Source organism: Acinetobacter sp. WU_MDCI_Abxe161 (assembly GCF_025514355.1).
GTDB lineage: Bacteria > Pseudomonadota > Gammaproteobacteria > Pseudomonadales > Moraxellaceae > Acinetobacter > Acinetobacter pittii_E.
The window spans coordinates 57,065-287,750 of sequence record NZ_JAHPTU010000003.1 but is presented as its reverse complement, the minus strand read 5'-3'; the positions used below and the strand labels follow the sequence as shown (position 1 = coordinate 287,750).

Sequence of the window (230,686 nt, the reverse complement as noted above, 5' to 3'; positions counted from 1 at the left end):
TGACCTTCTTCTACAAGGTGATGGAATTCATAGAGTTCCATACCGATGAAGGTCGCACCAAAAAGGAATGTAATAAATAACCAAGTGATCACTTGATTTACATTCTTTTTATAAGATGCAAGTACAGCAAAACCGAAAGTTACCGATGAAATCAATAAGGCAAATGTTTCAGTTAACACGTAGCCTAATGACTCATGGAATAGGTCATATGCACTTGGAGTCCCTGCTGGAACATGACTGCTTAATACAGCGAACGCAATGAAGAGTGATCCGAAAAGAATCAAGTCACTCATCAAGTATGTCCAGAAACCAAAAACCGTTAAATCAGTATCATCATGTTCATGATGACCGTCATGGCCGTGGTTGTCGTGATGAAGTACTTCAGCCATTTCCTTAGTCCTTCTTCAAGTGTTTTTCAAGTAAAGCATAGCGTTCGTTTTCAATACGCTCAACTTCAGCAGCTGGAACATAGTAATCAACATTCTTAGTGAATGAGCTTACGATCAAGCTAACAACAGCCGAAACGAATGAAACAACAACGAGCCACCAAATATGCCAGATGAGTGCAAAGCCAAGAAGCGTAATGAACATTGCAATGACAAAACCAGCAGCACGATCAGTCGGCATGTGGATGTCTTCATATTTAGTGTTACGTGCGTATGCTACACCGTTTTCTTTGTCAGTCCAGAAACGGTCGATACCGCTTGCATCTGGTTCATGCGCAAAGTTATAGAACGGAGCAGGAGAAGAGGTTGCCCACTCAAGCGTACGAGCATCCCATGGATCGCCTGTAAGGTCCATGTTGTCTTTACGTTGTAAGAAACCAACGATGATTTGCATTAGGAAACATGCAATACCAATTGCAACAAGAACAGCACCAAATAATGCAATTGCGAGGTACGGATCCCACTCAGGGTTGTCATATGTATTCAAACGACGAGTCATACCCATGAAACCAAGGATATAAAGTGGCATGAATGCAAAATAGAAACCGAAGAACCAGAACCAGAACGCAGCTTTACCCCATGCTTCATTGAGCTTCCAACCAAACATTTTTGGCCAGTAGTAAATGATGCCGGCAAACATACCAAACACCACACCACCGATAATTACGTTATGGAAGTGAGCAATCAAGAATAATGAGTTGTGTACCAAGAAGTCCGCAGGTGGAACAGCCATAAGTACACCAGTTAAACCACCGATACCGAATGTTACAAGGAAGCCAAGCGTCCATAACATTGGAGTAGTAAAGGTGATGCGACCTTTATACATGGTGAATAACCAAGAGAAGATTTTCACACCAGTAGGAATCGCAATAACCATGGTCATGATACCGAAGAACGCGTTAACGTTCGCACCAGCACCCATGGTGAAGAAGTGGTGAAGCCATACAACGAACGCAAGAACAGTAATCGCGATAGTTGCATACACCATAGACTTGTAACCGAACAACGCTTTACGAGAGAAGGTTGCAACGATTTCTGAGTATAGACCAAATGCTGGTAATACCAAGATATATACTTCAGGGTGACCCCATGTCCAGATCAAGTTCACATAAAGCATTGGGCTACCGCCAAGCTCATTTGTGAAGAAATGGAAGCCGAAGTAACGGTCAAGAGTAAGCATTGCAAGAGTACCTGTTAATACAGGGAACGATGCAATGATTAATACAGCCGTACAAAGTGAAGTCCACGTGAAAATAGGCATGTCCATTAATTTCATGCCAGGTGCACGCATTTTGATGATGGTAACGAAGAAGTTAACACCAGATAAAAGCGTACCTAGACCAGAAACCTGAAGTGCCCAGATATAGTAGTCAACACCTACACCAGGAGAATATTGAATGCCAGATAGAGGAGGGTAAGCCATCCAACCAGTCGCAGCAAATTCACCTAATACAAGTGAAAGCATCATTAAACCAGCAGCACCGGCGAATAACCAGAAGCTTAAAGAGTTTAATAATGGGAAAGCAACGTCGCGAGCACCAATCTGTAAAGGTACAGAGATGTTCATCATACCTACAACGAGACCCATTGCTACGAAGAAGATCATGATTACACCGTGTGCGGTGAAGATCTGGTCGTAATGGTCAGGATGTAGATAACCTTCGCCGCCACCTTTAGCGAGGAAAAGTTGTAAACGCATCATGATCGCATCAGCGAAACCACGCAGAAGCATGACAACAGATACGATGATATACATGATACCAATCTTTTTGTGGTCTACCGTAATAAACCACTCATTCCACAAATATCCCCATTTTTTAAAATAGGTGATACCGCCAAGCACTGCAATTGCACCAATTGCCATAAGGACCATGGTGACAAGTACGATTGGCTCTGTCGGGATAGAGTCCCAACCCAGTTTACCAAAAATCATATCCATGTCTTATTCCCCTTGAGCAGCGTGTTCAGCTGCAGCATGAGTGTCAGCTGTTGCGTGTTCAGCAGAGTGGTCAACACCATGATAATTACTCATATAGTGGTTGATAATTGTTTCAAACAATTTTGGTTCAACTGAAGAGTAATAAGTCACAGGGTGTGGCTTAGTCGGGAACGGTTTCATAGCTTCAGCTTTAGCAAGCGCTTCTTGATCACCAGCAGCTTTAGCACGATTTACTAAATGCTCAATCTGATGCTTAGAACGGTCACCATCACGTAAGGTTGCCAATTCAGCTTGGTCAAGCGTAGTTTTTTGAACTGCTTCTGGGTTAATGGTTGAACCATTACCTGCTTTAACCGCTGCTACCCATTCATTGAATTGTTGCTCTGTAACGCTATGCGCCTTGAAACGCATTTGAGAGAAACCGTAACCTGAGTAGTTAGAAGAGAAACCACGATATACACCAGTTTCATTTGCTAACAAATGAAGGTGAGTTTGCATACCTGCCATTGCATAAATCTGGCCGCCTAACTGTGGAATGAAGAATGAGTTCATTGTAAAGTTAGAAGTGATTTTAAAGCTTAACGGAGTTTTTTCAGGGAAACGTACTTCGTTAACTGTTGCAATGTTTTGTTCAGGATAAATAAAGATCCACTTAAACTGTTCAGCAACAACTTGAATAGTCAAAGGTGCTTTATCTGATTCTAAAGGACGGTATGGGTCATACTTGTGGGAACCCCACCAAGTTAACCAAGCTAAAATACCAATAATAATGACAGGGATACCCCATACTACAACTTCAATTGCAGTTGAGTGTGCCCATGTAGGTTTATAGTCTGCATCTTTATTTGACGCGCGATATTTCCAACCAAACCATAATGCCATGATGATTGAAGGAATCACCACAAGTAACATTAAATAGATCGCAGTCATCATAAGGTCACTTTGACCTTGACCAACTGGACCTTTAGAGTTTAGAAGTACCATATCACCACCACACCCAGTCAAAAGTGCGGCAAGCGTTGATAAAGACAATACAGCTAAAATCGTTTGTCTCATTTTACAACCTCGGTGAAGAGTCCCATTCCCTAATTAAATATGGGATAGCGATTAAAGTGTCGCATGATTGAGAACGCTAATTCTAAAATTTAGACTTCTCAATTATATGACACCGCTACGTTGTAGGGCATTATGCCTCATATCGACAAACTAAGCTATACATAAAGTAGGCTGAAATAATTGTTTTAAAACCCGATTTTTTTTGTAGGGTATCTAATTTCAAAAGAGCTTTTATTTAAATATCAACTCTCTATAGAAAAAAGGAGGCGGGGTGCCTCCTCTTTTTTTAGACATTAAATGAATGAGTCATTCACTATCATTTGATCACTTTTGTTCTTGCAATTTTGTCATGTAAAGCTTGTCGCTTTTGTCCTAATGCAAAAGCGTAGTCAATAATTGTACTGATCGGCATAAACAGTAAGTTTAATATAATAAAAACAATACTTCTTAATAAGAAGATACGAGTTAGATTAACCTTGCTATTGTCCTCAGCATCTACAATTTTAATTCCAACGATTTTCTTACCTATACTTTGCCCAAACTTTGTTAAAAGGATGGCTTGAATTGCAAGCATAATTACGACATAAACAAGCATTGAATGCCAAGCTTCTATCGGAATTAAAGTAAAAAGTTGCTGTTGCAATTCTGCAGCCTTAGTTGATGCAACTTCTGCAGATTGCATTTGTTTTTGCAATTCGAATAATTGCTTATATTGAGCTTCATTAAAGAAAAAAGAAGGAATTGCAGCGATTGGTAACCATAGCAATAAATCAATAATTTTCGCTAAAGCCCGAGCTGGGATAGACGCAAGTTCATGAACTTTAGGTTCTACACGAATTTGACGAATAGTTTCATTAGGTGAAGTATTCGTGTTTATTGGAGGTACAGAATAACCAATAGGTTGATATACAAGTTTACCTTGGGTTAATTCTCCTAAAGCTTTCCATTCTGTCATGCCTTCATGCCAAGCTAAATCAGTTAACAAAATTTGTTGGCTTGCCAACATTTGATTTACTTGTTCTAAAGTATAAGGCCCAGCTTGTTGATTATTACGTGCCAAGTAAATTTGCATAAATAAAAATTCTCTATTCTAAAGATGAAAAAAGACCCACGGATGGGCCTTTTTTTATAACTTATTAGATTTGCTTGATTTTTTCTTCAGCAAGGAAGAACCATGTATCTAAAACTGAGTCTGGGTTAAGAGAGACAGATTCAATACCTTGTTCCATTAACCATTTTGCAAGATCTGGATGGTCTGAAGGACCCTGACCACAGATACCTACGTATTTACCTGCTTTACGGCAGGCATGGATTGCCATTGAAAGAAGTGCTTTAACCGCTGCGTCACGTTCATCAAATAAATGTGAAACAATACCGGAGTCACGGTCAAGACCTAATGTTAATTGAGTTAAGTCGTTAGAACCGATAGAGAAGCCATCGAAGTGTTCAAGGAATTGTTCAGCTAATAAGGCATTAGTTGGTAATTCACACATCATGATTACTTTTAAGCCATTCTCGCCACGTTTCAAGCCATTTTGTGCAAGTAATTCAATAACGCGTTTTGCTTCAGATACTGTGCGTACAAAAGGAATCATGATTTGAATGTTGGTAAGACCCATTTCATCACGAACTTTCTTAAGTGCACGGCATTCTAATTCGAAACAATCACGGAAGTTATCAGATACATAACGGCTAGCACCACGGAAACCGAGCATCGGGTTTTCTTCTTCAGGCTCGTATAACTTACCGCCAATTAAGTTTGCATATTCATTTGACTTGAAGTCAGACATACGGACGATCACTGGCTTGTCACCAAATGCAGCAGCAAGAGTTGCAATACCTTCAACCAATTTTTCAACATAGAAGTCTACAGGTGACGCATAACCTGCAGTACGCGTTAGAACCGCAGCGCGAGTTTCACGAGGTAGGCTGTCAATGTTGAGTAAGGCTTTAGGATGCACACCGATCATACGGTTAATAATGAACTCAAGACGAGCAAGACCAATACCTTCGTTTGGAATTTGAGCAAAGTCAAATGCACGGTCAGGGTTACCTACGTTCATCATAATTTTGAACGAAAGTTTAGGCATAGATTCAATTGAGTTGCGTTGAACTTCGAAATCTAATGCACCTTCGTAAATGAAACCTGTATCCCCTTCAGCACAAGAAACAGTTACTTCTTGACCGTCAGTTAATACTTCTGTTGCGTTACCGCAACCAACAATAGCAGGTACACCAAGTTCACGTGCAATAATTGCTGCGTGACATGTACGACCACCACGGTTAGTGATAATTGCAGCAGCACGTTTCATTACCGGTTCCCAGTCAGGATCGGTCATGTCAGATACAAGAACGTCACCTTCTTGAACTTTGTCCATTTCTTTAATTGAGTTAACAATACGGACTTTACCAGAACCAATACGTTGACCAATTGAACGGCCTTCACAAAGAACAGTACCTCTTTGTTTGAGAAGGTAGCGTTCCATAGTGCCTACATTTTGGCGGCTTTTTACAGTTTCAGGACGAGCTTGAACAATATAAATTTGACCATCATCACCGTCTTTTGCCCATTCGATGTCCATTGGCGCACCGTAATGTTGTTCGATGATAAGTGCTTGTTTTGCAAGCTCTTGTAGTTCATGGTCATTTAAAGCGAATTGTTGGCGCTCTTGTTTTTCAACGTCAACAACAACAACAGATTTACCCGCAGAACCTTCTTCACCATAAATCATTTTTTGGTGTTTAGAGCCAAGATTACGGCGTAAAACAGAATGTTTACCAGCATTTAATAATGGCTTAGATAAGTAAAACTCATCAGGGTTAACCGCACCTTGTACAACCATTTCACCTAAACCGTAAGATGCTGTGATAAATACAACATCACGGAAACCAGATTCTGTATCAAGTGTAAACATTACACCCGCAGCGCCAGTTTCAGAACGAACCATGCGTTGTACACCAGCAGACAATGCCACAACGTCATGATCGAAGCCTTGGTGTACACGGTAAGAAATTGCACGGTCATTATATAAAGAAGCGAATACTTCTTTGATCGCAATAAGTACGTTATCAATACCGCGAATATTCAAGAAAGTTTCTTGTTGACCCGCGAAAGATGCATCTGGTAAATCTTCAGCAGTTGCAGATGAACGAACGGCAACCGCGATATCAGGATTGCCGTTAGAAAGTGCTGTAAAAGCGGCGCGAATTTCTTGTTCTAAGGTTGCAGTGAGTGGAGTCTCTACAATCCATTGGCGAATTTTAGCGCCTGTTTCTGCAAGAGCATTTACGTCATCAACGTTGAGTTGAGCAAGTTCTGCTTGAATTCGAGCGTTAAGACCACTTTGGTCTAAGAACTCACGATAGGCAGCAGCAGTAGTTGCAAAGCCACCAGGTACCGATACACCAGCATTTGATAAATGGCTGATCATTTCACCCAAAGATGAGTTTTTCCCACCTACGAGTTCGACATCGTGTTTCCCTAATTTTTCTAGACCGATTACGCGCGCTTCCAAAGTTTTCACTCCACTTTTGCAGTATTAATGTCTATCTTGGCATGAAATTATAAAAATAAAGTGCTTAGTTGAGAATTATACTAAGCGACAGTCATGTAAGATCAGTTTACTATAAAGATTATATAGCACTAAGACAAATGTTTAAGGAGAATTTTAATGTCAGAAAGTAAACAGTTTAAGCGGAGTGTTTTTTTTATTTCTGATGGAACTGCAATTACTGCCGAGACCCTTGGACATTCGTTATTAGCTCAATTTCCCAATGTAGATTTTGATATCCATATCATGCCGTATATTACAACTGAAGAGGCGGCAATGGATGTGGTGGTTGAGATTAATCGATGTCAAACCAAAGACGGTTGTCTCCCTTTAGTATTTGATACTTTAGTCGATCCGCATGTACGAGAGATTATTAATACGGCTAAAGCGGTTAATCTGGATGTATTTGAAGGCTTAATTAGTAAACTTGAGCAAGAGCTTGGGACACCACCAACAACATTGGTCGGGCAGACCCATGCGGTAACCGATTCTGAATACTATAAAGCCCGTATTGATGCTGTTCATTTTGCGCTTGATAATGATGATGGGGCACGTACTCGTCATTATGATAAAGCGGATTTAATCTTAATTGGAGTTTCCCGCTCGGGTAAAACGCCGACTTCTATTTACTTATCTCTTCAATTCGGGATTCGTGTTGCAAACTACCCATTAACTGAAGAAGATTTGGACGATAACCGTTTACCAGCAGTATTGAGAGCTCATCGTAGTAAGCTATTTGGTTTAATGATTGATGCTGAACGTTTAGTTGCGATTCGTAGTGAGCGTAAAGCGAATAGCCGTTATGCGAGTTTTAGCCAATGCCAAATGGAGCTTAGAGCCATTGAAGGGATTTATATTTCAGAAGGTATTAAATATTTAAACGTGACCGAAATGTCAATTGAAGAGATTTCAACACGTATTTTACAAATGACGGGATTAAAACGTCGTATTGGTTAATTTAATCAAGTGCTTAGTTTAACCATTCAATTTTTTATATTAAGTTATAGATAAGTTGAATGGTTTTTTAATATCTATCATAGTAAAAAATAAAAGTTTTATATATAAAACCAAATATTATTAAATGGTTTTTATTGGTTATAAACCCGTAGTCGTTTTGAAACTCATTCGTAAATTTAAATAATACTATTGAAAAGAAATGTATGTTTTTTATAGCGCTAAAAAATAGTAATTATTTATTTTTTCTAAATATTTTTAGAAAGCATCCATAAAAAATCCATAATTCATAAAATGTTAAATAGATCACACTTTTTTAGTGTTGTGTGATTGTGTTTTGATTTTAATTATACTTTCCCACCTCGATATGGGACTATCCGATTATCAAAATGCTAAGAAAATGTGTTTTTTCATTGGTATATATCTTGCCACTTAATTTATATGCCGCTCAAGTGGATGAATTGCGAGAGCAAGCTATTCATATTTACAAAACTGGACAAACTCAACAAGCAATATTGCAACTAGAACAATTGCTAAATAAGTACCCGCATGACCAAAAGTTGCTAGCCGATTATTTAGTTGTAATGGCAAGTGAGAAAAAAGATCTAATGACTTTTTCTCAACATTTAGCAAATATTAATTATGTGAATTTTCCAGAATATGGGCAATTCCCATTAATACGTAATTTCCGTGATTTTAAACACTTTAAAAATGCGATTGAATGGTCAAACAAATTTAATATTCAAAAAACGCCTGATGGGCAAATTTTGTTAGCAGTTTTATATGCCGAGGCTCAAGATACTGTAAATGCAAAACTACACTTAAAAAATATTAAAAGTAAAAAACTTACAGCAGATCAACTTGTTCGAGTTGCCTATGCGTATCGACTCATCAATTCACCCGTAGATGCTTTATCTGCAATTGAGCAAGCTTATCAGCAACAACCAAAGTCTTTTGCAGTTTTGCAAGAATATACTTACGACTTAGCCGCTGTAGGTGCCTATAAAAAAGCTCAGCAGTTATTGCTTGCCAGTGATAAAAATGTACAAACTGAATCGCTTCAGCATTGGTTAAAGGTCAGTGAGTTTTCTCAACGCGTAAATAATGCAATTACTCGCTATAAATATCTCAATCGAGAAGGTTTATCGGATAGTGAAGGTTTTGCAGAGTTAGATGAGGTATTGAAGCAAGGTGAACAAATACAGCCTTTGATTCAATCTTCAGACCCTAATTATTTAAGATTTCATTATGACTATTTGTATGCTTTGGACTTTCGTGGACGTAGCCGTACAGTATTAGATGAGTTCGCTAAATTAAATGTGCCTTTAGAAAAACTACCGGCTTATGTGCGTCATGCGATTGCTGATAGTTATTTAGCTGAAAGAAAACCGCAGCAAGCTGAATTTGCTTTTAAAACCCTGCTTACCGAAAAAAACTACTCAGATATGACGGTATATACGGGGCTTTATTATTCTTATATTGAACAAGAAAAATATAAACAAGCTGAACAACTTTTGAGTGACGTTGATCGGTTGATTCCTACGTATAAATATAGTCAAGCGAAAGGCGTAGATAAATCAAGCCATCCTGATCGTGATGATTATATTGCTTTACAAGGTATGCATTTAGCTTATGCAAACCATTTGGATCAATCAGAAAAGCACTTTCAGAAACAAGTAGATCTTGCACCTGCTAATGAGGGTTTAATTAATAACCTTGCTCGTGTTGAGCGCTGGAGAGATAAGCCATTACAGGCGAAGCAAACAATTGATCGTTTAAATGGCTTAACACCAGTTGCTAAAGATACGCGTATTAACCAAATGCAAAATGCTCAGGCTTTAGGGAATATTCCTGAGTGGCGCAAAAGCACAGAAAGTCTTTTGCAATATTATCCTGAAGATAGCGGGGTAGTTAAAAGTCGAAAAGAGTTGGATGATCGTGATAGAGCAACGATCTCGCACTCAACAACTTGGGGCCAAAGTAAAGCAGAGAACAATGATTCTGTGAGTGGGCAAAATGGTTTGAAAGACCGCGAAATGGAAACTCGTATTAATAGCCCGTGGATTAAAGATAATTATCGTCTATTTGCTTGGCATCAAGATCGTTACGGAGAATACCGTTATGGGGATGTGCATGACCAACGTTATGGGGGCGGCGCTGAGTGGCAAGCAAACCGTAAGGCATTGTCGGCAATCTTGTCGCAAAGTACAGATGGTGGACAAGCCGGTGTTCGTCTTGATTGGTCGCAATGGTTAAACGACCACTGGCAATATCAATTGCAATATGACAGCCAAGCTAATATTCCATTACAGGCAATTGATGCTGGTGAGGATGGACAAGCTTACCGTGCTGCTCTGACATGGCAAAAAGATGAGTCACGTCAAATTGGGGCAAGTTATGGCTTAACCGATATAAGCGACGGTAATAAACAACAAGAGTTTTCTACTTTTTGGCGCGAGCGTTTATTTGATGCACCTCATCATATTACCTACGGAACGGTGCGTGGATTTTATGGTAGCAATAGCCAAGATCAGACCGCTTACTTTAGCCCAAGCAATCATTATAGCGCTGAGTTGAATTTAAGCCATGACTGGGTTACTTGGCGAGAATATGAACGCTCATTTAAACAGCATTTTGAAGCTGGAGTAGGGCTTTATAAACAAGCAGATTACTCAGCTCGACCAACATACTCTTTGCAATATCAACATCAATGGCAGCTCTCACGGACTTGGCAACTTAATTATGGAATTGGTTGGCAATACCATCCATACGATGGTCATGATGAACAACATACCTACGGTATTTTCGGATTTGAAGGGCGTTTTTAATGAATAATATGATGTCAAAAATGTTGAGTTGCGTGTTTGCTTCAACATTATTACCCGTACAATTTTCCTATGCCCACGTTGAAACTGAACTACCAAAAAATCATACGGTTTCTTTAACTTTTCATGATGTCAGAGATGACGTACTCAAGGAAGGTGACCGTGATGTTTATGCGATTCAGACCAATAATCTGGCACAGTTTCTTGATTGGCTCAGTCAGTCCGATTGGAAACCGATTCGTCTAAAAGACATCGAAGAGGCGCGTAAACAAGGTAAAGAATTACCTCATAACTCTATTCTACTCACCTTCGATGATGGTGCTTTGAGTAGTTACAGCCGAGTATTTCCTTTACTTAAGCAATATCAGATTCCAGCAGTTTTTGCTCTTCCAACCAGTTGGTTAAATGGCAATACTCAAGCAGGTTATGAAGCTTATGGCCAAGGTAATTTGGTGAACTGGGCTCAAGTTCGTGAAATGCAAGCCTCTGGTTTAGCAGAGTTTGCAAGCCATAGTGATGATTTACATCATGGTGTATTGGCCAATCCTCAAGGCAATGAGCAACCTGCTGCGACTTCTTATGCTTATTTAAAATCGCAATCACGTTATGAAACCGATACAGAATATCAACAACGTATTTTGCAGGATTTAAAAAAATCTTATGCAGTTTTAAAAAAAGAAATAGGTGTTAATCCGAAAGCAATTATTTGGCCATATGGCGCGGTAAATGAGCAATTAGAAAAACTAGCGCAACAGGCAGGTTTTCAATTTTCGTTCAGTCTGGGACGTGATGGCATGAATCGCGTAAGTGACTCAACTTTTAACCGCAGCTTGGTCATTAATAATCCTACGGCCGAACAACTGACAGAAGGCATGATAAATATTCTGAATTTCGAAGAGTCAGATTTATTTAAGCAACCTCGTCACTTTGTAAGTATGGATTTAAAGGAGCTGGCAGCTCAACAAAATGCTCAGACCGATGAAAAATTAGGGCAGTTATTATCAAAATTATATAGCTTAAAAAACAATGCTTTAATCTTAAAGCCTTTAGAAGATAAAGATGGGGATGGGCAATATGATGTTGCTTATTTCCCTACAAATAAAATTTTTGTCCAACAAGATATTTTAAACCGTAGTTTATGGCAGGCTCAAACTCGTGCGGGTCAATCGGTAATATTAGAATTACCAGTTTATCCGCAAAAAGATAAACCATTTTTAACTGTAGATTTGGCTAAAGATATAGCACGCTTTAACAGTAATTTAAGTGGTGTTCAACTTAATGCGGGAACATCTTTAAATTGCGCAATGCAAAAAATCACAGTTCAGGAAAATAGTTGCATTGAACAATCTAAACAGCTCGCACAACTTGCCCAGCTGACTAAAAAAGCAGTTAAACCTTATTTAAATATGAGTAATCAGGCACAGTTTAGTTTATTGCTTACACCTGATTTAGATCATATCGAAAATCTACCTGAGCTTATAAAAACGCTTTTATTGCAACATGATTTAGTCAATTTAAAGTTCGATGTGATTGGCAAGAAAAAGCAATTTAATCAGTTATTAATGCTTTTAAATACACTTGATGAAAATGATAAGCAAAGATTAATGCTGACTTTAGCGTTACCAGAAAAATCGCAAAAAACTGCTTGGACTGAAGTGCAGCAAGCCCTCTTTGCTATTCAGCGGATAGGCATTCAGAAATTTGGTATTGATGGCTATGATTTTGAAAAATCAAAAGATGTTCATCAATATTTATATAATCCGATTAGTTTGAATGCTAGCCCTGTGATGTATCAGCCTTTTGCTGGATTGGTAGAGGGGAAAAAGTAATGAGAGTATTGCTCGATATTCTGTTTGCTTTTGCCTTTTTATATCCCTTACTGATGGCATGGACATGGATGGTAGGCGGACTCTGGTTCTTCTTTAAAAGAGAATACCGTGAACAAGCGCTTCCTGAACCTACAGGCGAAGGATGCAGTATCATCATTCCGTGTTTTAACGAAGAAGCGCAAGTACGCCAAACAATTCGTTATGCGCTACAAACCAAATATCCTAATTTTGAAGTGATCGCCGTCAATGATGGAAGTAGTGACAGAACAGCTGAAATACTTGATGAATTGTCAGCGCAAGATTCACGACTTCGGGTTGTGCATTTGGCAGAAAATCAGGGTAAGGCCGTAGCTTTAAGATCGGGAGTATTGGTGAGTAAATACGAATATCTTGTTTGTATTGACGGCGATGCATTACTACATCCGCATGCTGTACTTTGGTTAATGCAGCCCTTTATTAATTTCCCGCGAATTGGCGCCGTAACGGGGAATCCAAGAATTTTAAACCGATCTAGTATTTTAGGAAAATTACAGGTCGGTGAATTTTCTTCGATTATTGGTTTGATTAAACGTGCACAGCGTACATATGGTCGTATTTTTACAGTATCGGGTGTGATTGCAGCATTTCGTAAAACAGCACTTGTTCGAGTGGGATTTTGGTCAGACGATAAAATTACTGAAGATATTGATATTTCATGGAAGCTACAGCTCGACCATTGGGATATTCAATATATTCCGCAAGCGCTTTGCTATATCTATATGCCTGAGACATTTAAAGGGTTATGGAAACAACGTCTTCGCTGGGCACAAGGTGGGGTAGAGGTTCTTATAGAATATATTCCACAAATGTTCAAACTGCGTGTTCGCAGAATGTGGCCTGTCATGATTGAGGCGCTAGTCAGTATTATCTGGTCTTATGTCATGATTATGATCTTCACGCTATTTTTTATGGGATTATTTATTGAACTGCCTCAACAATGGCAAATCAAAACGCTTATGCCACAGTGGTACGGTGTAATACTCGGCGGAACATGTTTAATTCAGTTTTTAGTGAGTTTGTGGATTGACCAGCGCTATGACCGAGGGCGTTTCTTTAGAAATTACTTTTGGGTCATTTGGTATCCGTTATTTTTCTGGTTACTGACTTTGTTTACAAGTGTTGTGGCGGTACCAAAAACTTTATTTAACACTAAAAAACGTGCTCGCTGGGTAAGTCCAGACCGAGGCTTCCGTGGAGATAACCCATGAAATCTGAGGAAAATAAGAATATCGAAGCGCTAGATATTCCTGAATATATTGACCAGCCAGAATATGTCAAAAATAAAACGGCAAACTATACATTACAAACAGTTGGTTGGTTCTGTTTAATGTGGTTGTTATTTCCGTTGGTTTCATTGTTTTTATGGGTGTTTGAAGGGCACTTAATTTATGACTACGTCTGGGTTGACCATATATCAGAAGTTAAGACCTTACTACACTTAGCATTGCTCATCGGGATTAGTGCACTCATTTTAATTTTGTGGGCGAGCTATAACTGGATTAGATTTAGTGGCGAGGATCGACGAGCTAAGGCACCTAATAGTTCAGTTGAATTACTAGCCGCCCAATTTTTGGTTACGCCTGAGATGTTAACTGAGTTGCAAAAAAAACAACGCATCATTTTGCATTACGATGATCATGGTAATTTGCAAAAATATGAGTAAATAAAAAAGCATGGCTTAGAACCATGCTTTTTTATTTTTATGCGGTGGTTCTAATAATGATATCAATGGGGTGTTCTATACCGTCCATACTATGAATAGAAGTAGGGGTAATCTTAACAATGGGCCAAGTTTGTAATTTACAGTTAGGTTTTTGAAGTGCAGCATAATAGCTATCAGATTTAAAAAACACTTTTTTGGTGGTTGCAATATTGGGGGTTAAAAGGCGTTTAAGCCACGTTTCACTCACTTGCGTATCAAGAAAACGTAAGGCCAAAAGACTTTTTACTCGATTGTTAAATAATCTCCGGTTTTTGATAATGAGTGGATGGGTAATTAACTTATTTGTGCCCATTTGACTGTGGGGCAAAATAAAGTGTGGTGTGATTTGAAATACAGTCACAAATTTTGCTTGCTGACAGATTTTTTCAAGATGCGTCACGCTATCTTGATTAGTACCAATAATTGCGACAGTTGAATGTGAAAAGTCAAATTCTTTAATTGAACTTGATGAAATCACTTGTCCAGTAAAACCTTCAAAATCTTGAGAAATATTCTGAAAAATTACTGATTTTGAAGTGTTATTTTTAATATTAATACTCATTTTCCAAAAGTCCTTTTGGTTTTTAAATCATGATGTTTTTATCGTTTTAATATAAATAACCAAGCAGGAAGTTGGGGTAAAGTCTTTTCAGATAGATGGTCGTCCCATACTCAAAATCAATTCAAGTATGGGAATGTGAAATGGAGTTTTAATGTTCTGTTTTTACATTCATGAGCTGGGTAAAGCTTTCTAAACGTTTAGCTGTATCGTATACATCACATGTAAAAATAAACTCATCAACATCGTATGTTGCTAAAAGCTTTTGTAAACCAGTGCGAACTGTATCTACAGAACCAATTTGCGCCATTGCATAGAAGTTTTCGACAGACAGTTGTTCTGCTGTATTCCATAATCCCTGCATTGACTCAACTGGAGGTTTAAGTTTTAAGCTTTCTCCGCGGATTAAACCTAGTACGCGTTGGTATGCGCTGGTTGCTAAATATTGTGCTTCTTCATCTGTGTCTGCCACAACAACAGGCACACCCATTGAAACATATGGTTTATCTAGGTATTCAGAAGGTTCAAAGTTCTCTCGATAGAGTTGAATCGCTTGGCCCAACATACGTGGGGCAAAATGGGATGCAAATGAGTACGGAAGTCCAAGTTTTGCCGCAAGTTGCGCACTAAAAAGGCTAGACCCCAGTAACCAAACAGGAACATGGGTACTTTGCCCAGGTGTTGCAATAATTTTTTGTCCTGTCTGAGGTACATCGAAATATTTTAAGATTTCGACAACATCTTTTGGAAACTGGTCTTCTGTTTCTTGATGACCCCGGCGTAGAGCTCGCATTGTGAGTTGGTCTGTACCAGGAGCACGACCTAAACCAAGTTCAATACGATTTGGATAGAGTGTAGCAAGTGTCCCAAATTGTTCTGCGACAACGAGAGGAGCATGATTAGGGAGCATAATTCCGCCCGAACCTAAACGAATATGCTGTGTATGTGCTGCAATAAAACCGAGCAAGACGGCTGTAGCTGAACTTGCGATACCATCCATGTTGTGATGCTCTGCAAGCCAGAAACGTTCATAACCTAGCTTTTCTGCATGTTGTGCTAATTCTAGTGCGTGGCGCAATGAAAATTCGATGGTTTTATCATTACGAATGGGAGCAAGTTCCAAAATTGAAAACTTGGTATCTTGAAGTGATCTCATGCGATATTCTCGAATAAGGATATATCGAAATACTACGATATATGAAGTTCGATGTATATCGTTTTTTTTCGATATTAATTTTTATCATACAATAAAAAAAGCACCCGAAGGTGCTATTTTGACTCATATATAAATTAACGGTTTTTATACCAGCCACGGTGTAAGCCATTGTCGTGGCGGTGACGTCCACCTTTATAATAACGACGGTCGCCATCGTAATATCTACGGTCATCACGATCATAACGACCACGGTCGTAACGGTCATCGTAATTACGGTCTTCAGCTACTTTACGACCGAGTGCCGAACCACCAGCTGCACCTACTGCTGCACCGATGTAACCACCATTTGTACCGCCCATATTTTTACCAACGGTATAACCAGCACCACCACCTAATGCACCGCCAATCGCAGCTTCTGTACGATTGCGACGGTCACTCGCTGCAGCTGCACCACCAGCTCCACCTAAAGCAGCACCAATTGTCGCTCCAGATGTACCACCAATGCTTTTACCAATTGCTGTACCAACTACACTACCTAAAGCAGATGTTGCAGCAACACGCGTACCATTATCTGCATGTGCAACTGTTACCATAGAAGACGTTGCAAGTACTGCACTAGCTAACCAAATATTCATTTTCATCTTGGAACTCCATGTCCTTTTTACTGAAAGGACAGTATTTTTATCTTGAGGTAAATGTAATAAAAAATTTCGTGATAATTATGGAGAAGCCAAATGGAGATACGAGTGTTTTGTGTCGGTTTGTATGGTTTGTATTAATATGTGGATAAATCATGTGCATGCAAAAGGGTAGCGTGAAAATCTATCAAAAATAAAAAAGCACCCGAAGGTGCTTAAATGTCTATTCATCAACCTTGATTAGTGATGACGACGGTGTTTTTTCTTCCAGTGCTTAGACGATCTGTCAGCATCACGGTCTTTAGAGATTTTATTACCTAAAGCAGAACCACCTGCCGCGCCTAAAGCAGCACCGATGTAACCACCGTTTGTACCGCCCATGCTTTTACCAACGGTATAACCAGCACCACCACCTAAACCACCGCCAATTGCAGATTCTGTACGGTGACGACGATCACTTGCAACAGCTGCACCACCAGCACCACCTAAAGCAGCACCAATTGTTGCGCCAGATGTACCGCCCATACTTTTACCAATTGCAGTACCAGCGACACTACCTAGAGCAGAAGCAGCTGCTACATGTGTTGTATTGTCAGCATGCGCTACAGTAACCATAGAAGTTGCTAAAACAGCGCTACATAACCAAGCATTTAATTTCATTTTCTACTCCGTGTCCTTAACTGCAGGACCCCTAATCTTTTGTTACGGCAAATGTAACAAAACACTTCTCCTAAAATATGGAGAACCATCTTTTGAGTATTGCAGTTTAGTGTCTGGTTTGTATGTTTTCTATTAAAATAGAGTATTTAATACTCATATAGAAAAGTAATTCTCATTTAACATTCTTAAGTTTATTTATGTTCAGTTGAACACAAGAAGTCAATGAAAGCTCGTGTGGCGGAAGACATATGCTTATGTTGTGCATATAGTAAAGAGAAAGGGCGTGTATGACCTGCATATGGCTCAAGTAAAGGCTGTAGCGTTCCTTGTTGAATTTTTTCATTAACGATAAAGTCGTAACTCTGGCATATCCCTAGTCCATTTTCAGCAAGAGACACGACTCCTAATATATCTTCTTTTACTAAAATCCGATTTGTTGGTATCCACTGAATTTCCTGATCTATATCTTTAAGAAACCATGGAGTGACCTTACCATTACTTGGTAACTCAAAGGCTATACATTGATGATAATTTAATTCTTCTAGCGTTTTTGGAATACCCATACGTTTTAAATAAGTGGGTGAGGCAACAAGTTTTAAAGGGGCCTGCTCTAAAGGTCGAGCTACAAAAGAGCTATTTGGAAGATGTCCTTGACGAATAGCTAAATCAAATCCTTCAGCAATTAAATCAACGTTTCGATTAGAAATACTGATTTCAATTTGAATGTCTGGATATTGCAAAAGAAATTTTTCTAATAAGGGAGGTAACCGATAATGTCCATAAGTTGTAGGAACACTTAATTTAATCTTTCCCGAAATTTGCAGTTGTTCACCTTGAATCACACGTTCTGCATGGTCAATTAACTGAAAAGCATGTTGCATTTTTTCATAATAAAGTTGACCAGCTTCAGTCAGACTTAAATGGCGAGTCGTTCGTCTAAAAAACTGTATCCCTAATTTTTTCTCTAGCCGTGTAATTGTTCTACTAATAACGGAGGGTGTGGTGGACAAATAAATCGCCGCTGCGCTAATAGAAAGCTTCTCAGCTACAATTAAAAACACTTCAACATCGGCAAGGTAGTCAAATTGACGAGACATTTTGTCCTCAAACGCAAAAAAGATTTGTAAATGGAGTTGTTTTTCTACCTCTGGGGTAAAAATAGAATATATCCATCCCAGTTATAAATCCAGCAAATGCTTGGAATGAAGGTCGAATAATGAAGATGTTAAATAAAATCATATTTGCAATGATTACCGCTTCAGCAGTGTTAAGTGCAAATGCAGCTCATGTATTGGTTGTGTTGTCTGATGAAGCCCAATTAGAGCTAAAGAATAATCAGGTTTTTAAAACAGGTTTTTACCTTAATGAATTGATGCAGCCTACAAAAATGCTTTTAGATGCAGGCCACACAGTAACTTTTGCGACCCCTCATGGGAAAGCTCCGACTTTAGATGAGTCATCAAATAGTGCAATGTATTTTAACCAAGATGAAAAAGCGTTAAAGCAATATGCAGGTTTATTGCATAATCTAAAGTTAACCTCTCCTCAAGATTCTCCAGTTTTGAGTTTGTCTCGTATCGAGCAAATTGGGATTGATAAGTTTGATGCGATTTATATTCCGGGTGGTCATGCGCCCATGCAAGACTTATTAAAAGATAAACAGCTTGGCAAAGTTCTCACGGCTTTTCATAAAGCTGGAAAACCTACCGCATTGGTTTGCCATGGTCCTATCGCTTTAATGTCAACTTTACCTAATGCTTCGGAAGTAGTTAGCCAACTAGAACAAGGTAAAACAGTCAAAACTGGTGAATGGATTTATAAAAATTATCGAATGACGGTGATTAGCAATCAAGAGGAAGAGCAAGCAAAAGCTTTGTTAAAAGGTGGTGAAATGAAGTTCTATCCGCAAACGGCTCTACAGTCTATAGGAGGTAAATATCAAAGTAATACAACTGCGTGGACTCCAAACGTGGTGGTAGATCGTGAGCTTATTACTGGACAAAATCCAGCCTCGGCTGTTCTTGTCGGTAAAACTTTGTTAGGGAAATTAAAATAAGATAACCGTGATAGAGAGGCTTTAGAAATAAAGTCTCTCTTGTCATAGGCGCTTTAAAAAGCTGATTTATTATTCTTAATAAAAAGCAAAATTCTAGATTACTCGATAAATTTCATCTGAAATCATTGTATTGATATACCGCTACTGACTATGAAAGTTGATGAATTGGCTGATTATATATGTCATTTAAGCGCCATAATCTGTAAACTATGCGCTATTTTTACGATTTTGCTTATCTTCTATACTTACATAGCGTTCGATAAGCTTTTTGGACTTTTGAGATATTTCCTCTTATGAAAGCGTCACTCCGTTTACGACTTGATCAACTCTGTGATCGACATGAAGAACTTACTGCATTGCTTGCAGATGCTGAAGTGATCTCCGATAACAAACGTTTCCGTAAATTGTCTCGTGAACATAGTGATTTATCTGAAATTACCGAAGTTTGGGGTAAATACCGTCAAGCAGAAGAAGATATTGAAACTGCTGAGATGATGAAGTCTGACCCAGACTTCAAAGATATGGCAGAAGAAGAGATTCAGGCGAATAAAACATTGCTTGAAGAATTAGAAAGCCAGCTCAATATTTTAATGATTCCAAAAGATCCAAATGACTCTAACGCGGCTTATTTAGAAATTCGCGCTGGAACAGGTGGTGATGAGGCCGCAATTTTCTCTGGTGATTTATTCCGCATGTACAGTAAATATGCCGAGACACAAGGTTGGCGTATTGAAGTTCTTTCTGAAAATGAAGGTGAGCATGGTGGTTTTAAAGAAGTCATTTGCCGCGTAGATGGTGATGGCGTTTACGGTCGCTTAAAATTTGAAAGTGGTGCTCACCGAGTGCAACGTGTTCCTGCAACTGAATCACAAGGGCGCGTTCATACTTCAGCATGTACAGTTGCGATCTTGCCTGAAATTGATGTCGATACCAACGTTGAAATTAATCCGGCAGATTTACGTATTGATACTTACCGTGCGTCAGGTGCAGGTGGTCAGCACATTAACAAAACTGACTCGGCAGTGCGTATTACCCACATCCCAACGGGTACAGTTGTTGAATGTCAGGAAGAACGTTCACAGCATAAAAACAAAGCCAAAGCGATGGCATTGTTAGTTTCACGTTTAGAAAATGCGAAACGTGCAGCGGCTGATGCAGCAACGTCTGAAATGCGCCGTGATTTAGTAGGTTCTGGTGACCGTTCGGAACGTATCCGTACTTATAACTACCCACAAGGGCGTATGACTGACCACCGTATTAACTTAACTTTATATAAGTTAGACGCGATTATGGAAGGTGATTTAACTGAGTTGCTTGATAGCTTACACCGTGAATATCAGGCAGATCAGTTAGCGATGCTTGCACAGGAAAATGGCGGCTAATGAATATTGCTCAAGCGCTTACAATTCGTGGTGAGCCTGACAGTTATGAACGACAAGAAAATGCTTGGTTACTTGAGCATTTTCTAAAAATCAATTCGCTTGAATTAAAGTTTAGACTTGAGCAAGAGCTAACAGCCCAACAAGAGCAAGACTACTTGGCTGGTCTTGAACGTATTCAAAATGGTGAGCCTTTAGCTTACGTGACTGGTTCGCAACCTTTTTGGACGCTCGATTTAAAAGTAACGTCAGATACTTTAGTACCACGACCAGATACTGAAGTTTTAGTTGAAACCGTTTTAAATCTGAATTTGCCAAAGAATGCAAATATTGTGGATTTGGGAACAGGAACAGGTGCAATTGCACTTGCGTTAGCGAGTGAACGTCCAGATTGGCGAGTCACGGCAACGGATATTTATGCGCCTACTTTAGAAGTCGCAAAAGAAAACGCACAAGCACATGATTTGCAACATGTGAAATTTGCTCTTGGAGCTTGGTTTGAAGCGCTGGAACCACAAAAGTTTGATTTAATTGTTTCTAATCCGCCGTACATTGATCCCGAAGATGAACACATGCAAGCTTTGGCTACAGAACCACGCCGTGCATTAGTTGCAGATCGTCAGGGGTTGGCTGATATTGAAATTATTATTTCTCAAGGTAAGAGCTGGTTAAACCCAAAAGGCTGGATTGCTCTGGAACATGGTTATGATCAAGGGCAAGCTGTTCGAGGCATTTTCGCAGAGCATGGTTTTAGTGAGATAAAAACTATTCAAGACTATGGCCAAAATGATCGGGTCACGTTAGCTTCATTATCAATAGAATAAGAACGATTTAATCTATAGAGTTAAAGGTTGCTTCCCGATAAGCACCTGGACTAACACCTGTCCATTTTTTAAAGGCACGATGAAATGCACTTGGGTCATGAAAGTTTAGATCTTCACTAATATCTTGAATTGAGTCATTCGTTTTACTTAAGCGTTCAACCGCAATATCACAGCGGATTTCATTTTTAATTTGTTGATAACTAACTCCTTCATGTTTCAGCCTGCGTTGAACAGTGGCTTCTGAAATATTAAGTTGTTGTGCGACATCTTTGAGTTCTGGCCAGTGCGCAGGGTGGAGTTTTAATAAATGGCGACGAATAAGAACACTCAATGCATTCTCATTTTTAAAACGAACTAAAAGATTTTGCGGCGTTTGCTTTAAAAAATCATAAATCGCTTTTTTATCTTTTTTAATTTTAATATCTAAGTAATGAGCATCGAATTCAACTCGATTTACCTCAGCATTAAATTGAATATCTTCACCAAAACGTACGAGATAATCTTGAATATCGTTCGGTTTAGGACAACGTACTCTAATATTATTTAAACCAATTCGTTGGTCTACTAACCAGCACATAAGTCCGTGTACTAATATTAAAAAGGTTGCATAGGTAAACATGCGTTTAGGTTGTTTTTGATCATGAATCACCAAATAAGCTTTTTCTTGCTCTCTAATGAGTTCTCCATGCATGTCATCTAAAACAAAGTTAAAAAACTTTATAATATCATGGAGTGCCTTTTCTAAAGTTTCGGCCGTACTGACAAGTTTAGTCAATAACTTATAGCTGCCACGACGCATAGGGTGGCTATCCATACCAAAAAATTCATCGTTCATGGCGTTTGCAAGCTCTATCCATAATTGGGCATATTTTGTAACAGGTACACGAGCCTTGGGAGACATCAGTAATTCAGTGGGGATGCCTGCTTTATTGAGAATTATTTGTGTATTTAGGCCTTTGGCATAAGCCGCACTCAGTGCTTCATGTACTAGTGCAATCGAAATTGTGCCTTTACTTAAAGAAGATTGGACAACCATGTCAAAGACTCATATTTTCTTCATATATTTCAAGTGAAATATTTCATATTTAAAATTTGGATTGATCAAAAGCTGCAAGCATTTTGAGGCTTTTTGAAATTGTATCGGAAAACAACAACTTTTACTCTCACTACTAAGTTTAAAGAATATTTCTATAGGATCGTAAATAATGAAAATTCAAGGAAAACATTTCGTGATTACTGGTGGTGGCTCTGGCTTAGGTGCTGCTACAGCTGAATATCTAGTTCAACAAGGGGCCTCAGTCACGTTGGTTGACATGAATGTAGAAGCAGGCGAGCAGCAAGTAAAACAATTAGGGTCAAAAGCTGACTTCGTAAAACTTGATGTAACAGATGAAGTTACTGCTGAACAGTTCTTTAAAGATATTTTAGTAAAACATGGCAGCTTGCATGGTTTAGTGAACTGTGCGGGTATTGGCCCTTCTGCAAAAGTAGTTGGCCGTGAAGGTGTTCATGACTTGGGGTTATTTGCAAAAACTTTAAATATTAATGTCACAGGTACATTTAACATGCTGCGTTTTGCAGCAGATGCAATGAGTAAAAATACGGTCGAAGCAGGCGAAGAGGACCGTGGCGTCATTGTTAACACTGCTTCTGTTGCGGCATTTGACGGTCAAATTGGTCAGGCTGCGTATTCAGCCTCTAAAGGCGCTATTGTGGCGATGACTTTACCGATTGCTCGTGAGTTAGCGCGTCATGCCATTCGTATTATGACCATTGCACCGGGAATTATGGAAACTCCAATGCTTAAGGGTATGCCACAAAATGTACAAGATGCTTTGGGGCAAATGGTGCCATATCCATCGCGGTTAGGAAAGCCAGAAGAATTTGCTCGTTTGGTCGCACACATTGCTGAAAATTCCTATTTAAATGGTGAAGTTATTCGTTTAGATGGTGCAATTCGTATGGCAGCAAAATAATAAAAATAAGGATGTTGAAATGATTTTAAATGCTGAACAAAGTATGGTTCAGGAGATGATGCGTAACTACTCGCAAAATCAGTTAAAACCAACAGCCGCACATCGCGATAAAACCCATGCATTTCCTGCGCAGGAATTAAAAGATTTAGGCGCACTAGGCGCTATGGGGATGACCGTACCCGCTGAATGGGGCGGTGCCGGAATGGACTATGTATCTTTGGTGCTTGCAATTGAAGAAATTGCCGCAGGTGATGGTGCTATTTCGACTATCGTAAGTGTTCAAAATTCCTTGATTTGCGGTATTACGCTCGCGTACGGTTCGGAGCAGCAAAAACAAACATATTTGCCAAAATTTGCATCTGGTGAATGGTTAGGATGCTTTTGTTTAACTGAGCCACATGTCGGTTCTGATGCAAGCGCGATTTTATGTAAAGCTGAGCGAGATGGTGACTATTGGGTACTCAATGGCGTAAAGCAATTTATTACCAGTGGTAAAAATGCCCAAGTGGCTTTGGTCTTTGCGGTTACAGATAAACAAGCTGGTAAAAAAGGGATTTCATGTTTTCTTGTGCCGACCAATACACAAGGTTACTTGGTCACTCGAATTGAAGACAAAATGGGCCAACATGCTTCCGACACAGCGACCATTACTTTTGAGGACTGTCGAATTCCCTTAGAAAATTTGGTAGGGCAACAAGGTGAAGGTTATAAAATTGCACTTTCTAATTTAGCAGCTGGACGTATTGGGATTGCTGCTCAATCTGTTGGAATGGCAAGAGCTGCTTTTGATGCAGCGGTGCAATATGCAAATGAACGCAAAGCTTTTGGTGTAGAGTTAGTCCAACATCAGGCAGTGAGTTTTCGTTTAGCCGATATGGCAACCCAGATTGAAGCTGCACATCAGTTGGTTTTACATGCTGCAACTTTAAAAGATGCGGGATTGCCTTGTTTAAAAGAAGCTTCAATGGCAAAGCTAGTTGCGTCTACTATGGCTGAGCGAGTGTGTTCGGATGCGATTCAGATTCATGGAGGGTATGGCTACGTAAGTGATTTCCCTGTTGAGAGAATTTATCGGGATGTTCGTGTAAGTCAGATTTATGAAGGTGCTTCTGACATTCAACGTTTAGTGATTGCTCGCGAAGTAACCCAAGTTTAAGTATGAGATTTTAAAAATAGTCAGTGAATGCAAAAGACCGCAATTGTTATGCGGTCTTTTGCAACTAAAACTGTTTAGTTTTAACTTATTTCAATGAAATATAGAAAGTTAAAGCTAGCTTTTTGATGATTAAAGCTGAGCTTTGACTTCTTCACCAATTAAATAAAACGTTCCTCCTGCAATATAATGCAGACTTCGAAGTTCTTTCGGTGCATCTTGAAAATACCAGTGCCCATCTCTGAAAACGCGACTATCTGCCCAAGCACCTACAACAGAACCAATAAATAAATCATGTGCTGACTGATTATGCGGTTCTGGAATAAGTTTACATACGAGCCATGCAATGCATCCTGATACAAGCGGACTGGTAAGACCTTCTTGGTAAAATAGTTCAGTACCACAATGTTCAAGCTTTTCGGCGTCATCTAACTTACTAATAGTTCCAAGTTGCTTAGTCATATCAAGCTGTGCATAGCAGGGAACTTGTAGGGTGAAATAACCACTTTGCTCAACGAGCTGTCGGGTTTTAGTACTTTTGTCGAGAACCACAGACACTTTGGCTGGTTTAAACTCTAAGGCACATGCCCAAGCAGCAGCCATCACGTTGCGGTCATCGCCATATTGTGCAGAAACAAGGACAGTTGGACCATGATTTAACAAGCGATAAGCTTTTTCTAACTCTACTGGTGCAATATATGATTGCGTCATATTTAGCCTAAGTAATAAAGAAAATAGATATTTCTATTGTTGCAGAAAGCTTTATAGATGCAATGTTATTAAACAAGCTTTATAAGAATAAAAACTTGTTTCTATTTTATAGCTTTCATAATGATTGACTTAATCATAAAATCATTTCGCTTCTAAGTGAAAGGATTAACAAGTGACCGAGCTTCAAGATATCGATTTTGTAGAGTTAAGTGATGAAGAAATGCATCTCTATAGCCGTCAGATTTTACTCGATGGATGGGATATTGAAGCTCAGGAAAAACTCAAACTTGCTAATGTGCTGATTGTAGGTGCTGGTGGAATAGGTTGTAGCAGTGCAGAGCTACTTGCTCGAGCAGGGGTTGGTAAAATTACACTAATTGATGCAGATACTATTGAGATAAGTAATTTACAGCGTCAAATTGCATTTGGTCATGAAGATATCGGACGTTATAAAGCAGAAATTTTGGCTAAACGTTTACAGAAAATTAACCCTTATATCTGTGTTGAATACTATAACGAACGCTTAGACGAACATAACATTGATAGACTTGTTGAACACCAAGATGTGGTTTTAGATGGATGTGATAATTTTACAACTCGCTATTTGGTAAATGTAGCTTGTAAGAAGCATCAGGTCGCCCTAATTAGTGCTTCAGCAATAGGTTTTCAGGCACAAATGTTTATGGTTGAAGGAGATTCAGCTTGCTATGAATGCCTTTTCCCGAAAGAACAACATGCCAATGAAGGACTACGCTGTGCAGAGTCAGGGGTACTTGCAACTACTCCTGTAATGATAGCGTCATTACAAGCACATCACACTTTACTTTATTTAGGTTTAAATCGTACACCTTTAAAGCAGAAACTATTATTGTGGGATGGTTTAAATATGACACAACGTATTGTTAGTTTTGATAAAGATGTAAATTGCCCACTTTGTCAGGCAAGCTAATCAGTAAATGAAACAAAATTTGCTACACTCAACCTGAATGATTTGGTTTTGAAGAAATATGAAAAAAAATATTTTGTTTGATGGGCTACGTTCAGTCGCCCGTATTGGTGAAACAGCAGTGGTTGCCGCCAAAGCTGGAATTAAATACGCAACTGAAAAACCAAGTAATGCCAAACTCATGCGAGAGACTTTTGAGTCGCTTGGCTCAACTTATATTAAGCTTGGTCAGTTTATTGCCAGTACACCATCGCTTTTCCCTCGTGAATATGTAGAAGAATTTCAAGGTTGTTTAGACCAGACTCCAACACTCCCATTTAGTTATATTCAAGGTGTGCTTGCATCTGAGTTTGAAGGACGTGATTTAAGCCAGATTTTTAGCTACATCGATGAAAAACCATTAGCTTCTGCATCAATTGCTCAGGTTCATGCCGCTAAGCTGACCACAGGTGAAGATGTGGTTATTAAAGTACAAAAGCCTGGTGTTGAAACCATTTTATATACTGACTTAAGTGTAGTGCATTGGGCTGCCAAGTTGCTTGAGCGTGCAGTACCAAAGATTAAATTTGCTGCTCTTTCTGAAATTGTTGATGAAATTAAAAGCCGTATGGTTCGTGAAGTCGATTTCATTGAAGAAGCACAAAACTTAGATGATTTTGTGGAATATCTAAACATTTCACAAAATAAAGCTGCGACTGCACCTAAAGTTTATCATCAGTTTTCTACGCGCCGTGTCTTGACCATGCAGCGTTTATATGGTGTGTCTTTGACTGACTTTAGTGTTGTAAAACAATATGCTAAAGATCCATCGCAAGTATTGATTACTGCCATGAATACATGGTTTGGTAGTCTCATGTTGTGTAAGAGTTTCCATGCTGACTTACATGCTGGGAACCTAATGTTGCTTGAAGATGGACGTATTGGTTTTATCGATTTTGGTATCGTGGGGCAGTTAAAGCCTGAAGTTTGGACAGCATGTATTGCGTTTATGGACGCCTTACAAAAGACCGATTATCAGGCAATGGCTGAAAATATGCTGAAAATGGGTATGACCCATAACAAAATTGATGTTCAGGTTTTGGCTCATGATCTAGAGCGTTTGTTTAATGGCGTATTAATGGCTGACCCACAGCAGATATTGTCTTCAAATCCAGCTGATTTAAACGATATCATGATGGATATGGTAGGTGTAGGCGAGCGTCACGGTATTAAATTTCCACGTGATTTTGCTTTATTATTTAAGCAAATGCTTTATTTTGATCGTTTTATGCGCGTACTCGCACCATATACTGATATTTATGCAGACCAACGTTTGAAAATGGTTCAAAATATGGAACCTGCTTCGTTGTTAAAGCATTAAGGTCAGTTTAAATTTATGGATGCCATTATTATTGAAGGCTTGAAGGTTGAGACAGTGATCGGCTGTTTCAACTGGGAAAGACAAATTATTCAACCTTTAATGTTGGATTTAACCATCCATAATGATTTGAGCCGTGCTGCAGAGTCTGACAAGCTTGAGGACACACTCAACTATGCGCAGATTTGTGAGTTATCGGCTCAAACTATTCAAAATGCCGAACCTGAATTAATCGAACATGCAGCTCATCTGGTTTTGCAATGCTTATTTGAAACCTTTCCAACAATTGAAAAAATTATCATAACCATCCGTAAGCCAGCCATCATTGCAGAAGCTAATGCTGTAGGAATTCGTCTTGAACGCACCAGAAACAATTTTTGCGCTCGCTCTGGCGAGTAATTTAGACGCAGATCAGCACTTTAATTTTGCTTACACACAATTAGCAACATTGGGGAAAGTGCAGTTTTCATCTATTTATCAAATTCCATGCCGAGATGGCATTGGAGATGATTATTGGAATTCGGCATGTCTATTAAAAAGCACTTTATCATGTGAACAAATTGAATCTTTTTTAAAGCAACTTGAGTCAGATTCTGGGCGTGTTCGTCCATCGCATCATATTTCTTTAGATGTAGATTTGATTGCATGGGGAAGTGATCTGGAACATATGCAATTTAATTCTAAAAAATTGCCCTTAGCACTCGATGTAAAAATTCCTTTATATGAGCTTTGGCATTGTGAAACTTTAAAGGCTGACAGTACGCTTTATCCAGTGGTTAATTTTAAAGTTTAATACTAATTATGAACTGGAACTTGTTTTGCATACAGTTACAGCCCTTATCATGATTTGAGCTAAGTCCAGTTATCTTATTTGTCGTAGATGATAAATATTACAGGCTTGGCTATGAATTATAGTTCTTAAATTTGGTGAGATGATCAAACTACTTTAAACTTAAACGCTTATCCAGTTAAACATTGATATATAAATCTTGAATAGAGCAAGACTTATATAGTCCCTGTACTGGAATTTTATTTTTTGCGTTTTTTTAAATTTTATTTTTGAGTTCTCTTAATATGAAAAATATCGGTTTAGCCATTCTAGCCATCAGCCTCTCGGGTTGTGCTGCAATGAGCGTAGAAGAATGTAAGACTGCAAATTGGTCATTAGTGGGTGAGAAAGATGGTTCAAAAGGCTTGTCACCACGATTAGATCAATATTATAAAGCATGTGGAAAGGCTAATATTGTGCCAGATCAAAAGTCATATGATCGTGGGTATAAAGAAGGACTAGGGTACTATTGTCAGCCAGCGAACATTTTTTATAATGCTTTAGAGGGGAATGGAAATATTAATGTATGCCCAGTTGAGCAGCGTAGTCGTTTAAGACCTTACTATCGTGCAGCTTCCGATTACTACAATGCAAAAGCTGAATATGATCGTTATGACGAAAAGTTTAAGCAATATTCGGACAGTGCATACAACGAAAAATTAAAGCCAGAAGAGCGCGAACGTTATCGTAAGCTTTTAAGAGAATTACAAATTGATCGTGACCGTATTAATCGCAACTATTGGAACTCAATTCGAGATATCGAACGTTTCAAATATGATCACGGTTTAAAATAATATTTGAAAAAAGGATTGATCTGATTAAGATCAATCCTTTGTTTTTTAAAGGTAATAACTCGTTTTTGTCATTAACTTTGAAATAGCAGTCATACTGATTTTTACTGCATAAGGTAATTCAACACCACCTGCTTCAAGCGCAGTATGACGGTGGTGCAATTCATCCTCATTCATTTGCTCTAAAATTTTACGAGAGCGCTCATCTTGAGCTGGTAATTGATTTAAATGGTCTTGCAAATGCATGCTTACCTGACGCTCAGTTTCAGCAACAAATCCTAAGCTATATTTATCACCAGCAATACCTGCAAGAGCGCCCATACCATATGAGAGGCCATACCAGATAGGATTTAATAAGCTTGTATGGCTATTTAACTCTTTTAAACGATCTTCACACCAAGCTAAATGGTCTTGTTCTTCAATTGCTGCTTGCTGCATTTCACGGCGTACATTGGGTAATTTCGCTGTTAATGCTTGTCCATGATAAAGTGCTTGGGCACATACTTCACCACTATGATTAACACGCATTAGGCCTGCAACATGGCGAGCATCCTCTACACCAAGTTTTGTTTCTACTGTTTCAGCTGGGTTTTGACGCTGTGCTGCTGTTGCACCCGGAACAAGACTACGTAATGCTTGATCAAATGAGTTAATAAGCTGATCAATTCCAGTATAGTGGCGCATAAATTAGTCCTCCAAAGAAAGATGTGCTGTGGCAAGCATTGGCTTTAGTCGGGCAAGAAGCCAGATACTAAAGATTGCACTAAGTACAGCTGTAATAATAAATAGTATTTTAATATCAATTTTTAAAACACTTAAGATTAAGATTGAGAAAATTGCAGAAGACACCATGAATACAGCATTTAAAATATTGTTTGCTGCTACAACACGAGCACGATGTGAACGTGGTGAGTAAGCCTGCATCATGGCATATAAAGGAACAATGTAAAAACCACCGCTAATTCCCAATAAAGTCACCGCTAACATGACGTGGTAGTAAACCCAGCCTTGAGTGAAAATATCTTTTAAAGTCAGTAATGCTCCAGTTCGTTCAGGTACAAAAGCTAAACTGGCGGCAAGGTAAAGCGCAAAAACAGTAAGACCAATTGCACCGATCGGTACCATTTTAATATTAATTTCTGAACCGCCAATCTTTCGGCAAAGCAGTGAACCGATACCAATTCCTACTGAGAAGAAAGTCAGCAAGAGGCTAACGACATTTTCTGATGCATGCAGATTTTGTTGGGTCAACTGCGGAATTTGAGTTAAATAAGTCGCTCCATAAAACCAGTACCATGAGTTGCCTAGCAAAATAGTAAATACTAACGGTAAACTTTTGGCATATTTAATCGTTTGGAAACTGGTACGAATGAAATTCCAATCAATATCTAAGTCAGGCGCGGCAACTTTTTGTGGCAAAATGAAGCGACTAAATAAATAGCCTATGCAAGCAATAGCCACTACGGTGATACTAATCCACAATAAATTTCCATCTGATGAGGCAATTACGGCACCGCCCAAGATCATACCGAACAAGATTGCCATGGATGTGCCAGATTGAAATAGCGCATTACCTGACATTAACTCATTCGGTTTTAAGATTTCAGGCAAAATTGCGTATTTAATCGGACCGAAGAATGTCGAATGTGTACCCATTAAAAATAAAGCGAAAAGAAGTAGCCATAAGTGACCCAACATGAAACCAGCAGTACCGATGAGCATAATGATGATTTCTAAAATTTTAATACCACGGACGAGTTGAGAACGCTCATATTTATCTGCAATTTGCCCAGCAGTTGCCGAAAAAAAGAAATACGGCAAAATAAATAAGAGGGCTGCCAAATTATTAAGTGTGCTTACAGGAGCAGATTGTTGCTGAATCCATCCATAAGTAATCACCAATAATAAAGCTTGCTTAAAAACGTTATCATTTAATGCGCCAAAAAACTGGGTAAAAAACATCGGTACAAACCGACGTGAGGTCATCAGGTGCTCATCTTGTTTCATCATGTGCAAACTTCATTGTGTTTTATAAAAAAATGTGACCGAGTGTTAATTTGCATCGAAAACCATGTATGATATTTTTAACGCTTGATTAAATGAAAAATCAATGGTTTTGAGTGAGTTTTACACTTACCTTGGTGCGTTTTATTAAAAAATAAGTCTAGAGTTTTCTATGCCTTCTAAAATTAAGTTTAAACAGTCAACTCTCTCACATTCTATGCATTTAATTTTAAAAATGCAGGGCATTCCTAAACTTATTTGTAGCAGCTTGTTGTTAAGTGTTTGTGTAACGCCAAGTTTTGCTCAAACTTCTGTTGAGAATAGTTCATCCACTTTAAACCAGACTATATCTGATGAGTCAACTGAACAATTAGCTCAGACTAATCAACAATACTCCGCTCCAGTTACAGATATTGCTACACTTGTAACCCAAGCTCAGCAGCAACAAGATAGCTTGGCTATATTGCAACAACAAGAACAATTTCCAAATCAAATTGATGAATTTAAGCCAATTACTCTTGATAATCTTGAAGATTTACCCGACTTGCCTGTTGATCAAAACATGGCAAATGAAATTTATAGGGTAGCTGAAGAAGCTAAAAGTGAAGCACAGAACTTTCAAAATGGGGCACAAAAACAGCCTGAAGTTACTGTAAGCGATGCAACTCAATCTGAATTAAATCAAATTAATCAGGCACCTGTAAATATTGATCAGCTTATGCAGGAGATTAAATCTGATAGTAAGATTGTTGTCGAAGCCAATGAGACTGGGAAAACACTACCTGAATTAACGCCAGAAGTTGAAGAACCGCCTGAACAAGCTGGCTTCTTTAAGCGTATTTTAAATAAAGTGCGTCCGCCACGTGCAATTCCGATGGAACAAGTACCGCGTATTAGTGCAGAAGTGGAAGGTGCTTCAGATGTGCTGGCTAAAAATATTAAAGGTAAATTATCAACATTTACCCAAGAATCTTTTGAAGACTTTAATGCTGCTTTACCTCAGCTTAGAACATTGAGTAATCAAGCTGCTCAAGCTGTTGGTTACTATAATGCTGAGTTCCGATTTGAAAAATTAAGTCCGACTCGGGTGCGTGTCCGAGTTACGCCAAATGAGCCAGTACGGATTAATGAGCAAAATATTGAGTTTACAGGTCCAGGTGAAAAGCAGCCGCAATTTCAGGTTATTCGTTTAGTTCCTGATCAAGATGTCGGTGATATCTTTAACCATGGTTTATATGAAACCACAAAAAGCCGTATTGTCGATGCAGCATCTGATAATGGTTATTTTGATGCCTATTGGCGACTGCACGACGTGAAAGTGAGTCAGCCAGAAAATAAGGCTGATATTAATTTACGCTACGAGACAGGCGAGCGTTATAAATTAGATAAGGTCGAGTTTCGTATGAGTGATCCATCGAAACCTTTACCTTTAAATCAAAATATATTAGAAAGTATGGCACCTTGGAAAGAGGGTGATGACTATGCCTTCTGGCGTGTGAATGTGTTAGCAAACAATCTAACCAACTCACGTTATTTTAATTACACTTTGGTTGATAGTATCAAACCAGATCCGATTGAAAAGCCACTTGAGCTACCGCCAGATTTACAAGCTTTGGTCGATGAACAAAACATCGATGTTGATGAGTCTAATTTACTATCACCAGAACAACGACAACTTGCTAAAGCGCGTCAATTAGCGACATCGAATAAAGAAGTTACACAAAACGTAGTAGATGAAAAACAGTTTGCTGGAACGCAAAATGCAAAAGAGGTAGAGCCTCAAACAGCGATGTTGCAAAGTGCAGCATTTCCACAAGACGAACAAGAAACAGAACAAGACCGTTTACAAGCCCAAGCCCGAGAAACAAAAAGAATTCCGGTTATTGTGACTTTAAATGCAGATAAGCTAAATAGTTTGGAAACTGGTATTGGTTACGGCACCGATACGGGTGCGCGTCTACGTAGTCAGTATCGCCGTTCTATTGTAAATAAGTATGGTCATTCTTTTGATGCCAACTTGGAAGTCTCACAAATTCGTCAATCTATTGATGGTCGATATAGTATTCCTTATAAACACCCGTTAAATGACTATTTTAATATTGTGGGCGGATATGAGCGTGAAACACGTGATGATATTGGCCCAGATGTAAGTCTGTTAACTGAATCTGCTGTTGTGGGTGGCGAGCGCGTAATCAAACGTCCATTAGGAAATTGGCAACATACTATTGGGGTCCGTTATCGTTTAGACCGTTTGACCCAACAAGGGGATGTTGATATTTCTGAGTTACCGGATGCATTTAAAACGGCTGCATCTGAGCAAGAAGCATTATTATTTAGTTATGAAACATCTAAAACTTCGAGTAATACACGTTTAAACCCAACCAAAGCTTTTAAACAAACCTATAAATTAGAACTAGGTAGTGAGAGTTTACTGTCTGATGCCAATATGGCAATTGCGAGTGCAGGTTGGAGATTTATTTATTCTCTAGGTGAAAATGATGATCACCAATTCGTTGGAAGATCTGATCTTAGCTACATCTTTACGGATGACTTTGATAAAGTTCCGTACAATCTTAGATTCTTTACGGGTGGTGACCAAACAATTCGTGGATTTGACTATAAGAGTCTTTCTCCAGAAGTAGATGGATATAAAATTGGGGGCCAAGCTTTAGCTGTAGGTTCTTTAGAATATAATTATCAGTTCAAAGATGGATGGCGAGCAGCTGTTTTCTCTGACTTTGGTAATGCTTACGATAAAGACTTTAATAATCCGGCAGCTTATAGCGTTGGGGTGGGAATTCGCTGGAAGTCTCCAATCGGGCCAATCCGTTTAGATGTCGCGTCGGGTATTTCAGATGAAAATCATCCGATTCGTCTACATTTCTTTATAGGCCCACAACTTTAAAAATAAAATTTTATTAGGTTTATTTTATGGCGGAAGTAGAACAGCAGCCCACTTCGGCACCTAGCTCTCCTAAGAAGAAGCGTCGCATTTTGCGTAGCTTCTTGCTGACGATATTGATCATATTGTTATTGTTGGCTTCTTCGTTGATCATTATGATGTCAACAGATCGCGGAAGTCGTTTTTTATTAGATCGGGTTTTAGAAGCTCAGAAAATAATTAAATATGAATATGAAGGCGGCAACTTACTGCGGGGCATTATTCTCAAAAATGTGTTGGTGCAATTAAAGGAAGTTGATGTCTCATTAGATCGAGCTGATGTAGGCTTAGGATGGCGCTCTTTATTATTAGAAAAAGAAGTGCATTTAAGCCATGCGGATGTACGTAATCTACGCATCATTGATAAAATGCCATCCTCAGATGAGCCCTTCCAATTTAAACCAATTAAATTACCTTTTGTCTTGCGGGTAGATGAAGGGGATGTTGATCATTTAGAGATTAAACTAGCAACCTCAGATATAAGTTTTCATGACGTTCATTTGCAAGATGCACTTTGGTCAGAAACCAAACTAGAGTTTGAAAAATCCAGTATGGATATGGGTTATCTCTCAGTTCATAACGCGACAGGGAAAATGGATTTTAGTGGTAAATATCCATTAAATGCTACGGCGGATTTAAGAATCCCATCTTTAAACAGTTTAAATATTCAAAATATTAAAGTTGCAGCTCGCGGAAGTTTAGATACTTTAAAAGCTGGTGTAGCAACAACTACTCCTGATCTATTGACGGGTTGGGTTGTACTGCATCCTGTTCGCGATGAAGTTCCAATGCGGGGAGAATTACTGCTAAAAAACTATCACTTACCTTTGCTAGAAGAGCAGAAACTCTTTGCAAAAAATGGTGTGATCAAGTTTCAAGGTGATATTAAACAACTTAATTTGGCACTTGATACAGATTTAAAAGGTGAAAATTTACCTGAAGGTCAGTACAACGCTTTAATGAATACTGATTTGGTTGATCAGCTTAATATTACTAATTTTAACGGCCAAGTTATGAAAGGTGCCGTTAACCTTAAAGGTCTGGTGAATTGGAAAGATCATGTTACTTGGGATATTAAAGGCCGTTTAGATCACATTAATCCTAAAGACAAAGCGATTCCTCAGGTGGTTCAAGACTTTTTACCGCCAAGTTTAGATGCGGCTGTTGCCTCAACTGGGTCTTTGGAAAAAGGTACAGAAGTATTTGCTAACATTGACTTTGACCGTTATGAGTCGTGGAAACTCAAACTTAATCAGGCTCCAGAAAAGAATAATAAACCTCAGCCGATGCTCATGAATGTAGCTTGGACGAAAATAGACCGCGCAATGCCTTATATTGGATGGTTAAGCAGTGATAAGGGGCAAGTCGATTTAACATTACGTGACGGTCAGCAAGATATTAAAGTTGCAACAAAAGTATATCAGCATGAAAAAACTTTATTGCCAGCAGGACAATATCTAGCCAATTTGAATGTTAAAGATAATATCTTAAATGTTCCTAATTTTAGTTTCACTGCTGAAAAAGGTAGCTTAACGGGTCAGGCTAAAGTTTTATTACCTACTGAAAAACGTCAGCTCGCTTGGAATGCTTTGTTAAATGCAAAAGATTTTAATCCACAAAGTATTCAGGCAGCAGCGCCAGTTAATTTGTTAAATGGTTCAATTAAGGCAAATGGTTTTGCTAAACCAAATCAGCAAATTATCCAATTTGAGAAAATTGATTTAACGGGTCGATTGGCTCAAGCAGGTCAAGAAACTGTAAGTTTAGGTGGAAAAAGTACTGCTGCATTATTATTTCATGATGTGAAAGCTGGTGGCGGGTTTAAAGGCTTTGCAGTTAATTATGACGGGTCTTTAAAAGCCTTAAAACAAGCAAATGGTTTGTTGAAGTTTTCTATAGCGGGCACACCGGATTTTATTCGAATTAGCCAATTACAACACGATGGTGTGGCTGGGAAAATCTATGCTACTGGTTCTGTAAATTTAAAAGACCGTATCGCATGGGATATTCATAGTTCATTGGTACGCTTTAAACCTCAATATTTTGCCTCAACTGTTAAAGGTGAAATTTCAGGGAATCTGAAAACTCAAGGGGTTTGGTCTGATCACTTGAAGCGAATTAATATTCAGCAATTGAATCTCGCAGGCTTTTTAAATAATAAACCTGTTCGAGGTAAAGGTAATCTATCTCTATTGATGGATTCCAATCAAAATGGCTTTTTACCTCAGCAGTTTGAAGCAAACAACTTATTTTTAGTGTATGGGCAGAACCAGTTACAAGCTACGGGCAATGCACAAAATCTAAAAATTAAGCTGAATGCACCAGCACTCTACGAGTTATATCCAGGGCTGCGTGGTCGAGCTTATGGTGATCTGAATGTTCAATCACAACCACGTTTAAAAGCAACAGCAAATATTGCAGTAGATAATTTTGCTTTTAATACACTAGTCAGCGTAAAGAGATTGAGTATTCAAGGTGAGCTTCCAACTTCGGAAACAACACCGACTCAATTAACTGCAAAATTAGATAATTTGCGTAGTGGAAATAGACAAATTCAGTCTGCTGAAGTGAATTTAACAGGAACAAGAAAAGCGCATTTATTGAAAGTACTCGGCAATAATAGTATTTCTAAATTCTATGTTCAGTTAGCTGGCGGTTTTAACCAAAATAATGATTGGTTAGGACAAATCCAAAAAGGAAGTTTTGATTCAAGACGTATCCGTCTGGCACAAAATCAAAATGCTCCAGTAATTTTTTCTTCTGCTAAGTCTGAGCTATATGTGGGTCAACATTGCTGGCAAAGTACTAACAGTCAACTCTGTTTCGATCAGCCGGTACGAGTGAGTAAAGCACGAGGTAATGTTTCCTTTGTAACTCAGAACATGGATTTAAGCGACTTCGCGGCATTTATGCCAGAAGGTTTGGCAATGACTGGACAATTAAATGGCTATGCCAAGGCATCATGGGTAAATGGTGGTAATCCAAAACTTGATGCACGTTTAATTACGCGTAAAGGTGAAATAGGTTTAGCCGCTGAAGATCCGCAAGATCCTGCAACTACTCTGGCTTATGATGAGTTGGGTGTGATTGCAAAAAGTGTATCAGAAGGGCTGTTATTCCGAGTTGATGTTAAAACACCTGATATTGGTACGGGTTATGCGAACGTTATTGTTAATCCATTCCAGTCATCAATGCCAATGCATGGTGAGGTGGCTTTTAATGATGTTCAATTAAAAGTCTTAAAACCATTTATCCAAGATGTCCGTTCGATGAGTGGTACCTTAGCCTTGGCAGGTAAAATCAACGGTACGTTAACTCAACCTCAGTTTACTGGTGAAATGCGTCTGAAAAATGGTGCAATCAGTATGATTTCTTTGCCAGTTAATTTAACCAATGTTCAGGTTTACTCATCAATTCGTCAAGATATGGCAACAATTGATGGAGCATTTAACAGTGGACAAGGTGTGGGTTTACTTAAAGGTAGTTTTGAATGGAAAGATGCACCACGCCTTCAATTAAATCTGAAAGGTGATAATTTATTGGTGCGTCAAGCTCCATTAATTACCGCGATTGCCAACCCGAACCTGACACTTGATATGTATCCTTTTGATAAGCGATTAAGTTTAAAAGGATCCGTAGATGTTCCTCGCGCACGTATTTCAATGCCAGAAACAACTGCACCAATTATTAATACCTCATCAGATGTTCGTATCGTACGCCAAGGTCAAGACCCACTTGCAATTTTACGGGCTGCTAAACCTTGGGATATTCGAGCTGATATTTCTGTTAATATTGGAAAACAAGTGATATTCCAAGGCTTTAACAGTAATATTCCATTGGTTGGCCGTCTAAACTTAAGCCAACGTGGCTTTGAGACGGCAATGAGGGCTAACGGCGCGATTGGTGTTAGCCAAAAAGTGAAAATTGAAGCTTATGGACAAAGTCTAGACTTGAACCGAGCAATTGCCCGTTTTAATGGACCATTGGCAAACCCGACTTTAGATATCGATGCGAATAAAAATGTTCAAGGTAGTATGGTTGGTGTTCGTGTGACAGGTACGGCGACATCACCAAACATTCAGGTTTATAACGATGCAGGTCTATCTGAACAAGAAGCATTAAATGCGCTTGTTACTGGACGTATTAATGAAGGTTCGAGTGGCTTGAGTAATGCAGAGGGCTTTAAATCTGATGTAAACAACACCATTGCGGCTGCAGGTATTAGTATGGGCTTAGGTGGTACACGTGCTTTAACGAATCAGATTGGACGTACGTTTGGTTTGAGCGGCCTTGCTTTAGATGCACAGGGTACAGGTGATGATACGCAAGTGAGTTTAACCGGTTATATCACACCAGATCTGTTTATTCGTTATGGTGTCGGAGTGTTTACGCCAGTAAATAAACTCACTTTACGTTATCAAATGAATCGACGTTTATATCTAGAAGCGAGTCAGTCTTTAGAAAGAGCAATCGACCTTTTCTATAACTGGCGTTTTTAGTGGTTGGAAATTAAGTATTAAAAGTACGTTAGTATCGGAAGTGCCTTAATGGGTTTCAATACGACTCATAAATAAAAAGCTCACCTCAAGTGGGCTTTTTATTTGATAACACCCTTATAAGACTTAAAAATTTGAATATTTATTATATACACGATCCATTCTCCTTTACGTCCGCAAACCTTGATCAGGCTTATGATTAAAGAAAATTCACTTGAAAATTGCTGTTTTATAAATTAGTTTTCAGAATTATCAAACGAAATTAAATTAATAATACCTTATTGATAAGTGCAAATAAGGTAATTTTTCAAGGATATACTAGTGAAAATAGATACTTGTGTTGAAATTAAATATAGCAAGGAAAGCGATACAAATATTAAGTATCGTGAGCTAATTCAAAAGTTAACAGCAACATTGTCATTGACGCTTTTATCATTGGGATGGGGCTCCGCCGTAAATGCCGCACAACAACAAATTGCTTTAGTCGGAACATGGACATCAATTCCTGATGCACCACTTGTGCAAAAACCAAAACAAGCCAGTGAAGGTTTGTATCAGCTTCAAGTAAATAGCGATGGAACTTTAACTCCAGTTAAGGTGTTGAAAATGAAAAGTCCTTCTTGGATTGTGAAGTCGAAAGATGGACGTTTTGCATATACCACTAATGAAGAAAATGAAGGAGCGGTGACTGCATTATCAATTCAAAATGGAAAGGTGGAAGTGTTGAACACTGTGGATAGTCATGGTGGGCACCCAACACATGCATCAATCAGTTTAGACGGTAAATTCCTGTTTGTATCGAACTATTCGGCATTTGATAAAGGTCGTGGTGGTGTGGCTGTTTTACCAATTTTACCAAATGGCCATTTAGGTGAAAAAGTACAAAATATCGTTTTTAACGAAGGTTCTGGTCACATCAAAGGTCGTCAGGACAGTGGTCATGCACATTCAACAACCTTCAGCCCAGACGGTAAGTATCTATATGCTAGCGATCTTGGAAATGACAAAATCTACACCTTCCGTTATAACCCTAACAAGCCTCAACCACTCGAAGCGGATAGTACTCGAGATGTGACTTTTACCCATGGTTCTGGCCCGCGCCATATGGTCTTTTCACCAAATGGCAAACAAGCGTACGTTACCGCAGAAATGCGAAGTGAAATTGTGACATTTAACATGCAAGATGGTCATTTGAAAAAAGTGGCTGAGCTGAAACTGATCCATGAGGACAAAACACCTGAATTTAAGAGCGCGAGTGGTATTATTCTTAGTCCAAATGGTAAATATGTGATTGCTGCCAATCGGGGGGCGGACAATAAACTCTTGGTATTTAAAATCCAACAGAATGGGTTGCTTGGTAAACCAGTAGTTTATGAAGCCAATGGTATTGAACCACGCGCGTTCTCATTCGATGCATCTGGTAAATATCTATATGTGACCAATGTTTTTAGTAATAACATTAGTTTATTCCGTTTTGACGCAAAAAATGGCACCTTAAAACCAGCTGGCGATGCAGCAAAAATATCAACACCTACGGATATTAAGTTCTTTAATTAATCCGAATCATGAAACTGGCATTTCTAATGCCTAAAATAAAAGACCGAGGTTGTGCTATCTCGGTTTTTTTATAGCAGTTTTTGCAAAAATGATGATTTTCCGTATGATATGAACAGCAATAATTAGTGTAGTGAAGTGATGAAAAAGATTTTATTGATTGCAGTGAGTTTGTTCTTTGTCGGTTGTTCAGAAAAGAAGCCGTTAACACCAGAAGAGCAGTGGCACGGCTTTTGTACTAGCGTAGGAAATGCAGCTAGAAGTATTGTTTTTGATCGTCAACAAGCTATTGAAAAAACTCAGGCTATCGAGCATGCAAATAAGATTGAAGATAAGATAACTAAAAAATTCATTCTTAATATTATTGAGAAAGTTTACGCAATTCCAAAAGAAGAACTGACAAAAGATTCTCAAGCAATTCAAGAAAAAGTTAGAAAACAAATGATGGATGAATGTTTGGCAACACCGCATGACAAAATGCCAAAATATAAATCTTTCTAATTGAAGATTAGATTATTGAATTTCTATCCAACTAAAGCTCTTTTTGCTTAAAAATAGTTCAAATCAGCCCAATATGCTCATTATTTATACACAGGTATTTAGATACAAAATAATGGGCATCACGGAGAAACACCCCGCGCTCATTAACTTTTACCTTGAACTCTAGTAAACTTTTGTAGTCCATATTACTTGTGAAGCTTTTAAGAAAGCTGGAATTTGCAAGTAATTTTTCAAAAAAAGAGGAATGAACACCGTGCTAGAAGCTTACCGCCAACACGTTGAAGAACGTGCCGCACTCGGAGTCCCACCGAAGCCACTTGATGACGCTCAAACAGCTCAGCTTGTTGAATTACTAAAAAATCCACCAGCAGGCGAAGAAGCGTTCTTGGTTGATTTGCTTGAAAACCGTGTTCCTGCAGGTGTTGACCAAGCAGCTTACGTAAAGGCAGCGTTCTTGGCAGCGATTGCAAAAGGCGAAGCAACTTCACCACTCGTTTCTAAAGAACGTGCAGTTTACTTACTCGGTACTATGTTAGGTGGTTATAACGTAGCACCACTTGTTGAGCTTCTTGACAATGCTGAACTCGCAGGCTTAGCTGCTGAAGCATTAAAGAAAACTCTTCTTGTATTTGATGCATTCCATGACGTAGCAGATAAAGCAAAAGCTGGTAATGAAGCTGCTAAAGCTGTTTTACAATCTTGGGCTGAAGCAGAATGGTTCACTAGCCGTCCTGATGTTCCAGAAGAAATCAAAATCACTGTGTTCAAAGTAACTGGTGAAACAAACACTGATGACTTGTCTCCAGCTCAAGATGCTTGGAGCCGTCCAGACATTCCATTACACGCAAATGCGATGTTGAAAAACGAGCGTGATGGTATCAACCCTGAAAAACCAGGTGAAGTTGGTCCATTAAGCCAAATTAAAGAACTTATCGCGAAAGGCAATCAAGTTGCTTACGTAGGTGACGTTGTTGGTACGGGTTCAAGCCGTAAGTCTGCAACTAACTCTGTTCTTTGGTTCTTTGGTGATGAACTTCCACACATTCCAAACAAAAAAGATGGTGGTGTGTGCTTAGGTTCTAAGATCGCTCCAATTTTCTTTAACACTATGGAAGATGCAGGTGCATTACCTGTAGAAATCGATGTTGCTAACATGAACATGGGCGACGAAATAGTATTGAAGATTGACCATGCTGCTGCAAAAGTAACTGCTTTTAAAGATGGCGTACAAATCTCTGAAGCAGAACTTAAAACTCCTGTACTTTTAGACGAAGTACGTGCTGGTGGTCGTATTAACTTGATCATTGGTCGTGGTTTAACTGCTAAAGCACGTGAAGAATTAGGTCTTGCACCGTCTACATTGTTCCGTACCCCAGTACAACCTGCTGACACTGGCAAAGGCTTCACACAAGCTCAAAAAATGGTTGGCCGCGCATGTGGTTTACCAGAAGGCCAAGGTATCCGTCCAGGAACTTACTGTGAACCTAAAATGACAACTGTTGGTTCTCAAGATACAACAGGTCCAATGACTCGTGATGAGTTAAAAGACTTAGCGTGCTTGGGCTTCTCAGCTGACTTAGTGATGCAGTCTTTCTGTCACACTGCTGCGTATCCAAAACCAGTTGACGTAACAACTCACCATACATTACCTGATTTCATCATGAACCGTGGTGGTGTATCTCTACGTCCAGGTGACGGTATTATCCACTCTTGGTTAAACCGTATGTTACTTCCAGATACAGTAGGTACTGGTGGTGACTCACATACTCGTTTCCCAATCGGTATTTCATTCCCAGCGGGTTCAGGTCTTGTTGCGTTCGCAGCAGCAACTGGTGTTATGCCACTTGATATGCCTGAGTCTGTACTTGTTAAGTTTAAAGGTAAAATGCAACCTGGTATCACTTTACGTGACCTTGTACATGCAATTCCTTACTATGCAATTCAAGCGGGTGATTTAACTGTAGAGAAGAAAGGTAAGAAAAACATCTTCTCTGGTCGTATCCTTGAGATCGATTTATCAGAAATGGAAAATGACTTGACTGTTGAACAAGCATTCGAACTTTCTGATGCGTCAGCTGAACGTTCTGCTGCAGGCTGTTCAATCACACTTTCTGAAGAGAAAGTTGCTGAATACCTACGTTCTAACATCACTATGTTGAAGTGGATGATTGCAGAAGGTTATGGCGATGCACGTACACTTGCTCGTCGTGCTGAAAACATGCAGAAGTGGTTAGATAACCCAAGCTTGTTAAAAGCGGATGCGGATGCTGAATACTTAAAAGTTTACGAAATCGATCTAGCTGACATCAAAGAACCAATTCTTTGCTGCCCGAACGATCCAGATGACGCGAAACTTCTTTCTGATGTTCAAGGCGACAAGATTGATGAAGTATTCATCGGTTCTTGTATGACGAACATCGGTCACTTCCGTGCAGCTGGTCAATTACTTGACAAAGTACCTGGTGGTTCATTGTCTACTCGTTTATGGTTGGCTCCACCAACTCGTATGGACGAGCACCAATTAATGGAAGAAGGCTTGTACAACATCTATGGTCGTGCTGGTGCGCGTACAGAGATGCCAGGCTGTTCATTGTGTATGGGTAACCAAGCACGCGTAGCTCCGAACACAACATGTGTATCGACTTCTACTCGTAACTTCCCGAACCGTTTAGGTCAAGGTGCAAATGTTTACTTAGCGTCTGCTGAGCTTGCCTCTGTAGCTGCGGTTCTTGGTAAATTACCAAGCCCAGAAGAATATCAACAGTATGCGTCACAAATTGACAGCGCATCTGCTGACATTTACAAATACTTAAACTTCGACAAGATGAGCGAATATACTAAAGAAGCTGATCAAGTTGATACTAAGAAAATCCAAGCTGCTCAATTGACTTAATTTGTTGATTTAGCTAAAAATAAGGGCTGATTAATCAGCCCTTATTTTTTATAATGAAAAGCATTTTAAATATAGAAAAAAATATTTTTGAATTAGAAAATATTTTGAATAAAAAACAAAAAATTGAAGAGTTGGAAAGCTCAATTCAGCAATTATTCTCCATAATATTAAAAGATTATCCTTATCTAAAATTACCGACGTTTTCAATAATTCCAACAAGGGCTCTAGAGTTTATGGTTTGGTATCAAGACCCAAATGCCATTACTGAAACCTTATTAATTAAGCAAAATAGTTTTACTGCCTATATATGGAGATGTGATGATGAAAAATGGTATTTAGATGATTTATATTCTGAACCACGCGAAATCGCCTCTAAATTAATCAAAAATATACCTGTCTTTTATTCAATTCCTGAGAATCCTAAAGAGGTGAAGCATTTACTTGAAATTGGAATAATGCATTTTAACGAGATTTTATTTCCCATTTTTTCAAACAGAACGTTAGAGGACAGTAGAGAAGTATTGACATGGGATGATCACTTTTTATTAGTAGGTACCCAATTGACCAATCTTAAACTTTATAGTCATGAAGAGTGGAATGCCTTAATCGATAGAGAGAATTCTTATTTAAATTAAAATTAGGCAAAAGATTTTTAAGATTAAGAGATATCTATACTGATGGTAATATTATTTATACATTGGCATTTAAATTTAGAGAAACATTCCTATTAACATAAGAATGTTCCTCCATATTTATAAAATCACCAATACCCCAACACTTTCCACCAAAGTCCGCCAATCACCACAAAAATAATGATATTAACCACGCTCATGACAAAGCCAGCTTTCCACCATTCACCAAGTATGGTGTAGCCCGAGCCGTACATAACAGGGGAAGTGCCAGTCGCATAATGGGTTAATGTCATCATAATGCTAGAAGCTGCTGCCATCATTAAAACAAAGAGCATGGGCGGTGCACCAAGTGCAATTCCTGCCGTATAAAAGGCTGCAAACATTGCAGTAATATGTGCCTTTGTACTAGCAAATATATAATGTGCATACAAATAAGTAACCAAACAAAAATAGTTATGATTTAAGGAGTGATTTCTTGGATAAAAATCAATCTTTTTATTCTATTATTATGGTTAAAAAGTTAACAGGTTCTTTTTTTTATTAAAAAATAACAAATAGATCAAATTTTATTTAATGAAAATGTAAAAATAAATATTACTCTAGATATTAAAACGTTTTTTGCTTTAAAATAATTGAACGAACTTAATAATAATTAAAAAAAATATGAGTATTTTATATAGGGAATTTAAGAATGTTAAAGACAATTGTTGAATTTAAATTTGATGATTATCAAGTATATGATCAAAAATCTTATGCTAATGAAGGCGGTATTTTAGTTCAAAAAACTGAAGATATTGCGCAATATATTTTTAGTATATTAAAGAATAGATATCATTTAAATATAGAACTATATAGTGAAAAATGGGGGTGGCAAATTGAGATTCCACTACCTGAAATAACAATGTATCTTGGCATCAGCGTTTATGAAGAATATAGCAATGGATTCGCAATTTTTATTTCTCCAAATACTCCAATTTTAAGAAAATTTCTATTTAGAAAGCTTGATATTACTCATCATATTATGGTGCTGCAAAACTATATAAATATTATTTTAAAATCACATCCCGGCATCTACGATGTGATGTGGTGGGAAGAAAATGAATTCCGGTGTGTAGCTGCGGATTGATGCACGAAGTAAAGTTTAAGCCTTAAATATGGATGTAAGTAAAAGCAAAAATTGTTAGAGACTATATTGGTGAATACAGACTAAGCGCTTACTATAACTACAATATCAAGTGGTCAGAGCCATATGCAAAATTCAGCTTTGAAGGGATTGCGTAAGTTTTTCTATAATAATCTTCATAACCATGACTATGAAACTACGGTAAGTATATGCATTAACTATTTTTTAGTTGTTTTAATTATTGGTAATGTCGCTGCGGTCTTATTAGAAACAGTAAATGATCTGTACACAAGTTATCGTATTTGGTTTGACTACTTTGAAAATATTTCAATCGCAATTTTTAGTATCGAATATTTATTAAGATTGTGGAGTATTGCTGATCGGGATACGACACAGCCCTCATGGAAAACCCGCTTGAACTGGATGAAAAGCGGTGAAGCTATAATTGATTTAATGGCAATTTTACCGGCTTACCTAAATTTCTTTGTACGAATCGACCTTCGTATGCTTAGAATCTTACGTTTACTTCGCTTATTAAAATTAACACGCTATTTCATCTCGCTACAGATACTGTTAAGCGTGATTAAACGTGAGAAAGGATCTTTTCAAGCCGTTATCTTTATTTTAATTATCATGATTATTATGACTGCTTCTGGAATTTACGTAGTTGAAAATAAAGCTCAGCCAGAAGCTTTTAGTTCAATACCTAAATCTATGTGGTGGGCAGTGGTTACTTTAACTACAGTGGGTTATGGTGATGTCACTCCGGTAACTAGCCTAGGAAAGTTATTAGGGGCGCTTATTACTATTTTGGGTGTGGGTATTGCGGCTTTACCAGCCGGTATTTTGGCATCTGGGCTCGCAAATGAGCTTAATCAACGTAATCAAAGATTAGAGCAAGAGTTTCGTGAGTTACTTCAAGCACGAGGCATAGATATTTTACATGATGAACTTGAAATAGAGCGGGTCCGTCAAAAAGTAGGATTGCCAAAAGAGCAGGCGCATAACCTGATTATTCAAATTATGCGTGAAAAAGTATTAGAGGAAGAAGAATCAGCTCGAGAGAAAAAATGTTATTGCCCACACTGTGGTGGAAAGCTAACTGATTAGAAAAATAAGTTAGCTTCACTCTTAATTAAGCTTTTTTGCTGGCTTTTTCTACTGCAAATGCAATAAGTAAAATGATAAGACCGCCGAGACTTAAAACAAAACCCACCCAGATTGGGGCGATCCAACCCATTTGATGACTGAGCACCCAACCTCCTAAAAATGCACCTAAGGCATTGGCCATATTAAAGGCAGAGTGGTTGAGTGATGCTGCTAAAGTTTGAGCATCGCCCGCTACATCCATTAGACGAGTCTGTAATGCTCCACCTAATCCCATTACCGTGAGACCAATTAAGAATAAAGAGGCAATAGCAGTATAGATATTACTCATTAAGAAGCTAGCAACCACAAAAGCGATAGCTGAGCTAATTAATACGCCTACTATAGTTTTGTTGAGGTTCTTATCTGCAAGCCATCCTGCCGTTAGACCTCCAATAACCATACCAACACCCCAAATAGCCAAGGCGATAGGAACGATTTGGATATTAACTTGTGTATATTCAGTCAAAATTGGGGAAACGTAGCTATAAACAGAAAACATGCCACCAAAACCGATGGCGCCTACTGCTAGTGTCAACCACATATTGATATTTTTAAGGCCAGCTAATTCTGTTTTTATACTGGCAGTAGCTTGGACTGGAATATTAGGTACAAAGAAACCAACAGCAATTAAAGTAACAAAAGCAATGGTGGCCGAAAATTCAAAACCTGCTCTCCAACCAAAGTTTTGACCTAACCAAGTTGCTAGAGGAACACCAATTACAGTTGCGACAGTAAGTCCCATCATCATTTGAGCAACAGCAGAAGCTCTTCTTGATGGACCCGCTAGTTCAGCTGCAACTAACGCACCGACTCCAAAATATGCTCCGTGTGGTAAACCAGCGATAAAACGTGAGATTAAGACAGTTTCAGGAGTATGAGCCAAAGCGGTACAAGCATTAGCAATTCCATAAAAAAGCATTAAGCCAAGTAATAAAGTTTTTCTAGGTACTTTGGCTCCAAGAATAGCGATAATAGGAGCACCAATAACTACTCCTAATGCGTAGGCACTAATAAAGTGGCCAGCTTCAGGTACTGTAATATGTAAATTATTTGCAATTTCCTGAATAAGTCCCATTGCGACAAATTCAGTGGTTCCAATACAAAAACCACCCACAGCGAGTGAGAAAATTGCTAAAAAGAGAGAATAATGTTGATGTGTAGAAAGAGGGGATTGCGGGGACGCCATAATAAGTTAAGGGAAGACACAAAAAAGAGAAGTATAAGGGAAAAGTGAACAGAATAATAAAAAACTAAAATATTGAGAGAATGATTACATATTCGGATAAAGTAAATTTAAATTTTATATGGAATAATTCATCGAAAAACTTTTAAAAATTATATATGATTAGCGCGTAATACTTTAGGCATTACAACAAGTTGTATAAATATCCAAAAAATAGAGATGCTAAAACGTGAGAAAATTATTTATTACCTGCCTTATAGGTATGGCTATGTTATCTATGTCTGGTTGCGCAGTATTTATGGCAGGTAATCAACCAAGTAAAAAAAATTTAAATGTTCTAAATCCAGGCAGCTCTCGTAATTATGTGATTGCCGAGTTTGGTGCGCCTGTACTTTCAGAATACCGTGATGGAACACGTGTTGAGATCTATACTTTTCAGCAAGGGTATTCAAAGTGGGTGAAAGTTGGCAGAGCGTTTGGTCATGGTGTAGCAGATGTGGCTTCAATCGGCCTTTGGGAGGTTTTTGGGACTCCAACAGAAGCATATTTTAATGGTAAAGAAACCTCATACGAAGTATCTTACGGACCAGATGATTTAGTGAAAAGCTATAAGCTAATTGATTTCGAACAGACATTTCCAAAAGTGAAGCAGCAATAAAATCAAATTAAATAAGAAAAGACCTACGGGTCTTTTTGTGTATAAAATCAAACCTATTAATGATAATAAGAATTATTTTTATTTGTGTATACTGTATGCGCTTATACTTTGTCTGAAATTATTTAACTTTGTGTACAACAGGATTTTGTAATAATGAATAGATTTCTAATAACGTCACTTGCATTGATATGTACAACAGGGTTCGCTCACGAACCATATGTAGCACCTATAGCTTATAAAACCGAACAAACCCAAGTGCCCATAATTGCTGGTTATGCTGAAGAAGCATTAAATAGTGAATATGCTTTAAAGGACGCAAAACTTACCGTAATCACACCTAAAAATGAGGTTAAAACTGTCAACTCAGAAGCTTTGCATAAGTCTGTAAGTGTGTTTGATGTAGATCTACCTGAAGAAGGTACATATATTGTTCAAACTCAAGCGAGTTATCCTTTAAAATATGTATATGCCCAAAAAGCTTGGCATTTATTTTTTGATTTGCCAACTGACAAAGCTCCCCCTAAAGCAGAACGTGAATATTTGATTCCGACTGATTTTAAAACAAAGACAATTAAAACAGAGCAAGTAACACGTGAGTGGATATTGCAGAGTTATCTTTCTAAAGGAAAAGTTTCAAATATTCAACTTCCAAATACACCGATTAAAGTTAATTTCTCTGTACACCCAAACCAGATTAAAGCTGCTCAACCTGTTAAATTAGCTATCACCGAAAAAGGACAACCTTTAGCTTATGCGGAAGTTAATTTAAGAGAAAAGGGTGCAACTGACAAACAGGTTCAGCAGTTTAAGGCAGAGAACAACGGTCAGGTTGAGCTTGCATTTCCAAAAGCTGGAGAATATCTAGTAGAAGTAACCACTCCTTTAAATTTGAAATTAAAACCTAAAGATCAGAGCTATACAATTATTAGTTTAAATGTATTATCACAGTAGCTTTTAATGTTTTAAAAAAATAGACCTTTATAAGGTCTATTTTAGTTTTTCATACTTTTTTAACGACTTAAAAAAAATTCATAAAATCGTGTTAATTTTCCTACTTTTTTGAAGATACCAAAATTCATCGTAAATAAAAATAGTGAAATAAAATTCATGTTGAGACAAACTAACTAATTTTGTGTTAAAGTGAATAAAATTCATTAATAAAGATTTGTCGAAAGTTTTATGGAAAAGTAAAGATGAGCTTTATCCATTTGTAGATAAATCTCTTTTTTAGGCTTGGCCCATGTTAGAAATTCGTCACCTTAAAACTTTAGTTGCTTTACGTGAGCATGGTTCATTAGTTTCGGCAGCTAACGATCTTTGTTTAACACCATCTGCAATTTCCCATCAATTAAAAGAATTAGATCATTGGTATGGGGTAGAAGTGGTTAATCGTCGAAGCAGGCCTGTTAGCTTTTCTAATGTTGGACAGCGGTTACTCAAGTTAGCTGATGATGTTTTGCCACAAATTCAGATTACTCACAGTGATATCACACGTATTGTTCATGGGCAGACAGGTAGAATTATTTTTTCATCGGAATGTCATAGTTGTTTTGACTGGTTAATGCCTTTGTTAAATCAGTATCGCCAGCAATATCCAGATGTTGATTTAGATTTTGCCTCAGGTTTTGAGGCCAATCCGCATGAACTTTTACAAAATGCAGAATTTGATTTATTGATTACAGCTGACCCAATTGCTTTAAAAGGAATTGAGTATTTTCCAATTTTTGAATATGAATCACGTTTAGTCTTATCAAATACTCATCCTTTGGTGCGGGCTGAAAATATTACAGTTCAAGACTTGGCCGAAGAAGTTTTAATTACTTATCCAGTTGATAAACATCGTTTAGATATTATGTCTAAACTTTTTATTCCTGCGAATATTCAGCCTAAGCAAATACGAACAACAGATTTAACCCAAATGCTTATTCAACTTGTTGCAAGTGGACGAGGTATTGCCGCTTTACCAGATTGGGTCGTAAATGAATATGAACAAAAGGGATGGGTCACAAGTCGTCGTTTAGATTGTGTTTCTCCTACAGGTTTAAGAAGAACTTTATATGCAGGTTATCGAACTGAAGAAAAAGAGAAAAGTTATTTTGAAGGCTTTCTAAAGCAGTTGGAAAAGTTCTCTTTAAAACGAAACGCCTATTATTCCGGCTAAAACAGTTAATTTAGCCTAAGTATTTAAAAAGGTGCTTAATTGCACCTTTTTATTTCGACTTCTTATTTACCAATGAATAAAGAGAGTAAACCTGCTGCAATCAGAGGACCGACTGGTACACCTCGGAGTAAAGCAACACCAGCGACCGTACCAATGAGTAAACCTGCAACCACATCGGGTTGGCTCGACATTAGTTTTACGCCACGACCACCTAACCAAGCGACTAATAAGCCAATTGCGATAGCCACCAGTGATTTAGCACTAATAAATGATTTTAAAATACTCTCGCCGCTGAGCTTACCACTGGCAATTGGAGTAAGTACACCAATTGTTAAAATAAGAATTCCTAAATTAAGACCGTGAGCCTGAATATAGGGAAAAAACTCATTTAATGGCGTAATTTTAACGACAATGAGCACACCTGCTGCAATCGTTACAGCTGCATTTTGACTTAATAAGCCGCAAATCAGCAGGACGAGTAAAACAACTAAATTCACATCAAATTGGGCAAGCATGGGGAGTGCGGAGGAAGTAAATAAATGGAATTGTATAATATTTAAGAGTATTGATGTGAACGCTTTAAAAGATATAGCTGTTTTTAAATCTTATTTTTGATAAAAAATCATTGTATATCTATAAATGATAAAGATTTTTAATTTCTGGTTACGCTTGGAAACAATGTTATATAAATTAACAAGTTAAAAAAATTAGTTTCTTAAAGTTGTGATATAAAAATAGTCATTACTCATGAGTACAGGATAATTTTATGGATATTATAGATATTAAGATCAAAGATCAGTTTGACCAGATTCATGATGCAAAAGCGCAACTAAAGAAAAATTTAGTGGAACATGAAAATGAGCCTTTAAAGCTGAGCCAACGTATTGAGCATATTATTGTTGATAATGAAATTATTTTGCCTACCACTGAATTATTGTTTGAAAGTGAACAAAACGAAAATATTTATCGAGTAGTGGAAGAGTAAGAGAGCGCCTTAAATCAAATAGATGAAAACAGTAGAGAGTAGTGTTTAGTAAAAAATAGAAACTACGTTAAAATAACAGCTTAGTTCTAATGAGAAAACTTCATGCTGCTGGAAAAAATTTTACAATCACAAGGGTTTGGTTCACGTAAATATTGTCAGCAGTTAATAAAAAATGGATCTGTAAGTATTGATGGAGAGGTTGTAAGTGATCTTAAAAAACAATTCTCTCCTGAAAATTTAGAATTTTCTCTTTTTGGGGAAACTTATCAATATCGAGAAAAAGTTTACCTCGCTTTAAAAAAACCAAAAGGTTTTGAATGTTCACATCAGCCTCACCATCATCAAAGTGTATTTAGTCTCTTACCGGAAATCATGATTCAACGTGGCGTGCAAGCCATTGGCCGTCTAGATCAAGATACCACAGGCTTACTTTTACTTACCGATGATGGTAAATATCTTCAAGCTTTAACCCATCCTCGTAAACATGTCCCAAAGGTTTATCATGTTACGACTATAGATCCAGTCACACCTGAGCAAATTGAAATATTGAGTCAAGGCGTAAGTTTGCATCAAGAAAAAGGTGTGTTTGCTGCAACGGATGTAGAGATATTAGCAACTCATCAATTAACTATGACAATTCATCAAGGTGTTTATCATCAAGTAAAAAGAATGATTGCAGCTGTAGGAAATAAAGTAGAAGCATTGCATCGCCATCAAGTAGGACAATTGGTTTTACCTGAACTTGAAGATGGAGAATGGGTGTATTTATCTGACCAACAAAAACAGCTCGCTCAAAATATTATTTGAGGAAACAATGAAAAGTTTGGAACTCACTATCTCGAATGAATCCCATTTGTTCATATAAACGATGAGATTCATGGTTGTTACTTTGGGTTTCTAAACTAATCCGCAATGCATTTTCTTGTTTTGCAAATAAGATTGCTGTATCGATGAGCTGTTTAGCTGAACCTTGACGACGGAAAACGGGTGTAACATAGACATCATCTAAGATATAGTAAGTTGAACAAGCAACTGAAGAAAAACCTAAATAGAGTAAAATAAAACCCGTAATTTTATCGTCTTTAATATGAATAAAGAACACACTTTCTCTATTCTCAAAACGTTGTTTAAGGAAGTGAAGAGATTCATTAAAATTAGAAGAGGCCCCATAAAACTGGCGGTATTCATCAAATAAAACGGCGAGTTGCTCTAAATCTTCAAAAGTCGCTCGTCTAACGATCATTTGGCACTCCTTGTAACTTATCATTATGTTTTTACAAAGAGAGCATAACGAAAAAAAGAGCTTTTTGACGTTAAAACTTGTTTATAAATGCAACAGTGTTAAGTTTTGTCGCTTTCACCAAGAAGAGCATTCAGTTCTTCAAATAAATCTTCATGGTCATCATCTTCAGCTAAAGTCAAAGGGTTTTGGTTCAATAAAGATGCTTTTGCTTTTCTCAGCTTTAATAATTGTTCCATATTAATATTCTGATTTTCGATTGCAAAAGGAATAGATTTAGTGAGGACGACCTGTTTAAAAAAAAGTCGTACCGCTTGGGCTGGGGTAATTCCAAGTTGTTTAAAAACAGCAAAAGCCTGTTTTTTTTCTTGGGAGTCAAGTCGAACCTGATAAACTTCTGTTTTTCGCATGAATAACAAAACCAAATGATTTTTAATTTTTAGGAATTCATTTTAAACCATCGCAATGTAATTTCAATGTTTTTTGGCATAAAAAATAATCTTTTTGTCATTACGGTTGCATTACAATGTCAATTCAAACTTAGAATTAAAAGACATTCCCTCTTTTGTTAGAGGATCTATAAATGAAATATGCTTAGCTAAAAGTTGTAAGGGTTCCGAGAAATCATCTTCAGCTTTGTGCTGAACTATTGGATAAAATGGGTCATTTTTAATCGGGATGTCTAAGTAATTAAGATGTACGCGAAGTTGATGCTGTTTCCCAGTTGTTGGGGTTAAGCGATATTTTGCCCAAATCTGATTGTGTTCGATCAGCTCGATATAAGTCTGAGTATTGGCTTTAGCATTTTCTATAACCTGCATAGTATAAAAAGGATGACCTTTATCTAAATGCAAATGTAAGGTTTGAGGAAAATTTAAATCTTTTTTATAAGGTGCAACAGCGTGATAAATTTTAGTAACTTGGCGCTCTGCGAATAATTGTTGGTAAAGACCGCGTGACTCAACTCGCTTGCAAAATAAAACCACGCCAGCAGTTTCACGGTCTAAACGATGAATAGGGGTTAAAAATTCATTCCCTGTTTGTTTTTTTAGACGAACTAAAAGTGTTTCTTGAACATATTGTCCAGTCGGGCTAATTGTTAAAAAATGTGGTTTATCGACCACTAGTAAATCATCATTCTCAAATAAAATCCGATGTTCAAATGGAACATGCGGTTCATAGGCAAGAAAGCGATAATAAAAAATATGGGTGTTGCTTACATAGGGACTAGTTAAAGTTAATTTATCCCCATTTGCTGCATATACAAGCCCGTCTTGAAATCTTTGTTTCCACTCATCTGTTCTAATATGTGCAAAGTGACCACATAGATACTCATAAATCGTTTGAGTATCTTTTTGCGGAGGAAGATAGACTTGGCTTGCACTTACTCCATCAATCATGGGGGGAAGAAATTCGTTCGGACTAGACATAAGAAAGTATGAATATTTAAGAAAATTGATATAAAAAAAGCCAACTTCTAGGGCTTAAGTAGGCTTTTAAGGCAGGGCAATGTTATCATATCGATTATTTCGAATCATGTTATGTGTGCTATGTCGTATTCATTGAAATTGGTCTTAAATCATGAAGAAGATACTGAGCGTTTAGCTCAAGTTTTGGCGCAGCATGTTCAGTCGGGTGTAATTTATTTAATTGGGGACTTGGGCGCGGGTAAAACCACACTTACGCGCTATTTCTTACAGGCTTTAGGTCACAAAGGCTCTGTTAAAAGCCCAACTTATACACTCGTTGAGCCATATAAAATTAATGATAAAGAAATTTTTCATTTTGACTTGTATCGCTTGAATGATCCGTACGAACTTGAATTAATGGGAATCCGTGACTATTTAGATATCACTGATGCTTTATTTCTATTTGAATGGCCCTCTAAAGGTGGTGATGAAATTCCGCAAGCGGATATCATCATTGACATTCAAAAGTCAGATGATGAGTTGAGCCGGTTCGTAACATTAACTCTACCAACAGAAAATTTATACCAGACTTTGCAGGAACAGCTTCATGACTGATGAAAAGCTAACAAAACGTCGTATCCATACATTAGACGCAGCGTTAGCGAACCAGATTGCAGCGGGTGAGGTAATTGAGCGTCCTTCTTCTGTGGTCAAAGAATTATTAGAAAACTCTATCGATGCCGGCGCGACTGAACTGATTGTACGAATTGCACAAGGTGGTTCGACTTTAATCGAAATCATTGATAATGGGCACGGTATTCATCCGGATGATTTGGCGCTTGCTGTCATGCGTCATGCCACAAGTAAGATTAAAACCGCTGAAGATTTACATGCGATTGTGAGTTTGGGATTCCGTGGAGAAGCCCTAGCTTCGATTGCTGCTGTCTCAAGATTGACTTTAACCAGTAGTCAAGATGAAAGTGGTATTGGTCACCAGGTTGAAGTAAACGGTACAGCATTTGATCATCAAGAGGTACAAGCTGTTGCAGCACAAAAAGGTACCCATATTCGAGTTCAGGACTTATTTTTTAATGTTCCTGCACGTCGTAAATTCTTAAAAAAACCAACCACTGAATTTGGTCATATTGAAGAAATCGTTCGCCGTCTAGCCCTAACACATTTCGATATACGCTTTGTGCTTGAACATAATGATAATATTAGAATTAATTTACCTATAGCAGATAGCGGAGAACTGCGTTTTCAGCGAGTTCAGCAGTTATTAGGTTCGCAATTCGTACAAAATGCATATTGGATGGATGCCGAAAGTATTAGCATGCGTTTATCAGGTTGGCTTGGTCATCCTTCAGATGCACGTGCACAGGCCGACATGCAATATGTCTATGTGAATGGCCGTATTGTCAAAGATAAAACAATTTCACATGCACTACGCATGGCCTATGATGGTATTTTGCATGGTCATCAACATTCATCTTATTTACTTTTCTTAGAAGTTGATCCTGAAAATATCGATGTCAATGTCCATCCGACTAAACATGAAATTCGCTTTTTAAATCAAAGAGAAGTACATGAGTTTGTAAGGCATTATGCAAAAGAAACTCTAGCGCAATTTCAGACAGCGAGTGCTGATCTAGCTCAAGCGATGAAAACGGATGAAAGCTCAGATTACTCGGTACAACCGCAGCCTAAATATCAAGAACAATTTTCATTGCATCGAGCAAATGAAACTTTAAATCCAGCTCATAAAGAACGAACTCATGCTGTACCAACAGAGTTGTTAACCGATTTTAACGCTAGCCGTCCGCAAGCAGTTCAGTATGCAGATCAAATACCCAAATATAATGGTTCTGCTCAATTAAATAATGCTTTAAAAACTTATTTAGCGCCTCTGCGTGATCAACCTGCAAGTTTCTCGGTAAATGAAGATATAGAGCCAGTTGCTAAAGTAGATGAGTTTCCATTAGGGATCGCAATTGCTCAACTACATGGAATTTATATTTTAGCCCAAAATACCGAAGGGCTTGTTATTGTTGATATGCATGCGGCCCATGAGCGTATTTTATTACAGCAAATGAAAAGTGCTTGGGATAAACCGGAATTTTGGACATCTCAGCAATTGCTTATACCTAAAGTGATTTCCATTAGTCGTATGCAAGCTGTTAGGGTCGAGGAATTAAAACCTCAGCTTGAGCGCCTAGGTTTGGAAATTGATTTATACGGTGATGAGCAGGTTATTGTTCGTGGTGTGCCAGCCATTTTGCAAAAAGCTGATTTTGAAAATCTTATTCCAGAACTTTTAAACGATTTAGATCCGAATGATGAAGCACAAGGATTACTTCAAAAAAGAGATGAGTTACTCGCTGGAATGGCATGTCATGGGGCAGTGCGTGCACATCGACAACTCAGTCTTTCAGAAATGAATGCTTTACTTCGTCAAATGGAACAAACCGAATTTGCGAGCCAATGTAACCATGGGCGGCCAACTTGGCGTGCATTTCCATTATCTCAACTAGATAAATTATTTGCTCGAGGAGAGTAGTTTTACATGTCAAATCAATTGCCCGTCATCAATTTAATGGGACCAACTGCGAGCGGGAAAACCGCTTTGGCATGTGAATTATATGAGCGTGGAAATTTTGAACTAATTTCTGTTGATTCCGCACTCGTCTATAAAGATATGGATATCGGTACTGCTAAGCCAACACGTGAAGAACAATCGCTCTATCCTCATCACCTCATTGATATTATTACTCCTTTAGAAGTCTATTCAGCTGCTCAATTTGTCGAAGATGCCTGTAAATTAATTGATGACATGCATTCGCGTGGGAAAACTCCTATTTTAGTAGGAGGGACAATGCTGTATTTCAAGGCATTATTAGAGGGCTTGTCTGGTAATTTGCCAAGCGCAGATGCAGAAATTCGAGCTGCAATTGAAGAGAAAGCTCTAAATCAAGGATGGCAGGCAGTTTATGATGAGTTAGTTTCTGTAGACCCAGCTGCAGCTATAAAGTTTAATGTGACTGATAAGCAACGGATTATTCGGGCTTTAGAGGTTTATAAAATAACGGGCGAACCAATTACTAAATTACAGGCAGAACAACCAAAAAACGTACCATATCGATACATATTTCATAACTATGCTTTGCTTCCAGATCGGGTAGAATTACATCAACGCATTGAGCAAAGATTAAGCAAAATGTGGGATATCGGTTTTTTGAGTGAAGTTGAAGCTCTAATTGAAAAATACGATTTAGATGAAAATTTACCCTCAATGCGTTCAGTGGGTTATCGACAAGCACTAGAATTTTTATTAAAAAGTGACTTAAGTCTCAAAAGTAAACGTGAAATGGAGGATAAAGCTTTATTTGCAACACGACAACTTGCCAAACGTCAATATACGTGGTTACGTTCTTTGCAAGAAATACACGATTTTAAAACTTACTTGACGATAAAGCAGGCGAAAGAAGACTTGCGAAACTCTTATGGATAAAGCAAAATTTGCACACTGTCTTTTTATAATTTTTAGTTGAAAAATAAAGATAGTTTTTTTGCGCTGATTTAAAAATTTTTTTTTGGAGTTAAAAATGTCTAAAGGTCAAACTTTACAAGATCCGTTCTTAAATTCTCTCCGTAAAGAACGTATCCCTGTTTCTATTTTCCTTGTGAACGGTATTAAATTACAGGGTCATATTGAATCTTTTGACCAATATGTTGTTTTATTAAAAAATACTGTAAGTCAAATGGTTTACAAACACGCGATTTCAACTGTTGTTCCTGCACGTAACCCACGTCCAGCAGGCGCTCAAGGTACAGGCTTCCCAGCACAAGGTGGCACTCAAGGCGGTTTTGGTGGTCAAGGTAGTGGCTTCGGCGGTGCTCAAGGCGGCGGCTTCGGCGGCGCTCAAGGTGGCTTCGGCGGTGCGCAAGGCGGCTTCGGTGGTCAAGGCGGCTTCGGTGGTCAAGGTGGCGGCTTCGGTGGTCAAGGTGGCTTCGGTGGTCAAGGTGGCTTCGGTGGCCAAGGCGGTTTCGGCGGTCATCAAGGTGGTTTTGACAACGATACTAAATTTGAAGATGGTCAAGACGACGAAAATAATCGTTAATTGAAATCTAAAAAAGAAACCAGTCAGATAATGACTGGTTTTTTTATGTGTATTTAAAAGTTGCTTCCAAATATTTAACTGGTCATGGGTAAGGATTTGAACATGATAGCTAATATATTTAAATAAATAGGGCTTAACAAATGATATTAATATTAGCTGCTGCTTTAAGCAGTGTCTTGGTGTCTATCCTATTAAAAAATTTAAAGAGAAAAGGTTATCAACCCTTACAAATGATTGCATGGAATTATGCAAGCGCAAGTCTGCTTTGTTTTTTGTGGTTTCAGCCTGATATTCAACATGTTTCAATACAACATACGCCTTGGTGGCTAATTATTGCCTTAGGGATAATTTTACCTAGTATTTTTTTATGTCTTACTAAATCATTAGAATATGCCGGAATTGTTAAGACAGAACTTGCCCAACGACTTTCGGTTGTTCTCTCTTTACTTGCAGCATATTTCTTTTTTCATGAGCAATTTAATGCATTAAAACTATGGGGAATAGGCCTAGGAATTTTTGCGGTCTTACTTGTCTTATTTGGGCAAATGAATTCTTTCTCAAATCATCAATCTCGAAAAGCGATATTTGCTCTATTAAGTGTATGGTGTGGTTATGCAGCAGTAGACATTCTCTTAAAATATACAAGTAGTCTAGGACTTCAGTTTACACTTACTTTAAATCTTATTTTTATTACTGCTTTTATATTATCGATTTCATATTTACTCGTACAGAAAAATCAAAAGTGGCAATTTAAAAGTACGCTAGCTGGATTAGTATTAGGTGTACTTAATTTTTTGAATATTGCTTTATATGTAAAGGCTCATATTCTTTTAAAAGATTCACCTGCAATTGTTTTTGCAAGCATGAATATTCTTGTGGTGTTATTGGGGATTGTCAGTGGAGTGATCTTATATAAAGAAAAATTAAAATGGCCTACTATTTTGGGGATTCTTTTAGGAATAAGTGGGGTAATTTGTTTGGCAAGTGCGATGGCTTCATAGTTCAAGAGAGTCGAATCTCTTGAACTATTGAGATCTTTATAAGTATGTGAAAATCACTTCATCTGGCAAACGTGATTTAGGAAGTTTGGCATTAAAGTCACTTTCACTACGATAGCCTAGTGAAACAATCACAGAGCTTCTTAAGCCTTTTTCAGTTAATCCGAGCTCAGTATTTAAAACTTCTTCATCAAAGCCACCCATTGGAGTTGCGTCAATGCCTTCTAACCCGGCAGCAAACAGCAACTGTCCTAAAGCAATGAATGTTTGGTTTTCCATCCATCCATATAAATTTTTCTGTTCATTTCGATAGAATTCAACATAGCCATGGCGAGTATCTTTTTGGCCGAGCTTTGCTTTTTCATCTTTAAAACGACCACTTAAATCATCTTGTTCAAGTAATTGATTTAAATATTCAGATGAAATATCTGTTTTTGTGCAGAAAACAATTGTATGTGATGACTCAAGCACTTTGGGTGCATTGTAAGCATATTTGCCTGTTAAGGCTTTCGCGATACGTTCTTTAGCAGCGCGATTATCTGCAACTACGAAATGCCAAGGCTGAATATTTACTGAAGAGGGAGTGAAACGTAATATTTCTAATAATTTATTAAGTTTTTCTTGAGGAATTTTTTTCTCAGGATCGTACGCTTTGGTAGTGTAGCGACTTTTAACCGTATTTAATAAATCCATACTTTACTCCATATCAATCTTATTACAATGGAAGGGGGCTAATCTTTGGCATCATACGCGATTTTAGAGAAAAACCTCTGCATTTTAATGTGCTAAGGAAATATAATACTTATATAAAATTTTTACTAATTTTTTGAAAATGTTTGAATTAATATCAATTAATTGAAAAAGTAAACTGCGATAAATTAGAATTATTAAAGCCTTTCTAATTTTTGCATTTGTATTGAGTCTTCTCTAGCTAATAATTCCAGACAACCAATTCAAGCTGTTTCGTATTTGTAGATGGATCAATTTCCAAAATATAAGCTTGATCTTCACGCCAATCGCCAAGAACAATTCGTTGTTTAGCTTGTACATGATGAATTGAAGGGCGATGAGTATGCCCATGAATCAGTATATCTGCATCTCCTAAAGCAGAAATAACAGCTTGTTCATTCACATCCATAATTTCATAGCTTTTTTGCTGTTTATCAGCAGAGCTTCTTTTACGAAAACCATTCACCAGTTTGGTACGAAAGCTGAGAGGTGTCCGGCGTAAAAGAGCAACTAAGAGCGGATTTCGAATAATCTTCTTAAATCTTTGATAAGAAATATCATCTGTACATAGCGCATCACCGTGTTCTAAACGGTACTGATGTCCAGCAATATTGAGATAATAAATGTCAGGTAGTAATACACCGTTAAATTTATTAAGGAAAACCTGATTTAAGGCAAAATCACGGTTGCCAACTTGAAAGTAAACCCGATTTCCTTTTTGGTTAAAGTCTTTTAATGCTTCAACAATTTCATCGAGCCATGGTGCTGAGTAATCATCGCCAATCCAAGCGTTAAACCAGTCACCTAAAATATAAAGCTGTGTTTGTTTATTTTGATAATGCACCAATAAATCTAAAAACCCTCGAACAAGTCGAGGGTGTTCAGGTGACAAGTGTAGATCTGAAATAAACAGATAAGTCACAGCTTATTCCTAAAATTATTCAGAAATAATTTTAGCAGATTCGATAACAACGTTTTCTAAAGGAACGTCAGCGTGGTAACCACGGTTGCCTGTGCGAACACCTTTGATCGCTTCAACAACGTCCATACCTTCAACAACTTTACCAAATACAGCATAACCCCAACCTTGAGCAGTTTTTGAGGTATGGTTTAAGAAAGAGTTATTTTTTACGTTAATGAAGAATTGTGCAGAAGCAGAGTGAGGTGCTTGAGTACGTGCCATAGCGATCGTACCAACATCATTGCTTAAACCGTTGTCCGCTTCGTTTTCGATAGAATCACGAGTTGCTTTTTCTTTGAAGTTTTCGTCCATCCCGCCACCTTGGATCATGAAACCATCAATGACACGGTGGAAAATAACGCCGTCATAAAAACCGTCACGTACATATTCTAAAAAGTTTGCTACTGTTTTTGGTGCTTTTTCAGTATTTAGTTCAAGAACAATACGACCTTTATTGGTGTTTAATTCGACTTGAGGAAAACTCATTACATTAATCTCCTAAACATGGGCTTATGACCATGGGTTTTTGGTTGAGAGAAGCATAAGCAAACTGTAAACTACAAGGCAAGTAAAAAACGTTAAAATCTTTGTGAAAAATGAAGATAGCGTTTAAATTTTTCGAAATTTATCTACAAAGAAGTGATTGATACACTATGAAGCCTAATGATGTTGTCTCGAACCTGCCAAATAACCCGACACCGAATACTCATGCCTCTGTCGATTCTGCGCAGCAAGAACAACAGGCTGGCTTAGATTTTGTTCGCCAAGTCATTACTGATGATTTAGCAACGGGTCGTGCAAAACAGATCGTAACGCGTTTTCCACCAGAACCAAATGGCTATTTACATATTGGCCATGTAAAAGCAATTTGCTTGAACTTTGGTGTGGCTGAAGAGTTTGATGGTTTGTGTAATTTGCGTTTTGACGATACAAATCCTGATGCTGAAGAACAAGAATATGTTGATGGTATTGCGAATGATGTGAAATGGCTTGGTTTTAACTGGAATGGTGAACCACGCTATGCATCAGGTTACTTTGATCAATTATATGCATGGGCAGTTCAATTGATTGAACAGGGCGATGCCTATGTAGATTTACAATCTCCAGAAGAAATTAAGTTAAACCGCGGTAGTTTTGTTGAACCGGGTAAAAACTCTCCATACCGTGATACCTCTATTGAAGAAAACCTTGCTCGCTTTGAAAAAATGCGTAATGGTGAGTTTAAAGAAGGTGAAGCAGTTTTACGTGCCAAGATTGATATGGCAAGTTCAAATGTACACATGCGTGATCCGATTTTATATCGTGTATTGCATTCAGAGCATCACCAAACTGGCGATAAATGGAAAATCTATCCAATGTATGACTACGCTCATCCATTGTCTGATGCCATTGAAGGGATTACTCATTCACTTTGTACATTGGAATTCCAAGATCACCGTCCGTTTTATGACTGGGTTGTAGAAAAAGTAAAATCTAAAGCAGTTCCGCATCAATATGAATCTTCACGTTTAAACGTTGATTACACCATCACCTCAAAACGTAAACTACGTAAATTGGTGGAAGGTGCCCATGTAAATGGTTGGGATGACCCTCGTATGCCAACCGTAGTAGGTATGCGCCGTCGTGGTTTTACTCCTGAAGGTTTACGTGATTTCTGTAAACGTGTAGGCGTGTCAAAAACTGATGGTATTGTAGATGTTGCAATGCTTGAGTTCTGTATTCGTCAATCTTTAGAAAATACTGCTGCGCGTGGTATGGCTGTTTTAAGTCCACTTAAAGTGACTTTAACTAACTTACCTGAAGATATGGATCTTACTCATGCTCGCCATCCTAATGTGGATATGGGTGATCGTGTGATTCCTTTAACTAAGGAAATCTATATTGACCGTAAAGATTTTGAAGAAGTACCACCAAAAGGCTTTAAACGATTAATTCCTGATGGTGAAGTACGTTTACGCCATGCTTATGTCATTAAATGTGATGAAGTAATTAAAGATGCAAACGGTGAGGTGATTGAGCTGAAGTGTTCAATCGATCCTGAAACTTTAGGCAAAAACCCTGAAGGTCGTAAAGTAAAAGGCGTGATTCACTGGGTGTCTGCAACTAAAGGTATTCCTGCTGAAGTACGTATTTATGATCGATTATTTACAGAAGCTGACCCAGAAACTGGTGATGATTTCTTAGCAAACTTAAATCCAGATTCTTTGAAAGTCGTTCAGGCAGTGATTGAACCTGCTTTAGCTCAAGCGAAGCCAGAAGATCGTTTCCAATTTGAGCGCGAAGGTTATTTCGTTGCTGATCAATACGATCACACTCCTGAAAAGCCTGTGTTTAACCGTGTTCTTGATTTAAAAGACAGCTTTAAGCCTGAGAAAAAGTAAGACGCAACATATTATGAGTAAATTTTAGCTAATAAAAAAGCCCAACTGTAAAGTTGGGCTTTTTTATTAGATGTCTTCTCATATTTTCTTTTTCTTTATGATTAACGTCCTTGGCAAAGTAGCTTAGGTTGGGTTAATCACATAAAAATAAAGAACTAATACGGTAAGAAGAATACATGCAAGCAATAAATAGGTATTTACCGTATTAAAGCTTTTAATAAATTTCCAGATGTCCATAGTAAATCAGCGTATATTTTATGTTACAAAATTAATAAATTTATAATACACGTAATTTAAAAGTAAATGTTCCCAAAGATAGATTAATAATCTATCTTTGGGTAAAAAATAAACATTCAGTTTATAAATATAATTTGATTAATATATTAAATTGTAGATTAACTTGTATTATTAACCACTATATCCAATGCGTTTTAGAAATTTTTGAATTACTTCAAATGCTGCATGTTCGAGTGCTTGAGCATGTTGTAAGTTTTCTTCTCGAAGTTTTGGAATTGAAATATTGGCATTGCGAAGTTCGCATGTATGGCCAATCAGCCATTTCTCAAAATTTTCTTCTATCGTTTCAATATGGAATTGCAATGCAAGAATATTATTCCCAACTTCGAATGCCTGATTGGTATAAATCTCTGAGCTAGCTAATAGCACAGCATTTTCAGGAAGATCGAAAGTATCGCCATGCCAATGTAGAACATGTACATTATTAAGCAAAGGAGATAACACCTGATTGGCACGTAGGCTTAAACTCAGCGGTCCCCAACCAATTTCTTTTTGATGTCCTGCATATACTTTTGCGCCAAGTGCATGAGCAATAAGCTGCGCACCTAAACAAATACCAAGTGTAGGTTTATCTGCTGCCAAGCGTTGTTTGAGTAAAGCGATTTCATCTTTTAAAAACGGATAATCTTCGGTTTCATAAACCCCGATTGGTCCACCTAAAATAATAGTTAATCCATCGTGTGCAAAAGCAGCAGTTAAATCATCAACACCAGCTTCAAAATAACGGACGCGAAATCCAAGTTGATAAAAGACATCTTCTAATGAACCTAGGTCTTCGAAAGCAAGATGCTGGATGGCATAAATAGTTTTAGGGAAGGCGTTTGTTGTGTTCATACAAATGATTCATAGAAGATCAATAGGTGGAGTATAGCGATAAATATAAAGAAGAAAATATCTGTATAAATCGTCAATACCTGAAAATTGATATTTTTCGTTAAGAGAATATTGTTATGCAAAGGATTATCTATTTTTCAATAAATCTCTTTGTATATTCCATTGCTTAAAATAATAGCTTTTGAGTTTGTTCGAAGCCTATATCTGGAAGTTGATGTGCGTCTTTTAAATTAACTCCTGAAAAGCCAAGCTGTTTTGATTTTTTCATTAATGCCACTAAACGCTGTACTGCAACTGGAATACTTAAACCTGCTGAGCGAACATTAGAAATACAGTTACGTTTGGCATCGAAGCATCCCGAATATGCATTCCATGTGTAGTAAATTCCCATACTTTCAATGGAGCTTAAATCAGGGCGTTCACCAATAAGTATTACTAACATGGATTCTTTAAAGATTTCAGTGGTTGGCGAAATAACTGAAGCTGTTTCTGGTTGATTCATACAATACTCCTGCGAGTGTTTGTATGAATTAATGCAAAAGCAATGCCTAAATGAACAGTTTAAAAGAATTGATGATGGTTTTTTATGCCAAATGATAAAACGTCAGCTTAACAATCGTAAGTAAAGAAGCCAGCAATCTAAATTACTGGCTTCTCATATAATTAATGACCTTACTTCTTTCTAATGTTGATAATTTGGTATCAACTTGGTGCGAAACTTAGAAGAAGCCCATTGGTTTAGTTGAATAACTCACTAACAAGTTTTTGGTTTGTTGGTAGTGATCAAGCATCATCTTATGGTTTTCACGGCCAATACCTGACTTCTTATAACCACCAAATGCAGCATGTGCAGGGTAGATGTTATAACAGTTTGTCCAAACACGACCCGCTTCAATAGCACGACCAGCACGATAGGAAATGTGAGCTGAACGTGACCATACACCTGCACCTAAACCATACATGGTGTCATTGGCAATTTTGATTGCATCGTCAAAGTCTTTAAACGTTGTCACAGCAAGTACAGGTCCAAAAATTTCTTCTTGGAAAACTTGCATGCTGTTATGACCTTTAAAAATAGTCGGATCAACATAGTAACCATCACCTACTTCTTTACGGCCACTACCACCTAGTAAGAGCTCTGCGCCTTCTTCACGACCCGTGTTAATACAACGTAAAATTTTCTCTTGTTGTTGTAGAGATGCTTGAGCACCAATCATGGTTTCAGTATCAAGTGGATGACCAGTCTTAATACGTTTTACACGTTCGACAGCCATTTCCAAGAACTGATCGGCAATACTTTCTTGTACTAAAGCACGAGAAGGGCAAGTACATACTTCACCTTGGTTTAAGGCGAACATGGCAAAACCTTCAAGCGTTTTTTCCAAGAAGTCATCTTCTTTATCTAAGATATCTTCAAAGAAAAGGTTTGGTGACTTACCGCCAAGTTCTAACGTTACTGGAATAATATTTTCGGTCGCATATTGCATCACCATTTGTCCAGTTTGAGTTGACCCTGTAAATGCAATTTTGGCAATACGTGGATTTGTCGCTAACGGACGGCCGACTTCTGCACCGAAACCATTGACAATATTAAGGACACCCGGCGGTAAAATGTCTTGGATGAGTTCAGCAACCAGCAAAATACCCACTGGAGTTTGTTCAGCTGGTTTAATTACCACACAGTTACCCGCTGCTAATGCAGGTGCAAGTTTCCATGCTGCCATTAAAATTGGGAAGTTCCATGGAATGATTTGACCAACTACACCGAGTGGTTCGTGGAAATGATAGGCAATGGTATCTTCATCAATTTCAGAGATGCCACCTTCTTGGGCACGAATACATCCTGCGAAATAACGGAAATGGTCAATCGCAAGTGGAAGGTCAGCTGCTAAAGTTTCACGGACTGCTTTACCGTTATCCCAAGTTTCTGCAACAGCAAGCATTTCAAGATTTGCTTCTAAACGATCAGCAATTTTTAAAAGTATATTTGAGCGTACCGTTGGAGAGGCTTTATTCCATGTTGCTTTCGCTTTGTGTGCTGCATCTAGAGCGAGCTCAATATCTTCGGCACTAGAGCGTGGAATACGTGTAAAAGCTTTTCCGTCAACAGGAGATACATTATCAAAATATGCACCCTTTATAGGTGCTACCCATTCACCGCCAATAAAATTTTCGTATTGTGATTTGAATTGAACTTTTGAGCCTGGTTGATTTGGATCGATATAGCGCATATAAATATTCCTTTGCTTTTTAGGACTAAAGACTAACAAGAACCCTGTCAGTAGGTACTTTCGTACTTTGTATAATTAGGATATAAAGAAGAAGGTTGGAGAAAGGTTGGAATAGAAATGTGGATATATAAGGAATTTACAAATGTTCACAAAAAAGGATTTATTGCAGCAACGGACGTTGATTGATCAACTGCGCACGCAAAATAGTCTCTCTCCTCAAAACGCTGCCAAACTCGGTCAAAGTATTGCAAGCTCATGGGAACGATCAGCTTCTGCTGCGATTCCTAAAGAGCGTTTTGCTGCTCCATTAGTCGAGAAAAAAACTGCTTCACAAAATGCTTTAGATCTGGCTTTAAGCCAATGTGCCGACGACTTGCGTCATATTGCAGAGCAATCTTCAATGGTGATTGCTGTCGGTGATATCGGTAGTACCATTATTTGGACGGCGCCAAGTGCTCAAATGCAAAGTGCTGCTGAGCGTGTGCATTTTGTACAAGGTGGACAGTGGCGTGAAGAATTTGTAGGCACTAATGCTTTGGCTTTATCTTTAAAAACTCAACAATCAAGCTGTGTTTTTTCAAATGAACATTATATGGAATCGATTCATGATTGGGTGTGTTATGCCGCGCCGATTATCGATCCATACTCGAAACAAACTCTGGGTGTCGTTGATTTGTCGACGACTTGGAAGAATCATAATAGTTTAGGAATATTGGCTGCTGAACGTTGTGCATCTATTCTTCAATCTGCTTTGCTAGAGCAGCAGCGTCAACAGTTACATATTCGTGCATTTTCGACACCGCAAGTTAAATTTAACGGCAAAAGCTTGTTATTAACGCCGCGTCAAATTGAAATTTTAACTATATTGGCGTTATGTCCACATGGTTTAACTTTAGAGCATCTTTATCAGGCCCTCTATGGCGAACGTAAAGTCAGCATGGGTACACTTAAAGCTGAAATGTCTCAACTACGAGATATTTTGGGAGGCTTACTTGGTTCTCGTCCATATCGTCTGCTTGTGCATGTTGAAGCCGATTTTTTACAAGCTGAACAGGCACTGGATGCAGGATATGCGGCTTCTGCTTTGCAGCTTTACACAGGCGTATTTCTGGCAAAAACTGAAAGTCCATTTTTATGTGCATGGCGTGACTGCCTTGAGTCACGCTTGAGCGATGCAATTTTTAAAACCCAAGAAACAGATTTATTACTTAAGCATCTCGCCCATTTCCCTGAAGCAATCGATGCGGTAGAACGCCTTATGGAGCTATTACCGAGTGAGCATCCTGCGCATCAATTGCTGGTGAAATACCTTGATTCACCTAAACTCAGTTAAGTGATTTTTTGATCCAGCCATTGGAACAATTGTTGATAGACTTGTTCTCGTACTGGCTGGGCCGAAAGGACTAAGTCGTGCAATCCATTTTGAACAGGGACAATAGAGACATCGCCTTTGATTTTTTTACCAAATTTCGCAATGTCTTTAACGTCTAAAATCACATCGCTTTGAGTCGCATCTGTTCCCCATTTTTTAGGGTTTTTAGTTTGATGTGAATGCATAATGAGTGCGGGAATATTCAGTTTAACGCCGTGGTGGATTTCTTTTTGTGCCGTATGAATTGCATGTAGAAAGCTGAGTTGAACAGTAGGTGCAGAGGTAGGTTTCCAGTCCAGATTAAAGTCCCATTCACCCTTAAGCTGTTTGTGAAGGCTGGTGGTGTACCATTTGTTAAGTTTGCTTGGAAATTTAACTTTAGGTAGATATTTTCCTACTCGACTGAGCACTGGAATACCGAATTTCTTTTCGACTAAGCTTAAATTAAAGTCGTAAAACGGGCTGTTTGCCCAAAGTGCTTTAATTAAAGGATGGTTTGGGTTATGGGCAGCATAAAGTGTTGCTGTCAAACCGCCAGTAGAATGTCCTGCAAGTAAAACTTGTGTATGTTTTTCTTTGCCAATAATCTCTAATGCTTGTGTAATTTCGGCATCATATTCATTTAAATCAAGCACATTATAAAAAATTTGATGAGGCAGCTTTGAGCGACCATATTTTCTTAAGTCGAGTGCGTAGAAGTCATAACCATGTGCATTGAATTGCTCAGCCATTTCGGTTTGAAAGAAATAATCTAAAAAACCATGAATATACAGCACGGCCTTTTGAGTCGATTGAGCGGCCTTTTTACGCACTAAGGTAGCTACAACTTTTCCTTCGTAATCATTAGGAAAGTTGAGTGTTACCTGTTCGTAGCCAGTACCTAAAATATCTGGAACATAAGTTTGATTAGCTGAAGATGTATTCATTTTTATCGAGCTATTGTCATTAAGTCATGCAGAGTATCCTTCAATGAAATGGGCGAATTGTCAATCAGGTTTAGAGAAGGTTGGAATAGAGGTACTAAAAAAAGGGAATACCGCTGGAGCTAAGTATTCCCAAAAAAGTAAGTCAACGGTCGGAGGGATTTGACTTACTAGAGGGATATGCCATTACATCAGTATTAAAGTGCTGCTTTAAAAATCTCCACAACTTGTGCATGGTTTGCTTTACGAGGGTTGGTGAGCATACATGCGTCTTTTTGAGCGTTATCGGCCATGACAGCAAGGTCTTCAGTTTTCACCCCAAGCTCTGTTAAACCAGATGGGATACCAATCGATGAAGACAGTTTGCGAATGGCATTAATTGCAGCATACGCAGCTTCTGTTAGAGTCAGCCCTTGAGTATTTACACCCATTAACTCAGCGATTTTTGCATAACGATCTGGGCAAGCAATTAAGTTAAATTCACATACGTGTGGTAACAAAATTGCGTTACACACGCCGTGAGGTAAGTTGTAAAAACCACCTAACTGGTGCGCCATTGCGTGAACATAACCTAAAGATGCATTGTTAAATGCCATACCAGCCAAGTATTGTGCATAGCTCATTGCATCACGCGCTTCGATGTTTTCACCATTGGCAACTGCAGGTTGGAGCCACTGGCTAATCATCGTGATGGCTTTTTCTGCACAGGCATCGGTAATAGGATTTGCCGCCGTAGAAACATATGCTTCAACTGCATGGGTTAGCGCATCCATACCTGTTGCAGCGGTTAAACCTGCCGGTTTTGCGATCATGAGTTTCGGGTCATCAATCGCAATGAGTGGGGTACAGCGCCAGTCCACAATAGCCATTTTCACGTGAGTGTCTGTATTGGTAATAATACAAAAACGAGTCATTTCAGATGCAGTACCAGCCGTTGTATTCACTGCAATCAATGGCGTCATCGGGACTTTACTTTTATCGATGCCTTCGTAGTCACGAATATGACCACCACCTGCAGTAACTAAGCCAATCCCTTTTGCACAGTCATGAGATGAACCGCCACCTAGAGAGATAATAAAGTCACAGCCATTTTCGTTATAGGCATTCACACCGTTGTGAACATTAATATCGGTTGGGTTAGGTTCTGCACCCGGGAAAATATGGCTCGCGACGCCTGCTTCAGTTAAATAGTTCGCGATAAGATCTGCAACGCCAAATTTAAATAAGCCTTCATCGGTCACAATTAATGCTTTTTTTGCGCCGAGGTTTTGTGCCTTTGTACCAATTTCTTTGGCACATCCTGGTCCAAAGAGTGATACACATGGAATATAAAAACCGTTTGTTTGATCTGCAATATTTTTAAAAGCCATGGAGTGATTCCTTTTCCATAAATCCATTGTTTGTTATTACAGGTGAGCCTCACCATGGCCTTAGTATTGTGATGTGAAGATTATTTTCCTACCTACCAAAAACCTACCAAATATTATTTGTTTATTAATTATTGATTTATAGATGCTTTTTAGAAAGTTTGGCACATTCATTTAATTTTTTCGGGAAAATCGTTAAGCTATGGGCTGTTGAAGATGTACATATGAGATTATGAAACAGGAAACTGCGCTTAAACTGCTTAAAGCAGGTGAAAATGTCTTTTTAACCGGTTCGGCTGGTGCAGGGAAAACCTATACACTTAATCAGTACATCCAATACCTAAAAGCACGTAAAGTGCCTGTGGCGATTACGGCATCTACAGGTATTGCTGCAACGCATATGAACGGTATGACTATTCATACGTGGGCTGGTATCGGCATTAAAGATCAGTTAACCGATGATGATCTAAAACGCATGAAAGAGCGTAAATACCTCAAGGAACACCTTGAAAATGCGCAAGTTCTTGTGATTGATGAAATCTCGATGCTCCATGCGAAGCAGCTTAATTTGGTCAACCAAGTTCTAAAATATTTTAAAGAAAGCGATGAAGCTTTTGGTGGCATTCAAGTCATCGTGGCTGGAGATTTCTTCCAATTGCCACCTGTTGGCCGTAATGGTGAAGCCAATCGAGACAAGTTCTGTTTTATGTCGGATGCATGGGTCGAAGCTAAATTTCGCGTATGTTATTTAACAGAACAGCACCGTCAAGACGATGAAATTTTAAACCAGATTTTAAATGCTATTCGCGCGCAAAATATTCAAGCAGATCATTTACAAGCACTACGTCAATCACGTTCACACGATATTGGTGAGACCTTTACGCGTCTTTACACGCACAATATGGATGTCGACAATATCAATTATCAGCACCTAAATGAAATTGATAATGAAGGGCACCAATTCAATGCTGTTTTAGATGGTAATGAAAAACTATTAGAAACTTTAAAATCTTCTGTTCGTGCGCCAGAAGAGTTAACCCTTAAAAAGCATGCCAAAGTCATGTTTGTAAAAAACAACTTTGATATGGGTTATATCAACGGAAGTTTAGGTGAAGTCATCGGCTTTGAAGAAGATGACGAAAATGGCTTACTACCAAAGGTAAAACTTACTGATGGCACAACATTATTGGTTGCTCCTGAAACATGGTCAGTTGAAAATGAAGCAGGTAAGGTCATTGCAAGTTTTCAGCAGATTCCACTTCGCTTAGCATGGGCGATTACCATTCATAAAAGCCAAGGTATGACGTTAGAAGCGGCTGAAATTAACCTCATGAATACCTTTGAGAAAGGTCAGGGTTATGTTGCACTTTCGCGCTTAAAATCTTTAACGGGGTTAAAGCTATTAGGTATTAATGAGCAAGCTTTAGAATTAGACAGTTTAGCTGTCAAAGCCGATCGCCGTTTCCAAGAGCTGTCTAAAGAAGCGGAAGATAACTTTGCAGATGTAGATTTAACTGCTCAGCACAAAGCCTTTATACGTCACTGTGGTGGCACCTTGAATGAAACTGAGATTTCTCGTAATGAGAAAAAACTCGCAAAAGGTGGCAAGCAAAATTACGCTACGGCAACGCTAGACGAGACACGTGTCTTGTTTGAAGAAGGCTATGAAATTGAAGATATCGCGCATGAACGTGGACTAACCCCAGCGACGATTATTAATCACTTGGCTCGACTTCATAAAGAGCAAAAGCTAGATATTTCGGTTGCCCATCCGGGTGAAGAAGTGGTCGAAGAAATTCGTAAAATTTATAAGAAGCTTAAAAAACGCCAAAATCCAGATCATTTTTCTGATGATGGTTCGATCAAACTAAGACCAATTGTTGAGGCAACCAGCCCTCGGATGGGATATGATCAAGTTCGATTAGCTTTATTATTTATTGAGTAAAGTTTAATTAGCTTAATGACTTATTATATAAATTGAGGTGGCTATGCCGCACGTTGTAGTTGATTATTCAAAAAATTTAACTGGATTAAACGCAAAACAATTACTTGAAGAAATTAATACCACGCTTATTGAGACAGAGCTATTCAGCCCAGAAGATATTAAAAGCCGTGCGCGTAAAGATGATGTTTTCCTCATTGGCTTAGGGGCTGATCAAGCCTATATTCATGTAAAAGCCTACATTTTGTCAGGAAGAACAGCCGAACAAAAACAACTTATGGGTGAGCAGTTATTAGCGGTACTCAGCAACAAAAAATATCTACAACCAGATTTTAATAAAGAAATTCAATTGTGCGTTGAGCTTATCGATATGCCAAGAGAAGATTATTTTAAGCAAGTTGTATAACACTAAAAAAGCGCAATTTCGATCAAGAATAGAGATGAGCACTATGTAAAAGTAGTGCTATCGAATGAACAGACATAAATGTATGGCTGTATATATACAAAAGCTGCAACTGGTTTGCGATTATATTCAAAGACATTTAGATGAAGATTTAGATGTTGATCGATTGAGCCAGATTGCGGCCTTATCCAAGTTTCATTTTCATCGAATTTTTGCCATTCATATTGGCCTAAATGTGATGAAGTTTATTCAACTTTCTCGTTTAAAGCGGGCCTCTTTTCAACTGGCATTTGAACCTGATCTCAAAATTATTGAGATTGCATTGCAAGCAGGGTTTGATAGTCCAGAGGCTTTTACTCGTGCATTTAAGCGTTCATTTGATCAAACTCCTCGGGCTTTTAGAGAGAAACCAGACTGGGAATCTTGGCACCAGAAGTTTGTTTTTACGATTCCAAAAAGTGAGTTAAAAATGAATGTAAATATTGTTGAGCGGCCTGCTGAAAAGATTGCCTATCTGTCGCATTTAGGCAGTCCAGATAAAGTCTTTGAAACGGCTGCACGTTTTATTGCTTGGCGTAAAGAAACGGCTTTATCACCTGTGACTAAATCTAGAACTTATGGTATTCCGTTTGCTGACCCTGAACAGACCCCATCTGACGAGTTTAGATTTGATATTGCGGGTTCAATTGAAAAGGCTGTACCTGAAAATACTTACGGCGTACAAACAGGAGAAATTCCTGCAGGTCGTTATGCAACCGTAAGGCATGTTGGTAGTCATGACCAGATTAAAGATAGTGTGTATTACATCTTTAGAAACTGGTTACCTGAGCACTCAGAAGAAGCTGGGGATTATCCTGTTTTTTTTCACTATCACAATTTTGTACATGAGGTGAAAGAGTCCGAGCTTATTACAGATATCTACTTACTTTTAAAGTAATTGCAAGTGATACAGGCCTAACTTAGGTTATGCCTGTAGGTTTAGAAGTTTGATATCAGCATATTGCTCAATTAAGTTGGCATCTAACATATGGATATAATCCATAAAGAGGGTACTAAAACTTCCCATAGTTTGTGCTTGATTTGCTGCCAGTTTACCTGCAATAGCGAAGTGAACATGAGCTGAAAGTGCGGCAATGCTTGGGGTCGTCACAGCGCTATATGCTGCAATTAATGCACCCAAAGCGCAGCCAGTTGCAGTAATTTTGGGTTGTAATGGACTTCCACCATTTACTTGGATAACGATGTCTAATTCTTTAGATAAAATGTAATCTGACTCGCCTGAAATAGCGATACAGTTCGCATGTGTTAATAGTGAAAAAGCTTGTTGATAAGCTTGGTCACTGCTTAAAGTGCTGTCTACACCTTTTGATTGAACCTGATTGCCTGCAAGCGTACTGATTTCTGAGGCATTACCACGTATAACGCTTGGCTTGAACTGTAAAAGCTCGTCTGTCATTTGACTGCGCCAAGCTAATATTGGCCCATAGCCCACCGGATCGAGTACCCACGGAATTTCATTAAGCTGTGCGGTCTTGGCAGAGATTTGCATAGCTTGCATTTGCTCTGAAGTCGGTGTGCCTAAATTAATGCTTAAAGCCGCTGAAATTTTGGTAAAGCTTTCTGCTTCATAAGGATTATCAATCATGGCAGGTGAAGCACCAGAAGCAAGCAACACATTGGCTGTATAGTTCGCTGCAACGCTATTGGTAATACATTGCACAAGAGGCGTTTTTGCCTGCATGTTTTGCCAAGCTTCAATTACTTGCTCAATTAAAGTCGATGCTGATGTCATATTATTATCCTTATCAAGCCAAAGTGATTAAAGATTTAGTGGGTGAAATAGTGATCTTGATGCTTACATTTTTGGCAAATCAAAGAAACATAATCGGCCGCATCATAATCAACAGTTAAATCATTTGAACCACAATGCATACAACGTTTAACCGAATAAAAGTTTAAACGCGGTTCAATTTTACGCCATGCTTTCCAGACAGGTTGTACGAATATCTGTTCATCGTAGCCTAAGAAGCGGTTAAGCAAAATATAGCTCATTTTACTGTAAGGAATATTGTGAGGACGAGGCAGCATTGAGGTTTCCCACTTTTCGGCTAAGGCTCTCTCACGATATTGTTCTAAGGTTTTCTTTAATAAATTGGTATTAATAAATTTTTCATTGCGCGGCTGTAGAGCCTTTTGTTTATAAAGATATTCGAGCGCCGTTTGAATCAAATAGTAAATTTGTCCAATCGCTAATGAATCCATTAAACGGTAGCAAAAAGTTTGGAAATGAGTACTTCCTGCAATTTGAACGCCCCATGTTCTACAATAGAACTGCATAAACTGGATAATTTCTTGATAGAGCACCTGAAATAGCACATCTTTCACTTCATCGGCACTGCGAAATGGTATACCGAGACTTAAGTTTTCATAAAACCAATGGCGTAGTTGCTGGGCAACACTAAATAAACTTGGGTCGCTATAACCATCTAGTCGAATATTTAGATAAAAGCATTGAGGTTCATCCGCTTGGTCTTGAGCGTTTAAAATTCCATCTTTATGAAGTTGTTTAATTAGATAGTTTTGAAACATCCAGTTCGGAGTAATGTGATGGGATTTAATCCGGTCCCAGTGAATGTATTCATCATGTGCAATATCATCACGGGCATAGTCATCAAGTACACTAAGTAAAAATAATTTATATAAAAAACTCAGTTGTTCCAGACTTCGCTGTGGTTGATCTTTTGACTTAAATTGGCGTTGTTCTTGTAAGCGTGTTTGCTGTAAAAGCTTTTTACGTTGTTTAGTACAAGTTTCACAGTGGCACGTCATTTTTTCATCTTTAAATATGCGGTGCTGACAATGACTGCATTCATGAAATTGAATGTCTTGTTCAAATTGCTCGGCATCTACCCAGTACATCGAAGCTTGGCAGAGAGGACAATGGCTACTTTCATCTAGCTGTTTTTGTAGAATTTGTAAGGCCATTTTGCTCCGAACATAAAATAAAAAATGAAAGGGCTATTATACACAGCAACGCTATCGATGGCTGAGATTGTCTTTTTGTTTGTTGCTAAAATAGAAAGACCTAAAATCTACGTTTAGATTTTAGGTCTTCATCATAATTCGAAGTTTAATTAAACAGGGCACGGCAAGCTCTCATCATGTTGACTAAGTTTTTTAGCATTGATAAGTGCCTGTACTTTTTTACTTGGTAATTTAACTTTACCTAAAGCGTCATAAGTATTGACGATTGTAGTTACCTCTTGAGCTGTCATTGAAACGCCCTCGGCAGATAGAAAAACTGCAATCACGTGGTGGTCAAGTCCTGCTGCGTCTAAATCATGAATCGCTTTAATATTTTCTAAGCGATGAAAATGTGCTTTTAATTCCATGTTAATACCTCTTGTCTCATTGAAATATTCATATTGGTCTATGAGAGAAGGCAAGAACCATGCCCAAAATGTAAGCTGACTCTAAAAAATGTTAAAAGCTGAAGTTGTTTTATTTTTATTGTATAGATTGATTATATAAGCAGCGATTATCGTAAATTTGGTCTAATCTGTGCTAATAAAAGACGATTCTAATTTGAAATGTATAAATGAAGTCCCATTAATTTTATAAAGGTAAGTAAACACAGTATGTATGATTGAATATGGTCAACTCATAACAATTTGTACTACGGTTTCCGAAAAGTATATAAGGAATAAAGATGAATATTGCGGCACAGCCTCCAGTTCAGGCAGATCAAACAGTTTATTTAAAAGATTATCAAAAACCTTCGTTCTTGGTTGAATCCATTAATCTTGATATTCAAGTTTATGACGATAAAACAATTGTTGATTCAACATTGGTGATGAAGCGCCAAACTGCTGGAGATCTGGTGTTATTGGGCCGTGATCTTGAGTTGCAATCTATTCAGCTCAATGGTCAAGTTCTCACTCCTGCACAATATTCACTCGATAGTGAGCAACTGGTGATCACTGATGCACCAGATGAAGTCATTTTACAAACACAGGTCATTATTCATCCTGAAACCAATACTCAGCTTGAAGGTTTATATAAAGCAGATGAATTATTTGTTACGCAAAATGAGCCTGAAGGTTTCCGCAAAATTACATTCTATCCAGACCGTCCGGACGTACTTTCTGTCTTTACAACACGTGTAGAAGCAGATAAAAAATATCCGGTATTACTTGCCAATGGTAACTTGCTTGAAACTGGTGAAGTAGGTGAAAACCGTCATTTTGCAATCTGGCAAGACCCGACTAAAAAGCCAAGCTATTTATTTGCTTGTGTTATTGGTGATTTAGCTGTACTTAAAGATCGTTATACGACTTCTGAAGGGCGTGATGTTGCTTTAGAAATCTATGCAATCGAGAAAGACATTCCAAAATGCCATATCGCGATGGAAGCATTAAAGCATTCTATGCGTTGGGATGAAGAACACTATGGCCGCGCATATGACCTCGACAACTATATGATTGTTGCGGTGAGCCAGTTCAACATGGGTGCAATGGAAAATAAAGGTTTAAATATCTTTAATACTTCATGCGTGCTGGCCGATGAAGAATACACCACGGACGCTGCAATTATGCGTGTGCAGTCTGTGATTGCCCATGAATATTTCCATAACTGGACAGGAAACCGTATTACTTGCCGTGACTGGTTCCAGCTATGCTTAAAAGAAGGTTTAACGGTATTCCGTGATCAGTCTTTCTCTGAAGATTTACAATCTGCTGCGGTTCAACGTATTGATGATGTCGCTGTACTTAAATCACATCAGTTCCCTGAAGATGCAGGTCCATTGTCGCATCCACCACGTCCGGACCATTTTGTCGAAATTAATAACTTCTATACAGCGACAGTCTATGAAAAAGGTGCGGAAATTAACCGCATGATGTCGACTTTGTTGGGTAAAGAAAAATACCGTAAGGGTACGGATGAATATTTCCGCCGTCATGATGGCCAAGCCGTGACTGTAGAAGATTGGGTTGCTGCATTATCAGCGGGTTCAGGTGTCGATTTATCTGCATTCTTAACTTGGTACAACCAACCGGGTACACCAAAGCTTGAAGCAAAAGGTGAATATGATGCTGCAGCACAAACTTACTGTTTAAGCTTTAAACAAAGCCTAAAAACACACCCTAAATATCCAAATTTAAAAGCTGTTCCGATTCCTGTAGCTTTAGCCCTATTTAATGCGAAAACAGGTGAGCAATATACATTGCACAGTGACAGTCTATTCGTAAATGATGTTAAAGATGGCGTGTACTTGTTTGACCAAGATGAGACAACTATTGAATTTACAGGGGTGACTGAGCAACCCGTAGTGTCGTTACTGCGTAATTTCTCTGCTCCGGTAAATCTTGTATTTGATTATAGTGATGAAGAATTAGCATTCTTAATTCAGCACGAAACAAATGGTTTTAACCAGTGGCAAGCAACACAAACTTTGCTTGAACGTATTTTGTTAGAAGACCATTCTGCAGATGCGTACATTCAAGCTATTCAAAGTACGTTGCCTGAGTTAGTGGGTCGTGACCCGCTTTTAGCTTCGCGCTTATTTGATGTACCAAGTGAAGGTTATTTAGGTAGCCGTATCGATCAAGACTATGCACCTGCTGATATTCATGTCAAACGTGAAGCCTTACTTAATCGTTTGGCACAAGAATTAGGTTCATTCTGGAAAGATACTTACCTAACCCTTGACCCAGACCTGCAAAAAGAATTTTCTTTAGCGATGGGTGTACGTGCGTTAAAGAATATCATGCTCATGATGATGGCTCGTCAGGGCGATCAAACTGCATTTGAATTAGCACATGTGCAGTACCAAAACACGGGTAATATGTCTGAACGTTTAGGGGCACTACGTGTATTGGTCTGGCAAAATGCACCTCAAGCTCAAGAAGTACTTGCTGATTTCTATGACCGTTTTAAAGACGAGGCTTTGTCCTTAGATCAGTGGTTTATGATTCAAGCTGCGAATCCAAATGCGACCGTAGAAACAATTGAGTACTTAACTCAACATCCTGACTATGATTTAACAACGCCAAACCGTATTCGTGCTGTAAGCGGTGGCCTATCAAATAACCCTGAAAATACATGGGGTTTTGGTGTAGCTCACTTTATTAATCTTGCACAATATCTAGACGAGAAAAATCCAATTTTAGGTTCGCGTCTATTACAGGTATTGTCACGTTGGTATACGCTTGCAGAGCCTCAGCGCACTCAAGTTCAGCAGGCTTTACAAGCATTACAGCCTAAAGTGAAGTCGAAAAACGTTTCTGAAACTTTAAATAGTATGCTGAGTGTTTAATTAGTTTGAAATAAAATAAATAAAGGTCTCATATGAGGCCTTTATTTTATCTCTATAGAAAGATAGTTTTCAGAAATTCTTTCTATAGTGATTTTGCTGTAGATAGATTGCTTAATATTTTGCTGATGGCTTTAATCATGATTGTTAATGATCTATTTAAAATATACCTTTAAATAAATCTAAAAAGAAAAGTAAACATAAATAAATGTGCTAAATAATCCTTTCTTATGGATTAATTTAATAAAATCCATTGACATATTTATTTAAATTTTTTCTAATAAATTTTATTGTAATTTAATTAATATATTTAAAATCAATAACTTAATTTTTGTAATGTTAATGGATTGTTATTGGTGGTTAATTTGGGTAAGTATATTTTATTATTTGAAATTTCCAATAAAAATGCTGTCAAACATTTTAATTTTTTTTATGTATTATGCCAAAAATAGGGTAAAAAATATAAGCTCTAAAAGAGCAGTCAAATTAAAATGATTGTAATGTTAAGGGTTAATTTTTTTACATCTATTAATTTCAACAATTTAATGTAAAAAGGTTTTAGACCATGAAAAAGACTTTTTATTATTTATCAGCAATTGCTGTAGGATTATTTTCTCTCAATACAGCAAATGCCGCTACAGCAACAGGTACATTGACTGTTAGAGCGACAGTAACCAATAGCTGTGTTCTAAATACCTCAGCCACAGGCACAACTTCAAATGCAGTCTTAGACTTTGGAACATTAAGTTCACTTGCGAGCAATGTAGACGCAGATACCACAACCACAGGTGGTACTCCAATCAGAGTACTTTGTAACAACACTGTGCCGTGGACTTTATCATTTGATGGTGGTCAGAATGTTTTATCAACCCAACGTCGCATGATTGGTGGAGCAACCACTACAGAATATATTCCTTATAACCTTTTCTCGGACACGGGACGGGCAACAGCAATTGGTATTGCCACAACTGCCTACAGCGGAACCGGTACGGGTAATGTTCAAACTGTAAATGTGTATGGTCGTATTCCTGCCGGGACGACTTTACCAAGTGCTGGTAGTTATTTAGATACAGTAACAGTGACCGTAACTTATTAATTTTTATAAATAAGAAATACTGTTAGCCCTTTTAAAGGGCTAATGCTTTAAAAGATTTATTTGGGCAAGTCATGAAAAAAAATATCTTTATTATTACGAGTTTATTCTTATCTCTATCTAGCGCTTTGAGTGCAGCTACAATCCGAATTTCACCTGTGAATGTAGAAATATTGAGTAATCAGAGTGCTTCTTCGATTAGTTTATTTAACCAGTCGAATGAAAGTACTGATTTACAGATTCGTGTGTTTGAATGGAAGCAGAAGGATGGACAAGATCAACTTATCCCGACAGATGAGATTGCGATTAGCCCGCCGTTTTTAAAATTAAAACCGAATGATTCTTATAATTTGCGCGTTGTCAGAATTAATCCGGCAGCGATTACTGGTGAAAAAACCTATCGTATTATTATTGATGAGTTGCCAAAACCCGCGGATAGCCGTAAAGCAGCTCAAGGAATAAATGTATTACTACGTTCGTCATTGCCTGTATTTGTAGTAGATAAAGACGCGATTACTAAACTGAGTTGGAAAATTGATCCTAATCAGAAATCACCTTCTTTAAATATTAACAATATTGGAAATCGACATGCGCTTTTAAATAATTTAACGCTTGTTGATATGACAGCGAAAAAAAGTTATCCGATTAAAGTAAACACCGTAAATGGCTATATTCTTGCGGAGCAGAACCGAAGTTACACTATTAATAATTTTACATATCAGCCAACTCATAAATACAGTGTGTCTCTGACAGTTAATGGTAAGAAAACAACACTTTAAGAGGCTTATATGAAATACATTATAGGTGTCTTATGTGTTGCATATCTTCCTGCATATTCTTTTGCTGAGCAACTTCAAGATCATACGAACACAGTAACTCCTCGTGTTCCGGATGCTATAAATAGCAACAATGAATATGCGCAAGCGAAGGGTGATAAACAGGAACAAGAGCTTAACTTTACTCAGCTTTTTTTAAATATTTCTATTAATGCAAATGCTTCTGAAGACTTGGTTGCTGTCAAACAATCTAAAGATGGCAAGTTATATATCCGTGTCCGTGACTTAAAAGCTTTAAGGCTGAAAATGGATGAGCAGACTGCTGATAGTCAATTGGTATGTATTAATGATCTAAAAGGAATCCAGTTTAAATATCTAGAGAATGAGCAGTCTCTAAATTTACAAGTGCCGTCAAACATGTTGACGGGTTATGCAGTGGACCTCAATGGTGAGCAGATTACTAGCCCGCATTTGCTTAAGATGAAACCGTTAAACGCGGCTATTCTTAACTATAGCTTGTATAACAGTATAACCAATGACGAAAATACATTTTCAGGTTCGGCTGAGGGAATTTTTAACAGCGCGATTGGTAACTTTTCGTCAGGGGTTTTATATAACGGAAGTAATGAAGATAGTTATAGCCATGAAAAATGGGTACGCCTAGAAAGTAAGTGGCAATATGTTGACCCTGAAAAGATCAGGATTTATACCCTAGGGGATTTTATTTCTAACAGTCCCGACTGGGGTAGTAGTGTACGCCTTGCAGGCTTCCAGTGGTCGAGTGCTTATACCCAGCGCGGTGATATTGTCACCTCGGCACTCCCACAATTCTCAGGTTCGGCTGCACTGCCTTCAACCTTGGATTTATACGTTAACCAGCAAAAGATTTATTCAGGACTGGTACCTTCAGGCCCATTTGACATTAAACAGCTCCCGTTTATTTCAGGCAACGAAGTCACGCTAGTGACCACGGATGCAACAGGACAGCAGAGCATTACCAAAAAGCCTTACTATTTTTCATCCAAGATTCTGGCAAAAGGTATTAATGAGTTCTCTGTGGATGTCGGTGTTCCTCGTTATAACTATGGTCTTTATTCAAATGATTACGACGATGTCACCTTTGCATCAGGTGCAATCCGTTACGGCTATAGCAATTCACTGACTTTAAGCGGAGGAGTGGAAGCTTCAACAGATGGCCTGTCGAATCTCGGCACAGGTTTTGCCAAGAACCTATTTGGTTTTGGAGTGATTAATGCCGACATTGCAGCGAGCCAGTATAAAGATGAAAACGGCTATTCTGCCTTGTTGGGTTTAGAAGGGCGCATCAGTAAAAATATTTCATTTAACACCAGTTACCGCAAAGTATTTGATAACTATTTTGACCTTGCCCGTGTGTCTCAAGTCAGATATTTAAAAGATAACCAGATTAATGCCGAGTCACAAAACTATCTGAGCTACAGTGCACTGGCCGATGAGATTTTTAGGGCAGGGATTAACTACAACTTTTACGCAGGCTATGGGGCTTATCTGGGATATAACCAGATCAAATATAGCGACAATTCCTATAAATTACTGTCTGCCAACTTAAGCGGAAGTCTTAATAAAAACTGGGGATTTTATACTTCTGCCTATAAAGATTATGAAAATAATAAGGACTATGGCGTTTACTTTGCGCTGCGGTATACACCGTCTAACAAACTCAATGCGATCACAAGTGTATCTAATGAGAGTGGCAGACTGAGCTATCGCCAAGAAATATTTGGTTTATCGGAACCGAAAATCGGTTCATTTGGATGGGGTGGTTATGTTGAGCGAGATCAGGATGCACATGACAATAATGCCTCGATTTATGCCTCTTACCGTGCGCGTGCTGCTTACCTGACAGGTCGTTATAACCGATTTGGAGATAACGATCAGGTTGCACTTTCAGCAACAGGTTCACTGGTTGCGGCAGCGGGACGTATATTTGCGGCCAATGAAATTGGAGACGGTTATGCAGTTGTCACCAATGCTGGACCGCGAAGCCAGATTTTAAATGGTGGGGTTAATTTAGGTTTTACTGATAAGTCTGGAAGATTTTTGATTCCTAGCCTTATGCCGTATCAAGAGAACCATATTTATTTAGATCCGTCTTATCTTCCTTTAAATTGGAGCGTTAAGGCAACAGATCAAAAAACAGTGGTCGGCTATCGCCAAGGAACCCTAGTTGACTTTGGTGCTCATCAGGTTATTTCAGGATTAGTAAAACTTGTTGATCAAAACAATTCACCATTATTGCCAGGTTATACGGTTCAAATTAATGGGCAGCAGGATGGGATTGTTGGCTATGACGGTGAAGTATTTATTCAAAACTTATTAAAGCAAAACAAACTTGAAGTCGATCTTATGGATCATGGTTCGTGCCAAGTTGACTTCACCTATAACAGTAATCAGTACTCAACTAAGAAATTGGGACCTTATGTATGTCGATAAGTATTTTTGATAAGGCTCAAATAGAGAGCTGCAAGAAAATTCCATTGTTTTTGAAATACCTCATCGGTATTTGCTTATTTTATCTCGTTTATGCATTTTTTAGTCCAGCACATGCTGCTTGTACGGTAAGTGGAACCACCAATAATACTTTTATCTATACGGCAGCAAATATTAATAGTGAGGCAACTGTAAACCTTTCAGGAACAATTACTTGTACAAATTTGGGACTTCCCCAGATTTCTGCTTATATGTGTATGAAAACCGTCTTTACTGGAACAACGAATAGCCATAATAATGTTTCACTACCTTATACAGTAGCGGGTACAGTAGGTGGAGCAGGTTCTACCACCACAAACCAAACCTCCAATGTTTGGTATGGTCCAGTAAGAACGGTTGCTTCAAATAATATTGTTAACTACTCGGTAAATGTGAAAGTGCCTGCCCGAACAGGGTCACTTATTGCCTATCCTCAAGGAACATATACGGCTACGGTGCGGCTATATTGGGATATGGATGCTCTGGGCTTAATATGCGGTGATTTAATTGGTGGCTGGGATTCTGGCGATACATTACTAACAGCGAACTTTGTGGTTCCAAGTCTGTGCCAATTAAACTCAACTTCAAATGTTGATTTTGGCAATATTAATGATATCGGTATTACTAAGAAAGATTACACAGCTCAAGGAGCGGTAAATACAACTTGTAATTTTGGAACGCCATACAGTATTTATTTAGGAAACGGCAATAACCGCATCACTGGTGGGTTCAGGCGTATGGTTAATAGTAATAATGAATTTATTCCCTATCAGCTCTATAAAGATTCTAACTATAGTACGGTCTGGGACGCTACAGGTGGCGTAACCAGTGTTGGGGGCACAGGAGGAGTCTCAAAAACGGGTACAGGCAGTGCTCAAAGTACACCTGTTTATGGAAAAATTCCGCAAGGTACTGCCATTGCAAGCAGACCAGGCACTTATTCTGATAGTGTTGTTGTGACAGTGACTTATTAATTTTTTTAATCTACGCGCGGATCTTTTCACTGAAGGGATCTGCGTAATTTCAATATATTTTCATTCTTTGAAACTTACCTGTCATCAAAAACAGTTTGACTTGAAAATACATACTGTATATTTATTGATTAGTTCTAAAAAAGAACTAGAAGAGGGTACAGGCAATTAAATAAAGGTGAATAAATGTCGGTTCGTCCTTTGATTGCATTAGTGTATAAAAAACAAACAGGGTGAAATGTCTATGACATCAGCAACACTAGATAAAAAACAAGATTGTGTGGTTGTTATTGGCGTCGGGGCATTACAAGGGATTGGTGCAGCCGTGTGTCGTCTTTTCGCCAAAGAAGGTTTAAAAGTTTATGTTGCTGGGCGTACTTTCCAGAAAATTGAAGCAGTGGCTGCAGAAATCCATTCCAATGGTGGAGATGCTGTAGCGTTTCGTCTGGATGCAGAAGATATAAAGCAAGTACAAGCCCTGTTTGACACCATCACTAGTCAAAACGAGCGGATTACCGCCGTAATTCATAATGTGGGAGGAAATATTCCTTCGATCTTTTTACGCAGTCCATTGTCTTTTTTTACTCAAATGTGGCAATCCACTTTTTTATCGGCCTATTTAGTTTCTCAAAGCTGTCTAAAAATATTTAAAGACCAAAATCACGGTACGCTTATTTTTACTGGAGCAAGTGCTTCTTTGCGCGGCAAACCTTTTTTTGCTGCCTTTACCATGGGTAAATCTGCTTTGCGAGCTTATGCTTTAAATCTCGCTCAAATTTATAAATCACAAGGCATCCATATTGCTCATGTGATTGTTGATGGAATGGTCGATGGCGATAGAGTCAATAAAGCCTTATTAGGGCTGGGGCGTTTAGTCCGCCTTACACGTGGCACGGGTGGCCTCAATATCGATGCGATTGCAGAAAACTATTGGATGCTTTACCAACAAACTCCGAAGCTTTGGACACATGAACTAGATTTACGCCCTTATCAAGAAAAATTTTGAGAGACTAAAATGCTAAAAAAAATATTTCAAAGATTTCAAAAAAAGCAGGGCTGTGTAGTGGTCGCGGGCCATGACCTACAACTGATCGAGCGTGATTTTGTAATTTTAGATAAACATGCGCACTTTCCATTACACCTTTATCAGGTTGTGCATGATTCAGCCGTGCAGAATATGAAAATTCATTCTATAAATGATGGCGTGACTGCAGTTCACTTAAACTTGGTGAATGCAGATCATTTAAAAAGCTTGGTGCGTTATATTTCCAGCCATGGACATACTATTGAGCTCTGTGTATTTCAACCAAGTTTCTCATCTTCATCAAACATCGAAGCGTTATCTTTAGAAGAAATTGAACATAGCTGGCAGACCACAGGTTTAAGTGCAGTGAGTGTAGCGCAAGCTGTGATTAAGCCGATGCTCAAACAACAGCGGGGGACCCTTATTTTTCTTGGCGCACCCTCTAGTCAGTCGACTCAATACGATGTGTTAGGCCAAAGTATGTTTGCGGGTATTCGCGCTTTATCGCAGTCATTGGCAAGAGAGTTTCAGCCTAAAGGTATTCATGTTGCTTATTGCATGGTTGAAAAATGGGAGGGGCAAAATCAGCACTTTACCTCATCTCTTAAGCAAGTCTGTCAGCACATCTATCAGCAGCCTGATTCGGCATGGAGCCAAGAACTTAGCTTGTCTTGAAATTGGCTTGTTCAACATTCTCAACTTAAAGCAACTGATAAAAGCTTTAGTAAGATGTTGAATAAAATTAAGTTAAGAGAATGAAAAACAATAATTATTTAACTGTTTTCTAGCCAATATCACATTGACACCCAAAACCGCTCCGATTATTCTTTGCCTGCTGGCCACATTGCCAGTCGGTTTTAGCAGACCGTTTTCATCTAGTACATCAAAAAAGAAATTTTTTGGTGTCGAACTCGTTCGTCCCCCTTCGTAGCGGTAGGACGGAGGAGGGACGCCTTCGGGCGTGCCGGTTCCTAGATGACTGGTCTGCTAACCCTTCTTCGTTCTGCCACCATAATCATTTAGCAGTGATTTGGCAGAACTTCTATTTCATCTAGGAGTCCGCTATGCGTACTAATTCTTTTTCTTTATTGGCTTTTGCCAAAGTCTTTCTATTTGTCTCATGTAAACGGTCTTTAAAAAGGTTTAATCAACACTAGGTTTTCTACGCCTTAAGAATCGTTAGGACTAAAAAATCATAGCAACAATAAACCTGAGATAGGCGAGCACACCTTTTGTGTAGCTTACCCATGCCTGTTTTTAGCGCTCAATTTAAGAGTGACGGCATTTCTATCTCATTTACATACAACAAAAAATTATTTTAAACGGTATAAAAATGCCAAATTTAGAAGCATCATTTAGAGCACTTCGCGTGCTCCACGCGGCAAAAGATTTATTTAATCAACATGGGTTTTACATCGGGGTCGATCGAATTGTTGAGGAAGCCAAAATTCCCAAAGCCACTTTTTATAACTATTTTCATTCCAAACAAAGGCTCATTCAGATGAGCTTAACTTTTCAAACAGATGCATTAAAACATGAGGTGTTTTCTATCATTCATTCGTACCGTGAACTTATGACATTCGATCAGCTCAAGAAAATTTACTTTTTACATGCAAACTTAGAGGGCTTTTATCGTTTGCCATTTAACGCCATTTTTGAAATTGAAAAGCTTTATCCCGTAGCCTATAAAGTCGTCAGTGACTATCGAAACTGGTTCATTAAAGAAATTCATAAGTTACTTTTAACTGTAAAAGTTACCGCTACAGTTGAAGATGCCTACATGTTTTTGTTTGTGATTGATGGGGCCATGGTGCAGCTTTTAAGTGCAAATAAGATCGATGAAAGAGATAAATTATTAGAATATTTTATGTCGACACTTACTTAGGTTGATTAATATTTTAGTGTTTAACTTATAGAAAAGCCCTCCGAAGAGGGCTTTTCAACTTAATTGAGCTTTAAAAGTCAAAAGATGTTTGGAGATAGAACGTACGTGGCTGGCCTACATACTTACCACCCGTAGAGTCTGTTGAGCGAGTAAAATATTGCTTATCAAAAACGTTCTTAATTCCACCAGCGATTTTTAAACCTTTAACTTGTGAACTTAAGTCATAAGAGGTACGTAACGCAAAAGTGGTGTAACCCGGAATATCTCCGTATTTGCCATCCGCAGTTTCTTCTGTTTGATAAACATCACTATCAGGAACATCTGGTGAATGCTGCTTAGACTGAGCAAACATATCGGCATTTAAAGACCATTTATCCACGGTATAACCTAACCCAACATTACCGACATGGCGTGAGTAAAACGGTAGATCTTTATCTTTAAATTGACCCGCTTCAGCAACTGCTTTGGTAAAAGTATAGTTTCCATATACTTTTAAGCCTTCTAACGCATCTGTTAAATGACCGAAATCATAACTAATACCCGTTTCGACACCTTTATGGCTAGTTGCACCTAAATCTGTCCAGATTCCGTTATTTCCAGCATCACGTACTAATGAAAGCTCTTTATCAAAGTCTAGGTAGAACACCGTAAATTCGGCATTTAACCCATTACCTAGATATTTAGTTCCAATTTCATAGTTATTAGACTTTTCAGGATGTAAGCCATCGGTTGTAGCAGTCGCAGTGGTTCCTTCAAGACGTGCTAATTGGCTGTATTGCTGTGGCCCGAAAGATACACCTGCGTTTGCAAATATATTCCAGTTTTCATTTGCCGAGTACATCACAGATAAACTTGGTAAAAATTCGTCTGAATCAATTTTTGGATGAACTGTATTCGCTAGCCCATTTTTATCATAACCAGTGAAGCTATTATGAGTTTCGATTGATTCGAAACGTACGCCCGGTGTGATGGTCCAACGGCCGAGTTCCATACGGTTATCAACATATACCGCATGCGCTTTGGTGCCGCCTTCGCTGCTACTACGTGGAGCAAAATCTGGGGCTGATGAACCAGCAGCATAAGAAGCAGTACGCCCAGCAAACTCAGAGCTTTCTTCTTTTAAGTAGCGATAACCCACTGTTACTTCATTTTGAGTATTACCTAGTTGATAAATACGAGAGTAACGCGGTTCAATCGCATAGACTTTATAATCACGTGGAGCAGAGTCGAGACGCTTGTCACCACTCGCTAAAGTAGTTTCAAGATTACTTGTACGGAAAGAGTCGATGTAGTAACTCAGAACTTCGAAGTTATTTTTTTCATCTTTATGGTTATAACGTAAAGAGACATCTGTACGACGACCTGCAAAATAGTTTTTTTCACCAGCAGACTGATATCGGTTTTCAGCATATTGCGCCTGAGTTAAACCCTCTGGCATTTCGCCGCGACCTTCATAGTGATGCAGATTTAAAGCAACCGAGTCTTTATCATTAAACTGATAAGCAGACTTTAACATTACATCATCGATATCAATTTTGTTATTTGCTTCTCGATAACCGTTACCTTTAGTCCCTGAATATAACAGGGCAAGACCTAAGCCATTATCTAAAGTTCCACCCACAAATAGATTAGGGCTGAGCTTTACTTGGTCCGTGCCAGAGGCATATTCTGAAGTTAAGCTAACAGTGCCACTAAAATCTTGAGGAATTGATCGAGTGGCAAAGTTAATAATTCCGCCTACGTTTTGAGGTCCAAAACGAACCGATCCCGCACCACGGACGACGTCAACTGACTCGATATTACCAATTGAAACAGGAGCTAAAGATAATTGTGGCTGACCATAAGGTGCAAATGAAAGCGGAACGCCGTCTACTAAAACTGTTGAACGAGGTGATAGGCGAGATGCTAGACCACGGACACCAATATTGAGTGAAACATCGCTACCACCTGTTCCGCTGCTATCTTGAGCTTGAACTCCAGGAATTTGTTTTAATGCTTCTCGAATTGAAGTTGCAGCTGTTTCATCCAAACGTTTGCGGTCAATAATAGTTCGAGCGCCAGCATGTTTGTGAACGGTTTCAGCATTAGCTTCTTCTAGCCAGTTACCTTGCGCCTTAATGGTGATGGTCGGTAATGCACTGGTAGTTGTATCTTCAGCATGTGCTGGAAATGCTAAATAAGTACACGCAATTCCGATTGCATAGCTAAGTGTAGAAACTTTGAACTTAAAATTTGGGAGTGAAAGAGCAGATGAGCGGTCCATGTTGATGTATCGAAATCCTAAACGATAATTATAATCATTATAGCGAAAAAGTAACAAAATTTTATAAATGTAATTTAATTTTTTTTAGAAAAACTAAACATAGATTTTATCTAATCATTTTCACAGAACAGCCCTCCGAAGAGGGCTTCAAATTTATTTAAAGTTAGGTTGATTTAAGATTTTGTAGACCTTTTCTTTATATACATCATTAGAAATAACACCTTTATCTCGCTGTTGTTTAAGCGATCTAAATTGTTGGTCACGAATTTCTCTTTGAATACCCACATGATCATGATTTCTAATGTAATAAAGACTACGCTCATGATCACTCATATTCACTGTTTCATCAGTAAATGAAGAAGGCTTTGCTTCATTTTCTTGATATTGTTTTGCAATTTCAAAAAAATCTACATTTTGTTGTTCACTCAGCTTTTGATCTTGAGAGTTTGAGTTCACTTCAAGCATGCTTTTATGCTGATTAAATTTAGGGCGGTTATATTCTTGTTTCGTTTGAAATGTGTTTGTTTCAGCAAATGCGGAAGAAGAAAAAAGCCCAATATTTAAAAATAAAAAAGTTAATAAAAATCTATTCATTTCTTTGGAAGTCCAATTGAAATTGAGTAAATCACTGTATTGTAACATTAAACTTTGGAATTTTGGGGCCGTTTTTTAGACCAGATGATCAATTGGTAAATAACCAAGGGATATATAGTGCTGTATATGAAGCTCTAGTGATGACTTCAGATAATTATTAAGATTTAAATTAAAAAAAATTTCAATTCAAAGCAACTGTCTATTATCTAATTTAATATTTATCTATCAATAATTTATTTTTTTAGAAGATTGTAAGTATTTAATTATTAAGTAAATCTAAACTATTCTGGTGTGACAACCGTTATTTAATTTGTTAGATTGTTTGGTTTTTATAAAAGTGGGCGGAATTTATGAAGACATTTTTAATTATTTCTTTATTGGGTTTTGGGCTAGTTGGTTGTGCCTCATCTACATATAATTCTCAAGAAAATTATTTAAATAAACCTCCAGTTGTCCCAGTCAATAAAGCATTTAATAGTTTTAAAACACCAGATCATGGACTTTTTACTGATCAAGATATCTATAATATGCCGGAAAATTCCAATATGAATTTCCGTTATGAAATTGCTTTTTAAAAGCAAACAAATTAGTAAATTAACAAAAGGATGAGCAAAGGTGGCTTAACACCTTTGCTGACTCAAGATAATGAATAATCGATATCACCTTTAGGTAGTTTTTTAAATTTTAAACTGTTAAATTTTAATGATTGAAAAAAGGTACTTTATATGAAAAATTTTACTATTATTGCTTCTTTATTTTTGTTAGTTGGGTGTACTACAGGTCATAAACAAACTACTCCTGTTCAAGTGACTGATACTAAAATTACCTCAGAAGCTGAGAAATATAAAAAACAATATCAAAAGAAAATTTATAAAATATGGGATATTCCAAAGTCTTCTACAGGCATGAGTGCAAGTGTAAAAGTCTTTTTAACGGATAGTGGTGAAATTGAGCAAATTATCTTTTTAGATAAAGAAGAGCAAAAATTTAAAACAAGTATTGAAAAAGCGATATGGCGTGCAAGTCCATTTGTTTTACCCTCTAATCCTGAGGCAAGAAAGCAAGCAAGAAAATTCAATATGAAATTTCAAGCAAAATAAGTCAGTTATGTTTAAACATTAAGAGCAGATTATAATTTTTAAGGGAAATTAAATTTGCTCTTTGGTTATTTATAGTATTGATATATGAGGTTTTAGCTACGTTGAAGTTATCTTTAAGAGCTAAATTCAACTTCAAAAGTAGCACGCTAACATTTCAGTGTAGTTAGAAAATAAGACATATTATTTATAAATTAAAAAAATATAAAAATTAATTACATTACTATCAAAAGGTAACATAAACAAAACTTTAAAAGAGTAAAAATCATTATAAAAAATAAGTGAATTTATAAAAGTATCTAGAAAAAATATGAGTGAAGTAATGAAATCTCATAGTGAGAGTAAAGCTACTAAAGTCGTAGCGTGGTGCATAATTTTATTCGGAATTGTTTTAGGAATAGCCTTTATTTTGTCATATGGTCAAGTTGAAACAAGAAATGATAATTTAGACATTATTCAAGTATGGTCTCCAGAAATGATTAGTATAGGTCTTTTTATTATATTTAATGGACTGTTGTTTGGTTATTTACTTCTAAAAATTAGTAGTATTTTGAATCATCTAGAAAATAATAAAAATTAAAAAATTTTATTGAGCAAAAATTATTAATAATTTATAGCAAAGATTGAAAGTAAATTTTTCAAAAAAGACTTTTTATATAAGAGTTAATGTGATTTATTTTGCATTTTATTGTTAAATTTGTGATTTGTTTCAAGATTAATTTGCAAAGTACCTATACTTTTTACATTCGGTTTATGAGTTTTACCCTATATTACATAAAAAAATAATAGATTAAAAAAGTATATGAATATACTCATAAGAAGATAGGAGGTTATGATGCCAAAATATCTAGCTATAGCGGATAAGGTTTATAAAAAAATTAAAAATGACAACTTGTTTTCTGATGACATGATAGAGAACTTAAATTGTTTGGTCGGTCTTATTCGTAATACCATAAAAGGGACTGAATTTAAATTAAAGTATAACTTTATTAATTTTGAAGACTGTTTAACCAAATCTACTGAGCAATGCTCAGTAAAAATTGATTTTAGTCTTATACCTAAATTTGAAAATGAAGGGGAATTTATTTTATGGTTAGCGGGATTTATTGAAAGGATCACTGAGGGTGGAAAACCTAAATTTCCGCCAATTTCACAGTTAGTACCTCAAGATTTTAGTTTGGGAAGTGAAAATATTCCCGTAACCACTTTACCTGAAAAAGAAGAAAATGCAGAAATGATTATTAATTATTTTAAATCAGATGATTATCTTAAAAATAATAAATTGCCCTCTTAAAATGTATAAGATTTATAAACCGCCTTTTATGGCGGTTTTTTTAGAAAATGTATCTTAAAGTGTCTGTTACACAAATGGTGAATGTTTAGGGTTGAATGTATCTTTCAATTATTCAAGCATGGAATAACACAAGTTAAGTAAAGGACAAATCTCATGATTGATGAAGAAAAACCCTTAAATTTTGACGATGATGAAGAACCTCTTGATTTTGCAGATGAAGAATTTATCGATGATAAAAAAGAGGATGAGTTATATAACACCATTACCAAAGATGGCTCTAGTGTAGATCCGGCGGATGATGGTGAGCGGCATATTCGCCCTGAAGATGGTGATCCGATAGAAGTTGAAGAGTAATCCATAGCCCAATTCAATATTGGGCATTTTAATTTTTAGCCTATTTTAAAGAGTAATCCATACTAGATATTGTTCTACCATTAATGACTTAAAAAATTTAGAGTTAAGTCATAAGAGTAGAGATGTTTGGCTATATCTTTCTAGAAAAAGGTAAGATGATTGGGAATTAAATGCAAAAAATATTGGATTATCTTCGCAAACTTTTTACTGCTATGTCTCGGTCAAGTGATGCTAATAATAGTCTCATTGCTACAGCAACTGATAATGGCACTGAAGAAGTTGGTTTTGCCGTTGATGAGATGTCTCTTAGTCAGGTCGGTATAAACCATATTTGTAATTTTGAAGGACTAAGACTCAACGCTTATGACGACGGAGTAGGCGTGTGGAGTATCGGTTATGGTACAACACGATATCCTAATGGTGTGAGCGTTCAAAAAGGTGACACATGTACCCTTGAGCAGGCTAAGGCTTATATGCAGCATGATTTAAAAATATTTGAACATGCCGTAAATAACGCTGTAAAAGTTCCTTTAACACAAAATCAATTCGATGCATTAGTGTCTCTAACATACAACATTGGGACGGGTGCTTTTAAAAACTCGACCTTACTAAAAAAATTAAATTCAGGTGATTACAAAGAGGCTGCAAATCAGTTTGATGTATGGGTAAACGCAGGAGGTAAGCGTTTACCGGGATTGGTGAGACGGCGTGCCATGGAAAAGAAATTATTTTCATCTCCATAGCTTTAATGAATTAAGCTTTATCCCCTAAGGTAATTCTAAGCCTGTTTAATGCTCCCATGAGTGAAATACTAGCCGTTAACTCTACAATCTCTCTTTCACTGAAATACTCTGCTAAGTGAGCTTTTACAGTTTCAATTTTTTCAGATAGAAAAGTGACTGCTTCTGCAAGTTCGAGTGCAAGAAGTTGTTTCTTAGAAAAGATATTCGAATGTTTATAGCCCGGAATTTTATCAATAACTTCTTGGCTCATACCCATGTCTCTTAATTCCTGTGCATGAAAAGCACAGCAGTAAGCACAGCCGTTAATTTGTGACACATATAACTCAGCTAAAGCTATTAATTGTGGATCAATTCCAGAGCTTCGAATTGAGGCATGTGCAGAGTACAAATGATTAATCGTTTTTTTAGCAACTTCTTTATATTCCATAATATAGGCCAGCATTTGCGTGATAAAAATCTATTATTTATCACTAGGTATAGATTGTAAATTAGGCACTATTTTGTTATATAGGTATATTTTTTATACCTATATAATCAATGAAAGATAATATTTCTGGCTGTTCTGTAGAAGAAGCAATGACTGTATTGGGTGGTCGTTGGAGAATGTTAATTATTTCATTTCTCATCGAACGACCTATGCGTTTCAATGAGTTAAGACGTGCCATTCCTAATATTTCTCAAAGAATGTTAACTTTGGAATTGCGTTTTCTCGAAGAGGAAGGATTTATTAATAGGGAAGTTTTTGCGGAAGTTCCAGTTAAAGTTGAGTACTCTTTAACTGAAGATGGTAAGAAATTAAACGGCTTGGTTGAGGTGCTAAAAGAAGTAGGCACTTGGTTAAAAGCAAGATAGTTCAGCTATTTTTAGATTATGACGCCAGAAGAAGAAATTAAGTTAAAGAACAATATCTATAAAATTTTAGGCATAAAAAAAGCCTGATGCTACGAATCAGGCTTCAGTATTCATCGACAATAGGAGTTGATGAACAAGACCAATCTAACAGACCTGCTCTGTAAAGGCAAACTGAGGCTTGAATTGCTGAGTCAGCTAAAATTAAATTTTTCAAAATATACGCATTAAAAAAGCCCTTGCTTGAAAGCGAAGGGCTTAGTCATTCATTGATCTACCAATGAACTATATAAGGCTCATCTCATACTAAGAACAGTATAACTGGATTTAGGGGAGTAGTGAAGAAAACCTTTAAATAACTTACTTATTCTATTTGTACTTAATTTATTGAGGCATATAGCAAGTTACATCAATAGTAAACCAAGACACAAAACTTGCACTTTGTATTCTGGAGTGTGTGGTATTTGTGTGTAAGCCCCGATTAGATTGGCTTTGGGAACGAAGCAATAGCGGTTAAATGATTCAAATAACCTTTGGAGTGAACATTTTGAAGAATCAGGGCGGATGTAAGCAAGGAAGTAAATAAATATGAATTTGATTAGATTAGAAGAACTCTCATTGATGAGTAATGCGGTTTTGACACCTCAATTAAACAATTGGCCATGTATACAATCAGCAAATTTAGAAGATACTGATTGTCAAAAGCATAGAGACAGTTTTTCCGAACAATCTGATAAAAAATTTCATAAAGAATGGCGAAAACAACAAAAGAAAATACTTAAAAATATTCCGAGTAATGCAGTGTTACTCAGTATGAATGACTCTATTTAGTCTAGGCATCAAACAATTTTATAAAGACATAAATTACAAGGATGAGCTGTTAGCTAAATAACTTTACGTAGCTACACTTGTTAGTCATAACTTCTTCTAGAGATACTGAAAATATTAATAAATAACGAATATGTAAGGTAAGACGGGCAAATAGAAAATAACAAAAAAGGCACTTCTGTAGAGGTAATTTATGGTTAATCTTCACCAGAAATCACTTTTTGATGTTCTGACTCAACATCAGGCTTATCTATATCGAGCATCCTCAAGATCGGTCAATGAGCTTCTTAATTTATTTAATTCCGAAACGGTTAACATGCTTACCAAGTTAAGTAATTTGTTAGATGGACTAAATGAAAAGGAAAAAACAGCGCTAGCAGGTGGGCTTTACTCAACAGCTCCATTAAAAGAGATACGTGCACTAATTTCTCAATGGTTTAATGTAACGAATGATGCACTCATTGATACGTTTACCGTCTCTGCTGTGGCATTGGCTGTCTACGAAGCCAGATATATGTCAAAAATTTTTGGTGGTAAACATAAAGAGTTAAAAGGTGAACAGCTCTATAAAGCTGCTAAACGTGTTCCTTTAGCAGGTGGCGCATTGGTAGATGAGTTGCTCTTGAAAATTGTAGAGGTGGCACGTCAACGTGTCGAATATGCAATTCGGGATAGCCTTAATACTGGAGCCACAAATCAACAAATTATTCAAAGGATTCAGGGTACTAAACGCCTTAAATATGAAGATGGACTATTAAATAGCACAAAGGCAGATATTGAACGAACTGTACGTACAATTCGAAGCCATATATCCAATCAGGCCTATTTAAATAGCTATAAACAGTTAAAGTTTGAATATGTCAGATTTGTAAGTGTCCTTGATGGAAGAACCTCTAAAGTATGTGCTGCGCTTGATAGTAGTGTCTGGACCATCAATGATCCTACAAAGAAAGTTCCTCCTTTACATCCTCATTGCCGTAGCATTTTAATTCCAACACATGAAGATGGTCAGCTCGTTGGAAGTCGAGCTTTCATTATGGATGAAAGAAAATTTAAGGATATTCCTAAAAGTGAACGTGAACAATTAACTGGTCAATTAGATGCAAATACTTCTTTTAAAGAATTTTTTAAATTGACAGATGATTTCTTTCAAAAAGAGTGGCTAGGGCCTAAAAGGTATCAACTATATAAAGAAGGGGAATTCGATTTTGATAAATTTTTTGATCCAGAAGGGCGATTATATACACTTGAGGAGCTTAAAGAACTGGATGAGCGGGCTTTTAAAGCTTTGGGATTGTGATTGAGGACAACAGCATTTGGAATAGGTTTTTTATCTTAAATAACTTTTTTAGTTTTAACTAAATATACACACTTAAACAATTAGTTGAAAAAAGTTTCCATTATTTAGTCAGGTAGCATGTTAAGTTTTTCTCAATCATAAAAAGTTAAAAAGGATGAGAATATGAAATTTTCCTACCAAGATCTTGACGGAAATAATGTTGAAGTGGAATGTGAAAGTTATATCCATATCCCATCAGGAGCGGCTGTAAAATCTACAGAAGCCGGAAATTATCATATTACTGAAAATTTTAGCTTCTATAAAAAAATAGAAGCTGATTCTGTACCCATCTATCGATTTGCTATTGATCGCAATTCCAATGTGTTTAACAGTGATGAACTTCCCGCACTGGCTCAAATCGGCAAAGATTGGAAAAATTTAGACTAGTTTTCAATCCTTCTAAAGCCCTCACTCGAGGGTTTTAGACTAAATTTTAAATGAATTATTTCTTTTTAAATACAAGCATTAAGCCTATTAAAATTGCCATCATTCCAATTAAACCTGCCAATGGCAACTTATTTTTCAAAATTAGAAAATCTAAAATTGCAGTAACCACAGGGACTAAATAAAACAGGCTTGTAACATTTACAATATTACCCTGACTTAGAAGTCGGTAAAGTAAAAGTTGAGCAACTACAGAAATTAAAATTCCAAGAAATAACACCGAAATAATGAGTTGTGAATTCCACGTTATTTCAAAATGTTCAAACGGAACTATAAATAAGCAAACGACAAGACTGACTACATATTGGAGCGGTAAGATATCAGTTGGAGCTTGTTGAATATTCTTTTGCATGATGGCGCCAAAAGTTATACAGATCAGTGCAGCCAAGGCAAAGCATATACCGATTGGAGCGATAAAAGACATAGTCAGACTTTTCCACACTAAAAGGATGAGTCCGGCTAAAGCAATAAATAGCCCTAATAATCTTTCTTTTTGTAAATTCTTTTCTAGAAGACAAAGCGTCAAGATTGGCTGTATTCCCATGATTGTTGCCATTAAACCAGGAGTAACCCCGTGAGCCATCGCTTTGAAATAACAGATTGAATAACCTGCAATCATGAGCAATCCAGTCAGTAAAACTTGCTTTCGAGTTCCGTGCTTGGGTAAGAACCTTTTTCTGAAAATCGCAAGTAACAACAGAACAATCAAAGCGATAGAAAATCTTAGAATTAATAATGCTATGGGTGAGGCATTATCGAGTCCCCATCGAGTAAAAATCGCGGCACTTCCCCAAAGTAAAACGAAAATAGATGTCGCACTTTGTGATGCGAGCAGCTGGTTATTTAGGCGCATAAAACCTCCTCCTAGTGCGTAATATCTAAGAAATACGAAGTGATAAAATGATTTGTAAGTAAAGTGATTAAAGGTTTATTTAGTCATTAAGCAATTCATGGATAACTTCTTTAAGAAAAATGAATTGGTTTAACTTCTTCTAATTTCAGTATGAGAGAGACAACAAATAAAGAAAAGCGCATAATTCTTTTATATACTATTTGAAAATCGAATAGATAAATCCTCATGAATTTAAAAAACCTACAGATCGATTGGTTAAAGTGTTTTGTCACCGTAGTAGATACAGGCTCACTATCGAATGCAGCCCCTGAGTTATACCGCTCACAGTCTGCTGTTAGCATGCAATTGAAAAAACTAGAAGAAGCGCTACATTGCCAACTTTTAATACGAACACATCGACAAATTGAATTAACGTCGCAAGGACAGCTACTTTTAGGTTATGCACGTCGTATTCTTGACTTGCATGCTGAAGCTCAAATGGCATTTCACGGAGATGAACTGAAAGGGCGTATACGTCTTGGGGTGCCCGATGATTATGCAGCGAAATATTTAACGCCCGTACTGAAGCGTTTTGCGCCACGTTATGGAGGAGTTGAAATCGAGTTGATCTGTGAGCAATCTACTTCGTTAATACCGCGGGTAGAAAGTGGTGATATAGATTTGGCATTAATCTCAAGAGATAACGCTCGTCAAGGCACACTTTTATTTCATGAACCGATGGTGTGGGTAGGCTCTCCACAGTTTGAACTTTGGCGAGAAGACCCACTGCCAATTGCAGTTTATGAAAGTACCAGCCAAGCCAAAAAGAGTGCGATTAATTCCTTAGCATTACAAGGACGCCGTTATCGTGTGGTATATAACAGTTCAAGCTTAGCAGGCCAAATTGCAGCAGTTGAAAGTGGTTTAGCAATTGCTGTGTTCACACAGTGTAGTGCACCCCAGCATTTAACGATATTGGGGGCTGATCATGGCCTTGGACCTTTAGAACCGATGGAGGCTGCTGTCTATCGAAGTAGGGCATCTTTAGAGTCAAAAGCTGTAGATCACTTATATGACTTACTCATCAAAACACTTCGGCATTCGGTTAATGTTTGATTTTAACATTTTGGGGAACTACTTATATTTGTTTGCACATTTTGTTTTGAAATTTAAGATATATCTAAATAGCTTTACATTTTTGCGTTAAATCTACAAAAAAGCCTAGAAACCTATGCTGATCGTAAAACTAATAAAAAGTATTTATTAACTCATTAATCTAAACAATTCATGAGGTGAAACATGACAAAAATTATAGCGTCCTTAGGTTTAGCTGCTTTTATTGCTTTAAGTGTGAGCGCTTGCCAAGGTGAAAACGACACAAACCAGCAAGATAAAACCACGACTCCACATTCAATGGATAAGGATTCATAACCTAGTTAAATCACTACAGCCCGTCGTAAGATGGGTTTTTTTATATCTTTTATTCTTGTTCTAAAGTGTGATTTGTAACTCAAAAAATTTATTTTTAATGGCGCTGTTCAAAATATGTTGACTAGTACACTAGGTTTTAAATATATTTAAATTCGAAACTCATTATTTTAAATAGAACTCTATATTTAAAATAACTTGTTTAAATATCATCAGTTCAGAAATTTAACCTTTAAATTTGATTATAAAAATATAAATGAATCAAGGAGGTGGGTATGGATGCTAAATTTCACTCTGAAAATGAATATGGTTTTATATTAAATATATTGAATCATTATATCGTGATAAAAAAGTCATTAAAAGATGACCATTATCCTTATGATTCATTTGGTTATCTTCTTGCTCTTTATCAGCCGCTAAAAGTCTATATTCCCCAACTTCCACACCCGAAAATTTATATTGAGATTGGTGGAATTTCTTATGACAGAATAATTGTTATGCAAACAGAAGACGAGACAGAAGCCATGAATGTTTTAATGGATTTAGGACAGCTGGTTGTTTAAAAATTAAATGATTTTTTAAATGAGTTCAATTTACTTACGGACACTTTTTCTTGAGTAAATTGAACAAAAAACTTTAAGTGAAAAATAGAGTTAAACAGTAGAACTCATAAAATTATTCTGTGTTTTAATTTATCTTTTTAAACAAAGCCTCTAATAAGATACAAAAAACCACAAAAGCTAAATCTATAACTTTAGAAGAATTTGTTTATATAACTAAGACTATTATAAAACAGGTAATTGTAATGAAAAAAATACTTTTAACAGCATTGGCTGGATGTGCTTTATTAGGTAGTAATGCTGTGATGGCTAAACCAGATGCTGCTTTATTAAAAGAAGCGACAAAAAATGTAGTCACAGTATCTAAAATAAAAACTTTGGCTGATGAAGCTGGGGTAACTTTAACAGGAACCATTGTAAAGCATATTGCTGGTGATCATTTTGAGCTCAAAGATGCAACAGGTTCCATCATTATTGATATCGATGATGATTTATGGAAGCCTTTACAGTTAAAAGCAGGAGATAAAGTCCGTGTGGTTGGAGAGGTAGATAAGCATAGAGTTAAACCTACCGATATTGAAGTTTTTCAGATTAAACGAGTTAAATAAAACAGTTTAATTTGCATAAATTGTGTTCAGGTTATTAAAAAGAAAACTCCTACTTTTAGGAGTTTTCTTTTAAAGGCAATAACTTTCTATTATTGGGTCGCATTAAATGCCTCATGGTATGCAACATTCGCTTTTGGAATATTGCCAGAGAAAGTTAGAGCTTGAAAATACTCACTCGGTACATCAGGCAGAATTAGCTCAGGATAATTTTTAAAACCAAATCGGCTGTAATAGCTTGGATCACCTAATAAAACACATCCTTGTGCTCCGAGTTGTTTTAACTTTTCCAATGATTTATTCATGAGGAGTGAGCCAATACCACGGCCTTGTTTAGCGGGGTAAACAGAAATAGGACCTAAACCATACCAACCTATTTCACCTGAACTCATTTGAACGGGTGAAATGGCAACATGGCCAATAATAGAGCCATCTTCAATTGCCACTAGAGAAATAGTGAGTTGACCGTGAGTTCTTAAACTATTAACAATAAAATGTTCGGTATGACTTGTGTGCTCAGCATTTTCAAAAGCTGCTTTTGTTAGTTTCTCTATCGCTTCAATATCTTTATCTTGCTCATCACGAATAATAATATTCATTAAAAAACTCTTCCAGATTTATTGATTAGCTATACGGCTTAACAGTTAGATAAGTTCTCTTTATTGGTTTTTGTCGAAATATCCATAAAAGAAATTTAAATATCTATTTAGATTTTAGTCTAAGTAATTCAATTATGATAGCTAACTCATATAAGCCTTATTTTTATTATTTTACCAAACGTTAAATTGTTTTTAACTTTATTTGTACCATTCGTCAGAAAAATTAGATAACTATTTCAAATGATTATTACTATAAATTGATAGAGTTATCTAAATTAATTTTGTTTAGTAAATATACTGATTGATAAAAAAGGCAACTTGGCTATATTCCATACATATATTGCAAAATCAGCAATATATTTCTAGGATGGAATAAAAATGAAAAAAAGAGTAATAAAAATAGCAATAGTGAGCTCATTATCTGTAATCACAAGCATGAGTTATGCGGAAGGATTTAAAAGATTCTCTGTATCTGCTGGATGGTTACATGTAATGCCACAAGGTAAAGCTAACCCGTTTAATATTAATACTGCTGTTAAAAATGGGTCCGTAGCCAAAGTCGGTACTATCTCAACCACAAGCTTTTTAAACTCAATTGATCCCAATGCTACTATGACTGATATGGGAGGACAGGTTTGGAATTTAAAAGAATCCCTGACTGAGTTTTTAGCTCAACCCGAAATCCAAGATCAACTTACAGACGGTAAAGGGAATATTCTAGCTGATGTTGCTGGTACAGCCCGAATTGAGGGATTGGAAAGCTGGCAGCAGCAAGATGCGGGATTAGAAGTTGATGATGTAGACACATTGGGCTTAACATTTAACTATTATCTAAATGATAATGTGTCTTTACAATTTATTGGCGGAATTCCACCTAAAGTTGATGTAAAAGGCAAAGGTGAAATCTTAGCACCATTAAGTGGAGTCGCCATGTCTCCTAACGGGCTAGTTCAATATCTTTTCCCTGATGGTTTTACTCTAGGTCAAGCGATTCCAATTACTAACTTGGGAAATAAATCTAAAGCCGCATCTATTCGAGCATGGACACCAACGATAGAAGCGCAATATCAATTTGGTAGAAGCGGAGTAAATAAGTTTAGACCTTATATTGGTGCGGGCTTAATGTATGCTCATTTTAATGATATTAAACTTAATGATGGAATTCACTCTGATTTAGTCTCCGCAGGTCATATGATTCAAAATGTCTTAGATGGTAAAGCTGGAGCGGCTTTAGATCGAAAAGAGTCGAGCGGAAAAATGGTGGTTAATGTCGATACAGATGATGCAATAGCCCCTATTTTTACTGCTGGTTTTACCTATGATTTTAATGAGTCATGGTATACGGTTGCTTCAGTATCTTATGCAAAACTAAACAACAAAGCACAAATTGATGTAGTTAATCAAAATACGGGCACTCGCTTAATACATGCAACAACAAAAGTGGATATTGATCCGCTGATTACCTATTTAGGGGTAGGGTATAGATTCTAAGTTTTAAAAAAGGTATCTCAAAATTAATAATATTAAATTTTTGAGATACCTTATTTGTTACTATTTATAAAAAACAACTATTACTTATTAAAATCATACATAAAGTAAAATTCTATAAAACTATTTTTAATATAATAATTTAAAAATATTTTTGAGGGTTGGAAATTGAAAAAAATCATTAAAACTTTATTCTTAACAACATTAATCTCAATGATTTCATTTACTATTTATGCAAAAAATATTGAGCAAAAAGTTAATTTTTTACAAGGTTCACCCCATACTAATTTAACTGGAAAATTTCAGGGCTATGATGATGTGCGGTATAGAATTTATGCAAAAAAAGGTCAAATATTAAAATTTGATATTAATAGCCTTGGTAATTTAGCCTACGTTAATATTTTTGCACCCGGAACAAAGCCTGGTAAAGATACAGCATTATTGATTGGCTCAACAGTAGGTTTTAAAGGAGAGCTAATTTTACCAGCCGATGGTGATTATATTATTCAAGTTTATCAAATGCGTAATAGTGCCCGTAAAAATAAAACTGTGAAATATAATTTAGACCTTGAACTTTTAAATAAAGTAAAATAAGAATTGATAAAATTTACTAGCTCTCAAATGAGAACTAGTAAATTTGCACAATAGTCTGAAAAAACTATTCGGCTAATATAAATGACTCAGTTATACCGCAATTTTCTACAAACAATGGGTCGTGTGAAATGAGTAATACGGCGCCTTCATAACTCTGAATTGCATGAGCGAGTAACTCCCTAGATTCAATATCTAAGTGATTTTCGGGTTCATCTAATAACAGGAGTTCAGGTGTAGGTTTTATCTGACTAAGGGCCAATAAAGCTACTTTTAGTTTTTCACCACCACTTAGCTGAGACAGTAGTTGTGTACCTTTATCACCGCGGATTCGGAGTTGACCTAATAAATTCCGCCACTCAACCTCTGAAAGTTCATTATTCAGTTGAGTTAGATTGTTAATCACCGTCATTTCATCACATAAAAAACTAAAGTTCTGGTCGAGATAGAAACACCCTACAGATAAGTGGATGCTGTCAGATGGCTGTTTGTTTTGTTCATAAATTGCTTTAAGCAAAGTTGACTTTCCAATGCCATTTTGTCCAGTTATGTGAATTTTTTGAGCAGCTTGTACAGCGAGATCAATGGGCCTTTGAGTTCCATGTTTCAGTTTAAGTTTTTTAATACGAAGAATTTCACCTGATTTCTTCTGAAAAGTTGGGAATACAAACTGTTGAGGTTTGACGGTTTCAAGAAGCATTTTCTTGTCTTTTAATTCATTTTGACTGTTCGAAATTTGTCGTTGATGTTGAGACTGTAGAGCGGCGATACTTTGGCCTGCTTGTTCCTTTTTAAAGTCGAGCAAAATTTTGGCTTGAGAATTTGATTCTCTTAATTTATTACCAGCACGCTCACGTTTTTGAGCTTTCATTAATACATCATGCTGCTTTTGCTTCATGTGTTTAACTTCACGTTGGTTTTGTTGAATGGATTGCTCCAGAGCAGCAATATTTAACTGATATTGCTCATAAAATTTTTCATAGTTTCCTGTGGTGTGATGTAGTCCATGTTCATTTAAATGATAAATATGGTCTACTTCATTTAATAATGTCCGATCATGGCTAATAATCAGTCCACCTGCTGGGTGTTTTTTCAAATGATTAATTAACCATTGCCTAGATTCCTGATCTAGATGATTGCTAGGCTCATCAAGTAATAGATAGTGATCTGTTTTTAGAAATAAACAGCTTAAAGCTAACTTGGTTTTTTGACCTTCACTTAAATTTTTAACTGGAAAATCTAAATCTGTTGGTAAACCAGCATTTTCTAATAGGGTATTCCATAAGGTGGGTAAGTCCCATTTACCTTCCAATAAATCATAATCTTCAAAGCTAGCATCACCTTGTTCGACTCTTTTAAAAGCCTGATAAATATCTAAGATATTTAATGCTTCGGCAATGGTCAGCGCCGTCAAACGATGTAATTGAGGTAAATATGCATGCTTCACATGCCAAGATATTTGGCCAGAAATAAAAATTGAATCTGCTGCAAGCGTCTCATTTAACATTTGCATAAGCAAAGATTTACCTTGGCCATTACGACCAATTAGTGCAGATACCTGATTTGATTCAAGACTAAAATTTAGATGCTTAAACATTACCTTTGAAGGGAATTCTAAGGTAAGTTGCGATATTACACATGCCTGCTGAGTCATAAAGAACCTCATAAATACAGGATGTACAAAATAGGATAATAATAATTTTTAAGAGAGACGGTAAATCACAAAAATAGTCTATTTTGCACATCAAAGAAAGAAAAAATTGATGAGAAAAAAGACTTACTTCATTGGCGTGACTCACGAAATTTGGGGGAAGAATGAACTATTCTATAGAGGTTTTAGGTAAGTGTAAAATTTCTCGAAGTTATTCTGTTAAAAAGCCCAATCATTAGATTGGGCTGTTGTCTTTCTAGAGTTTTACTCTTTTACGACTAAAACTTGAATTTTAGTGCTATTTAAAACATCTTGAGCAAAACTACCTAATATTAGTTTTTGGAAGCCTTTACGACCATGTGAACCGATCACAATCAAATCAGAACCTAAGTCTTCTACAGCTTTCAAAATACCATCTGAAGAAATTTCACCTTGGATAATTTGAGTCTCTGCATCAATACCTTCTTCTGCACATAAAGCTTTTACTTTAACGAGAGTCTTTTCTGCATTGGCACGTGCTTCAACAAAATAATCTTTTACAACAGGTGAGATGTAATAAAAATCTACGCCACTAAAAGGGTCTACCGCAACCAAACTAATGGCGGTCAATTTACTACCAAATGCCTTTGCAATGTGGGCTGCCTGTCTAGCTGCTGCTAAAGAAATTTCAGAACCATCTACTGGTACAATAATATGTTGATAATTCATGATGTTATTCCTCTTATTTACAGTTATTATATGTATGAAGCTTTTATTAATTAAAGATTAACATATTTCATTCTTTGGAGACATCTATTCAATTGAAAGTAATTGAAATTAAACAAAAACAATATAAATAATTATTTTGAATTAATTTTCTGCTTCACTGTAAATGGGTGACCACACTAGAGAAGTAAATCTTTAATATTTACATGAAAATTACAAAAAATTACTATTCATATTTCTGTCACATAGAACCCGTATAACAAAATAGTAAATTTAGGGGGAGAAAGGAAGATGGCAGATTTAACAGCAAAGAAAGTAAATAAACTCATTGAAGAGTTTCGTCAAACAGGTAAAGAACCCCAAAAATTAATCATTGGCTACAAAACTTATGCCAGACTCATGACGGAAGATAAATTTGCAGAAAAAGTTGTTCCTTCACTCGAAGATTCAAAAGAACGTTTATATAAAAATTTAAAAATTAAACTTGTAACTGAAAAACATTACTTTGAAATTCGTTAAAAATTATGTGAACTGCATCACTGGTTATTAAAATAAAGTAACACTAATTAAGTTTAATAACGTGATTATTGTATGATGATACAAATTAATAGTGTAATCAACATTTGAAAACAGCAATCGTTTATAAACTCGATAAAATAAATTGCTTTTATTTTAAGTAGTGGAATAAATTGAAATGCCAACATTCAGCGTAATTATATTCTATATATTAGCTATATTAGGTGCTATAGCTATTATTTGTGGACTATTCAGTTTAAGTGTTTTTTTAATTGTCATTGGGTTAGGTGTATTATTTGCAGCATTACTATTAAAAAATGAGTTTAAAATAGATATTTTATTTTGGGAATAAATATAATATTTATCTTTAATTTAATTTTCATCGACTAGAAAAAGTATTTCACTATAACTGACATAAAAAGTGTCAGTTTTAAAAATATTAAATTAAGATTTATTTTGATCAAAATAATTACAATAAAATATAAAAGTAGAAAATATTAAAGTTATTTAAGTATTTAAAACTAAAAAAGTTTCCTTTAGGATAAAAGTAAAATTGTAAGAACGTTTTGATCTATTAAACAATAACAAAGTGAGGTGAGCATGTCTTATAAGTATGAGTATGCAGGGTTCTGGTTAAGATTTGGTGCAATGATTATTGATAGTCTGATTCTTTTTTTAGCAATTATTCCAGCGGCATGGATTTTTTATCGGGGAGATTATGACTTGGTTTTTGCTACTGGCTTAAGTAGTCAGCCACAAAATTATTTGTTCGATCTTATTGTGAACTATGCATTTCCTTTCTTGTATTCAGTTTTATGTTGGTTGTATTTTGCGGGAACACCTGGCAAACGTTTAATGCGATTAAAAGTTTTAGATGAAAAAACAGGCAATAAGCTCACTGTTATGCAAAGTATTATTCGCTACATTGGCTATATTCCATCAATTTTAGTGTTTGGCATTGGCCTTTTCTGGGTTGCATTTGATTCTAAAAAACAAGGCTGGCATGACAAAATGGCAAAAACAGTCGTAGTCAGAGAGCTATAAGAATTATGGCAAAGGCGTTCATAGCATTGAAAATAGCACGCTATGAACGCTTTTTATTAGTTTCTTTTGGTTTTAAATTTAAGTATTACAAATACAAGGATACCGACAATTAATCCCCAAAATGCTGAACCAATACCGAAAAATTGAATACCCGAAGCACTACATAAAAAGGTAAATAATGCAGCTTCACGTTCTTCAACTTGAGCAAAGGCAATTGCAACGTTGTGGCTAATCGTACCAAGTAAAGCAATGCCTGCCAAAGCTACAATAAAAATGTGAGGAAATGACATCAATAAACTTGTGAGTGTTGCAGCAAACAAGCCCATTAAGATGTAGAAAAATCCGCAGCTCATGCCCGCAATATAGCGTTTGTTGGGATCAGGATGAACTTGATCGTCTAAGCTTACCGCAGCACTAATGGCAGCAATATTTACGGTGTAACAACCAAAAGGGGCAAGCAAAGCTTGAGTTAAACCTGTCCAGCCAATGAGTTGGTTAACGTGTGGTTTATAGCCATAACTTTTGATCATGGCAATTCCCGGTAAATATTGCGAGGCCATATTAATCACAAACAGTGGTAAAGCTAAGCCCAACAGTGCCGACCAACTAAAGTCCGGGCTAATCCAAACAGGTTTTGCTAAAGACCACTGAAGTGTAGGCATATGAAATTCTAAAAAAACGGGGCAGAGGGCAATCCCTGCAATTGCGGTAAATACAATGCTGTAACGCGGCCACAATCTTTTTGTAATGACATAAATGCTAAGTAAGGACAAAATAAATGCCCAATCATTTTGTAAACTTGCGAAAAGTGAGATACCAAATTTGAGTAAGACCCCAGCAAGCATGGCACTGGTTAAGCTTTGAGGAATATATGACAAAGCTTTTTGAAAAATACCTGAAAAGCCCAAAATAGCAGTGAGTAAACCACCCACTAAAAAAGCACCAATCGCTTCATTTAAACTATATCCACTGCCTGTCGCCATAATTAAAGCAAGACCAGCGGTTGACCATGAAGTCGCTACGGGATATTTAAATTTCCAAGAAAGAATGAGTCCCGATAAGCCAATTCCTAGACCTAATGCCCAAAACCAAGAGGTAATCTGTTCAGGTGAAGCACCTAAAATTTGAGCCGCTTGAATGACTAAAACGGCCGAAACACTAATACCGATTAAAAAAGTAATAAAGCCAGCAAATACTGCCGGAATTGAAAAATCTTGAAGAATCTTTTGCATAATACGTGTTCTAAATCCAAGAAAAGTTTATAGGCTTCTGCCATTGCTTCCAGTTGGGGTGAATTTAACAATTTTTTTTAAGAAGGTGCTTTCTATTTTGAGCATAAAAAAGAAATAATATTTTTAAAATATTGAATAATGCTATTATTTATTTCGGAACTAATAATTAATTTGGGATATTATTTTATGGAAGAGCAAGCTGAAAATTTGACACCCCTTGAACTGAAAATTATGCGTGCTTTACAAGAAAATGGACGTTTAAGTAATGCTGAGTTGGCAAAACTTGTAGGCATTAGTACATCATCTTGTTGGAATCATACTCAGCGCCTTTTTAAGATTGGGGCCATCTTGGATGTTCGTGCTCGGATCAATCCCAATACCGTTCAACGTGGTACTGTGGTGTTAGTCGGTGTAGTTTTGGATCGTTCAACTCCTGATAGCTTTCAGGCTTTTGAACAAGCATCGGGTGATTTGGAAAATGTTTTAGAATGTTATCTGGTAGCTGGGGAAGTCGATTATTTTCTCAAAATCCGTGTTAAAGATTTAGCTGCGTTTAATCGATTTCATAGCGAAAAGATTATTGCTTTACCCGGTGTAAGACAAGTCAGAACATTTTTTGTGCTAAATGAAGTTAAAACTGATGGCATGCTGGCATTTTAATGGCTCATCATGCTTTAACTTTCTAATACAAAAACTGATAGAGTAAAATAATTAAATCGTTGAAGTTGCTAATTTTAAACCAAACCCAAAAAATAGAATTCCTACAAGAAAGATTCCGCTCGCCGCAATTTTATGGTTCTCTTTAAAAAATGCCGAGAGTTTGATGCCAGAGAAGATTAATGCAGTTAAATAACTAAAACTAATGATCTGTAAAATAATCGCTAAAATTAAAAAGCTCAGAGCAGGATAAGCGTAGTCTGGTTCAACAAATTGAACAAAGAAAGAGAGGAAAAATAAAATTGCTTTAGGATTGAGTAAACTGATACTAAGTGCTGTTTTATAAGGATGAATTTTATCTAAAGCGGGTAAATCGGCCATTTCTGGTTTACGTTGTTTACGTTGTTTCCAGCGTTGAATACTGCCTTGTAATAGTTTAAAGCCTAAGTAAGAAAGATAAAGTGCACCTGTTAATTTAAGAATAACAAATACCCATGGAAAGGCTTTAAGTAAAGAAGCAGCACCAAGCACTGTACACAGCATTAAAATAAGGTCACCGGTGAAAATACCGAATGCACCCATATATCCGGTTTTAATGCCGTAACGTGAAGCAATTGACATCACATAAAGAGAATTGGGTCCGGGCAATAACACAATTAGGAATGTACCAATAATATATGTTGTTAAGTCTGTTATGCCGAACACGAGAAACCCAATAAAAAACCGATTTTTGTTATGATAACAAAAATCGGTGATTTTGTATGAAAAGTGCAGTTTTTTAAGATTTTATTTCCGCATCAATTCCAAAAGACTGACGTAACAAAAGGCTTAATTGGTCACGTGCTTTGATAAAGCCATCAACACCACCTTGTAAAAGCTGGAATGCCATTAAGTCATGGTTAAGTTCATCTTTAAAGCTTTGTTCATCTTGCGCTGGTCGAACAATCGCTTCTGCTTGTTTTGCTTGAGAGGCATCAAGTGCCGCATCAACTGTACGTGTATCTTGCTCAAGTTGGGTAAGTAAACTTGGTGAGATCGTAAGTAAATCACATCCAGCAAGACCAAGTACTTGGTCGATGCTACGGAAGCTTGCACCCATCACTTGAGTTGGAATGTTTTGCTGTTTGTAATAGGTATAGATTTTCTTCACTGAAACGACACCTGGGTCTTTTTCGATTGGGTAAGCATCTACACCTTCAGCTTTTTTGTACCAATCTAAGATACGACCTACAAATGGCGAAATTAAAGTTACTTTTGCATCTGCACATGCTTGAGCTTGATGTAAACCGAAAAGGAGGGTGAGGTTACAAGCAATACCTTCAGCTTCTAATACTTTAGCAGCTTGAATACCCTCCCAAGTCGAAGCAATTTTAATCAGAATGCGTGACTGATCAATCCCATAACCTTTGTAAAGTTCACATAATTCATGTGCTTTTTGAATAGTTGCTTCAGTGTCATATGAAAGTGCCGCATCCACTTCTGTTGAAACTCGGCCTTCGATCAGTTTTAAAATTTCTACACCAAATTTTACGGTTAAGATATCAATGGTTCTTTCGATTAACTCATCATTGCTATAGCCTTCTTCTTTGGCTTGATAATAAGCATCTTCAATGAGCTCTTTACTTTCTGGTTGTTCTGCTGCTGCCGTAATCAATGAAGGATTAGTCGTCGCGTCTAATGGACGGAATTTACGAATTGCATCAAGGTCACTACTGTCGGCAACAACGGTCGTTAATGTTTTTAATTGGTCAAGTGCTGTATGAGTCATTGATATTCAACATCTTCAGTAATAAATCTTATGTTTTCTTTATAGCACAAAGTCTATTCATGCTGTCGATATATCAATTGTTATCTTTCAAAGAAAAACGTTTAGGTTCTGCATCTAAATTGAAATAATTTTAAGGCACCTGTTGTATTCTTTGCGTACGGATATACTCAATCAGATATCTAGCAGCGGCACCAAGTTCACTTTCCCGGCTCCAAACCAAGTCGACATAATATTCAAACCGTGGAGTGAAATCTAATAAATCCAATATTTTAAGTTTATTTTTTAATTCAGGGTTTTCTTTAAACATTTCTTGAGGAAGAACACCCCAACCTAGATTACGTAAAATCATTAAACAAGCAGAGTGGTGGTTGTCTGTACGCCAATAATGTTTTGAAAAAAGTAATTCAGGCTTTAAAGTCTCATCACGACTTGCGACTACAATTTGTCGTGTAGTGAGGATCTGCTCATAAGAAACCTGATTTTGGTTGGCTAGAGGATGGTTATTTGAAATAACCGGAATTAGAGCCTCACGTTTGAGCTCTACAAATTGTTCTCTATTATCTAAGTTCTCGCGTTCAAACATCAGTGCAAGTTGGGCAGACCCGTCCAATAGCATTTGGAGCGCATCTTCTTGAGGGGCAGACACAATATTAATTTGTAAGTCTGGAAAGCGACTCTCTAAGAGACAAATATAGTCTGTCCAATTGGTATGTAAAAGTTCGGACACAATCACTATAGTTAAATTAGCTTCTAACCCTGTACTTAATGCATGAGCATGTTGTTTCCATTGATTCATCTCAATCAAAAGCTGAGATGTCTTTTCATATAAAACTCGTGCTTCGTCAGTAGGGACGGGTTCACGGCCTTTACGGTCAAATAATGTTAAGTTCAGATCAATTTCTAAGTTGGCAATAGACATGCTTACAGCCGAAGGAACTTTGCCAAGTTTACGGGCTGCTGCAGAAAAAGAGCCAGTTTCAATCACAGCTTGAAACATGAGTAGTTGTTCTTGATTAATATTCATCTGTCAAAAAAACTGAAAGAACCTGATTGGATTAATCAATATTATAAAAATAAAATGCACATTATCCAAGTAATTATTGAGTATTTAAAAATGTTGATTTCCAAGAGAAGACTCATTCATGCAATCAGTTATGAAGGAATTTTATTGGTCATCATTGCGATTGCATTAAGTTTTATTTTTAATATGCCGATGGAAGTGACCGGAACACTCGGTGTGTTTATGGCAGTGGTTTCAGTTTTCTGGAATATGATTTTTAACCATTATTTCGAAAAAGTAGAGCATAAATATAATTGGGAAAGAACGATCCCTGTACGGATTTTACATGCGATTGGTTTTGAAGGCGGTTTGCTGATTGCGACTGTACCGATGATCGCCTATATGATGCAGATGAGTGTTATTGATGCATTTATTTTAGATATTGGCTTAACCTTATGTATTTTGGTTTATACCTTTATTTTCCAGTGGTGTTATGACCATATCGAAGATAAATTTTTCCCCGATGCTAAAGCTGCATCACTTCATTAAGCTAATCTATTGAAATGAAATAAGCACCCAGAAGGGTGCTTATTTTGTTAGTTCATTATAGAAATTATTTTTCTACAATCGCAACCACACCTTCACCACCTGCTGTACAGATTGAGATTAATGCGCGGCCTGAACCTTTTTGATTAATCAATTTAGCAGCAGTAGCTAAGATACGACCACCAGTTGCAGCAAATGGATGGCCTGCACCTAAAGATGAACCATTTACGTTTAGTTTAGAGCGATCGATTGAACCCAAAGGTGCATCTAAACCAAGACGTTCTTTACAGAATTTTTCATCTTCCCAAGCTTTCAAAGTAGATAACACTTGAGATGCGAATGCTTCATGGATTTCGTAGAAATCAAAATCTTGAAGTTTAAGATTCGCACGTTTAAGCATACGAGGTACTGCATAAGCAGGAGCCATCAATAAGCCTTCTTTAGGACCGTTCTTGCCAATGAAGTCAACAGCTGCTGTTTCAGAGAAAGAAAGGTAAGCTAAAACTTCATGACCGTTTTCTTTTGCCCATTCTTCAGAAGCAAGCAAGACAACAGAAGCACCGTCAGTTAACGGAGTTGAGTTACCAGCTGTCATTGTTGCAGTTTCGCCTTTACCGAAAACTGGTTTTAATTTAGCTAGCTTTTCAACTGTGCTGTCTGCACGTAAATTATTGTCACGGTTAAGACCTAAGAATGGAGTCATTAAGTCATCAAAGAAACCACGCTCATAAGCAGCAGCAAGTTTTTGATGGCTGCTAGCAGCTAACTCATCTTGTGCTTCGCGAGTGATACCCCATTCTAAAGCAGTGATTGCTTGGTGCTCACCCATTGAAAGGCCAGTACGTGGTTCACCATTACTTGGTGCATCAAGAAGCTTTTTAAAATCAATTTTTGTTAAAGCTTTAAGACGGTCTTTACCAGTTTTAGCAACATTGAGTTCAAGTAAAACTTTACGTAAACCATCACCTACAGCAATTGGTGCATCAGACGTGGTGTCTACACCACCAGCAATACCTACGTCAATTTGACCAAGTGCAATTTTGTTTGCAACAACAAAAGCTGCTTGTAAACCTGTACCACAAGCAATTTGAATGTCATAAGCAGGAGTTTCAGGAGCAAGATCTGTGCTCAATACAACTTCACGAGTCATGTTGAAGTCACGGCTATGTTTTAAAACAGCACCCGCAACAACTTCACCAATACGCTTACCTTGTAAATTAAAGCGCTCAACCAAACCGTTTAATGCTGCTGTCAGCATGTCAGAATTAGACGCTTTAAAATAAGCAGTATTTGAACGTGCAAATGGAATACGGTTGCCACCAATAATTGCAACGCGGCGAACAGTGTTTTGGCTCATGGTTTTATCCTGTTGAACAGAAGTTTTGGTTTTTGTTGCTTTTGGTTCTGCAGCTACATTTGAAGATGTAGAAGTAGTTGCTGTAGCGGCGCTCTTAGTACGAGGGCTACGTGCAGGTGCAGTCGTTGAACGAGTACGTGTCGTTTTTGGAGTATTAGTTGCTGCTTTAGGAGTAGTACTGTTACGCTTAGCTGTGTTAGAAGCCGGCTTTGATGTATTTGACACTTTTTCCTGAGCAGAATTTTCGACTGCTGGATTTTCTTGAGTTGGTTTGCTCATAAGGCTTTTCCAAGCATATTAACGATATTCTTATAAGCTACCTTAACACAATTCAAATAGACCTGTATTGACTCGAATGACATTGTAGATAGCATTCAGGTCAAGACATCAAAAGATGAACTCAAGTATGATTTGGGATGACTCTAATGAACGGCCGCTTTCATATTGTTCCTCTCCATTTCATAACATAATGAAGCCTGTCGTAGAAAATCATTTTTTTGAGAGATAATAATCATGACTGATCAATACCAAGCATTTACACAATCTCCTATTGGTAAATTCGTTGTCAAAAATCTGGGTTTACCATCACCTGTTGTATTAGAGCGTTTTGAAAGTGCTCAGCCAGTAGTGAATGGTGCAGTATTGGTTGGCGCAGCGCCGTCAAGTGTATTGTCTGGTGCGATTGCACAAGTACTTAGCAATATTCATGCAGATAGCTATGTAGGTAATCATGTTGCATTACAGCAAGAAGCTGCAAAAGTTGGTTTAAATTTACGCCCATTTAATGCAGGCGATAAAGAATCAAAATTCAAAGCAGTGGTATTCGATGCGTCTGGTATCCAAAACTCAGAACAGTTAAATGAACTTTATAAATTCTTTAACCCGATTGCACGTCAAGTTGCGACTTCAGGTCGTGTGATTGTTATTGGTACAACACCTGAAACTGCAAAAACTGTAAAACAGGCGATTGCTCAGCGTGCACTTGAAGGCTTTATCAAATCTGTAGGTAAAGAATTTAAAAAGGGTATTACTGCTCAAGTTGTCTATGTAGATGAAGGCGCTGCTGCAAACCTTGAATCAACTTTACGTTTCTTACTTTCTCCACGTTCAGCTTATGTGTCTGGTCAAGTAATTCGTGTTTCTAAAGCAGATGTAGTTGATGTTGATTGGGCAAAACCGCTTGCTGGTAAAACTGCGTTGGTAACAGGTGCGAGCCGTGGTATCGGTGAAGCAATTGCACATGTATTGGCACGTGACGGCGCGCATGTTATTTGTTTAGATGTACCACAGCAACAAGCTGATCTTGACCGTGTAGCTGCTGATATTGGTGGCTCTACATTGGCAATTGACATTACAGCTGCTGATGCGGGCGAAAAAATTAAAGCTGCTGCTGCAAAACAAGGTGGTTTAGATATTATCGTTCATAACGCGGGTATTACTCGTGACAAAACTTTGGCAAACATGAAGCCAGAGCTTTGGGACTTGGTAATTAACATTAACTTGTCTGCTGCTGAACGCGTAAATGACTACTTGCTAGAAAATGATGGTCTAAATGCAAATGGCCGCATTGTTTGTGTATCATCAATCAGTGGTATTGCTGGTAACCTTGGTCAAACCAACTATGCTGCATCAAAAGCAGGTGTAATTGGCCTAGTGAAATTTACTGCACCTATTCTAAAAAATGGTATTACCATCAACGCAGTAGCTCCTGGGTTTATTGAGACACAAATGACAGCTGCGATTCCATTTGCAATTCGTGAAGCTGGCCGCCGTATGAACTCGATGCAACAAGGTGGTTTACCTGTTGATGTAGCAGAAACGATTGCATGGTTTGCATCAACTGCTTCTACAGGCGTAAATGGCAACGTTGTACGTGTGTGTGGTCAAAGCTTGTTGGGCGCTTAAGCACTTTTAGCGAAATAGGGGTGCTTGTGCATCCCTTTTTTATTCAAGAATCTATAAATTATAAAAGGTTAGGTATGAATACTCGTCATTTTAGCCAGCTACCAAAAGCGGCATTGGCTTACCCAAAAGTAGTACAAGGTTTAATTTTTAAAAAGCCTAAAGGCCCAAAAATCTTACCGCAAGTTGAATATGTGGTTGATGCTCTAGAAATTGATCAGAATCATCTCAAAGCGTATAACGAAGTATGTGGTTTTAAAAATAATGGCTTTGTACCAGCAATTTATTTGGCTGTGCTTTCTCAAAGTTTGCAAATGCATATGATGACGGCAGAAGCCTTTCCATTTCCAATTTTAGGTTTAGTGCATATCCGCAACCAGATTAAACAGACTAAACCAATTGGTGTAACTGAAAAACTAACTTTGTCATGCAAATTTGGGGAGCTAAAACCGCATGATAAAGGTGTTCAGTTTGACTTTATTACCACAGCAAAAGTTGGTAATGAAGTGGTGATGGAGGGCTTAACCACTTATTTATCTCGCCAAAAAGTCGAGAAAAGAGTGGGTGAGAAAGCTAAAGAAGAACAAGCACCTTCTTATGCTCCAAAAGCCCAGTGGGATATTTTAGAAAACACTGGCCGCCGTTACGCAAAAGTGTCTGGTGATTTTAACTTAATTCATATCCATGCCATCACAGCAAAAGCATTTGGTTTTAAACAAGCAATTGCTCATGGTATGTGGAGCAAAGCAAAAGCTTTAGCGAATCTTGAATTACCAAATGCTTATGAAGCAGATGTGTGGTTTAAGCTGCCAATGTTCTTGCCATCAAAAGTTGAGTTTTTAACTGCCAATGCAGACAAAAAGACTGATTTCTTGATTCGTAATGCGAAATCACAAAAACCGCATGTTGCAGGAACAGTAAAAGCATTATAAAAATATCAGCAGCCTAAGCAAATGTTTGGGCTGCTTTTAAGCAAAATAACAAAAAATGCAAGGAACTTCATGTGATTAAAGAAATTTTACTGGCCGATACCCATAACTATCACGGTATTTTAGATGAACGTTTTATTGATTTAGCTCACCAGTTCAGCCGTCTTCAAGATGCTAGAACAGGACAAGGTGGAGCTGCTTTAGCGGTTTATTTTAGAGGCCAAAAAGTTGTAGATATCTACACCGGTCTTCAATCACAAAATGAAGCTTGGCAACCCGATACCTTGGCAGTTTGCTACTCTACAGGTAAAGGTGTACTTGCAACTTTAGCGCATATTTTAGTAAGTGAAGGTTTTTTAGAATACGACAAACCGATTGCGACCTATTGGCCTGAGTTTGCTCAAAATGGAAAAGAGCAAATGACATTGCGCCATGTGCTAAGCCATCAAAGCGGCATGTTTGATGTTCGAAATATTATCGAAAGTGCGAGAGAAATGCTTGACTGGTCACATATGTTAGATGTGGTTGCGGCGACTAAGCCTAGATTCCTTGCGGGAGCGGGTAATGCCTACCAAGCTTTAACATTTGGTTGGCTAGTGGGTGGTGTACTCGAAAAAGCAACTGGTCAATCTCTAGATCAGCTCATGCAAAAATATCTGGTTGAACCTTTGCAGTTAGATGGTGCTTACTTTGGAACCCCTGTAAGCGAGTTAGATCGTGTAGCACGTTTAATAATTCAACCGAAACCAGAAAAACCAGCGTCTACTCAAGCTGAAAAACCTAAAAAGCCTCAGCCCCGTAAAAGTTCACTTTCTGAAAAAATGATTACGTGGACTGGACAAGACCCGCAAGATTTTCAGGATGCTATGATTCCAAAAGGAATGAAGCATTTTAGTTTCTTTAGTGATGAAGGATTACAAGCTGTTATTCCAGCGGCGAACGGCACGTTTACTGCAAATAGTCTTGCTAAAATTTATGCGATGCTGGCAAATCAAGGCGAATGGGATGGGCAGCAATTGATTCGCCCAGAAGTATTTAAAGAGCTTAGTGCTATTCAAAGTTATGCACGTGATCGTGTCATGCCAATTCCGATGAATTGGCGTTTAGGCTATCACCGTATTATTACCATGGGTAAACGCGCTAAAAATGGCTTTGGACATATTGGTTACAATGGTTCAGGGGCGTGGTGCGATCCTGAGCGTGATCTTAGCTTTGCCTATACTCACAACTTCCAGATTGGTTCAATCACCGGTGATTACCGTTTATGGGGACTGACTCAAGAAGCCTTACGGTGTACCGACCAAATTTTAAAAGGCCGTAAAGGCTGGTTCTAATTTTAATATTTTAAAGCTGGTATTTTTAAGCAATGCCAGCTCAATATTTATAATAATTCTAGGCGAATAATCGCTTCGGTATGGCGCTTGAAGTCTTCTTCAGCTAAACCTTGTAATCCAAGTTGATAAATACCTTCTAATCCGCAGACAAAGGCAATGAGTCGCCATGCAATGTCTGTTGAGTTGGATATGTTTTTAAATTCACCTTGTTGTTTGCCACATTCAATGGCCTGCACAATCGTTTCATGCCAACTCTGCATAGCAAGGTTATAAGCCTTTCGTATTTCAATATCTTGTTCAATTAAGAGTTCAGCTTCATTCCATAGGCGTAGGTAGGGCTGAAGTCTATCGATGTTTTCTGCACCCAATAAAATGAAGACCCTTTGAAATTGGCTAGTTGTTTTTAAGGTTTGTTCAATTTCATCAAGCTGTTCCATCAGCTTTAAAAACGCTTCAGCTTTTAAATGAGATGCCGAAGAAAAATGATGATGAACTTGTCCTGTGGATGTTTGTGCTTCTGTTGCGATTCGACGTACCGTCATGGCTGCAAAACCTTCAGCCAAAGCAACGTGCATGGCGGCTTGCAGAATCATTTCTCTGCGTTGATCGCGATTAAGATAGGCCATGTTTATTTCACCTGACTGAATTCGACACAAACTACATTAAAATTAAAAGTTGGACAAGTATCCAGTTGTGTATATAATAACCATAATTTGAACACATGTCCAAGTTTTGGATATCGAAGAGCATTATGCAAAAGAAATGGTTAATCCTGACAATTATTGTCCTTATATATTTACCAGTTACGATTGACGCAACAGTGATGCATGTTGCAACACCATCTTTAAGTGCAGCATTGAATTTAACTGCCAATCAGCTTTTATGGATCATTGATATTTATTCACTGATTATGGCAGGGTTGATTTTGCCAATGGGTGCACTCGGTGATCGTATTGGCTTTAAAAAATTATTATTTATTGGAACCGCAGTTTTTGGTGTTGGTTCGCTAGCTGCTGCCTTTTCTCCAACTGCCTACGCCCTAATTGCTTCCCGTGCTGTTTTGGGGTTAGGGGCAGCGATGCTTATTCCTGCCACTTTATCTGGTATTCGTAATGCTTTTACCGAAGAAAAGCAGAGAAATTTTGCACTTGGGCTTTGGTCTACAGTAGGTGGTGGAGGGGCAGCTTTCGGTCCATTGGTAGGTGGTTTTGTACTAGAACATTTTCATTGGGGAGCCGTGTTCCTCATTAACATTCCAATTATTTTAGTGGTTTTGCTCATGATCGTGATGATCATTCCTAAACAACAAGAGAAAACCGATCAGCCTATTAACTTAGAGCAAGCTTTAATCTTGGTTGTAGCAATTTTAAGTCTTATCTATTCAATCAAATCGGCTATGTATAACTTCTCGGTACTTACGGTTGTGATGTTCGTAGTGGGTATAAGCACATTAATTCACTTCATTCGAAGCCAAAAAAGAAGTACGACGCCAATGATTGATCTGGAGTTATTTAAACATCCAGTGATTTCTACCAGCATTGTCATGGCTGTTGTTTCGATGATTGCTTTGGTTGGGTTCGAATTACTCTTGTCTCAAGAGTTGCAGTTTGTACATGGATTTTCGCCCTTACAGGCAGCGATGTTTATTATCCCATTCATGATTGCAATCAGTTTAGGTGGTCCACTCGCAGGAATCTGTTTAAATAAATGGGGACTTAGACTTGTATCTACTGTTGGTATTTTAATAAGTGGATTTAGTCTATGGGGGCTTGCTCAGCTTAATTTCTCGACCGATCACTTTTTAGCATGGACGTGTATGGTCTTTTTAGGCTTTAGCATTGAAATTGCCTTACTGGCTTCCACCGCTGCCATTATGTCATCTGTACCGCCTCAAAAAGCGAGTGCAGCAGGTGCTATTGAAGGGATGGCCTATGAACTTGGCGCTGGTTTAGGTGTCGCTATTTTTGGTTTAATGTTGTCTTGGTTCTACAGTCGTTCAATTGTTCTGCCAGCCGAGCTTCCGTCAGACTTAATTGAAAAAGCGAGTATTTCTATTGGTGAAACCATGCAATTAGCATCTAATCTTGAAAACCCTTTGGGTGGACAATTAATTGCAGTTGCACAGCAAGCTTTTAGCTATGCACATAGTTGGGTGCTTACCATCTCAGCCATTTGCTTCTTCCTTTTAACTGTATTTGTCTGGTTTAGTTTTCCAAAGAAAGTAAATTAGAATATTTCGTAGTATTTAAAGTTTCGGTAGACAGTTTTTCCGAAACTTTAAAATTCATTGATAGTTCAGACAAATGGTGTAGTTCGCAGTTTATCTGTACGGATATGAGCTTTATGCGTTCACTCTCTTTTAAAAACAAAGTATGCTTATGCCTGTAACAAGGAGCATACATGTATCAAGTACTTGCTAGAAAATACCGTCCACGTAATTTCAATGAGTTAGTGGGGCAAAACCACGTTTCTCGTGCATTAAGCAGTGCATTGGAACGCGGTCGACTTCACCATGCTTATTTATTTACAGGAACGCGTGGTGTAGGTAAAACTACAATTGCACGTATTTTAGCTAAGTGCTTGAACTGTGAAACAGGTGTGACTTCTACGCCATGTGAAGTTTGCGCAACGTGTAAAGCGGTAAATGAAGGCCGCTTTATTGATCTGATCGAAATCGATGCTGCTTCAAGAACTAAAGTAGAAGATACGCGTGAACTTTTAGACAACGTTCCTTATGCGCCAACGCAAGGTCGTTTTAAAGTTTACTTGATTGACGAAGTACATATGCTATCAACGCATTCTTTTAATGCGTTATTAAAAACACTAGAAGAACCACCAGAACACGTTAAGTTTTTGTTTGCAACTACAGACCCGCAAAAGCTGCCAATTACTGTTATTTCACGTTGTCTGCAATTTACCTTACGACCTTTAGCTGTAGATGAAATTACTAAGCATCTCGGGGCTATTCTTGAAAAAGAACAGATTACTGCTGACCAAGATGCAATTTGGCAAATTGCCGAATCTGCTCAAGGTTCATTACGTGATGCATTATCTTTAACTGACCAAGCGATTGCTTATGGACAGGGTGCGGTACATCACCAAGATGTTAAAGAAATGCTTGGCTTGATTGATCGCACCATTATTTATGATTTGATTTTAGCGATTCATCAGAACCAACGTGAAAAAGTCAGTCAGCTTTTACTGCAGTTTAGACATCAAGCGCTAGATGTTTCACTGGTGCTGGATCAGTTGATTTCGACATTGCATGAATTGGCAATTTTACAATATCTACCTGATTTGAGTTTGAAATATAGCGATGAAATCAATCGCAAAATCATGCAGCTGTCTAAGCTGATTTCTGCTCAAGATTTGCAGCTTTACTATCAGATCGCATGTAAAGGACGTTCAGACTTGCAGCTTGCCGTAACGCAAGAGCAAGGTTTTGAAATGTGCGTTTTACGCTTATTGGCATTCCGTCCTTTAGCGCCTAATGAAATTGTAGCGTCAGAGCCAGTTCAGCAAAATGGGCAAGCAGTGGTAGCTTTGAGTCAACAGACTCAGCCCACAGCTCAGGAGATTACTCCAGTAAATACTGTTCAGCCTGTTGAAGTTATTAGTCAACCCGCTATGGTTGAACCTGAACCTGAACCTGAACCTGAACCTGAACCTGAACCTGAACCTGAACCTGAACCTGAACCTGAACCACAGTCTAATCAGGATTTAATGGTATTCGACCCAAATCATCATGAGCTGATTGGGCTTGAGTCAGCAGCTGTTCAAGAAACAGTTAGTGTTCTGGAAGAAGATTTCATTCCAGTACCAGAGCAAAAGTTAATACAAGTTCAGGTAGAAACCCAAGCCAAACAAATTGAATCTGAACCAGCTTTCTCTGCTGAACCTCAAGGTTTGTTTGAATCATCTAGCGCTGAATTTTCTCTTGGTCAAGATGCGCCTATAGCTCATGATTTGCCTTCTGAACTTGTTGTTGAACAACAGTCATTAGTGCAGTCTGAAGTTATTGAAACAGTTGCCGTTGTAAAAGACTCTAGCGCAACTGATAACGGGCAGCTTATGCCTCAAGATATCTTGAAGCTTTCTCCTCAAGTTTTGGAAGGTGAGTGGACGCTTGAAAAATGGGAATATTGGTTTAGAAATAGCCAGCTTTCTCCAGCGGTTCAAGAACTTGCTCAGCATGGTGTGATGACCGGTGAAATTGGCGGCAATACTGTTTTCCATATTCCTCAAGAATATGAAAATATGCTGACGCAATTACAACAAGGGCTTATTGATGCATTAAATGGACAATGGCCGAATACTCAATTTACAGTTGAATATGGTGCTTTAAATACATCTACACCCTACACCATTCAAAGTGCACGTAAAGAAAAGGCGTTTCACAGAGCAGCTGAGCTATTACAGCAACAGCCAGTCATTAAGAGTCTCATAGAAACTTTTGATGGCGAACTGCAAAATATTCAATTAAAGCCTTAAATTCATTTAAGTTTTGATCTGGTGGAGAATATGAAAATCTTAGAGTTTTCATATTCTTCATTGGATTGAAATATTCAAGTCATGTCACTGTCATTGTACTTTTCTATGTTAGCCATTTTAGATTTTAAATGGATTGTACATAGCGATGAAAAGGCAATGCACTGGAATAAATTGTTTTAAATATTCATATTTTTTATTAATCGGCGCGATTCTGCTGAGTGGTTGTAACGACTCATCAAATGATAATTCAAATACGCCAGATACAGGTAAAAAGCCTGTAATGCGCTGTGCCCCATAAACTTAAATAATAAAAAGAACCTGATCATGATTACACGCCGTAAATTTTTAAATTACTCTTTAAATATGGGTTTTGGTGCTGCGGCATTAGCGGCTTTCCCATCGAGTATTCAAAAAGCTTTAGCAATTCCTGCAAACAATAAAACTGGCACCATTCAGGATGTCGAACACGTTATTATCTTAATGCAGGAAAACCGATCTTTTGACCATTACTTTGGAACATTAAAAGGTGTTCGAGGTTTTGCTGATCGTTTTACGATTCCTTTGCCTAGTGGCCGTCGTGTTTGGGAGCAGCTTAGAAGCAATGAACAAGTTTTAACGCCTTTTCATTTGGATGGAACGGCCAATAATGCACAGCGTGCAGATGGGACGCCCCATACATGGAATGACAGTCAGTTGGCTTGGGACAATGGGCGTATGGCGAACTGGCCAACCCACAAAACTGATATCTCCATGGGCTATTTTAAAGAAAAAGAAATTCCATATCAGTTTGCACTTGCGAATGCCTTTACGATTTGTGATGCCTACCATTGTTCTATGCATACAGGAACAGATGCAAATCGATCTTATCATTTGACGGGTACCAATGGTGCAACACCGACCAAGCGTTCATTTGTAAACAATGAGTGGGACTGGATTGATGGTAACCCAGCGACGGCAGATCGTGGTTATACATGGAAGACCTATGCCGAGCGTTTAGAAGAAGCAGGCATAAGCTGGATTTGTTATCAAAATATGCCAGATGAATGGGGCGATAATATGCTTGGGGCATTTCGTACGTTTAGAAAGGCGAACATTGCTTCTGGCTATCCAGTTTCAAGCGGTGGTGAGCCGAATAAACCATATGCCGATACGGGTCAAAAGCTACCGTATAAAGCCTATGATGCTACGACCGATAATGCCAAAAACCCATTGTACAAAGGCATTGCAAATACGTTGCCGGGTAATAAACCAGAAGAATATCTTGATGCTTTTAAACGAGACATTCGTGAGGGTAAGTTACCGCAAGTCTCGTGGATTAATGCACCCTCAATTTATTGTGAACATCCGGATCCTTCAAGCCCAGTTCAAGGGGCATGGTTTATTCAAGAAATTATTGACGCGTTAACTGCGGTGCCTGAAGTCTGGAGTAAAACTGCACTCATTATCAATTTCGATGAAAATGATGGTTACTTTGACCATGTGCCATCACCATCAGCGCCATCTCGTCTTAAAAATGGTCAGTACGCTGGAAAATCAACATTAAGCAGTGCTGATATGCAGGACGAATATTTTGACCATGCTGCACCTGAGGGAAGCCATTCTCAGCCTACACCTGATGGACGAGTTTATGGTCCGGGTCCGCGTGTCCCGTTATATGTGATTTCTCCATGGAGCCGTGGTGGTTGGGTTAACTCGCAAGTTTTTGACCATACTTCCGTGCTCATGTTTTTAGAAAAACGTTTTGGAGTAAAAGAGCCGAATATCAGTCCATATCGCCGTGCAGTGTGTGGTGATTTAACCAGTGCATTTAACTTTAAAACACCAAATGCAGATGTTTTACCGCAGCTGAACGGTAAACAAACCCGTGTGCAGGCAGATGAGTTAAGAGAAAACCAAGAAGCTCTGCCAGCTGTTCCCATACCGACAGATATTAAGTTACCGATTCAGCAAAGTGGTATACGTCTGTCACGTGCGCTACCTTACGAGCTGCACACCAGCGCGCGCTGTAAAGCGGATAGTAAGGTACAATTGATATTCTCTAATACGGGTACGCAAGCAGCGGTTTTCCACGTATATGACAAGCTCAACTTAGACCGTATTCCAAAGCGTTATATTGTCGAGCCGAATAAAACTCTAGATGATGAATGGGATGCTTTAAAAGATAATTTAGGTCGTTACGACTTATGGGTACTCAGTCCAAATGGCTACCATCGTCATTTTAAAGGAGATACTCAACGTATTGTCGATAGTGGTGTTAAACCTGAAATTCGAGTGTGTTATGACATTGCCAACGGTGATGTGTATGTAGAACTCATGAATGAAGGAACTAAGGATGCAATATTGACGGTAAAACCTTGTGCATACCGCCAAGATGCACCGTTACAACTGACCGTAAAAGCGGGACAGGTCGTTAAACAACATTGGTCGTTAGCTGACGTAGGACATTGGTATGATTTTGAAATCACCAGTCAAAGTGATCCGTATTATTACCGACGTTTTGCTGGTCGAGTTGAGACGGGTGAAGACTCCTTTAGTGATCCTGCAATGATATAAGTAGAGAGAGGCAAAAAGAGTAGTTTATTTTCTTTTTGCCCTGTTTTTTATAATAAATAACTTTCTAAAACCTCACGAACTGTCTCAGAAATAGGTACAGTTTTACGCGTTTCGCGATCAACAAACACATGAACAAAATGTCCTTGAGCTGACGCTTGGTCTTGACCTTGTTTAAAGATTGCCAATTCATAGCGTAAAGATGTCGTGCCGATTTTCCCAATCGCAACACCCACTTGAATAATTTCTGGAAATGACAATTCCTGATTAAAGCTACAAGCTGAATCGACGACTAACCCAATTGATTTTGCTTCATGAATATCAAAACCTGTTTTTTGAATCAGTAACGCATTGGCTGCTGTATCAAAATAGCTATAGTAAGTCACATTATTCACATGACCATAAATATCGTTATCTGCCCAACGCGTTTGAATGTCTAAAAAGAACTTAAATTGATCACGGGTTTTTAAAACGGGTTTAGTCATCAATGAATCGCCTGATAAATTGCCAAAGCAGCGGCTTCTGTCATGTCACGTGGGTTATTTTGTAGTAAGCGGGTTTGCAACATGGCATCTTGAGCAAGTCTAGGTAAGCTAGACTCATCAATACCCAGATCTCTAAGTTTTAAAGTCAAACCACTACGGTCTAAATGGTTTTGCATATGATCAATAAACAGATCACATAGACCATCGGTGCTGCCATTGCTATATGGATCTAACCATTGCATAAGCTCTGCATAATATTGTTTAGCATGTGGTGCATTAAATTTTAATACTTCAACCAATACTAAGGCATTGGTGTGACCATGCGAAAGATGAAAATGTCCACCCAGTGGATAAGCTAAAGCATGTACCGCAGCAACGGGCGAGTTTGCAAATGCCTGACCTGCAAGCATTGAGCCGAACAGCATATTTTGCCTTGCTTCCAAATCATTACCGTTCTTAAGAACTTTCGGTAAGTTATGATTTAGTAGCTTGAGTGCATGTTTGGCTAAAATATCGGTATATATATTTTTTTTGTGCTTAGAAGTATATGCCTCAATGGCATGCACCATCGCATCAATACCTGTCGCAGCAGTAATATGGGCTGGAAGGTTTTGAGTAAAGGTGGCATCAAGAATTGCTGTGTCGGCATACAGTACTGGAGAAACAATCCCCATTTTTGTCGTTTCACCAGTGGTCACAATTGAGATTGGCGTTACTTCTGAGCCAGTACCAGCCGTAGTCGGAATTAAAATAAGCGGAAGGCGAGTTGTGGTGACCTGATTTACACCATACATCTCTTGCAAATGTTGAGTTTGGTTGGGGTGTGCGAGTAAAGCAATTACTTTTGCAACGTCCAAAGAGCTACCACCACCGAAACCAATAATGACATCGACATTTTGCTGTTTTGCATAATTGGCTGCATCTAAAACCACTTGTTCTGGTGGGTCAGCCTGCACATCCGCATAAATGACATATTCAAGATTGAGGGTATCTAAAATTTGAAGGATGGGACGGTGTAATTGATTTTTAACCATACCCGCATCAGTGACCAGCAATAACTTACGGTAAGTTTTTGAGGACAATATATTCTGTAATTCTTGTATAGAGCCTAAGCCAGAGATGATATTTGGAACAGTTTGAAATTGAAAATGGCTCATATACATTATTTCCTTATTTTTGAACATTATTGTTGAATGGTTCTATAAGATTCAATCTCCAAATAAGTTAGCATAAGACACTTTAAAATAAAGCATTCTCGTAAGGTGATTTTATAGCTCAGGATTTAAACCAGCAAAAGCAAATTTAGATTGCAAAAAACTCCGCTAACTATCGACTAATGGCGGGGTTTTTTATTATTAAGTATTTCTGTAATATCAATTTGATAGTATAAGCAGGGAAAAATGCCAAATAATCAGGATTAATAATCAAAAAGAGGGAGCTGACTTTATAAACTTATGTTTACAAAGTTTTGGTTATAAGTTTTTGAATTAATTTGTTTTTTATTAATAGTGGGTGTGTGGGAATTATCCAGTTGTAAAGTTGGAAATATAACCAAATACGTATTTCCTGTTTTTTAGAGGTTAGATGTCTTTTTCGTTAGGACCATTTCTGATTGAGACGGGGAAAACAAGGTCTTTTTATTATTAAGAAAAAACATAATTTTTTGAGGTGGAATTTAAATAGTGATGTACACAATTAGATATGTTCATCGGAACAATACTTACTATATCGCTTCGAACAACGAAGGAAATTTTATTATTCTTGAGTCACTTGACTCGGAGTTTCGCATGGGGCATCAAATTTCATATGATGGTGAAAAAGTATTTAACCTGACACTAAATGATGAAACAGATGCAGTCATTAAACTGGAGAGTAACGAAAAAGGCGCATATGAGTACTTACATTCAGTTAAGTAAATAAGCTTTTTTATTCTTAAGTATTTCTGTAAGATCCCCGAGTTGCTTTAAACAACAATAAACCTTAATGATCAGCGCAAAAGTCATAAGGGGAAAGCCTACTTGAAAGAGTAGGCTTTTTTTATATCGTGTCTCGAGTTCTTCGAAATGGCTGAGTCATAAGAAAGGATAAAAGATCAGATAGTTTATCGACCGATTTATCAACTTTTAATCTATTGATAAACATTATTTTCCTTTTCAACCCATGTGAGTTTTGACAAAATGCAACAAGTCACATGGTCAATGCGGTTGTCACAAATTTATAGTTTGTTAAGATTTTGCGTGCACCCAATTTATTTTTATTTAATTCAAAAGTTTGGATGTAATTTCTAATGGAAACACAATATAAGGTGTTATGTGTCTGTTTAGGAAATATTTGCCGTTCTCCCACGGCTGAGGTGGTTTTTAGACATTATTGTGATGCACATCAACTCAGTGTCATTGTCGATTCAGCTGGAACAAGTAATTATCATCCAAATAAAGCGCCTGATCAGCGCAGTCAGTTGCATGCTAAAAAAAGAGGCTATGACTTATCGACTTTACGAGCAAGACAACTTTCAACTCAAGACTTTTTAGAGTTTGATTTGATTTTGGCAATGGATCATCAAAATTTTGAAGATATTCATGAAGTACTGCAAAGAGCAGTCTCACAATTTGGCGCTCATCAAATTCGTGCAAAAGTAGCTTTAATGAGTGAGCATGATCCTGAATATCCACAACAAGCGTTGCCAGATCCTTATTATGGCGGTGCGGATGGCTTTGAACGTGTACTCAATCAATGTGAGTCTAGTAGTTTGGCGTGGGTTAATATTTTAAAAAAACAATTGAATGTTTAAGAATAGGTTTTTCAACACAATGCAAATTCAGAATCAAGTACAGCTTAAGCCATTCAATACCTTAAGTTTAGATGCAACCGTTTCTCACTATACTAAAGTTGCCAATATTCACGATATTGAAGAAGCTTTAGATTTTGCAGAGCAGCATCAGTTAAATGTACTTGTATTATCGGGCGGTAGTAATATGTTGTTGCCGCAGCAGATCAATGCTTTAGTTATTCATCTTGATATTCAGGGAATTGAAGTTTTATCGAACAATCATGATTTTGTTCGGGTTAAGGTTGGTGCAGGCCAAGTCTGGCATGATTTTGTTTTATACAGCACTGAGCAAAACTGGTTTGGTTTGCAAAATCTTGCACTTATTCCAGGCTTAGTTGGCGCTTCTCCCGTACAAAATATTGGGGCTTATGGGGTAGAGGTGGGTGAGTTTATTGAGTCAGTACAAGTGTATGACCGCAATTTAAAGCAAACTCAAACAATTTTAGCGGCTGACTGCCATTTCGCCTACCGCCATAGTATTTTTAAAGATGATCCGAACCGTTATATTATTACGCATGTCACTTTTAAATTACTTAAACAGCCACACTTAAAACTTAATTATGGCGATTTGAAACAAGCAGTTGGAGATAATCAGACTGCTGAAAATTTACAGAATCAGGTCATCCATATTCGCCAAAGTAAGCTTCCTGATCCAAAAGAATATCCAAATGTAGGTAGTTTCTTTAAAAATCCGATTGTTAGTCCTCAAGAGTTTGAGCGCTTAGTCACACAATTCTCAACAATTCCTCATTATCCTCAAGCGAATGGAAACGTTAAAATTGCAGCAGGATGGTTAATTGATCAGGCGGGTTGGAAAGGGAAGCAACTCGATATGGTGGGGATGTTCCATAAACAGGCATTAGTTTTGGTGAATTATGCCAATGCATCTCTTACTGATGTAAAGAAAACTTATCAGGCTGTACAACATGATGTTGATCAGCGTTTCCATATTATGTTAGAACCAGAGCCTGTGCTTTATAACAGTTTAGGTTTAATTGAAAATCATACGGAATAGTTTTATGCCAAAAGTACACTTAATGGTACGTTTAGTCCAAGTAGTCACCGTACTATTTGTGCTATTAGGCTGTTTCGTGGTTTTTTTATATTCACCGTTTTATTCAAAACTTATTGTAGCTGGGCTTAATTATTTTGTTCCTGTTGACGTTAATCAGGTTGCCGCTGAGAGCCAAAGACAAGCTTCGTTAAGTGAACATGATAATTTAGAACCCGGTTCAAATTTATGGATTGCTCGTCAGGCGTATTTAAAATTGACAGAGCAAGCTTTACGTGAAAAAAAGACATCTGATTTGACCTATATTCAAGAAAATTATAAAGCCTTACAGCAAATTATTCTTTTAGAAGAAAAGGAACAGGATACAGAAGAACAGGAAACCACGGTAACCGTTCCTCTAGTCGCTAAAAATTCAGAAATTGATGCTGCAGATGAGGCGAGTAGCCCTGTTGATGAAACACTTTTTATTAATAGTTCTGAAAATAAGGCACTTACCGAGCAATATACAGAGTTTTTAGCAAGAAAACCTGTGGTATCAGAGCATCAAGAAGCTGTCAGTGAACCTGAGCAGAAAATCGAATATGTACGTAAAAATCCAATACCTGTACAACCTAAAAAGTTATCAGAGCCTTATGCAATTGTTGTATTGGGCGGAGGATTAACTTTAGATAAAAATGGTAAAGATATTGTAGTGAATGGCTATACGCGTTTGCGATTAGAAAAAACTTTAGAAGTTGAAAAACAAAATCATCTACCTATTGTACTGAGCGGTGTAGAAGCGCCTTATATGCAAGCGTGGTTAAAAGAGCGCGGTGTTGATGCCAAGCTATTAGAAAAGCGTAGTATGAACACATGTGAAAATACTCGTTTTAGCTCTTTATTGCTTCAGAAAAAAGGTGGAGCACCGACGGTGATGCTGGTTACAGATGAATATCATATGCCGCGTACACGCCGACTCTTTGCCTTAAATGGTATTGAAACTATTCCTGTTGTGGCTCCAATGCCAACTCCACTGACGCGCTGGCAACCAAGTGTGCAAAATTACGATCATAGCCGCCGTGCAAATTATGAATTACTTGCGACAATTCGCGACATGTTGTTTGGCTCAAGTGATTGTCGAGAGGTTCCTTAATGTCAGATATTCCATTTCTCAATCCTGCCGTATTAAAACAATTAGATTTACCGGTTCCTAACCGTGATCTTACGCCGCAGGTTTTGAGTCCACTCAATTTAAATACATTAGAAGAACCTTCTCGTGATTTGTTAGCTTACCGCAAATTATATGGTTTACATTTACTTGAATGTGACCATTGGCAGGGCTATGTTCAAATGCCTTTATTCCGTTTGCATGTACAAGTTTTCAAACCTAAAGTAGAAAAAATACAAGGTACTGTTTGCCTATTGCACGGCTATCTTGAACATAGCGGTATTTATCAGCCAATTATCCGTGAAATTCTTGAGCAGGGTTTTAGCATCATTACTTATGATTTGCCTGGCCACGGATTAAGTGATGGTTCACCGGCCAGTATTAAAAATTTTGATCATTATCAACAAGTTTTGATGGCTGTTTATCAATATGTAAAACATGCAGATCAATTGCCAAAGCCATGGGTTGGTATCGGTCAGAGTACGGGTGGCGCAATCTGGATGCATCACCTATTGGAATATGCTGAAAAACGCCAAGATCCGATTGTAGATCGAGTACTTTTACTTTCTCCTTTGATTCGACCGGCAAAAACTGCATGGTGGCATAACCCTGTTGGATTGGGTATTATTCGCCGTATTAAACGTCAAGTACCAAGACACTTTAGACGTAATAATCATAATCCTGAATTTTTGCGTTTTATTCGTTTAAAAGATCCGTTACAACCCCGAATGATGGGGATGGACTGGATTTTGGCCATGTCAAAATGGATGCAAGAAATGGAAGCGCGACCTGCTTGCCGTATCCCAGTCTGGCTTGCACAAGGTGCTCTCGATCAGACAGTTGATTGGCGTTACAACATTGAATTTATTCGTCGTAAATTTAGACTGCAAACGTTGTTAATGCTTGAAGAAGGTTCTCATCAATTAATTAATGAACGTGCGGATATACGTGCCGCATTAACAGGATTGATTCCGGCCTTTTTACATGCAAAGCCAAAACATTTTTATTATTAAAAAATAATGCATCTATCCAAAAATTTTAGATAGATGCATGACTGAATCTGGGGCGTTATTTTTTTAATTTTGATAAAGCTATATGAAGCATTTATAGGGAGAGGCATCCCACTATAAATGCTTAACTGATAAAATTAATATCAATTAAAAATGATTAGCATCCGCCATATTCCACATTCGATAATAAAAATTATCATCGTCATTATTAAGTTCAGACTGTAAAAGTTCACCTTCTTTTAAGAAAAAATGCAATTGAGCATAGTTCTTAATTTCACGGTCATTTACTCGCTGAGCTAAATGATGAGCTTTAATATCAGAAGGATGACGTAAACCAGCAGCAGCAATCATTTCTGATAATGCATGCAATGTGTTTTTATGGAAATTAAATACTCGTTCTGATTTAGTTGGTACATCAATTGCCTTTTGACGATCTTTATCTTGGGTTGCAACGCCTACTGGGCATTGGTTGGTATGACAGCTTTGTGCCTGAATACACCCGACAGCAAACATGAAACCACGTGCCGAGTTAACCCAATCTGCACCAAGCGCAAAAGTACTCGCAATATCAAATGCACTAATAATTTTACCACTCGCGCCAATTTTAACTTGATCTCTTAGCCCTGCACCGACAAGTGTGTTATGGACAAAGCGTAAGCCTTCACGTAATGGAGTACCGATATTGTCGCTAAACTCAATTGGCGCTGCTCCCGTACCACCTTCAGAACCATCAACAACAATAAAATCAGGAACAATTTTTGTTTCAAGCATTGCTTTAACAATACTCATAAATTGCCAAGGTTGGCCAATACACAATTTAAAACCAACTGGCTTACCACCAGATAATGTGCGTAACTTTTGTAAGAAATGCATCATTTCAATTGGGGTAGAAAAACTAGAATGCTTGGCAGGAGAAATACAATCGTGATCGCGCGAAACACCACGTATTTGAGCAATTTCTTCGGTAATTTTATGTTTAGGTAAAATACCGCCGTGACCAGGTTTGGCACCCTGTGAAAGCTTCAGCTCGATCATTTTGATCTGTGGTAATTGAGATTGCTTGGCAAATTTTTGCTCGTCAAATTTTCCATCAAGCGTACGACAACCAAAATAACCACTGGCAATTTGCCAAACAATATCACCGCCATTTTCCAGATGATAAGGGCTTAAACTTCCTTCGCCAGTATCATGATAAAAACCGCCTAATTGTGCTCCTTTATTTAGGGCACGAATTGCATTGGCACTTAAACTACCAAAGCTCATGGCAGAAATATTCATAATAGATGCGCTATACGGTTGTAGGCATTGTGCATTACCTACCTGAATACGGAAGCTCTTTGGGTCTGCGGGCGGGCAAGGGCTTATTGAGTGAACAATAAAACGATAATTTTCTTGATAAACATCAATGATTGAACCAAAAGGTTTATCTGCATTTTCATTTTTAGCACGTTGATAAACTAAGCTTCTTTGCATCCGTGAAAAAGGTAGAGCATCTTGATCCGCTTCAATAAAGTATTGGCGAATTTCAGGACGGATATCTTCAAACAAAAAACGAAAATGCCCCATAATTGGGTAATTTCTTAATATTGAATGTTTATTCTGCAAAACATCATAGAGACCTAATAAGCTTAAGGCGCCTGTAACCACCCATAAACCGTTAAGGAGAGTGTCAGAAACAAAATAGTAGATACTATGAGGGGTATATACAGTACGAAACCACGTAATACTGAGCGCAGTAAAAATACATAAAAACCAGATAGAATGGCGTGAGAAAAATGTATTGAGAAATTTATGTCGAATGATTTGTGCTGGACTCGCCATATTGGAACAAATTCCTAATGTTTTACTGGCACATACCTTGCCAAGAAGCAAGTCAAACTACAAGTATGGAATTGTTAGCTCAAACCTAAAATAAAGTAGAAGATATAAAATCCACACAAATAATAAAAATTAAGGGGGTTATTTATTTTAGATAAATTCTATTTTTAAATGTGAAGTTACTCGGAGCTGAGAATTAAATTTTTTGCTTTTTATTGTCTTTTCTAGATCTCTTAATTAATTTAAAGAAATCTAGTATATTTTTAATTTTACACAGCGAATTGGAGTGGGGGAAATAGGATGACTTAATTTAGATTGAAAGCGAAATTTTGAATATATCGGAATTTATAGAGGGATTTATCGATAATGTTGTTTTAGGATGAGTAAAAACAGAAAAAGACAAATTAAAAAAATAAGAAAAAACATCTGATGATTAAATACCTTATGAATATTAAATGTATTTTTACACAAGTTAACAGATTGTACAAATTAAATTACAGTTCTCTTTTCCTTATTTTTACTTTCTTATCCAAAAAAAATGCTTTTAGAGACAATTGAATTAACGATAATTTAGTTATTTGTATTACAAAACAAAGTGTTAAAATTAAAAAGTTGGGATGTTTTGATATATGACTATCTCTAATTTTAACCTATTGAAAATGCAAAGGTTTACAGCTTGTTCCAACCACTTTCCATCCAGACTAGACTCGGCGGATTCTACTTTTTCTACTATTCCATTGTTGGTACATTCATGCCTTATTGGAATTTGTATCTTCAAGATCAAGGATTTAATTATCAAGAAATTGGTGTTTTATCATCAATTGCGATTGTAACGCGTTTTTTTGCACCGTTAGTTTGGGGCTGGATTGCTGACAAATCTGGTAAACGAATGCTGCTTGTCCGGCTGGCAACTTGGATGGAGTCCTGTATATGGTTAGCTATTTTTATAGTGCCAAATACTTTTCAATCAATTGCTTTGCTTATGCTTATTTTTAGTTTCTTTCAGAATGCTATTTTAGCTCAATTTGAAGGTGTCACTTTATTTTGGTTAGGTGACCAAAAAGCGAAGCTTTACGGCAAAATTCGTAAATGGGGGTCTGTTGGGTTTATTGTTGGGGTATTCACTATTGGAGCAATTTTAGAAATAGTGCCTATTTCAATGCTTCCAATTTTATTATTAATTATTGCTTCACTGGCCTTCGTCTGGTCTTTCACAATCCGCGAACCTGATAGTGCACCTACCTCACAAAAACATTTAGAACCTTTACTTCCTGTTCTTAAACGTCCAACTGTGGCTGCATTTTTTGCAATTGAATTTATTCTGCTTTTTTCACATGCGCCTTTTTATAGTTTCTATAGTAATTTTTTGAAATCTTTAAGTTTTAGTACCACGCAAATTGGTTTCTTATGGGCTATGGGTGTTTTTGCTGAAATTTTTATGTTTTCAATTGCTGCAAAAGTTTTTCAACATTTCTCATGGCGTATTTTGGTAATTGTTTGCTTAATATTGACGAGCATACGTTGGATGATGGTTGCAATATTCTCACATTATTTTGTTGGTCAAATTTTTGCGCAGTGTTTGCACGCTTTTAGTTTTGGTTTATTTCATTTAATTGCGATGCGAGTAATTTTTCAAAACTTCTCAGCGGGGCAACAGGGCCGCGGACAAGCACTTTACAGCACGATGTGGGGATTAGGGGTAGCCTTTGGTAGTGTTTTAGCTGGGCATTTCTGGAAAATTCTTTCTGGTGAAGTCATCTTTATGTATGCAAGTGCGGTGGTACTATTAGGCCTAGGTTTTGTGATGTGGCTTCCTAAACAAATTGACTCTTCTACATAAGTTTGAGGTGAGATAAAACTTTAATAACTTTGTATTGAAAAAAGCAAATAAATATAAAATTGTTTGTTGACTTGTTGTGGCACGTTACAGTTGAAAAATATTGTTTTTATATGGTTATGGAGCAATGATTTTCTAAAAAAATATGCTAACTTAAGTTCATGCGTTTAATGATTAATAAATCTATGAAAAATATTTATATTATTGGATTATTGTGGGCTTGTTCTGGTTTAGCTGTGGCAGAAACAGCTACTCAACAGCCAGCCGAACAACCTGTTCGGACTGCAAGTAATCCTAACGCTATACGTATTGTTACGCGTCCTGAAATTATGGGATTATGGGGAATGGAGATTCCAAATAATAAGAAATGTGTGGAATATTATAACTTTCGTAGTAGTAATGATGTAGTGATTAAAAGCGGTCAGGAATGGTCTTATGGTATTTATGAATATCAACCATCTGATGATCCTAAAGAGCAGCTAGCCGCTTTAGTGATGCAAATTAAATTTGATAATAATAAAGTAGATTGTTCTGGTCAGAAGCAAGACCAAACAGGTGATGTCTCACAATATTTTGTACAATGGAAAAACGATCATACCATCAATTTCTGTTCGACTGCGAAGGGTGAGCAATGCTTTGCGACTCTGCGTAGGGTGTTACCATAAAACGGTAGATAAAAAAAAGCCTCTTAAAAATAAGAGGCTTTTTTTATTATACAGTTTCAGCTTTCTTTTCTTCCACTTGCTTTAACAAGTGTTTTTCAAGGTAATGGATGTCCATTGCTTGAGAGCAGAAGCTCTTATCTTGCAAAATAAGATCTTTATGCAAAGGAATATTTGTTTTAATTCCTGTAAGGATCATTTCATCTAATGCTTGACGCATACGTGCAATTGAAGTTTCACGATCTTTACCATGAGAAATCAATTTAGCAATCATAGAGTCATAGTAAGGAGGAATGCTATATTCTGGGTAGATATGAGAATCTAAACGAATACCTGCACCACCTGGCGCATAGAAACTTTCGATTTTACCAGGTGAAGGTAAGAAAGTTGTTGGGTCTTCTGCATTGATACGGCATTCAATTGCATGTCCCTGAACTTTAATGTCTTCTTGTTGAAGCTCTAGTCCTAGGCCACCTGCAATACGTAATTGCTGTTCAATAATATCAACACCAGTAACCATTTCAGTTACAGGGTGCTCTACCTGAACACGAGTATTCATTTCAATAAAGAAGAATTCACCGTCTTCAAATAAGAATTCAAATGTACCAGCACCACGATATTGCATTAACTGACAAGCATGAACACAAGCTTCTAAGATATCAGCTCGAGCTTGCTCTGGTAAGTTTGGTGCAGGTGCTTCTTCTAGTACTTTTTGATGGCGACGTTGTAATGAACAGTCGCGGTCATATAAATGGATTGCATGACCATTACCATCACCAAGAACTTGAACTTCGACATGGCGAGGTTTTTGTAAGAAGCGTTCCATGTAAACGGTATCATCACCGAACCACATTTCTGCATCACGTTGCGCTGCTTGAACTGATTCAAGTAGTGTATCTACACGCTCAACAATACGCATACCACGTCCACCACCACCAGAAGCGGCTTTAACAATAAGCGGGAAGCCAATTTCTTTCGCTTCTGCCAATGCATTGTGGATGGTCACTGCATGGTCACAACCTGGTACAGTAGGTACGCCAGCTTTTTTCATGGCAACAATCGCAGAAACTTTATTCCCCATAAGACGAATATGTTCTGGACGAGGGCCAATAAAAGTAAAGCCTGAACTTTCTACAATTTCAGCAAACTCAGCATTTTCTGAAAGGAAACCATAACCCGGGTGAATAGCATCAGCACCGGTAATTTCTGCAGCAGTAATAATTGCCGGGATATTTAAATAGCTATCACTACTTGCGCCCGGACCAATACATACTGCTTCATCAACAAAACGTAAATGCATCAAATCCTTATCGGCATCTGAATAGATACCAACAGTCTTGATTCCTAATGTTTTACAAGCCCGGGTAATACGTAAAGCGATTTCACCACGGTTTGCAATTAAAACTTTTTGCAACATAGACGTCCCCGGGGTAATTACGCGCGATAACGGAATAAAGGTTGACCGAATTGGATAACTTCACCATTTTTCACTAAAATTTCTTCAATCACGCCACTTTGAGTTGCTTCAATTGGGTTCATGATTTTCATTGCTTCAATAATACCCAAAGTTTCACCAGCAGATACAGTTTGACCTACTTTAACAAATGGTGCTTCGCCTGGGCTTGGAGCAGCGTAGAACACGCCAACCATTGGAGAAGTTTCAACTGCTCCACGCGGTGTTTTTGCAACTGGTGCTTCTGCAACAGGAGCAGCCGGAAGTGCTACACCAGCCGCAGCAACGACAGGATTGCGACGAGTTAAAGCGATTGATTGATCACCTTCTTTAACTTCGATCGCTTGCAAGTCAGACTCAATCATTAAATCGATGAGTTTCTTAATTTTGCGGATATCCATGGGCGACTATTCCTAAACTAGTTTGGGTTAGATGGTTGAATTTTTTCAATAGCGTAATCGAGTGCAAAACGATAGCCTTTTGCACCTAGACCACAAATCACGCCAATTGCTTTATCAGATAAATAAGAATGGTGTCTGAATGCCTCTCTTGCATGGACATTCGACAAATGTACTTCAATGAATGGAATCGCAACGCCAAGTAGGGCATCACGTAGAGCAACTGAAGTGTGGGTGAGGGCAGCAGGATTAATAATAATAAGTTTTACGCCTTCAGTTTGTGCCTGATGAATACGATCAACAATGGCACCTTCCCAGTTGCTTTGAAAAGTATCTAATGTAATTGAAGCTTGTTGAGCTTGATTAATAAGTTGTTGGTTAATATCACCTAAGGTAAGATGACCATATACTTCTGGTTCGCGTTTTCCCAGCAAATTCAAATTCGGTCCATGAATCACCAAAATGGTCGAACTCATTCAGATTGCTCCAGCTCTAAAGTTGCAAATATTCTTTGCAAGATGTCTGCAAAGTTTGCTTATTATGGCATATGTTTCTACAATTTTTTTATAATTTGTTTTCATCGTCGCAGAAAGGGTATACCAAATTCGGCTTATATATTGTAAATTTTGCGATGATTTAGCAATGTTAAAAAATGACAAAATTTCAAGTAATTTAATAGAGCTTATTTTAAACTGAATTGACAAAAACAGTTCATGTATTTTGTGTAACGGCTATAGAGTTCTCTCCAATCACTAAGAGTTCATTCCACCGAGTCAGATAGTTTTTTGAACGGTGGCATTGTTTCATATGCCAAGATGAACTTCGAGAATGATAACCGACTTGTAAATAGTGACTACCGAATCGGTTACGAACTGTGCTGAGCGTTTGCATCAATTGTTGTCTTTGATGAATTAACTCCAGAGGTTGCCATAAATCATCAATGTGATGTTGACGGGGATGCAAACCACAAAATAAAACTCCAATCTTAATGTATTTCTTATTTTCTTTATATAAAACATCAATTTGTTGCATTGCTGCTTTTGTTAATATACATAAATCATCTGTTGCATAATTTAAGCCTATCGCTTGAGATGATGCTTTTTTATAAGGTGGTTTATCTATTTTTTCATAAAGCATGACTTGAATGCAGGCACATAGTTGCTCTTGTTTCATTAAACGGCGATGAGCACGGTTGAGATGGAAAATAAGTGCTTGTTTAATAATTTCAATGCTGGATAAAGCTTGAGCAAAACTACGTGAAGCTAAAATTCGTTTTGTGACGATGGCAGGATCGTCGAGTTGAATACAGGATTGGCCTTTTAGCTCACGAATGGTACGTGCCATCACCACAGAAAAAGCTTTTGCTAGATGATGCTCATTGGCAAAAGTTAAGTCTAAGCATGAATAAATCTCATAGCTTCGTAATTGTTTGACCAATTGATAGCCAATTCCCCATACTTCTTTGACCGAAGTATTTTGCATGAGGTCTTCAAGAAGCAAAGGATCTAAAGTGATGAAATTACAAATTTTATTAAAGCTTGGAATCTTTTTAGCATAGTGATTGGCTAATTTTGCTTGAGTTTTTGAATATCCGATACCAATACAGCAAGGTAAGCTTAACCAACTTTCTAGAGTTTCTACGACTTTGGCACAGTAAGAGTGAATATCTATAGACTGTAGGTAAGGGGTAAGGCGAATAAAGCATTCGTCAATAGAATAAGCTTCTAAATCATCGGGTGAGAAAAACTCCCCAAGTACTGAAAAAAAGCGACGCGACATCTCGGCATATAAAGTGTAGTTGCTTGAATAGACGTGTACACCTGCTTGAAGAGCGTATTGCTCGATTTGATACCATGGAATACCCATTTTGATACCCATATTTTTTGCTTCTTCACTACGTGATACAACACATCCATCGTTGTTAGAAAGTACTACAACAGGCAGACCAATAAGTTTGGGGTTAAATAAGCGCTCACAACTGACATAACAATTATTAATGTCGACAAGCGCGTAAATTTCGCGGTGTGAGATTTCCATTATGATTTGCCCCATTAAAAATATTGGTAAAACGACATATTGATATTGCTTTCATAAACACAGTGAGGTGGTGTGTTAACCGAAAAAATTACATTTTGAATATGTAACAAAATCAAGTTAACAAAGTTTCTAACGGAAAGCTAGAGGAGTTCTGCGGGTTTATCTCAAGTTAACCATGGAAAAAATAGATAAGGGATTAACGTTTTTAATAAAAAAAGGAGATCGTATAGATCTCCTTTTGATGAAACATTCTAAGTTAGTTTTGATTACCATTTATGACTATAAGAAACTTTCAGCGTTGCGCCATTTGCCACTAAATGGCTAGTGTTATCACTTGTTCTTAATAGTTGGCTGTAGAGAGGATAGTACTTACGGTTAAACATATTCTCTAAACCAATCGTCACAGTGTCTTTTTTGTTAAGCGCAAAGCTACTGATTAAATCTGCTGTGGTATAAGTTTTTACATCGTAACGACCAAAACCATTTACACCATTCAAGCGATAATCTTCTGCGCCAAAGTATGTGGCTTGCAGGCGATTTGTCCAAGTTTCAGTTGGGCTATAAGAAACGTAAGCTGTGAGTTTTAATGGTGGAATACGGAAGCCTGTCATGTCTTGTTCAGCACCGTTTTGCGGTTTTTCACGACCTTTCATCCACGTAACGCTACCACCCGTTCCCCAAACGTTCGCATCGTCCAAATAGTCAAAAGTTGCTTCCACACCAGTAACTTTTTCTTTGGTTCTAGCAAGTACTAGACCGTTATTGAATGATTGCACAGCGCCTAGGTCAGAAGTAGAGTGGAAGACCGCTAAACTTGAAGAGAAGTTATTGAAGTTTCCTTTCCAGCCCAACTCGTAGTTATCTACTTTTACAGGCTCTAAGAATGACGAACCAAGGTTAAAACCTTCGCCAGCATTACGGATAATCAAGCCTACATCAGGTAATTGAAAACCTTGGTTAAATGATGCATAAATCGAGTTTTGATCATTCGGTGAGAAAGTTAAATTGGCATTGTATAACCATGCATCGGCTTTCACTTTTCCGCCTGGAACTGTGTAAGGGTTAGTTTTGCCTAATTGTGATAATGGAACAAAGCTATCAATTTGGGCGTAGCTATCTTCATAGCGTGTACCAGCTTCTGCTGACCATTGATCATTAAAGCGGTGCTTTAGCTGTACAAAACCACCCACACTTTGCGTGGTGAGCTCAGGCAAATAAATAAGCTTGCCAGTTTTTACAAACTCTAAGCCACCAGATTGATCATAAATTTTTTGATCGAAAATATCTAAAGGCATTTCGCTTTTTTCACGGCTAAAGTCGCCCCCCCAAACCAATGAGGTATCACCTAAAAACTCAAGTGGTGTGGTAACAGTTAAGCGGCTACCGAGTACGTTATTTTCTTGATAAATCTGATCGACTTGTCCACCACGATTTGCATTTTTTCGTGCATCAAATGGTGAAAAACGGGTAAAGAAGTCGCGGTAATAAATTTGAGCATCGACCTTATTACCAAAAAAGTCTTTATGGTTATAAGTTAAATTGTAGATCTGGTTTTCGTTTTTATTTTGGTCTTTGAGCTTTAAGCCTTTAATGGCTTTAGCTGGTACGGTTCCGGCAGGGGCATTCTTCACACTTGGGTCAGATGCATAATCTGAGTCTTGCTCGGCATTGTAGTAATTTGCAGCAAACTGTAGATATTGGTTGTCATCAATATGGTAACCCAGTTTACCGCCTACGCTGTAGCCATCGGAATCATAAAGGTCGCCTTGACTTGGTTCAGGTGCAACACGGTCACCGCTTGCATCATACGGGCTACCAATACGTTGGTAACCAAAGTCGAGCGCATAATCAAAAGCGTTAAAGCTGCCTGTGAAATATTGATGAATATCGCCACTTAAAGCATTAGAACGGAAATTTGTTAAAGGTGTTTGAAGTCCAACCACGGTTTTAGCCGTGGGTTCACCGCCCGCAGCTTTTGTGGTAATTGAAATAATACCGCCAGCAGCACCACCACCATAAATTGCGTTACTGCCTCGAATCACTTCAATGTTGGCAATACTTTCAGGGTCAATTGCTGAAAGTCCGCGTGATGTGTCACGTGTAAGGTTCATTGGTACGCCATCGACCAAGATGAGGGCATTACGGCCACGTAAAGTTTGGCCGTAATCGGTAATGGTTCGGCTTGAATCTGACAGGCCCGGTACGGCTTTCGCTAAAACGGTTGCAATACTGCCAGATGAACCATTTCTTAAAAGTTCAATTTGCTTTTCATCTAGCTTGGTTACTTGCTTGGCAGAAGTAGAAAGTTCATCTGCACGTGAAGCGGTAATTGTGATTGTAGGTAATGCTTCAGGCTTTTTTTCAGCATCGGTTGTCTCAGAAGACGAGGCTGCAAAGGCTGAGTTTGAGAGAAAGATGGCCCCACCAAGTGAAAGGAGTGGAATAATATTTTTTACTTCAGACTTCCTCGTAAAAAGTTTGTGACTTTTTATCTTATTTCCCATTGTCTCGCCCTGAGAGTGATTTTAAATTTGTCGAATTATAAGTGAGAATGATTGTAATTCACAATATCGTTGTTGGACAAAAAATAATAAAATTCGTTTTTATTAATTGTTGTGTAGAGGACCGTATTTCTATCGCTCTACACGACTGAAAATTTATGAGATTTCCTTATAAGAATTCAAATGATTTTGATGGGCGCGGCGAATAATACTTCGGTCATCACCCAGTACAAAAAGCCGAACAGATTGCTTTTTCCATGTAGAGATATCTTCAGGTTTTCGGGGAATAGCACAGAAATGTTTTTGACTATTTTTCGTTTTTGTATACATCTCTTGAACTTTTTCTTGGACCTTCGGATGGCTGGTTTGCCACGGTATGCCCATAGATTGAGAAAGGTCGGCAGCACCTTCAAGAATAATGTCGATGCCTTCGACTTTTAAAATTTCATCAAGTTGTTCTAGTCCTTCTAAGCTTTCAATCATGGCAATAACAACCGTTTCGTTTGCAGCCTGTTGAACAAAACTCGCTAAATCGTCCATGCCGTATCGATTTAACCTTGTCGAATTCAGCCCCCTTTGTCCAAGCGGTATATAGTGACAATAGTTCACGGCCTCTTGTGCTTGCTGAGCATTTTCAATACGTGGAAACACAATACCGGTTACCCCTGCATCGAGCAGAGGTAGAATCAAATGATTGGCGTTTAATGGCACTCTCACGAAGACATCAAGCCTCATGGCTCTAGCAGCTAAAATCATAGGCTCGACTTGAGACGTACTAAATAAAGTATGTTCTAAGTCGATAATGATGAAGTCATAGCCGGCAAGTGCCAGTTGCTCGACATTAATGGGAGAGGCTACGGAACAAAATATTCCGTAGAGCGTCTCGCCGTGTGCTATTCGTTTCTTAAAAGAAATCGAATATTTATTCATATTCAATTTCCTTAATAAGACTGAGCGGATTTGGTGTGGTTTGTACTCTTAGGCGAATTTCCGGAAGGAAACGGCGGCTTGCCAGCTGTTCAATGTCGATAGTGTCATCTGTAAAGTTAAATAATTCATATCGTTCGCTAAATTCTGGGTGTGCTTCTTTATGTTGATTGATGATGGTTCTTAACATAGTCCAGAATTTGATTTCATCGAAGTCATAATGTTCATTTAAGAAAATCGCTAACTCAGCCAGATTTACAAACCAAAGCGCATCTTGAGTAAAATCTCTTAACTCATTTGGAGAATGGGTTTCCAAGAAAGAGTTCGGGTTAATTTTGGCATGTTCTTTCGGCGCATCTTGCAAGTTAGGTAAAAGGTTCGGCTCGCGCAACAGATGACGGCTAAAACGAATGCCATCATGGAAATCTTTCAAAGCAGCTTTAACGGGTAAGCCATTTTTATGAATGAGCACCATGTTTTGTGCATGTGACTCTAAAGCGAGGCCGTGGCACCATAAAATATGCATGATCGGTAAATAAGCATTGGTGAGTAACTTTTCTAACCAGAACTCGATCCCGTACTCTTGAATCCACTCATCAATTAAAGGTTTTTGGTCTGTATCGAGTTGCATTAGACCGGTTACTGGCGTTGCTGATTCACCTTCTTTTAAGTAACTGTAAATACTTTCGCGCCAAATGCAGGCGAGTGCGCCGTATTGAACAGGAAGGGCAATCGGCTGGTTAACTGAAAGACCGCCAATCTCTCTTAAAATAACAGGCTTACGTTGTTTTTCTAAAATATGGTCTTGTTCAACAATGTTATAAAGCCAGTCACTCATTTTTGCAGCATTTTGAACGGTATGCGGTGCCAATACACGAGAGGTCGATGTATTAACCAAGTTCATTGCCAATTTGAGAGAAAGCGCCGAGATATCACTAATATTTGATAAGGTTCGAATTGACTGCTGTGGTAAATAAGTCGGACCTTCAATATCTAACGGAATGATCAGTTGGTTGCTGATTGCATCTTGATAATATAATTCAATAATTTTATCCCACTGCCATGGATGAATTGGGGTAAGAATATAATCTTTAAAATCTACATTTTGCTCTTTCAATTGAGCGTTAATGGCTTGTAGATCTTTCTCTGAAAAGTGCTGTTTATAAAGCTGTTCTAAGTTAATGGTTTCACTTAAAACCAGTTTGCATAAACTGTTATGAGTCGCCACCCATTGAACCGTAAAACCTTCAGAAAGCTCTGGAGCATATTTCTGGTTTTCTTTTAAATCGAAGCCAATACGAGACTTAAAACTTGGGTGGTATAAATGCGCATTGGTAATTCGCGCTTCTTGTTCTAAATAAGGCAAGGTTCTTAAAGGTTGGGCAGGAACTTGGCTCAAAGTCTGAGCATGTTTAACGTAAGTTAAATTCAGCTCATCATTAAAGTTCTGCCATTTAACTGGGTCAGCTTCAATAATATTTTTTAAATCGGCAAGTAGCGTTTTTAAGTTAGGGCGCGTTTCAGTGTCTAAAGTAATATCAGAACGGACTAAGCTTGAAGGATCTAACTTAATTCGTTTAAAACTGAAATGTCGTTTAGCCGCACAGGTATAAAAAACAGTATCGGAAATATAAAACTTGATCTGACCTTTAGAAAACTCGTATTTAAAAGTATTTTCAAAAATGAGTGCTTCTAATAACTGGCCAATCACGCGATTTTCCGCGAGCGTTTTATAATTAGCTTGCTGAGTCGGTTGAAGAGGGCAAAGTGCTTCTGCGCGGCGATATTTATAAATAGGGTTTTCAACTTCAATCCAGATTGGATTGCCACCACTGTGGTAGAGCGTATTTAACATATTTGCCTTGATTGGTAATGTGAGTGAATTAATTAATAAATCGCGGTATTGCTGGCCTTTGGCGCTAAAGTTTTCTTGTGTGAGCGTAAGGCGGGTGGCTTGCCAAAGTTCAGATTCTTCAATGGCCGTAACTCGTGCAATCGCACTGATGAGATGAGCAATGTGATTGATCACGAGGTAATATTTTAAAAAGGTCCATGCATCTTTTTGAGAGAACCAAACAGTACTATCTTCAGAAATAGATGAGTTGTCTTCTATCATTTCTGGAACAATGCTAATGCCTTCCATATCTCGAAGAATAAGGCGATGTGGATAGCCATTTTTAAATTCCATCAAACTGTTTTGCATATGAGCTTCTACGCTAATGCCTTTATTTGCAAACAACTCAATTAATGGAATAAGTGAAACTTTAACGTACTGTTTCCACCAAAAGGTAATGAAGTCTTTGGCATCTTTCGATTGTAGATTTTGATTGGGGGCAGCTTGCTGAATGAAGCTTAAAAGCGGGATTTCATGATGTTCGTTTTCTTCAACCAAGCCGCCGAGCATTCTGGTATTTTCTAATACCTCTGGCGTGAGTCCTGCCCGATAAATAATGCCAAATGAACTTTCAAGCTCTGGGATTTTGACTGTTTTCGCCTCTAACTCTGGCAGAATCACAAGGTCTGGATATTGCTCATTAATCTTATGATTGATAATAATTTTGCTTGCATCAATGGCACGTTCCATCTCATCCATTGGGTTATTACGAATGAAACTGGTAATTCGCACATCAATGGAGAGCTTTAAGAACAGGTTCGATTGAGGTAACCACACGGTACGAACAGATGAGGTTGGCCACACAGTTTGACCTAAAGCTCCAAAATAAATAACGTCTTGGTTATCTAAATGTTTCTTTAAAGATGGATGTTGAAGTAAGAAGTTGGCTTGCCAAGGGTGAGTTGGCATCAGCTCATAGTTTGCGAAGTTTTCTTGCAAACGCTCTTTTGCGGTCTCTAAAACTTCATCTTCAATATGGTAAGAAGGCTGTTCTTTACTTACCAGCTTTTGAATTAGAGAAGAATGAACCGCGAAGTAGTGAAGTTGGAAACTGGCGCCTAGCTCAGGGCTATATTTTTTCATGTCTTCTTTAGAAAAACCTAAATTGGCTTTAGAAGTCACATGAAAAGGATGCCCATATAACATGCCTTGTTCGGTTGCCTGAAAACCACTCAGTGCTTTAAGTGCTGATTGAGAGGGCTTATTTTCTAAAAAGAATTTTGTGTTCTCGATACTATTGGCAATATCGGAGTACAGGTTCTTATTTTGATTTTTATCTTTAAATAAGCTATTCAGTTCATCTGTAATAAGCTTCACTAAATTTTTAGGATCGGCGAGCGAGTCAAATGTATTGTTGCTTAAGTTTTGCAGGGTAAAACCACGCTGATATCTATGGTAGCCAGTGGTGGATAAATGCTGAACGGCGCCATAAACAATTGTGTTAGATGCATTAAATGTATAAGCAAAATATAGGGTATCTGGGCGCTCCGCATATAGGGTGAATAAAGGAGAATCTTGAGCTGGAATAATGTGCTCTTCAAGATTCACTTTAAGTTCACGAAAGAAAGTATTCAGGTACTGTTCGAAAAGTTTATAAGACCATGCATCTGTTGTAATAATTGAGTTCATTCTTGTGCCTCTTTTAAAATTGTATCCATTAAGAATCTGTTCAAAATCACCACTAATCCCGCACCGATAAAAAATAGTGAAGTGCAGATTAATGCAGCGGTAATATTGAAAAATGAGTAGGTGAGGGTGATGGTGATTGGGCCAATAAGTTGCCCTAAAACAAAGGCACTGTTAGAAATACCAATCACTTTTCCTTGGCTTTGAGCGCCAGCTTTTAGAGACATTGTGTGTAAGATCGAAGGAATCAAAGCTGCAAAGCAGAAACCTTGTATGAGTCGTAATATAAGAATCAGCCAGAGATTAGAAACCCAGATCAATGCAAAAATTGTGATGCCACAAATTAAAGATGCATAAACGAAGTTATTAAAAGAATCTCCTTTATGGTCATTTCGTTTTCCCCAATAGGTTGCTGCAATAAAAGCCGCGCCCCACGAGAGTGCATGAATTGTTCCTGTTAAGCTTGCAGCAGATAACGATGAATGAGTGCTCTGGCTTATTTCACTAATGTATAAAACAAAGCAAGACACCAAACCAAAGCCGCCCGCTTGAACCAAAATACCGGCGCTTAACCATGAAAAAATCGTTCTATCAAAGAAGGCTGGAAACTTAGATTTCTCTTTGGTTTTTGAAGCCTCGGTTTTAACGGGATTGGTTAATACAATTGACGCAATCACAATGAGTGTCATCACAACAAATGCTGTTGCGTTGAGTAATACTTCAACCCGCCATTGATCCATAAATATCCCACCGAGAACCGGACCACATAGGCAAGCGAGCGCAACACTACTTTGTAGTTGCCCAAAAGCGGCACCTCGTTGTTGTTCATTGGAAAGATATGAAACATAGGCATTTAAAATCACGGAAAGACCGCAAAACCCGAGTAAAATTCGAGCAAAAATAAATAGGTATAAATGCTGGGCGCTCGCCATAAGCAATATTGAAATACAGAAACCAGCCAAAGAAAGTAACAAGGCTTTTTTATGGCCGAATGTGTCGGATAGATGACCCACAATCGGTGCTGTAAATAAACTGCCAATAGCCGGAGCTGCGAGTGCCAAACCTGCCCAGATAGTGGGAGCACTCATATGCGCCGTCAGTTTTTGCATATAGAGCGGCATGATCGGAATCAGCACCATAAGCCCAAAAGTGGAAAAAAACTGACAGAGCAAAATAATGAAATGATCTAGGCGAGATGAGCGCATGATTTAAATATCCATGGTCTCATAGCTAGAAACACACAAGTTCTGATAAGGGTTGGGTGTGGTTCCGATTTTACTTGGCATGCCTGTTGAGTCACTTTCTTGCGCGAGTAAAGGTGTAAGTAGCTGTTTGAATGGCCAAGTCTTATTGTCAAAAAGATAAGTTTGAATTTGTGATTTTGTTTGCTCTGAAATCGGTTGGGTTTCTACAAAATCTTGAATAATGTCTTGAACCATTTCCCAAAAATCGCTTTCTGTACGATCTGTATATTTCAAAGTCGCTAAAGCAATTGGGTAGAGGTTAATTTGAATCCCTAAAGTAATGAAGTAGTTAAATAAGTCCTCATTTTTAGTAAAGATAAGATTGTTCGGCGTACTGGTATCAATGGTATAGATCGGAGGTGTAAAACCACTTTCTTCAATGGCTGTGGTACATATTCTTAGGGTATCGTGGTCTCGTAAAATAAAGCATTTAAACTTATTATTTTCATAACACACCATGGTGTTTTGCCCGTGGCATTCCGGCATGATTCCTTTTGCCCAAAGCGTTAAGAATATTTGAATAAAATGAACACTTAAGTCTTTTAATAATGTCCATTTGTCGCCTTCAATGCCCAATGTTTCCCAAGGATTAACATACGTACAGCTTAAAGCTGACATGGTAATAGGTGTGACATTTTGATCTTGGCAAAAATCGGGTAAATGTCTGACTTGGCAACCGATTACACCTAAATTTTTTACGATAGGCTCTTGTTTACCGAGTACCCACCAATGTGTTTCATTACTCAAAAAGAGGCGATTTTTTAATAAAGAAGTTTCATTAATGACTTCATTTAAAAAATCATAAGCCGTATGCCCATTCATTAAATAACGGCCTGGCATAGAGCGGATTGCGCCTAATGTTTTAGCATTGGTCGAAAGTTTTAAATGCAGAGTAGGGTTTGCGTTATGAATAAGCGTTCTTAATGAAGAAGTCGGTGAACCAATTGTCGTGACATGGTTCAGGTCAATAGCGCCGTACTTATTTTCATCAAACTTTAAATAGCGATGTTGCGTCTCTAACAAAGGCAGGGCTAAGTAGTCATCTGAAAGCTCAGCCATTTTTTCAGTAATATGCTTGTCCTCAGCTTCTGATAACAGAAGCTCTTTATGAGGAATCGACTCCATATTATTGATCACGTCATCTTTCTTAAAAGCCCACCAATACACCTCAATTTCTTTTTGAGTTGTAAGTGGTGCAAGTTCTCCTTTTGAGTGGGCGAATGGATGAAATGGACGGTCGGCTACCAGCGAGAGCAGTTCGCTAGTAACTAAAGGCGATGAAAATGAAAGTGCTGACTGTAAAATTTGAGGAATTTTTTCAGCCGTTACTAAGTTGTCGAGCCAATAATTAATTGCTTTCTGACGGTGTGGTGACGGCCACCAAGACGCTTGGGTTAAATAGTTAAAAACTTCAGAAATAGAAATTTTAGACGTCGTATTGTTTAAGAGGTTATAAAGCAGAACTTCGGGTTGGGTGATATAGAAAGGATTTACACCATCTACTTTTAAACAGCTTAGATAGAGTTCCAACTCATCATTGAGAGTTATTGCCAAATAAGGCTTTTTATAGGAAATATGATCTTTAAAATCTCCATAATTCTCCATGTAGAGAGCATCTATCGTTTTTTGTAGTTGTGCTGTGTAAATCCGATCTAACATTTTAGTTATTCCTATTCTTATAAAAGCGGTAGAACTGTGCCAACGTTTTGTTCTTGTGCGGCATTGAAGAACCACTTAGCGCAGACAATGTCATCAATCGCCATGCCCATTGGGTTGAGCAAAATGATTTCATCTTCATGTTCGCGGCCGTTTTTATGACCGATAATGATGTCGCCAAGTTCAGCATGTAGTTTTTCACGGCTGAATAAACCATCTTCAACGAGTACGTTGATGACTTTCTTTTCTCGGTTGGATTGGTCCCAGTCATCTACAATCACTTTGTCTACTTTTAAGAAGACTTCGGGCTCAATATCCATAATTGAAATATTTGAAACAAAGCAGCCTTTTTTAAGCCATTCAAATGGAATGTAAGGTTTATCTGAAACGGTACAGGTAATAAGGACATCGGCTTGCTCAATTGCAGACTTAGCGCTGTCATGAATTTCAATTTCTAATTGCGGATATTCCGATAAGAACAATGCTTTGAGTTTTTCAGCTGCTTCAGGGTTTACATCAAATAAATGTACTTTTTTCACTTGAGCATATTGTTCAAGCACAGTTTTAATCTGCATTTGAGCAATTGGCCCGCAGCCAATCACGGTGATGTCTGAAAAGTCTTTTTTCGCTAGATATTTAATTGAAACACCGGTAATTGCAGCAGTTCGCATGGCACTAATTAAGCTGCCTTCCATCACTGCAACTGGATAATTTGTTTCTGAGTCATTTAAAACAATCAGTGCGCTAGCACGTGGAATATTGAATTTTTTAGGGTTATGTTGTCTTGAGCCAATCCATTTAATTCCGGCAATCGGGTCATTGCCACCTAAATAACAAGGCATTGCGATAATACGGTCAGCAATATGGTCGGCACCTTGCCAGCGAAGGTATGGTTTTAAGGGTTGTACAAACTGTTTATTTGCATGCAGGGTTAAACCTTCAGTAATCGCTTCAATAAATGAATTACTATGATTTGCGCCAAGATTTAATAAATCTGATTGACTTAAATAGCGAAGGGTAGCCAAATTGCTCATGAATATTTCCTAAGGAGAAAGTTAAACAACATTTTGTAAAGTAAGGTTTTCTTGGCGTCGTATGTTTCGATTGAAGTGACGCTTTTTGATCATTTCGAACCATTCATCTTCATAAACCAGATCTAAATAACGATCACCGCGATCAGGCAACAACGTTAAGACGCACGATCCATCAGGAATGGTTGGAATCAGTTTTTTGATGGCTGAAATCGATGAGCCGCTCGAACCGCCTGCAAAAATTCCTTCATGTTCAAGAAGCTCTCTGCAACCGAGTGCCGACTCATAGTCATCTACATAAATGACATCATCAATTTCATCGGGGGAGAGTAGTGGTGGGACAGTACTTGCACCAATGCCAGGAATTTCGCGTGGACCAGATGTACCACCGAACAACACAGAGCCGACGATATCGACTGCGATCACTTTTAATTCTGGAAATCTTTCTTTAAGGCGACGCGATACGCCCATAATCGTGCCTGAGGTGCTCGCCCCAATCACGAGGTAATCAATTTTGCGGTCAATTTGATTGAGGATTTCTTCTGCTTCACCAAAATAGTGGCTTTTCCAGTTGTTTGGATTTGCATACTGATTAATCCAGACAGCATTCGGCAGTTGTTGGCAGAGTCGTTTTACAGTGTCAATTCTGGTTTTTAAGTAACCGCCGTTTTGGTCTTTTTCAGAGACCATTTCGATATTGGCTTTGTAGAGCTTCAGCATTTGTAAATTTGCTGAGGCAATTTTCGGGTCAATCACCGCAGTAAATTTTAATCCATAGATTTTGCATGCCATTGCAAGAGCAATAGCTAAGTTCCCTGACGAACTTTCAACAATATGACTATCTTTATTGATGACTCCAGATTTCAGACCTTCCTGTAGCATGAATAATGCTGGACGGTCTTTAATACTTCCTCCTGGGTTTAACAATTCCATTTTCGCAATCACTGAGACTGATTGATGCGTGAATAGCCTTGATAGTTGTAATAGTGGCGTTTTACCTATGCATTCGAGAATATTTTCATGGATCATGGTAGATCTTCTCAGGTTTTTATGTGGTGTGAATGATAATGATTATTAATTTAATTATGATTACCATTTGTGACAAGATTGTTGCTGTTTGTAACTCAAAAAAGGAGATAGTTAGAGGAATTTTCACTAATTTTTTTTAGGTAATTATTTGAATCGTAATATTTAAGTTTTATAGAAGGATAAATAAATAAATCTTTTTAAATATAACCACATAGGCAATAAATTACTTTTAAGCTAAAAAAATTAATTTAATTAAGACGTCTGCTTGAAATTACTTCGAAGAATTAAAAAGAAATTGATGACCAGACCCACATCAGTTATGTATCACTATTTTGTAGAGAACATAGCTAAGATGAATGCTTAAAGAGAGAGGAATATTTGAAGGCTTTCTTAAAAGGCTGAGAATGAATAACTGAAATTGATTAAGTGGCAGTTATTGATATGAAAATGTCTGAAAATGATATGCTTAGATAGATATGATCATTTGCATAAGCACTGTGTTTTCAATGGATCAGTTGAGTCCAGAAAGTATAGTAATGCGTATTTCGCATTTTGTCTTATGGGTCTTTCAAGCTGTCTTTGTCACAAAAGACAGCTTTTTTTATGCTGATTTGACCCAGATAATTTATGAAGAATATCGCTGTTTGGCTTGTTTATAAGCCTCAAGATTAATGCATTGAGCTCCCAAACTTGTGATTTGTGCTTGTTCGAATTGAAGTTCATCCCATTTTTGCATTTGTTCGAGCAGCCAATAAAAGTCTTCTACTTTTGGAAGTGCACTTTCTTTTACTAAATGACGGACAATATCCTGAATCATAAAATATTTATCGACATGCACTTCCTCTGAGCAATGAAAACGAACGATTCCAGACTCAACCAATAATTTTAAAATTGGCGCAAAGTCTTGTAACTCGCTCAACTCTTGTTGGGCTTTCATGATTGCGGCGGTGAGCGCGACGAGCGTTTGTGGATGCTGCTCCGCCCATTCTTGCGTTACGGCTAAAACCTTGTCAGCGACAGAAGGAATAACGTTTTGGCTTGAGCAAATCATTTTACTTAAACCCAGAAGCTCACCTTGGGTATTCCAAGGTTCACCTACACAGAAACCATCAATCACATGTTTATCCAGTGCTTCGACCATGTATGGTGGCGGTAATGTTTTGAGCTGAATAGACTGCGCAAGTTTTGGGCTTGCTAAAGCCAACCATTCTCTTAAACAGTAATGGTGAATAGAATGCTTAAACACATGTGCTAAAGAAAGAGGGTGACCTTGTTCAAGATAGCTCGTCACTTTTTGTGCCGTTACTTGTGCGGTGTCATTTTCTTGAATTGCAAGTTGATGAGTAAGCTTTTGACTTAAGCTTATAAAAGCACGATTTTCACTTAAAACCAGCGATGTTTGTAGAGGTGTACCAATTTGATCTGCGCCTACAGCCGCCGCAGGTAACATTGCAGATAAGCAATGGGCTGCATCTAATAATCCAAAAGCAAGACGGTCGCGCAGACTCGCCCAAGATGCTTCTTTAACTAAAGTAACTTCTAAACCTTCTTCTTCAAAGAAACCTCTTTGTTTTGCCCAAAGCAACGCAAGACAATCAAGCAAAGGAATATAGCCGAGTTGTAATTGAGTCTTTTCTAATTTGCTCATTTATTCATCCTTTAGTTGATTGCCAAGTAATTTTTGAGCGTCAAGTAAACGCCGTGCCATTTCTCCAATTGTAATGCGGTGGCTCATCGCATTTTTTCTAAGAAGCTGAAATGCAGTTTCTTCGGGTAGGCCATGCAGTTGCATAAGTAGCACTTTGGCTTTTTCGACATCCTTGCGGTCAGCAAGTTTGGTTTGAGCTTCTTTTAAATCACCTTCGAGTTTTTTGTGCTTTTTATATTGCTCAATTGAGATTTCTAAAATGGTATGTAAGCGGGAAGGGTCGATGCCATCGACAATATAAGCAGTTACTCCCGCATCGATGGCTTGTTTAATGGTGTCTTTATCAGAATTTTTGGTGAATAGAACTGTAGGTAGGTCATAACTACTGACACAACTTTCAATAATGTCACGATGAGGATGATCCATATCAAGCAAGATGACATCGGCTTGCAAATGTTCCAGACGAAAGATATTCAAATGATCCAAAGTAAGGCATGCGACTACTTCAAAATCATTTTCAAGCAAACTTTTTCTTATATAGTCGGCTCGCGCATGATCATCATCAATAAGGGCTATTTTGAGTTTTGGCATAAGTTCAGAAAATCAGGCTAAGAAAATGCGCCAATTCGACGCGTTTTTGTTATCAATTATTTAAGCAAGATTAATGCCATAGCAAACTAAAGAAAAAATCGAGCTTTATCGCTAAATTAGCATGCTTAATGGCGCTACTGATCAATCTTGGTGCAAAAATGCGATTCATTTTGTAGCAAAGCGTATTTTTACCTGAACCCTATAAGGGTGCAAGGTTAAAGCAGTCCAAGATATGAGAATGATCATTTTGATATTTTAAAAAATTTTATCTATATGAAAAATAATAATAAAAAAATATTAATTTAATTTTTTAAAAAAGCTGGCATACAAAATGCTTATTCAATAACAGGTCGAAGACGACCATGAGTTTTAAAGACGGCCAATGATGTCCGTTCTGATCGAGTTTGTGAATACCTAGGTGTGCACAAAGAAGTTACGTTCAGTCGGAGTGAAGGCAATGTCTTTGAATTTGTCAGCCACAAAAGCAACATCTATTAAGCTGTTTAATTTTACAGTTCCAGCGATGCGGGCCTTCCACATGAGTTGGCTCGCTTTTTTTGCTTGCTTTTTTGCGTGGTTTGCCTGTGCGCCTCTCATGCCTGTCATTGCAGGTGAGTTCCATTTAACAAAAGACCAAATTGCTAACATTAGCATTGCGGCTGTTGCTGTCACGATTGTAGTACGTTTGGTTGTCGGGCCTTTGTGTGACAAATATGGCCCACGTAAAGCATACATCACACTTTTACTTGTTGGCAGTATCCCAGTCATTGGAATCACTGCTGTTAGAAGTTACGAATCCTTTCTCTTTTTCCGCTTTTTGATTGGTGCCATTGGCGCAAGCTTTGTCATCACTCAGTATCACACTAGCGTCATGTTTGCTCCAAATGTAGTGGGCACAGCCAATGCAACTGCTGTAGGTTGGGGTAATGCGGGCGGTGGTACCACACAAGCCGTCATGCCTTTGATTCTCTCTGCAATTGTGATGTTTGGCGTTGAGCAATCTATGGGCTGGCGTATTGCACTTTTAATGCCCGGCATAATGATGCTTGTAGTGGCATTCATGTACTGGAAATTTACCCAAGACTGTCCACAAGGCAACTTCGATGAGCTGCGCGCTCAAGGCATTGCAACCGATAGCGGTAAAAAAGGCGGCTGGGCTGTAATGAAACAAGCAGCTGGCAATTACCGTGTCTGGATTTTATTTGGTACATACGGCGCATGTTTTGGTGTTGAGATTTTTATGCACAACATCTTGGCCATGTACTACGTCGAAAAATTTCACTTTGGCTTAAAAGAGGCAGGCTTAACTGCCGGAATTTTAGGACTACTTGCCATCTTTGCTCGCTCTTTGGGAGGTTTTCTCTCTGACAAAGTAGCAATCAAAAAAGGTTTGGATGGCCGTACAAAACTACTCTTTGTCATGATTTTGGGCGAAGGGTTATTCCTGATTTTATTTTCACAAATGAATGTCGCGCACTTGGCCATCATGAGCATGGTGGTCTTTGCACTCTTCATCAACATGGCATGCGGTGCGACCTATGCCATGGTTCCATTTATCGACCGTGAAGCACTGGGTGGTGTGTCTGGCATTATCGGTGCCGGAGGCAATGCAGGCGCGGTCGTTGCAGGTTTTTTATTAAAAGGTATGACAGATATTCAATCTTGCCTGATGGCATTAGGTGGATTTGTCATTGTCGCTGGATGCTTCGTGATGTTGATTCGCTTCTCGGTAGAGCACAAGGCAAAAGAACAACGTCTATTTGAGCAAGCTATTTTAGATCGCAATAACGCAGCTTAAAAGCAACGTGATTTGAGGAGAAACACTATGAAATTGGTAATGATTGGTCATGGTATGGTGGGCCACAAATTCATCGAAGCCATTTTAGAAAAAGCAGATGATGAACTGGAAATCACGATTCTCGCGGAAGAGCCTCGTATCGCGTATGACCGCGTACATTTGACAGAATATTTTTCGGGGAAATCGGCAAAAGATTTATCTTTAGCTCGTTTTGACTTTGCCGATGCACATGGCATTGACTTGCGTTTAAACACTAAAGCAACGGCAATTGATACAGCAGCGCAAACAGTTACAACCAACCATGGCGATGTGATTAGCTATGACAAATTGGTGTTGGCAACGGGTTCTTATGCATTTGTTCCACCAATTCCGGGTAATGACCGTGAAAACTGTTTTGTTTATCGTACGATTGAAGACTTAGATGCGATTCGTGCAGCAAGTCTTAATGCAAAAACAGGTGTAGTCATTGGTGGTGGTTTACTGGGTCTTGAGGCAGCTAAAGCGTTGCGTGATTTAGATCTAGAAACCCATGTTGTTGAGTTTGCGCCACGTTTAATGGCAGTTCAAATTGATGACTTGGGCGGTAAAGTTTTATGCCGCAAAATCGAAGATCTTGGTGTAAAAGTTCATACACAAAAAGCGACTCAATCTATTGAATCGGGCAACAGCACTACGCATGTAATGAAATTTGCAGATGGTAGTGAGCTTGAAGCAGATGTCATTTTATTCTCTGCGGGGATCCGTCCACGTGATGAGCTTGCACGCAACAGTGGACTCGCGATTGGTGAGCGTGGCGGTATCGTCATTAATGATTACTGCCAAACCTCAGATACCAATGTTTATGCCATTGGTGAATGTGCACTTTGGCAAAACAAAATTTATGGTTTGGTTGCTCCGGGCTATGACATGGCACGTATTGCAGCAAAACACATTTTAGATGAAGAGTGTCATTGCTTCGCTGGCGCAGACATGAGCACTAAGTTGAAGTTGATGGGTGTGGACGTTGCCTCTGTAGGTGATGCGCATGCTATGACGCCGGGTGCATTAAGCTATTTCTATGCAGATGAGCATGCACTGGTTTATAAAAAGATTGTTGTAAATGCAGATAAAACCAAATTGCTTGGTGCAGTTTTGGTGGGTGATGCCAAAGAATACAACGACCTTTTACAAATGATGTTAAACGGTCTGGCTTTACCGGAAGTTCCTGAAAGCTTGATTATGCCGGGCTTTGAGCAATCAGCAGGTAAGTCGGGTGGCAGCGGTGTAGATTTGCTACCTGACAGCGCAACGATTTGTTCATGTAATAACGTCTCAAAAGCGGATATCTGCCAAGCAATTAGCGATGGTTCGACCTCTTTAGGTGCATTAAAGAAATGCACCAAGGCAGCAACAGCATGTGGTGGTTGTGCGCCATTAGTGACTCAAGTATTGAAATCTGAGTTACAACGTCAAGGTGTGACTGTAAATAACCATATTTGCGAACACTTTCCGTACTCGCGCCAAGAGTTGTATCACTTGGTTCGTGTTAATGAAATCAAAACCTTCGATGATTTGATTCATCAACATGGTCATGGCTTAGGGTGCGACATTTGTAAACCAGCTGCGGCAAACATTTTGGCCTCTTGCTGGAATGATTTCGTACTTGAGCCAAGTCACGCAGGCTTACAAGACAGTAACGACTATTACTTGGGTAACATCCAAAAAGATGGTTCTTACTCGGTTGTGCCGCGTATGGCAGGCGGTGAAGTGACTCCAGATGGTTTAATTGCCATTGGTCAAATCGCGAAAAAATATAACCTGTACACCAAAATTACTGGCGGTCAACGTGTTGACATGTTCGGTGCGCAAGTTCACGAGCTTCCATTCATTTGGGAAGAGCTAAATGCTGCTGGTTTCGAGTCTGGTCATGCTTACGGTAAATCATTGCGTACCGTGAAATCATGTGTGGGAAGTACTTGGTGCCGTTACGGTGTAGACAATTCGGTTGGTTTAGCGATCGAACTTGAAAACCGCTACAAAGGTTTACGTTCACCACATAAATTAAAAATGGCTGTGTCTGGATGTACACGTGAATGTGCGGAAGCGCAAGGTAAAGACGTCGGTATTATCGCGACTGAAAAAGGTTGGAACCTTTATGTTTGTGGTAACGGTGGTATGAAACCACGTCATGCAGAACTACTTGCCTCTGACCTCGATAAAGCAACGCTCATCCGTTATATCGACCGTTTCTATATGTTCTACATCCAAACCGCAGACCGTTTACAACGTACCAGCGTATGGCGCGACAACATGGAAGGTGGCTTAGATTACCTTAAATCTGTCGTTGTAGATGACTCTCTTGGTTTGGCTGCCGAGCTTGAGCGTCGTATGGAACACATTATTGGCACATATCAAGACGAATGGCGTACTGCGGTAGAAAATCCTGAAGTACGTAAACGCTTCCAGACCTATATCAATGCAGATGCAAGTGAACAGGCCGATCCACACATTCAATTTACGACTGAACGTGGTCAGATCCGTCCATTAACTGATGCTGAACGTTCAGAAGACCGCATTCCAATGGTTGAAGCATAACAAGGAGAATCTCTATGAATATTGTACAAGACAAAAATATGCTTCCTGATGATCAATGGATTGATGTATGTGCACTCGATGATTTAACCCCCAATACTGGCGCAGGTGCGCTAGTGGGTGGTCAAGCGGTTGCAATCTTCCGTGTGGGGCATGAAAAACGTGTTTACGTGCTCAGCAATAAAGATCCGTTTAGCCAAGCCAATGTCATGAGCCGCGGCATTATTGGCGATTTACAAGGTGAGCGGGTTATTGCATCGCCAATCTATAAACAACACTTTAGTTTGGCAACGGGTCGTTGTTTAGAAGATAAAGACCAAAAACTCTCAGTTTATCCGAGCAAAATTGTTGATGGTCGTGTTTTGATCAATCCTGTGCCGCAAAAAACTTATATTACCAATACAGGTGTGTCTCAAGACAAACTTAAACTGGTGTTGATTGGTAATGGTTTAGCAGGAATGCGTTGCCTAGAAGATTTACTGGATATGGCACCAGACCGTTATGAGGTCACGGTGATTGGTGAAGAACCATGGGGAAACTATAACCGCATTATGTTATCTCCGGTTTTATCAGGCGAAAAAACCATTGAAGACATCATGCTCCATCCACCGAAGTGGTATGACGATAAAGGCATCAAATTTATTGCAGGTGACAAGGCTGTAAAAATTGATCGTCCACGTAAAGTGGTTTACACCGAAAAAGGGCAAACTGTTGATTATGACCGTTTGATCTTGGCGACAGGGTCGGCTCCGTTTATTCCGCCAGTTCAAGGTGTCGACTTAAAGGGCGTGTTAACTTTCCGTGATATTTATGACGTTAACACCATGATTGAATACTGCGGTTCAAAAACCAATGCAGTGGTGATTGGCGGTGGTTTACTTGGTTTAGAAGCAGCGTACGGTTTAAAACAACGTGGCATGAATGTGACGGTGCTGCATTTAATGGACCGCATTATGGAACGTCAACTCGACAGCCGTGCGAGTCAGTTATTGCGTCATAGCATTGAGCAAAAAGGCATTCACATTATTACCGAAGCGAATACTGAAGCGTTAATTGGTGATGAAGACGGTCATGTGAAGCAAATCCGTTTGAAAGATGGCACGGTTTTAGAAGCCGATCTTGTGGTATTTGCAGTCGGTATTCGTCCAAATATTAGCTTGGCGCAAAGTGCCGGTTTACGTTGTAACCGCGGTGTGTTGGTCAATGACACCATGCAAACGTTTGATCCAAGTATTTATGCAGTGGGTGAGTGTATTGAACACCGCGGACAAACTTTTGGTTTGGTTGAACCATTATGGGGCCAAGCATTTATTTGCGCGACACATTTAGCAGAGCACGGCAGTTTAACTTTTAAAGCGCCAACCGTACCGACTCAATTAAAAGTAAGTGGTGTTGATGTATTCTCAGCGGGTAACTTTGAGCCGAAAGATGATTATGAAGACATTATTTTGAATGATGAAAAACGTCACATCTATAAACGCATTATTATTCAAGGTGATAGAGTGATTGGCGCAGTTTTATTTGGCGATACTGAAGATGGCATGTGGTATGCAGAGTTAATTGCAGATCAAACCCCAGTCTCATCATTTAGAAATAAACTGCTATTTGGTCGAGATTTTGCATTAAAAAATGCAGGCTAAATAAGGAAAGGAGCAGTTATGAATAGTATTCCAAGCGTTGAAATCGATAGCTCCGACCATGTTGCAACAACTATAACCAAAACAACATGTCCATATTGTGGGGTGGGTTGCGGTGTTAGCGTAAACGTCCAGCAAAAACCTCAAGGACCTCTGGTACAAGTTGAGGGGGATGCTGAGCATCCTTCCAACTTTGGACGCTTATGTATTAAAGGTAGCCGCTTGGCGGATACTTTGGGGTTAGAAACACGTGTTCTACAACCGATGATGGGACGAAAAGCCGATCGGGTAGTAACGACATGGGATGCAGCAATCAATAAAATTGCTGATAAATTCCAATCTTGTATCGACCAATATGGCCGTGACAGTATTGCATTTTATGTTTCAGGTCAGCTTTTGACTGAAGACTATTATGTAGTAAATAAGTTTGTAAAAGGCTATTTGGGCACGGCAAATATCGACACCAACTCGCGCCTTTGCATGTCATCGGCTGTTGCGGGTCATAAACGTAGCTTTGGCGAAGATATTGTCCCTGCAAGCTATGAAGATTTTGAACATGCCGACATGGTGGTTTTAGTCGGTTCTAATACCGCATGGTGTCATCCTGTGCTGTATCAGCGGATCATGCAGGCTAAGAACAAAAATCCGGATATGTTCGTGGTCGTGATTGACCCACGTTTTACCAGTACTTGCGAACAAGCTGATTTACATTTACCGATTTTACCAGGTCAAGATGTCGCGTTGTTTAATGGCTTATTTCAATATTTATATAGAAATGGCCATGCGGATCAGACCTTTTTAGATGCTTATACCGAAGGTCTGCACGATGTTTTGGCAAGTAGTCAGCCAGAAACTGATATCGAGTATGTGGCAAAACGTAGTGGTATTTCTTTAGACAAATTGCAGCATTTCTTTGAGAAATTCGCTCAAACTGACAAAGTCATTACCTTATTTTCAATGGGTGTGAATCAATCAAGTCAGGGTGTAAATAAAGCCAATAGCATTATTAACTGTCATTTATTGACTGGAAAAATTGGTAAGCTCGGCGCTGCGCCATTTTCAATGACAGGTCAGCCCAATGCGATGGGTGGGCGTGAAGTTGGTGGTTTAGCCAATATGTTGGCTGCGCACATGGACTTAGATAATCCATTACATCAAAAAGTTGTTCAAACTTTCTGGGACAGTCCATTTATTGCAACTCAAGCTGGCTTAAAAGCAGTGGATTTGTTCCGTGCCGTTGAAGCTGGAAAAATTAAAGCTATCTGGATTATGGCAACCAATCCAGTCGTGAGCCTGCCAGATGCCGATCAAGTGAAACGTGCTTTAGAGAAGTGCGAGTTAGTCGTCGTGTCAGATATCTGTGCAGATACTGATACGACAGCTTACGCCGATGTGTTACTTCCAGCTTTAGGTTGGGGTGAGAAAGATGGAACTGTGACGAACTCTGAGCGTCGTATTTCACGTCAACGTGCTTTTTTACCTGCGCCAGGTGAAGCAAAAGCGGATTGGTGGTCTGTTAGCCAAGTCGCGAAAAAATTAGGCTTTAAAGGTTTTGACTTTGCGAGTGCCAGTGACATCTTTAATGAGCATGCAGCGTTATCTGCACAAGATAATGCAGACATAGATGCTCGTGGACAAAGTAATAATTTTCGTTATTTCAACTTAAAAGGCTTAATGAATCTGAGTAGTGCTGAGTACAATGCGCTGCAACCCATTCAATGGCCAGTGTGGAATAAAAACCAAGATGGTAATGCCGTTCAACAGCTATTTGGCAAGGGTCAGTTTAGTCATAAAAATGCCAAGGCGAAATTGATTCCGACCGTTGCAATTGACCCAGTTCATGCGGTTTCAGAAGACTATCCACTTATTTTAAACACTGGACGTATTCGAGACCAATGGCACACCATGACGCGTACAGGTTTGTCACCAAATTTGACCAGTCACCGTGCCGAACCATTTTGCGAGATTCATCCGAGTGATGCCTTGAAGTTTGGTGTGCGTGATCAAGGCTTGGTCGAAGTCCGTTCAAAATGGGGCAGTTGTGTACTACGTGTAACATTCTCGTCGGGAGTACGTCGTGGCCAAATTTTTGCCCCAATTCACTGGACTGAACAAGTTGCTTCCGATGCCCGTATTGGTAAAGTCGTTAACCCCGAAGTCGATGCTATTTCAGGCGAGCCTGAGTTCAAACATACACCTGTCACGATTCAACCGTTTTATACCACTTGGCAGGGCGTACTTTATGTGCGTGAAGGATATGATTCACATATTCAAGAATCGCTACATCACTGTGCATGGTGGACCAAGGTCAAAATGGTGAAAACTAATCGTTACGAACTTGCAGACCGTCAAACTTTTCATGACACTCAAAAGAACCTAAAAAGCTTCTTGCCCTTTGCAGATGAAACTTTTGAATGGTTGAGTATTGAAGATATTTCTTCTCAACTCAGTCATAGCATCATTTTGAAAGACGGTGTGGTGATCGCAAGCTTATATATCGCTCCACCAGATCTATTGCCAGATCGTGATTGGGTCGCAAGTCTGTTTAAACGTGAACGTTTAAGTGCATTACACCGTAAAGCGTTACTGGCTGGCATGCCAATGTCTGCTACAAATAATGACGGACCTTTAGTCTGTAGTTGTTTTAAAGTAGGTAAGAACAAAATTATAGACGCAATCAAAACTCAAAATATTACTCATGAAAAGCAAGTGACAGCTTGTTTAAAAGCAGGTGGTAACTGTGGTTCATGTTTACCTGAAATCCGTGGCTTGATTAAAGCTTGCCAACAGGAGGTGGAAGTGTGAATAAGGGGTATCCCGTAACTGATTTGGTCATTCTGGCGGGTGGACAAGCCCGCCGTATGAATGGTTTAAACAAATTGTTGCAGCAATTTGATGGTGAAACTCAACTGATTAAAATTCATCAGAAACTAAGATCATCAGTGTCTAAAATTTGGGTGAATAGCCATCGCGATTATTCAATTTATCAAAGTATTGTACCGGACATTCAATGTTATCAAGATGATGCAGCAGGCTTTTTTGGGCCACTTATGGGAATGAAAAGTGCATGGTCAAATGTAAACGCAGACTATGTTTTATTTATCCCTTGTGATGTGACCTATATACCTACACAAGTCGTTGCCAAATTACACGGTGCACTTCGGAAAAATAAACAGGCTCAGGCAGCGTATGTTTCAATTAATGGAGATGCCTTATACCCATTTTGCTTATTAAAACGTGAAAGCCTAAATACCATAACAGAGCAAATTGAAAAGCAGCGGTTAAGTTTGAAAGAGTGCTTTAAGCTTTTACATGCTCAAGTGGCTATATTCCAAAAACAGAATCTTTTTTTTCATAGCATCAACTCATTGGATGAGCTTCAGCAATACAAACAAATCAAAGCATTTAAAGAAATTTTTACAGCAAATTAACTTCGTATATGAGTGATTTAAAACTTACATTGGTCGAGTGAAATACCTTTTTAATCTTTGTACTGTTGACTATTTATTATTTAAGTTCTATTTTGGAACTTGGTATTTATTCCAATCAAATGTATAAAAATAAAGGGAGTCAAAGGGCATGATTGAAGCGCTGAAGCAAAATAAAACAGATGTGACCGCATGTATTTTGTGTTCTAGAAACTGCGGTTTAAGCGTAGAAATTAAAGATAACCAGTTTGTCAAAATTAAAGGTGATCCCGAACATCCATTTTCTCAAGGCTACATTTGCCAAAAAGCTGCTAGGTTACAGCACTACCAGCAACACGCAGATCGTTTGACTGTACCTTTAAAACGCCAGCCAGATGGCTCATTTCAAGAAGTGAGTTGGGATGTTGCTATACAAGAAATTGCTGATCGATTAGTGCAGATTAGAGATGATTTTGGTGGAACTGCTTTTGCTTCTGTTGGGGGCGGCGGTCAAGGCAATCATCTGGGTGCCGCGTATGGTCGCCAACTTTTGCTGGCCATGAAAAGTTATTATGCTTACAACTCTCTTGCACAAGAAAAAACAGGTGATTTCTGGCTCAATGGGCGGTTATTCGGGAGTCAGGCTTGCCATACCACAGAAGATGTTGAACACGCCGACTATGTTCTTTTTATTGGGACAAATCCTTTTCAGGCACATGGTATTCCCAACGCACGCGACACGCTAAAACATATTAAGAAAGATCCGAATCGGACCATGGTAGTGTTTGACCCACGTGTTACCGAGACAGCCAAACAAGCAGATATTCATGTGCAGCTAAAACCTGGAACAGATGCTTTTTTAATGTCAGCAATGATTGCAATCATTATTAAAGAAAACCTTTATGATGCAGTATTCATTGAGCAGCACACACAAGGTTTTGAAGAAGTAAAAAAAGCATTTAGTCGTGTGCCGATTGAAGACTATATTGCCAAAGCAGATGTTCCAGTCGACTTGATTTACCAAGTGGTTCGAGATTTTGCAAAGGCAAAAAGAGGATGTGTGCGGATTGATTTAGGTATTCAACATACTTTAAATACCACATTAAACGGATATTTAGAAAAACTACTGTACTTAGTGACTGGAAACTTTGGAAAGCAAGGCACCAATAATTTGCATACTATGTTTATTCCAATCTTAAGCGACACAGATGAAAGAAAGCCAAAATATCGACGTAGCGTTTACCATAAAATGTTCCCAATATCGGGGTTTTTTCCACCTAACATTTTACCCGATGAAATCTTAAAAGCAGGGGAAAAGCGAATTCGCGCAGTTTTTGTAGATAGCTGTAACCCGTTATTAACTTATCCAGATACACCTGCTTTTGAGGAAGCCTTTAAAGCATTAGATTTGTTGGTTGTGGTCGATGTGGCCATGACAGAAACTGCTAGACTCGCTGACTATATTTTGCCTGCACACACTCAGTTTGAGAAATGGGAATTTACGGGCTTTAATCTTGAGTTTCCTAAGAATGGCTTTCACCTAAGACATCCAGTATTGACCGCTCAAGCTAATACTTTGCCAGAGGCAGAAATTTATACACGATTACTTGAAGCTATGCAGGTGATTCCAAAACGCTTTCCGCTTTTAGAAAAAATCGCTGCGGTTGACTCGAAAAAAACAGCCTATTTACCTTATCTAACCGCTTTAGGTTTAACTTTTGCCCGACATAAAAAATATATTCCTTTTGCCGCTTCAATTCTCTATCGCACTTTAGGAAAACAGTTAGAAAAATCAGCTGGTTCAGTTGCTTTTTTACTGCCACTGTCAATTCAATATGCTGTGTTACACACCAAAGCGGTACGCCGTGCAGGTTACAACGGTAATCCTTTAACTTTAGGGGTCCGTTTATTCGAGCAAATTTTAAAGCAACGTTCAGGTGTGGTGTTGTCACAACATGAATATGATGAAGTCTGGAAACTAGTGGCTTATAAAGATAAGAAAATACGTCTTGCTATCCCAGAGATGTTAAACGAGCTTGCAAATTTAAAAAATCATCAGGTTAATGTAGAAGAATTTCCCTTCATACTTTTATCGGGTGAGCGACGTAGCTATAACGCCAATCAAATTTACCGTGATCCAGCTTGGCGAAAAGTAGATGCTGAAGGGGCTTTACGCATTCATCCTGAAGATGCAAAACAACTAAATGTAGATGCAGGCGGTCAGCTTAAATGTATTTCTCAACATGGAGAAATTCAAGTTACTGTAAATTTTGATGAAGGAATGCGAAAAGGAGTTGTTTCGCTTCCGCATGGTTACGGTATGCGCTTTCAAGGTGGAGAGCCAATTGGACCACAATTAAATCGACTAATTTCCGCTGAACATTGTGATCCATTATCTAAAACGCCGTACCATAAATATGTACCCATCCGTTTAGAAAAGTGCTAGAAATAAAGTAGGGCAATATAACAAGTTGAGGCCACGCTGATTGTGCAAGACTTTTTAAATCTGAGCTAAAACAGTAGGCCAATATTTTAATTACAACCCGCATAGTTATGGATGATAAATAGAATTGGAACAAATTTTGCATAAATACCAGAGCACTATAGAGGCGCAATTTCCTACTTTAATTGCCCAGAAAAAGTGCCAGCAATATTTGAACTGTTCTCGACATGAGTGCAAAAGATGAAACAATATCACTCTGAAAATACGCCATCTGTTCTGCAAGACCAATATGGGCGTATCAAGCGAAAGTTACGAATTTCGGTAACCGATCGCTGTAATTTTAAGTGTGTATATTGCATGCCGGAACATCCTGAATGGCTAAATAAACAAGATTTGCTTAGTTTTGAGGCGCTTTTTCAGTTTTGCAGTTTTATGGTGCAACATGGTGTTGAAAGCATCCGTATTACGGGCGGAGAGCCATTAATGCGTCAAGGCATTGTCCATTTCGTTCGCGATTTACAAGCCCTAAAAGCATTAGGTTTAAAACGTATTTCAATGACCACCAATGGACATTATCTGGCTAAATACGCTCAGCAATTAAAAGATGCTGGTTTAGATGACCTAAATATTAGTTTAGATAGTCTTGATACGATTCAATTTAAAAATCTCACCAAGAAAAAATTAGAACCAGTTCTTGAGGGTATTCAAGCTGCAAAAGATGTAGGTCTACCTTTTAAAATTAACTGTGTATTAATGAAAAATAAAAATGATGATCAAATCCTACCTATGGTGAGATGGTCGATTGCTAACCAGATTCCACTACGTTTTATTGAATTCATGCCGCTTGATGGTGATGCACTATGGTCAAATAAAGATGTGGTGAGTGAAGCTGAAATTTTACAGGCGTTACAACCGCATTATTCAGTACAAGTTATCGAGCAGCAGCACGAGCCAGCACGTCAATATTTGCTGAACAATCATTATGCTCTAGGCATCATTTCTACCATTACTCATTCATTTTGCCACCAATGTGACCGTATACGACTAACAGCACAAGGTGAGTTGTATAACTGTCTATTTGCGCAGCAGGGTTTAAATATTAAGCCACAGCTTCAAGCGCTATTACACGCACAGAACTCAACCGATCATGTGCTGCATAGCCAGCAGTTAAAAGAGAAAGTTCTGCCGTATATCTGGCATAAAGCAAAAGGCTTTCATGCCTTACAACATCAACAAACCCGTAAAATCAGTATGCATATGCTCGGGGGATAAATGCAGCAATCTATCCAAATTAAAATCGAATCATTTGGTGCAATTGAAAAATTGCTGCCTCAAAATCTTTCGATCGTTTGTCCTACCAATATTTTAGTGAAAGATGTCTTAGATCAAATTGTGACTTTACATCCGGAATGCACACAGGCCATGGAAAAATGTGCATGTGCGATAGAGGATAACGTTATAACCAGACAATCTGCCTTAAGTGAGTCGTGTACTTTGGTTTTATTATCACCAGTTGCAGGAGGGTAAGTCATGCGAGATTTTGCACGTATACAAGAGCAGGCTTTAAGCCTTGATACCTTTGATCCTATTGAATCATTTCCTGAATGCGGTGGAATTAATATTTTTATGGGTACGGTTCGTAATCACCATGAAGGCAAGGCTGTTAAGGCATTGAAATATACCTCGTATAAACCGCTTTCTGAAAAAATGATACGTGAAATTGAACTGGAAATTGAGAAAAAGTATCAGGTATCTTATGTGCGAGTGGTTCATCGGATTGGATATTTAGATGTTGGCGAAACAGCCATTATTGCAATTGCTTACGCAGCCCATCGCCGTGAAGCTTTTCAAGCATGTGAAGAAGCAGTTGAGCGAGTAAAGCATGAAGTACCTGTATTTAAAGAAGAGTTCTTTACCGATGGTACAAGTCACTATGTAGAAGGCTGCTGTATTCGTAAAGACGCACCGCAAGAGCATAAACATCACCATCATGCCGGCCACGAACACTCTCACTGAAATAAGCACGACTAGGATAAATAATGAAAAACGTAGGAATGAAGCCGGAAAGTTATCGTGTTGCTGAAGCACAAGCAATTTTATATGCACCTCCACATTGTATTGAATTATTAAGACAAGGTAACACTGAAAAGGGTGATGCATTAAAAACTGCACGTGTGGCAGGAATTTTGGCAGCTAAACGTACTGATGAGCTCATTCCTTTATGTCATCCGTTACCGATTTATCGTGCAGATGTCGAATATGAACTAGAACATGATTTTGTAAAGATTATTACCGTGGTCGAAACGATTGGCCCAACTGGCGTAGAGATGGAAGCCTTAACGGCAGCAAGTCTTGCAGGTTTAACCATTTACGACATGTTAAAACCGCATTGTGAACCAGAAGAACTCTGGATGGATCAATGTAAATTGCTTAAGAAAAAAGGTGGCAAATCACACTTTAAGCGTGTGTTGCGTCAACCAGTTTCGGCTGCTGTCATTGTGTTGTCCGATACCGTTGCAGCGGGTAGAAAACCCGATACTGCCGGAAAATCTGTGGTAGAAACCTTAACCGAGGCTGGCTTTGACCCAATTCATTACCAAATTTTGCCAGATGAAGCGGATACTTTAAAAAACTTAGTGCTTGAGCTGAGCAAATCATATGCTTGTATTATGACCGTTGGTGGAACGGGAATTGGTAAGCGTGATATTACGGTAGATACGCTAGAGCCGCTTTTAGAACGTAAGCTAGATGGCTTAATGGAAGCTGCACGATCTTTTGGGCAAAAACGCACGCCATATGCTGCAATGTCGCGTGGAGTAGCCGGTTTTATTGATCGTTCACTGGTGGTGACTTTACCGGGAAGCCGTGGTGGAGCAAGCGAATCAATGGCTGCTATCCTGCCGGCATTAGTTCATATTTTTGATGTTTGCCGTGATTTACCACATCCGGGGGGCTATGAATAATGTCAGGTTGTGGTACAGAGCGTGGATTGATTAGTGTAGATGAAGCAATTGGGCTGATGAGTAGTCGTCCTAAAAAATTAGGCTCAATTCAGCAAGGACTTCAAAATAGCCTAAGTAGGTATCTTGCTAAAGAAATCTACTCAGAAATTAATTTGCCAAGCTTTTCTCAAAGTGCTGTAGATGGTTATGCGCTATGTAGCCATGCAGAAGATTTAAATCATCAAAAGTTTCAGGTTATGGGTGAGATTCGTGCCGGAAGCGAAAGTCATGACATTCTGAGTGAAGGTCAAGCAATTCGTATATTTACAGGTGGCAAAATTCCTGAAGGTACAACACATGTTGCGAGGCAAGAAATAGTAGAAGTCGTATCAGCACAAGAAATTTCGTTAACTGAACATATTCGACCTCAAGCTGACATTCGTTTTACTGGCGAAGAAATCCAGAAGGGACAGTTACTTGCACAAGTTGGACAGTTTCTAAATATTGGAAGCTTAGCTGCCTTAAGTATGGCTGGTGTACAAACGGTTGAGATTTACCGTGCACCGAAAGTTGCTGTTTTAGTCACTGGTGATGAAGTTGCCGAAAAAGCAGAAGATCTTGCCGAAGGCAAAATCTTTGATGCAAATGGTCCATTACTAAAAGCTTGGTTTGAAGATTATGGCTTAGATGTTGAAATTATTCATGTGGCAGATGAGGCAACACAGGTCACACAATATTTCGACCGATTAAAAGATAGTCATAATGTCATCATAACTACAGGTGGAGTGTCAGTAGGTGATTATGATTTTGTTCGGCCATGCGCTTTTGAAGCGGGTTTTGAACAGATCTTTTGGAAAGTAAAACAAAAGCCGGGTAAGCCACTCTTTTTTGCTGAATATTCTCAACCTGAAAAAGATCACTATTGTTATTTGCTGGGATTGCCGGGTAATCCTGCTGCGGTCTATGTCTCTATGCAGGTTTACGGTAAAGTATTGCTTGATACTTTGCAGGGAAATCAAACTGGGCCAGAGTGGTTTAGTGCAATTTTAGATCATGATTTAAAAGAAGATGCGCGTGAACGTTTTCTACGGATGCATGCTTATTTTGACAATGGACAACTTAAAGTTAAAAGTCTGGCAAAACAGCAATCGCACATGCTGAGTAATTTAATGCAGGCCAATTGTTTAGTTCGAATTCCGGCAAATGTAAAGTTGGAAGCGGGTTATATATTGAAAGGCGTATTTATTTCAAACTAAGCATAACTAATGATAAATATAACTCACTATACAATTGTGTGAGTTATATTTGTTAAGTAAATTTATATAATAACTTCCTATTTTTTATAATAAGAATTCTTTTATATAATTGATAAGAATTTATTTTTATAATGAATCTTGCATAAATCGTGGTAAGTGGTTTAGGGTATAAATAATAGGGCCATTAGGCTAGGAAATATCGAGGAACGCATAAAGATGAAATGGGACGACATCGGTGATCAACCTTGTTCGGTTGCTCGTATGCTATCAGTGATTGGCGATCGATGGACGATGCTAATATTACGTAATGCTTTTATGGGAATACGTCGTTTTGACGATTTTCAAAAGTCATTAGGTGTAACTCGTCATGTCCTTTCGGATCGTTTAAAGCGTTTGGTTGAATATGAAATTTTAGTTAAAGCTCCTTATTTTGACCGTCAGGAACGCTTTGAATACAAATTGACTGATAAAGGTTTTGAGCTTTATCCAATTATCTTATCTATGGCAAATTGGGCAGATAAATGGATGGATCAAGGTTTAGGTAAACCTTTAGAATATCGTCATAAAACTTGTGGTCATAAGTTTGAACCAGTCATGGTATGTTCGGTTTGCCGTGAACCTTTACATGCAAAACAAGTTCAGGTTTCAGCTGGGCCGGGTTATTTTGCATATATGCAGCAAAAACAGAAACAAGCTTAATTTTTCTTATTACCCATCATGAAGACTCTTGTTGAATCGCATCAGCCAGAGTCTTATAAATGTGGTCATGATTTGACTGGGTTACATTAAAGCGGATGAATTGACCAGCATTGGGAGCTTGGCTAAACGCGTTTCCTGGTGCAAGAATAACTTGATGGGTAATACAATATTTTGCAATTTCTGAAGCTTCAACTCCCTTTGGCAAATGACACCAAACAAAAATTCCCGCTTGCGGCTTAATCCATGGCTTTATACCCAATGGGTCAAGTTTAGTAATAGTATCGTGCATCGCTTTTGCTAAACGAACTTTTAGTAATTCTATATGCTTACGGTAAGATCCATCTGTTAAAGCACTTAATAAAACTTCAGCAGACACGCCATTGTGAGAAAAGCTTGTGGCAATTTTCAGGTCGGTGAGCTGATCAATCCATTCTGGTTTAGCAATAATATAACCACAGCGAATAGATGCTGATAACGTTTTAGAAAAACTTCCAATAAAAATTACACGTGAAAGATTATCCAAAGCAGCAAGCCGAGGAGCAGAGCTATATTCAAAATCTGAAAAAATATCATCTTCAACAACAATCAAATTTGATTGTTCAATCAACTTTAATAATTGATGCGCCGTAGAAAGAGAAAGTACTGCTCCGGTTGGATTATGAATTCCTGAGTTGGTGATATAAAGACGTGGATTATAAGTTTCAATTGCTGCTTTAAATGCCTCTAAGTCAGGGCCTGTTGGTGTGTAGGGAATACCAATCACCTTGACTTGATGAACTTTAAGTAATGCATGAAAATTGAAATAACAAGGATCATCAATCAAAACCACATCATCAGGCTTTAATAAAAATCGACAAACCAGATCAATCGCTTGAGTCCCTGAGTCTGTTAAAAGTACTTGATTAAGATTTGCGTTTATTCCTTTTGCTTGAGAGCGTCTAGCCAGTAAGTCACGTAGAGCGGGTAATCCTAAGGGTGTTGAATAACTCATCAAGCAATCATCTGGGCTTCTTGCAGCTGACCTTAATGCTTTACGAATACTGTCTAATGGCATCCAGTCATCAGGTAGCCAACCGCAGCCGGGCTTAAAAACATCTGCTTTTGCTTCCAAAGATTGACGTGAAATCCATAATGGATCGACTGAGCGATCTAATTTGGGGCCTAATTCACTTAAAGCTAAAGGTGCGAGCGGACCAACAATATAAAAACCAGATCCAGTTCTTGATTCGATTTTGCCTAAAGCAATTAATCTTTCATACGCTTCTACAACCGTTGATACAGAAAAGCCAAGATCATTCGCTAACTTACGAACAGAAGGCAAACGTGCTCCAGGCATTAAGGACCGATTTTTGATTTGTTGCTCAATCTCTGAAATAACAATTTCAATTTTTGTTTTGTTCTGATTCACTGACTTAAAATCCCAACTGTACTGGTTAGTAGTACATAACAGTTCTTTTAAATTGTACTGCTTTGTATCTGGTTTAATCACCTTAGCACAGCTTAAATTCTTCGTATAGTGACGGAGAAAATTATGAATAGGTTTATGAATGGCTGGGTGAATGGTTTTATTGGCGTAGCTATTTTTGCGGGTTCATTGCCAGCAACACGTGTAGCTGTAATGGGTTTCGATCCTGGTTTTTTAACCGCAGCACGTGCGGCAATCGCCGGGATTTTAGGTCTTATTCTGATATTAGTTTTAAAACAAAAGAAACCCGCCAAGCAGGATTGGTGGCCTCTTACCATCGTTGCTTTAGGTGTGGTGATCGGTTTTCCACTATTTACAGCACTTGCCCTGCAGTACATGAATGCAGCTCATTCAATCGTTTTTGTTAGCCTTTTACCACTTGCTACTGCAATATTTGCTGTGTTGAGAGGTGGCGAAAAACCGAATCAATTTTTCTGGATATTTGCAGTCTTAGGGAGTGTGGTAGTCTTCGCTTATATGTTTTTCATTTCTGGTGATACATCACTTGGAATAGGGGACTTTTATATGTTGATGGCAATTATTTTTTGTGGCTTTGGCTATGCTGAGGGTGGCGTACTTTCGCGCAAAATAGGCGGGTGGCAAGTCATTTGTTGGGCACTTATTTTGTCTTTACCTTTTATGTTGTTGCTTACTATTTTCTATATGCCAGCTTCATTTCAGAGCGTGTCTACGTCAGCTTTAGTTGGGCTTATTTATGTGTCTTTGTTTAGTATGCTCATTGGCTTTTTCTTTTGGTACAAAGGGCTTGCTCAAGGAGGAATTGCTGCGATTAGCCAACTACAACTTTTACAGCCTCTAATGGGACTAGGTATTGCCGCTGTCTTGTTACACGAACAAGTAAGTTGGTCAATGTTAGTGGTTACAGCAGCAACTGTTTTATGTGTGGCTGCTGCTAAAAAATTTACCTAAATTTATAAACAATTTGCTGGTTTAGGGATCCCCGCTAAACGACTTAAATGACGGGCAACTAAACCAGTATTAAATTGTTGCTGTAAAACTGCATTATTAATCTCTGGACTGACCGTTTTCATTAAAAATTTAATCAGTGGGCGAGTTGCTGGAGAATGTCCAAACTGTTGATAAAACTGACGTACAGCTGCTAAAACTTCAAAATGCCAATTGGTGAGTTCAAGATCAAGCGATTTGGCAAGTTCTTGTGCAACTTCGGGATTCCAGATTGTATAATCAACCAAATGACCATCTTGGTCTAATTCTAAATTCATGAAACCAGCCTAAATATATTATTTAAGAGAAATACAGCGATTAAACGTCAAAATCAGATCCGTAAATTGATCATAATCTAATACATTAATCTGAGCTAAAGTATCTGTATCAAGTAAGTCTTTTTCGATGCTTAAACATGAAACAGATTCAAATGATCGAATCATTTCAGCAGAAAGCTGTGCAACAGAATCACCCATAAAAATAATCTGGTCACCTGCCTGAAAAAGATGACTTAACTCATCAATAATCTTAGGCGTAGCGTGGTAAGAAGATTGCACAAGATAAAGAGTTGATGGATTCATTAAACTTACACCTTCATCTACCAATATAGAACATGATCAAAAGATTGAATAAATTCAGCATTCAACTGAACAAATTTAATCTCTTGCTCGGTTTTTTGTACAAGAGGATGTTGCTGATTTCTACTTTCAATCAGAATGGGGCTCAAGTCGTAGAACTCAAAACTTTCGACCATATTTGAAGCCACTTTAAAAGCCTGAGCAAACTGATCAAAGCTCAAATCATTTTGCAAAAGACTAAGAGCCGCATCTTTCAATAATACTTTGACTGGTGAGCCAAAGGTTGCTAAAACCATAGTAGCGGAAAGGCTTTCATTGATTTGAAGACTGGTTAAATTGGCTTGGCTTAAAATGACGAGTACAGATTTCACACAATATACCTTTTAAAAGCAACAATCTAAGCAAACAAAGTAACTTAAAATTGAATAAGACGAGATGCTGACTGTACTGCATCAGCAAGTTCACCTAACCCGACAAGTTCAAAGTCTTTGGCAAGGTTGTGATGAGTAAGGTGATGGCGACTGGCATTTTCTGCATCCGTAATACCACGAGCGAGGGCAGCACTCACACAAACAGGAAGACGAATCGCAAGCTTTTGCCATTCATGCGTTAAATTACGCTGGTCGTCAGGAACCCATTGAAAATCATTAGCAACCTGCACGCCATCTTGGTAAAAGAATACACGGAAGTCTTCATTTTTACTTTTGAGTGCCTGAGCAAGTCCTAACGCATGCCAAGCATGAATGGAAGTAGGAGCAGAGGTAATTAGTAGTAATGTACTCATTGAGAATTCACTATGGTCATACGTCTAAATGGGCGTAGATACATTAAGAGAAAGGTAAGTATACAATGATTTTAGTGACAGGTGGTTTAGGCTTTATCGGTTCACACATTGCATTGAGTCTTATGGCTCAAGGGCAAGAAGTGGTAATCGTCGATAATTTAGCTAATTCGACCTTGCAAACGCTTGAACGGCTAGAGTTTATTTCTGGTATGTACGTTCCATTTGTCAAACTTGATGTACGTAATACACCAGCATTGAATAAGGTTTTCGAGCAATACTCAATTGATGCGGTTATTCATACTGCCGGGTTTAAATCAATTGAAGAATCTAACCTTAAACCTCTTGAATATTATAATGATAATGTCAGTTGCATCATGAGTTTACTACGTGCTATGCAACGTACAGGTGTTCGTCATTTTATTCACCTGTCTAGCCTTGCAGCTTATGGTAAATCTGGATTGCAATTAAGTGAAACAGAAGAATTTAATTACGCTTATCCTAATCCCTACATTAAGTCTCAACAGATGATTGAAGAAATTATCCGTGATACTTATAAAATTGATCATGAGTGGAAAATTGCAATCTTGCGCTTATCTAATATTGTAGGTGCATTTGAACATGGTGTACTCGGAGAGTATGTCGCTCAGCTCCCTAAAAATATCGTACCGCTTGCAATGCAAGTAGCAGCGATGCAGCGTGATTTGATTGAATTACAAGATAAAGCTGAAACATCAGATCATACAACTGAACGCAGTTTTCTACATGTTTTAGATTTGTGTGAGGCGGTGAGTGCGAGTTTACATTGGCTGCGTGATCAAACACATTGTTGTGAAGCATTTAATATTGCCCATGATCAAGTTCATTCAATTCGTCAATTACTCGATGAAATTTCACAAGTCACTCAAGCTGAGATTCCAACACAAACTGCAATTTATAAGCATATTGAGTTGGATCAAGTTGGGGCTAATATTGAAAAAGCCAAAACATTACTGCAATGGGCACCAAAACGTCCGTTAAAACAAATGATTGAAGATGAATGGCGCTTTTATCAAAATACATTAAATGGAAGATAGGATAATGATTCTTATTTACAATAATGGAATGCTTGAGTACGATATTCAAAATTAACTAGCCAGAGCAAACACTTGCTTCAGCCCGTGAGTTCTTTATTGAGATAACCGAGGTTTCTATGCAAACACGAATTGAACATGACACGATGGGTGAGATTGAAGTTCCAAATGAAGCATTGTGGGGAGCACAGACTCAACGCAGCTTACAGAACTTTAAAATTGGGCAAGAACGATTACCTCGTGCCATGATTCGAGCAATGGGTTTGGTTAAAAAGGCTGCTGCAATAACCAATGCTGAACTTGAACAATTACCGCAAGACTTGAGCCAATATATTGTGGGTGCAGCTGAAGAAGTAATTGATGGCAAGTGGGATTCACAGTTTCCTTTAGTTGTCTGGCAAACGGGTTCTGGTACGCAAAGTAACATGAACTGTAATGAAGTGATTGCCAATATTGCGAACCAGAAATTAGGGCAAGCTTTAGGCGCACAAAAACCAGTACATCCAAATGATCATGTCAACCGTGCTCAATCAACAAATGACTCATTTCCAACGGCTATTCATGTAGCAGCAAGTTTGCAAATTAATGAATTACTCATCCCTGCGGTCGAGCAACTTAAAGCGACTTTGCAAAAAAAATCTGATGAGTTCCAAGATATTGTCAAAATTGGCCGTACTCATTTGCAAGATGCCACGCCATTAACTTTAGGCCAAGAGTTTAGTGGCTATGTTTCTCAGCTTGAGCATGGATTGGTTCGATTACAACAGGCTTTAACTGGTTTATATGAATTGCCATTGGGTGGAACTGCTGTAGGGACTGGGTTAAATGCACATCCTGACTATGCAGTAAAAGCAGCAGCACAGCTTGCTCTACTTACAGGTTTGCCATTTGTAACTGCACCTAATAAATTTGAAGCACTAGCAGGGCGTGATGCGGCTGTTTTTGCATCAGGTGCATTAAAAACGTTGGCTGTAAGCTTAAATAAAATTGCGAATGATATTCGATGGTTGGCAAGTGGTCCACGTTGTGGTTTCGGCGAAATCCGTATTCCAGAAAATGAACCTGGTTCAAGCATTATGCCGGGCAAAGTAAATCCGACCCAAAGTGAAGCAATGACCATGGTGGTTGCACAAGTGCTTGGCAATGACACAACCATTAATGTGGCTGGTGCTTCAGGTAACTTTGAGTTAAACGTATTTATGCCTGTGATTGCTTATAACTTATTGCAATCTATTCAATTGCTTGGGGATGCGTGTAATAGCTTTAACGACCATTGTGCAGTAGGAATTGAGCCTAATCGCGATAAGATTGACCACTTCTTACATAACTCTCTCATGTTGGTCACAGCGTTAAATCCGGTAATTGGCTATGAAAATTCTGCAAAAGTTGCAAAGACTGCTTATAAAGAAAATAAAACTTTGAAGCAGGTTGCTGTTGAGCTTGGCTTGGTCACAGCAGAGCAATTTGATGAAGTGGTAAAACCTGAAAAAATGGTTTCGCCAAATAGCAAGTAATCACTAAAAATAATGTAGTGTTAATGTTTATATAAAAGCCCTCATCTGAGGGCTTTTATAGGTAGAGACTAACTTATAGTTCAAGATAGGAAAATATCAAAGTAAGCCTTCTATATATTCCCAACCATGAGATTTCATAGCTTCAAACTTCTTTTTTAGCTCTTCTTTTTCGTAGTTATGAGGATCGCCTGCTAAAAGAACATGATACGAGTTCGTTTCTGGTTCTATAGTCACTTCAATAATTTCTACTGGTTGGATCACTCCACTCTCAGTTAGACCAGAGTCTATAAAACATATTCCTTTTACAGGAATAACAGTGCAATCATATTCTTTGGAAATAAAATAATTATTTGCTGAAGCGGAATACGTACGTGATGCTCTAACTTTCATGTGTACCTCCTTCAAGCGTAGAAAGGGAATGTTTTAGTCTGGCGTGCTTGTAGAGTTAATACTGTTTAATTTATATAGTGATTTTATTTTTTACTTCAATATTCTAATTATAGATTTTTTATTAGCATAAAATGCTGTCAGCTATAATTTACAAGTAAGGTATTAAAAAACTTATGAATCAAAAGCCACTTTCAGTTGTTTTAATTCCTGGTTATATGCTTGACGAATCTCTCTGGAATGAAGTCATAAATGAGATACCTAAAGAGTGGAATATATATCGAGCTACTTTAAAAGAAGGGCAAACAATAAAAGAGATTGCTCAGAATATTGCTAAAAATGCGCCCGAGAGCTTTGTACTAATTGGATTCTCACTTGGAGGATACATTGCGAGATCTATAGTGGAGCAATTTCCTGAAAAAGTTAAGGCGCTTGTTTTAATAACGTCTTCACTACGCTCAGATACAGAAGAGCAGAAAAATCAAAAGTTAACAGCGATTAAGCTTAACTCTGGGAAAACTTTCCATGGGCTAAGTTCAATATCAATTGAAAAAACACTTTATCCATCGAATGTTCAGAATCGCGCTCTTGTAAAAAGAATCCAAGAGATGGGTAGGGCTTTAGGTTATGAAGAGTTCGTTAAACAATCTATGTTAGATAGAAGTTCTTATGATATGAGTAAGATCACTTGCCCAACTTTAATTATTTCTGGTGCAGAGGACCAACTGCGTTCTAAGGAAGAAGCGATAGAATTATTAGATCAATTGCCACATGCAAAGCTTGAAATAATTAAAAATACAGGCCATATGATTCCGATCGAGCAGCCGAAGATATTGGTTTCAGTGATTTCAACTTGGTTAAGTACTTATCTTTTATGAAGGCCTAACTTTTGTTTTCTTCGTTAAGATCTTAATAATTTTGAAAACTTGATTACCGAGTTTAATTTTTTGATGAATGGTTGCATGATCAAGCTGATCCCATAATTCAAATGGGAAAAACTCTGAACTATGGTCAAATATCCATAACCATTGGTAGCTATTATTAAGCGTACTTTTATCGAAACGAACATCTTGTACTTTAACAATCTTAAACTGTTTATGATGTTCGTCTTGAAGAATAATTTCATGGTTCTCCATTAGACATCCATCTATTAAATACAATTTTTAATTTTACTCAAATTAATCCTATTTGATTAACTTGTTAGGTTGGCATTCATTTACAAAAGATTTCGAGTTGTTAAAGTTTGTCATTTTCAAAATGAAAATAATCTTTACTTTTGAAATACAAGGTTTTAAATAGCTTAGATTGTAAGAAGAGTAGGTAGATGTCAGAATGGACATTGAAATTTATCTTCGAGTATCGCTATGAGTTTAATAGGCTTTATGTATGCAAGTAAAACCAATAGTGAACATAGTCAAATAAAACAAGATTTAATTGATATTCTCACAGAAGCAGTCAAATTCAATTCTCATAATGATATTACAGGAGTACTTTACTATGGTAATGGATACTTCTTGCAGTATTTGGAAGGTGAGAAAGAACAGGTCGAATCACTTTTTTATAACTTAATTTTAAAAGATTCGAGACACCAAAACTGCGAAATCATCTTTTCTGAATCATCCGAACAACGTTTATTTAAACATTGGAGCATGAAATTTGCTCCTATTAATACGAAAATAAAAGATTTCTTTCGTCATCATCATGTTGATGAGTTTAATCCATATTTGCTTAACACTATATCCATTCCAACTTTTATTGAATTGCTTGTAGATCAACCCAATCATAAAGTCGATCAATACCAAGTTTAATCAAAACTAAAAATGACATTGAGTTTTAAGTGTTCTATTTAAATTTAAGCTCTCTTCGGAGGGCTTTTTATCACAAAGGTTTAAAGTTTCACTAATTAATGGTGAATTGGCGTTGAATAAGCCGTCATAATTGTTAAAATGCCCACCTTATCCTGTTTTTATATTGTTTTTTGTTTTGCATTTATTTTGCGAAGTTTGAGATAAGATTAATAAAAACAGTTGCTTAGCTAAGGATTTTTTGAATGCTCTCTATTTATTTAACAGATACCCAACAACATGTGCAATTTAATGATTACCCTAGTGATCAGCCAGTTAAGTTTCTGTTAAATCTTAAAAAGATTTTCCCAAGTACAGCGGATTTATTATTGCCAGTTTTACCTGAAGATAATGACCTAGAAAATGTAACTTGGGAATCAACCTCAAAAGATTTTGAAATCTTTAAAAAGCTATTAGCGGGATGGGGTGTTATTGAGCTTCGTTTAAACGCAATTACTGCTTACAAAGATAAAAACTTTGCAAATGAGTTAGTGAAACAAGCACAGGTAAAACGTAAGAAAACAGCCCAAAAGAATCATCAGCTTTCTTTAGTTGCACTTGATTATATTTTTATGCACGAAGTTCACGCATTGATTGATGCTGAACTGGTCACTATTGGTGAAAAATTCTATTTACCTACTTTGCGTGACCAATGGAAGGGTACAGTTTCAGACCAAGTGCTCAACGGAAAACTCTAATTTAAATAAAAAAGGTGAATTTATATTAATTCACCTTTTTTATTTTGTATATAAATCAATTTCTTATAACTAAAAAATTGCTTATACAAAAGTTTACAAGAAAAGAATGCGTTTTTTCCAATGTGGCAGATACATTGCTTATATAAATACAAAATTATTGCGGGAGAGAGGTTCATTAAGAACCCGCCGAAGGAGCAACAAGCCCGGAAACTCTCAGGCAAAAGGACTGTAATAATTAAAAAATCTGGAGAGAAGCTTAGATTTATAAGAATGGAAAATAATAACTTATAAATTATAAACTCACCGAAGGGGAAGATCTAAACGTTAAAAGGTAACGTTGGGGTCAAAACTCTCAGGTACCAATGACAGATGGGCTGTACTGATGAAATGCTTTGCATTTCTGAGGAGTCTGTTATGCCACATGTTATTGTGATAGGTGCGGGAATCACAGGGGTTACCTCTGCTTATGAATTATCGCAACTGGGTTATCAAGTCACAGTGATCGATCGACATTTATATCCTGCAATGGAAACATCATTTGCCAATGGAGGGCAACTATCGGCTTGTAATGCTGAAGTATGGAACCAAAAAGCCACCGTGATTAAAGGCTTTAAATGGATGAGACAAAAAGATGCGCCTCTATTGCTGAATCCTTCATTTAGTTTGCATAAGTATAGTTGGCTAGTTGAGTTTCTATCACATATTAAAAACTATGAAGCGAATACGATTGAAACAGTTCGTTTGGCATTACTTGCTCGTAAGCGTTTATTTGAAGTTGCTGAAAAAGAGCAACTTGAGTTTGATTTGGAGAAACGTGGAATTCTCCATATGTATCATAGTAAGGCTGACTACGAGATTGCTAAACAAGTGAATAATGTATTGAACAAAGGTACATTAGAGCGCTATTCGGTTTCACCTGATGAAATGAAAACAATAGAGCCATCGTTAACGGGAGATTACTTCGGAGGTTATTACACACCAAGTGATGCAACGGGCGATATTCATAAGTATTCGACCTCTTTGGCCGAGAAGACTAAGCAATATGGCGTTCAATATAAGTTCGGCCTAGAAGTTATGGATGTTAAGTGCAGCGCAGACAAAGTAGTCGTTACTTGTCAGCCAAGTGCGGAGCATCCTTATCTGGTTGAATCTGATAACATCCAGCTTGAAGGTGATGTGCTTGTTGTTTGTGGTGGTGTAGGAAGTTATCAACTTGCCGATATGATTGGTGAGCGAGTAAATGTGTACCCAGTAAAAGGTTATTCAATTACTGTGCAATTAAAAGATGAGCACAGTGTAAAGAATGCTCCTTGGGTGAGCTTACTAGATGAAAGTGCAAAAATTGTGACCTCTCGTTTAGGTAAAGATCGATTGCGTGTAGCAGGGACCGCTGAGTTTAATGGCTATAACCGCGACATACGAGCTGATCGTATTCAACCATTAGTCAATTGGGTAAACCGTAACTTTGATATCTCAACTGAGCATGTGGTGCCTTGGGCAGGTTTAAGACCTATGATGCCGAATATGTTGCCAGTGGTGAAACAATCTAAACAACCTCGTGTTTTTTATAATACAGGGCATGGGCATTTAGGTTGGACTTTGTCTGCGGCAACCGCAGTTTTAGTCGGTCAAGATATTGCTCAAAAATATCCAGCGTAGAAGGTAAAAAAGCCAGTGTTCAAACACTGGCTTTTATTTAAAGTGCTAATCATATAGTCGATATATTCCGCTAAAACGCTCACAGCCTTTTTGTTGGGTTTGCACATTCAATAAGGCTTTTTGAAAATTAAACTGATATTTACAGTTGTGCTCATTGTCTAAAATTTCACTTTTCTGTTCAGGTGAGCTATAGGCCATCAATGAAATCGTTTGAGTTTCCTTGCGGTTATTTGGATTGCGGTAGGCTATCCCTTCAATTTTGATTTTATCTTTCGCGAGTTGATGGACTTGAATGTGGACGGGTTGAGCTGCTATATGTCCATTTTCAAACTTAAGATAATGTTGAGTAAGGGTTTGCTTAAGCGACGCATAAAAATTTAGGTCATCAGTACGTAAATCAAACTGTTGTTGAATGCACGTATTACTCTTGCATTGCTGAGTATGCTTAGACCATAACTTTTGTGTATCCTGTAAAAGCTGTAAAGGGGCATCAGTAACTAAATATGCAGAAAGATATTTATTATTGAGTTGTTTTCTCGATTCACTAAATGTTTTTGAACAGATTTTAAGCTCAGCTCCAGTATTGGAACAGTCTATGGATTCTGCAAAGACAAGAGGTGAACATAAACAACTCAGTGTCACGACAAAACTTAATCTTTTCAATTGATTCATATCAGTATTAGACAGCATGATCGCTTATACTTTTAGTCTACTTTGCTAGGTGTACTATAGCGAAACAGAAAGGCTGAATACAAGATTTCTTAAGTTTTTATGGAAGGTAATAATTTATATGGTTGCTCAGATTCGTATTGGACAAGGAATAGACGTACATGCCTTTGAAGCGGGGGACTTTGTTACATTGGCTGGTATTCAAATTCCACACACACATGGTTTGAAAGCACATTCTGATGGTGATGTGGTGCTTCATGCACTATGTGATGCTTTATTAGGTGCTTTAGCGCTTGGAGATATTGGACAACATTTTCCTGATACTGATCCGGAATACAAGGGTGCAGATAGCCGAGTATTGTTAAAGCATGTCTACCAATTAATCTTAGACCGTGGTTATCAGTTAAATAATGCTGATATTACGGTGGCTTGTGAGCGTCCAAAATTAGCTAAGCATAATTTGGAAATGCGTCAAAGCATTGCTGATGTTTTAAATGTCGATATTAATCAAATTAGTATTAAAGCAACGACAACCGAAAAACTAGGGTTTACCGGTCGTCAAGAGGGTATTTTGGCTACGGCGACTGTTTTAGTCTCTCATCACACTAAGTGATCGGCCTGTTGCAAAGACTGTTGAAGTTCGAGAGTTGCCTTACGGCCTTGTAGCTGTAAGGTAATACTATGAATGAGACCAGTCCAAGTCTCATTAGGTTCCCAAATTTCGTGTAGTAAATCTTGTGAAGTCGGCATGTCCATATTCATATAAAACTGTCTATAGACATACATAAGACAACTTGAGCGATCGTTTTTGGAACAATGAACCCAAATGATTTCGTTTTGAACCAAGTGATCAATCAGATCAAGCACGAGCAAACATTGCTCTGCTGATGGGGTTTCCCAATCAATTGGAATATGGATGTAATTTAAACCAAGGTCTAAACAAATACGATCTTCATTCTCGATGTGATTTGGGGCATTAGTTAAAGCAAGATTAATGACTGTGCTACAGCCATACTCTTTAATCAATTTTAGTTGTTCAACGGAAGGCTGTGCCGAACTAAATAAATGTTCATGAATAATCGAAAATGCGGGAATTTGAGATAATGATTGTTCAAGGGTTGTCATGATCGCACTCTACAAGAGTAGGCTTAGCTTATTGTGTAGAATGTTATACACGATTCTAGAGAATAGTTGAAATACGGCCTGCTTATATATTCGACAACGTTATCAAAATTTTAAAAATAATTAACTGGAAAAGTACAAGCCTTATAAAATAAAAAAAACAGCATCATGAAGATGCTGTTTTTTTATTTAAATAGTTAAGCTTTTAAATTTTCATTCAATAAAAATTCAACTAAAGCTTTTTGAGCATGAAGACGATTTTCTGCCTCATCCCATACTACTGCATTTTTATGATCGAGCATGGTTTCAGAAATTTCTTCACCACGATGAGCAGGTAAGCAATGCATGAATAAACAGTCAGGGTGAGCAAGACTCATTAATTTTTCGTTAACCTGAAAATCAGCAAAGGCTTTTTCACGAAGTTTTTGTTCTTCTTCTTGTCCCATGCTTGCCCATACATCTGTCACAATGAGATCAGCATTTACTGCTGCATCTTCTGCATTATCAAAAAGCTCAACACAATGACCAAACTCAGCTAAAAATTCAGGTTTAGGTTCATATCCTTTTGGTGATGCAATCTTAAGCTTGAAACCCATCATATGTGCAGCTTCAATATATGAGTTACACATATTATTGCCGTCACCGATCCACGCAACCGTTTTGCCTTCAATACTACCGCGATGTTCAATATACGTTTGTAAGTCAGCAAGTAACTGGCATGGATGATGGTCATCAGTTAAGCCGTTAATCACAGGAACTTTTGAATAAGATGCAAAACGTTCAACAATGTCATGACCAAAGGTACGAATCATCACAATATCAAGCATGCTTGAAATTACACGTGCTGAGTCCTCGATTGGTTCGCCACGCCCCAACTGTGTGTCACGAGGCGATAAGAAAATCGCGCTGCCGCCAAATTGGTTAATACCTGCTTCAAAAGAGATACGTGTACGCGTACTAGATTTCTCAAAAATCATTCCCAATACTTTACCGACAAAAGGCTGATAGACCTTATTGTCATGTTGCATTTTTTTTAGTTCGCTTGCGCGTTCTAAAATGCGATTAAGTTCTAGAGTGGATAGATCACGTAAAGTCAGGAAATGTCTTAGAGCCATGTAGCTACTCCATAATAATTGTTTTGAAATACAACAATTATCTGTTGTTGGCTGGGTGGATGTGGGAAAAAAGAAGTCTACTATACTATAAGCATTTTAAAATGCAAAAGAATTAGACTTTATGATGGCCCTTTAAGAAAATATCTACACAATAATTAATATAATCAATGACTTCTTTCTCATTGGGAGGGAGTGGCATTCCCATAATCATACGCCATTCAATATCGCGTAAAATTCCAAAATACATTAGTGAAGAATAATCTGGAGATGCGCAAAAAATTTCTTCAGCTTGATGAGAAAGTAGAAGTGCCTGAGCAATTGTGTTTTGTACATCTTGAGCACACTTTTCATATAAGTATTGGCTCAAAGTTGCATTGCATTGGGTTTGCTCAATAACTAGACGCAAAAAAGCGATATGTTCAGGTTGAATAATATGAGTATAAAAACGAATAAGCGTTTGAACTAAATAATCGCGTAGAGAGGTTTGTGAGGGCTGAAAAGGGATGCAAATATCTTTAAAGAACATTTCACGGCGATAGTCGCAAATTGCTGTAAATAAACCATCTTTATTGCCAAAATACTTATATATTGAAGCTTTTGAACCACCCGCATGATTCACAATGTCATCGAGTGAAACAGCATCATATCCTTTATCCAAAAACAGCTCGGTTGCGCTTAACAATAGTGCTAAACGACGTTCAATACCGCGACGTGTTTGTGGTTTATCACATACTGAGTGATGTGACTCAAGGACTGGATCATGCATATAATTTCATAACAACGGTTAACTTTGCCTATCTAGTATAGCAAAACTATCTTTAAGGATGCTTGTTGCTATTTTTTTAGGTTAACTGCTGAACAATACATGGCTAATTCAAGAAATAAACTAATAGAAAATATAAGCTTAGAGTGGGTTGTAGGTGGATAATATGATGTAACCTTATGTTTATTTAGAATTTAATGAAAAATTGCTAATAAAAACAAAGCGGCTAAGAATGACTTAACCGCTTTGAACTTAACTCATAAGCTTTCTAGGCTTCAGTTTGAGTAATTTTATGCTCATCTTCTTCATCATCATCTGCAGAGTCCATTCCAAGTTCTTTTAACTTGCGAGTTAGGGTATTACGACCCCAACCTAATAGTTCTGCTGCGTGACGTTTGCGTCCGCGTGTTTGTTGTAATGCCGCGTTAATCAACGTGCGTTCAAACATTGGCGTAGCAATATCCAAAATTTTCATTTCACCATTCTTAAGCTTTTGAATAGCCCATTGATTGAGTAGTTCATCCCAATGGTGTAGGGAGATACGTTCAAAGGAAGGTGCCGGTTGTCCAGAGTCACTATTCTTTTGTAAGGGAACCTGTTTGAGTTCTGATGGTAAATCTTCTGGATAAACTTCACGACCAGTGATCATTACAGTTAACCAACGGCATGTATTCTCAAGTTGTCGAACGTTGCCGGGCCATGGTAACTGTTGCATATAATCTGTGGTTTCGGTACGTAAGATTTTGGGACTTACGCCAAGTTCTTTACCTGCACGCGCAAGAAAGTGCTGAGCAAGCATTGGAATATCTTCGCTACGGTGAGCAAGTTTAGGAATGTGAATACGGATCACATTTAGGCGATGATATAAGTCTTCACGGAAGCGACCTTCATTTACCAGTTTTTCTAAATCCTGATGTGTTGCCGCTACGATTCGAACATCAACTTTAACTGGAATATGTCCACCTACACGATAAAACTCACCATCAGCGAGTACGCGCAGTAGTCGAGTTTGTGTTTCAAATGGCATGTCACCAATTTCATCAAGGAATAGTGTTCCACCATTTGCTTGTTCAAAGCGACCTTGATGTTGAGTGTTTGCACCTGTGAAAGCACCTTTTTCATGTCCAAATAACTCAGTTTCAATCAAGTCTTTTGGTATTGCTGCCATATTTAAAGCAATAAAAGGTTTGGCGCGGCGTGGGGAGTGTTTGTGTAAAGCGTGAGCAACTAATTCTTTACCTGTACCCGATTCACCATTAATTAAAACGGTAATATGGGATTGAGACAAACGACCGATAGCACGGAAAACTTCCTGCATTGCAGGAGATTCTCCAATAATTTCTGTTGATTGAAGAGGTGAAGCTGTTTTTGTAGCTTCTTGTTGTTGTAGTTTGTTGATATGCAGAATTGCACGATTGACTAAAGCTAAAGCCTCATCAATATCAAAAGGTTTTGGTAAATACTCAAATGCACCTGTTTGATAGCTTGATACAGCTGATTCTAAGTCAGAATGTGCTGTCATAATAATGACAGGTAAATCTGGATGAGAATTTTTGACTTTAGATAAAAAAGTTAACCCATCAATTCCAGGCATTCGGATGTCAGTTAAAATGACATCGGGAGCATCATGATGCAAACGTTCCAGCGCAGTTTGAGCTTCTTCAAAATTGGTAACGTCAAATCCTTCTTCTTTAAAGGTCTTTTCCAATACCCATCGCATGGCGCGATCATCATCAATAACCCATATTTTATTTCGCGACACGGTCTGACTCCCAAGGTAAATATAAGCTAAAAATTGTTTTTCCAGGAACAGATTGGCATTCAATCATTCCGTTATGTTGATGCATAATATTCTGTGCAATACTCAGGCCAAGCCCAGTACCTTTTGCTCGTCCAGTAACCAAAGGATAAAACACAGACTCCAAAATGCTTTCTGGGATGCCTGGTCCATTGTCCTCTATATCGACTCGTACAGTAGAGCGATTGAGTACACCATTAATTGTGACAAGACGTTGTATGCGTGTGCGTAGAATTAGCTCCGGTTCATGATCTATAAAGAATGCTTTGTTTTCTGTTATAGCTTGAATTGCATTTACACTAATGTTGAGCATAACTTGAATTAATTGATCACGATCAGCATTAACATCGGGTAAAGACAAATCATAATCCCGTATGATTTTAATTTTCTTCTTTGTCTGATTAGCAATCAGTGAACGTACTCGCTCTAAAGGTTCATGTACATTAACATTTTCATAACTTGGAAGTTGTCTAGAACCCAACATGGTATCTGCCAAGTTTGTTAAGCGATCTACTTCATTGATAATGACATCTGTAAATTCCGAATAACTCTTATCGTTTAAACTTCGAGCCAGTAATTGAGTGGCACCACGAATACCTGCAAGTGGGTTTTTAATTTCATGGGCAACGCCACGTACAAGCTGCCTAGCCACTTGATGCTGTTGTACCAGATTTTCTTCTTTAGAAATCTTTAACATGCGATCAATCGGGTTGAGCTCAATCAAAAGTAATGGATGATAACTTTTACCGGTATTTAATTGAGATACTGTGTAATCAACATGAAGATCTTTAAAGTTGACATTAATAACAGCTTCTCGACGAGTATAGGGTTGACCGGTTTTTATGGTGTTTAATAACGCTTCATGTGTATTAAAAGTATCATCAGGTGCATGAAGTAGGTTTAGAACGGGCTGTCCTGAAGCTCGAAGCAAACTAATATCAAATAGTGCTTCGCAGGCAGAATTTAAATAAAAAATATTTAAGTTACTATCGATCAATAAAATCGCAGTAGTTAGGTTGTCTACCAATAGGCGATAGTCGATAGGGTTGTGTTGATCCATTAGCGAATCGTTCCTGTCTTAAAATAGCGCAATGGCATCTTCTTGGTTATCGGATTTTCACCGTTATAGAACATGAACGATGCAAAATATACGCCAACTTTGTTTATGGGTTATTTTAAAGTTTTAAGGTATTTAAAAACGCGCTGAAATCGGTCTTTATATCTATTGATCAAAACTGATGGCTTAAAAATAGATAATAACATGAACCAACTTGGTGCAAAGGTGAGTTTTGGTGCAAATGTTGGTCGTATTTTGGTGCATTACACAAAGAGTAGGCTTTCCACCTATGCTTGAGGCAAGAAAAGACATACAATACGCGCATTCAAGTGGAGCGCAGATTCATGAAGACCCCCAAAGTCGGTTTTGTTTCTTTAGGTTGTCCTAAGGCATTGGTAGATTCTGAACGAATTTTAACTCAGTTAAAGACTGAAGGTTATCAAGTTGCATCAGATTATGATGGTGCTGATTTAGTAGTTGTTAATACCTGTGGTTTTATTGAATCTGCGGTACAAGAGTCGCTAGATGCAATTGGCGAGGCCATGAGTGAAAATGGTCGAGTAATCGTTACTGGATGCTTAGGTAAAGACGAAGATAAAATTCGTCAAATGCATCCAAACGTTTTAAAGGTTACTGGTGCAGCAGCTTATCAAGATGTGATGGAAGCTGTGCATGAATATGTGCCAGCACCGCCTAAACATAACCCGTTTGTTGATTTGGTTCCTGAACAGGGAATTCGTTTAACACCTAAACATTATGCTTACTTAAAAATATCTGAAGGCTGTAACCATCGTTGTACCTTCTGTATTATTCCAAGTATGCGTGGCGATCTTGTTTCTCGTCCAGTCGGAAGTGTACTGGAGGAAGCTGCTGCGCTTAAAAGAGCAGGTGTTAAAGAAATTTTGGTTATTTCTCAAGACACATCAGCTTATGGTGTAGATACCAAATATAAGCTTGATTTCTGGAATGGCCAACCTGTTAAAACAAAATTCTTTGATATGTGTGAAGCACTAGGCCAACTTGGCATCTGGGTGCGCTTACATTATGTTTATCCATATCCACATGTCGATGCAGTTATTGACTTAATGGCACAAGGTAAAATCCTGCCTTATCTTGATATTCCATTCCAACACGCAAGCCCGCGCATTCTTAAGTTAATGAAGCGTCCAGCTCACAGTGAAAATACACTAGAAAAAATTAAATTGTGGCGTGAAAAATGCCCTGAACTTGTGATTCGCTCTACATTTGTGGTGGGTTTCCCTGGCGAAACTGAAGAAGATTTTCAAATATTACTCGATTGGTTAGTTGAAGCTGAACTTGATCGTGTAGGCTGCTTTACCTACTCACCAGTAGAAGGCGCTACGGCAAATGATTTACCCGATCATGTGCCTGAAGAAGTTAAGCAAGAGCGTTACGAGCGCTTTATGCAAGTGCAGCAACAAATTTCTGCTGCCAAGTTGCAAAAACGTATTGGTCAAACGATGACTGTATTAGTCGATAGTTTGGAAGATGAATATCCTGTTGCTGTTGCACGTTCTTATGCGGATGCTCCGGAAATTGACGGTAATGTCTTTGTAGAAGATATCGATAAGAGCACTATTCAACCAGGCGATATGTTGGAAGTCGAAATCACCGATGCGGATGAATACGATTTATTTGCAAAGTTAATTAAAATTAAGTCGGTCTAATCGATAACGATTCAAAAAGCATTCAGTTTAAGAGGTTTTGGAGCAAACTCATGGCGGAAACAATTAGCCCCCGTTATTCACGCATTTTATTAAAACTATCTGGTGAGGCATTGTCAGGTAATAAAGATATGGGTATTGATGCCCAAGTTCTTGATCAAATGTCCCTTTCAATTGCTCACTTAGTTGGTTTGGGCGTGCAAGTGGGTATCGTTGTTGGTGGCGGTAACTTGTACCGTGGCAGTCAGTTGCAAAAAGATGGCTTAGTTGGTCGTGTTACTGGCGATCAAATGGGGATGCTTGCAACGGTAATGAACGGTTTGGCTATGCGTGATGCATTGGTTCGCCGTAATATCAGAACTCGTCTTATGTCTGCATTACCAATTGGTACGGTTGTAGAATCTTATTCAAGTCGTGATGCGATTCGTCATTTGAGTCAGGGTGAAGTTTGTGTTTTTGTTGCTGGTACAGGAAATCCATTCTTTACAACTGATACAGCAGCATGCTTGCGCGGAATTGAAATTGAAGCGAATTTAATTCTAAAAGCAACCAAAGTAGATGGCGTATATAATAAAGATCCAAGTAAATACGAAGACGCAGTTAAATACGATCATTTAACTTTTGATCAGGTATTAGATGAAAAGCTTGGTGTTATGGATTTGACAGCTATTTGTTTATGTCGTGACCATAATGTGCCGCTACAAGTTTTTGATATGAATAAATCAGGTGCGCTATTGTCAGTAGTAATGGGCGAAAAAGAGGGTACACGCGTTACTAAATAATGTACGTGTTGTTGAAAGCTCTTTATACTAGCGCTAAATTAAATTTGTTAAATACATTCTTGAATAAATAAGTAAGGTAGATCATATGATTAACGATCTGAAAAAAGACAGCGAACAGCGTATGTTAAAAACTCTTGATTCTTTGGAACAAGGGTTTGCTAAAGTTCGTACCGGCCGTGCACACCCATCAATTTTAAATGGTGTGATGGTTCCTTACTACGGTTCTGATGTGCCTTTAAATCAAGTAGCAAACGTAGGTATTGAAGATTCTCGTACGCTTGTTGTTCAACCATTTGAACGTACTATGGTATCTGCTATTGATAAGGCAATCCGTGAAAGCGATCTTGGTTTAAACCCGATTACGGCAGATTCAATTCGTGTCCCTTTACCTGCATTAACTGAAGAAACACGTCGTGACATGCAAAAAGTTGCACGTAGTGAAGCTGAAAATGCAAAAGTTGCTATTCGTAATATTCGCCGTGATGTGTTAGGTGATATTAAAGCGCTATTGAAAGAAAAAGAAATTTCTGAAGATGATGAGCGCCGTGCAGGTGAGGATATTCAGAAAATTACAGATAAATATGTTGCAGAAGTAGACAAACGTCTTGCAGCGAAAGAAGCAGAATTGATGAAGGTCTAAATTTTATGACCGATTCAGAAGAGTATCATCTTCCTAAGCATGTTGCCATCATCATGGATGGCAACAACCGCTTTGCAAAAAAAAATCAAATGCAAAAAGGCGATGGACATCGAGAGGGTAAAAATGTTCTTGATCCTATCGTTGAACATTGTAAAAAAACGGGTATTCGTGCTTTAACGGTTTTTGCATTTTCAAGCGAAAATTGGAATCGACCACAATTTGAAGTCGATCTGCTTATGAAGCTTCTTGAAGAAACTATTCATGAGCAAATACCTCGCATGAAGAAATTCAATATTGCTTTGCGTTTTATCGGTGATCGTTCTCGATTACCTTCACACTTAGTTGCCTTAATGGAAGATGCAGAGCAACAAACAGCACATCATGACACTATGACCTTAACTATTGCCGTGAGCTATGGTGGGATGTGGGATATTGCAAATGCAGCAAAACAAGTTGCTGAAGCAGTTTCTCGTGGTGAATTTGGTGCTGATCAAATAAATGTTGATTTGTTCGAAAAATATGTCAGTCTAAACGATCTGCCAGCTGTGGACTTATTGATCCGTACAGGTGGAGATTATCGCATATCTAACTTTTTGTTATGGCAAGCAGCGTATGCGGAGCTGTATTTTACTGATACTTTATGGCCAGAATTTACAGTACAAGAATTCGATCATGCATTGAATGTTTTTTCAGGGCGTGAGCGTCGTTTTGGCAAAACATCTGAACAAATTCAGCAAGAGAAAATAGAGAACTTATAATGTTAGAGCGGATTGTTACCGCATTGGTACTTGTCGCAGTTGTTTTAGGCTGTATGTTTGCTACGCAATCACATTATCCAATGTTGGTTCTTATGATTGTAGCAGCAGGGGTTGCGGGGTATGAATGGTATAAATTAATGCCTCGTGAAACTGTAAATGCTGTAAAGCCTAAAGCTTGGTGCTACGGTCTGCTTGTTGCATTCGTTTCAGGTGTTGCCTTATTTTTCCATGATATTGCCTTATTGTTGTGGTCTGCCTCAATTTTGACTTGGCTTGTAAGCGTTTATTGGGTCAAGTCTTTTCCTGAATTTGATGGTTGGTATAACGCGACTTTGTATGTAATTGGCATAATTTTAGTCTGTGCTGCAGTAACTTCAATTTTTGTCGTGTGGCAAAGTTCACCATGGTGGTTAATGTATCTGTTCTTGCTTGTGTGGGGCGCAGATAGTGGTGCTTATTTTGTTGGTCGTAAATTTGGTAAAAGAAAGTTAGCTCCAACCGTAAGTCCGAACAAATCAGTAGAAGGGTTATATGGTGGTATTATCACCACTATATTGGTTATGTTAGTTGTGCAATATAATTATTTAAATTTAACTTTAATCCAGCAAATTCTATTTCTTGTATTGTCACTGATTACAGTATTTGGTTCAGTTTTGGGTGATTTATTTGAGTCAATGATTAAACGACGTGCTGGTATTAAAGATTCTGGACGTGTGCTACCTGGTCATGGTGGTGTCTTAGATCGTATTGATTCTTTACTTGCTGCAGCCCCGATTTTTGCAACGGGAATGTATATATTAAAACTTATTGGTGTAGATTTATAAATGACACAATCTGTTTGCATATTGGGTGTAACCGGTTCCATTGGGCAAAGTACCTTAAAAATTTTAAATCAACATCCTGATAAGTATTCAGTATTTGCAGTTTCGGCTCATAGTCGAATTTCTGAATTGGTTGATATATGTAAACAATTCCAACCAAAAGTTGTAGTTGTTCCAAAACAAAAAGTCGATGAATTAGCAGCTTTATTTGTAGAAAATGAATTACGAAATATTGAGATTTTGACTGATCAGGAAGGGTTGGTAAGTATCGCATCTCACCCTGATGTTGATGTGGTTATGGCTGCGATTGTTGGTGCAGCGGGTTTATTGCCAACATTAGCGGCTGTAAAAGCTGGTAAACGCGTTTTGCTAGCTAACAAAGAAGCTTTGGTAATGTCTGGTGAAATCATGATGCAAGCAGCACGTGATCATCAGGCATTATTATTACCTGTAGATTCAGAACATAACGCTATTTTCCAATCATTACCTCATAATTATTTAGAGGCTGAAAGAAATGGACAGCCGCAACAGGGCGTATCAAGAATCTTATTGACCGCTTCAGGTGGCCCATTTCTAAATCATTCGTTAGAACAACTAGAAAAAGTTACCCCACAGCAAGCCTGTAAGCATCCGAACTGGTCTATGGGGCGGAAAATCTCAGTTGACTCAGCTACTCTTATGAATAAAGGGTTGGAGTTAATTGAGGCATGTCATTTGTTTTCAATATCTGAACATTTTGTTACAGTTGTTGTTCATCCACAAAGTATTATTCATTCTATGGTGCAATATGTTGATGGTTCAACATTAGCGCAAATGGGTAATCCAGATATGTGTACTCCGATTGCTCATGCATTAGCATGGCCAGAGCGTTTACAGACTAACGTTCCTGCTTTAGATTTATTTGAGTATTCTCAACTTAATTTTCAGGCACCGGATATTCAGAAATTTCCTGCACTTGACTTGGCACGACAGGCAATGCGTGCAGGAGGGTTGGCACCCACTATTTTAAATGCTGCAAATGAGATTGCTGTCGCTGCATTTTTAAAGGAACAGATTGGATTTACAAATATCCCACAAGTGGTAGAGCATACTTTGCAAAAATTGGAAAACTCAGTTGCTGATAATATCGAGTCTATTTTAAATAAAGATGAAGTAGCGCGACATGTAGCACAGCAGTATATATCAAGTATAGGAGGCTGAAATGAGCGCATTATTTATGATTGCAGCAGCAGCTCTCTTGCTCGGTCCATTAATTGCAATTCATGAGTTCGGTCATTATTGGGTGGCGCGAAAACTTGGCGTTAAGGTTTTAGTATATTCGATTGGTTTTGGTCCAACATTACTCAAATGGACATCAAAAAAATCTGGAATTAAATATCAACTTTCAGCTTTACCTTTAGGCGGTTACGTAAAAATGCTCGATGAGCGAGAAGGTAATGTTGCAGAGCAAGATTTACCTTATGCGTTTAACCGTCAAAAACCATGGAAACGTATAGCAATTGTTGCGGCCGGACCTTTAATTAATTTGATTTTTGCTGTTTTACTTTTCTGGATTCTATTTTTACCAGCACAAGAACAACTAAATACGAGAGTAGGTAAAGTTATACCAAACTCGCCAGCAGCAACTGCCCAACTGCAAGTAGGTGACAAGATTATTGCTGTTGACGGAAAGGAAACGCAAACTTGGGAAAAACTTAACTTTGCTTTGATTGACCGTGTGGGTGAAACTGGTAGCCTAAATCTTGATGTAGACCGTGCAGGCACTGAAAAAAATATTGTTTTGCCGATTAAAGACTTTTTGAAAAATCAGAATGAATCAGCTTTAGATGTATTAGGCTTTTTACCATATCGTCCTGTTATTCCAGCTGTTGTAACTGAGTTGACTGCAGATGGAGCAGCAATTCGACAAGGAATGAAAGTCGGTGATCGTATTGTATCTATTAATGGTCAAGCGATGAAAGACTGGTTTGATGTGGTAGAAGTTGTACAACACTCACCAGAAAAATTGCTCAGTATTGATGTGTTGCGTAATGGTCAACTCGTTCATTTGCAAGTCATGCCTCAAGGAAAGCGTGACAACATGGGACAAGTGAGCGGGGTTTTAGGCGTAAAAAGTGATGCAGGAAAAATTACAATTCCTGACGAATATAAGCAAACAATTCAATATACTCCAATACAAGCTTTCGAGATGTCGTTAGATAAGACTGGCCAAATCTCTAGCATGATATTGAGTTCGATAGTAAAAATGGTTAAGGGTTTAATTGGCTTAGAGAATCTTTCTGGACCAATTACAATCGCGAAAGTAGCGGGACAAAGTGCAGAAATGGGATGGCAGACTTTCATCTCATTTATGGCTTTAATGAGTGTAAGTCTTGGAATTTTAAATTTATTGCCAATTCCAATGCTAGATGGTGGTCATCTTGTTTATTACATTATTGAGGCTATTCGTGGTAAGCCTGTTTCTGAACAAATACAAATGTTTGGTCTAAAAATTGGTATGGTACTGCTCGGTAGTATGATGCTTTTAGCTTTATTTAACGATTTTATGCGTTTGTAAACGTATATGGATTTATAACTTACTGGAAAAAACTGGCATGCGGCACACACATTTTTTAATGCCTTTGGCACTTGTTAGCGCTATGGCAGCGGTACAACAAGCATATGCAGCTGATGATTTCGTTGTTCGAGATATTCGTATAGATGGATTGGTTCGTCTTACTCCTGCAAATGTTTCTACCATGTTGCCAATCAACAGTGGCGATCGCGTTAATGAACCGATGATCGCAGAAGCAATTCGAACATTGTATGCCACTGGACTTTTTGACGATATTAAAGCCTCAAGAGACAACGACACTTTAGTTTTTAATGTCGTAGAGCGCCCAATTATTTCAAAACTCGAATTTAAGGGTAACAAACTTATTCCTAAAGAGGCTTTAGAGCAAGGCCTCAAAAAAATGGGCATTGCTGAAGGCGAAGTTTTTAAGAAGTCAGCTTTACAAACAATTGAAACTGAATTAGAGCAGCAATATACACAGCAAGGCCGTTATGATGCTGATGTAACTATTGATACTATTGCTCGTCCAAATAACCGTGTTGAACTTAAATTAAATTTTAATGAAGGTACGGCTGCTAAAGTTTTTAATATTAATATCATTGGTAATACTGTTTTTAAAGACAGCGAAATTAAACAAGCTTTCGCAGTTAAAGAAAGTGGTTGGGCTTCTGTTGTAACCCGTAATGACCGTTATGCTAGAGAGAAAATGGCAGCAAGCCTTGAAGCTTTGCGTGCGATGTATCTGAATAAAGGTTATATCAATTTTCATATCAATAACTCACAGCTTAATATTAGTGAAGATAAAAAGAATATCTTTATTGAAGTTGCTGTAGAGGAAGGTAGTCAGTTCAAATTTGGTCAAACCAAGTTTTTAGGTGACGCACTTTATAAACCTGAAGAACTGCAAGCTTTAAAAATTTATAAAGATGGCGATACTTATTCACAAGAAAAAGTAAATGCTGTTAAGCAATTGTTATTGCGTAAATATGGTAATGCTGGTTATTACTTTGCTGATGTGAACGTTGTTCCGCAAATTAATAATGAAACGGGTGTTGTTGACTTAAATTACTATGTAAACCCAGGTCAGCAAGTTACTGTACGTCGTATTAATTTTACAGGTAACAGTAAAACTGCCGATGAAGTATTGCGTCGTGAAATGCGTCAAATGGAAGGCGCTTTAGCGAGTAATGAAAAAATTGATTTATCTAAAGTACGTTTAGAGCGTACAGGATTCTTCAAAACAGTTGATATTAAACCAGCTCGTATCCCGAATTCACCGGATCAGGTGGACTTAAACGTAAATGTTGAAGAACAACACTCGGGAACTACAACCTTAGCTGTAGGTTACTCACAAAGTGGTGGTATCACGTTCCAAGCCGGTTTAAGTCAAACTAACTTTATGGGAACAGGTAACCGCGTTTCGATCGATTTATCTCGTTCTGAAACTCAAGATTACTATAACTTAAGTGTAACTGATCCTTACTTTACGATTGATGGGGTAAGCCGCGGCTATAATGTTTATTACCGTAAAACAAAGTTAAATGATGACTATAACGTTAATAACTATGTTACCGATAGTTTCGGTGGTAGTTTAAGTTTTGGTTATCCAATTGATGAAAATCAAAGTTTAAGTGCTTCGGTTGGTATTGATAACACCAAAGTAACTACGGGTGCGTTTGTATCAACTTATGTGCGTGATTACTTATTAAAAAATGGTGGAAAGTCAACTGGTAAGGGGGAGTTCTGTTCAGGAAATTATAAGTCTCAAGCTGATATTGATAAGGCAAATGGAGTCGCACCTCCAACTACTAAGCCAGAAGGTTATGATCTTGCTACTAAATGTGTAGATTCGAAGAATAATGAGTTAGGACTTACCAGTTATGACAATGCTTTTGAGGGTGAGTTCTTTACTTATAACTTGAATTTAGGTTGGTCATATAACACCTTAAATAGACCAATTTTCCCAACTTCTGGGATGTCACATCGAGTTGGCCTTGAAATTGGTTTGCCTGGTAGTGATGTTGAATACCAAAAGGTAACGTATGATGCTCAGGCATTCTGGCCAATTAGTAATTCAGGCTTTGTATTACGTGGTTATGGTAAGCTTGGCTATGGTAATGATTTGCCGTTCTATAAAAACTTCTATGCGGGTGGTTACGGTTCTGTTCGTGGTTATGATAACAGTACCTTGGGGCCTAAGTATGCCAGTGTAAATTTACAAGAAGAAGGTAAAAATGATTCTTCTCCAGAAGAAGTCGGTGGTAATGCTTTAGTTCAATTTGGTACAGAGCTTGCTTTACCGTTACCTTTCAAAGGAGATTGGACTCGTCAAGTGCGTCCAGTTCTTTTTGCTGAAGGTGGTCAGGTATTCGATACTAAGTGTGACGTTGGTTCCTATTCTATGCGTATGAATGGCCAAGAAATTCCGAATGCTAAAAAATACTGTGAAGATAATTACGGTTTTGATTTAGGCAATATGCGTTATAGCGTAGGTGTAGGCTTCACATGGATTACCATGATTGGGCCATTATCTCTTAGCTATGCATTCCCGTTAAATGATAAGCCTGGTGACGAAACTAAAGAGATTCAGTTTGAAATCGGTCGTACTTTCTAAGTACGACTTGACTAAACAATCAAATAAGGACACAAATGAAGATGAAAAAATTAAATATATTAATGTTAGGGTTAGGCCTTACTGTTTCTGCTATGACGAATGCTGCTGGTTATGGCGTGATTGATCTTGCTAAAGTTGTTGAAAGCAGTACTTATTTAAAACAACAAAATGCAAGTTTAAATCAATCTGTTAAACCAACGACTACTCGCCTTGAGCAGTTGGGTAAAGAGTTAGAAGGTCTTCAGCGTCAAGCCCAAACACAAGGCCAAAAAATGAAAGAAGATGATATTAAAAAGCTTCAAACTCAATATCAGTCAAAATTAAATGAATTTAATTCAACTCAACAAGGGTTGCAGTCTAAAGTTCAAACTAGTTTGCAAGGAATGAACTCAACTTTTGAGAGCCGTGTGAAGCAAGCTGCTGAACAATTACGAAAAGAAAATAATCTTGACTTCATTTTGAATAAAAATTCAACCGTTGCCTATGACGCTAAATATGATTTAACTGATAAAATGATACAAAAGGTTAATTCAATGAAATAAATTAATGAAAGTGCAACATTATCGTTTAGATGAACTAGCTCACCTAGTTAATGGTGAGTTAGTTGGTGCGGGTAGTCTTCAATTTATAAACTTAGCAAGTTTAGAGAATGCTGAACCTTCTCATATTACTTTCGTGAATGGCGAAAAGTATATCGATCAAGCAAAAGCTAGCCGTGCGGGTGCGTACATTGTTACAAACTCAATTAAAGAACAGCTTACTGATAAACAAAATTTTATTATTGTTGATAATCCTTATTTAGCTTTTGCCATCCTTACCCATGCTTTTGATAAAAAGATCACATCAGTAGGTATTGAAAGTACTGCTCAAATTCATCCTTCTGCAATTATTTCTGAAAATGCATATATTGGCCATTACGTTGTAATTGGTGAAAATTGTGTAGTAGGAGATAACACGATTATTCAGTCTCATACTCGTCTGGATGATAATGTTGAAATTGGAAAGGATTGTTTTATTGATTCTCATGTCACTATTACCGGTGGGGCTAAATTACTTGACCGCGTTCGAGTCCATGCAAGTACTGTAATTGGTAGTGAAGGTTTCGGCTTTGCACCATATCAAGGTAAATGGCATCGTATTGCACAATTAGGTTCAGTTATTATTGGTAATGATGTTCGCATTGGTTCAAATTGTAGTATTGATCGGGGTGCTTTAGATAATACAATTTTGGAAGATGGGGTAATTATTGATAACCTTGTGCAAATTGCACATAACGTTCATATTGGCTCAAATACTGCTATTGCTGCTAAATGTGGAATTGCAGGAAGCACTAAAATTGGCAAAAACTGTATTCTTGCAGGCGCCTGTGGTGTGTCTGGTCACCTTTCAATCACTGATAATGTGACTTTAACAGGAATGTCAATGGTCACAAAAAATATTTCTGAAGCTGGTACCTATTCTTCAGGAATTGGATTATTTGAAAATAGTCATTGGAAAAAGACGATTGTACGCTTGCGACAATTAGCAGATGTGCCATTGACCCAAATCACTAAACGACTTGATCATATACAAGCTCAAATAGAGTCTCTTGAATCAACTTTTAATTTGCGTAAATAGAATATTATGACCGAGTCAACTACACCTAAATTTGCCATCCCTGAATTACCAATGCAGATTCAAACGATTCGTCAATATTTGCCGCATCGTTACCCATTCTTATTGGTTGATCGTGTGACTGAAGTAACTGACAACAGTATTGTTGGTTATAAAAATGTTTCTATCAATGAAGAGTTCTTGCAAGGACATTTCCCTGAATATCCAATTATGCCAGGTGTACTAATTGTAGAAGCATTAGCTCAAGTTTCAGGCGTTCTAGGCTTTATTATGAACAATGAGACGCCAAAACCAGGTTCTTTATTCCTCTTTGCTGGTGCAGAAAAGGTTAGATTTAAAAAACAAGTAGTTGCAGGCGACCAACTTGTATTAAAATCTGAATTAGTAATGCAAAAACGCGGTATCTACAAATATAACTGTACGGCTACCGTTGACGGTATTGTAGCAACAACCGCTGAAATTATGATTTCACACCAAAAAACAGAGCAGGCATGAGCAATCACGATTTAATTCATTCTACGGCCATTATTGATCCATCTGCAGTGATTGCCCCAGATGTCCAAATAGGACCTTATTGTATTATTGGTCCAAATGTGACAATTGGTGCTGGTACTAAATTACATTCACATGTTGTAGTGGGTGGTTTTACCAAAATTGGTCAAAATAATGAGATTTTTCAATTCGCAAGTGTTGGTGAAGTTTGCCAAGACTTGAAATACCAAGGGGAAGAAACTTGGTTAGAGATTGGAGATCATAATTTAATTCGTGAGCATTGCAGTTTACATAGAGGAACTGTACAAGATAATGCTTTAACTAAAATAGGTAGTCATAACTTATTGATGGTTAATACGCATATTGCGCATGATTGTGTTGTTGGTGATCATAATATTTTCGCAAATAATGTCGGCGTTGCTGGACACGTACATATTGGTGATCATGTCATTATTGGTGGTAATTCTGGGATTCATCAATTCTGTAAAATTGATTCTTACAGTATGGTTGGTGGAGCATCTTTAATCTTAAAAGATGTGCCGGCTTATGTTATGGCATCTGGTAATCCAGCACATGCATTTGGTATCAATATTGAAGGTATGCGCCGAAAGGGTTGGTCTAAAAATACAATTCAAGGTCTTAGAGAGGCTTATAAATTGATTTTTAAATCAGGCCTGACTTCTGTTCAAGCGGTTGAGCAGATTAAAAATGATATCCTTCCGAATGTTCCAGAAGCTCAATTGTTAATTGACTCTGTTGAACAGTCAGAACGTGGTATTGTGCGTTAAGCAAAGATATTATAAAAAAGACACCGCAATAAGCGGTGTCTTTTTTCTTAAAAACTTTTATTTATTAAAAAAATTGGCTTCTTCAGATTTCGGATACTGACTTAAGATCTTAGCTTTATATTGATTTGCTGAAACAGTATTTTTATCGACATCTTTGGCAATACTGTAGAGTTGGTAAAGGGCACGAGGAGCTTTACTAGAATTTGGGTATTGCGTAGCGACTACATTATAGTTCTTTTTAGCTTCATTATAATTTACTGGATCAGTAGCTAAATTAAACTCGGCTAACCAAAAGTAGGCATTCCCTGTATAGACGCTATTAGGATGATTTTTGATAAAGTTTTGCATTGGAGCAATCGCTTTTTTTGCTCCGCCTTGTTTATAGGCATCTAAAGCGACCGTATAAGCTGCTTTTTCAAGTTCTACAGGGTTTGATTGATTTTGTACAGGCGATGGAACAGGTTGCGTTACTTGAGTTGGTGAGGAAGGGGCAACTTGATTTGTAGAAGCTGTACTATTTACTGCTTTATTGTCAGTAGGTGAGGTTTCTGTGCTTCCAGCAGTTGTAGCATCACTATTTGCGGTATTGTCTGGCGTTGCACTTTCCGGATCTACTTTTTGATTAAGTAACTCTAGACGTTGATCTAAATCAGTATAGCGATTAGCTAAATCTTTTTTCAATTGTTCAATATCGTTGGATTGTTCTTCTAATTGTCCACGTAGAGTGCGTATATCACTTTCTAATTGTTGATTTTTTTGCATCAATTCCCAATTTAAATTACTAGGAGCTGAAGAATTACTAGATGCAGTAGTGGTTGAGCTGCCGCCACTTTGGCTTAAACCGCGCGATTCAATTGGAATATTGGCATAGAGAGAAGTAGTGCTCATTAAGGCAATAAATAATAAAGAATGCTTCATCAATCGCATGAGTATAGGTCCATAATTTTATGTAAAAGCCAACTTGAGAAGGGAATATATAAACTATTCACGCTAGCTATCTAAGGTTTTAATTGATCATTGCAATTAAAACAGCTAACAGTATAAATGCAAGAATAGTTTACAATCTTCAAGCATATTTTATTAAAAATAAGTATCAAGAAAGAATATAAGATTAGAAATTCTAGAAATTTATGTATTTTTGCTGATGAATTAATCAATTGAAACATAAACTTGCTTAAAAATGAGAAGAAGGCTTGCAACTCTTTTAAAAATCTCTATACTCTGTTTTGCAATGGTAGCCCCGCTGGTGGCTTCGCAATTGTACTCTGTGAACCCCGCCAGGACCGGAAGGTAGCAACGGTAGCAGATCTATGATGTGCCGAAGTTTTGCTAGTGGGGCTGCCACCATTCCTTAATCCACTTTCCGTTGGATTGCTTTAATAATTACATCTAAATCAAATCCTCTATATTGTAAAAATCTCATTTGTTTTGCTTTAAGTTTAGGATCTTTTTCTACTTCTTCACCAAACTTCTTTACTTTAAGCTGATAAGCCTGTTCTACCCAATCAATGTTATGAATTTCGTCTGCAATTAAATCATTTTCGATTTGTTTTGTTTTTAACGCTTGTTTAATACGTTTTGGGCCTTTACCTTTTCGAATTTGGCTAGCCAATGTCAGTTCTGCAACGCGTTGGTCACTTTGATAGTTTTGTTCAGATAACTCTTCAACAAGTTGCTTAACCTCTTCTGGGTTTTGTGCATAACGATTTAATTTTTCGGTAAGTTCTGCTTTTGAATAATCTCGACGAGTCAATAGCGCGAAAGCATAGGAGCGCAAACGCTGACCTGTAAGCAAAGCACGTTGTTGAGACTGTTCTTCTGATCTTTTGAACATATTAAGGTTTCCTTATAAAAAACGCCCCGAAGGGCGTTTTTAAGACTAATGAGCGATAATGATTAAGACTCTAATAGAAGATCTTCTTCTTCATCTTCGACCTGTACAGCGCCATTAGTACCCGTAGTTAATAGTTGTTCACGGATAACTTTTTCAATCTCTCCGGCCATTTGAGGGTTTTCTTCAAAGTGGCGGATAACGTTGTTTTTACCTTGACCAATTTTGTTGCCTTGATACGAATACCAAGCACCTGCTTTTTGCACGATATCTTGTTGTACAGCTAAATCTACAAGTTCGCCAAGCTGGTTTGTACCTTTACCGTATAAGATTTGGAAAATAGCTTCTTTGAAAGGAGGAGCCATTTTGTTTTTAACAACTTTAACTCGAGTTTCAGAGCCGATGATTTCATCACCCTCTTTAACTTGACCAATACGGCGGATATCTAAACGTACAGAAGCATAGAACTTCAATGCGTTACCACCAGTCGTAGTCTCAGGGCTACCAAACATTACACCAATTTTCATACGGATCTGGTTAATGAAAATAACCATACAGTTTGAGCGTTTAGCATTACCCGTAATTTTACGTAGTGCCTGACTCATTAAACGAGCTTGTAAACCCATGTGAGAGTCGCCCATTTCGCCTTCAATTTCTGCTTTAGGAGTAAGTGCAGCAACTGAGTCGACAACGATTAAATCAATTGCGCCAGAGCGAACTAGCATATCTGCAATTTCAAGAGCTTGTTCACCGTTGTCAGGCTGTGATACAAGTAGATTATCAATGTCCACACCGAGTTTACGTGCATATTGTGGATCTAATGCGTGCTCTGCATCGATAAATGCACAAGTACCACCAGCTTTTTGACATTGCGCAATCGCTTGTAGAGTCATTGTGGTTTTACCAGAAGATTCTGGACCATAAATCTCAACGATACGACCTTTTGGTAAACCGCCAATCCCCAATGCAATATCTAAAGTCAAAGAACCTGTAGATACAGCTTCAACAGCTTGAACAGTGTTGTCACCGAGACGCATCACCGTATTTTTGCCAAATTGTTTTTCAATTTGACTTAGCGCGGCTTGTAATGCTTTGCTTTTATTCTCATCCATCTCAAAAACCTCAATACTCTAAGTTCATCACGTTTAACCCAAGTGGATGCATTGAATCTCAACTTGTTTCACAGGGCTAATAGTGACAGATTTTTTCTATAGCTTCTATGTGTTGTCTGTGTGTGTGCGACACAACTCGACGTTTTTATTCATCACTATATGACCAGTGTTGATCATTCTCCTGTTTAAAGCGATTAATCTGACGACGATCCTTTTTACTCGGTCTATTTTCAGGTCGAGCAAGATTATGCAATTTTCGTTGGGATGCAATCAACTCCCGTCTAGCAATACTTACTTCTGTTTCTTCATAAAGTTGCTGGGCAACTGGCGCTGGACCACGTGTATTCGAAAGCGCTTTTACGACAACGGTTTTTTTATCAAAACCTTGTTGAATAATAAGTTCCATTCCGACACGAATTTCTTTTGAAACTTTTACACGCTCATTATTGTGATGTACTTTACCTCCTTCGATCGCTGCTTTAGCAATTGAACGAGTTTTAAAAAAACGAGCAGCCCATAACCATTTGTCGACACGCATGGTCTCTACAGCATCGTTTTCAAGCAATTTTGACATCATTATCCTTTCTATCAATTTGATTCAATATAGACAGCAATTCTGTAAGTCGATCTAGCGCTTTATACTCTAAATCCTCATGCTTTCTTACATCCTTTAGACTTGAGGGCTGTAAGATAGTAAACAAGTGCTTGATACCAAATTTTTCAGCTGTTTTTAGTACAGGAGCTGTATCATCAATAAAAATTGTTGAGTCTGGATCAAAAGAGTGCAATTTTTGGAGCTCTTGCCAAAAATAAATGTCTTCTTTTGCATAACCAATTTGTTCACTCGATACGATTACGTCAAAGAAGTGTTCAATTGCAATATTATCAAGCTTTAACCGTAAGCTTGCACGGTCAGCATTTGTAACTAACCAACAACTATATCCTTGAGCTTGCAGTTGCTGTAGAAGCTCAATACAACCAGAACGAGTTTGAATTTTGCTCTGAAACTCTTGCTGTAATTTGAGTACATCAACGCCTACGGTTTTAGTCCAATAAGCTGATGAATACCAAACAAGTGTATGCTTATGTGATTGATAGAACTGATAGAGGGTTTTTTGGCTCTCACCAAGTGGAAGATGATGTATCTCTGCATGTCGCTTAGGAAGACATTCATTCCAAATAAAATCATCAAAAGCGAGGTCTAATAAAGTTCCATCCATGTCAAACATTACGATTTTAGACATATTTTAAATATCTCCAAAACCATTCAAAGCAAATTTTTTAAGACACATCTACCATATATCTTTTTTAAAATCATAAATTAAAGAAGCTTGGTATATAAAAAATTAATTTAAAACTCCACTCATTAATTTTTTCAAAAGTTGTTTAGATTAAATTAATGTGATGGGTAAGGAGGATAAATGATTTGAAAATTATAGCCTGTAATTTTGCAAAACAAAAAAATAATAAATACTTTTAGTAGAAAATTTTCGTGTGTGGAATAAAACTAGTTGAACAAAGTTTCAAAATTTAGAAGTTTTATGTGTCATTTATATTTATGGTTAATTTTACTTACATAGGATACGTATTGACATACATTTTATAAATTGAAGCATACTTGTTTAAAGTTATATTTAAAATTACCCCTAATAAGAATTTAGAGAAAGCAATGAAAATTGGATTTATTGGCGGAGCCAATGACGGTATTGTAATCAATGCTGCTGATGGCCTTGATACTTATAAGCTTGAATGGCACTACAAAGCAGAGAAACACTGTGAATCACAGCCAACATTAGGGCTTAATGGTCCTGAGTATGATTATTACAACTTATTAATATTAAGAAAAAATAAAGAGGCTAAGCTCTTTTATGTACTCACAACAATGGAGAAAGAAGATATCGCGACTAAAATCCATGAATATTGGGAATGCTCTACCTGTGTTGGCTATGATTTTGATGAGTAAGAAATATTTATTAATAATTTAAAATTTTGAATTTAAAAATCAAAAATTAAATGAAGAGCTCATAATTTCACATAACACATATATTTTTAATTAGTGATGGAGAGGAACCTTGGATGAGCAAAGTTTTTAATATTTGCATTCCTCTCCGCTCCATTACAGCTTGAGAAGGGGCATTAAAAGATTGGGGAAAAACTGCATAACAACTTCATCTAAGCCTATTTTATAAAAGGTTCAGAATCTCTTTTCACTATCTTAGAATTAAACGCTGAGTTTCGATCATGAGAGGGTTCTTTAGTAAAAAATCAGGAAAATCAAAGTGGTTTTTGCACAATCTTCTGTAAAATAATCTTGGAATTGATACTGACTACACCTTTAATTTTATTTAAGGTGTTAATAACAAAATGAGAAAAAGAACTTAAGTCTTTGGTCGCAACGTGCAAAACATAATTAGACTCACCCGTAATAATATATGCATTAATGACTTCATCAAAATTTTTGATCTGACTTAAAAAGAAGTTGTGATCATTTTCAGTTAGCTGGGCAAGTTTTATTTCGACAATTGCCTCAATTTTTATTCCTAATTTTTCATAGTTAACTTTGGCTTGATATTTTTCAATTACACCATTGCTTTCTAAAATTTTAACTCGTCGATGACATGCTGAAGCCGAAAGGTTAACGAGATCGGCCAGTTCTTGGTTACTTAACCGAGCGTTATCTTGCAAATATTTTAAAATTTTAAGATCAATCGCATCTACATTCATTTTAGAATTTCATCCATGGTTTTTAATTTTAATTCGAATTTTATACGAAAATAGCAAATTTTAATCAAATATTATCGAATAAATCGTAAGAATTGGCGTGATAAAATTCAAAAACAAAGGAAATGTTGAAAATAGGTGAAATAACGAATGATTACTCACGAACAATGCCTCTATTGGGACCAGGAAGATGAACTTAAAAAGTTTAAAGATGAATTTGCACTGCCAAAAAACGTCATTTATTTAGATGGGAATTCTTTGGGAGCAAGACCAAAGAAATCATTAGAGGTTGCTCAGCATATTATTGCGAAAGAGTGGGGCGAAGACCTCATTAATAGTTGGAATAAAGCAGATTGGTGGGGGCTACCGACTAGACTCGGAGATAAAGTCGCGCAGCTTATTGGTGCCGAAAAAGGGGAAGTGGTTATTTCAGATTCAACAACCTTAAATTTATTTAAAGTTTTATCGGCAGCGGTAAAAATTCAAGCCGAAAAATTTCCGGAACGTAAAATTATTGTTGCAGAAAAAGATGCCTTCCCAACCGATATTTATATTATTGAAGGCTTTATAGACTTGATTAATCAAGGTTATCAAGTTGAGTTGATTGATGGTGCAGATGATCTATCCCGTGTTTTGGCAAAAGAAGTGGCTGTGGTTGTTCTTTCTCATGTGAATTATCGGACTGGATATTTTTATGATATGGAGTCTATTAATCAACAAATTCACGCTAAAGATGCTTTGATTATTTGGGATTTGTGTCACTCGGTTGGTGCGGTGCCTATGGATCTTAATCAAAGCAACAGTGATTTTGCGATTGGTTGTACTTACAAATACTTAAACGGCGGCCCAGGTTCTCCAGCATTGTTATGGGTAAATCGAAAGCATCGTGATCAGTTCTGGCAACCTCTCTCGGGCTGGTGGGGGCACAAAAAACCTTTTGATATGGCTCAGCACTATGAACCAGCCAATAGCATTCGTCGTTATTTGTGTGGAACTCAACCCATCATTTCGATGAGTCTAATTGAATGTGGTATCGATATTTTCTTACAAGCTGATATGCAACAAATACGTGAGAAATCACTCAAATTAACTGATTTGTTTATTCAACTTGTTCAACAAGAATGTGCTCAGTTTGGCTTTGAACTCATTACTCCTTTAAACCATAAATATCGCGGCAGCCATGTCAGTTATAGACATGAGTTTGGTTATGAAATTATTCAGGCACTTATTGCTCGTGGTGTGATTGGGGATTACCGAGAGCCAGAAGTATTACGTTTCGGAATTACACCTTTATATTTGGGATTTGAAGATATCTGGAATGCTGTACAACAACTTAAGCAAATTATGCTGAATAGTGAATGGAAAAATGAGCGTTATCTAGTGCGCAGCGAAGTGACCTGATCATTAAAGGTTAATAGCAGAAGAATGGCTAGGAGGGCCTATGAGCAGTTTTGATGAGATACAAAATCGAGAAGCGGGTTTACATAAGAAATTATCTGCAAAACAGATGGGAATGATTGCAATTGGTGGAGCGATTGGTACAGGGCTGTTCATGGGAAGCAAGTTTGCAATCAGCTTTGCTGGTCCCGCTGTCATTGTGAGTTATGCCATTGGCGGCTTAATCGCATTTGCTATTATGGCTTGTTTGGCTGAGATGACGGTTCAGCACCCTACATCAGGCTCATTTGGAGCATATGCTGAGCATTATGTAAGTCCACTTGCGGGATTTTTAGTCCGTTATTGTTATTGGGCATGTATTGTCTTAGCGGTCGGTACAGAAATTACAGCAGTTGCTGACTATATGAAATTATGGTTTCCAGAGGTAGGTTCTTGGGTCTGGATTGCGTTTTTTTCGCTGACGTTACTTGTGGTTAATGCATATAGCGTTAAAGCTTTTGGATTGGTTGAATATTGGTTTTCGACCATAAAAGTCTTTGCAATTATTGTATTTATTCTTTTAGCAATTGGTATTTTGACTCAAAGTCATGGAGGAGCAGTTCAGGTTGTTTCTAATTTAACCGAGCATGGGGGCTTTTTCCCTCATGGTTTGAGTGGAGTCTGGATTGGGGTAATCATTTCAATATTTAGCTATTTAAGTATTGAAATGATCGCTGTAGCAGCGGGTGAGGCTAAAGATCCGGAAAGAGCGGTTAGGAAAGCTTTTAAAAGTACTGCAATTCGCTTAATCCTATTTTATTTACTGTCTTTATTTCTCATAGTGGCACTTGTTCCTTGGACAACTTTAATTGGAGCAGACGCGACTAGTCCTTTTGTGATGGTGATGAAAATTGTAGGTATTCCATATGCAGATAGTATTTTAAATTTTATTGTAATTGTTGCGGCCTTATCAGCCATGAATAGTATGCTGTATATCTCGACACGTATGCTATTTAGTTTGTCACGAGCAGGTGATGCACCAAAACTATTCGGCCGTATTAGTCACAATGGCGTACCAATTAACGCATTGTTATTGTCAGCTGTTGGTATTGGTATCGCGAGTATTGTTTATACCATTAATCCGAGCTCTGCTTTCCCGATCATGATTGCTTTATCTATGTTTGGTGCGTTGTTCACTTGGGGCAGTATTTTTGTTACCCATATGTTTTTTAGAAGAAATATGGCGCGGAAAGGACAGAAATTAAAATTTAAGGTTCCAGCGAGCCAGTTAATTTCACTGTTGGGATTAATTGCAATTTTAAGTATCACCGTCACGACATGGTTTACCAATGAGTTCAAGTCAACTTTACAATTTGGGATTCCATTAGTTGTTGTGCTTACGTTTTTCTATTATTTAAAACGATCATCAGCCAAGCTTGCTTTAAATGCTCATGAAGAATCATTGAAGTGAGAAATCTATGAGACTATATGACAATGCTAGAACTGTAGCGAATGAACATGAAATATTGGCTGGATTTCAACAGACAAGTTTACTTAGCTATCAAAAGTTCACCCATATCTCAGATATTCAGTATGGTCCGAACCCAAGATCAACTTTAGATTTCTTTCCTTTAGAGCAAGCGAAAAAGACTGTTATTTTTATTCATGGGGGCTATTGGCAATGGTGTGATAAGTCAGATTTTGCATTTATCGTACCGTATGTTCTAGCCAAGGGCGCACAGTGTGTGCTTTTAGAATATGATCTGGCACCACAAAGTAAAATCTCAGATATTACTTCTCAAGTTAATCAAGCTCTCGATTTTATTCGAGAGCAAGACTGGCGAACCGACGAGGTAATTTTGGTTGGGCATTCGGCAGGGGCAAATCTAGCTGCTTTGTCATTAGGCCATCCAATCATCTCTGAGATGGTGTTGTTAAGTGGAATTTATGATTTAGAACCTATTCAAAGCACCCATTTAAATCATGCTCTCAATCTTTTAAGTGAAGATATTTTAAAATATAGTCCTATTCATTACAGTGATCGAATTACTATTCCATGTTCAATTTTATGTGGTGAACTGGAACTTGATGAGTTGAAATGGCAAAGCCAAAATTATTTTGAAATTAAAAAAGGAGGAGATCAGGAGCTAGTATCTTTTAAGCTTATACCTCATATCAATCATTATACGATTTTAGAGCATTATTTTAGATATATATTAAGCTAGGTATCTGAAAATAATATATAAGATATCATTTTATAAAATGATAAACTTAAGCGATCAGGATCTAAATGTGAGTTAGTTCACAACTTGCTGTATTTTTTATAGAAAGGGTGTGTTCTTATTGACCTGAATAAAGAATTTAATTAGATTAAAAAGATAGTGCTTTCTCACTAAGCGGCAAAATGTTTAGCTGTTGTTTAGTTGAGTTTCAAGTCCGTAGCTTCCCAAGATACGGACTTTTTTATTGATTTTTAAAAACAATAAGGTAGACAAAGTTTTGTACTTAGATATGAATTAATATCTATTTAATAATTAATATAAATTAATAAGATAAAACTAAATTAAATAATAGATAACTTTATATTGGATTTCTATTATTTAAATTGAATTGTCATTTAATAAGTTAAGTAAAATAAAAATATAATTTGTTAAATCTTCATGAATTTGTCATATAGTTTTGATAAATTAAATATAAAAAATAAGCTGGAGTAGGTAATTAAATAATATATATAACTTTAAATTAAATAATTTAGTCGGCTTTTATGAGTTGGTTTTTCTATTTATAAAGGAGCCTTTATGAAAATACAATATTTTGAAGGAGGTATGTATAAACATATGTGTCCTGGTTGCGGATACCTTCATTATATTCCTGTACATCATCCTTTCTCCAATGGAAGCCAATGGGATTTTAATAATAACTTGGAAAAACCTACATTTGATTCAATCATAACTATAAATGACTGTTGTAATTACTTTATTAGAGATGGTTTTATTGAATATAGTCTTAATTGTAGACATCCTTTAGCTGGATGTAGGGTTGAGTTACCAGAACTAGAATTAAATAATTATAGATTATAATAATTTTAGTATTTATTTTAACTGCAATGTTTTAAAGACTGTACGCTACTTTAAGTAAGTAGTATTTATGCAATATATCTTTACGTATTTGGCATTGAACATCTATAGTTTAAAAAAATGTAAATCTCTTTTAGTTGAAGGCTATATTAAAATTTGCAAGAATTTCTATAACATACTGTTTTATAGTTTATTTATGGATATCTGGAAATTTTTAAAAAGCTTTAATACGACTGGCACATATCTCATTATTTCTACATTTATATTATTTTTAATGATTATATATTTTTACATTATACATCCTACCTAATCTAAATGATAAAAGAGTAAATAACCAACTAATCTAAAATTTTGCTTTATTGATTTATTTGAATTGGTTCTCAATTTTAATTGAAAAAAGATAAGAGCATTGCATGTACCCAAGTTTTATGAAAATATGACTTGGTCATAATACATGGAGAATATAATAAAAATTCCTTTCTAAAAAATTTACCCCCTCAATATAAAAACTGTACTGATCATAACAACGATATCTGAAGTAAAAGATATGGAGATTTTTTATGAAGTTTTGCCAAGTTTCGAGTTTTCTTTTAACGATAGCTGTGAGTCATTTAATTTATGCTGCACCAGCTACAACAAATTCTGTATTAAGTTCTTCACAAGCAAAAGGAATCATTAAAAACCAATACATTGTTATTCTCAATAAAGACGCTGGTCCTTCTAACGATTTTGCACAAAATTTTGCTAAACAACATGGTGGGAAGGTATTGCAGACTTATGACACTGTATTTAAGGGGTTTGCTGTTTACCTACCTGAGGCTGCTGGGACTGCTTTTGTTGAAGCCATGAAAAAAAATCCAAATGTCCTTTCAGTAGAAAATGACACAATCATGAAAATTGATGCGACTACCCAAAGCAATCCAGATTGGGGACTAGATCGTATTGATCAGAAAACCTTACCTTTAAATTCAGCCTATTCATACTTACAGACAGGTTCAGGTACAACAGCTTATATTGTTGATACAGGAATATTGTCTACACATCAACAGTTCTCTGGACGAGTATTAAGTGGTTATACCGCGATATCTGATGGAAACGGCACAACGGATTGTAATGGTCATGGTACTCATGTTGCAGGAACAGTGGGAGGCAGTACTTATGGTGTTGCTAAGAATGTAAGTTTGGTACCGATACGAATTTTAGGATGTGATGGATCTGGTGCTTCGAGTAACGTAATTGCGGGTTTAGATTGGATACTAAAGAATGGTAAAAAGCCTGCTGTCGTGAATATGTCATTAGGCGGTGATGCAAGTACATCTTTAGATAGTGCGGTTGAAAACTTATTTAATAATGGTTATGTGATGGTTGTGGCTGCAGGAAACTCTAATACAGATGCATGTAGTTCTTCTCCTGCCAGAGTAAGTAAGGCGATTACTGTTGCTGCTACAGATAATACAGACACTCGAGCCAGCTATTCTAATTATGGAAGCTGTGTTGATATTTTCGCGCCCGGAAGCCAGATTAACTCTTCTTGGATTGGGAGTAATACAGCAACTAAAGTTTTAAATGGAACCTCAATGGCTACCCCTCATACTGCAGGTATAGTTGCTCAAATGTTACAAAGTACACCTAGTGCTACGCCTCAGACAATTACAACTAATCTTTTAAATCAAGCAAGTAGTAATGTAGTAAAAAATCCTTCAGGTAGTCCAAACCGGTTGCTATATAAATCTCCTTAATAAGAAGCATGGCTTGAAATTAGAAAAGGTCCCGAAGGACCTTTCTTAAATTTTTGCATGAGTACCATATTTATCAATCATGATTGAGCTGGCTTCATTTAAACCGCGAACTGTTACCCTAATACCATTCTTTTGAAATTTATTCACTACTGAATCTAGCATGGCAACTGAAGTCACATCCCAAATATGAGAATGGGTGAGATCAATAATGACTTCTTTAACTTCTTCTTTAAAGTTAAAACTTTGCATAAATTTTTCAGATGAACTGAAAAATATTTGACCTCTTAATTCGTATAGACGAGCTTGATCTTCGAATGAAGTTTCTATACGAATATCATTTTCAAGTTTATTTGCTAAGAAAAGTGCTGAAAGTAATACCCCAGTTAATACACCTAACGCTAAGTTATGTGTAGCAACCACCACAATAACGGTCGCGATCATAACGACATTACTACTTTTAGGATTATTTTTAAATTGAGTCAGTGAGCTCCACTCAAAAGTACTAATCGATACCATAATCATGACGGCAACCAGAGCGGCCATGGGAATAACCTTTAACCAGTCACTTAAAAATACAACGAGAATAAGTAAGAATATACCTGCACAAAAAGTGGATAAGCGTGTGCGGGCACCCGATTTTACATTAATCATTGATTGACCAATCATGGCACAACCCGCCATACCCCCCATAAAACCCGAAGCGATATTCGCAATGCCTTGACCTTTACACTCTTGAAACTTATCACTAGATGTATCTGTCATTTCATCAACAATGGTTGCCGTCATCATTGACTCAAGTAGACCAACGGCAGCAAGAGCTAAAGAATATGGAAGAATAATCAGAAGTGTTTCTAAATTAAAAGGAATATCGGGAATTAGAAATATCGGTAAAGTGTCGGGTAGTGAACCCATATCACCAACCGTTCGAACATCAAAGCCTAAGAAAATAGCGAGTAGTGTGACTACCACAATACAGATAAGGGGAGAAGGAAAGAATTTTCCAATTTTGGGAATATAGGGAAATAGATAAATAATTCCTAAACCAATAGCTACTAGTAAGTAGACATGCCATGCCACGCTTATTAATTCTGGTAATTGAGCCATAAAGATGAGTATGGCTAGGGCATTAACGAATCCAATAACAACTGACTTGGAAACAAAACGCATGAGTTTGGCAAGTTTAAAATATCCAGCCAAAATTTGTATGACACCGGTTAATACCGTTGCAGCAAATAAATATTGAAGTCCATGTTCCTTTACGAGCGTTGTCATAACTAAAGCCATGGCACCCGTAGCAGCCGAAATCATAGCCGGGCGACCGCCGACAAAAGAAATAATGACGGCAATACAAAAAGAGGCGTATAGGCCAACTTTTGGATCTACACCTGCAATAATTGAAAATGCAATTGCTTCTGGAATTAAAGCAAGACCCACAACAAGACCGGAAAGAATATCTGCGCGGACATTAGAGAACCATTGTTCTCGGACATTTGCTAACATGAGAAATAGCCTAAGTTCTAAATTTTGAAAAGGCTAGTGATGTGATATACCAACACAAGCGACTACACCACATCACTAAACAGTGATGAGTTATTTACAGGAGATAAGCGTAAATAAACTTAAGGTGGCGTAAGTGTCATAGGTATAAAAAATTTGAGGCATTTAAAAGTGCCCGAAGAATAACATAAGTTTTTAAGGTTGACTAACCTAAGCTTGCTAAACCGAGTTAATCATAATTTTTCATTTCGGCTTTTGGCATCGAAGTAAATTCATTCGAAGGCATATCTAGGAAAAAATCTTTTGCTTCAGTGTGAGAGCATTTGAGCCAATCATTCCTCAGATCATCAGGTATCACAATGATGGATCGTTTTTCATCATTAGGTTTATGAAATTGTTTCATAAAAGGGTGGTGATCAGCATTAATTGTTAATAGCGACATTGACCTAACTTTCTGTTCATCAATAAGTGTTTCCTCGTAGATCGCTGCAAGTGTAAAAGGTTGCCCATCTTGCCGGAAAATTCCATACCAATGAGCTTTTCCATTGATGTATTTAGGTTCATAGATGGCTTCAACAGGAATAAGTGCAAATTGGTTATTTAACCAAGCATGTTTAAAAGAGCGTTTCTGTTGTACTGTCTCTGTTCTGGCATTATAAGTTGCATATTTAAATGCGATTTCTTTGGCATAAGGAGGAAGCATTCCAAATTTAGCTTTTCGCCACTTAAGCTCATTTTGATTCAATAAAATGAGTGGACAATCATCACTTGGGAAAATATCCATCTTATATTCAAAAGTTGGTTCAAATAAATTTAATTGATCGGCATGATTTTTCTTAATAGGTTTAAAATTTGCACACATAAGGCCGCCTTGCTTATAAAACTTTTCTTTAATTACAGCTTCTAACTTTTATCTTTTTATGATGTATATTTTTCTCATTAGAATTGTCTCTTTAAGTATTAATTTTTAACAATCAATTACTTCGTTAATAAGTGTTTATTTAAATTGCGCCGCTTTCAAGGCAATTTAGATATAAAAGGAGTAAGCACGGTGAATAAATAGAAAAATCGTAAAGTTAAGGGGCTCATCTTAAAAAGAGTTTATTTATTTTTAATAACTACTTTTATGCAACAGAGCCTTTCAGGAAATTGGATTTTAATAAATTTGCTATTCATCATAATACGAAATATAGAGAGAAGACGTACAAAGCCTTTAATAAAGGTTTAAAAATTCTCGGAAAATTCTGACAATTTATAAGGTGGACACATGAATAAACATTTATTGGCTAAAATTGCCTTACTGGGCGCTGCTCAGTTAGTTACTCTCAATGCAGCATTAGCTGATGTTCCTCTTACTCCTTCTCAATTTGCTCAAGCTAAAGCAGACAAGTTTGATAAGAAAGTTATTCTATCTAACTTAAATAAGCCACATGCTTTGTTATGGGGACCTGATAATCAAATTTGGTTAACTGAACGAGCAACAGGCAAGATTTTAAGAGTGAATCCTGAGTCGGCCAGTGTAAAAACAATTTTTCAGGTGCCTAAGATTGTAAGTGATGCTGATGGACAAAATGGCTTGTTAGGCTTTGCTTTTCATCCTGACTTTAAAAATAATCCTTATATTTATATTTCAGGCACATTTAAAAATTCGAAATCTACAGATAAAGAATTACCGAATCAAACGATTATTCGTCGCTATACTTATAACAAGTCAACAGATACGCTTGAGAAGCCAGTCGATTTGTTAGCAGGATTACCTTCATCGAAAGACCATCAGTCAGGCCGTCTTGTCATTGGTCCAGATCAAAAGATTTATTATACGATTGGTGACCAAGGGCGTAACCAACTTGCTTATTTGTTCTTGCCAAATCAAGCACAACACACGCCGACTCAACAAGAGCTGAATGGCAAAGACTATCACACCTACATGGGTAAAGTACTCCGCTTGAATCTTGATGGAAGTATTCCAAAAGATAATCCAAGTTTTAACGGGGTGGTTAGCCATATTTATACGCTCGGGCACCGTAACCCACAGGGCTTAGCATTCACTCCAAATGGTAAATTGTTGCAATCTGAACAAGGCCCAAACTCTGATGACGAAATTAACCTCATAGTTAAAGGCGGAAACTATGGCTGGCCAAATGTAGCAGGTTATAAAGACGATAGTGGCTATGCTTATGCAAATTATTCGGCAGCCGCCAATAAATCAATTAAGGATTTAGCTCAGAATGGAGTAAAAGTAGCCGCAGGTGTACCAGTAACGAAAGAATCTGAATGGACTGGTAAAAACTTTGTACCACCATTAAAAACTTTATATACCGTTCAAGATACCTATAACTATAATGACCCAACTTGTGGGGATATGGCCTATATTTGCTGGCCAACAGTTGCGCCGTCATCTGCTTACGTCTATAAGGGCGGTAAAAAAGCTATTTCTGGTTGGGAAAATACATTATTGGTTCCATCTTTAAAACGTGGCGTTATTTTCCGTATCAAGCTAGATCCAACCTACAGTACGACTTATGATGATGCTGTGCCAATGTTTAAAAGCAACAACCGTTATCGTGATGTAATTGCCAGCCCAGATGGGAACGTTTTATATGTATTAACTGACACGGCTGGGAATGTTCAAAAGGATGATGGCTCTGTAACCAACACATTAGAAAATCCAGGATCTCTCATTAAGTTTACATATAAGACTCAATAACGCTGCCCATTAAAAAACCGATCTTTATAGATCGGTTTTTTGCTTTAGAAAAACTATTCGGTTACGACGAGTACCGGTAAATGAATTTCTCCTAAAAGAGCTTGAGTCACACTTCCTAAGAAGAATTTTTTAAACCCTTTTCGACCATGAGAACCAATCACTAATAAGTCTGCTTTTAGCTCGGTAGCAGCTTTAATAATTTCTGTGTGAATTGTGTGACCTTCAACAATTTTTGTTTCAACAGAAATTCCATGCTGGCTAAATTGTTCTTTAGCTTGATCTAAAATAGTCTGAATAGATGCTCTAGCTTTATTAAAGTAATCCTGTGCTAATTCTGTACTATCAATAAATTCTACAGAAATGAAAGGATCTATGGTCAGCGCATATACTAGAGTCACTTTACTACCAAAGGCCTTAGCAACTGCCGCTGCATGATTGACAGCAATAAGTGAAGTAGGAGAACCATCGACTGGAACCAAGATATGGTGATAACTCATATATTGCTCCTTATTGTCCTGTGACAATGTGGGGTGGCAAAACACCAAATTATTATCTTTATGCCTATATTATGAACAATTTTTTAAAAGTTATTGTTTATTTTTAGTATGAACAGAACCAAAAAGCTTATTAGCTATTTTAGCTTAAAGCATTGTAATGACTTTCTAAGTAAGGTTGATTTTGTCTAAGTATTGAAATAACTTGATTGGCATCTATAGCAGATTCAAATAAGAATCCTTGACCTATACTATAACCAAACTGCCGAAGTAGCTCTTCTTGTTCAGGCGTCTCAATCCCCTCAGCGATAAGCCCAAGTGATAAATTTGGAGCGAGTAACCCAATTGCTTGCACAATTGCATAAATTGATGGGTCATGCTGCATCTTTTGTATAAAACTACAATCTACTTTTAAACTGTCAATCGGGTAATCGCGAATATGGGTGAGCGATGAAAAACCAGTACCAAAGTCGTCTAGTGCAATACGGACTCCATGCTGTTTTAATTTATTCAGTGCTCGGATTACATACTCTGAACCTCGATCACCCAGCATGTGTTCAGTGACTTCAATTTCAATATAATGTGTCGGTATTTGAAATTGATTAATCTTTTTCAAAAGCCGCTCAGCGTAGTTATCTCTTAAGAACTCTACAGGTGCGGCATTTAAGGAAACAGGAAGGGGGGTAATACCAAGATTTATCCATTTTGCGATATCACGTAAAACTTGATGTTGCATTGTTTCACCGATTTTACTCGCTAAATTATAATCTTTAAAAGCTTCTGCAATTTGTGCAGGGTAGCCTCTTTGAGCTGATGTGGTATGCCATCTTAATAAAGCTTCAAAACCAACTACATGATGGGTTCTTAAATCTACTTTAGGTTGATAGTAGGGCTGAATTGTATGATGGCGAATTAACTGGCGTGCTAAATTAAGCTGAGAAGCGACTGTTTCAGTCATTTGCATCATGCATGGATCATACATGCGAATTCCGCCACGACCACGTGCTTTTAAGTCATGTAATGCCATATCAGCACAACTAAGTAAACCTGACTGATCTATGGCATCTTGCGGGTAAATTGCGCAACCAATACTCATGCCACCATTTAGAACATTACCTAAATAGGTGATAGGTTGATTTAGCTGTTGAAGTAAAATGGCTGCTAGGTCGCGCACATCATTTTCAGATTTGAGGTTATTAATAATAACCGCAAATTCGTCTCCACCTAATCGCGCAACAAAACATCGTTCTTCATCGATACAATGGCTAAAGCGTTTGGATAAAACTTTTAAAAGATGATCGCCTGCGCTATGTCCTAAAGTATCATTAATATGTTTAAAATGATCGAGGTCAATTAAAAGCAACCCCACACTTGTTTGGGTGTCTTTTGAGTAGGCGAGAGTACGTTTAAGTTGAAATTTAAATGAGCGCCGATTACATAAACCAGTCAGCTCATCTCTCTCACTCATATTCCTGAGCTGGTTTTCTGCCAAATGTTGTTGGGTAACATTACGTGAGACACAAAGTATTTGTCCAATTTTACCATTTTCCCGATGAATCGGGGTAAGCATATTATCCCAATACTCAGGGTTTTGATTGGGTAAACAGCTCATCCCTGCAAATCGGGCAACCTTTCCTTGAAGAGCCTTTTTTAAAGCAACGCGTCCACGCTTACGGATATGAGGTGGCAATAACTCAAGCCATTTCATTCCAAATTCTGTTTCGTCAACAGGGATACCTAAAGCGAGGCATCCTGATTTATTCATATGAGAAACTGTGCCATCTACATTAAGTACTTTAATGCAATCCTCACTGATGTCTAACATTTGATTTTGTATTTCAATATTCTTCTGCAAGTTTTGTTGTTCTTGAATATCATGATCAATATCTAAAAAGCTAACATACCATTCGTTAACTTGAGATGGGCCGTGATACTTAGATGCTTGAATAGAGAGTTTGCACCATCTATATTGATTTCCAACTTGGAGAAGTCGACATTTTAATTCTATTCTTTTTTGAAGGCGAATTGCTTCGAGCCATCTATTTTTGACTTCATCTAAATCAGCAGGATATATAAAACCTAACCATTGCTCTGGCAATGGAGAAAAAGTATCCAACCAATATTCTGTACACTCTACATTGCAATATAATATCAAGCCATTTTCATCACTTACCCAAGTTGGTAGTGGAATTTGCTCAACAATAAAATGCTTTTGGGTAGTGTTCGACATTGAAGTCATAACATGCCTAGAAAGATTGAGAGTTGATTAATCTATTTATTAGTGGGTATTGTAATCTTTCTGTAGTATCCAAAATAGTATAAATAAATTTTATGTGTATTTTTTTTGAACTAAAATTGGGTTGTTAAAATTATTATATACTCAATATTTAATTTATGTTTTTGTTATTTATTAGTTTTTAGCATTCTTGACTTTAAAAAAATATTTATGATGATTTTTGTAAAAAACTTATTAAAACAGAAACTTATAACTGGCTTGATATAATTAGCTTAATACAAATAAACTTAACGATGAGAAGAAGAAAACGGGAAAAATAAAAAATCTAGTAAATTAAATTTCCTTTAGATTATATAAATAAAGAAATCCTAAAGACAGTTTAAATAAATACAATAATCACTATTAAGTTTACAAAAGTAACATAAAATAAAGGCTTCTATTATCGTAAAATTCTTTTTGTCAAAAAGGATATATATTTCCTTTTTGTGCATTTTATAGCCTACATTTTCCCCAAGATGTAGGTTTTTTTTATGAATAATTTTTAGAAATTCTAACTACTAAAAATAAAAAAAGCCAAAATGGCTTTTTACACAGTTTCTGGTTTTTTCAACTGTTCTTGAATGTACAGGTTCATATAGTATTGTTCGATATAATCATCAGCATAGTTGTTTGCTAATGTTTTTGTCGCCACTTGCTCATGTTTTAAATAGCAATTTGATTCAAGATCTTTTTCGAGTACCCACCATTCACGGTTAATACGACGTACTTGAAACTTGTCACTTTTGTATTTTCTTTTAGCCATTTTTCCGGAGTTTGCTATTCAGTTATTGAAAGAGAATTTCTACTTGAGTTGCAAGCTCAAGTCAACAGATGGAAGGTTAATTGATTATTTTATGTAGGCTGCTATATCTCTCAATGGCTCAGACAAAATATTAAAATAATTAAGCTCTCGTAAGGAGAGCTTAAATTGTTATCTATAAGAGAGTTTTTATTTGGTTTTAACGAGAAAGGTTCTTTAAAAGTAATTTTAAACTTTCCATCATTTTTTCGAGTTGTAAAGGAGTAATACCTTCAAAAGACTGCTCAAGTACTACACTGGTTAAGTCATTAATCTTGTTGATCATTTCAGTGCCTTTTTCTGTAAGTACTACGCGGGTAATTCGGCCGTCAGACTGGCAGGAATATGTTTCAACCAGTCCTTCATCTTTTAATCGATAAACAATTTTTGTAGTAGTCGACATTTTTGAAATAATCATATCAGAAAGTTCAGAAACACTCGCATGGGGCTTGCTGCTTAAAGCCAACATAATACGTCGACGTGAGTTATCTAAACCATATTTTTTTAAAGCATTATCAATATTTTGTACATACTGAGCATGTACTTGAGTAATCCAATAATATGGAAAATCTTCAAGAGTAAAAGATTCTGTTGTAGGTAAAAAACGCGCATACTTCTTTGTCATTGACTTTTCCCCATACCTTGGTGGATCGCATTTCTGATGAGCTATCTTTAATAGTTGAAAAATATAGTTTCATCAAGCAAGTTATATCAGGACTTTACTCGGTGAGCAAAATTTATATAGCTAAATTTAACAATGACATGGTTTAAAGGACCTTATCTTGATAAGTTTCTCTATACTTTGCATAAACTAAAAATACTCTTCTACTATGGTCAAAGTTTGTTGAAAGTTAATGTGACTTGATGAGTCATAGCCATTAATTCCTTAAAATCTTTGAACAGATATACAAGATTGCATCTAGGCTTGCTTGATCGTTAATTGAACGATATTGGCTTACAAGCGCATCGTAGAAAAAAAATTATGATTTGAACGTGGCATTGAACGAGATAGTTTTTGTCTCTAAAGTCATAATTATGAAAAATCAAGATATTTAAATAATAAATATTTATAAATATCAATTATTTATTTTGTTGTGAGGTTTGTGGAATTTACCATACATTTAACATGAATCATCTATTATTTAGTGAAATAAATTTGATTCATTTATTAACTTATTGATTATTATGTGTAAAATTAAATAGCTAGTGGAATGGTTAACCATATATATTTAGCTTTTTTGTCTATAAATTATATTTTTAAGAGTTTTTATTTCAGTAAGTGTTTAATTGTCATCTTTGGATGTGCCTAGTTTTCATTTTTCTGCATAATAAATAAGAAGAATATTGATAGCTATAGATGAGTACACTCACCTAATGAACCTTACACATAGCATGTACCTTTGAGTGTTGAGACTAACTGACAGCAATGTTATCGCTGAGCAGATTGTAGTTATATGGTTAGGTATATCTGTTGGAGCTGATCGTATTTTTTAGCCACACAACATTTGTTGACTAACAAGCGCCAATTTAAATTGCCTGATAAACTCTTCTAGATGATTTTGAACGAAACGATATAAATTGACGAGATCACCATTAATATCATTGATCACTTCAACTTTTGAACCTTCTTCACGCATAAAAAATAGGGCAGTGCTACCTGAGAAAAGTTCTACATAACATTGATGTTCTGGTAATTTTTTAATAAGTTGCGACACAAGTCGACGTTTGCCACCAAGCCACGGAACAATCGTGCTAGTTTTCATACAATCACCTAATTCAAAGCGTTAGAAATTTTGATAACCTAACGTTGCTATGTACATGGCAACGGGGCTTTGCTTTAGACAGGCTAATTGTCGAGAGGGGCTATTCTTGTTACAGCAAGTCTAGTCACCCCGTGTTTTTATTATTAAAGTATTGTCATTTATAAACTAATGGAAATATTTCCAAAGAAAAGAGGAGTAAATTATGAGTACATTTATTTTTGATTGTCCTAGCTGCTCAGCTAAGAATAGTACTTTTGATGTTGATAGTATTCATGGAATTGAGAGTAGTCATTATACTGATTGGGATTTATTTTCAATTTGCCGAGCATGCTCAAAATCAATGGTAATTACAGCTAAGGTAAAGTCAGAAATTTATAATTCCCTTTATGTTCATGATCTAACAATTGCTGCAAGTACCAAAAGAGTTCGTGAACAAATTATAGATGTTGTTGATAGGGATGAATTTCATTTAAATAGGGCTTTTGAAAGTTTTATTTACTCTCCAGTACATGTTGGACAAATTACCCCACCAGAATATTTACCTGAAAAAGTTAAAGAGATTTTTAATGAAGCAACAAAATGCTTATCATTAAATTGCTTTAATGCTGCTGGTGCAATGTTCAGGCTTTGTCTTGATATAGTGACAAAAGATATAGTGCAAAAAAATGAGGCATTAGCACCAACACGGGATGATAAAAAATCAATTCACACTCGATTAATTTGGATTTTTAAACATAACTTGTTAAATAATGCTTTGGAAGATTTATCACGTTGTATAAAAGATGATGGTAATGATGGTGCTCACGATGGAAATCTAACAAAGACTGAGGCAGATGATTTACTTGATTTCACATATGAATTATTAGAACAGGTTTACACTCAACCTGAAAGAATTCGATTAGCACAGATTAGAAGACAAGAAAGACGGAAATCGTAAGAGTTCAGAATGAAAATAAATAAATCTTGCTTAAAAATATTACGTTATAGAAAACAGCACCCTTTTGTTTTTTATTCTATGATTTTATATCTTGGATCAATATTAGGCTATGTAATATTTTTCAATGTCTATTTTGCAGATTACAATAAACCGATGCCCTTAAATGAAGTGGGGGATTTCTTAGCTGGAGTGTTTGCACCCGTAGCTTTTTTTTATCTTTATCTGGGCTATATACAGCAAGGTACTGAATTAAAGCAGAATACTCGCGCTTTAAATCTTCAAGCAAAAGAATTGCAAAATAGTGTTGAGCAACAGCGAGAATTAGTTTTAGCTACAAAAGAAGAAATAGATTTAAATAAAGGTGAAATAGAACATCAGAGAAGAATTCAACATATTCAAGCACAACCGTTCTTTCACTTTAAGGACAGCTTTATAGATTTTAATGATAGGAATAAAAATTATTTTTTAATGTTTACGTTATATAACAGTCGAGCAACCTGTCGAGATTTACAGGTTGTAGTATTGGATAAAACTGATAATGATCCATCAAAACCAGTTCTAATATATCCAAATTATGATTTATTGCTTGGAAATAGTGAGAAAGAATATAACTTTGCACCACGCCTTTTATCTGAGTCAGTTAAACCAAATGTAAATGGGGCGATAATTTTAGAGTTAAGATTTAAGTTCTTTGATGCTTATGATAATGGGCAATCCCAATTATTTCAATTTATGGCTTTCCCAAATGAAAAACATGGAGAAGCTTTGATTCATCGTGTGAAATATGAAGATTAAATACACCCAACTTCATCATACTAATCATAATCATCTGAGTTCGTTTCTATTTCTTCTCTAGATGGAAGGGAAGTGAACTCAATCGGTGCTGAAGGATGATTACTAGCAAAGTCAGCTAGCAAGTGAGCAATAGCACTATCACCATGTCGGTCTTTATTAGTTGAGTTGGTCTTTCCCATTGCTGGAATACGCGCCATCCCATTGACCATGACAAATGCTCGGTGATCTTCAATCATGTCTTGATCCGCTGACATGTTCTCAATATAGCCATCTTCTAGTGATGATTTAAAGTGCGGTGTATTTTCTCGATACCATGCTTTAGTCAGCATTACAGCTTCAATTCGCTCACCATATTTGACCTGCATTACTTCAGCTAAATGCCCCCCATTACCATCATGCGCACCTTTGTTAAAGTTAGGTAATATCCCAGCAATAAGTTTCAAACAACTCTTCTTGCTGTTTTTATGGAACTTTAAATATTCCAAACAGGAAGGGAATGCGTTTTTATGTATTTTGCTGTTTTACCTAGGGCCAAAATGGACAAGCATTACGTTTACGTGCAGAGTCTAGACTATAATAAATGAACAGCTTTTTAGGTAATGCCTTAATTAAAGGTTTTAAGTACTCATTATTGAAAAACTCTCAACTTCAAGTTTAATTTATTGAAACATACGAAATGTAAAAAAAGGGAGAATATTTATTCTCCTTTTTTTGATTATGCAGTGGTCACAATTTTTTTCTTAACAATTGCATAGCTTATGCCTGTAACGATACTACCTGCTGCAATGGCAGCGAGATATAGCCAAGCATGGTTAATTGCATTTGGAATTAAAAGAACAAATACACCGCCGTGAGGAGTAACCAATTCGCAATGGAAAAGGGCAACAAGTGCTCCAGTTACCGCTCCACCTAAAATACACGTCGGGATTACACGCATTGGGTCTTTTGCTGCAAATGGAATGGCACCTTCAGAAATAAAACATAAACCTAGTACGAAAGCGGCTTTTCCAGCATCTCTCTCTCCTGTACTAAATTTACTTTTAGCAATGAAAGTTGCAATTGCCATACCAATAGCAGGAACCATGCCGCCAGCCATCGTAGCTGCCATGGGCATATACGTGTTTGTTGTCAGTAAGCCGACAGTAAAAGCGTAGGCTGCTTTATTGATTGGACCACCCAAATCAATACACATCATGCTTGCTAATATAATTCCCATTAACACGGCATTTGTTGTACCCATATTGTTTAGGAAGTCTTTCATTAGCTCAAAAATATGTGCTACTGGCTGCCCCACCACGTAAAACATGATAAGGCCAACGAATAATGTACCTAATAGGGGAATAATTAAAATAGGTTTAAGTGCTTCTAAACTTGTAGGAAGTTTGAGTTTTTTTGCAATAAAAAGCGCGATATAGCCAGCAAGAAAACCTGAGACAATGCCACCTAAAAAGCCTGCTTGCAGCTGAGAAGCGAGTAAGCCCCCAATTAAACCAGGTGCAAGACCAGGACGATCAGCAATCGAGTAAGCGATATAACCAGATAGCATTGGAACCATAAGCATAAATGCAGCGGCCCCAATTTGTTTTAATATAGCTGGTAAGCTGCCTGCTTGTTCAGCTGCATTAAGGCCAAAGCATAAAGAGAGAGCAATTAAAAGGCCTCCAGCTACCACCATAGGTAACATATAAGAAACACCTGTTAAGAGATGTTTATATACGCCAACTTTTTCGGTTTTATCTTTGTTTTCTGCAGATGTTTGCTGCTTACCTTGTTCTAAAACTTGTGCATTGCTGATTGCTTCAGCAAAGGCTTTATCTGTTTGCTTTAGAGCAAAGCCTGTTCCGCATCGATAAACGCGCTTACCTACAAAACGATCTGTATTAACTTCAATATCAGTTGCAAGAATGACAATGTCTGCTTCATCAATAGCTTGAGGTGACAAGATATTCTTTGCACCCACAGAACCTTGAGTTTCTACTTCAATGTCATAACCCAGTTTTTCTGCACCTTGTTGTAAAGCTTCAGCAGCCATAAAAGTATGTGCAACCCCCGTAGGGCAGGCAGTGATTGCTACAAATTTTTTAGCGGTATTTAACGCTAGGCTATTATCATTTTGCCAGTCGTGGGCAAATTTAAAATTGTTTAATGCCGTTTGCAAAGCTGTATGAGCATCATTTTTGATCTCTTCAATGCTAATGAAAGATAAAGAATGTGTACCAAAAATATGAAGATCTTTCGGCCGTTGACCAATCACGATGACTTGGTCAAAGCTTTCATTCGGATCGAATTCGTTGATCGTAGTAATGCTATTCTCATAACCTTGTTGGGATGCAACTTGTGCAAGTTTACGAGCTAAAATCAAAGCATTGACTTGCTGTTGCGGACTATTAATGACAAATAATAAATGTTTAGCAGTTGGCATCAGATTCACTCAATGAATTGATTGTAGTTTGGGCTTTTAACTGGTTTAGTTTTTCAGCATTAGGAATGCGAAAACCTATTTGTGTTACAGCATGGCTCGCAATTGCTGTGGCTGTTTTTAATGTTTCTTCGGCAGAGAAACCATTGATTAAACCATGGATCATTCCTGCTAAAAGAGAGTCACCTGCACCAACGGTACTTTTAACGATCACTTTAGGAGCTTTGGCATGAAGTGGGTGACTGTCATGCAACCAGTTTACACCGTCTTCACCCATCGAAATGACGACATGCTCAATTTTAGCTAAGTTTTCAAAAAGCTTTTTTTGTTCAGAATACGTCGCGGCAGGAAGCTGATAACTTTCAACTAACTCATCTGTATTTGGTTTAATCATCCATGGTTGGCATTCGATTGCAGCGACCAATGCTTTACCGCTTGTATCAAGTGCAATTTTTTTGCCTTGCCCTTGAATGAATTTAATAAGTTGTTGTAGCTCATCAACATTAAAACCTTGTGGGAGACTCCCTGCAATAGCAACCACATCGATCTGGGGTAAAATCATTTCGATTTTTTGAAAGAGATTCTTTTTATCTAGTTCGGATACTAAGAAACCTTTTCCATTTAAATCAGTCATCCTTCCGGAATGTTCAGCAATTTTTATATTTTGGCGAGTTTCACCTTCAATATAAATAAATTCTGGTTGAAATTGAGCTTTTTTAAAATGCTCATCAAAAATCTGTTTGTTAGTTGTGCCTAAAAAACCAGAAACAATAACCTCATGCCCCAAATCTTTTAAAACTTGTGCAATATTTAAGCCTTTGCCTGCTGCATGTATTTCTACAGATTCTTGACGATTCACTTGACCTATCTGTAACTCGTTGAGTTGTATGGTCACATCAATTGCAGGATTTAAAGTAATTGTTAAAACTTTAGCCATTACCATTCCTAATCTTTACATTTCTTGTTCGGATAACTGACGTACAGCAGGGGCGCTATCACATTCTAGTGCACGCTTTGCAAGCAACTGAGCTTTGCTGTAGTTGAGTGTACGAATTTGAGCTTTAACCAAAGGAATACTATTCGGTGACATACTAAGCTCATCTACACCTAAACCCATAAGGATCGGTACAGCTTTTGGATCAGCAGCGAGTTCACCGCATATGCCCACCCATTTGCCATGTTTGTGGGCAGCTTTTACAGTTTGATCAATCAATTGCAAAATACTTGGGTGTAGGCCATCTGCTTCAGCCGAGAGGATAGGGTGTCCACGGTCAATGGCTAAAGTATATTGAGTTAAGTCATTTGTTCCTATGCTAAAGAAGTCCACTTCTTGAGCAAGGATAGGTGCAAGTAAAGCAGCTGAAGGAACTTCTATCATGATACCAACTTGTAAGTCGGTACACGGATATATTGCTTTTACTTCGTCAAGAATGGCTTTCGCTGCACGCCATTCTTCTACACGGCCAATCATTGGAAACATGATTCTTAAAGGGCGATCATCGGCAGCCTTAAGCAAAGCAATAAGTTGTTGACGCAACAGTTCTGGCTGTCTCAGAGTTAAACGGATGCCTCTTAATCCTAAAAATGGATTTTCTTCTTCAGCAATTGGAAGGTAAGGGAGTGGTTTGTCACCACCTACATCTAGAGTACGTACTACGAGTGGTCGGCCTGCAAGAGCATCTAAAACAATACGATAATCTGCTTCTTGGGTAGCTTCACTTGGAGCGCTACTATGCGCCATAAAAACAAGCTCTGTTCTCAGTAGGCCAATTGCTTCAGCACCACACTCGACTGCATGGGCTGTCGCTTGAACTTTTCCTAAATTGGCAGCAATCTCGATTTGATGCTGATCTAGAGTAATTGCAGATTCTTGACTATGACGTTCAGCTTCTTCACGAATTTTTTTCTGATGCTCGCGTTCTTGTTTTGCTTGTTCGATTTGCTGAGTATTAGGATTTAAAATAAAGGTTCCTGTATCTCCATTAATTAAAAGAGAACTTTTTTGCTCAATATCTAGTACTTGCTCACCAGCACCGACAATTGCAGGAATACCTAAAGCACGAGCAACAATAGCACTATGCGCACTTGCACCACCTACGGCTGTCAAAATACCTGCAACTCGATCTTTATTAAGGCGGGCCACATCACTTGGTCCCACATCATACATAATTAAAATATAAGGCTCTTTAGGCTCTTCAATGATAACTTCACCACAAAGTTGAGCCAAAACCCGATCGCCAATATCTCGTAAGTCTGCAGCCCGCTCAGCCAATAAGCGATCTGGTAAAGCTGCTTGCTCTTTGGCTGCTGCTTCAATATGTTCATGCCAAGCAGCAGGAGCAGAAAGGTTTAAGTTAATTTTTTGATAAACACCATTAATAAGATCTGGATCGTCAAGCATTTCTAAATGTGCTTGGAAGATCTGCTTAATTTCAGCCACTTCAGATTTTGCAATAACTTGGTGAATGTTGTTTTTAACTGCATGAAGGGCAATATCAAGATTTTCTTTTTCTACTTTGACGCTCAAACCCATACGTTCATATTGATAAATCTTAGGTTTAATGACATGAACAGGACCAAAAGCTAAACCACTTGAAGCGGCAATGCCCGTATTTGAACTAAGTAGTTTTGATGGAGCTTTAATTTTATTTGATGGCTCTATTTTTATATCGGAAGATTGTATAGGTTCGACTTCTTCACCTAAACCTTGTTGCACTGCTTGAATAACTTTATCTAAACCTGCGACTGCATCTGTTTCTGGTTCGGCAATGAAACGTAGAGTCTGTCCACGTTTACATCCTAAAGCCAAGAGGCGCGTCAAACTTTTAGCAGAAACAAAATTTCCTTCATCTACTGCGACCTGAATATCACCTTGAAAACTTTTTGTTAAGTTCACCAAATGAGTTGCTGGTCGAGCATGTAATCCATGTGCATTAGCGAGTACAACAGAACGATGAGGCCAATCTGGAATAACATCTGCCCCAATGATTTTGGCAATTTCATTTGGCGCTTGTGTTTGATCTAATTGTGCAACTTGCTCTGGATTAAACAGAATATCAATTAGCCGATTAAATCTCTGGCTATCTAATTGCTCATTGGCAGCGATACATACGAGTGTATTTAACTTTTTTCCACCTAGCTCTAATGCATGGCGAGGCTTTACGATACTGATTGCTGGTTGTTGAACGAATTTGGTACTTGAAATAGACCAGATTTGATCTTGTAGTTGAATAACTTGATCTGGATCAAGCGAACTTAGAAAACCACATTTTACAAAATTGTGTTTTTTTAGAATTTGAGATGCTGACCAAAACAAATCTTCAATATCTTGGGATTCAATTTCAGTTTGAATTAAATTTTCATGTAAATTTAAAGATAACGGTTGAGCTTGTAATATTTCAATAATTTGCTCAGGTTGTTTTGCATTTTTTACCTGTTCACTTACATCATGCATTAAAGCTCGGGTTAATATTTGTAGGACTTGTAAGTGTTCATCTGATTTTGCTGCAATAACAACAGCTAAATAAACTCTGTTTTCACCATCCCATATTATTCCTTCGGGGAAGTGAGCTAAACGGATACCTGTTTCTAAAATACATTCACGAGATTGGGGAGTACCGTGGGGGATAGCAATGCCTTGACCCAAATAGGTTGCGCTTTGCTCTTCACGATTAATGAGACCTGTAATATAGTCAGGTGTGACTAACCCATCTTTCTCCAATATATCTACTAGACACTGTAATGCATGTGTTTTATCAACAGCATGTTGATTCATATGAATATGTCGAGGCTCTAGTGCTAGCATATTTATCCTTGAACAATATCTTTAGGTTTAGCTAAAACAGAAAAAAAGAAGCCGTTTGTATTAAAAATAGGTTAATTTAACCGTTTTTAAACAACAGCTTCGTATAAATTACCATAGCAGAACTTTAAAGGTATATCGACGTATTTACGTAAAAAATGCTTGTTTTTAATACAAAGGATAATCCATGAATAGTATTTTAAATTTTTATATTAACCATAAAGATAATAAAGTAATTTTATAAAAGGAGTTAAATCCTCCAGATAAAAAAACCTCTATACCGGATTACGGGCATAGAGGCAAAAAAAGTGAAAGATTAATTAAAATTAGTGTCGAATTTCTTGTTCCAAGAGCGACCACAACTTTTGATGTGATTTTTTAAACATTAACATGTGCCCAATTGATTTATATCCGAGTTTAATAGGGTTTAGCTCTAGCATTTTTGTAGGTGCATTCGGATACAGCTTTAATAAAGCTTCAACATTACGCTCGGT

Annotated in this window: 207 protein-coding genes, 1 other RNA gene, 7 pseudogenes and 1 riboswitch (2 of these 216 cut by a window edge); of the genes and pseudogenes, 124 read left to right on the top strand and 91 right to left on the bottom strand. The window is 37.7% G+C overall.

Annotated elements, in window-relative coordinates:
* The 5 genes from cyoC to ppsA form a co-directional block, all read right to left on the bottom strand.
* Positions 1-389, bottom strand: the 5' portion of a protein-coding gene (gene cyoC, locus KTI78_RS05120; RefSeq protein WP_016140562.1) for a cytochrome o ubiquinol oxidase subunit III. 232 nt of this gene lie to the left of the window's left edge; only the first 389 of its 621 coding nucleotides appear in the window; the start codon lies at positions 387-389; its stop codon lies off the left edge, out of view.
* 4 nt (positions 390-393) lie between these two features.
* The gene (gene cyoB / locus KTI78_RS05115) at positions 394-2,385 is read right to left on the bottom strand and encodes a cytochrome o ubiquinol oxidase subunit I (protein ID WP_224991331.1); all 1,992 of its coding nucleotides are present in this window, start codon (positions 2,383-2,385) and stop codon (positions 394-396) included.
* A 3-nt stretch (positions 2,386-2,388) separates the two neighbouring features.
* Positions 2,389-3,441, bottom strand: a complete 1,053-nt coding sequence (gene cyoA, locus KTI78_RS05110) for a ubiquinol oxidase subunit II (RefSeq protein WP_016140564.1) — start codon at positions 3,439-3,441, stop codon at positions 2,389-2,391.
* A 316-nt stretch (positions 3,442-3,757) separates the two neighbouring features.
* Entirely contained in the window at positions 3,758-4,513 is a 756-nt protein-coding gene (locus KTI78_RS05105) for an RDD family protein (RefSeq protein WP_016140565.1), read from the bottom strand.
* A gap of 64 nt (positions 4,514-4,577) precedes the next feature.
* The gene (gene ppsA / locus KTI78_RS05100; protein WP_224991330.1) at positions 4,578-6,965 is read right to left on the bottom strand and encodes a phosphoenolpyruvate synthase; all 2,388 of its coding nucleotides are present in this window, start codon (positions 6,963-6,965) and stop codon (positions 4,578-4,580) included.
* Positions 6,966-7,112: 147 nt separating this feature from the next.
* Between ppsA and KTI78_RS05095 the strand changes: the two genes are divergently transcribed.
* The 5 genes from KTI78_RS05095 to pgaD all read left to right on the top strand — a co-directional run bounded on the left by KTI78_RS05095 (position 7,113) and on the right by pgaD (position 14,302).
* A complete protein-coding gene (locus tag KTI78_RS05095) occupies positions 7,113-7,949 on the top strand; it encodes a pyruvate, water dikinase regulatory protein (protein WP_002119749.1) in 837 nt (278 codons plus the stop codon).
* A gap of 386 nt (positions 7,950-8,335) precedes the next feature.
* A complete protein-coding gene (pgaA, locus tag KTI78_RS05090) occupies positions 8,336-10,774 on the top strand; it encodes a poly-beta-1,6 N-acetyl-D-glucosamine export porin PgaA (RefSeq protein WP_262445410.1) in 2,439 nt (812 codons plus the stop codon).
* Positions 10,774-12,600, top strand: a complete 1,827-nt coding sequence (gene pgaB / locus KTI78_RS05085; protein WP_262445409.1) for a poly-beta-1,6-N-acetyl-D-glucosamine N-deacetylase PgaB — start codon at positions 10,774-10,776, stop codon at positions 12,598-12,600. Before pgaA ends, pgaB begins: the two co-directional genes overlap by 1 nt.
* The gene (pgaC, locus tag KTI78_RS05080) at positions 12,600-13,847 is read left to right on the top strand and encodes a poly-beta-1,6-N-acetyl-D-glucosamine synthase (protein ID WP_262445408.1); all 1,248 of its coding nucleotides are present in this window, start codon (positions 12,600-12,602) and stop codon (positions 13,845-13,847) included. The genes pgaB and pgaC overlap by 1 nt, the downstream gene beginning before the upstream one ends.
* Positions 13,844-14,302: a poly-beta-1,6-N-acetyl-D-glucosamine biosynthesis protein PgaD gene (pgaD, locus tag KTI78_RS05075; RefSeq protein WP_262445407.1), complete on the top strand. Its 459-nt coding sequence runs from the start codon at positions 13,844-13,846 to the stop codon at positions 14,300-14,302. Before pgaC ends, pgaD begins: the two co-directional genes overlap by 4 nt.
* 37 nt (positions 14,303-14,339) lie before the next feature.
* Here the strand turns inward: pgaD and KTI78_RS05070 are convergent, their stop codons facing one another.
* From KTI78_RS05070 to KTI78_RS05050, 5 genes are all read right to left on the bottom strand, one after another.
* Positions 14,340-14,903 carry a flavoprotein gene (locus tag KTI78_RS05070; protein WP_262445406.1) on the bottom strand — a complete coding sequence of 188 codons (564 nt, stop codon included), beginning with the start codon at positions 14,901-14,903 and terminating at the stop codon, positions 14,340-14,342.
* Positions 14,904-15,051: 148 nt separating this feature from the next.
* Positions 15,052-16,056, bottom strand: coding sequence for an LLM class flavin-dependent oxidoreductase (locus KTI78_RS05065; RefSeq protein ID WP_262445405.1), 1,005 nt, complete (start codon positions 16,054-16,056; stop codon positions 15,052-15,054).
* 134 nt (positions 16,057-16,190) lie between these two features.
* Positions 16,191-16,697, bottom strand: a complete 507-nt coding sequence (locus KTI78_RS05060) for a hypothetical protein (RefSeq protein WP_224991326.1) — start codon at positions 16,695-16,697, stop codon at positions 16,191-16,193.
* Positions 16,698-16,934: 237 nt separating this feature from the next.
* Complete coding sequence (locus KTI78_RS05055; RefSeq protein ID WP_016140574.1) at positions 16,935-17,354, bottom strand: glycine zipper domain-containing protein; 420 nt, start codon at positions 17,352-17,354, stop codon at positions 16,935-16,937.
* A gap of 191 nt (positions 17,355-17,545) precedes the next feature.
* Positions 17,546-18,451, bottom strand: a complete 906-nt coding sequence (locus tag KTI78_RS05050) for a LysR family transcriptional regulator (protein WP_262445403.1) — start codon at positions 18,449-18,451, stop codon at positions 17,546-17,548.
* Positions 18,452-18,570: 119 nt separating this feature from the next.
* Between KTI78_RS05050 and KTI78_RS05045 the strand changes: the two genes are divergently transcribed.
* From KTI78_RS05045 to prmC, 3 genes are all read left to right on the top strand, one after another.
* Positions 18,571-19,410 (top strand): type 1 glutamine amidotransferase domain-containing protein, encoded by an 840-nt coding sequence (locus KTI78_RS05045; RefSeq protein ID WP_262445402.1) that lies wholly within the window; start codon positions 18,571-18,573, stop codon positions 19,408-19,410.
* A 293-nt stretch (positions 19,411-19,703) separates the two neighbouring features.
* Complete coding sequence (gene prfA, locus KTI78_RS05040) at positions 19,704-20,792, top strand: peptide chain release factor 1 (protein ID WP_002119588.1); 1,089 nt, start codon at positions 19,704-19,706, stop codon at positions 20,790-20,792.
* Positions 20,792-21,613: a peptide chain release factor N(5)-glutamine methyltransferase gene (gene prmC, locus KTI78_RS05035; RefSeq protein ID WP_262445401.1), complete on the top strand. Its 822-nt coding sequence runs from the start codon at positions 20,792-20,794 to the stop codon at positions 21,611-21,613. Before prfA ends, prmC begins: the two co-directional genes overlap by 1 nt.
* Before the next feature lie 7 nt (positions 21,614-21,620).
* Here prmC and KTI78_RS05030 read toward each other — a convergent pair whose 3' ends face one another.
* The gene (locus KTI78_RS05030) at positions 21,621-22,649 is read right to left on the bottom strand and encodes an AraC family transcriptional regulator (protein ID WP_262445400.1); all 1,029 of its coding nucleotides are present in this window, start codon (positions 22,647-22,649) and stop codon (positions 21,621-21,623) included.
* Positions 22,650-22,818: 169 nt separating this feature from the next.
* On the opposite strand from KTI78_RS05030, the gene KTI78_RS05025 reads away from it, so the two are divergent.
* Both KTI78_RS05025 and KTI78_RS05020 read left to right on the top strand, forming a co-directional pair.
* Positions 22,819-23,589, top strand: coding sequence for a 3-hydroxyacyl-CoA dehydrogenase (locus KTI78_RS05025; protein ID WP_262445399.1), 771 nt, complete (start codon positions 22,819-22,821; stop codon positions 23,587-23,589).
* Positions 23,590-23,608: 19 nt separating this feature from the next.
* Positions 23,609-24,745 carry an acyl-CoA dehydrogenase family protein gene (locus KTI78_RS05020; protein ID WP_262445447.1) on the top strand — a complete coding sequence of 379 codons (1,137 nt, stop codon included), beginning with the start codon at positions 23,609-23,611 and terminating at the stop codon, positions 24,743-24,745.
* A gap of 129 nt (positions 24,746-24,874) precedes the next feature.
* Here the strand turns inward: KTI78_RS05020 and KTI78_RS05015 are convergent, their stop codons facing one another.
* Positions 24,875-25,453: a flavin reductase family protein gene (locus KTI78_RS05015; protein WP_262445398.1), complete on the bottom strand. Its 579-nt coding sequence runs from the start codon at positions 25,451-25,453 to the stop codon at positions 24,875-24,877.
* A 172-nt stretch (positions 25,454-25,625) separates the two neighbouring features.
* Here KTI78_RS05015 and KTI78_RS05010 point away from each other — a divergent pair, with 172 nt between their 5' ends.
* From KTI78_RS05010 to KTI78_RS04990, 5 genes are all read left to right on the top strand, one after another.
* On the top strand, positions 25,626-26,402 hold the full coding sequence (locus tag KTI78_RS05010) for a HesA/MoeB/ThiF family protein (protein WP_262445397.1): 777 nt from the start codon (positions 25,626-25,628) through the stop codon (positions 26,400-26,402).
* 58 nt (positions 26,403-26,460) lie between these two features.
* Positions 26,461-27,759: an ABC1 kinase family protein gene (locus KTI78_RS05005; RefSeq protein WP_016140583.1), complete on the top strand. Its 1,299-nt coding sequence runs from the start codon at positions 26,461-26,463 to the stop codon at positions 27,757-27,759.
* A 15-nt stretch (positions 27,760-27,774) separates the two neighbouring features.
* Positions 27,775-28,155: a dihydroneopterin aldolase gene (folB, locus tag KTI78_RS05000; RefSeq protein ID WP_016140584.1), complete on the top strand. Its 381-nt coding sequence runs from the start codon at positions 27,775-27,777 to the stop codon at positions 28,153-28,155.
* A complete protein-coding gene (locus KTI78_RS04995) occupies positions 28,112-28,549 on the top strand; it encodes a 2-amino-4-hydroxy-6-hydroxymethyldihydropteridine diphosphokinase (RefSeq protein ID WP_262445396.1) in 438 nt (145 codons plus the stop codon). The genes folB and KTI78_RS04995 overlap by 44 nt, the downstream gene beginning before the upstream one ends.
* 281 nt (positions 28,550-28,830) lie before the next feature.
* Complete coding sequence (locus KTI78_RS04990; RefSeq protein ID WP_016140586.1) at positions 28,831-29,379, top strand: DUF2799 domain-containing protein; 549 nt, start codon at positions 28,831-28,833, stop codon at positions 29,377-29,379.
* A 45-nt stretch (positions 29,380-29,424) separates the two neighbouring features.
* On the opposite strand, the gene coq7 is transcribed toward KTI78_RS04990, so the two are convergent.
* Positions 29,425-30,060 (bottom strand): 2-polyprenyl-3-methyl-6-methoxy-1,4-benzoquinone monooxygenase, encoded by a 636-nt coding sequence (coq7, locus tag KTI78_RS04985; RefSeq protein ID WP_016140587.1) that lies wholly within the window; start codon positions 30,058-30,060, stop codon positions 29,425-29,427.
* Between the two features lie 3 nt (positions 30,061-30,063).
* Entirely contained in the window at positions 30,064-31,386 is a 1,323-nt protein-coding gene (locus KTI78_RS04980; RefSeq protein WP_262445395.1) for an MFS transporter, read from the bottom strand.
* 394 nt (positions 31,387-31,780) lie between these two features.
* On the opposite strand from KTI78_RS04980, the pseudogene KTI78_RS04975 reads away from it, so the two are divergent.
* The 6 genes and pseudogenes from KTI78_RS04975 to KTI78_RS04950 all read left to right on the top strand — a co-directional run.
* Positions 31,781-34,285: pseudogene (locus tag KTI78_RS04975) on the top strand (autotransporter assembly complex protein TamA); the annotation flags it as partial.
* Between the two features lie 26 nt (positions 34,286-34,311).
* Positions 34,312-38,820, top strand: a complete 4,509-nt coding sequence (locus KTI78_RS04970; protein ID WP_262445393.1) for a translocation/assembly module TamB domain-containing protein — start codon at positions 34,312-34,314, stop codon at positions 38,818-38,820.
* Positions 38,821-39,138: 318 nt separating this feature from the next.
* Complete coding sequence (locus KTI78_RS04965) at positions 39,139-40,374, top strand: lactonase family protein (protein ID WP_262445392.1); 1,236 nt, start codon at positions 39,139-39,141, stop codon at positions 40,372-40,374.
* A gap of 135 nt (positions 40,375-40,509) precedes the next feature.
* The gene (locus tag KTI78_RS04960) at positions 40,510-40,872 is read left to right on the top strand and encodes a hypothetical protein (protein ID WP_262445390.1); all 363 of its coding nucleotides are present in this window, start codon (positions 40,510-40,512) and stop codon (positions 40,870-40,872) included.
* Between the two features lie 253 nt (positions 40,873-41,125).
* Positions 41,126-43,765 (top strand): bifunctional aconitate hydratase 2/2-methylisocitrate dehydratase, encoded by a 2,640-nt coding sequence (locus KTI78_RS04955; RefSeq protein ID WP_262445389.1) that lies wholly within the window; start codon positions 41,126-41,128, stop codon positions 43,763-43,765.
* Positions 43,766-43,818: 53 nt separating this feature from the next.
* Positions 43,819-44,400: a hypothetical protein gene (locus KTI78_RS04950; RefSeq protein WP_262445387.1), complete on the top strand. Its 582-nt coding sequence runs from the start codon at positions 43,819-43,821 to the stop codon at positions 44,398-44,400.
* 125 nt (positions 44,401-44,525) lie between these two features.
* Here KTI78_RS04950 and KTI78_RS04945 read toward each other — a convergent pair.
* Positions 44,526-44,840: pseudogene (locus KTI78_RS04945) on the bottom strand (anion permease); the annotation flags it as partial.
* A 248-nt stretch (positions 44,841-45,088) separates the two neighbouring features.
* On the opposite strand from KTI78_RS04945, the gene KTI78_RS04940 reads away from it, so the two are divergent.
* Together KTI78_RS04940 and KTI78_RS04935 are read left to right on the top strand one after the other, a co-directional pair.
* Positions 45,089-45,523 carry a hypothetical protein gene (locus tag KTI78_RS04940; protein WP_262445385.1) on the top strand — a complete coding sequence of 145 codons (435 nt, stop codon included), beginning with the start codon at positions 45,089-45,091 and terminating at the stop codon, positions 45,521-45,523.
* 123 nt (positions 45,524-45,646) lie between these two features.
* Positions 45,647-46,630 (top strand): ion transporter, encoded by a 984-nt coding sequence (locus KTI78_RS04935; RefSeq protein WP_262445384.1) that lies wholly within the window; start codon positions 45,647-45,649, stop codon positions 46,628-46,630.
* A 25-nt stretch (positions 46,631-46,655) separates the two neighbouring features.
* Here the strand turns inward: KTI78_RS04935 and KTI78_RS04930 are convergent, their stop codons facing one another.
* Positions 46,656-47,855: an MFS transporter gene (locus KTI78_RS04930; protein WP_262445382.1), complete on the bottom strand. Its 1,200-nt coding sequence runs from the start codon at positions 47,853-47,855 to the stop codon at positions 46,656-46,658.
* Positions 47,856-48,081: 226 nt separating this feature from the next.
* Here KTI78_RS04930 and KTI78_RS04925 point away from each other — a divergent pair, with 226 nt between their 5' ends.
* The 3 genes from KTI78_RS04925 to KTI78_RS04915 all read left to right on the top strand — a co-directional run bounded on the left by KTI78_RS04925 (position 48,082) and on the right by KTI78_RS04915 (position 50,671).
* On the top strand, positions 48,082-48,510 hold the full coding sequence (locus tag KTI78_RS04925) for a hypothetical protein (RefSeq protein WP_025470278.1): 429 nt from the start codon (positions 48,082-48,084) through the stop codon (positions 48,508-48,510).
* A 153-nt stretch (positions 48,511-48,663) separates the two neighbouring features.
* Positions 48,664-49,461: a DUF4198 domain-containing protein gene (locus KTI78_RS04920; protein ID WP_262445381.1), complete on the top strand. Its 798-nt coding sequence runs from the start codon at positions 48,664-48,666 to the stop codon at positions 49,459-49,461.
* Positions 49,462-49,750: 289 nt separating this feature from the next.
* Positions 49,751-50,671, top strand: a complete 921-nt coding sequence (locus tag KTI78_RS04915; protein WP_062848396.1) for a LysR family transcriptional regulator — start codon at positions 49,751-49,753, stop codon at positions 50,669-50,671.
* Positions 50,672-50,733: 62 nt separating this feature from the next.
* Here the strand turns inward: KTI78_RS04915 and KTI78_RS04910 are convergent, their stop codons facing one another.
* Positions 50,734-51,186, bottom strand: a complete 453-nt coding sequence (locus tag KTI78_RS04910; RefSeq protein WP_262445380.1) for a DUF441 domain-containing protein — start codon at positions 51,184-51,186, stop codon at positions 50,734-50,736.
* Positions 51,187-51,437: 251 nt separating this feature from the next.
* Here KTI78_RS04910 and KTI78_RS04905 point away from each other — a divergent pair, with 251 nt between their 5' ends.
* Together KTI78_RS04905 and KTI78_RS04900 are read left to right on the top strand one after the other, a co-directional pair.
* On the top strand, positions 51,438-51,656 hold the full coding sequence (locus KTI78_RS04905; protein ID WP_016140601.1) for a hypothetical protein: 219 nt from the start codon (positions 51,438-51,440) through the stop codon (positions 51,654-51,656).
* 102 nt (positions 51,657-51,758) lie between these two features.
* Positions 51,759-52,463 (top strand): pseudouridine synthase, encoded by a 705-nt coding sequence (locus tag KTI78_RS04900; RefSeq protein WP_262445379.1) that lies wholly within the window; start codon positions 51,759-51,761, stop codon positions 52,461-52,463.
* On the opposite strand, the gene KTI78_RS04895 is transcribed toward KTI78_RS04900, so the two are convergent.
* The 3 genes from KTI78_RS04895 to KTI78_RS04885 all read right to left on the bottom strand — a co-directional run bounded on the left by KTI78_RS04895 (position 52,456) and on the right by KTI78_RS04885 (position 54,326).
* Positions 52,456-52,899: a GNAT family N-acetyltransferase gene (locus tag KTI78_RS04895; RefSeq protein ID WP_002122286.1), complete on the bottom strand. Its 444-nt coding sequence runs from the start codon at positions 52,897-52,899 to the stop codon at positions 52,456-52,458. The two genes, KTI78_RS04900 and KTI78_RS04895, sit on opposite strands and share 8 nt — an antisense overlap.
* A gap of 98 nt (positions 52,900-52,997) precedes the next feature.
* Positions 52,998-53,306: a type II toxin-antitoxin system RelB/DinJ family antitoxin gene (locus tag KTI78_RS04890; RefSeq protein WP_262445378.1), complete on the bottom strand. Its 309-nt coding sequence runs from the start codon at positions 53,304-53,306 to the stop codon at positions 52,998-53,000.
* A gap of 111 nt (positions 53,307-53,417) precedes the next feature.
* Positions 53,418-54,326 (bottom strand): pseudouridine synthase, encoded by a 909-nt coding sequence (locus KTI78_RS04885; RefSeq protein WP_262445377.1) that lies wholly within the window; start codon positions 54,324-54,326, stop codon positions 53,418-53,420.
* A 120-nt stretch (positions 54,327-54,446) separates the two neighbouring features.
* On the opposite strand from KTI78_RS04885, the gene tsaE reads away from it, so the two are divergent.
* From tsaE to KTI78_RS04860, 5 genes are all read left to right on the top strand, one after another.
* A complete protein-coding gene (gene tsaE / locus KTI78_RS04880; protein WP_262445376.1) occupies positions 54,447-54,920 on the top strand; it encodes a tRNA (adenosine(37)-N6)-threonylcarbamoyltransferase complex ATPase subunit type 1 TsaE in 474 nt (157 codons plus the stop codon).
* Positions 54,913-56,862: a DNA mismatch repair endonuclease MutL gene (gene mutL, locus KTI78_RS04875; RefSeq protein WP_262445375.1), complete on the top strand. Its 1,950-nt coding sequence runs from the start codon at positions 54,913-54,915 to the stop codon at positions 56,860-56,862. Before tsaE ends, mutL begins: the two co-directional genes overlap by 8 nt.
* 6 nt (positions 56,863-56,868) lie before the next feature.
* On the top strand, positions 56,869-57,813 hold the full coding sequence (gene miaA / locus KTI78_RS04870; RefSeq protein ID WP_262445373.1) for a tRNA (adenosine(37)-N6)-dimethylallyltransferase MiaA: 945 nt from the start codon (positions 56,869-56,871) through the stop codon (positions 57,811-57,813).
* A gap of 94 nt (positions 57,814-57,907) precedes the next feature.
* Positions 57,908-58,423: an RNA chaperone Hfq gene (gene hfq, locus KTI78_RS04865; protein ID WP_016140609.1), complete on the top strand. Its 516-nt coding sequence runs from the start codon at positions 57,908-57,910 to the stop codon at positions 58,421-58,423.
* Between the two features lie 140 nt (positions 58,424-58,563).
* Entirely contained in the window at positions 58,564-59,424 is an 861-nt protein-coding gene (locus KTI78_RS04860; protein WP_262445372.1) for a DMT family transporter, read from the top strand.
* Between the two features lie 36 nt (positions 59,425-59,460).
* Here KTI78_RS04860 and nfsB read toward each other — a convergent pair whose 3' ends face one another.
* The 3 genes from nfsB to KTI78_RS04845 form a co-directional block, all read right to left on the bottom strand.
* Positions 59,461-60,114 carry an oxygen-insensitive NAD(P)H nitroreductase gene (gene nfsB, locus KTI78_RS04855; RefSeq protein WP_262445370.1) on the bottom strand — a complete coding sequence of 218 codons (654 nt, stop codon included), beginning with the start codon at positions 60,112-60,114 and terminating at the stop codon, positions 59,461-59,463.
* A 238-nt stretch (positions 60,115-60,352) separates the two neighbouring features.
* Positions 60,353-61,072 (bottom strand): UDP-2,3-diacylglucosamine diphosphatase, encoded by a 720-nt coding sequence (locus KTI78_RS04850; RefSeq protein WP_262445369.1) that lies wholly within the window; start codon positions 61,070-61,072, stop codon positions 60,353-60,355.
* A 15-nt stretch (positions 61,073-61,087) separates the two neighbouring features.
* Positions 61,088-61,597, bottom strand: coding sequence for a peptidylprolyl isomerase (locus KTI78_RS04845; RefSeq protein WP_002122280.1), 510 nt, complete (start codon positions 61,595-61,597; stop codon positions 61,088-61,090).
* Positions 61,598-61,764: 167 nt separating this feature from the next.
* Here KTI78_RS04845 and KTI78_RS04840 point away from each other — a divergent pair, with 167 nt between their 5' ends.
* Entirely contained in the window at positions 61,765-63,492 is a 1,728-nt protein-coding gene (locus KTI78_RS04840) for a glutamine--tRNA ligase/YqeY domain fusion protein (RefSeq protein ID WP_239969179.1), read from the top strand.
* Between the two features lie 408 nt (positions 63,493-63,900).
* Here the strand turns inward: KTI78_RS04840 and KTI78_RS04835 are convergent, their stop codons facing one another.
* The 3 genes and pseudogenes from KTI78_RS04835 to KTI78_RS04825 all read right to left on the bottom strand — a co-directional run bounded on the left by KTI78_RS04835 (position 63,901) and on the right by KTI78_RS04825 (position 66,854).
* Positions 63,901-64,623, bottom strand: coding sequence for a glutamine amidotransferase (locus tag KTI78_RS04835; RefSeq protein ID WP_262445367.1), 723 nt, complete (start codon positions 64,621-64,623; stop codon positions 63,901-63,903).
* 166 nt (positions 64,624-64,789) lie between these two features.
* Positions 64,790-65,083: pseudogene (locus KTI78_RS04830) on the bottom strand (ethanolamine ammonia-lyase light chain EutC); the annotation flags it as partial.
* Positions 65,084-65,342: 259 nt separating this feature from the next.
* On the bottom strand, positions 65,343-66,854 hold the full coding sequence (locus KTI78_RS04825; RefSeq protein ID WP_081173373.1) for an aldehyde dehydrogenase family protein: 1,512 nt from the start codon (positions 66,852-66,854) through the stop codon (positions 65,343-65,345).
* A 142-nt stretch (positions 66,855-66,996) separates the two neighbouring features.
* Between KTI78_RS04825 and KTI78_RS04820 the strand changes: the two genes are divergently transcribed.
* A complete protein-coding gene (locus KTI78_RS04820; RefSeq protein ID WP_262445366.1) occupies positions 66,997-68,187 on the top strand; it encodes a helix-turn-helix domain-containing protein in 1,191 nt (396 codons plus the stop codon).
* Here KTI78_RS04820 and KTI78_RS04815 read toward each other — a convergent pair.
* Positions 68,184-69,152, bottom strand: coding sequence for an alpha/beta hydrolase (locus KTI78_RS04815; protein WP_262445365.1), 969 nt, complete (start codon positions 69,150-69,152; stop codon positions 68,184-68,186). The two genes, KTI78_RS04820 and KTI78_RS04815, sit on opposite strands and share 4 nt — an antisense overlap.
* 194 nt (positions 69,153-69,346) lie before the next feature.
* On the bottom strand, positions 69,347-70,519 hold the full coding sequence (locus KTI78_RS04810; protein ID WP_262445364.1) for an iron-containing alcohol dehydrogenase: 1,173 nt from the start codon (positions 70,517-70,519) through the stop codon (positions 69,347-69,349).
* 229 nt (positions 70,520-70,748) lie between these two features.
* On the opposite strand from KTI78_RS04810, the gene KTI78_RS04805 reads away from it, so the two are divergent.
* The 3 genes from KTI78_RS04805 (at position 70,749) to KTI78_RS04795 (ending at position 73,798) form a co-directional block, all read left to right on the top strand.
* The gene (locus KTI78_RS04805) at positions 70,749-72,461 is read left to right on the top strand and encodes an AAA family ATPase (protein WP_016140621.1); all 1,713 of its coding nucleotides are present in this window, start codon (positions 70,749-70,751) and stop codon (positions 72,459-72,461) included.
* 43 nt (positions 72,462-72,504) lie between these two features.
* Positions 72,505-72,864 (top strand): 5-carboxymethyl-2-hydroxymuconate Delta-isomerase, encoded by a 360-nt coding sequence (locus KTI78_RS04800; protein WP_262445363.1) that lies wholly within the window; start codon positions 72,505-72,507, stop codon positions 72,862-72,864.
* A gap of 82 nt (positions 72,865-72,946) precedes the next feature.
* Positions 72,947-73,798, top strand: a complete 852-nt coding sequence (locus KTI78_RS04795; protein ID WP_262445446.1) for a GyrI-like domain-containing protein — start codon at positions 72,947-72,949, stop codon at positions 73,796-73,798.
* Between the two features lie 27 nt (positions 73,799-73,825).
* On the opposite strand, the gene thiM is transcribed toward KTI78_RS04795, so the two are convergent.
* The 3 genes from thiM to KTI78_RS04780 all read right to left on the bottom strand — a co-directional run bounded on the left by thiM (position 73,826) and on the right by KTI78_RS04780 (position 76,253).
* A complete protein-coding gene (thiM, locus tag KTI78_RS04790) occupies positions 73,826-74,653 on the bottom strand; it encodes a hydroxyethylthiazole kinase (RefSeq protein WP_262445362.1) in 828 nt (275 codons plus the stop codon).
* Between the two features lie 35 nt (positions 74,654-74,688).
* Positions 74,689-75,846: a hypothetical protein gene (locus tag KTI78_RS04785; protein WP_262445361.1), complete on the bottom strand. Its 1,158-nt coding sequence runs from the start codon at positions 75,844-75,846 to the stop codon at positions 74,689-74,691.
* A 149-nt stretch (positions 75,847-75,995) separates the two neighbouring features.
* Positions 75,996-76,253: a hypothetical protein gene (locus KTI78_RS04780; protein WP_239969194.1), complete on the bottom strand. Its 258-nt coding sequence runs from the start codon at positions 76,251-76,253 to the stop codon at positions 75,996-75,998.
* A gap of 317 nt (positions 76,254-76,570) precedes the next feature.
* Here KTI78_RS04780 and pepN point away from each other — a divergent pair, with 317 nt between their 5' ends.
* From pepN to KTI78_RS04740, 8 genes are all read left to right on the top strand, one after another.
* Positions 76,571-79,177 (top strand): aminopeptidase N, encoded by a 2,607-nt coding sequence (gene pepN, locus KTI78_RS04775; protein ID WP_262445360.1) that lies wholly within the window; start codon positions 76,571-76,573, stop codon positions 79,175-79,177.
* Between the two features lie 562 nt (positions 79,178-79,739).
* On the top strand, positions 79,740-80,270 hold the full coding sequence (locus KTI78_RS04770) for a spore coat U domain-containing protein (RefSeq protein ID WP_016140628.1): 531 nt from the start codon (positions 79,740-79,742) through the stop codon (positions 80,268-80,270).
* Between the two features lie 71 nt (positions 80,271-80,341).
* Positions 80,342-81,046, top strand: a complete 705-nt coding sequence (locus KTI78_RS04765) for a molecular chaperone (RefSeq protein WP_262445359.1) — start codon at positions 80,342-80,344, stop codon at positions 81,044-81,046.
* Positions 81,047-81,055: 9 nt separating this feature from the next.
* The gene (locus KTI78_RS04760) at positions 81,056-83,515 is read left to right on the top strand and encodes a fimbria/pilus outer membrane usher protein (RefSeq protein ID WP_262445358.1); all 2,460 of its coding nucleotides are present in this window, start codon (positions 81,056-81,058) and stop codon (positions 83,513-83,515) included.
* Positions 83,506-84,525 (top strand): spore coat U domain-containing protein, encoded by a 1,020-nt coding sequence (locus KTI78_RS04755; RefSeq protein WP_262445357.1) that lies wholly within the window; start codon positions 83,506-83,508, stop codon positions 84,523-84,525. The genes KTI78_RS04760 and KTI78_RS04755 overlap by 10 nt, the downstream gene beginning before the upstream one ends.
* Positions 84,526-84,766: 241 nt before the next feature.
* Positions 84,767-85,528, top strand: a complete 762-nt coding sequence (locus KTI78_RS04750) for an SDR family NAD(P)-dependent oxidoreductase (protein ID WP_239975295.1) — start codon at positions 84,767-84,769, stop codon at positions 85,526-85,528.
* Between the two features lie 9 nt (positions 85,529-85,537).
* Positions 85,538-86,221, top strand: a complete 684-nt coding sequence (locus KTI78_RS04745) for an SDR family NAD(P)-dependent oxidoreductase (protein ID WP_239975296.1) — start codon at positions 85,538-85,540, stop codon at positions 86,219-86,221.
* A 658-nt stretch (positions 86,222-86,879) separates the two neighbouring features.
* Positions 86,880-87,431: a TetR/AcrR family transcriptional regulator gene (locus KTI78_RS04740; RefSeq protein WP_262445356.1), complete on the top strand. Its 552-nt coding sequence runs from the start codon at positions 86,880-86,882 to the stop codon at positions 87,429-87,431.
* 70 nt (positions 87,432-87,501) lie between these two features.
* On the opposite strand, the gene KTI78_RS04735 is transcribed toward KTI78_RS04740, so the two are convergent.
* A complete protein-coding gene (locus KTI78_RS04735) occupies positions 87,502-89,694 on the bottom strand; it encodes a TonB-dependent receptor family protein (RefSeq protein WP_262445355.1) in 2,193 nt (730 codons plus the stop codon).
* Positions 89,695-89,847: 153 nt separating this feature from the next.
* On the bottom strand, positions 89,848-90,336 hold the full coding sequence (locus KTI78_RS04730) for a hypothetical protein (protein ID WP_262445354.1): 489 nt from the start codon (positions 90,334-90,336) through the stop codon (positions 89,848-89,850).
* 302 nt (positions 90,337-90,638) lie between these two features.
* Here KTI78_RS04730 and KTI78_RS04725 point away from each other — a divergent pair, with 302 nt between their 5' ends.
* From KTI78_RS04725 to KTI78_RS04700, 6 genes are all read left to right on the top strand, one after another.
* On the top strand, positions 90,639-90,863 hold the full coding sequence (locus tag KTI78_RS04725) for a hypothetical protein (protein ID WP_016140637.1): 225 nt from the start codon (positions 90,639-90,641) through the stop codon (positions 90,861-90,863).
* A gap of 150 nt (positions 90,864-91,013) precedes the next feature.
* Positions 91,014-91,388 carry a TonB C-terminal domain-containing protein gene (locus tag KTI78_RS04720; RefSeq protein WP_224991287.1) on the top strand — a complete coding sequence of 125 codons (375 nt, stop codon included), beginning with the start codon at positions 91,014-91,016 and terminating at the stop codon, positions 91,386-91,388.
* 307 nt (positions 91,389-91,695) lie between these two features.
* Positions 91,696-91,965 (top strand): hypothetical protein, encoded by a 270-nt coding sequence (locus KTI78_RS04715; protein WP_262445353.1) that lies wholly within the window; start codon positions 91,696-91,698, stop codon positions 91,963-91,965.
* A gap of 255 nt (positions 91,966-92,220) precedes the next feature.
* Complete coding sequence (locus KTI78_RS04710) at positions 92,221-92,679, top strand: hypothetical protein (protein ID WP_262445352.1); 459 nt, start codon at positions 92,221-92,223, stop codon at positions 92,677-92,679.
* A gap of 153 nt (positions 92,680-92,832) precedes the next feature.
* On the top strand, positions 92,833-93,033 hold the full coding sequence (locus KTI78_RS04705) for a hypothetical protein (protein ID WP_005073749.1): 201 nt from the start codon (positions 92,833-92,835) through the stop codon (positions 93,031-93,033).
* 170 nt (positions 93,034-93,203) lie between these two features.
* Positions 93,204-93,776 carry a lysozyme gene (locus KTI78_RS04700; protein WP_262445351.1) on the top strand — a complete coding sequence of 191 codons (573 nt, stop codon included), beginning with the start codon at positions 93,204-93,206 and terminating at the stop codon, positions 93,774-93,776.
* A gap of 10 nt (positions 93,777-93,786) precedes the next feature.
* Here the strand turns inward: KTI78_RS04700 and KTI78_RS04695 are convergent, their stop codons facing one another.
* Entirely contained in the window at positions 93,787-94,203 is a 417-nt protein-coding gene (locus KTI78_RS04695; RefSeq protein ID WP_262445350.1) for a carboxymuconolactone decarboxylase family protein, read from the bottom strand.
* A gap of 110 nt (positions 94,204-94,313) precedes the next feature.
* Here KTI78_RS04695 and KTI78_RS04690 point away from each other — a divergent pair, with 110 nt between their 5' ends.
* From KTI78_RS04690 to KTI78_RS04675, 4 genes are all read left to right on the top strand, one after another.
* Positions 94,314-94,628 carry a winged helix-turn-helix transcriptional regulator gene (locus KTI78_RS04690; RefSeq protein ID WP_016140643.1) on the top strand — a complete coding sequence of 105 codons (315 nt, stop codon included), beginning with the start codon at positions 94,314-94,316 and terminating at the stop codon, positions 94,626-94,628.
* Between the two features lie 585 nt (positions 94,629-95,213).
* Positions 95,214-95,456, top strand: a complete 243-nt coding sequence (locus KTI78_RS04685) for a hypothetical protein (protein ID WP_239975304.1) — start codon at positions 95,214-95,216, stop codon at positions 95,454-95,456.
* 190 nt (positions 95,457-95,646) lie between these two features.
* A complete protein-coding gene (locus KTI78_RS04680; RefSeq protein WP_262445349.1) occupies positions 95,647-96,753 on the top strand; it encodes a minor capsid protein in 1,107 nt (368 codons plus the stop codon).
* A 162-nt stretch (positions 96,754-96,915) separates the two neighbouring features.
* Positions 96,916-97,179 (top strand): hypothetical protein, encoded by a 264-nt coding sequence (locus KTI78_RS04675; protein WP_016140646.1) that lies wholly within the window; start codon positions 96,916-96,918, stop codon positions 97,177-97,179.
* A gap of 55 nt (positions 97,180-97,234) precedes the next feature.
* Here the strand turns inward: KTI78_RS04675 and KTI78_RS04670 are convergent, their stop codons facing one another.
* Positions 97,235-98,089: a DMT family transporter gene (locus KTI78_RS04670; protein WP_224991280.1), complete on the bottom strand. Its 855-nt coding sequence runs from the start codon at positions 98,087-98,089 to the stop codon at positions 97,235-97,237.
* A 225-nt stretch (positions 98,090-98,314) separates the two neighbouring features.
* On the opposite strand from KTI78_RS04670, the gene KTI78_RS04665 reads away from it, so the two are divergent.
* From KTI78_RS04665 to KTI78_RS04650, 4 genes are all read left to right on the top strand, one after another.
* The gene (locus KTI78_RS04665; protein ID WP_224991279.1) at positions 98,315-99,184 is read left to right on the top strand and encodes a LysR family transcriptional regulator; all 870 of its coding nucleotides are present in this window, start codon (positions 98,315-98,317) and stop codon (positions 99,182-99,184) included.
* A gap of 183 nt (positions 99,185-99,367) precedes the next feature.
* Complete coding sequence (locus tag KTI78_RS04660; RefSeq protein ID WP_032054042.1) at positions 99,368-99,499, top strand: hypothetical protein; 132 nt, start codon at positions 99,368-99,370, stop codon at positions 99,497-99,499.
* Between the two features lie 272 nt (positions 99,500-99,771).
* Positions 99,772-100,059 carry a hypothetical protein gene (locus KTI78_RS04655; RefSeq protein WP_224991278.1) on the top strand — a complete coding sequence of 96 codons (288 nt, stop codon included), beginning with the start codon at positions 99,772-99,774 and terminating at the stop codon, positions 100,057-100,059.
* A gap of 242 nt (positions 100,060-100,301) precedes the next feature.
* Positions 100,302-100,664, top strand: a complete 363-nt coding sequence (locus KTI78_RS04650; RefSeq protein WP_262445347.1) for a NirD/YgiW/YdeI family stress tolerance protein — start codon at positions 100,302-100,304, stop codon at positions 100,662-100,664.
* 89 nt (positions 100,665-100,753) lie between these two features.
* On the opposite strand, the gene KTI78_RS04645 is transcribed toward KTI78_RS04650, so the two are convergent.
* Positions 100,754-101,260, bottom strand: a complete 507-nt coding sequence (locus tag KTI78_RS04645) for a GNAT family N-acetyltransferase (protein ID WP_262445346.1) — start codon at positions 101,258-101,260, stop codon at positions 100,754-100,756.
* Positions 101,261-101,638: 378 nt separating this feature from the next.
* Between KTI78_RS04645 and KTI78_RS04640 the strand changes: the two genes are divergently transcribed.
* The 3 genes and pseudogenes from KTI78_RS04640 (at position 101,639) to KTI78_RS04630 (ending at position 103,342) form a co-directional block, all read left to right on the top strand.
* Positions 101,639-102,751 carry an OmpW/AlkL family protein gene (locus KTI78_RS04640; protein WP_262445345.1) on the top strand — a complete coding sequence of 371 codons (1,113 nt, stop codon included), beginning with the start codon at positions 101,639-101,641 and terminating at the stop codon, positions 102,749-102,751.
* Positions 102,752-102,795: 44 nt separating this feature from the next.
* Positions 102,796-102,894 (top strand): annotated as a pseudogene (locus KTI78_RS04635) (hypothetical protein); the annotation flags it as partial.
* A gap of 22 nt (positions 102,895-102,916) precedes the next feature.
* Entirely contained in the window at positions 102,917-103,342 is a 426-nt protein-coding gene (locus KTI78_RS04630) for a DNA breaking-rejoining protein (RefSeq protein WP_262445344.1), read from the top strand.
* Between the two features lie 64 nt (positions 103,343-103,406).
* Here KTI78_RS04630 and KTI78_RS04625 read toward each other — a convergent pair whose 3' ends face one another.
* Entirely contained in the window at positions 103,407-104,993 is a 1,587-nt protein-coding gene (locus KTI78_RS04625) for an ATP-binding cassette domain-containing protein (RefSeq protein WP_262445342.1), read from the bottom strand.
* A 261-nt stretch (positions 104,994-105,254) separates the two neighbouring features.
* Positions 105,255-105,698: a universal stress protein gene (locus KTI78_RS04620; RefSeq protein WP_262445341.1), complete on the bottom strand. Its 444-nt coding sequence runs from the start codon at positions 105,696-105,698 to the stop codon at positions 105,255-105,257.
* 288 nt (positions 105,699-105,986) lie between these two features.
* Between KTI78_RS04620 and KTI78_RS04615 the strand changes: the two genes are divergently transcribed.
* The 3 genes from KTI78_RS04615 to KTI78_RS04605 all read left to right on the top strand — a co-directional run bounded on the left by KTI78_RS04615 (position 105,987) and on the right by KTI78_RS04605 (position 107,255).
* The gene (locus KTI78_RS04615) at positions 105,987-106,214 is read left to right on the top strand and encodes a hypothetical protein (protein ID WP_224991271.1); all 228 of its coding nucleotides are present in this window, start codon (positions 105,987-105,989) and stop codon (positions 106,212-106,214) included.
* A gap of 175 nt (positions 106,215-106,389) precedes the next feature.
* A complete protein-coding gene (locus KTI78_RS04610; protein ID WP_016140660.1) occupies positions 106,390-106,563 on the top strand; it encodes a hypothetical protein in 174 nt (57 codons plus the stop codon).
* A 248-nt stretch (positions 106,564-106,811) separates the two neighbouring features.
* Positions 106,812-107,255, top strand: a complete 444-nt coding sequence (locus KTI78_RS04605; protein ID WP_016140661.1) for an RDD family protein — start codon at positions 106,812-106,814, stop codon at positions 107,253-107,255.
* A gap of 56 nt (positions 107,256-107,311) precedes the next feature.
* Here the strand turns inward: KTI78_RS04605 and KTI78_RS04600 are convergent, their stop codons facing one another.
* Positions 107,312-108,487 (bottom strand): benzoate/H(+) symporter BenE family transporter, encoded by a 1,176-nt coding sequence (locus KTI78_RS04600; protein WP_224991270.1) that lies wholly within the window; start codon positions 108,485-108,487, stop codon positions 107,312-107,314.
* A gap of 186 nt (positions 108,488-108,673) precedes the next feature.
* On the opposite strand from KTI78_RS04600, the gene KTI78_RS04595 reads away from it, so the two are divergent.
* A complete protein-coding gene (locus tag KTI78_RS04595) occupies positions 108,674-109,147 on the top strand; it encodes an Lrp/AsnC family transcriptional regulator (protein WP_016140663.1) in 474 nt (157 codons plus the stop codon).
* A gap of 51 nt (positions 109,148-109,198) precedes the next feature.
* On the opposite strand, the gene leuE is transcribed toward KTI78_RS04595, so the two are convergent.
* The 3 genes from leuE to KTI78_RS04580 all read right to left on the bottom strand — a co-directional run bounded on the left by leuE (position 109,199) and on the right by KTI78_RS04580 (position 111,936).
* Positions 109,199-109,849, bottom strand: coding sequence for a leucine efflux protein LeuE (gene leuE / locus KTI78_RS04590; RefSeq protein ID WP_262445340.1), 651 nt, complete (start codon positions 109,847-109,849; stop codon positions 109,199-109,201).
* 73 nt (positions 109,850-109,922) lie between these two features.
* Positions 109,923-110,912, bottom strand: a complete 990-nt coding sequence (gene tal / locus KTI78_RS04585) for a transaldolase (RefSeq protein WP_016145719.1) — start codon at positions 110,910-110,912, stop codon at positions 109,923-109,925.
* 130 nt (positions 110,913-111,042) lie between these two features.
* Positions 111,043-111,936, bottom strand: a complete 894-nt coding sequence (locus KTI78_RS04580; RefSeq protein WP_262445339.1) for a LysR family transcriptional regulator — start codon at positions 111,934-111,936, stop codon at positions 111,043-111,045.
* Positions 111,937-112,026: 90 nt separating this feature from the next.
* Between KTI78_RS04580 and aceI the strand changes: the two genes are divergently transcribed.
* Positions 112,027-112,461, top strand: a complete 435-nt coding sequence (aceI, locus tag KTI78_RS04575; RefSeq protein WP_057074615.1) for a chlorhexidine efflux PACE transporter AceI — start codon at positions 112,027-112,029, stop codon at positions 112,459-112,461.
* A 64-nt stretch (positions 112,462-112,525) separates the two neighbouring features.
* Here the strand turns inward: aceI and KTI78_RS04570 are convergent, their stop codons facing one another.
* Positions 112,526-114,094, bottom strand: a complete 1,569-nt coding sequence (locus KTI78_RS04570; RefSeq protein ID WP_262445338.1) for an acetyl-CoA C-acetyltransferase — start codon at positions 114,092-114,094, stop codon at positions 112,526-112,528.
* Positions 114,095-114,328: 234 nt separating this feature from the next.
* Here KTI78_RS04570 and KTI78_RS04565 point away from each other — a divergent pair, with 234 nt between their 5' ends.
* The 3 genes from KTI78_RS04565 (at position 114,329) to KTI78_RS04555 (ending at position 117,980) form a co-directional block, all read left to right on the top strand.
* Positions 114,329-115,720: a 3-oxoacyl-ACP reductase gene (locus KTI78_RS04565; RefSeq protein ID WP_224991267.1), complete on the top strand. Its 1,392-nt coding sequence runs from the start codon at positions 114,329-114,331 to the stop codon at positions 115,718-115,720.
* A 74-nt stretch (positions 115,721-115,794) separates the two neighbouring features.
* A complete protein-coding gene (locus KTI78_RS04560) occupies positions 115,795-116,649 on the top strand; it encodes a MaoC family dehydratase (RefSeq protein ID WP_262445337.1) in 855 nt (284 codons plus the stop codon).
* Positions 116,650-116,720: 71 nt separating this feature from the next.
* On the top strand, positions 116,721-117,980 hold the full coding sequence (locus KTI78_RS04555) for a serine hydrolase domain-containing protein (RefSeq protein ID WP_262445336.1): 1,260 nt from the start codon (positions 116,721-116,723) through the stop codon (positions 117,978-117,980).
* A 47-nt stretch (positions 117,981-118,027) separates the two neighbouring features.
* On the opposite strand, the gene KTI78_RS04550 is transcribed toward KTI78_RS04555, so the two are convergent.
* Positions 118,028-118,606 carry a TetR family transcriptional regulator gene (locus KTI78_RS04550; RefSeq protein WP_262445335.1) on the bottom strand — a complete coding sequence of 193 codons (579 nt, stop codon included), beginning with the start codon at positions 118,604-118,606 and terminating at the stop codon, positions 118,028-118,030.
* A 125-nt stretch (positions 118,607-118,731) separates the two neighbouring features.
* On the opposite strand from KTI78_RS04550, the gene amvA reads away from it, so the two are divergent.
* The 3 genes from amvA (at position 118,732) to KTI78_RS04535 (ending at position 125,024) form a co-directional block, all read left to right on the top strand.
* A complete protein-coding gene (gene amvA, locus KTI78_RS04545; RefSeq protein ID WP_262445334.1) occupies positions 118,732-120,210 on the top strand; it encodes a multidrug efflux MFS transporter AmvA in 1,479 nt (492 codons plus the stop codon).
* Positions 120,211-120,380: 170 nt separating this feature from the next.
* Positions 120,381-122,471, top strand: a complete 2,091-nt coding sequence (locus tag KTI78_RS04540) for a DNA polymerase III subunit gamma/tau (protein WP_262445333.1) — start codon at positions 120,381-120,383, stop codon at positions 122,469-122,471.
* Positions 122,472-122,795: 324 nt separating this feature from the next.
* A complete protein-coding gene (locus KTI78_RS04535; protein WP_262445331.1) occupies positions 122,796-125,024 on the top strand; it encodes a phosphocholine-specific phospholipase C in 2,229 nt (742 codons plus the stop codon).
* Between the two features lie 47 nt (positions 125,025-125,071).
* On the opposite strand, the gene KTI78_RS04530 is transcribed toward KTI78_RS04535, so the two are convergent.
* Together KTI78_RS04530 and KTI78_RS04525 are read right to left on the bottom strand one after the other, a co-directional pair.
* The gene (locus tag KTI78_RS04530; protein WP_262445330.1) at positions 125,072-125,506 is read right to left on the bottom strand and encodes an acyl-CoA thioesterase; all 435 of its coding nucleotides are present in this window, start codon (positions 125,504-125,506) and stop codon (positions 125,072-125,074) included.
* Positions 125,506-126,663, bottom strand: a complete 1,158-nt coding sequence (locus KTI78_RS04525) for an iron-containing alcohol dehydrogenase (protein WP_262445329.1) — start codon at positions 126,661-126,663, stop codon at positions 125,506-125,508. The genes KTI78_RS04530 and KTI78_RS04525 overlap by 1 nt, the downstream gene beginning before the upstream one ends.
* A 528-nt stretch (positions 126,664-127,191) precedes the next feature.
* On the opposite strand from KTI78_RS04525, the gene KTI78_RS04520 reads away from it, so the two are divergent.
* The 5 genes from KTI78_RS04520 to KTI78_RS04500 all read left to right on the top strand — a co-directional run bounded on the left by KTI78_RS04520 (position 127,192) and on the right by KTI78_RS04500 (position 131,508).
* Positions 127,192-127,422, top strand: a complete 231-nt coding sequence (locus KTI78_RS04520; protein ID WP_005068773.1) for a hypothetical protein — start codon at positions 127,192-127,194, stop codon at positions 127,420-127,422.
* Positions 127,423-127,793: 371 nt separating this feature from the next.
* Positions 127,794-128,297 carry a low molecular weight protein-tyrosine-phosphatase gene (locus KTI78_RS04515; protein ID WP_016140679.1) on the top strand — a complete coding sequence of 168 codons (504 nt, stop codon included), beginning with the start codon at positions 127,794-127,796 and terminating at the stop codon, positions 128,295-128,297.
* 19 nt (positions 128,298-128,316) lie between these two features.
* Complete coding sequence (gene murB, locus KTI78_RS04510) at positions 128,317-129,351, top strand: UDP-N-acetylmuramate dehydrogenase (protein WP_224991258.1); 1,035 nt, start codon at positions 128,317-128,319, stop codon at positions 129,349-129,351.
* 4 nt (positions 129,352-129,355) lie between these two features.
* Positions 129,356-130,480 (top strand): YdcF family protein, encoded by a 1,125-nt coding sequence (locus tag KTI78_RS04505; protein WP_239967904.1) that lies wholly within the window; start codon positions 129,356-129,358, stop codon positions 130,478-130,480.
* On the top strand, positions 130,480-131,508 hold the full coding sequence (locus tag KTI78_RS04500) for an alpha/beta hydrolase (RefSeq protein WP_016140682.1): 1,029 nt from the start codon (positions 130,480-130,482) through the stop codon (positions 131,506-131,508). The genes KTI78_RS04505 and KTI78_RS04500 overlap by 1 nt, the downstream gene beginning before the upstream one ends.
* 144 nt (positions 131,509-131,652) lie before the next feature.
* Here the strand turns inward: KTI78_RS04500 and KTI78_RS04495 are convergent, their stop codons facing one another.
* Entirely contained in the window at positions 131,653-133,326 is a 1,674-nt protein-coding gene (locus tag KTI78_RS04495) for an FMN-binding glutamate synthase family protein (RefSeq protein ID WP_032054012.1), read from the bottom strand.
* A gap of 673 nt (positions 133,327-133,999) precedes the next feature.
* Here KTI78_RS04495 and KTI78_RS04490 point away from each other — a divergent pair.
* Together KTI78_RS04490 and KTI78_RS04485 are read left to right on the top strand one after the other, a co-directional pair.
* On the top strand, positions 134,000-135,163 hold the full coding sequence (locus tag KTI78_RS04490; RefSeq protein WP_224991256.1) for an MFS transporter: 1,164 nt from the start codon (positions 134,000-134,002) through the stop codon (positions 135,161-135,163).
* 158 nt (positions 135,164-135,321) lie between these two features.
* Complete coding sequence (locus tag KTI78_RS04485; protein ID WP_002115710.1) at positions 135,322-135,825, top strand: hypothetical protein; 504 nt, start codon at positions 135,322-135,324, stop codon at positions 135,823-135,825.
* Between the two features lie 46 nt (positions 135,826-135,871).
* Here the strand turns inward: KTI78_RS04485 and accC are convergent, their stop codons facing one another.
* The 11 genes from accC to sbnA form a co-directional block, all read right to left on the bottom strand.
* Entirely contained in the window at positions 135,872-137,239 is a 1,368-nt protein-coding gene (gene accC, locus KTI78_RS04480; RefSeq protein ID WP_224991255.1) for an acetyl-CoA carboxylase biotin carboxylase subunit, read from the bottom strand.
* A 17-nt stretch (positions 137,240-137,256) separates the two neighbouring features.
* Positions 137,257-137,676, bottom strand: a complete 420-nt coding sequence (gene accB, locus KTI78_RS04475) for an acetyl-CoA carboxylase biotin carboxyl carrier protein (protein ID WP_000354611.1) — start codon at positions 137,674-137,676, stop codon at positions 137,257-137,259.
* Positions 137,677-137,693: 17 nt separating this feature from the next.
* Positions 137,694-138,149: a type II 3-dehydroquinate dehydratase gene (gene aroQ / locus KTI78_RS04470; RefSeq protein ID WP_016140685.1), complete on the bottom strand. Its 456-nt coding sequence runs from the start codon at positions 138,147-138,149 to the stop codon at positions 137,694-137,696.
* Between the two features lie 235 nt (positions 138,150-138,384).
* Positions 138,385-139,710: a Y-family DNA polymerase gene (locus KTI78_RS04465; RefSeq protein ID WP_016140686.1), complete on the bottom strand. Its 1,326-nt coding sequence runs from the start codon at positions 139,708-139,710 to the stop codon at positions 138,385-138,387.
* Between the two features lie 266 nt (positions 139,711-139,976).
* Complete coding sequence (locus KTI78_RS04460) at positions 139,977-142,214, bottom strand: TonB-dependent receptor (RefSeq protein WP_239967898.1); 2,238 nt, start codon at positions 142,212-142,214, stop codon at positions 139,977-139,979.
* 153 nt (positions 142,215-142,367) lie between these two features.
* Entirely contained in the window at positions 142,368-143,141 is a 774-nt protein-coding gene (locus tag KTI78_RS04455; protein ID WP_224991251.1) for an HpcH/HpaI aldolase family protein, read from the bottom strand.
* Positions 143,134-146,661: an IucA/IucC family protein gene (locus KTI78_RS04450; protein ID WP_262445327.1), complete on the bottom strand. Its 3,528-nt coding sequence runs from the start codon at positions 146,659-146,661 to the stop codon at positions 143,134-143,136. The genes KTI78_RS04455 and KTI78_RS04450 overlap by 8 nt, the downstream gene beginning before the upstream one ends.
* Positions 146,658-147,863: an MFS transporter gene (locus tag KTI78_RS04445; protein ID WP_262445326.1), complete on the bottom strand. Its 1,206-nt coding sequence runs from the start codon at positions 147,861-147,863 to the stop codon at positions 146,658-146,660. The genes KTI78_RS04450 and KTI78_RS04445 overlap by 4 nt, the downstream gene beginning before the upstream one ends.
* Positions 147,864-147,866: 3 nt before the next feature.
* The gene (locus tag KTI78_RS04440; protein ID WP_262445445.1) at positions 147,867-149,507 is read right to left on the bottom strand and encodes an IucA/IucC family protein; all 1,641 of its coding nucleotides are present in this window, start codon (positions 149,505-149,507) and stop codon (positions 147,867-147,869) included.
* A 71-nt stretch (positions 149,508-149,578) separates the two neighbouring features.
* On the bottom strand, positions 149,579-150,592 hold the full coding sequence (gene sbnB, locus KTI78_RS04435; RefSeq protein ID WP_224991248.1) for a 2,3-diaminopropionate biosynthesis protein SbnB: 1,014 nt from the start codon (positions 150,590-150,592) through the stop codon (positions 149,579-149,581).
* A gap of 21 nt (positions 150,593-150,613) precedes the next feature.
* Positions 150,614-151,618 carry a 2,3-diaminopropionate biosynthesis protein SbnA gene (gene sbnA, locus KTI78_RS04430; RefSeq protein ID WP_224991247.1) on the bottom strand — a complete coding sequence of 335 codons (1,005 nt, stop codon included), beginning with the start codon at positions 151,616-151,618 and terminating at the stop codon, positions 150,614-150,616.
* A 506-nt stretch (positions 151,619-152,124) separates the two neighbouring features.
* Here sbnA and KTI78_RS04425 point away from each other — a divergent pair.
* Positions 152,125-152,220, top strand: a pseudogene (locus tag KTI78_RS04425) (hypothetical protein); the annotation flags it as partial.
* Positions 152,221-152,243: 23 nt separating this feature from the next.
* Here the strand turns inward: KTI78_RS04425 and KTI78_RS04420 are convergent.
* Both KTI78_RS04420 and KTI78_RS04415 read right to left on the bottom strand, forming a co-directional pair.
* Positions 152,244-153,266: an ABC transporter substrate-binding protein gene (locus KTI78_RS04420; RefSeq protein WP_262445325.1), complete on the bottom strand. Its 1,023-nt coding sequence runs from the start codon at positions 153,264-153,266 to the stop codon at positions 152,244-152,246.
* Positions 153,267-153,857 (bottom strand): ANTAR domain-containing response regulator, encoded by a 591-nt coding sequence (locus KTI78_RS04415; protein WP_016140698.1) that lies wholly within the window; start codon positions 153,855-153,857, stop codon positions 153,267-153,269.
* Between the two features lie 457 nt (positions 153,858-154,314).
* On the opposite strand from KTI78_RS04415, the gene KTI78_RS04410 reads away from it, so the two are divergent.
* The 12 genes from KTI78_RS04410 to KTI78_RS04355 all read left to right on the top strand — a co-directional run bounded on the left by KTI78_RS04410 (position 154,315) and on the right by KTI78_RS04355 (position 170,610).
* A complete protein-coding gene (locus KTI78_RS04410) occupies positions 154,315-155,655 on the top strand; it encodes an MFS transporter (RefSeq protein ID WP_016140699.1) in 1,341 nt (446 codons plus the stop codon).
* Between the two features lie 27 nt (positions 155,656-155,682).
* Positions 155,683-158,229: a nitrite reductase large subunit NirB gene (gene nirB / locus KTI78_RS04405; RefSeq protein ID WP_262445324.1), complete on the top strand. Its 2,547-nt coding sequence runs from the start codon at positions 155,683-155,685 to the stop codon at positions 158,227-158,229.
* A gap of 14 nt (positions 158,230-158,243) precedes the next feature.
* Entirely contained in the window at positions 158,244-159,866 is a 1,623-nt protein-coding gene (gene nirD, locus KTI78_RS04400) for a nitrite reductase small subunit NirD (RefSeq protein WP_262445323.1), read from the top strand.
* Positions 159,867-159,884: 18 nt separating this feature from the next.
* Positions 159,885-162,668 (top strand): nitrate reductase, encoded by a 2,784-nt coding sequence (locus tag KTI78_RS04395; RefSeq protein ID WP_262445322.1) that lies wholly within the window; start codon positions 159,885-159,887, stop codon positions 162,666-162,668.
* The gene (locus KTI78_RS04390; protein ID WP_262445321.1) at positions 162,665-163,294 is read left to right on the top strand and encodes a molybdenum cofactor guanylyltransferase; all 630 of its coding nucleotides are present in this window, start codon (positions 162,665-162,667) and stop codon (positions 163,292-163,294) included. Before KTI78_RS04395 ends, KTI78_RS04390 begins: the two co-directional genes overlap by 4 nt.
* Before the next feature lie 148 nt (positions 163,295-163,442).
* On the top strand, positions 163,443-165,716 hold the full coding sequence (locus KTI78_RS04385; RefSeq protein ID WP_262445320.1) for a molybdopterin-dependent oxidoreductase: 2,274 nt from the start codon (positions 163,443-163,445) through the stop codon (positions 165,714-165,716).
* Positions 165,717-165,944: 228 nt separating this feature from the next.
* Entirely contained in the window at positions 165,945-166,985 is a 1,041-nt protein-coding gene (gene moaA, locus KTI78_RS04380; protein WP_262445319.1) for a GTP 3',8-cyclase MoaA, read from the top strand.
* Positions 166,986-167,240, top strand: coding sequence for a MoaD/ThiS family protein (locus tag KTI78_RS04375; RefSeq protein WP_262445318.1), 255 nt, complete (start codon positions 166,986-166,988; stop codon positions 167,238-167,240). It begins immediately after the preceding gene.
* Positions 167,241-167,243: 3 nt separating this feature from the next.
* Positions 167,244-167,729, top strand: coding sequence for a molybdenum cofactor biosynthesis protein MoaE (locus KTI78_RS04370; RefSeq protein ID WP_262445317.1), 486 nt, complete (start codon positions 167,244-167,246; stop codon positions 167,727-167,729).
* 23 nt (positions 167,730-167,752) lie between these two features.
* Positions 167,753-168,676, top strand: a complete 924-nt coding sequence (moaCB, locus tag KTI78_RS04365; protein ID WP_000799986.1) for a bifunctional molybdenum cofactor biosynthesis protein MoaC/MoaB — start codon at positions 167,753-167,755, stop codon at positions 168,674-168,676.
* Positions 168,676-169,911: a molybdopterin molybdotransferase MoeA gene (locus KTI78_RS04360; protein WP_262445315.1), complete on the top strand. Its 1,236-nt coding sequence runs from the start codon at positions 168,676-168,678 to the stop codon at positions 169,909-169,911. Before moaCB ends, KTI78_RS04360 begins: the two co-directional genes overlap by 1 nt.
* Before the next feature lie 216 nt (positions 169,912-170,127).
* Positions 170,128-170,610, top strand: coding sequence for a winged helix-turn-helix transcriptional regulator (locus KTI78_RS04355; RefSeq protein ID WP_005068860.1), 483 nt, complete (start codon positions 170,128-170,130; stop codon positions 170,608-170,610).
* A gap of 16 nt (positions 170,611-170,626) precedes the next feature.
* On the opposite strand, the gene KTI78_RS04350 is transcribed toward KTI78_RS04355, so the two are convergent.
* Positions 170,627-172,018 carry a PLP-dependent aminotransferase family protein gene (locus KTI78_RS04350; protein ID WP_262445314.1) on the bottom strand — a complete coding sequence of 464 codons (1,392 nt, stop codon included), beginning with the start codon at positions 172,016-172,018 and terminating at the stop codon, positions 170,627-170,629.
* Positions 172,019-172,141: 123 nt separating this feature from the next.
* Between KTI78_RS04350 and KTI78_RS04345 the strand changes: the two genes are divergently transcribed.
* On the top strand, positions 172,142-173,005 hold the full coding sequence (locus tag KTI78_RS04345; RefSeq protein WP_262445313.1) for a DMT family transporter: 864 nt from the start codon (positions 172,142-172,144) through the stop codon (positions 173,003-173,005).
* Positions 173,006-173,007: 2 nt separating this feature from the next.
* Here the strand turns inward: KTI78_RS04345 and KTI78_RS04340 are convergent, their stop codons facing one another.
* From KTI78_RS04340 to tusD, 4 genes are read right to left on the bottom strand one after another with little or no spacing between them, the layout of a single operon-like run.
* Complete coding sequence (locus tag KTI78_RS04340; RefSeq protein WP_239967875.1) at positions 173,008-173,319, bottom strand: TusE/DsrC/DsvC family sulfur relay protein; 312 nt, start codon at positions 173,317-173,319, stop codon at positions 173,008-173,010.
* Positions 173,320-173,337: 18 nt separating this feature from the next.
* Positions 173,338-173,622, bottom strand: coding sequence for a DsrH/TusB family sulfur relay protein (locus KTI78_RS04335; protein ID WP_262445312.1), 285 nt, complete (start codon positions 173,620-173,622; stop codon positions 173,338-173,340).
* A 17-nt stretch (positions 173,623-173,639) separates the two neighbouring features.
* The gene (locus KTI78_RS04330) at positions 173,640-173,990 is read right to left on the bottom strand and encodes a hypothetical protein (protein WP_262445311.1); all 351 of its coding nucleotides are present in this window, start codon (positions 173,988-173,990) and stop codon (positions 173,640-173,642) included.
* A gap of 44 nt (positions 173,991-174,034) precedes the next feature.
* Complete coding sequence (gene tusD / locus KTI78_RS04325; protein WP_002115623.1) at positions 174,035-174,403, bottom strand: sulfurtransferase complex subunit TusD; 369 nt, start codon at positions 174,401-174,403, stop codon at positions 174,035-174,037.
* A 65-nt stretch (positions 174,404-174,468) separates the two neighbouring features.
* Here tusD and KTI78_RS04320 point away from each other — a divergent pair, with 65 nt between their 5' ends.
* Positions 174,469-175,476 carry an NAD-dependent epimerase/dehydratase family protein gene (locus tag KTI78_RS04320; protein WP_262445310.1) on the top strand — a complete coding sequence of 336 codons (1,008 nt, stop codon included), beginning with the start codon at positions 174,469-174,471 and terminating at the stop codon, positions 175,474-175,476.
* A 116-nt stretch (positions 175,477-175,592) separates the two neighbouring features.
* The gene (gene fumC / locus KTI78_RS04315) at positions 175,593-176,987 is read left to right on the top strand and encodes a class II fumarate hydratase (RefSeq protein WP_016140715.1); all 1,395 of its coding nucleotides are present in this window, start codon (positions 175,593-175,595) and stop codon (positions 176,985-176,987) included.
* A gap of 96 nt (positions 176,988-177,083) precedes the next feature.
* Here the strand turns inward: fumC and KTI78_RS04310 are convergent, their stop codons facing one another.
* A complete protein-coding gene (locus KTI78_RS04310; RefSeq protein ID WP_016140716.1) occupies positions 177,084-177,377 on the bottom strand; it encodes a hypothetical protein in 294 nt (97 codons plus the stop codon).
* A gap of 173 nt (positions 177,378-177,550) precedes the next feature.
* On the opposite strand from KTI78_RS04310, the gene KTI78_RS04305 reads away from it, so the two are divergent.
* Positions 177,551-178,252 carry an alpha/beta fold hydrolase gene (locus KTI78_RS04305; RefSeq protein ID WP_262445309.1) on the top strand — a complete coding sequence of 234 codons (702 nt, stop codon included), beginning with the start codon at positions 177,551-177,553 and terminating at the stop codon, positions 178,250-178,252.
* On the opposite strand, the gene KTI78_RS04300 is transcribed toward KTI78_RS04305, so the two are convergent.
* Complete coding sequence (locus tag KTI78_RS04300) at positions 178,247-178,510, bottom strand: hypothetical protein (RefSeq protein ID WP_016140718.1); 264 nt, start codon at positions 178,508-178,510, stop codon at positions 178,247-178,249. The two genes, KTI78_RS04305 and KTI78_RS04300, sit on opposite strands and share 6 nt — an antisense overlap.
* 228 nt (positions 178,511-178,738) lie before the next feature.
* Between KTI78_RS04300 and KTI78_RS04295 the strand changes: the two genes are divergently transcribed.
* The 3 genes from KTI78_RS04295 to KTI78_RS04285 all read left to right on the top strand — a co-directional run bounded on the left by KTI78_RS04295 (position 178,739) and on the right by KTI78_RS04285 (position 181,575).
* A complete protein-coding gene (locus KTI78_RS04295; RefSeq protein WP_262445308.1) occupies positions 178,739-179,182 on the top strand; it encodes a BLUF domain-containing protein in 444 nt (147 codons plus the stop codon).
* A gap of 242 nt (positions 179,183-179,424) precedes the next feature.
* Positions 179,425-179,916, top strand: coding sequence for a hypothetical protein (locus KTI78_RS04290; RefSeq protein ID WP_224991232.1), 492 nt, complete (start codon positions 179,425-179,427; stop codon positions 179,914-179,916).
* Positions 179,917-180,066: 150 nt separating this feature from the next.
* Positions 180,067-180,155: riboswitch (glycine riboswitch) on the top strand.
* 175 nt (positions 180,156-180,330) lie between these two features.
* Positions 180,331-181,575 (top strand): D-amino acid dehydrogenase, encoded by a 1,245-nt coding sequence (locus tag KTI78_RS04285; protein ID WP_262445307.1) that lies wholly within the window; start codon positions 180,331-180,333, stop codon positions 181,573-181,575.
* Positions 181,576-181,620: 45 nt separating this feature from the next.
* Here the strand turns inward: KTI78_RS04285 and KTI78_RS04280 are convergent, their stop codons facing one another.
* Positions 181,621-182,265, bottom strand: coding sequence for a hypothetical protein (locus tag KTI78_RS04280; protein WP_262445306.1), 645 nt, complete (start codon positions 182,263-182,265; stop codon positions 181,621-181,623).
* 100 nt (positions 182,266-182,365) lie between these two features.
* On the opposite strand from KTI78_RS04280, the gene ispF reads away from it, so the two are divergent.
* Positions 182,366-182,857, top strand: a complete 492-nt coding sequence (gene ispF / locus KTI78_RS04275) for a 2-C-methyl-D-erythritol 2,4-cyclodiphosphate synthase (RefSeq protein ID WP_016140722.1) — start codon at positions 182,366-182,368, stop codon at positions 182,855-182,857.
* On the opposite strand, the gene KTI78_RS04270 is transcribed toward ispF, so the two are convergent.
* The 5 genes from KTI78_RS04270 to glnL all read right to left on the bottom strand — a co-directional run bounded on the left by KTI78_RS04270 (position 182,845) and on the right by glnL (position 188,102).
* Positions 182,845-183,369, bottom strand: coding sequence for a protein tyrosine phosphatase family protein (locus tag KTI78_RS04270; RefSeq protein ID WP_087088130.1), 525 nt, complete (start codon positions 183,367-183,369; stop codon positions 182,845-182,847). The genes ispF and KTI78_RS04270 overlap by 13 nt on opposite strands.
* Positions 183,370-183,563: 194 nt before the next feature.
* Positions 183,564-184,481: an ornithine carbamoyltransferase gene (gene argF / locus KTI78_RS04265; RefSeq protein WP_016140724.1), complete on the bottom strand. Its 918-nt coding sequence runs from the start codon at positions 184,479-184,481 to the stop codon at positions 183,564-183,566.
* 112 nt (positions 184,482-184,593) lie between these two features.
* A complete protein-coding gene (gene adeN, locus KTI78_RS04260; RefSeq protein WP_016140725.1) occupies positions 184,594-185,247 on the bottom strand; it encodes a multidrug efflux transcriptional repressor AdeN in 654 nt (217 codons plus the stop codon).
* Positions 185,248-185,512: 265 nt separating this feature from the next.
* A complete protein-coding gene (gene glnG / locus KTI78_RS04255; RefSeq protein ID WP_016140726.1) occupies positions 185,513-187,006 on the bottom strand; it encodes a nitrogen regulation protein NR(I) in 1,494 nt (497 codons plus the stop codon).
* Positions 186,993-188,102: a nitrogen regulation protein NR(II) gene (glnL, locus tag KTI78_RS04250; RefSeq protein ID WP_016140727.1), complete on the bottom strand. Its 1,110-nt coding sequence runs from the start codon at positions 188,100-188,102 to the stop codon at positions 186,993-186,995. The genes glnG and glnL overlap by 14 nt, the downstream gene beginning before the upstream one ends.
* A 341-nt stretch (positions 188,103-188,443) precedes the next feature.
* On the opposite strand from glnL, the gene rimO reads away from it, so the two are divergent.
* From rimO to lpxA, 12 genes are all read left to right on the top strand, one after another.
* The gene (gene rimO / locus KTI78_RS04240; protein WP_262445305.1) at positions 188,444-189,787 is read left to right on the top strand and encodes a 30S ribosomal protein S12 methylthiotransferase RimO; all 1,344 of its coding nucleotides are present in this window, start codon (positions 188,444-188,446) and stop codon (positions 189,785-189,787) included.
* 50 nt (positions 189,788-189,837) lie between these two features.
* Positions 189,838-190,566: a UMP kinase gene (gene pyrH / locus KTI78_RS04235; RefSeq protein ID WP_000852257.1), complete on the top strand. Its 729-nt coding sequence runs from the start codon at positions 189,838-189,840 to the stop codon at positions 190,564-190,566.
* Between the two features lie 85 nt (positions 190,567-190,651).
* Positions 190,652-191,206 carry a ribosome recycling factor gene (gene frr, locus KTI78_RS04230; RefSeq protein ID WP_016140729.1) on the top strand — a complete coding sequence of 185 codons (555 nt, stop codon included), beginning with the start codon at positions 190,652-190,654 and terminating at the stop codon, positions 191,204-191,206.
* A gap of 5 nt (positions 191,207-191,211) precedes the next feature.
* Entirely contained in the window at positions 191,212-191,964 is a 753-nt protein-coding gene (gene uppS / locus KTI78_RS04225; RefSeq protein WP_016140730.1) for a polyprenyl diphosphate synthase, read from the top strand.
* Positions 191,964-192,788 (top strand): phosphatidate cytidylyltransferase, encoded by an 825-nt coding sequence (locus KTI78_RS04220; RefSeq protein ID WP_262445304.1) that lies wholly within the window; start codon positions 191,964-191,966, stop codon positions 192,786-192,788. Before uppS ends, KTI78_RS04220 begins: the two co-directional genes overlap by 1 nt.
* Positions 192,789-193,985, top strand: a complete 1,197-nt coding sequence (ispC, locus tag KTI78_RS04215; RefSeq protein WP_262445303.1) for a 1-deoxy-D-xylulose-5-phosphate reductoisomerase — start codon at positions 192,789-192,791, stop codon at positions 193,983-193,985.
* Between the two features lies 1 nt (position 193,986).
* Complete coding sequence (rseP, locus tag KTI78_RS04210) at positions 193,987-195,342, top strand: RIP metalloprotease RseP (protein ID WP_224991228.1); 1,356 nt, start codon at positions 193,987-193,989, stop codon at positions 195,340-195,342.
* A gap of 37 nt (positions 195,343-195,379) precedes the next feature.
* A complete protein-coding gene (gene bamA / locus KTI78_RS04205) occupies positions 195,380-197,953 on the top strand; it encodes an outer membrane protein assembly factor BamA (protein WP_016140734.1) in 2,574 nt (857 codons plus the stop codon).
* Between the two features lie 41 nt (positions 197,954-197,994).
* A complete protein-coding gene (locus tag KTI78_RS04200; RefSeq protein ID WP_014206985.1) occupies positions 197,995-198,495 on the top strand; it encodes an OmpH family outer membrane protein in 501 nt (166 codons plus the stop codon).
* 4 nt (positions 198,496-198,499) lie between these two features.
* Positions 198,500-199,570 (top strand): UDP-3-O-(3-hydroxymyristoyl)glucosamine N-acyltransferase, encoded by a 1,071-nt coding sequence (gene lpxD, locus KTI78_RS04195; RefSeq protein WP_016140735.1) that lies wholly within the window; start codon positions 198,500-198,502, stop codon positions 199,568-199,570.
* Between the two features lie 6 nt (positions 199,571-199,576).
* Positions 199,577-200,062: a 3-hydroxyacyl-ACP dehydratase FabZ gene (gene fabZ, locus KTI78_RS04190; RefSeq protein ID WP_002115603.1), complete on the top strand. Its 486-nt coding sequence runs from the start codon at positions 199,577-199,579 to the stop codon at positions 200,060-200,062.
* A complete protein-coding gene (gene lpxA, locus KTI78_RS04185; RefSeq protein ID WP_016140736.1) occupies positions 200,059-200,847 on the top strand; it encodes an acyl-ACP--UDP-N-acetylglucosamine O-acyltransferase in 789 nt (262 codons plus the stop codon). The genes fabZ and lpxA overlap by 4 nt, the downstream gene beginning before the upstream one ends.
* A 57-nt stretch (positions 200,848-200,904) precedes the next feature.
* Here the strand turns inward: lpxA and KTI78_RS04180 are convergent, their stop codons facing one another.
* Positions 200,905-201,774 (bottom strand): YbgF trimerization domain-containing protein, encoded by an 870-nt coding sequence (locus KTI78_RS04180; RefSeq protein WP_262445302.1) that lies wholly within the window; start codon positions 201,772-201,774, stop codon positions 200,905-200,907.
* A gap of 314 nt (positions 201,775-202,088) precedes the next feature.
* Between KTI78_RS04180 and ffs the strand changes: the two genes are divergently transcribed.
* An RNA gene (ffs, locus tag KTI78_RS04175) (signal recognition particle sRNA small type) lies at positions 202,089-202,185 on the top strand.
* A 13-nt stretch (positions 202,186-202,198) separates the two neighbouring features.
* Here ffs and KTI78_RS04170 read toward each other — a convergent pair.
* The 4 genes from KTI78_RS04170 to KTI78_RS04155 all read right to left on the bottom strand — a co-directional run bounded on the left by KTI78_RS04170 (position 202,199) and on the right by KTI78_RS04155 (position 205,034).
* Positions 202,199-202,681: a regulatory protein RecX gene (locus KTI78_RS04170; protein ID WP_031948563.1), complete on the bottom strand. Its 483-nt coding sequence runs from the start codon at positions 202,679-202,681 to the stop codon at positions 202,199-202,201.
* A 62-nt stretch (positions 202,682-202,743) separates the two neighbouring features.
* Complete coding sequence (gene recA, locus KTI78_RS04165; protein ID WP_174726777.1) at positions 202,744-203,790, bottom strand: recombinase RecA; 1,047 nt, start codon at positions 203,788-203,790, stop codon at positions 202,744-202,746.
* Between the two features lie 145 nt (positions 203,791-203,935).
* Positions 203,936-204,364 (bottom strand): RNA-binding S4 domain-containing protein, encoded by a 429-nt coding sequence (locus KTI78_RS04160; protein WP_016140740.1) that lies wholly within the window; start codon positions 204,362-204,364, stop codon positions 203,936-203,938.
* Positions 204,348-205,034 carry an HAD-IA family hydrolase gene (locus tag KTI78_RS04155; RefSeq protein ID WP_262445300.1) on the bottom strand — a complete coding sequence of 229 codons (687 nt, stop codon included), beginning with the start codon at positions 205,032-205,034 and terminating at the stop codon, positions 204,348-204,350. Before KTI78_RS04155 ends, KTI78_RS04160 begins: the two co-directional genes overlap by 17 nt.
* Before the next feature lie 425 nt (positions 205,035-205,459).
* Here KTI78_RS04155 and KTI78_RS04150 point away from each other — a divergent pair, with 425 nt between their 5' ends.
* The gene (locus tag KTI78_RS04150) at positions 205,460-205,753 is read left to right on the top strand and encodes a hypothetical protein (protein WP_224991569.1); all 294 of its coding nucleotides are present in this window, start codon (positions 205,460-205,462) and stop codon (positions 205,751-205,753) included.
* Between the two features lie 311 nt (positions 205,754-206,064).
* Here the strand turns inward: KTI78_RS04150 and gigD are convergent, their stop codons facing one another.
* Positions 206,065-206,514: an Lrp/AsnC family transcriptional regulator GigD gene (gene gigD / locus KTI78_RS04145; protein WP_004791887.1), complete on the bottom strand. Its 450-nt coding sequence runs from the start codon at positions 206,512-206,514 to the stop codon at positions 206,065-206,067.
* Between the two features lie 147 nt (positions 206,515-206,661).
* Here gigD and kynU point away from each other — a divergent pair, with 147 nt between their 5' ends.
* From kynU to KTI78_RS04120, 5 genes are all read left to right on the top strand, one after another.
* A complete protein-coding gene (gene kynU, locus KTI78_RS04140) occupies positions 206,662-207,912 on the top strand; it encodes a kynureninase (RefSeq protein WP_239975397.1) in 1,251 nt (416 codons plus the stop codon).
* Positions 207,913-207,952: 40 nt separating this feature from the next.
* Entirely contained in the window at positions 207,953-209,359 is a 1,407-nt protein-coding gene (locus tag KTI78_RS04135; RefSeq protein WP_262445299.1) for an amino acid permease, read from the top strand.
* A gap of 7 nt (positions 209,360-209,366) precedes the next feature.
* A complete protein-coding gene (locus tag KTI78_RS04130) occupies positions 209,367-210,113 on the top strand; it encodes an alpha/beta hydrolase (RefSeq protein WP_262445298.1) in 747 nt (248 codons plus the stop codon).
* Between the two features lie 573 nt (positions 210,114-210,686).
* Positions 210,687-210,968 (top strand): DUF6527 family protein, encoded by a 282-nt coding sequence (locus KTI78_RS04125; RefSeq protein ID WP_262445297.1) that lies wholly within the window; start codon positions 210,687-210,689, stop codon positions 210,966-210,968.
* A 557-nt stretch (positions 210,969-211,525) separates the two neighbouring features.
* Positions 211,526-212,704, top strand: a complete 1,179-nt coding sequence (locus tag KTI78_RS04120) for a S8 family peptidase (RefSeq protein WP_262445296.1) — start codon at positions 211,526-211,528, stop codon at positions 212,702-212,704.
* 45 nt (positions 212,705-212,749) lie between these two features.
* Here KTI78_RS04120 and KTI78_RS04115 read toward each other — a convergent pair whose 3' ends face one another.
* Together KTI78_RS04115 and KTI78_RS04110 are read right to left on the bottom strand one after the other, a co-directional pair.
* The gene (locus tag KTI78_RS04115; RefSeq protein ID WP_262445295.1) at positions 212,750-214,204 is read right to left on the bottom strand and encodes a SulP family inorganic anion transporter; all 1,455 of its coding nucleotides are present in this window, start codon (positions 214,202-214,204) and stop codon (positions 212,750-212,752) included.
* Between the two features lie 226 nt (positions 214,205-214,430).
* Positions 214,431-215,063, bottom strand: a complete 633-nt coding sequence (locus KTI78_RS04110) for an SOS response-associated peptidase (protein ID WP_262445294.1) — start codon at positions 215,061-215,063, stop codon at positions 214,431-214,433.
* 405 nt (positions 215,064-215,468) lie between these two features.
* On the opposite strand from KTI78_RS04110, the gene KTI78_RS04105 reads away from it, so the two are divergent.
* On the top strand, positions 215,469-216,908 hold the full coding sequence (locus KTI78_RS04105; protein WP_262445293.1) for a glucose/sorbosone family PQQ-dependent dehydrogenase: 1,440 nt from the start codon (positions 215,469-215,471) through the stop codon (positions 216,906-216,908).
* Between the two features lie 53 nt (positions 216,909-216,961).
* Here KTI78_RS04105 and KTI78_RS04100 read toward each other — a convergent pair whose 3' ends face one another.
* The 5 genes and pseudogenes from KTI78_RS04100 to KTI78_RS04080 form a co-directional block, all read right to left on the bottom strand.
* Complete coding sequence (locus tag KTI78_RS04100) at positions 216,962-217,405, bottom strand: universal stress protein (RefSeq protein ID WP_016140753.1); 444 nt, start codon at positions 217,403-217,405, stop codon at positions 216,962-216,964.
* Between the two features lie 139 nt (positions 217,406-217,544).
* Positions 217,545-219,641: an EAL domain-containing protein gene (locus tag KTI78_RS04095; RefSeq protein ID WP_262445292.1), complete on the bottom strand. Its 2,097-nt coding sequence runs from the start codon at positions 219,639-219,641 to the stop codon at positions 217,545-217,547.
* Between the two features lie 583 nt (positions 219,642-220,224).
* A complete protein-coding gene (locus tag KTI78_RS04090) occupies positions 220,225-220,440 on the bottom strand; it encodes a hypothetical protein (protein ID WP_016140755.1) in 216 nt (71 codons plus the stop codon).
* 196 nt (positions 220,441-220,636) lie between these two features.
* A complete protein-coding gene (locus KTI78_RS04085; RefSeq protein WP_016140756.1) occupies positions 220,637-221,101 on the bottom strand; it encodes a MarR family winged helix-turn-helix transcriptional regulator in 465 nt (154 codons plus the stop codon).
* 877 nt (positions 221,102-221,978) lie between these two features.
* Positions 221,979-222,239: pseudogene (locus tag KTI78_RS04080) on the bottom strand (DNA adenine methylase); the annotation flags it as partial.
* Positions 222,240-222,441: 202 nt separating this feature from the next.
* Between KTI78_RS04080 and KTI78_RS04075 the strand changes: the two are divergent.
* Positions 222,442-223,176 (top strand): DUF4145 domain-containing protein, encoded by a 735-nt coding sequence (locus KTI78_RS04075; RefSeq protein WP_262445291.1) that lies wholly within the window; start codon positions 222,442-222,444, stop codon positions 223,174-223,176.
* Between the two features lie 9 nt (positions 223,177-223,185).
* Positions 223,186-223,971: a hypothetical protein gene (locus KTI78_RS04070; protein ID WP_262445290.1), complete on the top strand. Its 786-nt coding sequence runs from the start codon at positions 223,186-223,188 to the stop codon at positions 223,969-223,971.
* Positions 223,972-223,991: 20 nt separating this feature from the next.
* Here KTI78_RS04070 and KTI78_RS04065 read toward each other — a convergent pair.
* The 5 genes and pseudogenes from KTI78_RS04065 to KTI78_RS04045 form a co-directional block, all read right to left on the bottom strand.
* Positions 223,992-224,613: pseudogene (locus KTI78_RS04065) on the bottom strand (hypothetical protein); the annotation flags it as partial.
* Positions 224,614-224,686: 73 nt separating this feature from the next.
* The gene (locus KTI78_RS04060; RefSeq protein ID WP_262445289.1) at positions 224,687-226,393 is read right to left on the bottom strand and encodes a fructose-specific PTS transporter subunit EIIC; all 1,707 of its coding nucleotides are present in this window, start codon (positions 226,391-226,393) and stop codon (positions 224,687-224,689) included.
* The gene (pfkB, locus tag KTI78_RS04055) at positions 226,380-227,327 is read right to left on the bottom strand and encodes a 1-phosphofructokinase (protein WP_262445288.1); all 948 of its coding nucleotides are present in this window, start codon (positions 227,325-227,327) and stop codon (positions 226,380-226,382) included. The genes KTI78_RS04060 and pfkB overlap by 14 nt, the downstream gene beginning before the upstream one ends.
* A gap of 15 nt (positions 227,328-227,342) precedes the next feature.
* Positions 227,343-230,195, bottom strand: a complete 2,853-nt coding sequence (gene ptsP / locus KTI78_RS04050) for a phosphoenolpyruvate--protein phosphotransferase (RefSeq protein ID WP_262445287.1) — start codon at positions 230,193-230,195, stop codon at positions 227,343-227,345.
* A 323-nt stretch (positions 230,196-230,518) separates the two neighbouring features.
* Positions 230,519-230,686, bottom strand: the 3' end of a protein-coding gene (locus KTI78_RS04045; RefSeq protein WP_262445286.1) for an alpha/beta fold hydrolase. It continues 693 nt past the right edge of the window; 168 of the gene's 861 nt are visible here — the last part of the coding sequence; its start codon lies off the right edge, out of view; it ends in the stop codon at positions 230,519-230,521.

Coding starts and splice junctions, on each gene's coding strand:
- KTI78_RS04840 (WP_239969179.1), top strand. CDS start 61,765: ATGAAGCCTAATGATGTTGTCTCGAACCTGCCAAATAACCCGACACCG.
- tsaE (WP_262445376.1), top strand. CDS start 54,447: ATGTCGTATTCATTGAAATTGGTCTTAAATCATGAAGAAGATACTGAG.
- KTI78_RS04740 (WP_262445356.1), top strand. CDS start 86,880: ATGCCAAATTTAGAAGCATCATTTAGAGCACTTCGCGTGCTCCACGCG.
- murB (WP_224991258.1), top strand. CDS start 128,317: ATGCAAATTCAGAATCAAGTACAGCTTAAGCCATTCAATACCTTAAGT.
- KTI78_RS04200 (WP_014206985.1), top strand. CDS start 197,995: ATGAAAAAATTAAATATATTAATGTTAGGGTTAGGCCTTACTGTTTCT.
- KTI78_RS04620 (WP_262445341.1), bottom strand. CDS start 105,698: ATGAATTATCAACATATTATTGTACCAGTAGATGGTTCTGAAATTTCT.
- KTI78_RS04990 (WP_016140586.1), top strand. CDS start 28,831: ATGAAAAATATCGGTTTAGCCATTCTAGCCATCAGCCTCTCGGGTTGT.
- lpxA (WP_016140736.1), top strand. CDS start 200,059: ATGAGCAATCACGATTTAATTCATTCTACGGCCATTATTGATCCATCT.
- KTI78_RS04270 (WP_087088130.1), bottom strand. CDS start 183,369: ATGACAACCCTTGAACAATCATTATCTCAAATTCCCGCATTTTCGATT.
- tal (WP_016145719.1), bottom strand. CDS start 110,912: ATGACTCATACAGCACTTGACCAATTAAAAACATTAACGACCGTTGTT.
- KTI78_RS04695 (WP_262445350.1), bottom strand. CDS start 94,203: ATGGAATATAAAGAAGTTGCTAAAAAAACGATTAATCATTTGTACTCT.
- KTI78_RS04715 (WP_262445353.1), top strand. CDS start 91,696: ATGAGTGAAGTAATGAAATCTCATAGTGAGAGTAAAGCTACTAAAGTC.
- KTI78_RS04700 (WP_262445351.1), top strand. CDS start 93,204: ATGCAAAAAATATTGGATTATCTTCGCAAACTTTTTACTGCTATGTCT.
- KTI78_RS04360 (WP_262445315.1), top strand. CDS start 168,676: ATGTCAGGTTGTGGTACAGAGCGTGGATTGATTAGTGTAGATGAAGCA.
- accB (WP_000354611.1), bottom strand. CDS start 137,676: ATGGATATCCGCAAAATTAAGAAACTCATCGATTTAATGATTGAGTCT.
- pgaC (WP_262445408.1), top strand. CDS start 12,600: ATGAGAGTATTGCTCGATATTCTGTTTGCTTTTGCCTTTTTATATCCC.
- KTI78_RS04950 (WP_262445387.1), top strand. CDS start 43,819: ATGAAAAGCATTTTAAATATAGAAAAAAATATTTTTGAATTAGAAAAT.
- aroQ (WP_016140685.1), bottom strand. CDS start 138,149: ATGAGTTCGACCATTTTGGTGATTCATGGACCGAATTTGAATTTGCTG.
- cyoB (WP_224991331.1), bottom strand. CDS start 2,385: ATGGATATGATTTTTGGTAAACTGGGTTGGGACTCTATCCCGACAGAG.
- KTI78_RS04550 (WP_262445335.1), bottom strand. CDS start 118,606: ATGGCCTATCTTAATCGCGATCAACGCAGAGAAATGATTCTGCAAGCC.
- KTI78_RS04155 (WP_262445300.1), bottom strand. CDS start 205,034: ATGTCTAAAATCGTAATGTTTGACATGGATGGAACTTTATTAGACCTC.
- KTI78_RS04980 (WP_262445395.1), bottom strand. CDS start 31,386: ATGATGAAACAAGATGAGCACCTGATGACCTCACGTCGGTTTGTACCG.
- KTI78_RS04500 (WP_016140682.1), top strand. CDS start 130,480: ATGTCAGATATTCCATTTCTCAATCCTGCCGTATTAAAACAATTAGAT.
- KTI78_RS04460 (WP_239967898.1), bottom strand. CDS start 142,214: ATGGGAAATAAGATAAAAAGTCACAAACTTTTTACGAGGAAGTCTGAA.
- pfkB (WP_262445288.1), bottom strand. CDS start 227,327: ATGGCTAAAGTTTTAACAATTACTTTAAATCCTGCAATTGATGTGACC.
- KTI78_RS04640 (WP_262445345.1), top strand. CDS start 101,639: ATGAAAAAAAGAGTAATAAAAATAGCAATAGTGAGCTCATTATCTGTA.
- adeN (WP_016140725.1), bottom strand. CDS start 185,247: ATGCATGATCCAGTCCTTGAGTCACATCACTCAGTATGTGATAAACCA.
- KTI78_RS05055 (WP_016140574.1), bottom strand. CDS start 17,354: ATGAAATTAAATGCTTGGTTATGTAGCGCTGTTTTAGCAACTTCTATG.
- KTI78_RS04800 (WP_262445363.1), top strand. CDS start 72,505: ATGCCGCACGTTGTAGTTGATTATTCAAAAAATTTAACTGGATTAAAC.
- KTI78_RS04675 (WP_016140646.1), top strand. CDS start 96,916: ATGAAATTTTCCTACCAAGATCTTGACGGAAATAATGTTGAAGTGGAA.
- KTI78_RS04645 (WP_262445346.1), bottom strand. CDS start 101,260: ATGAATATTATTATTCGTGATGAGCAAGATAAAGATATTGAAGCGATA.
- mutL (WP_262445375.1), top strand. CDS start 54,913: ATGACTGATGAAAAGCTAACAAAACGTCGTATCCATACATTAGACGCA.
- KTI78_RS04810 (WP_262445364.1), bottom strand. CDS start 70,519: ATGGCTTTTAAAAATATTGCAGATCAAACAAACGGTTTTTATATTCCA.
- KTI78_RS04455 (WP_224991251.1), bottom strand. CDS start 143,141: ATGAATAAATATTCGATTTCTTTTAAGAAACGAATAGCACACGGCGAG.
- KTI78_RS04135 (WP_262445299.1), top strand. CDS start 207,953: ATGAGCAGTTTTGATGAGATACAAAATCGAGAAGCGGGTTTACATAAG.
- KTI78_RS04505 (WP_239967904.1), top strand. CDS start 129,356: ATGCCAAAAGTACACTTAATGGTACGTTTAGTCCAAGTAGTCACCGTA.
- KTI78_RS04565 (WP_224991267.1), top strand. CDS start 114,329: ATGACTGATCAATACCAAGCATTTACACAATCTCCTATTGGTAAATTC.
- recA (WP_174726777.1), bottom strand. CDS start 203,790: ATGGATGAGAATAAAAGCAAAGCATTACAAGCCGCGCTAAGTCAAATT.
- prfA (WP_002119588.1), top strand. CDS start 19,704: ATGAAAGCGTCACTCCGTTTACGACTTGATCAACTCTGTGATCGACAT.
- KTI78_RS04940 (WP_262445385.1), top strand. CDS start 45,089: ATGTTAAAGACAATTGTTGAATTTAAATTTGATGATTATCAAGTATAT.
- miaA (WP_262445373.1), top strand. CDS start 56,869: ATGTCAAATCAATTGCCCGTCATCAATTTAATGGGACCAACTGCGAGC.
- lpxD (WP_016140735.1), top strand. CDS start 198,500: ATGAAAGTGCAACATTATCGTTTAGATGAACTAGCTCACCTAGTTAAT.
- KTI78_RS04890 (WP_262445378.1), bottom strand. CDS start 53,306: ATGCGAAAAACAGAAGTTTATCAGGTTCGACTTGACTCCCAAGAAAAA.
- KTI78_RS05005 (WP_016140583.1), top strand. CDS start 26,461: ATGAAAAAAAATATTTTGTTTGATGGGCTACGTTCAGTCGCCCGTATT.
- ispF (WP_016140722.1), top strand. CDS start 182,366: ATGGTTGCTCAGATTCGTATTGGACAAGGAATAGACGTACATGCCTTT.
- KTI78_RS04130 (WP_262445298.1), top strand. CDS start 209,367: ATGAGACTATATGACAATGCTAGAACTGTAGCGAATGAACATGAAATA.
- KTI78_RS04860 (WP_262445372.1), top strand. CDS start 58,564: ATGATATTAATATTAGCTGCTGCTTTAAGCAGTGTCTTGGTGTCTATC.
- KTI78_RS04900 (WP_262445379.1), top strand. CDS start 51,759: ATGCTGCTGGAAAAAATTTTACAATCACAAGGGTTTGGTTCACGTAAA.
- KTI78_RS04385 (WP_262445320.1), top strand. CDS start 163,443: ATGATTGAAGCGCTGAAGCAAAATAAAACAGATGTGACCGCATGTATT.
- KTI78_RS04770 (WP_016140628.1), top strand. CDS start 79,740: ATGAAAAAGACTTTTTATTATTTATCAGCAATTGCTGTAGGATTATTT.
- KTI78_RS04735 (WP_262445355.1), bottom strand. CDS start 89,694: ATGGACCGCTCATCTGCTCTTTCACTCCCAAATTTTAAGTTCAAAGTT.
- KTI78_RS04375 (WP_262445318.1), top strand. CDS start 166,986: ATGCAGCAATCTATCCAAATTAAAATCGAATCATTTGGTGCAATTGAA.
- KTI78_RS04895 (WP_002122286.1), bottom strand. CDS start 52,899: ATGATCGTTAGACGAGCGACTTTTGAAGATTTAGAGCAACTCGCCGTT.
- pgaB (WP_262445409.1), top strand. CDS start 10,774: ATGAATAATATGATGTCAAAAATGTTGAGTTGCGTGTTTGCTTCAACA.
- cyoA (WP_016140564.1), bottom strand. CDS start 3,441: ATGAGACAAACGATTTTAGCTGTATTGTCTTTATCAACGCTTGCCGCA.
- pyrH (WP_000852257.1), top strand. CDS start 189,838: ATGGCGGAAACAATTAGCCCCCGTTATTCACGCATTTTATTAAAACTA.
- KTI78_RS04515 (WP_016140679.1), top strand. CDS start 127,794: ATGGAAACACAATATAAGGTGTTATGTGTCTGTTTAGGAAATATTTGC.
- KTI78_RS05025 (WP_262445399.1), top strand. CDS start 22,819: ATGAAAATTCAAGGAAAACATTTCGTGATTACTGGTGGTGGCTCTGGC.
- KTI78_RS04845 (WP_002122280.1), bottom strand. CDS start 61,597: ATGAGTTTTCCTCAAGTCGAATTAAACACCAATAAAGGTCGTATTGTT.
- KTI78_RS04570 (WP_262445338.1), bottom strand. CDS start 114,094: ATGAGCAAACCAACTCAAGAAAATCCAGCAGTCGAAAATTCTGCTCAG.
- KTI78_RS04560 (WP_262445337.1), top strand. CDS start 115,795: ATGAATACTCGTCATTTTAGCCAGCTACCAAAAGCGGCATTGGCTTAC.
- KTI78_RS04070 (WP_262445290.1), top strand. CDS start 223,186: ATGAAAATAAATAAATCTTGCTTAAAAATATTACGTTATAGAAAACAG.
- KTI78_RS04825 (WP_081173373.1), bottom strand. CDS start 66,854: ATGCGCTATATCGATCCAAATCAACCAGGCTCAAAAGTTCAATTCAAA.
- KTI78_RS04370 (WP_262445317.1), top strand. CDS start 167,244: ATGCGAGATTTTGCACGTATACAAGAGCAGGCTTTAAGCCTTGATACC.
- gigD (WP_004791887.1), bottom strand. CDS start 206,514: ATGAATGTAGATGCGATTGATCTTAAAATTTTAAAATATTTGCAAGAT.
- KTI78_RS04915 (WP_062848396.1), top strand. CDS start 49,751: ATGTTAGAAATTCGTCACCTTAAAACTTTAGTTGCTTTACGTGAGCAT.
- KTI78_RS04710 (WP_262445352.1), top strand. CDS start 92,221: ATGCCAAAATATCTAGCTATAGCGGATAAGGTTTATAAAAAAATTAAA.
- KTI78_RS04680 (WP_262445349.1), top strand. CDS start 95,647: ATGGTTAATCTTCACCAGAAATCACTTTTTGATGTTCTGACTCAACAT.
- KTI78_RS04615 (WP_224991271.1), top strand. CDS start 105,987: ATGGCAGATTTAACAGCAAAGAAAGTAAATAAACTCATTGAAGAGTTT.
- bamA (WP_016140734.1), top strand. CDS start 195,380: ATGCGGCACACACATTTTTTAATGCCTTTGGCACTTGTTAGCGCTATG.
- KTI78_RS04610 (WP_016140660.1), top strand. CDS start 106,390: ATGCCAACATTCAGCGTAATTATATTCTATATATTAGCTATATTAGGT.
- pgaD (WP_262445407.1), top strand. CDS start 13,844: ATGAAATCTGAGGAAAATAAGAATATCGAAGCGCTAGATATTCCTGAA.
- KTI78_RS05045 (WP_262445402.1), top strand. CDS start 18,571: ATGAAGATGTTAAATAAAATCATATTTGCAATGATTACCGCTTCAGCA.
- KTI78_RS04115 (WP_262445295.1), bottom strand. CDS start 214,204: ATGTTAGCAAATGTCCGAGAACAATGGTTCTCTAATGTCCGCGCAGAT.
- accC (WP_224991255.1), bottom strand. CDS start 137,239: ATGTTGCAAAAAGTTTTAATTGCAAACCGTGGTGAAATCGCTTTACGT.
- KTI78_RS04540 (WP_262445333.1), top strand. CDS start 120,381: ATGTATCAAGTACTTGCTAGAAAATACCGTCCACGTAATTTCAATGAG.
- kynU (WP_239975397.1), top strand. CDS start 206,662: ATGATTACTCACGAACAATGCCTCTATTGGGACCAGGAAGATGAACTT.
- KTI78_RS04300 (WP_016140718.1), bottom strand. CDS start 178,510: ATGGAGAACCATGAAATTATTCTTCAAGACGAACATCATAAACAGTTT.
- KTI78_RS04820 (WP_262445366.1), top strand. CDS start 66,997: ATGTTCACAAAAAAGGATTTATTGCAGCAACGGACGTTGATTGATCAA.
- folB (WP_016140584.1), top strand. CDS start 27,775: ATGGATGCCATTATTATTGAAGGCTTGAAGGTTGAGACAGTGATCGGC.
- KTI78_RS04280 (WP_262445306.1), bottom strand. CDS start 182,265: ATGCTGTCTAATACTGATATGAATCAATTGAAAAGATTAAGTTTTGTC.
- thiM (WP_262445362.1), bottom strand. CDS start 74,653: ATGACATCAGCATCGACTTTAATTGAGCAAGTAATTGAAGCTTGGCAA.
- ispC (WP_262445303.1), top strand. CDS start 192,789: ATGACACAATCTGTTTGCATATTGGGTGTAACCGGTTCCATTGGGCAA.
- prmC (WP_262445401.1), top strand. CDS start 20,792: ATGAATATTGCTCAAGCGCTTACAATTCGTGGTGAGCCTGACAGTTAT.
- nirB (WP_262445324.1), top strand. CDS start 155,683: ATGAAATTGGTAATGATTGGTCATGGTATGGTGGGCCACAAATTCATC.
- aceI (WP_057074615.1), top strand. CDS start 112,027: ATGTTGATTTCCAAGAGAAGACTCATTCATGCAATCAGTTATGAAGGA.
- KTI78_RS04605 (WP_016140661.1), top strand. CDS start 106,812: ATGTCTTATAAGTATGAGTATGCAGGGTTCTGGTTAAGATTTGGTGCA.
- KTI78_RS04660 (WP_032054042.1), top strand. CDS start 99,368: ATGACAAAAATTATAGCGTCCTTAGGTTTAGCTGCTTTTATTGCTTTA.
- nirD (WP_262445323.1), top strand. CDS start 158,244: ATGAATATTGTACAAGACAAAAATATGCTTCCTGATGATCAATGGATT.
- KTI78_RS04650 (WP_262445347.1), top strand. CDS start 100,302: ATGAAAAAAATACTTTTAACAGCATTGGCTGGATGTGCTTTATTAGGT.
- KTI78_RS04970 (WP_262445393.1), top strand. CDS start 34,312: ATGGCGGAAGTAGAACAGCAGCCCACTTCGGCACCTAGCTCTCCTAAG.
- KTI78_RS05020 (WP_262445447.1), top strand. CDS start 23,609: ATGATTTTAAATGCTGAACAAAGTATGGTTCAGGAGATGATGCGTAAC.
- KTI78_RS04120 (WP_262445296.1), top strand. CDS start 211,526: ATGAAGTTTTGCCAAGTTTCGAGTTTTCTTTTAACGATAGCTGTGAGT.
- KTI78_RS05030 (WP_262445400.1), bottom strand. CDS start 22,649: ATGGTTGTCCAATCTTCTTTAAGTAAAGGCACAATTTCGATTGCACTA.
- KTI78_RS04905 (WP_016140601.1), top strand. CDS start 51,438: ATGGATATTATAGATATTAAGATCAAAGATCAGTTTGACCAGATTCAT.
- KTI78_RS04725 (WP_016140637.1), top strand. CDS start 90,639: ATGAAGACATTTTTAATTATTTCTTTATTGGGTTTTGGGCTAGTTGGT.
- KTI78_RS04920 (WP_262445381.1), top strand. CDS start 48,664: ATGAATAGATTTCTAATAACGTCACTTGCATTGATATGTACAACAGGG.
- KTI78_RS04815 (WP_262445365.1), bottom strand. CDS start 69,152: ATGAATACATCTTCAGCTAATCAAACTTATGTTCCAGATATTTTAGGT.
- KTI78_RS04910 (WP_262445380.1), bottom strand. CDS start 51,186: ATGCTTGCCCAATTTGATGTGAATTTAGTTGTTTTACTCGTCCTGCTG.
- sbnA (WP_224991247.1), bottom strand. CDS start 151,618: ATGATCCATGAAAATATTCTCGAATGCATAGGTAAAACGCCACTATTA.
- frr (WP_016140729.1), top strand. CDS start 190,652: ATGATTAACGATCTGAAAAAAGACAGCGAACAGCGTATGTTAAAAACT.
- KTI78_RS04440 (WP_262445445.1), bottom strand. CDS start 149,507: ATGGAGAATTATGGAGATTTTAAAGATCATATTTCCTATAAAAAGCCT.
- KTI78_RS04720 (WP_224991287.1), top strand. CDS start 91,014: ATGAAAAATTTTACTATTATTGCTTCTTTATTTTTGTTAGTTGGGTGT.
- rseP (WP_224991228.1), top strand. CDS start 193,987: ATGAGCGCATTATTTATGATTGCAGCAGCAGCTCTCTTGCTCGGTCCA.
- KTI78_RS04285 (WP_262445307.1), top strand. CDS start 180,331: ATGCCACATGTTATTGTGATAGGTGCGGGAATCACAGGGGTTACCTCT.
- fabZ (WP_002115603.1), top strand. CDS start 199,577: ATGACCGAGTCAACTACACCTAAATTTGCCATCCCTGAATTACCAATG.
- KTI78_RS05070 (WP_262445406.1), bottom strand. CDS start 14,903: ATGAGTATTAATATTAAAAATAACACTTCAAAATCAGTAATTTTTCAG.
- nfsB (WP_262445370.1), bottom strand. CDS start 60,114: ATGGATTTATTAAATACGGTTAAAAGTCGCTACACTACCAAAGCGTAC.
- KTI78_RS04750 (WP_239975295.1), top strand. CDS start 84,767: ATGACATCAGCAACACTAGATAAAAAACAAGATTGTGTGGTTGTTATT.
- KTI78_RS04340 (WP_239967875.1), bottom strand. CDS start 173,319: ATGAATTTAGAATTAGACCAAGATGGTCATTTGGTTGATTATACAATC.
- KTI78_RS04485 (WP_002115710.1), top strand. CDS start 135,322: ATGCGTTTAATGATTAATAAATCTATGAAAAATATTTATATTATTGGA.
- uppS (WP_016140730.1), top strand. CDS start 191,212: ATGACCGATTCAGAAGAGTATCATCTTCCTAAGCATGTTGCCATCATC.
- KTI78_RS04805 (WP_016140621.1), top strand. CDS start 70,749: ATGAAACAGGAAACTGCGCTTAAACTGCTTAAAGCAGGTGAAAATGTC.
- KTI78_RS04100 (WP_016140753.1), bottom strand. CDS start 217,405: ATGAGTTATCACCATATCTTGGTTCCAGTCGATGGTTCTCCTACTTCA.
- KTI78_RS04320 (WP_262445310.1), top strand. CDS start 174,469: ATGATTTTAGTGACAGGTGGTTTAGGCTTTATCGGTTCACACATTGCA.
- KTI78_RS04110 (WP_262445294.1), bottom strand. CDS start 215,063: ATGTGTGCAAATTTTAAACCTATTAAGAAAAATCATGCCGATCAATTA.
- KTI78_RS04345 (WP_262445313.1), top strand. CDS start 172,142: ATGAATAGGTTTATGAATGGCTGGGTGAATGGTTTTATTGGCGTAGCT.
- KTI78_RS04745 (WP_239975296.1), top strand. CDS start 85,538: ATGCTAAAAAAAATATTTCAAAGATTTCAAAAAAAGCAGGGCTGTGTA.
- KTI78_RS04170 (WP_031948563.1), bottom strand. CDS start 202,681: ATGTTCAAAAGATCAGAAGAACAGTCTCAACAACGTGCTTTGCTTACA.
- KTI78_RS04445 (WP_262445326.1), bottom strand. CDS start 147,863: ATGCGCTCATCTCGCCTAGATCATTTCATTATTTTGCTCTGTCAGTTT.
- KTI78_RS04600 (WP_224991270.1), bottom strand. CDS start 108,487: ATGCAAAAGATTCTTCAAGATTTTTCAATTCCGGCAGTATTTGCTGGC.
- rimO (WP_262445305.1), top strand. CDS start 188,444: ATGAAGACCCCCAAAGTCGGTTTTGTTTCTTTAGGTTGTCCTAAGGCA.
- KTI78_RS04420 (WP_262445325.1), bottom strand. CDS start 153,266: ATGAGCAAATTAGAAAAGACTCAATTACAACTCGGCTATATTCCTTTG.
- moaCB (WP_000799986.1), top strand. CDS start 167,753: ATGAAAAACGTAGGAATGAAGCCGGAAAGTTATCGTGTTGCTGAAGCA.
- KTI78_RS04450 (WP_262445327.1), bottom strand. CDS start 146,661: ATGAACTCAATTATTACAACAGATGCATGGTCTTATAAACTTTTCGAA.
- KTI78_RS04795 (WP_262445446.1), top strand. CDS start 72,947: ATGGCTGTATATATACAAAAGCTGCAACTGGTTTGCGATTATATTCAA.
- KTI78_RS04310 (WP_016140716.1), bottom strand. CDS start 177,377: ATGAAAGTTAGAGCATCACGTACGTATTCCGCTTCAGCAAATAATTAT.
- KTI78_RS04085 (WP_016140756.1), bottom strand. CDS start 221,101: ATGACAAAGAAGTATGCGCGTTTTTTACCTACAACAGAATCTTTTACT.
- KTI78_RS04095 (WP_262445292.1), bottom strand. CDS start 219,641: ATGACTTCAATGTCGAACACTACCCAAAAGCATTTTATTGTTGAGCAA.
- KTI78_RS04395 (WP_262445322.1), top strand. CDS start 159,885: ATGAATAGTATTCCAAGCGTTGAAATCGATAGCTCCGACCATGTTGCA.
- KTI78_RS04690 (WP_016140643.1), top strand. CDS start 94,314: ATGAAAGATAATATTTCTGGCTGTTCTGTAGAAGAAGCAATGACTGTA.
- argF (WP_016140724.1), bottom strand. CDS start 184,481: ATGGCTCTAAGACATTTCCTGACTTTACGTGATCTATCCACTCTAGAA.
- KTI78_RS04670 (WP_224991280.1), bottom strand. CDS start 98,089: ATGCGCCTAAATAACCAGCTGCTCGCATCACAAAGTGCGACATCTATT.
- glnL (WP_016140727.1), bottom strand. CDS start 188,102: ATGGATCAACACAACCCTATCGACTATCGCCTATTGGTAGACAACCTA.
- sbnB (WP_224991248.1), bottom strand. CDS start 150,592: ATGAGCAATTTGGCTACCCTTCGCTATTTAAGTCAATCAGATTTATTA.
- KTI78_RS04335 (WP_262445312.1), bottom strand. CDS start 173,622: ATGAATCCATCAACTCTTTATCTTGTGCAATCTTCTTACCACGCTACG.
- KTI78_RS04885 (WP_262445377.1), bottom strand. CDS start 54,326: ATGTCTAGTCCGAACGAATTTCTTCCCCCCATGATTGATGGAGTAAGT.
- KTI78_RS04410 (WP_016140699.1), top strand. CDS start 154,315: ATGTCTTTGAATTTGTCAGCCACAAAAGCAACATCTATTAAGCTGTTT.
- fumC (WP_016140715.1), top strand. CDS start 175,593: ATGCAAACACGAATTGAACATGACACGATGGGTGAGATTGAAGTTCCA.
- KTI78_RS04530 (WP_262445330.1), bottom strand. CDS start 125,506: ATGACTAAACCCGTTTTAAAAACCCGTGATCAATTTAAGTTCTTTTTA.
- KTI78_RS04495 (WP_032054012.1), bottom strand. CDS start 133,326: ATGGCGAGTCCAGCACAAATCATTCGACATAAATTTCTCAATACATTT.
- KTI78_RS04665 (WP_224991279.1), top strand. CDS start 98,315: ATGAATTTAAAAAACCTACAGATCGATTGGTTAAAGTGTTTTGTCACC.
- KTI78_RS05060 (WP_224991326.1), bottom strand. CDS start 16,697: ATGAAAATGAATATTTGGTTAGCTAGTGCAGTACTTGCAACGTCTTCT.
- KTI78_RS04655 (WP_224991278.1), top strand. CDS start 99,772: ATGGATGCTAAATTTCACTCTGAAAATGAATATGGTTTTATATTAAAT.
- KTI78_RS04930 (WP_262445382.1), bottom strand. CDS start 47,855: ATGGCGTCCCCGCAATCCCCTCTTTCTACACATCAACATTATTCTCTC.
- KTI78_RS04075 (WP_262445291.1), top strand. CDS start 222,442: ATGAGTACATTTATTTTTGATTGTCCTAGCTGCTCAGCTAAGAATAGT.
- KTI78_RS04705 (WP_005073749.1), top strand. CDS start 92,833: ATGATTGATGAAGAAAAACCCTTAAATTTTGACGATGATGAAGAACCT.
- KTI78_RS04525 (WP_262445329.1), bottom strand. CDS start 126,663: ATGAGCCATTTTCAATTTCAAACTGTTCCAAATATCATCTCTGGCTTA.
- KTI78_RS04935 (WP_262445384.1), top strand. CDS start 45,647: ATGCAAAATTCAGCTTTGAAGGGATTGCGTAAGTTTTTCTATAATAAT.
- KTI78_RS04465 (WP_016140686.1), bottom strand. CDS start 139,710: ATGGAAATCTCACACCGCGAAATTTACGCGCTTGTCGACATTAATAAT.
- KTI78_RS04220 (WP_262445304.1), top strand. CDS start 191,964: ATGTTAGAGCGGATTGTTACCGCATTGGTACTTGTCGCAGTTGTTTTA.
- ptsP (WP_262445287.1), bottom strand. CDS start 230,195: ATGCTAGCACTAGAGCCTCGACATATTCATATGAATCAACATGCTGTT.
- KTI78_RS04415 (WP_016140698.1), bottom strand. CDS start 153,857: ATGCCAAAACTCAAAATAGCCCTTATTGATGATGATCATGCGCGAGCC.
- KTI78_RS04180 (WP_262445302.1), bottom strand. CDS start 201,774: ATGCGATTGATGAAGCATTCTTTATTATTTATTGCCTTAATGAGCACT.
- KTI78_RS04295 (WP_262445308.1), top strand. CDS start 178,739: ATGAGTTTAATAGGCTTTATGTATGCAAGTAAAACCAATAGTGAACAT.
- KTI78_RS04060 (WP_262445289.1), bottom strand. CDS start 226,393: ATGCCAACTGCTAAACATTTATTATTTGTCATTAATAGTCCGCAACAG.
- KTI78_RS04520 (WP_005068773.1), top strand. CDS start 127,192: ATGTACACAATTAGATATGTTCATCGGAACAATACTTACTATATCGCT.
- KTI78_RS04150 (WP_224991569.1), top strand. CDS start 205,460: ATGAAAATTGGATTTATTGGCGGAGCCAATGACGGTATTGTAATCAAT.
- hfq (WP_016140609.1), top strand. CDS start 57,908: ATGTCTAAAGGTCAAACTTTACAAGATCCGTTCTTAAATTCTCTCCGT.
- KTI78_RS05105 (WP_016140565.1), bottom strand. CDS start 4,513: ATGCAAATTTACTTGGCACGTAATAATCAACAAGCTGGGCCTTATACT.
- KTI78_RS05065 (WP_262445405.1), bottom strand. CDS start 16,056: ATGAGATCACTTCAAGATACCAAGTTTTCAATTTTGGAACTTGCTCCC.
- KTI78_RS05095 (WP_002119749.1), top strand. CDS start 7,113: ATGTCAGAAAGTAAACAGTTTAAGCGGAGTGTTTTTTTTATTTCTGAT.
- KTI78_RS05015 (WP_262445398.1), bottom strand. CDS start 25,453: ATGACGCAATCATATATTGCACCAGTAGAGTTAGAAAAAGCTTATCGC.
- KTI78_RS04765 (WP_262445359.1), top strand. CDS start 80,342: ATGAAAAAAAATATCTTTATTATTACGAGTTTATTCTTATCTCTATCT.
- KTI78_RS04755 (WP_262445357.1), top strand. CDS start 83,506: ATGTCGATAAGTATTTTTGATAAGGCTCAAATAGAGAGCTGCAAGAAA.
- KTI78_RS04580 (WP_262445339.1), bottom strand. CDS start 111,936: ATGAATATTAATCAAGAACAACTACTCATGTTTCAAGCTGTGATTGAA.
- KTI78_RS04685 (WP_239975304.1), top strand. CDS start 95,214: ATGAATTTGATTAGATTAGAAGAACTCTCATTGATGAGTAATGCGGTT.
- KTI78_RS04355 (WP_005068860.1), top strand. CDS start 170,128: ATGAAATGGGACGACATCGGTGATCAACCTTGTTCGGTTGCTCGTATG.
- KTI78_RS04090 (WP_016140755.1), bottom strand. CDS start 220,440: ATGGCTAAAAGAAAATACAAAAGTGACAAGTTTCAAGTACGTCGTATT.
- tusD (WP_002115623.1), bottom strand. CDS start 174,403: ATGAGTACATTACTACTAATTACCTCTGCTCCTACTTCCATTCATGCT.
- KTI78_RS04760 (WP_262445358.1), top strand. CDS start 81,056: ATGAAATACATTATAGGTGTCTTATGTGTTGCATATCTTCCTGCATAT.
- KTI78_RS04625 (WP_262445342.1), bottom strand. CDS start 104,993: ATGACTCAGCAGGCATGTGTAATATCGCAACTTACCTTAGAATTCCCT.
- KTI78_RS04785 (WP_262445361.1), bottom strand. CDS start 75,846: ATGGCCTTACAAATTCTACAAAAACAGCTAGATGAAAGTAGCCATTGT.
- pgaA (WP_262445410.1), top strand. CDS start 8,336: ATGCTAAGAAAATGTGTTTTTTCATTGGTATATATCTTGCCACTTAAT.
- KTI78_RS04125 (WP_262445297.1), top strand. CDS start 210,687: ATGAAAATACAATATTTTGAAGGAGGTATGTATAAACATATGTGTCCT.
- KTI78_RS04730 (WP_262445354.1), bottom strand. CDS start 90,336: ATGTTACAATACAGTGATTTACTCAATTTCAATTGGACTTCCAAAGAA.
- coq7 (WP_016140587.1), bottom strand. CDS start 30,060: ATGCGCCACTATACTGGAATTGATCAGCTTATTAACTCATTTGATCAA.
- KTI78_RS04160 (WP_016140740.1), bottom strand. CDS start 204,364: ATGTCAAAATTGCTTGAAAACGATGCTGTAGAGACCATGCGTGTCGAC.
- KTI78_RS04595 (WP_016140663.1), top strand. CDS start 108,674: ATGGAAGAGCAAGCTGAAAATTTGACACCCCTTGAACTGAAAATTATG.
- KTI78_RS05050 (WP_262445403.1), bottom strand. CDS start 18,451: ATGTCTCGTCAATTTGACTACCTTGCCGATGTTGAAGTGTTTTTAATT.
- pepN (WP_262445360.1), top strand. CDS start 76,571: ATGAATATTGCGGCACAGCCTCCAGTTCAGGCAGATCAAACAGTTTAT.
- KTI78_RS04105 (WP_262445293.1), top strand. CDS start 215,469: ATGAATAAACATTTATTGGCTAAAATTGCCTTACTGGGCGCTGCTCAG.
- amvA (WP_262445334.1), top strand. CDS start 118,732: ATGCAAAAGAAATGGTTAATCCTGACAATTATTGTCCTTATATATTTA.
- KTI78_RS04835 (WP_262445367.1), bottom strand. CDS start 64,623: ATGAACACAACAAACGCCTTCCCTAAAACTATTTATGCCATCCAGCAT.
- KTI78_RS04290 (WP_224991232.1), top strand. CDS start 179,425: ATGCTCTCTATTTATTTAACAGATACCCAACAACATGTGCAATTTAAT.
- KTI78_RS04780 (WP_239969194.1), bottom strand. CDS start 76,253: ATGGAATTAAAAGCACATTTTCATCGCTTAGAAAATATTAAAGCGATT.
- KTI78_RS04305 (WP_262445309.1), top strand. CDS start 177,551: ATGAATCAAAAGCCACTTTCAGTTGTTTTAATTCCTGGTTATATGCTT.
- KTI78_RS04535 (WP_262445331.1), top strand. CDS start 122,796: ATGATTACACGCCGTAAATTTTTAAATTACTCTTTAAATATGGGTTTT.